Below are 230,686 nucleotides of genomic sequence, written 5' to 3'. Positions count from 1 at the left end.
CGTGGCCCCGGTCGCCGGCCGGGTCGGCCTGCTGCTCGTCGGCATCCTGCTCAACGGGCTCGCCACGGCCCTCTACCTCGGGGCCCGCCTCGGTCCCGGGCCGCGCGACGGCCTGATGACCGGGCTGGCCGCCCGCGGCCTGCCGATCGGGCGGGTACGCACGGCCATCGAGCTCGGCGTGCTCGCTATCGGCTGGGCGCTCGGCGGCACCGTCGGCCCCGGGACCCTCCTCTTCGCCGTCAGCATCGGCCCGCTGGCGCAGCGCCTCATCCCGAAGTTCACCGTGCCGGCCCCGGTCCGGCCCCTCACCACGGGAGCGACCTCGCCATGCCCTGCCTGACCGTCATCGTCGCCAGCACCCGGCCCGGCCGCGCGGGCCGCCGGATCGGCGACTGGTTCACCGCCGTCGCCACCGCGTACGACGCCTTCGACGACGTACGCCTCGTCGACCTCGCCGAGGTGGACCTGCCCTTCCACGACGAGCCGCACCACCCCTCCGAGGGCCGCTACCTGCACCGGCACACCCGGGAGTGGAGCGCCACCGTCGCCGCCGCGGACGCCTTCGTCTTCGTCATGCCGGAGTACAACTACGGCTTCAGCGCGCCGTTGAAGAACGCGATCGACTACCTCTACACGGAGTGGCAGTACAAGCCGGTCGGCTTCGTCAGCTACGGCATGACCTCCGGCGGCCTGCGCGCGGTCCAGATGATCAAGCAGGTCGTGACCACCCTCAAGATGATGCCGGCCAACGAGGCGGTGACCGTGTTCCTGCGGCAGGCGCTGGACGACACGGGGGACCTCGTGCCGGACCCGGGGCGCGACGCCGCCGCCACGGTGCTGCTCGACGAGTTGGCCCGGCTGGCCGCCGCCCTCGCCCCGCTGCGGGTGACGGCGTGAACGCCCGGCTGTGGGAGCTGTTCGGCGAGCGCGGCCGGGGCGTGCTGGTGACCCTGCGCCGCGACGGGCGGCCCCAGCTGTCCAACCTCGACTTCCTCGCCGAACCCGGCCTGATCCGCTGCTCCACCACCGGCGACCGCGCCAAGGTGCGCAACCTGCGCCGCGATCCCCGGGCCAGCCTGCACGTCACCACCGCCGACGGTGGGGCCTACGCGGTCGCGGAGGGCGTGGTCACGCTCGGCCCGCCGGCGGCGGCCACCGACGACGCGAGCGTCGAGGAGCTGGTCGAGGTCTACCGACGGATCCGGGGCGAGCACCCCGACTGGGCCGACTACCGGGCGGCGATGGTCGCCGACGGCCGCCTGGTGCTCCGGCTCGCCGTCGACCGGGTGTACGGCTGGCGTCCCTGACCCGCGCCGGGCGGTTCCGGCCCACCGTTCCGGCAGGTTCGGCCCACCGTGCCGGCGGTTCCGGCCGGGCGACGCGGGGCGTCCGGCCGGAACGGGCGCCGCTGGCGCGGGGCCGGCGGGGCGGCGCGCCGAGCGCCGATCCGTGCCGGTCCCGTCGGTCGGCCCGGCGGCGCCGACTAGGGTCTGTGCATGGTCGCGACAATCCGTTACGAGGACATCGTCAAGGTCCCGAAGGCGCTGCTGCACGATCACCTCGACGGCGGCCTGCGGCCGGCGACGATCGTCGAACTGGCCGCCGAGGTGGGCCACGAGCTGCCCACCACCGATCCCGAGGCGCTCGGCCGGTGGTTCGTCGAGGCGGCCGACTCCGGCTCCCTGGAGCGTTACCTGGAGACGTTCGCGCACACCGTCGCCGTCATGCAGACCGCGTCGTCCCTGCGGCGGGTGGCCCGGGAGTGCGCCCAGGACCTGGCCGCCGACGGGGTGGTCTACGCCGAGGTGCGGTTCGCCCCCGAGCAGCACCTGGAGCGGGACCTGACCCTGGACGAGGTGGTCGAGGCGGTGCTCGCCGGCTTCGTCGAGGGCAGCGCGCTGGCCGCCGAGGCGGGCACCCCGATCCGGGTGGGCACCCTGCTCACCGCGATGCGGCACGCCGCCCGGTCCCAGGAGATCGCCGAGCTGGCCGTCCGGCACCGGGACGCCGGGGTGGTCGGCTTCGACATCGCCGGCGCCGAGGCGGGCTTCCCGCCCACCCGGCACCTGGACGCCTTCGAATACCTCCAGCGGGAGAACTTCCACTTCACCATCCACGCCGGCGAGGCGTTCGGCCTGCCGTCGATCTGGCAGGCGATCCAGTGGTGCGGGGCGGACCGGCTCGGCCACGGGGTGCGCATCGTGGACGACATCACGCCCGGCACGGAGCCGGTGCTCGGGCGGCTGGCCGCGTACGTGCGGGACAAGCGGATCCCGCTGGAGCTGTGCCCGTCGTCGAACGTGCAGACCGGCGCCGCGGCGTCGATCGCCGAGCACCCGATCGGGCTGCTGCGGGACCTGCGGTTCCGGGTGACGGTCAACACCGACAACCGGCTGATGAGCGGCACGTCGATGTCGCGGGAGATGGCCCTGCTGGTGGACGCCTTCGGCTACGGCTGGAAGGAACTCCAGTGGTTCACCATCAACGCCATGAAGAGCGCCTTCATCCCGTTCGACGAGCGGCTGAAGATCATCGATGAGGTGATCAAGCCCGCGTACGGCAAGCTGCTGGGCTGACCGCGGCGGGACTCAGGAACGGTGCGGGTGGCCGGCGAGCATGCCGGCCACCGCGCGCAGCACCTCGCCCGCCCGGGCCGCCTCGGCGCCCAGGCCGGTCTGCCGCCGCAGCACCGCCGGCTCCGCGCGCAGCAGCGCCAGGCCGCGGCGCACGAGCACCCGGGGCGCCTTGCGCTGCTCGGCGAGGTCGCGGGCCAGGCGGCGGACGAAGGTCGCGCCCCGGGGCCGACGCAGGGCGTACGCCCCGGCGAGCACCCCGCGCCGACGGCACTCCTCGACGATCTCGGCTGCGAAGATCCCTTCGGCCACGAAAAGTGGCGAACCGGCGACCTCGAATGGCCGGGTGGACACCCGGCGGTCCGCACCGATCGCGTAGACCGGCACATCGGCCCTGCCCTCACTGGCCAACCGGGCAATCGTCTCCACGGCCGCCGCGGCGTCCCAGGAGCGGGGCGACTCCCAATCCACCAGGCCGTTTCGTCGCGGCAACGTAGGGTCGTCGCCGTTCTTGTAGAAGTCGTCCAGGCAGAGCACCGGAAGGCCGGTTCGCTGCGCTATGTACGACTTTCCGGACCCGGAAGGGCCGGCGAGCAGGACAACGCGATGGGGGTGCTTCATTACCTTCAGTGACTCCGGCCAGACGGATTGCTATCAAATTGCATCAACATCTCATCACACCTCCCGCTGCGGCCAACCTGGGCTTTCTCTTTCGCAGGTGGCGTGATGGAATCTCGAATGGTCCGGCCCGTGGGGTCGGCCGCTGGGCGTTGTCCAGGGGCAACGCAGTTCCAGAATTTCGCGAGGGCGGTGACGTGAGCAAACGGCCAAAGGCGGCGGGCTCCTTCCTGTCGCGTCTGCGCCGGCCGACCGGTCGGCTCCGCGACATGCCGATCTGGTCCAAGCTCGGTCTCATCATGATCGTGCCGACCATCGCCACGGTGGTCGTGGGCACCAGCGGCCTCGTCGACCACCTGGAGACCCTCAACAACGCCAACCGGGCCGGTGACCTGGCCAACCTCGTCGGCTACTCGGGTGACCTGGTCGACACCCTCCAGAACGAGCGCACCAACGCGCTGCGCCTGCTGGGCGTGCCGCGCAACCAGGACAGCGCCCGCTACAAGCAGGCGTACGAGCAGGCCAACACCAGCGTGGACAAGGCCAAGCGGCTGTACTCGCAGCAGCGGGCCGAGGTCGAGGACCTCCCGGCCAACCTCGACACCCTGTTGGGCGAGATCGACCAGACGCTGACCGACCTGCCCGGCACCCGCAGCCAGGTCTTCAACGGCAAGCTCGGGCTCGTCCCGGCCATGCAGGCGTACGACGGCCTGATCGACGACCTGATCAGCATCCGCGACTCGGCCACCCAGCTCGCCGGCGACAACGAGCTCAGCGACCAGATGCGCGCGTCGACCGCCACCGCCCGCAACAAGGAGTTCCTGTCGCGCCGCCGGGACGTGGTGCACCGGGCCTTCATCCAGCAGCGGCTCACCCCCAACCTGCGCAACGAGTACATCGCCACCAGCACCGGCTCCAGCCAGTGGTTGCAGAGCTTCCAGGTGGTGGCGAGCCAGCCGGAGCAGGAGTACTACGCCCAGGTGGTCGCCGGCCCCGACCTGCGCGAGGCGAACACCTACAACAGCTGGCTCAACGGCATCACCACCGCCGACAGCCTGACCGGCGCCCCGTTCGACGCGGACGAGTGGGACGCGGCGATGGTGGCCAACGCCAAGCTGATCCGCACGGTCGAGTCGAAGATCGACCGTGAGGTCGTCGCGGGCGCCGAGAAGCTGCGCTCGGACGTGCAGCGTCAGGTGTTCCTGGAGACCGGCCTGCTGCTGAGCATGCTGCTCCTGGCGATCCTCTTCGCCTACCTGGTCGCCCGCTCGATGGCCCGCTCCCTGCGCGACCTACGTCAGGGCGCGCTCTCCATCGCCCAGTACGGCCTGCCCCAGGCCGTGGCCCGGCTGCGCGACCCCAAGGTGACCGGCCAGCTCTCCCCGGTGCAGCTCGCCAACCAGATCGCCGAGCCGCTGCCGGTGCGCAGCAAGGACGAGTTCGGTCAGGTGACCGAGGCGTTCAACGCGGTCCACCTGGAGGCCGTCCGCACCGCCGCCGAGCAGGCCGCGCTGCGCGCGTCCGTCGCGACGATGTTCGTCAACCTGGCCCGCCGCTCGCAGATCCTGGTCGACCGCCTCATCGGTCACCTCGACCGGCTGGAGCGCGGCGAGGAGGACCCGGACCGGCTGGCCGAGCTGTTCCAGCTCGACCACCTGGCGACCCGGATGCGCCGCAACGACGAAAACCTCCTCGTGCTCGCCGGCGCCGACTCCACCCGCGTACAGCGGGAGCCGGCCGCCCTGATCGACGTGCTCCGGGCCGCCCAGTCCGAGGTCGAGCACTACACCCGCATCGAGTTCGGGGTGATCGACCGGGACATCGAGGTGGCGGCGCACGCCGTCAACGACCTGGTCCACCTGGTCGCCGAGCTGTTCGACAACGCCACCGCCTTCTCGCCGCCGGACTCGCACGTCATGGTGGAGGCCCGGCGTGTGGGCGACCGCGCGTCGCTCTACGTGGAGGACCGGGGCATCGGGATCAGCCCCGAGCAACTCCACGACCTCAACGAGCGGCTCGCCACGCCGCCGCAGGTGGACGTGGCCGTCTCCCGGATGATGGGCCTGGTCGTGGTCGCCCGGCTGGCGTCCCGGCACGGCGTCAAGGTCGAGCTGCGTCCGGGCACCGACCGGGGCACCGTCGCCGAGGTGGTCATGCCGACCTCGGTGCTCGTGCCCCGGGCGCTCTCCGGCCGCCCGCAGTCGTCGCTCGCGCTGCCGCCGCCCGGCCCGCGCTCGTCCGGCCCGGCCCCGGCCTTCGGCGCCCTGCCGGCCCTCGGCAACGGCCCCGCCAACCCGATGCCCACGCAGCGCCCCGGCGAGTCCGGCAACCAGGTCACCCTGGGCGGCCGGCCGTTCGACCCGGCGCCGCGCAACGGGGCCGGCGCACCCGCCTCGGCCGGCGCGGCGCGGTCGATGCCGGCCTGGTCCGACCTGACCGGCGCCAGCGGCTTCAACGGCGGCGAGGCCTTCCAGCCGCGCACCTCGAACGGCCAGTCGATCGACCCGCTGCCGCAGCGGCGGTCGGCCGACGACCAGGACGCCACGGGTCAGCAGCAGGCCGTCCCGCGGCAGCTGCCCAGCACCCCCGAGGCCCGGCCGTACTCCGTGCCGCCGGTCTCCGCGCCGCCCGTGCCCTACGCGGGCCCGCCGGTGTCGACCCCGCCGGCGCCCTACTCCGCACCGCCGGTGTCCAGCCCGCCGGTCTCCGGCATGCCCGTCTCGGCGTCACCCGTCTCCGGCCACCCTTACTCGGGTCCGCCGGTCTCGGCCGCGCCGTACTCCGGCATGCCGGTCTCGGCGCCGCCGACCAACCCGCTGCCCCAGCGCCAGGGTCCCGGCGCGCCGGGCCCGGCCACGCCTGCGCCGCCGGCCTGGCCGCCGGTCGCCGGTGGGGACCGGGACGCGGCGACCCCGCCGGTGCCCGAGCGTCTGGCCGCCGCGCTGGACATGACCACCGAACTGCCGCGGGTGCCGCGCTCCGGCGCGCCGGCCCCGGCCGCTCCCGCGCCGACCGCCCCGCCGACCCCGGCCGCTCCGCAGACGCGGCCGGCCACGCCGCCGGTCCAGAACAGGCAGCGGTACGCGGACGAGACGATGGAGCTGCCGATCTTCCGGGAGCTCGAGTCGGCCTGGTTCCGTACCCGCCGCCCGGGGCCGGAGGAGGCGGCGACGGCCGCCGCGAAGACGCCGACCGACAGTGGATCGACCCAGCAGTTCGCCCGGGTCGACGCCGGCGGTCGGGCCGTGCAGCCGACACCACCCGGGACGACAGGTAACGCACCGATGGCAGACACTCCGGCGGCCGGAGGAGCGCCGCGCGAGAACGGATCGACGGCCAACGGGGGTGCCCGCCCCGCCTTCGCCGACAGCTTCGGTCACCGGCGGTCCGCTCAGCAGCAGACGGGCGGTTGGCAGACCGCGGCCGACGACGGGTGGCGTGCCGCCACCGCGGCGACCGAGGTGCCCGTCGCGGCGACCACCTCGACGGGGCTGCCGAAGCGCACCCCGATGGCGCAGCTGGTGCCCGGTGCGGTGGAGAAGCCCACCACGTCGGTGCAGCGGCGTACGCCGGAGGGTGTCCGCGGCCTCCTGTCGGCCTACCATCGGGGCGTGCAGCGGGGTCGTACGAACCCGTCGGACAACCCGACCAGCCCGGAGGCGACTCCGGGAGGGCAGCAATCCTCGCAGTCTGGCTCAGGCCCGGTGGCCGGGAGCGGGCAGAAGGAGCAAGAACGATGACAACTACGCAGGATCTCGGTTGGCTGCTGGCCAACTTCGCCGACCGGGTACCCGGTGTCGCGCACGCGGTCGCCGTCTCCGCGGACGGCCTGCTCCTCGCGTCGTCACGGGACCTCCCGCGGGACCGGGCGGACCAGTTGGCCGCCATCGCGTCCGGCCTGGTCAGCCTCACCCAGGGTGCGGCCCGCTGCTTCGAGGGAGGCGCGGTGCTGCAGACAGTGGTGGAGATGGACAATGGCTTCCTGTTCCTCATGTCCATCTCGGACGGGTCGTCGTTCGCGGTGCTCGCCGCCCGCAGCTGCGACGTGGGGCAGGTGGGCTACGAGATGGCCCTGCTGGTCGACCGGGTGGGCGACGCGTTGACCCCGCAGCCACGTGCGGCTGCGGGCATGCTGGGCTGACGACCCGTTGACCCGTGAGGTCGGCGGGCCGACGACGACAACGACGACGACGGGCTCCAATCGGAGCCGGTGCCGGGTGCGAGGGAGGTGAGCGGCGACATGGTCGATCGTGACGAGCCGACCGGAGCGTTGGTCCGTCCATACGCCGTGACCCGCGGTCGTACCCGCCCCCGCCTCGACATCGCGCTGGAGGCGCTCGTCGAGACGACGGTGCGCGGCCGCGCCGCTGCCAATGGCAACGGCGGTCAGGGTCGCGAGCACCAGTACATCGCTGCGCTGTGTGATGGACGTGTGCAGTCGCTCGCCGAGATCGCGGCGCGGATGCAGCTCCCGCTCGGTGTGGCCCGGGTGCTCATCGCCGACATGGCGACGGACGGCCTGGTCGCGGTCCACGAGCCGACCATCTTGGACGACTCGGACGACGCGGTGGGCACTGAACTGCTGGAGAGGGTGCTGAGTGGACTTCGCAGGCTCTGACATGTCGCACCGCCCGCCGACCCCGAGTGGGCGCGTGACGTCGGCGAAGATCGTTATCGCCGGTGGATTCGGCGTCGGCAAGACGACGCTGGTCGGCTCGGTCTCGGAGATCACGCCGCTGACGACCGAGGCCATCATGACCTCCGCCGGCGTGGGCGTCGACGACACCCGGCAGGTGCCGGGCAAGACGACGACCACGGTGGCGATGGACTTCGGCCGCATCTCGATCGACCGTGACCTGATCCTGTACCTGTTCGGTACGCCGGGTCAGACCCGGTTCTGGTTCATGTGGGACGAGTTGGTCCGGGGCGCGATCGGCGCGGTCGTGCTGGTGGACACCCGCCGGCTGGCCGACTGCTTCGCGGCGATCGACTTCTTCGAGCACCGGCGGCTGCCATACCTGGTGGCCATCAACTGCTTCGACGGGATGCAGTACCACGATCCGCAGGACGTCCGGGACGCGCTCGCGATCTCCGGGGACGTGCCGGTGGTGGCGTGCGACGCCCGCAACCGGGAGTCGACGAAGCACGTGCTGATCTCGCTGGTCGAGTACGTGCTCACCATGCGGCGCTCGCGCGCCGTGGCGCCGGCCTGATCGACGCGACACGCGCCCGGTGACGGCCTCGGCCGCCACCGGGCGCTCGTCGCTGTCCAGGTCGCGCGAGCCGTGCTCTGGCCGCTGTCCAGGTCGCGGGGCGCGGGCCTGGCCCGTGCGGTGAGCCGCCCGCGCTGGCCGGGCGCGCTCGGGTGGCCCGTCGGGGCGGGGTCAGGACACCCGCGTCCAGGCACCCGCGCTGACGGTGTAGACGCCCAGCGAGCCCTGGTCCATGCCGCCGTGCCGGATGGGGGTGAAGGAGTACATCCCCGCCATCCCCTCGGTGACCTGGTTCTGGAGGAACGCGCGGATCCGTCCACGGTCGACGCTGGTGGAGAGCCGGGCCGCGTCGGCGATGAGCTGCACCGCGTCGGACGCGTACGGGGCGAAGCCGCTGAACCCGCCGTGCAGCTGCACGTAGCGGTAGACGAACTCCTTGCGCTCCAACGCCGACATGGTGGTGTTGGCGAGCATCGCCCCGCCCAGCGAGGTCGGGTGCACGGCGTACGCGCCCTCCAGGAGGGCCGCGTTCCCGCCCTGGAGGGTCTGCTCCGCCACCGCGCCCGCGTCGAGGAACACCGGCCCGTCGTAGCCGGCCCGGCGCAGCGCCCCGACGGCGGCGGCCGAGTCGGGGGCGGTCGCCCACACCACCACCCCGTCGGGGCGGGTACCCGCCGCCGCGCGGGCCGCCGGGCGGAAGTCCTCGCCGGTGCGGGGCAGCCGGGTGTCGGCGGCCAGCGTCACCCCGGCCGTGCGCAGGGCACCTCGCATCGCCCGTACGCCCGATTCGCCGTGCAGGCCGGCCGCGGCCAGCACGGCGACCCGGGAGAGCCGCTGCGAGGCGATGAGCCGGGCGAGCCGACGGGCCATGTCGCCGGCGTCCGGAGTCATCTTGTAGACGTACGTCCGCTGCGCCAGCGGCAGCACGATCCCGTCGCCGAAGGCGAGCGAGAGGAACGGCACCCGCTCCTTCTGTGCCACCTGGACCAGAGCCATCGAGGTCTCGGCCATGGTGCCGCCGAGCAGGGCGTGCACGCCGGTGTCGCGGGCCAGCGCGGTGGCCTGCCGGGCTGCCAGCGCGGGGTCGCCGGCGTTGTCGCGCACCTCGAGCCGTACGGCGCGACGGAGGTTTCCGATCGGGACGCCCTTGGCGTTGAGCGATTCGAGGGTGATCTCCAACGCCCGCTGCTGGAGTACGCCGAGCGCGGCGCCGGGGCCGGTCAGCTCCAGGCTGACCCCGATCAGCAGCTCCTGGCCGCCCGGCGCGACCGTCGTGGCGGGACCGCCCGCGTCCCCCTCGCCTCGCCCGCAGGCGCTGAGCAGGAGCGTGCCCGCCGTCGCGGCCAGCAGGCCACGGCGGGTGAACGCGGAGGAGCCGGTTGCCGATGTCGCCATGAGTCGCCTTCCCACCCGACGGCCCCTGCCGCCGGCTGTTCCGCCGGTATGCTCCCGGCCGCCGCGAGGTGGCGTCAAATTATCCGGGTGTGGGCATGAACACGCAGGTGGGAGGCGATTTCCCGGCGGTCAGGAGCGGTAGCCGGCGGAGCGGTACTCGTATTCCCGGTCGTCGTCGCGGTCGCCCGTGTCACGGGTGAAGTCCCAGCCCCCGGCGGCTTCGCGACCGGGCCGACCGCCCACCGCGAACCCGCCGATCTCCTGCCCGCGGCGCCAGCCACGGAAGTAGCCGGTGGTGTTCTCGGCGAGGCTCGCCGCGTCGCGGACGATCCGCAGTGGTCGCTCGTCCCGCAGCGGGGAGCCGGGGACGAGGTTGGCCTGGGGGACCCGCTTCGGCAGCCCGGCCGGGGTCTCGGCGCCGACCGCCGGGCGGGCGGCCTGCTCGGCCGCCTGCCAGCCGGTGTCCGCGGTGGTGGACCAGTCCAGGTTGGACTCGTCGTCGTGCCCCACGAACCAGGCGGACTTGGCCTGGGCGAAGATCAGCAGGTCGCCGTCGCCCTCGTCGGATACCGGCGGAGGCCGGCGCTCGACCGGGGGCGCCGGCCGGTACTCGGCTGCGGGCCGCTCGTCACGGGGGACAGGTCGGCCACCGCGTGCGGCCTCCTCGCGGTCGACCAGCCGCAGCGGAGGCGTCTCGGGCTGCGCGTCCGGGGCGGGACCCGTCCCGCCGCGCAGCGCGCGGTCGGCCAGCGGCGGCGGCTCGACCAACCGCAGCACCGGAGGCTCCTGGGGCAGGTCGTCGGCCAGCCAGGGCGGGGTGACCCGGCGCTCCGCCCCCGGATCGGTCGGGGCGTCGACGCCGCGTCCGCCGCGCTCTCCGTAGGAGTTGGCGACCGGGTTCTTGGCGGAGCTGTCGGCCGGGTCCTCCGGGTTGTTGACCAGCGGCCAGTTCGCCCGGGAGCCGGGGGGAGCGGGCTCCGTGCGGGCGGCCGGGGTGGCCTCCTGGTCGGGCCGGGGCGTGGGCACGGGAACGCTGAGGTCGGTGGCGCTGAAACCGCCGGTGGGCGGGGCCGGCTCGACGTTCGTCTTCGGCCGGGGCGGGATCACGGTGCGCTGGCGCTCGGCGCGGGCGTTCTGGATCGCCGCGGTGGTCAGGGTCGGGCGGAACGGCTCGCCCGCCTCGGCCGGCGGCACCGCGCCACGCTGCGCCGGGGCGATGGGGGTGATCCCCGGCGGCGGAGGCGGCGGCGCGGACACCGGCCGGTTGGTCGGACCGTCGATCCGGCTCGGCAGCGCTCCGGGCCGCGAGGGGGGCGCGGAGACCGGGGGACCGGCGACCGCAGCCGGCGTGACCGGCGTCGGCGCGACCGGGGGCGGGGTGACGGGGGCCGGGGCGACCGGCGGCGGGCCGAGCGGCCGGGGGGCCGGGGGCGCCGTCGTGCCGGAGACGGGCTCGGGCCGGCTGCGGCGGCCACCGCCCGGGGCGGGCTCGGGTTCGGCGGGCCGCAGGGGACGCGGAGCGGCGCCGGTGGGGGCGAGGCCGGACAGGCCGCCGGTGGGAGTCAGGCCGGGCAGCGCGCCGGCGGGGGCGCGACCGGGCGCGTCGCCGAGCGGCTCGCCGTGGCGGGTCGCGGCGCGGCGGCCCAGGGCCGGCGTGGCGGGCGCGCCCACCCGCTCGTTGAGCGCGCCGACCAGGGCCTGGCAGCCGGCGTCGCAGGCCCGGACGGAGGCGACGGCCTGCCGTACGGTGTCGGCCACCGCGGAGGTGAGGGCGCGGTTGACGGTGGCGCGTCGGGGCGTCTCGCTGATGGCGACCCGCAGGGCGGTCACCGCCGAGGTGAGGTCGTCGGCGTCGGCGACCCCGTCGGCGGCGAGACGCGTCGCGACCGCCTCCGCCGGGGCGTCGCCGCCGCGACCCACGGTGCCGGTCAGCATGCCGGGCTCGGGCAGCGCGTCCAGCACGGCCAGCGAGACCGGCTCGGCCGGGTCCGGGTACGCGCGCAAGGCGGCCGGGTAGAGCTCGCGCAGCACCTCCCGCAGCGCGACGGCGGCGGAGTGTCGGCCGCTGGCCAGGGCGGCGTGCGCGGCGAGGACCTGCTTGTAGCCGGCGAGGTCCCGGGGAGCCGGGAGGGTGACGGCGGAGAGGGCGCCGGCCTGCAGGGCACGGGCCAGGCCGACGGCACGCCGCTCGGCCGGGGGCGACTGCATCTCCTCCAGGGAGTCGTCGTCGGCGAAGCGCTCGGCGAAGTCGTCGACGGAGTCGTCGTCCGCGATCGCCAGTGGACGACCCGCCGCGCTGAGCAGCGAGGTGACCGTGTGGTCGTCGCTGTCGGCGGCGATGGCCGCACCGCTCGGCCCGCCCGACCGCTCCACGAGCAGCGCGACCAGCTGGGCGTAGCCAGCGGGGTCGTCGCCGATCTCGCAGACATGCAGCAGACGGCCTGCGTCGTCGACCACAGCGGACGTCAGCGTCGAACCGGCCGAGACCGGTCGGTCGGCCGGATCCGCCGAGGCCAGACCGCAGTACACGCGCACGAGCGCCACGGCGTCGTCCTCCTCCCGGGACACAAGGCTTTCACTGCCAGAGACTGATGCTCCCCGTAAAGGGTCAGTCGCGCCAGTCCACGACCGCAGAGATCTTCCCGACAATGGTGCGCCAACCCAGACTTGCGGTTTGTGCCCCGATTTTCTTCAGTCGGCGCCGCCCGAAGAAGCCGCCGACGCCGCCGTCGACCGTGGCGCGCAGCGCCTCGTCGAGATCGTCGAGGCTGGAGCCGGCGGAGAGCATGTCCAGCACCGCGGGCAGCCGCAGCGCGTACGCCAGGTCGCGGGCGACCTCGCCGGCCTCGATGAGCAGAGTCGGGTCCCAGGTGTCGTGCCCGCCGCGGAGGTTCTCGACCACCAGGTCGAGCTCGTAGACGTCCTCGTCGAGCGGCGCGATGTCGGCCGGCTCCACCCGTTCGGACAGTTCATTCCAGCTGTCCAGCTGAGACAGGTCGTTGGGCGCCCCGGACCGGACGAAACTGACCAGCGACTCGGGCGTCTTGAAGAGCAGCAGCTTCCCGCGGTGGCTGAGGAAGACCGGCACCTCCTCGTCGCCCGCCTCGTCCTCGTCCTCGGAGTCGGCCTTGGCGTCCTCGTCGTCGGTCGCGTCGCGGCGGCGGCCCTTGGCCTCCTCCTCGTCGCTCTCGGCGAACTCCTGGGCGACCTCCTCGTCGAGGATGACGACGGCCTCGTCGTCGTCCTCCTCTTCCTCCTCCGCGACCTGGCGGCGGGCCAGGAACGGGTCGTCCTGGTCGCGCTCGGCGACGTCGGTCGGGGTCAGCTCCCGAGCCGGGCGGTAGGCCCGCAGCGTGTAGCCGGTGCCGGCGGGCAGCGCGATCTCCACCGGGTCGATCCGCAGCTCGTCCCAGAGGGCGCGGGCGGCCTCGGCAGAGACGGTTGCGGTGCCGGACTCGGCCGGGGCGTCGGCGTCGTCGAGCTCGGGCTCGTCGGCGTCGGGCCGTTGGGGCGACTGGCGGGCCACGCTGACCTCCGTGTGCTTCGGGTTGCCCACCCGTCGGCGTCCGCCGCCGACGAGTGACTCTGGGCACATACCCTAGTGGGCGTCTCCGGGCGACCGGTGCCCGCACCCCGGTGGCGGTCCCGCCCGCCGACAAGTAGCGTTGCTACGCATGAAGGCCCAGGCGCTGCACGGACACCTCGACGCGCTGCTGCTCGCGGTGCTCGAGCAGGGTCCGCTGCACGGCTACGCGATCATCGAGGCGCTGCGCAGCCGCAGCGACGGCCAGCTCGACCTGCCGACGGGCACCATCTACCCGGCGCTGCGTCGGCTGGAGCGGGCCGGCCACGTGGCCAGCACCTGGAGCACCGTCAACGGGCGGGAGCGGCGGACGTACCAGCTCACCGACGAGGGCCGGCGGGCGCTGGCCGGCGAGCGGTCGGGGTGGCACGAGTTCCGCTCCACCGTCGGCCGCTTCCTCGACACCGACACCCCGCCGACCGCCCCGGCCTGACCGCCGGTTCAGCGGGTGGCGAGCAGCCAGGTGTGCGCGGCCCGGCCGAGCCAGAGGTAGCCGGCGGCGGCCACCACCGTGCCGATGATCATGGGCGGCCAGGTGAGCGCGGCGTCCCAGAGGCCGATCGACCACGCGAAGAGGGTCGAGCCGGCCAGCACGCCGAGGGCGAGGACCCCGGTGAGGGCCGTCCCCACCGCCCGGTCCACGGCACGGCCGCGCAGCGCCGACCGCCCCGCCGGCAGCAGCCCGATCGCGGCCAGCACGAACGCCGCCGCCCAGATCCAGCCCACCGACGCCGATAGCAGTTGGTAGGCGGCCGGCGGCGGGGAGCCGTCCCAGCTCGCCCCCTGCCAGGTGAGGTCGCCGGCGACGAACGCGACCGTGGCGAGCGCGACGACCCGAAGCGACAGCCCGCGCAGCGCACCCGCCGCCAGCTCCGCCTGGTAGGCCGGGGCGAGCTCCGCCGGCGTGCCGAACTCGGCCACCGCCCGGCGCTGCGCCTCCGCCGCCGGCAGCCCACTCTCCCGGTACGCGTCGACGGCGTCCAGCAGCCCGTGCCGCGCCTCGGCCAGCAGGTCGGACCTGAGGCGGCGCGGCCCCCGCAGGCGCGCGCCCAGCTCCCGCAGCCGTTCCTCCACGATCGTCGCGTCGTTCTCGCCCCGCATGGCCCCACCCTGTCACGGGGCCGCAGCGGACGTCGTCGGGGAGAACCCTGGCCCCGACCCGGATCCGGGCGGACGGGCGTCAGGGGCGCAGCGCCAGGTACCCGCGTTCGGCCGCCTCCTGGATCAGCCACTGGTCCCGGTACCAGCCGGGGGTGGCGACCAGCTCGGCGTGCCGGCCGCGCTGGGCCACCCGCCCGGCGTCCAGGACCACGATCTCGTCGAGCCCGGCGAGCCCGCTGAGCCGGTGGCTGATCAGCAGTACGGAGTGCCCGGCCGGGGTGGCGGCCAGCGCGGAGGCGAGCACCGCGTCGGCGGCGGCGGGATCGAGCCCCTCGGTCGGCTCGTCGAGCACCAGCACACCCGGGGCCGCGAGCAGCGCCCGGGCCAGCGCGACCCGCTGCCGCTGGCCGCCGGAGAGCTGACCGCCCTCCTCGCCGACCACGGTGTCCCAGCCGTCGGGCTGCTCGCGTACCCAGTCCAGCAGCCCGGCCGCCGCGGTCGCCGCCGCCAGCTCCTCCTCGTCGGCGCCGGGCCGCCCGAGCAGCAGGTTCTCCCGGACCGAGGCGTGGAAGACGTACGCCTCGGCGAGCAGCCCGCCAACGGCGCGGGGCAGCTCCTCGGCCCGGTACGCCGACAGCTCCCGCCCGTCGAGGGTGATCCGCCCGTGCGCGGGGCGCACCGCGCCGGTAAGTACGGCGGCCAGCGTGCTCTTGCCGGCGCCGCTGGGGCCGACCACCGCCACCCGTCGACCGGGCGACAGGTCGAGGCCGAACCCGTCCAGGGCGGGCGGGGCACCCTCCCGGTACCGGACGGTGACGTCCTCGAACCGCACCTCGTACGGCCCGGGGCCGACCTCGGCGCCGCCGGAGGTGGCCGGACCGGCCGGGGCCTCCAGCAGGGCGGCGACCCGGGTCAGGCCGGTCCGGAGCTGGGTCCACTGCCGGGCGGCTCCGACCAGGGCCAGCGCGATCTCCACGGCGGCGAGTGTGCCGACCGCCAGGACGCCGACCAGCACCCCGTCCACGCCGTCGCCGAGCGCGGCGAGCACCACCGCCCCGGCGGTCAGCCCGGCCACCAGCACCCCGGCCGCGTCGACCGCGAAGCCGGTGGCGGCGAGCCGCCGCTCCAACCGGGCCAGCCGTCGGGCCCGCGCCCCGGCCGCCTCCAGCGCCTGCCCGGTGGCGCCGAACGCGGCCAGGTCGGCGGCGCCGTGGGTGAGGTCGACCGCGTCGGTGGCGAGGGCGCCGCGCAGCGGCGCCAGTTCGGCGGCGGCGCGGCGGGTCAGCGCGGTGGCCAGCACGGGCAGCGCGACCCCGGCGAGCAGCAGCCCGACCGCGAGCACCCCGGCGGCGGCCGGCGACATCAGTGCCGCCCCGCCGACCGCGAGCACGCCGACCAGCGCCGCCGCCGAGGCCGGCACCAGCACCCGCAGCAGCAGGTCCTGCACCGCCTCCACGTCGGAGACGAGCCGGCTCAGCGCGTCGCCGGAGCGCTGCCGTGCCGCCGGGCTGGCGGCGAGGGTGCCGAAGACCCGGGCCCGCACGTCGGTGATCAGCCGCAGCACGGCGTCGTGCCCGGCGAGCCGTTCGGTGTAGCGGAGCACGCCCCGGCTGATCGCCAGCGCCCGGACCGCCACGATCGCCACGGTGAGGCGGTCCAGCGGGGGCCGTTCGGCGGCGCTCATCAGCAGCCAGGTCGCGGTGGCCATCAGGGCGAGGGCGGCGAACTCGGTGGCGGCGGCGAGCAGCCCCGCGCCGAGCAGCCGGTTCAGGTACGGCCGGGCCAACCGCAGCACGGCCCGCTCGGCGGAGCCGGCGCGCCCCGGCCCGGGCCGGGCGTCGGTAGCGGCGCCGGGCGCGTCGGCGGGCCGGGCGTCGGCAGCGGCGCCGGCCGCGTCGGCGGAGCCGGGTGCGTGGGTGGGCTGCGTGCGGGGCCGGGCGTCGGCGGGGGGCCGTTCGTCGGTCATCGGGTGGCCTCCCCGGCCGCCGAGGGCGTCAGTTCCGTGACCCGGCCGTCCTCGATCCGCAGGATCCGGTCGGCGTCGGCGAGCAGCGCCGGCCGGTGCGCCACCAGCAGCGCCGTCCGGCCGGCCACCAGGCGGCGGGTGGCGTCGAGGACGACGGCCTCGGCGGCGGTGTCCAGCCGGGCGGTCGGCTCGTCGAGCAGCACCACGGGCGCGTCCCGCAGGAACGCGCGGGCCAGGGCGACCCGCTGCCGTTGCCCGCTGGACAGGCCGTGCCCGCGCTCGCCGAGTACGGTGTCGAGCCCGTCGGGCAGCCCGGCGACCACGTCGTCCAGGGCGGCGTCGTGGACCGCCGCGGCGAGCGCCGCGTCCGGGGTGCCCGGGGCGCCGAGCCGGATGTTGTCGGCCAGTGAGGCGGCGAAGAGGTGGGCCCGCTGCGGCACCCAGGCCACCTGGCGGCGCCAGCCGTCGGCGTCGGCGTCGGCCAGGTCCACCCCGCCCACGGTGACCCGGCCGGCGGTCGGCGTCACGAAGCCGAGCAGCAGGCCGAGCAGCGTGCTCTTGCCGGCGCCGCTGGGCCCGATCACGGCGACGCGTTCGCCCGGCCGGATGGTCAGCGTGACGTCGCGCAGGGCGGTGGTCCGCTCGTACCGCACGGTCACCGCCTCGAACCGGATCTCGCCGCGGCCGTCGGGGACGGCCGCGCCCTCGCCGCGCGCCGGCGCGGGCGCGGCGGCCGACAGGGTGAGGGCCTCGTCCAGCGCGGTGAGCCCCTCCATGCTGGCGTGGAACCGGGCACCGGCCGCCCGCAGCGGCAGGTACGCCTCCGGGGTGAGCAGCAGCACCAGCAGCGCGGTCTGGAGGGTCAGCCCGCCGCCGAGCAGCCGTACGCCCACCGGCACGGCGACCAGCGCCACGGAGAGGGTGGCGACCAGCTCCAGCACCAGCGCGGACAGGAACGCGATCCGCAGCGTCTTCATGGTCGCGACCCGGTGGCCGTCGGCCATCCGGCGGACCACCTCGGTCTGCGCCCGCGCCCGGCCGAACGCGCGCAGCGTGGGCAGCCCGGCGACCATGTCGAGGAAGTGCCCGCCGAGCAGGGAGAGCCGTCTCCACTGCCGCTCGGTGGCGGCCTGTGCCTGCCAGCCGAGCAGCGCGCCGAAGATCGGGATCAGCGGCAGGGTCACCGCGATGATCAGCGCCGAACTCCAGTCGGCGACGAAGATCCGGGCCAGCACGGCGACCGGCACGGTGACGCTGAGCACCAGCTGCGGCAGGTAACCGGTGAAGTAGGCGTCCAGCGCGTCCAGCCCGCGCCCGGTCAGCGTGGCGAGCTGCCCGGCGCGCTGCCCGGCGACCCAGCCGGGGCCGTGTCGCCCGACGGACGCGAGCAGGTCGGCCCGCAGCGCCGCCTTGACCGTCGCCGCGACCCGCGCCGACACCGTGCCCTGCGCCCAGACCAGCAGCGAGCGGGCGGCCACCGCGGTGGCGAAGCCGGCCAGCGCGGGCCGGTCGAGCCGTCCTTCGAACGCGGTCGCCAGCAGCGCGGCCAGCGCCGTGGCCTGCGCGACGACCAACCCCGCGGCCAGCACGCCGAGTAGCGCGAGCATGGCGAGGTCGCGCCGGGCCCCCGGGACCCGGCGCAGCAGACGCGGGTCGAAGGGACGGCGGTTCACCAGTACACCGGTGCCCTGCCGTCGGTCCGTCCCCGGAACACCCACCAGCACATCGCCTGAAAGCCTAGTAGGGCCGGCAGGAGCGGCAGCGTCAGCCAGCCGAGCAGCCGCAGCGTCGGTGTGCTCGCCGCCGCGTCGGCCACGGTCAGTGACGCCCCCGGGTCGACCGTGGAGACCAGCGCGTAGGGCCAGATGGTCGCCCCGACCAGCGCCACCGGCAGGGCCAGGGCCGCGCAGGTGGCGGCGAAGGCCAGCCCGGGCCGTCGCCGCGCGAGCGCCGCGCGGGCCGTCAGCAGCGCCGTGACCAGCAACGACAGCAGCAGTACGGCCGCCAGCGGCTGCTGTGCGGCGGCGCGTACGTCGGCGGAGAGCAGGCCCACGACGGTGGCCGCGCCGACGGTGGTCAGCGCCACCGGGACGAGCCGGGCGGCCAGCCGCCCGACCGGCGCGGCGTCGGCGGCGGGCAGCCGGAGCGTGAGAAAGGTCGCACCGTGCAGTGCGACCAGCGCGACGACGGCGAGCGCGGCGGCGGCCACGAACGGGGTGAAGAGGTGGGTCACCCCGGCGACGTGGCCGTCGGCGCGCAGCGGTACGCCCTGGAGCAGCCCGGCCAGCACGGCACCCCAGCCCAGCGCGGCGAGCGCGCTGCCGACGACCACGATCCGGTCCCACCGGGCGCGGGCGCGCTGCCCGGCCGGTCGGCTGCGCAGCTGCACGCCGGCGGTCACCAGCACGACCCCGGTCAACGCGCCCAGCACCGCCGGGTAGAAGCCGGAGAGCAGTTCCCCCTCCAGCACCGGGAAGGCACCGAACAGGATGCCGACGGCGGCCACCAGCCAGACCTCGTTGCCGAGGAAGAACGGGCCGACCGCGTTGAGCGCGGCGCGCCGGCGGGCCGGGTCGGTGTCGCGGGCGAGCAGCAGGCCGACGCCGTAGTCGTACCCGCCGAGCACCAGGTAGACGGCGAAGAAGAGGCCGAGCAGGGCGTACCAGGCGAGTTCCACGGTCGTCTCCTCAGGCGAAGGCGGGCTCGGGGTGGGGGTCGGCCGGCGGCTGGTCCGGTTGCCGGCCCAGGGCCGGGTCGTGGGCGCCCCGGGCGGCGTGCCGCGCCAGCAGCACCCAGTTCGTGACGGCGAGGGTGCCGAGCAGCAGGCTGAAGCCGATCAGAGAGGTGAGCATCAGCCAGGGGCTGACCGGCGACACGGCCTGGTCCACGGGCAGCAGCCCGTACGCGGCCCAGGGCTGGCGGCCGACCTCGCGGGCGATCCAGCCGAGGATGACCGCGACGAACGGCAGCGGCAGGGCGAACTGGAGGATCCACAGCGGGACGCGTAGCCGGATGATCCAGTCCCGCCACAGCAGCGGAAGCAGCAGCCAGAGCAGGCCGAGGGTGAAACCGATCAGGATCATGAAGCCGAGGCCGACGTCGGCGAGGGCCGGCGGTGTGTAGTCGCCGGGACCGAACCGGGCGGTCCATTCGGCGATCAGCGGCGCGGCGGCGGGGTCGTCGCCGAACTTGGTGGGCTGCACGTCGCTGATCGCGAAGAACTGGGCGAAGCCGAAGCCCTGCACGAAGAAGATCGCCACCGCCGAGGTGATCAGGCCGATCCGCAGCCCCTTGCGGTGCAGCGCGAAGTCGTCGGTGCGCCGGACCAGGTGCCACGCGCTGACCGCCGCCATCAGCATCCCGCCCACCAGCAGCGCCGCCGTGACGACGTGCCCGAACGCCATGCGGAAGGTGGGGTTGTCCAGCAGCGCGGAGAAGTCGGTGAGGTGCGCGACCCCGTCGCGTACCTCGTGGCCGACCGGGTTCTGCAACCAGGCGTTGGCCACCATGATCCAGAAGGCCGAGGCGTACGCGGTGATCGCGACGCCCCAGAGCAGGGCGAGGTGGACGCCCCGGCGCAGCCGGTGCCAGCCGAAGATCCACATGCCGAGGAACGTCGACTCCAGGAAGAAGGCGACCAGCGTCTCGATGGCCAGCGGCGCGCCGAAGACGTTGCCGACGTAGCGCGACAGCCCGCTCCAGTTCAGACCGAACTGGAACTCCATCACGATGCCGGTGGCGATCCCGAGGACGTAGTTGATCACGTAGAGCTGGCCCCAGAACCGGGTCAGTCGCTCGTAGACCGGCTTGTTGGTGATCACCGAGGCGGTCTGGAGGTAGACCAGCAGGGTCACCAGCCCGAGGGTGACCACCACGAAGAGGAAGTGGATCGAGGTGGTGGTGGCGAACTGCAGGCGGGCGAGCAGCAGGGTGTCCATGGCCGGCTCTCCGTACGGTTGGCTCACTTGTCGTAGCGAGCCTACACGTAGATTGCCTACACATAACTACTATGGCCCGTCGTAGAGGATCCTACGACGACTTGTAGTAGCTGTGGGGGAGGAGCGACGGGCGGGTCGCGTCGCCACCCGGGCGGGCCTCGTCCAGCATGGCGGGACGCGCTCCACGCAGCGGTAACTGCCGATGGGCAAGGGCGGCCGAGTCCCGGGAAGGCCGCCCGCAGGCGGTGCGGGGCGGCCCGGAGTCAGCTCAGGAAGAGGGAGACCGGCAGGGCGGCCACGGTGGTCGCCACGGTGAGCGCGGCGGTTCCGAGCAGCCGGGGCGGCCGGCCGGCGACCAGCAGCCGCTGCACCCGTACGTCGAGATCCCGGTCGCCCACCCCGAGGGCGCCCGCCGGAGTGATCCGGTTGCCGGCGGCGGCGAAGCGGCGCAGCGCACCGGCGAGCGGGGCGTCGGCGTGCGCCTCCCGGGCCTTGTCGTCGGCCCGCATCTCGACCAGCAGGGCGACCCGGTCGTGCGCCTCGCGGACCCACGCGAACCACGGCAGCGCCCGGCTGAGCGCGGTGAACGGCAGCAGCACCAGGTCGTGGCGTTCCTGGGCGTGCGCCCGCTCGTGGGCGAGCACGGCCGCCAGCTCGGCGGGGTCCAGCAGGTCGAGGGTGCCCGCGCTGACCACCACCCGGGGGCGCATCCCCGGCAGGCAGTACGCCGCGGCGCTCGGGTGGTCGAGCACCAGCGCCCCGGGCACCGTCGGGTCGCGGCGGGCGACCAGGGCGAGCAGGTCCCGGTGCCGGCGCTGGGCGCGTACGGTGCCGTGGATGCTGCGGACGGTCGTGGCCAGCAGGACCGCGCCGATGCCGAGCCCCACCCCGACGGCGGCCAGGTGCGGCGCGCCCAGCCCGACGGGCAGGGTGCCGTGGGCGAGGTCCGTGGCGAGGGCGACCAGCGCGCTGCCGGTCGGGCGGTCGTAGGCGGCCAGGCCCAGCGCGATCGGCACGCCCATGGCGGAGAGCCCGAGGGCCAGCCCGACCGCCTGCCAGCAGACGATCGCCACGCGAGGGCTGCGCCACGTCCAGGTGGAGCGGGACAGCACCTGCGCGGTCAGCCAGCAGGCCAGCATCGACGCGGCGAAGTGCAGGGCGTACGCCACGGCCGCCGCCCTACCTGTCCGCTGCCTTGTCGGTCCGGGGCGGCAGGCCGTCGATCGACGGCGCCTCGACCCGGTCGGTCAGCGCGCTCCCGTCGTGCCCGGTCGCCCCGGCCTCGGCCCCGAGGGCGGCGCGCAGCACCTCGGCCTCGGTGCCGGTCACCGAGCGGGCGAAGCGCACCAGCGCGGCGTCGCGGCTGCCGCCGAGGTCGAGGGCGTCGAGCATGAGCTGGGCGATGTACTGCTCGCGGCTGGCGGCGGCCCGGTAACGCCAGGCCCGCCCCTCCCGCTCGCGCTGCACCATGCCCTTGCCGGCGAGCCGGTCGAGCACGGTCATCACCGTCGTGTACGCCAGCTCGCGCCCGTCCAGCGCATCGGCCACCTCGCGCACGGTGATCCCGTCCGACGTGCCCGGGACCGAGTCCCACAAGACGTCCATCACCGCGCGTTCAAGATCACCAAGCCGAGTCACGCCGCAATCCTACCCCCGGTAGTAGACCTGCCCCACCCGAGGCAGCACGCCTGCGCCGAGCCTTCCCACGAACCTGTCCACGGACGGTTTTCCGGGGAGCCCCGCCTGCGCAGGGATCAAGCCTGACCGCCCGGAGCGGGCGGGGCTCCCCGGAAAACCCCAGGACAGCGAACAGTCACACCCCCTTGGGGTGCCAGACCGTCTTCGTCTCCAGCAGCGTGGTCATCCGGGTGATGCCCGGGTCGGCGGACCAGTCGTGGTCGGCCGGGGCCGGCCGGAGCACCCGCTTGAGGTTCTGCGCCGCCTTGACCTCCAGTTCGACCGCCAGTTCGGCGTCGGTCACCCCGGTCAGGTCGATGGCGTTGACGTCCATGTGGGCGGCCAACGCCGGCACGGTCTCGGCGATCCGCCCGGTGAGCAGGTTGACCACGCCGCCGGGCAGGTCGGAGGTGGCGAGCACCTCCGCCAGGGTCACCGCCGCCAGGGGCTGCGTCGGCGAGGTCGCCACCACCACGGTGTTGCCGGTGACGATCGCCGGGGCGATCACGCTGACCAGGCCGAGCAGCGCCGGGGACTCGGGGGCGACCACGGCCACCACGCCGGTCGGCTCGGGCGCCGACAGGTTGAAGTACGGCCCGGCGACCGGGTTGGCGCCGCCGTACACCTGGGGGAGCTTGTCGGACCAGCCGGCGTACCAGACCCAGCGGTCCACGGCCGCGTCGACCTCGTCGCCGGGCACGCCGAGGGCGACGAACTGCTCCCGCCGGCCCTCCAGCATCTCGGCGACCCGGTAGAGGATCTGACCCCGGTTGTACGCGGTCGCCCCGGCCCAGCCCTTCACGGCGGCGCGGGCGGCGACGACGGCGTCCCGCGCGTCCTTGCGGGAGGCCAGGGAGACATTCGCGTCCTGCACGAGATACGACCGTCCCGACTCGCTGCGCGGGAACTTCCCGCCGATGAAGAGCTTGTACGTCTTGCGTACCGCGACCCGCTCAGACATTGAGGTAGCCCTCCAGCCCGTGCCGGCCGCCCTCGCGACCGTAGCCCGACTCCTTGTAGCCGCCGAACGGCGAGGTGGGGTCGAACTTGTTGAACGTGTTGGCCCAGACCACGCCGGCGCGCAGCCGGTCGGCCATCCACAGGATCCGGGAGCCCTTGTCGGTCCAGATCCCGGCCGACAGCCCGTACGGCGTGTTGTTGGCCTTCTCGACGGCCTCCGCCGGGGTGCGGAACGTCAGCACGGACAGCACCGGGCCGAAGATCTCCTCGCGGGCGATCCGGTGTGCCTGGGTGACCCCGGTGAAGATCGTCGGGGCGAACCAGAAGCCGCGCTCCGGCAGCTCGCACGACGGCGACCAGCGCTCGGCGCCCTCGGCGGACCCGGCGTCGGACAGCTCCCGGATCCGCGCGAGCTGCGCGGCCGAGTTGATCGCCCCGATGTCGGTGTTCTTGTCCAGCGGGTCGCCGACGCGCAGCTGGGCCATCCGCTGCTTCAGCGACTCCAGCACCCGGTCGGCGACGTTCTCCTGGATCAGCAGCCGCGAGCCGGCGCAGCAGACGTGCCCCTGGTTGAAGAAGATGCCGTTGACGATGCCCTCGACCGCCTGGTCGACGGGGGCGTCGTCGAAGACGATGTTGGCCGCCTTGCCGCCCAGCTCCAGCGTGAGCTTCTTGCGGGTGCCGGCCACGGCGCGGGCGATGGCCCGGCCCACCTCGGTCGAGCCGGTGAAGGCGACCTTGTCCACGCCCGGGTGCTCGACCAGCGCGCGGCCGGTGTCGCCGGCGCCCGTGACGATGTTGACCACGCCGGCGGGCAGGTCGGCCTGCTGGCAGATCTCGGCGAAGAGCAGCGCGGTCAGTGGGGTCGTCTCGGCCGGCTTCAGCACCACCGTGTTGCCGGCGGCCAGCGCCGGGGCGATCTTCCACGCCAGCATCAGCAGGGGGAAGTTCCACGGGATGACCTGCGCGGCCACGCCCAGCGGGCGCGGGTTCGCGCCGAAGCCGGCGTGTTCGAGCTTGTCGGCCCAGCCGGCGTAGTAGAAGAAGTGCGCGGCGACCAGCGGCAGGTCGACGTCGCGGGACTCCTTGATCGGCTTGCCGTTGTCCAGCGACTCCAGCACGGCCAGCTCGCGCGAGCGCTCCTGGATGATCCGGGCGATCCGGAACAGGTACTTGGCCCGGTCCCGGCCCGGCATCGGGCCCCAGACCTTCTCGTACGCGGCCCGGGCGGCGCGGACGGCGCGTTCCACGTCCTGCGCGCCGGCCTCGGCGACCTCGGCGAGCACCTCCTCCGAGGCCGGGTTGACCGTCTTGAACGTGCCGCCGTCGGCCGGGTCGACGAAGTCACCGTCGACGAAGAGCCCGTAGGAGGCCTTGAGGTCCACCACCGAGCGGGACTCGGGGGCGGGTGCGTATTCGAACATCGGCTCTCAGTCCAGGGTGAAGTAGTCGGGACCGGAGTAGGTGCCGGTCGTCAGCTTGGTGCGCTGCATGAGCAGGTCGTTGAGCAGGCTGGACGCGCCGAACCGGAACCAGTCCGGGTCCAGCCAGTCCGCGCCGACGGTCTCGTTGACCATCACCAGGTACTTGATGGCGTCCTTGGTGGTCTTGATGCCGCCGGCCGGCTTCACGCCGACCTGCCGCCCGGTGGCCGCCCGGAAGTCGCGTACGGCCTCCAGCATCACCAGGGTCACCGGGAGGGTGGCCGCGACCGGGACCTTGCCGGTGGAGGTCTTGATGAAGTCGCCGCCGGCCAGCATCGCCAGCCAGGAGGCGCGCCGCACGTTGTCGTACGTGGCCAGCTCGCCGGTCTCCAGGATCACCTTCAGGTGGGCGTCCCCGCAGGCCTCCTTGGTGGCCACGATCTCGTCGTGGACCTCGGAGTAGCGCCCGGCCAGGAACGCGCCCCGGTTGATCACCATGTCGATCTCGTCGGCGCCTGCCGCCACGGCCGCCCGGGTGTCGGCGAGCTTGACCTCCAGCGGTGCCTGGCCCGACGGGAAGGCGGTCGCCACGCTGGCCAGGTGCACACCGCTTCCGCGCAGCACCTCGGCCACGTGCGGGACCATCGAGGGATAGACGCAGACCGCGCCGACGTGCGGGCAGGACGGATCGGCCGGGTCGGGGCGCAGTGCCTTGGCCGCGAGGGCCCGCACCTTGCCGGGGGTGTCGGCCCCTTCGAGGGTGGTCAGGTCGACCATCCGGATCGCCAGGTCGATGGCCTGGGCCTTGGCGGTGGTCTTGATGGAGCGGGTGCCGAGCTGTGCCGCCCGCTGCTCCGCGCCGACCTGATCCACGCCGGGCAGGCCGTGCAGGAAGGTCCGCAGAGCGGTCTCGGATCGTCCCAACTCGGAGAGCTCCGACCGGGCCGACGTCGCTGTCGCCGTCATGGCCAGAAGTCTACGCACCCGATCCGGCAGTGATCTTGGTCACGGTGCCGTCGGGGGCGCGGGTGGTGAGCGAGGTCGCTGGTCCGGCCGCACCCGCAGTGCGGGAGCGGGGCGACCGGTAGGTTGAGCGATCGTGGACGTACACGTCATTGACCATCCGCTCGCCCAGTCGCGGCTGACCGCCATGCGGGACGCGCGCACCGACTCCTCCTCGTTCCGGGCGGCGCTGCACGAACTCACCACCATGCTGGTGTACGAGGCCGCGCGGTCGTTCCCCGTCGAGAAGTACCCGGTGCAGACCCCCGTCACCGGCACCGAGGGCACCCGGCTGGCCAATCCGCCGCTGCTCGTACCGGTGCTGCGGGCCGGCCTGGGCATGGCCGACGCCGCGCTCGGCCTGCTGCCGGAGTCCTCGATGGGCTTCGTCGGCCTGGCCCGCGACGAGGAGACGTACGAGCCGCGCGCCTACATGGAGTCGCTGCCGCGCGACCTCAGCGGCCTGCCGGTGCTGGTGCTCGACCCGATGCTCGCCACCGGCGGCTCGCTGGAGCACTGCTGCCGGCTGCTGGCCGACCGCGGGTGCACCGACATCACGGTGCTCTGCGTGCTCGCCGCACCCGTCGGCATCGAGCGGCTGGAGCGCTCCGGCCTGCCGCTGCGCCTGGTCACCGCCTCCATCGACGAGGGGCTCAACGACCGCATGTTCATCGTGCCGGGGCTCGGCGACGCCGGCGACCGCCAGTTCGGTGGCATGCCCCGCTTCTGAGGTCCGCCGCGCGGCTGCGCGTGAATCCGTGCGCGAGTCCGTGCGCGGGATGCGCGCAGCCGCTACCGTCTCCGGCCATGACTGGTGTTGCGCTCGCCGAAGAGCTGCTTCTCCTCGCGTACGACGACGAGACCGGCAAGGCGACCATGCCGCGGATCAGCCTCGACCTGGGGATGGCCGCCGCGGTGCTGATCGAACTGGCCCTGGCCGGGCGGATCGCGTACTCCGACGGGTCCCTGACGGTGGTCGACCCGACGCCCATCGGTGAGCCGCTCGTCGACGGGGTCCTCGCCCGCATGGCGGCCGACACGCCGCACAGCCCCTCGTCCTGGGTGCAGCGGCTGCGGCATGGCCTGCGCGACAGGATCCTCGGCGACCTGTGCGCCCAGGGCGTGGTGCGTGACGTCGACGAGACCGAGCTGGGCTTCATCCACGTGCACCGCTACCCGACGGTGGACCCCGCCGTCGAGGCGGACACCCGACGCCGGCTCGCCGAGGCGCTGGCCAGCGGCGAACTGCCCGACGAGCGGACCGCCGCGCTGGCCACCCTGGTCGCGGTGCTGCGGATGGAACCGGCGCTCGGCCTGACCGGTGACGCCGCCCGGGAGGCCCGGCAGCGGCTGGAGGAGATCGCGGGTGGCTCCGGTTTCTCCGGCACCGTCAGCCTCGACGACTCCGTGGTCCGCCCCTCGGTCGGCCTCGTCGTGGCCGCCCTGGGCCGCGCCGTCGACGCCGCCCTGGGCCCCCGCCGCTGACCGAACCCGCCCTGAACCACCCACCCATTCACCCACCCCCACCCCCACCCCCACCCCCACCACCCCCGACCGGCGGCCCCCTGCGGCCCCGTCGCCGGCCCTTGTCGATCAAGAAGTTTGCGTCCTGGAGAGGCGCGTTCCCTGACGCGAACTTCTTGATCACCGGGCCTAACCCCGGGGCGCCGGGCTGCGCGGTCTTGTGGGGTGGGGTGGGTGGGGGCGGGGTTCAGAGGTTCAGGGTCTTGGCCATTTCCGCGCGGAGGGCGGCGACCGCGTCGGTGGCGCGGGCGCGGGCTCCGGCGACGTCGCCGTCCGCCACCGGCTCCACCACCTCCAGGTACGCCTTGAGCTTCGGCTCGGTGCCCGAGGGGCGGATCACCACCCGGGCGGTGCCGGTACGCAGGATCACCACGTCCGCCTCGGGGAGCAGGTCCTGTGCCTCGGTGACCGGCTGGCCGAGCAGCGTGGTGGGGGTGGCGGCCCGGATCCGGGCCATCGCGTCGGCGATCAGCCGCAGGTCGTCCACCCGCACCGAGAGCTGGTCGGTGTGGTGCACGCCGAACTCGGCGGCCAGCTCGTCGAGCCGGTCGGTCAGGGTGCGGCCCCGCGCCTTGAGCCCGGCGGCCAGCTCGGCGACGGTCAGCGCGGCGGTGATGCCGTCCTTGTCGCGTACGTGCTCCGGTGCGACGCAGTAGCCGAGCGCCTCCTCGTAGCCGAAGACCAGCGGCTCGGCCCCGCCGCCGGCCCGGACGATCCACTTGAACCCGGTCAGCGTCTCGTCGTACGGCAGGCCCCGGGCGGCGCACATGGCCCGCAGCAGTGACGACGACACGATCGTGGTGGCGTACAGACCGGTCACGCCGCGCCGCATGAGATGGTCGGCCAGCAGCACGCCCACCTCGTCGCCGCGCAGCATCCGCCAGCCGGGCGGGGCCGCGTCCGGCTGGGCGGGGCCGGCGACCCCGCCGCCCGCGCTCGCCGCCCGGGCGGTGTCCCGGACGGCCACGGCGCAGCGGTCCGCGTCGGGATCGTTGGCGATGGCGATGTCCGCGCCGGTCGCCTCGGCCAGCGCGACCAGCCGGTCCACCGCCCCCGGCTCCTCCGGGTTGGGGAAGGCGACGGTCGGGAAGGCGGGGTCGGGCTCGGCCTGCTCGGGCACCACACCGGGCACGGGGAAGCCCGCGCTGGCGAACACCGCGGTGAGCACCGCCGCGCCCACCCCGTGCAGCGGCGTGTACGCCACCGCCAGGTCGCGCGAGCCGGCCGGGTCGATGACGGCGGTGGCCCGCTCCACGTAGGAGGCCACCAGGTCGTCGCCGAGCACCTGCCCGGCCGGGCCGAGCGGCACCTCGGCCAGCGGCCCGACCGACCGGATCGCGGCCTCGATGCCGGCGTCGGCCGGCGGCACGATCTGGGCGCCGGCGCCCAGCGTCCCGCCCAGCTCCGCGCCGAGGTAGACCTTGTAACCGTTGTCCTGCGGCGGGTTGTGGCTGGCCGTGACCATCACCCCGGCGACCGCCCCGAGGTGGCGCACCGCGTACGCGAGCACGGGGGTGGGCAGGGGACGGGGCAGCAGCAGCGCCGGGCGTCCCGCGCCGGTGGCGACCTGGGCGGTGCGCTCGGCGAACTCGCGGGAACCGTGCCGGGCGTCGTACCCGATCACCAGCGGACCGGTGCCGCCCTGGGCGGCGAGCCAGCCGACCAGCCCGGCGGCGGCCTGGGTGACCACCGCGAGGTTCATCCCGTTGGGGCCGGCGCGCAGCGGCCCGCGCAGCCCGGCGGTGCCGAAGGTCAGCGGGCCGGCGAACCGGTCGGCCAGCTCCGGGGCGCTCGCCGGCAGGCGGTCGAGCACCGCCCGCAGCTCCTCCCGGCTGGCCGGGTCGGGATCGTCGTCGAGCCAGCGCCGCGCTCGCTCGCGAATGTCGTCGATGTCAGTGGTTTCCGCCGGCATGTCTCTTGATAGCACGCCGGCGGATCACCACCGCGCTTCCCCCGGGGCTCAGCCGGCCTCGGTGAGCTGGAACGACTTCACCATCTCGTCGAAGATCGGCCTGCTGTCGGCGAACTTCGCGTCGGTCGAGGTCAGGTAGAACGAGTAGACCTTGCCCTCGTGGACCACGCCGCGCCACACGCCGTGCCGCTTGGCCTCGCCCTCACCGCAGGTGTACTCGAACTCGGCCGCCGCCTTGCCGACCCACTGCACCTCGTTCATGGCGACCTGGGCGTACGGCTTGGCGCAGGACTTGGAACGGTTCTTCAGCGTGTCCTCGGCGACCTCCGCCCAGCGCATGGAGGTGGTGCGGAAGTCCTCCACCAGGATCCGGACCTTGCGGCCCTCGTCCTCCGGGTCGATGTAGTCCACCCACACGCCGGCGCTCTTGACCTCCCAGCCCTGCGGCACCAGGACCCGTACGCCCTTGCCGGTGTGCTCCTTCATCTCGGGCACGCCGGCGGCCGGGGCCTGCGAGGTCGGGGCGGCCTGCGGGACGGTGGGTGCCGGGTCGTCGCCGCCGGTGAAGAGGACGACCGCCCCGATCAGCAGCAGCGCGGCCAGGCCGCCGGCGGCGGCGAGCTGCACCTTGCGCGGCCAGCCCTTGACCGTGCCGACGAGCTGGTTGCCGACGGTGCCGACCCGACCGGCGAAGCCGCCGCCGGAGCCGCCCGCGGCCGGCGCGGTGGCCGGGGTCGTCCACGCCTGGCCGGTGCCGGGCACCGACCACTGGCCGCCGCCGTACGTCCCGCCGAGCTGCTGGGTCGCCTCGGGCGGCGGTGCGCCGAAGACGGGGGTGCCGGCGGTCACCCGCTGGGTGGCCTCCGGCGGTGGCCCGAAGGTGGGCGTGCCCGCCTTCACCCGCGGGGTCGCCTCCGTCGGGCCGCTGAAGCCGACCAGGCCGGCGGCGTTGGTGCGCAGCTGCTGGGTGGCGTCCGAACCGCCGGACCCCATCCGCTGGGTCGCCTCGGCGCCGCCGTAGGTGCGGCCGGCCGGGGTGGACCCGCCCGGCGCCGGCATCGCGCCGGTGGGGGTGTGCAGCGGCCCGGCCAGGGCGTCGGCGCTGGTGTCGTCCATCGCGGCGGGGCTCGCGGCGAGGGCGGCCTGCGCGGGGCGCTCGCCCCGGCGCAGCGCCGCCAGCCGGTCGGTGAGCGACTCGCCGGGGTCGAGCATCGCCCGGCCGCCGATCTGCCCGCTCGGCTTCGGCTGCTCCGGCGCAGCGGCCGGCGGGGTCGGCACGGGTCGCTGCACCGGCACCACGGAGTAGGGATCGGTCACCGAGTTCACCGCGGCGGCGTTGCTGGTCAGCGGGCCGGCGAGCAGTTCGCGCAGCATGGCCCGGGCGGTGTGCACGTCGAGACGGCGGGCCGGGTCCTTCTCCAGCAGCCCCATCAGCACCCGGGCCAGCGGCCCGCTGCGCTGCGGCGGGGCGGGCGGGTCCTCGACCACGGCGTGCATGGTCTCGATCGGGTCGCCCTTGTCGAACGGGGGCCGCCCCTCCACCGCCGTGTAGAGCGTGACGCCCAGCGAGAAGAGGTCGCTCGGCGGGCCGAACTCCTGGCCCATCGCGCGCTCGGGGGAGATGAAGTGCGGCGAGCCGAGCACCATCCCGGGGGTGGTGAGCTGCACGTCGGTGGGCATCCGGGCCACGCCGAAGTCGGTCAGCACGCAGCGCCCGTCGGCGCAGATCAGCACGTTGGCCGGCTTGACGTCGCGGTGCAGCACGCCGATCGCGTGCGCCACCTCCAGCGCGCCGAGCAGCGCGATGCCGATCTTGGCGACCACCCGCTGCGCGACCGGCCCGTCCTCGATCACCATGTCGGCGAGGCTGCGGGCGTCGAGCAGCTCCATCACGATCCACGGCCGGCCGCCCTCGGTGACCACGTCGTAGACCTGGACGACGGCCGGGTGCTGGATCGCCGCCGCCGCGCGGGCCTCGCGCAGGGTGCGCTCGTACATGGCGTCGCGGTCGCTGGGGGCCAGCCCCGGGGGCAGGACGACCTCCTTGACGGCCACGTCCCGCCGCAGGAGTGTGTCCGTGGCACGCCAGACCGTACCCATGCCGCCGTTGCCCACCGCCGAGCGCAGCGAGTAACGGTCGCCGATGGTCGTGCCGGGCGTCGCGCGTCCGTTGGGGGAACTGACTGGTCCGCCGCTCCACGTCGGGATCTGAGTCACAGAAAAGCCACCGGGGGAATTCGAGGGGGGCTGGGACACAACCCCCCTATCTTGCTGGTTCCGACGCCCGATGCGAAACCCGACGCGGCGGACGTTTGTCGAACTGGACGGTACGTGTCCGAGCGTTCACCTCTCGTCGATGCCCGTCGACGCGTCGACCGGTGTGCGGTATCCCTCACCCGCCGACGCCGTCGCGCGTCCTACCATCCGCTAATGAGCGAACCGCGGTCAAGCGAGTCCGGTTTTCCGATCAAGGGCGTCTACACGGCGGCGGACCTTCCGGAGGAACTGGACTCCCGGCTCGGCGGACCGGGCGAGTTCCCGTACACGCGCGGGGTCTACCCCACCATGTACACCTCCCGCCCGTGGACCATGCGCCAGTACGCCGGCTTCGGTACCGCCACCGAGTCCAACGCGCGGTACCACCAGTTGTTGCGGGCCGGCACGATGGGTCTCTCCGTGGCCTTCGACCTGCCGACGCAGATGGGCTACGACTCCGACGACCCGATCGCGCACGGCGAGGTGGGCAAGGTCGGGGTGGCCATCGACTCGATCGACGACATGCGGCTGCTCTTCGACGGCATCCCGCTCGACAAGGTCTCGACGTCGATGACCATCAACGCGCCGGGGTCGGTGCTGCTCCTGCTCTACCAGCTCGTGGCGGAGGAGAACGGGGTCGCCGGCTCGGCCCTCAACGGCACGATCCAGAACGACATCCTCAAGGAGTACATCGCCCGGGGGACGTACATCTTCCCGCCGAAGCCCTCGCTGCGGCTGGTGGCCGACACCTTCGGCTACTGCCGCAAGGAGGTGCCGAAGTGGAACACGATCTCCATCTCCGGCTACCACATGGCCGAGGCCGGCGCGTCGCCCGCGCAGGAGATCGCGTTCACCCTGGCCAACGGCGTCGAGTACGTCCGGGCCGCGCTGGCGGCCGGCCTGGCCGTGGACGACTTCGCGCCCCGGCTGTCGTTCTTCTTCGTCGCCCGCACCACCCTGCTCGAGGAGGTGGCCAAGTTCCGGGCCGCCCGCCGGATCTGGTCCCGGCTGATGCGCGACGACTTCGGCGCCAAGAACCCGAAGTCGATGATGCTGCGCTTCCACACCCAGACCGCGGGCGTGCAGCTCACCGCCCAGCAGCCCGAGGTCAACCTGGTGCGGGTGGCGGTGCAGGGCCTCGGCGCGGTGCTCGGCGGCACCCAGTCGCTGCACACCAACAGCTTCGACGAGGCGATCGCGCTGCCCACCGAGAAGGCGGCCCGGCTGGCGCTGCGCACCCAGCAGGTGCTGGCGTACGAGACGGACCTGACCGCCACGGTGGACCCGTTCGCCGGCTCGTACGTGGTGGAGGCGATGACCGCCGAGATCGAGGCGGCGGCGACCGAGCTGATGGAGCGGGTGGCCGACCACGGCTCGGCGGTCGACGCCATCGAGGCGGGCTTCCAGAAGCGGGAGATCGAGCAGTCCGCGTACCGGATCGCGCAGGAGATCGACTCCGGCGAGCGGGTGGTGGTGGGCCTCAACCGGTTCACCGTCGACGAGGAGGAGCCGTACGAGCCGCTGCGGGTCGACCCGACGATCGAGGCGGCGCAGGCCGAGCGGCTGGCCCGGCTGCGTGCCGAGCGCGACGCCGGGGCGGTCGAGCGGGGGCTGGCGGAGCTGCGGGCCGCCGCCGAGGGCACGGAGAACGTGCTCTACCCGATGAAGGAGGCGCTGCGGGCCCGCGCCACCGTGGGCGAGGTCTGCGGCACCCTGCGCCAGGTGTGGGGCCTGTACCGCCCGAGCGACCGGTTCTGATCACGTCGACCGACGGCCGTCCGACCTCCCGGCGTGCCGGGGGCGGGCGGCCGTCGGCGTCGGTGCGGCACCGCTTCACCTCTGCGCCGTAACCGGCCGGTGCACGTGCGGGTAACGACCCGCCCACGGCGCGTTCCTGCTGGTCGCGGGCCTGCGGGGAGGAGCGCTACAGTCGGAGGAGACCCTGGCCGCCCATCGGCGGCGCGGGCGCGTGGAGTGGCCCCGGCGACGCCGCCGGAGGGCTGCGCGCGCGTGCGGGGCGACGTGGCCCACCGGCCACGGCGTGTGCCGGACGGGTTCGGGGGTAACCCGACCGGGTGGACGTGGACGCACACGGTGTGCGGTTGGTCGGCGACGGGGTGTGTGACCGTCTCGGGTGCCCTCGCTCGGGCGATGGTCGGGTAATTGTCGGAGTGTCCGTCGGCGTGACCGACTAATGCGACAATTCGGAAAAGCGGCCTCTGCGATCGGCATCGATTTCGCGACGGCCGGGCCGATTACGCGTTGTAGGAGGTGGGTGGCAGATGACGGCGTTCGACCGCGATCTACCTGCTGTCCCGCAGATCTACGAGCGCTCCGAGCAGGGCATACGTGACGCTGCGCGGTCCGACGGCTACCGGAACGACGTTGCGCAGCGTCACCGTCGGAGGTCTAGGCTGTCTGCTGTTCCTGATGATCCATCCATCTCTAGCGAACGAGAATTCGACGTGACGAGTGCGTTGACGCTGCCCACCGGCAACCAGCTGGCGTCGTCCTGGCCGGAGGCGCCGTCCGGGTCCCAGCCCCTGCCGTTCGAGCTGGACCACCTGCTCGCCCTCCGGGTGCCCGGGCTGATCGCCACCCGTCGCCACCTCCACTCGCACCCGGAGCTCTCCGGCGAGGAGTTCGAGACGGCCGCCCTGATCGCCCGGGAGCTGACCCTGGCCGGGCTGCGGCCGCGGCTGTTGCCGAAGGGCAACGGGGTCATCTGCGACATCGACGGGCGCCCCGACGGCCCGGTCGTCGCGCTGCGCGCCGACATCGACGCCCTGCCGCTGACCGACTCGAAGGACGTGCCGTACCGCTCCACCGTGGACGGCGTCTGCCACGCCTGCGGTCACGACGTGCACACCACCGTCATGCTCGGCGTCGGCATGCTGCTCGCCCAGCTCGCCGACCTGGGCGAGCTGCCCGGCCGGGTCCGGCTGATCTTCCAGCCCGCCGAGGAGATCCTGCCCTGCGGCTCGCTGGAGGTCATCGAGGCCGGCGGCCTGGACGACGTGGTGCAGATCTTCGCGCTGCACTGCGACCCCAACCTGCCGGTCGGGCAGATCGGCCTGCGGGTCGGCCCGATCACCGCCGCCGCCGACAACGTCACCGTCCGGCTCACCGGCCCCGGCGGGCACACCGCCCGCCCGCACCTGACCGTCGACCTGGTCGACGCCCTGGGTCGCCTGATCACCGAGGTACCGGCGTTGGTCAGCCGCCGGGTGCCGGCCAACAGCGGGCTGCTGCTGGTCTTCGGCCACGCCTCGGCCGGCACCCGTTACAACGTCATCCCCTCCGAGGCGTCCGCGTCCGGCACCCTGCGGGTGATGGACCGCGACACCTGGGAGCTGGCCCCCAAGATCGTGGGTCAGGTCGTCCGCGACGTCGTGGCCCCGACCGGGGCCACCGTCGACCTCGAATACCTGCGGGGCCGCCCGCCGGTGTGCAACGACTCCCGCGCGATCCAGGTCCTCACGGGCGCCACCACCGCCACGCTCGGGCCGGAGGGCGTGGCCGAGACCCCGCAGAGCATGGGCGGCGAGGACTTCTCCTGGTACCTGGAGTACGTCCCCGGCGCGCTCGCCCGGCTGGGCGTCGGCCGCTCCGGCCCGAACGTGGACCTGCACCGGGCCTCGTTCGACGTGGACGAACGGGCCATCCCGGTCGGCGTACGGCTCATGGTCCAGACCGCGCTGCGGGCACTGGCGGCGGCCCGGTAGGCAGCGGCGCCGCCGGTCCGCCCGGCATCGCCGGCGGCGGGCTCGTACGCCGCCGGCGGCGCAGCACCACCAGTAGCACCGTCAGCGGCACGCCGATCGCCAGCAGCCACGGCAGCACCGCGCCGAGCACCGTCAGCAGGACGGTCATCGAGGTCAGGAAGACCTTCCAGCCACCCTTGAGCCCCACCATGAAGCCGACCTCGGCCTCCTCGTCGGCGGTGCTCGCATCGGGGCCGACCAGCGACACGGTGATCGTCGACAGACTGGTCAGGTCCGCCAGCCGCTCCTTCTTCGCCTCCAGCGACGCCAGGTCCGCCTCCCGCCGGGACAGCTCGTTCTCCAGCGACACCAGGTCGCTGATCGAGGTCGCCTTGGCCAGCAGCCTGCGGGCGCTCTCCACCCGGGCGCGCTGGGTGGTGATCCGCGCGTCCAGGTCGACCATCTGCTCGGTGACGTCCTCGGTGCGGATCTCCCGCCGCTGCTGCCGGCCCAGCTTCGCCAGCTCCTCGACGACGCCGTGGAACTTCGCCGCCGGCACCCGCAGCTCCAACTCGGCCCGCGCGTCCGCGTCGGCGCTGCGCCGCTGGTCGCCGCCGACGAAACCGCCGGCCGCCGTGACCGTGGCGATCGCGCTGCGTGCCGCGTCGTCCACATTCTCCACCTGCACGCGCATCGTGCCGGTGTAGATGATGGACCGCTGGTCGACCCGCAGGTCGGGCGCACCGGCGCCGGCGCCCGGCTCGGCCTTGCCGGCGCCCGGCTCGGCCGCGCCGCCCGCCTGGTCCGCCGCGTCGCCCCCCCGGTCGCGCTCCGCCGGGGCCGCCGCCGGCCCGCTGTCGGCGTTGTCACCCGCGTCGCTGCCACAGCCCGCCAACGCGAGCAGCGCGACCAAGGCGGCAGCCGTCAGCCGTACGCCCCGACGTCGCCGTCCCCCTACGTCCATCCCGCCTCCATCGTCCTCGCCCCCGTGTGGGGCGATACCTCAGACGTGACGCGTCACCACGTCGGTTCCGGCAGACTGCGCTCAGGACGTCACGATTCGATAATCTTGGAGTCACGATGCAGCTCACCAAGTACGCCCACTCCTGCCTGCGGGTGGAGCACGACGGGGGAGTGCTGGTCATCGACCCGGGTGTGTTCAGCGAGGCGGCGACGCTCGACGGGGCGGACGCGGTGCTGATCACCCACGAGCACCCCGACCACGTCGACGTCGAGGCGGTCAGCCGGCAGCTCGACCGGCGTCGGTTCGTCATCCACGGCCCGGCGTCGCTGGCCGGCACCCTGGGCGACGCCGCCGAGGTGCTCGACGCGGTCCGACCGGGACAGTCGTTCACGGCCGCTGGCGTGCCGGTACGCGCCTACGGCGGCCGGCACGCCGTGATCCACCCCGACATCCCGGTCGTGGACAACCTGGCGTACCTGCTGGACGACGTGGTCTACCACCCCGGGGACAGCCTGGTGGTCCCCGAGGACACCCAGGTCGACACGCTCTTCCTGCCGATCCACGCCCCGTGGACGAAGTTCTCCGAGTCGCTGGACTTCCTCCGGGCGGTCGCCCCGCGCCGGGCGTACGCGCTGCACGACGGGCTGCTCAACGACAACGGGCTCAACGTGCTCAACGGCAACCTCACCCGGCTGTCCGAGGTGGACTACCGCCGGCTCGAACCGGGCACCCGGATCGACGCCTGACGGCGATGTCCGGCCCGTCCCGAGAGCTGGTGCACCGGCTCTACACCACCGCGCCGGACCGGTTCGTCGCGATCCGCGACGAGGCGGTCGCCGAGGCCCGCCGCGCCGGCGACCCGAAGGGCGCGCGGGAGATCGCCCGGCTGCGCCGGCCCACCGTGGCCGCCTGGCTGGTCAACCTGCTCGCCATCCGCCGCCCCGAGCTGGTCGCCGACCTGGCCGAGCTGGCCGAGGCGCTACGCACCGCCCAACGCGACCTGCGCGGGCCCCGGCTGCGGGAACTCTCCACCCAGCGGCGGGCGGTGGTCGGCGCGCTCGTCGCCGAGGTACGCAAGCTCGCGGCCGGGGCGGAGGGGGCCCCGTCGGCCGGGAAGCTGCCGCTGGCCGAGGTGGAGGCCACCCTCAACGCGGCGCTCGCCGACACCGACGTCGCCGAGCAGGTCCGCTCCGGCCGGCTGCTGAAGGCCGCCACCTACGCCGGCTTCGGGGAGGTGCCCCGGCCGCAGTTGCGGCTGGTGACCGGCGGGGAGGAGCCGGAACCGGCACCCCGGCCCGAGCCGGGCGGGACGCCGCGGCGCGACGCCGACCGGTCCGCGCTCCGCGCCGATCAGGCGGATCGGGCCGCCCGGGCGGAGCGGGCACGCCGTCGGCGGGCGTTGGAGAAGGAACTGGCGAGGGCGCGTACCGATCAGGAACGGGCCGAGGCGGAGCTGGCGGGCGCGACGGCGGCCGAGCGGGACGGCGTCGCCGCCCTGGACGCCATCGAGGCGGAACTGGCCGAGCTGGAGCGCCGCCGGGCCGTCGCCGAGCAGGACCTGAGCCGGGCGAGGCTGGCGCGGCGCGGGGCGGAGCGGACCGTGACCGCCGCCCGCCGCCGCGCCGGCGAGGTGGAGGCGGCGGTGGAGGCGCTCGACGCCGAGGAGGGGGATGCCGAGTCGGACGCCGGCGCGGCAGACTGACCCTTGTGGACGGACGGGGTGACCGGGGAGTGTGCGGATGACGCCGGAACAGGTGGCGGCGGCCAGCAAGCCGGTCGTGCTGGAACTCGGTGACCTCTTCACCCGCTGCCCGACCACCCTGCGCCGCGCGCGGTTGCTCGGCATCTCCGGCTGGGCGTTCTACGTCACCGGGCGGGCCGGCGCCCTCGGGGACGTCCGCGCGGAGACGGTCGCCGCCGCCCTCGGCTTCCTGGCGCCCGACGCGGTCGCCGACGGCTGGGACGCGGCCCGGCGGGTCGTCCCGCCGGTCGAGGTGGCCGCCGCCACCCTGGCCGAGTGCTGCCGGTGGGGCGAGGAGCGGCTCGACCCCCTTTCCGGGGTGAGCCGGCTCGCCGCCCTGCTCGGCCGCGCCGTCGACGCCGCGGACGCCAGCGGCATGCCGCTCTTCGCCGCCTGGCGGGCCATGCCGGTGCCGGTCCGCACGGCCGGCGCCCGGGCGGCCGCCGGCCTGCGTCTGCTCCGGGAGCACTTCGCCGGCGCGCACCTGATCGCGGTCCGGGCCAGCGGGATGACGCCGCTGGAGGCCGTGCTCGCCGGCCCGGAGGGCGAGGCTGGCGCGGTCGCCTGCGGCTGGCCGCCGCCGTACCCTCCGGTCGGGCCGCTGGTCCGGCGGCGGCTCTGGGCCCAGGCGGTGACCGACCGGCTGGCCGCGCCGGCCTTCGCGGCGCTCGGCCCGGCGGACGGCGCCGAGCTGGTGGAGCTGCTCACCGTGACCCGGGCCCACCTGGCCGACGCGGGCTGAGCCGCCGCGGCCGGAAATTCGGCGGCGCTTCGGCGGCCCGGCTGTCAGGATCGCCTCCGTGACTCTCCCCGCCGGTTGGCAGGCCCGCCGACCCACCCTCGACGACGTACCGGCGATCCTGGCGGTGGTGCACGCCGCCGACACCTTCACCCTCGGCTACCCGGACTTCACCGCCGAGGACGTGCGTGACGCGCTGACCGCGCCGAACGTCGACCCGGAACGGGACTCCTGGGTGGTGGCCGAGCCGGACGGCACGCTGGTGGCGTGGGCGATGCTGGACAACCCGGGCGGGGTGGGTCGGGAGTTCGTCGACGTCTTCGTCGACCCGGAGCGGGGCGCCGCGGTGCGGGCGTCGTTGTTGGCCCGGCAGCTGGACCGGGTGGCCGGGCGGGCCGCCGAGCGCGGTCTGCCGGCCCTGACGGTACGCAGCCCCGCGTACCCGCCCGAGCGGCGGTGGGCCGAGGAACTGGTCGACGCGGGATTCGGCTTCGTCAAGCGTTACCAGGTCATGAGCCGGTCGCTGGCGGGGCTGCCCGCCGAGCCGCCGGCACCCTCGGCGGGGGTGACGGTCCGTCCGCTGCGCCCCGGCGACGAGTCGGATCTGCGTGACTTCCACCGGATCTACGACACCTCCTTCTGCGACATCCCCGACTACGAGCCGCTCGGCTTCGACCTGTGGCGGACCCGGATCGGGGCCGACCCGGCCTGGGACGAGTGGTTCGTCGCCGAGGTCGACGGGGAGCCGGCGGGCATCCTCCAGTCGTCCGACCAGGGGCTCGACCGGAACGAGGGTTGGGTCAAGAACCTCGCCGTGCTGCCCGGGCAGCGGCGCCGGGGCGTGGGCGCGGCCCTGCTGCACCACGCGTTCGCCCGGTACGCGGCGAAGGGCCGGGCCTCCGCCGGCCTCGGGGTGGACCTGACGAACCCGACCGCCCCGCTCTCGCTCTACCGGTCGGTGGGGCTTGGCGAGGTGCGCTGGGTCGACATGTACGAGCTGGTGGTCCCGGCCGCCGGTGTGTGATTGACGACGCCGGCCGGGGCCGGCTGGAGGCTCCGCCCGGCACCGGAGCAGACTGGGGGCCGTGGGATACGCGCTGGGCCGACGAGAGGCGTCAGGCCGACGCGGTGCCGGTGGGGCGGGACCGCAGCTCGGTGACGTAGTCGTCCGGCGCGCCCGCCTTCTCGGCGGCGTTCGCGATCTCCGAGAGGTACCACGCCGTGGGCAGCCCGCCCTCGTACCCGTCGAAGACGTAGATCCACGCGGTCACGTCGCCGTCGAGGGTGGAGACGCGTACGTGCAGCTTGCGGTAGGTGCCGGCGGCCACCCCCTCGAGCTCGTCGAGCTGGGCGGCGTCGTACGGGTGGATGTCGTAGATCGCCACGAACACCCGGTCACCGGGGGACTCGACGACCGTGCTGACCGCGCCCTCCCAGCCGATCACGTCCTCGCCCGCGAAGGTGAGCCGCCAGCCCTCCAGCCAGCCGGTGCCCACCATCGGCGAATGCGGGCAGTAGGCGCGCATGCGGGCGGGGTCGAGGTTTGAGCCGTAGGCGGCGTGATGACGCACGGCGATGACGATAGCCCGCCCGCGGGGTGGGGGAGAATACGACAGAGCGTGTCGGACGCGTTCGGGAGAAGAAAGTCACTGTGAGCATTGGTCGGGGGCGGGCACGGTGAGCGCGAGGAGTGCAGCGGAGCGGAGCCCCGCAGCCGCGAACGAAAGGATGGCACTGTGAGCCGGATCGTGATCATCGGCGGTGGACCGGCCGGCTACGAGGCGGCCCTGGTCGCCGCGCAGTTGGACGCTGATGTCACCGTCGTGGAGGCCGAGGGCGCCGGCGGGGCCTGCGTGCTGTCCGACTGCGTACCGTCGAAGACCTTCATCGCCAGCTCCGAGGTGGTCACCGGCTACCGGGACACCGAGGAGTTCGGGGTGCACTCCGACGGGCTGGAGGCCGTCACCGTCGACGCCAGCGCGGTGCACGAGCGGGTCAAGCGCCTCGCGCTCGCCCAGTCCGCCGACATCCACGCCAAGCTGGTCAAGGCCGGGGTGACCTTCGTGCCGGGCACCGCCCGCCTCGGCGAGGACACCCTCGGCCACACCCACCGGGTGCTCGTCACCCCGACCGACGGCGGCGAGGAGCAGTCGATCGCCGCGTCGACCGTGCTGATCGCCACCGGCGCCACCCCGCGCCAGCTGCCCACCGCCGTCCCCGACGGCGAGCGCATCCTGACCTGGCGCCAGGTGTACGACCTGCCGGAGCTGCCCGAGCACCTGATCGTGGTCGGCTCCGGCGTCACCGGCGCGGAGTTCGCCAGCGCCTACCTGGCCATGGGCGTGCAGGTGACCCTGGTCTCCAGCCGCGACCGGGTGATGCCGCACGAGGACGCCGACGCGGCGATGGCGATCGAGCGGGTCTTCCGCAACCGGGGCATGAGCATCCTGAACAACTCGCGGGCGGACGCGGTCCGGCGTACCGCCGACGGGGTGGAGGTCGAACTCTCCGACGGCCGCCGGGTGGCCGGCTCCCACGCCCTGATCGCGGTCGGCTCCATCCCCAACACCGCCGACCTGGGCCTCGCCGAGTACGGAGTCGCGCTGGCCCGGGGCGGCTACGTCACCGTCGACCGGGTCTCCAGGACCAACGTGCCCGGCATCTACGCCGCCGGTGACTGCACGGGCGTGCTGCCCCTGGCCAGCGTGGCCGCCATGCAGGGCCGGATCGCGATGTGGCACGCGCTCGGCGAGGCGGTCCGGCCGCTGCGGCTGCGTACCGTCGCGGCTAACGTGTTCACCGACCCGGAGCTGGCCACCGTGGGCGTCTCGCAGGACGAGGTCGACGCGGGCAAGGTGCCGGCCCGGCAGGTGATGCTGGCGCTGGACGGCAACGCCCGGGCGAAGATGGACGACCTCGCCGACGGCTTCGTCAAGCTCTTCTGCCGTCCGGCCAGCGGCCAGGTGATCGGCGGCGTCGTGGTGGCGCCGAAGGCCAGCGAGCTGATCCTGCCGATCACCATGGCGGTGGAGAACAACCTCACGGTCAACGAGCTGGCTCAGACGATCACGATCTACCCGAGCCTCTCGGGCTCCATCACCGAGGCCGCCCGCCAGCTCATGCTGCACGAGCTGGAGTGACCCGGCGGAGCAGGGCGACCGCGACGACGACGAGCATGGCGACCTCGGTGAGGATGAGCAGCCGCTCGACCAGGCCGAGCAGCAGCCGGTCGCCGGGGTAGGCCGACCAGACCATCGCCGCCGCCAGCGCCACGCTGGCCGTGGCGAGGCCGCGTACCCGGCGGCCGGCGGCTCCGGGCAGGCGTCGGGCGAGCAGCCAGCCGGCGACCGGCAGCGCCAGGAAGGCGACCACGGAGGCGTACCGGTGGACGTAGGCGGCGGCGTCCATGGGCAGGCCGGGCTGGTTCGTCGGCACCACGGCGGCCAGCAGCAGCCCGCCGACCCAGGCGGCCAGCAGCGCCTCGGCGGCCCGCTTCGGCCCGGCGTCGGACGGCCGGTGGGCGCGCCACAGGGCGGGCAGGAGCACGGCGGTGGCCGCCGCGAGCACCACCATGGCGGCGTCGATCACGCCGCCCCGGTCGGAGACGGCGAAGTCGCTGACGGTCAGCGCCCACGGGTCCAGGTCCTCGTTCACCTCGACGTGGCCGATCACGGCGAGCAGCGCCGCCAGGGCGATCCCGCCGAGGGCCAGCAGTCCACTGTTCCGGGTTCCGGGCATGGCTCAGCCTGTCGCGGAAGGAACCCCAGACGGATCCGGGCGCCCCACCGAGACCGATGCCCGGGACCGCCCCTAGGCGGTGCCGGCGCGGCCGGTCACTCCGCCCCGGGCCCGTCCCTTCGGGCCGTGACGACGACCGGCACCACCGCCACCGGCTCGGCGGCCCGCCGGGCGCCGACGACGGTCATCGCCCAGCCCGCCGCCGCGAAGCCGGCCGCCGCGAGCCCCGCGATCAGCGCCAGCCGCCACGCCGACTCGGTGAGCGCCGTCCCGCCGAGGTGCCCGACCAGCCCGCCGTAGGTGGCCCAGCCGATCGCCGCCAGGCCCTCGTAGAGCACGAAGAGCCGGTACGGGTACCGGCTGCGGCCGGCCGAGAAGCAGGCCGCCATCCGGCCGCCCGGCACGAAGCGGCAGAGCAGGATCACGAGCGGCCCGGGCCGGCGCAGCCCCCGGGTGACCCGGTTGGCGACCCGCCGGGCCCGGCCCCGCTGCACGTCGCGCGGTGCCCGGCGGTCCGGGGCGCCCCGCCCGAGCAGGTAGCAGGCCAGGTCCCCGACGAAGACGCCGAGCGCGCCGACGGCGATGGTCACCGGCAGGTTCAGCCCGCCGTACACGGTGAGGGCGCCACCCGTGATCATGACGACCTGGGTGGGGATCACCGGGACGAAGGCGTCCGCGACCAGCAGCGCGAGCAGTGCGACGTACGCCCAGGCCGGCGACGCGATCTCAGTGAGTAGTTCGGGCACGACTGCCACCTCGCCGGACGGGGCCGATTGCGGGTACCGAGCCTGACTGGTCGTCCGACGTCACGGGGCACGACCCTGGCTCCTGGTGACCACCGACACGGCAGGGCCACCGGGCGCAACGAGCGGACACCGCCGGAGGTGACGGATGCGGGTGCCGTCGAGGGTCGGCGGATCGCAGCGGCCCGGCGTACCGTTGTCGGCGCGCGGCCCCACGACCGTCGGGTCCCCCGTTTCCGATGGTGCGGCCGCCGCGGGCCGCCGGCAGGTCCCGTGCCGGCGGCCCACCCACGTCCCGCCCGGCGCGCCGACCCGCGCCTTCCCGGACCGCCCGGAAAATCCGGCTGCGGCCGCCAAGGGCGGGGGCGTACCGTCGCCGCATGCGCAGTGCGGTATCCACCACGACGCCGGGAGACCCCGGCGCGCCGCACTGACCTGACCGTCGACGAGGCCCCGGGGCGATCCGCCCCGGGGCCTCGTGGCGTCCGGTGACCGGGTCGCCTCCGGGTCGCACCCGATCAAGGAGCGCGACATGATCGACCACCGCAGGCTCGGCCGGGAGCTGGAGCTGTTCGACTCCGACCCGCTGGCCGGCGCCGGGCTGCCGCTCTGGCTGCCGGCGGGCGCGGCCGCCCGGCACGCCGTCGAGGAGTACGTCCGCGAGCTGGAACGCCGGGCCGGCTACCGGCACGTCGTCACCCCGCCGCTGGGCAGGCGGGAACTCTTCGAACGCTCCGGCCACCTCGGCTACTTCGCCGAGGACATGTTCCCGCCGATGGCGCTCGGCGCCGACGACGAGTTCGTGCTGCGCCCGGCGCTCTGCCCGCACCACGCCCTCGTGTTCCGGGCCCGGGGCCGCTCCTACCGGGAGCTGCCGCTGCGCATCGCCGAGCTGGGCGGCATGTACCGGGCCGAGCGCTCGGGAGTGCTCGGCGGGCTGTCCCGGGTGCGGGCCATCTCGCTCAACGACGCGCACAACTTCTGCGCCCTGGAACAGGTGGGCGAGGAGGTCGCCGAGATCCTGCGGCTCATCCGCGAGGCGCACGCCGCGCTCGGCGTACGGCCGGCGGGGTTCCGGCTGTCGCTGCGCGGTCCGGGGGAGAGGTACGTCGGGAACGACGCCGGCTGGGCGCGGGCCGAGGAGCTGCTGCGCGCCGCGCTCGACGGGGTGGAGTTCACCGAGGCGCCGGGGGAGGCCGCGTTCTACGGGCCGAAGATCGACGTTCAGGTGCGCGACGCCGCCGGGCGGGAGTTCACCCTCTCCACCGTCCAGCTCGACTTCGACAAGCCGGAGCGGTTCGACCTGTCGTACACCGACGCGTCCGGGGCGCGGCGTCGACCCGTGATGGTGCACCGCAGCCTCGTCGGCAGCATGGAGCGGCTCTTCGCGTACCTGATCGAGGTGCACGAGGGCGCCTTCCCCGCCTGGTACGCCCCGGTGCAGCTCGTGGTGCTGCCCGTCGGGGACGGCCAGGCCGACGCGGCGGCCCGGCTCGCCCGCGACGCGCTGGCCGCGGGGCTGCGCGTCGAGGTCGACGGGGCCGGGTCGCTGGGCTCCCGCATCCGCGACGCGGCCCGGGCCCGGGTCCCGTACGCCGCCGTCCTCGGCCCCCGCGAGGCGGCCGAGGACGCGGTCGCGCTGCGGCTGCGCGGCGGCCGGGCCCTCGACCCGATGCCCGCCGCCGACGCCCTGCGGCTGATCGGCGCGGTGGTGGCCGACCGCGCCCCGACCCTGCTGCCGGCCGGCTGAGCCCCCGTCCGGCCCCGACCCCGTCGGCCGCCCGCCCCGCGCCACCGGCGGCCCGCCCCTCACCGGGTGGACCCCTCGACCAGCGCGGGCTCGGGCTCGGGCTGCGGGTCGGGGTCGGGCTGGACGGCGGCGGTGAACTGCGACCGGTACAGGCGGTGGTACGCGCCCTGCGCGGCGAGCAGTTGGTCGTGCGTGCCCTGCTCCACGATCCGGCCGTCCTCCATCATCAGGATCAGGTCGGCGTCGCGGATGGTGGAGAGCCGGTGCGCGATGACGAAGCTCGTCCGGTCCGAGCGCAGGGCGGCCATGGCCCGCTGGAGCAGCACCTCGGTGCGGGTGTCCACCGAGCTGGTCGCCTCGTCAAGGATCAGCAGCGACGGCTCGGCGAGGAAGGCGCGGGCGATCGTGATGAGCTGCTTCTCGCCGGCGCTGACGTTGCTGCCCTCCTCGTCGATCACCGTGTCGTAGCCGTCGGGCAGGCTGCGGACGAACCGGTCGACGAACGTCGCCCGGGCGGCGGCCACGATCTCCTCCTCGCTCGCCCCGGGGCGGCCGTACGCGATGTTGTCGCGGATGGTGCCCCCGAAGAGCCACGTCTCCTGGAGCACCATCCCGATCCGGCCGCGCAGGTCGTCGCGGCGCATCGTGGTGACGTCCACCCCGTCGAGCGTGATCCGGCCGGCGTCCAGCTCGTAGAAGCGCATGACCAGGTTGACCAGCGTGGTCTTGCCGGCCCCGGTCGGCCCGACGATGGCCACCGTGTGGCCGGGCTCGGCGACCAGGGAGAGGTCCTCGATCAGCGGCTTGTCCGGGGTGTACCGGAAGGAGACGTTCGAGAACTCGACCCGGCCGCGCGGGTCGCGTACCCGGGCCGGCTCGACCGGGTCGGGGCTCTGCTCCTCGGCGTCGAGCACGGCGAAGACCCGCTCGGCGGAGGCCACCCCGGACTGGAGCAGGTTCGCCATCGAGGCGACCTGGGTGAGTGGCTGGGTGAACTGCCGGGAGTACTGGATGAACGCCTGCACGTCGCCGAGGCTCATCGACCCCGACGCCACCCGCAGGCCGCCCACCACGGCGATCGCCACGTAGCTGAGGTTCCCGACGAACATCATCGCCGGCATGATGATCCCGGAGACGAACTGGGCGCCGAAGCTCGCCCGGAACAGCTCCTCGTTCTTCGCGGTGAAGGCGGCCTCCACCTCGCGCTGGCGGCCGAAGACCTTGACCAGCTCGTGGCCGGTGAACGCCTCCTCGATCTGACCGTTCAGCTCGCCGGTGTGCGTCCACTGGGCGATGAACTGCTGCTGCGACCGCTTGGCGATGCTGGTGGTGACGACCACCGAGACCGGGACCGCGACCAGGGCCACCAGGGCGAGCAGCGGCGAGATCCAGAACATCATGGCCAGCACGCCCACCACGGTGAGCAGCGAGGTGAGCAGCTGGCTCAGCGTCTGCTGGAGGCTGGTCGAGATGTTGTCGATGTCGTTGGTGACCCGGCTGAGCAGCTCGCCCCGGGGCTGCCGGTCGAAGTAGGGCAGCGGCAGCCGGTTGAGCTTGTCCTCCACGTCGGCGCGCAGCCGCAGCACGGTGCGCTGCACCACCCCGTTGAGCAGCCACCCCTGCCACCACATCAGCAGGCTGGCCCCCACGAAGAGCCCCAGCGCCAGCAGCAGCACGCGCGCCAGCGCGGCGAAGTCGATGCCCACGCCGGGCACCACGTCCATCCGGGCGAGCATGTCGGCGAAGTTGTCGTTGCCGGCCGCCCGCGCGGCGGCCACCGCCTGGTCGGCGGTGGTGCCCGCCGGCAGCTGCCGGCCGATCACCCCCGTGAAGATCAGGTCGGTGGCCCAGCCGAGCACCTTCGGCCCGATGACGCTGAGCGCCACGCTGACCACCGCCAGGGCGATCACGGCGACGAGCTGGAGGCGTTGCGGGCGCAGCCGGCCCAGCAGCCGCCGGGCCGAGGGCCCGAAGTTCATCGACCGCTCGGCGGGCATCCCGGCCCCCGCCCACGGCGGCCCGCCGCGCTGTCCGCCGGGCGGCAGCCGTTTCGGCGTCCGCTCCTCGGCGGCCGGCTTCTGCTGCGGTACGGCGCTCATGCCGCCACCTCGCTTCGCTCGGTAGCGACATGAGGCGCCACGCTGCTGTGCCTGATGGTTCGCTCGCTCCGCTCGCTCACGCCGTCACCTCCGCCGTGTTCTGCGACGCCACGATCTCGGCGTACGTCGGACAGGTCCTCAACAGTTCGTCGTGTCGGCCGATGCCCACCACGCCCCCGTTCTCCAGCACGACGATCTGGTCGGCGCCGACGATGGTGGAGACCCGCTGCGCCACGATCACCACGGCGGCGTCCGCGGTGACGGGGCGCAGCGCCGCCCGCAGCCGCGCGTCCGTGCCGAGGTCGAGCGCGGAGAACGAGTCGTCGAAGAGGTAGATCTCCGGGCGTCGCACCAGGGCCCGCGCGATGGCCAGCCGCTGCCGCTGCCCGCCGGAGACGTTCGTGCCGCCCTGCGCGATGGACGACTCCAGCCCCTCGGGCATCGCGGCGACGAAGTCCCGCGCCTGGGCGATCTCCAGCGCGTCCCAGAGTTCCGCGTCGGTCGCGTCCGGGTTGCCGTAGCGCAGGTTGCTCGCCACCGTCCCGGTGAACAGGTACGGCCGCTGCGGCACCAGTCCGATCCGGCGCCACAGCGCGTCCGGCGCCAGGTCCCGTACGTCGACGCCGTCGACGAGCACCGCGCCGGCGGTCGCGTCGACCAGCCGGGGCACGAGCGACAGCAGGGTGGTCTTGCCCGCGCCGGTGCTGCCGATGACCGCCGTCGTCGTTCCCGGGGTCACCCGGAACGACACGTTGCGCAGCACCGGCTCGGCCGCGCCCGGGTACTGGAACCCGACGTCGCGCAGTTCCAACTCGCCGTGGGTCGTCACCTCGGTGACGGGCCGGGCGGCGGGCACCACGGAGGAGTCGGTGTCGAGTACCTCGACGATCCGCTCGGCGCAGACCGCCGCGCGCGGCACCATCATCAGCATGAAGGTGGCCATCATGACGGCCATCAGGATCTGCATCAGGTACTGGAGGAAGGCGGTCAGCGAGCCGACCTGGATCGCCCCGGCGTCCACCCGCTCGGCGCCGAACCAGAGCACGGCGACGCTGGAGACGTTGAGCACCAGCATCACCACCGGGAAGATCAACGCCATCAGGCGGCCGATGCGCAGCGCGGTCGCGGTGAGGTCGGCGTTCGCCGTCGCGAAGCGCTCCGTCTCGTACGGCTCCCGGACGAACGCCCGCACCACCCGGATGCCGGTGATCTGCTCGCGCAGCACCCTGTTGACGGTGTCGATGCGGGTCTGCATGAGCCGGAAGCCCGGCACCATCCGCCGGATGATCAGCCACAGGGCGACGGCCAGCCCGGGCACGCTGACCAGCATCAGCCAGGAGAGCCCGACGTCCTCGCGCAGCGCCATCACCACGCCGCCGACGCTCATGATGGGTGCGGCGACGAGCATCGTGCAGCTCATCAGCACGAGCATCTGCACCTGCTGCACGTCGTTGGTGTTGCGGGTGATCAGCGAGGGCGCGCCGAACCGGGCGACCTCACGGGCGGAGAAGCGGTTGACGTGCCCGAAGATCGTCGAGCGGACGTCCCGGCCGAAGGCCATCGCGGTCCGCGCGCCGAGGTAGACGGCCGCGACCGAGCAGACGATCTGCACCAGGCTGACCGCGAGCATCCAGCCGCCGGTACGCAGGATGAAGGCGGTGTCGCCCCGGGCTACCCCCAGGTCGATGATGTCGGCGTTGAGGCTGGGCAGGTATAGCGACGCGATGGTGCCGACGAACTGGAGCAGCACCACCGCGGCCAGCGGCCGGTGGTACGGACGCAGGTGCGTACGCAGCAGCCGGGTCAGCATGCCAGGCCCCCTTCCGGGGTGGCCTGGTCGCCGTTGCCGATGACCTCGAGGAGGAACTCGCGGATCACCGCCGCCTTCGCCGGGTCGGCGTCCACCGAGGTGAGCGGGGCGCCGGAGCGGATCATGGCGGTCACCGCCTCGACGCGGGCCCGACCGGCCGTCGTGATCGCGATCTTGACGCTGCGTCGGTCGGTCGTGTCGCGCTGCCGCTCGACGAGGCCGTCGCGCACGAGGGTGTCGACGATGCCGGTCAGGGTGGCCGGCCGGACGAAGCAGCGCTCGGCAACCGTGCGGTGCGGCAGTTCGCCGTGCTCGGCGAGGGTCATCAGGGTGACCATCCCGGCCTGGGTGAGGCCGTGCGCCTCGGCGAGATAGCGGTTCCACCGTTGCCCGGTGACGTGCCCGGCGACCACGAGCAGCCGCGCGAGGGGCACGTCCCGCAGCTCTGTCAGATGCATGGGAAGCAGGTTAGCTCCCTGAACGTCAGGCCCCAAACCAAATAGCGGCCGCCGCGCCGACGAAGAGGATCTGCTCCGCCGTGCGCGGGCCGAGGGGGGTCGCCGGCCGGCCGGCGAGGGTCAGCCCGCGCCGGACCGCCGAGACGTTCGCCGGGAACATGGCCAGCATCAACAGCGCGAGACCGCCCGCGGCCCAGCGGGCGGTCGCGGGCACCAGCAGCCCGACCGCGCCCACCAGTTCCAGCACCCCGGTGAGCGTGACCAGCAGGTCGGGCCGGGGCAGGCCGGGCGGCACCATCGCGATCATGTCCCTGCGGTACGCCGGGGCGAAGTGCGCCACCCCGGTCACCACGAACATCAGCGCCAGTCCCACCCGCAGCGCGGGGTGCCAGCCGTCGAGGGCGGCCACGCCGACCAGCCCGGCCAGCCGGGCTAGTACGGTGCCGGTCACGAGAGCGACGAGCGGAGCCATCAGTACCTCCTCGAAGGGGAAACTTGTCGCCGGCAAGATTGCCTCTCGGAGTGTCAACTTGTCAATGACAAGATAGGATCCTGACATGACCGGAACGCGCGGCTACCATCACGGGGACCTACGTCGTGCCCTGCTCACCGCAGCGGTACGGGTGATCGAGGAATCCGGCCCCGCGGCACTGAGCCTGCGCGACCTCGCCCGCCGCGCCGGTGTCTCGCACGCCGCCCCCGCACACCACTTCGGCGACAAGGCCGGGCTGCTCACCGCCCTCGCCGCCGAGGGCTTCCACCTGCTGGCCGAGGCGTTGCACGACGCCGGCGGCGACCTGCTCGACAGGGGCGTCGCGTACGTCGACTTCGCGGTCGGGCACCGCGCGCACTTCGAGGTGATGTTCCGGCCGGACCTCTACCGCTCCGACGCGAAGGAACTGGTGGCGGCCCGCCAGCGGGCCGGCGACGCGCTGCACTCGGGCGTCGCCGGGCTGCCCGAGGGCCGCCCGACGGCGGAGGACCCGCTGGGCGACGCGCTCGCGGCCTGGTCCATCGTGCACGGCTTCGCCACGCTCTGGCTCTCGGGCGCGCTGCCGCCCCGGGTCGGCGACGACCCCCGCAAGGCGGCCCGCGAGGTGATCCACCGCCTCTTCCCGAAGCCCTGACGAGCCCTTCTCGGGCGCAGCCGTGACGGAATCCGGATCCAGTCCGGTAGCCCCGTAGCCCGGGCGGCCGTGGCCCCGTGGCCTGATGGCCCCGTGGCCCGGGCGGCCGGATGGCTGGGTGGCTGGGTGGCCGTGCCGGTCCTGTCGAGCTGATGTCGTAGACGATTCAGCTCGACAGGCGGCAGAGAGGTGGTCGGCCCGCGGCCGTGTCCGGTCCACCAGCCGGCCGCCAGCCGCCGGCTACCCGGCCGCCGGCAGCCGCTCGCCAGCCGGCAGCGCGAGCCGGCTGCGGTCCGCGAGGCCGTAGGCCGGGTGGCGGTGTCACCAGCTCGTGGGCAGCGGCATCCCCTCGGTGTAGCCGGCCGTGCTCTGCACGCCGACCAGGGCCCGTTCGTGGAACTCTGCGAGGTCGCGCGCGCCCGCGTAGGTGAAGGCGCTGCGTACCCCCGCGATGATCTCGTCGATCAGGTCCTCCACGCCCGGGCGGGCCGGGTCCAGGTACATCCGCGCCGAGGAGATGCCCTCCTCGAAGACCGCCTTGCGGGCCCGGTCGTACGCGCTGTCGTCGGCCGTGCGCGCGCTGACCGCCCGTGCCGAGGCCATGCCGAAGCTTTCCTTGTAGCGCCGGCCGTCGGCGTCGGTGTAGAGGTCGCCGGGGGACTCGTACGTGCCGGCGAACCAGGAGCCGATCATCACGTTCGAGGCCCCGGCGGCCAGCGCCAGCGCCACGTCGCGCGGGTGGCGGACCCCGCCGTCGGCCCAGACGTGCCGGTTGAGCTGGCGGGCCGCGGCGGCACAGTCGAGCACGGCGGAGAACTGCGGCCGGCCCACCCCGGTCATCATCCGGGTGGTGCACATCGCACCCGGGCCGACGCCGACCTTGACGATGTCGGCGCCCGCCCGCACGAGGTCGCGTACGCCCTCGGCGGTCACCACGTTGCCGGCCGCGACCGGGACCGCCGGGTCCAGCGCCCGGACCGCCCGCAGGGCGCTGATCATCCGTTCCTGGTGGCCGTGCGCGGTGTCCACGACCAGCGTGTCCACCCCCGCCTCCAGCAGCGCCGCCGCCTTGCCGGTCACGTCGCCGTTGATGCCCACGGCGGCGGCGATCCGCAGCCGGCCCCGGTCGTCCACGGCCGGCCGGTAGAGGGTGGCCCGCAGCGCGCCCTGCCGGGTCAGCACCCCGACCAGGCGTCCCTCCGCGTCGACGACCGGGGCGAGCCGGCGCCGGCCCGCCGAGAGCCGGTCGAAGCCGGTACGCGGGTCCGCGTCCGCCGGCACGGTGTGCAGCTCGGTGGACATCACGTGCCGGAGCTGGGCGAAACGGTCCACGCTGATCGTGTCGGCCTCGGTCACCACGCCCACCGGCCGGCTCTCGTCGTCGATCACGACCACGGCGCCGTGCGACCGCTTCGGCAGCAGGTGGATCGCGTCGCCGACGGTGTCGGTCGGGCCCAGCGTGATGGCCGTGTCGTGCACCAGGTGCCGCCGCTTGACCCAGGCGACGACGTTCGCCACCACCTCGATGGGGATGTCCTGCGGGATGACCGCGATCGCGCCGCGCCGGGCGACCGTCTCGGCCATCCGGCGGCCGGCCACCGCCGTCATGTTCGACACCACCAGCGGGATGGTGGTGCCCGTACCGTCGGTGGTGGCCAGGTCGACGTCGAGCCGCGAGCCCACCTCGGAACGGGCGGGCGCCATGAAGACGTCGTTGTAGGTCAGGTCGTGCGCGGGAGCCGCGCCGTGAAGGAACCGCACGTCGCCATCATTCCCGCCCGCCGGCGCCCGCGCCCCCGGTGGTAGCCGAAAACACCCCGACCGGCAGGTCGGCGCCGTCAGCCGAACAGCAGGGTGGCCGCGACCGCCACCATCACGACGGCCACCGTGCCGTCGATGATCCGCCAGGCCACCGGGCGGGCCAGCACGGGCGCGAGCCGGTGGGCGGCGGCGCCGATGACCGTGAACCAGACCACGCTGGCCAGCGCGGCGCCCGCGCCGAAGACCCAGTGGTGCGGGTGCTGGCGGGCCACCCCGCCGAGCAGCAGCACGGTGTCGAGGTAGACGTGCGGGTTGAGGTAGGTGAACGCGAGACAGGCCAGCAGCGTCGCCCCGAGCGTGGCCGGCGGCCGGTCGGCGGGGGAGAGCGCGCCGGGGCGCAGCGCGCGGCGGGCGGCCAGCGCGGCGTACCCCAGCAGGAACGCGGCGCCGAACCACCGGACGGCGGTGAGGGCGGCGGGATGCTCGGCCGTGGCGCCGCCCATGCCGGCGATGCCGAGCGCGATCAGCAGCGCGTCGGACCCGGCGCAGACGGCGACGACCGGCAGGACGTGCTCGCGGCGCAGGCCCTGCCGCAGGACGAAGGCGTTCTGCGCGCCGATGGCGGCGATCAGCGCGATGGCGAGGGTGAAGCCGGCGGCGGCGGAGCCGGCCACGGAGCTGCTGAGGATGTCGGGCACGCACCGAGGCTACGAGCCGCACGGGATGCAGCCCAGCTAAGGATTCTCATGGCGGTTAAGCTCGGCTTCATCATGCTGGACACCACGCAGCTCCGGACGTTCGCGGCGGTGGTCCGCGAGGGCAGCTTCGAGGCGGCGGCGCGGTCCCTGCACGTCACCCCCTCGGCCGTCAGCCAGCGGATCAAGGCGCTGGAACAGGCCGTCGGGCAGGTGCTCGTCCGGCGGACGAAGCCGTGCGGGGCCACGGACGCGGGTCGGCCGCTGCTGCGGCTGGCCGGGCAGGTCGCCCTGCTGGAACGCGAGGCGCTGGACGCCGCCCGGCCCGCCGTCGGCGGGCCCGTGCCCACCCGGGTGACGGTCGTGGCGAACGGGGACTCGCTGGGCACCTGGTTCGTCGGCGCGCTGGCGCGACTGCCGACCGAGTTGGCGCTCCTGTTCGACGTCCGCCGGGACGACGAGCACCACACCGCGGAGCTGGTCCGCGACGGCACGGCGATGGCCGCCGTGACCGCGCAGCGCGAGGCCGTGCAGGGCTGCCGGGTGGAGCGGCTGGGCGCCATGCGGTACGTCGCGCTGGCCGAGGCGGGGTTCGCAGCCCGGCACTTCCCCGACGGTCTCACCGAGGCCGCCCTCGCGTCCGCGCCGGCGATGGCGTTCGACCGCAAGGACCAGCTCCAGCAGCGGTTCGCCCGTACGGTCACCCGGCGCCGGTTCGACCCGCCGATCCACTACGTTCCGTCCTTCGACGGCTTCAACGAGGCGGTGCGGCTCGGGCTCGGCTGGGGGATGGTGCCGGAACGCGTCGCCCGCGCCGACATCGCCGCCGGGCGCTGCGTGGACCTCGGCGCCGGGCGGCACCTGGACCGCCCGTTGTACTGGCAGCACTGGCGGGTGGCATCCACCACGCTGGAGGCGTTGACGGCCGCTGTCCGGGCGGTGGCCGGCGCCGAGCTGCGCTGACGTCGAGCTGCGCTGACGCCGACCTCACCCGGTCTCCGCGGCGTGGGGCGCCCGGCGCCGGGGCGGCGGGTCAGGCGATGGTGCAGATCGCCGCGCCGGCGGTGATGACGGCGCCGACCTCGGCCGCGAGGCCGCTGACCGTACCCGCCTTGTGGGCGTGCAGCGGCTGCTCCATCTTCATCGCCTCCAGCACCACGACCAGGTCACCCTCGGCCACGGTGTCGCCGTCGGCGACCGCGATCTTGACGATGGTGCCCTGCATCGGGGAGGTGAGCGCGTCGCCGCTGACCGCGACGCCGGCCCTGGCTCCGCCGCCACGACGGGCCGGCTTGCGCGCGGCGGGCGCGGCGGTGGCCGTACCCCCGCCGAGGCCGGCGGGGAGGCTGACCTCCAGCCGCTTGCCGCCGACCTCGACCACGACGGTCTCGCGCTCGGCCGGCGCCTCGGCGGCGCCGGCGGCGGCGGTGAACGGCGGGACGGTGTTGTCGAACTCGGTCTCGATCCACCGGGTGTGCACGGCGAACGGCTCGGCGGTGAACGCCTCGTCCCGGACCACCAGCCGGTGGAACGGCAGCGCGGTGGCCATGCCCTCGACGACCATCTCGTCCAGGGCGCGGCGGGCCCGCTCCAGCGCCTCGGTACGCGTCTCGCCGGTGACGATCACCTTTGCCAGCAGCGAGTCGAAGTTGCCGCCGATCACGTCACCGGCGGAGATGCCGGTGTCGACCCGGACGCCGGGACCGGTGGGCAGCCGCAGCGCGGTGACCGTGCCGGGGGCGGGCAGGAAGCTGCGGCCCGGGTCCTCGCCGTTGATCCGGAACTCGATCGAGTGCCCGCGCGGGGTCGGGTCCTCGGTGAGGCGCAGCTTCTCGCCGTCGGCGATGCGGAACTGCTCGCGCACCAGGTCGATGCCGGCGGTCTCCTCGGTGACCGGGTGCTCGACCTGGAGGCGGGTGTTGACCTCCAGGAAGGAGATGGTGCCGTCGGCGCCGACCAGGTATTCGACCGTGCCGGCGCCGTGGTAGCCCGCCTCCCGGCAGATCGCCTTGGCGCTGTCGTGGATCTGGGCGCGCTGCGCGTCGGTGAGGAACGGCGCGGGGGCCTCCTCGACGAGCTTCTGGTGCCGGCGCTGGAGCGAGCAGTCGCGCGTGCCGACCACGATCACGTTGCCGTGCTGGTCGGCCAGCACCTGTGCCTCGACGTGGCGGGGCTTGTCGAGGTAGCGCTCGACGAAGCACTCGCCCCGGCCGAACGCGGCGACCGCCTCGCGGGTGGCCGACTCGAACAGGTGCGGGATCTCCTCCATGGTGCGGGCGACCTTGAGCCCGCGCCCGCCGCCGCCGAAGGCGGCCTTGATGGCGACCGGCAGGCCGTGGTCGACGGCGAACGCCAGCACCTCGTCGGGGCCGCCGACCGGGTCGGGGGTGCCGGGCACCAGCGGCGCGCCGGCGCGCTGGGCGATGTGCCGGGCCGTCACCTTGTCGCCGAGGTCCCGGATCGCCTGCGGGGTGGGGCCGATCCAGGTCAGCCCGGCGTCGATGACGGCCTGGGCGAAGTCGGCGTTCTCGGAGAGGAAGCCGTAGCCGGGGTGCACCGCGTCGGCCCCGGCCTTCGCGGCGACCTCCAGCAGCTTGTCGATGCGCAGGTACGTCTCGGTGGCGGTGTCCCCGCCGAGCGCGTACGCCTCGTCGGCCAGCGTGGCGTGCAGGGCGTCCCGGTCGGAGTCGGCGTAGACGGCGACGCTGCCGAGGCCGGCGTCGCGGCAGGCGCGGATGACGCGGACGGCGATCTCGCCGCGGTTGGCGATGAGTACCTTGCGCACCTTGCTGGCTCCTCCCGGAGGGTCACTGACCGGGAGTGTATCGGCCACCGTGTCGGCCCTAACGATCGCTCAGTGTGGGATGCCGCACTGTCTTCCGCCACCCTAGTCAAATTTGCCTATTACGCTCGTCCGGTGTCTGCCACGCGAATGATGATCCTCGGCCTGGTGCGCTGGATGCAGCCCGTGCACGGCTACGACGTGCGCCGCGAGCTGCTCAGTTGGAACGCCGACAAGTGGGCGAACGTGCAGCCCGGGTCGATCTACCACGCCCTGCGCAAGCTGACCCAGGAGGGGCTGTTGCGCGCGGTGGCCACGGAGCAGGTGGGCGCCCGTCCGGCCCGCACCACGTACGAGGTGACCCCGAAGGGGGAGGAGGAGTTCGAGTCGCTGCTGCGCGGCCTGTGGTGGCGGCTGCACGAGCCGCCGGATCCGTTCACGGCGGCGTTCTCCTTCCTGCCCGCGATGCCCCGCGAGGAGGCGGCGGCCGCCCTGCGCAACCGGGCGAACCTGCTGCGCGCCGGTGTCGAGTGGATGCGTACGTCGTTGAGCTCTGGCTGGATGCGTGAGACCAAGCCGGTGCACGTGGGGTGGATGTTCGAGCTGTGGACGGCCCGGTCCGAGGCGGAGATCTCGTGGTGCGAGCGGATCGCGGAACGGATCGAGTCGGGAGTGCCGTACCTGCCCGAGGGGCTGGATCGGGCGCAGGGGTGGCAGGGCTGGGAGGAGCGGCTGCCGCCCCGGCCGACGGACGACGAATAATCAACGTTGACCATAAAAGTTATATCGCGTTAGCCTGCCCGGGACGCCACGGGGGAGCATGCCGTCCGGCGTCGTCTCCGAGGGACAGACAGGTGGCCGGTGGCACCGGCCCGGACGACCAGGAGCAGAGATGATCGAGACCAGAGGGTTGCGGAAGTCCTTCTGCTCCCGAGAGGGTCGCCAGACGAAGACCGTCGACGCGGTGCGCGGCGTGGACCTGAAGGTCGCCGAGGGGGAGATCTTCGGCTTCCTCGGCCCCAACGGCGCCGGCAAGACCACCACCCTGCGGATGCTGGCCACGCTCATCGAGCCGGACGGCGGCGAGGCCACCGTCGCCGGGGCCGACCTGCGCAAGGACCCGGCCGAGGTGCGCCGGCGCATCGGCTACGTCGCCCAGGGCGGCAGCACCTGGGACGAGTCCACCGCCCGGGAGGAGCTGGTCCTGCACGCCCGGATGTACGGCATCGGCAAGGCCGACGCGCAGCGGCGGGCCGCCCGCGCCCTCGACGCCTTCCAGCTCACCGAGTACGCCGACCGCAAGTGCAAGACCTACTCCGGCGGCCAGCGCCGGCGGGTGGAGATCGCCCTCGGCATCATCCACGAGCCGAAGATCGTCTTCCTGGACGAGCCGACCACCGGCCTCGACCCGCAGAGCCGCGCGCACATGTGGGACGAGATCCGGCGGCTGCGTACCGACGGCATGACCGTCTTCATCACCACCCACTACCTGGAGGAGGCCGACGCGCTCTGCGACCGGATCGCGATCATGGATCACGGCGAGGTGGTCGCCGAGGGCACCCCGGCCGACCTGAAGCGCGAGATCTCCGGCGACGTCGTACTGGTCGGGCTCGACGCCGCGGCCACTCCGCAGGCCGCGCAACTGCTCGACGGCGAGCCGTACGTCAACAAGCTGGAGACCGTCGACGAGGGCGGGCTGCGCCTCTACGTCGACGAGGGCGCGACCGCCATCCCGCAGATCCTGCGCCGGGTGGACAGCGCCGGCCTGGCGCTCAGCTCCATCGAGCTGCACCGGCCCAGCCTCGACGACGTCTTCCTCACCAAGACCGGCCGCTCGCTGCGCGAGTCCTGAGCCCAGACCGGAGAGATCTGATGAAACTCGCCCGTGACACCTGGCTGATCTTCCAGCGCCAGCTCCAGCTGCTGCTGCGCAACCCCGTCTGGGTCTTCGTCGGCGTCTTCCAGCCGGTGATGTACCTGCTGCTCTTCGCCCCGCTGCTCAAGCCGGCGCTGAACGCGCCCACCCAGGCGGAGGCCTACAAGATCTTCGTACCGGGCCTGCTGGTGCTGCTGGCCATCTTCGGCGGCCTGTTCCAGGGCTTCGGCCTGATCGCCGAGCTGCGCGCCGGGGTCATCGAACGCTCCCGGGTCACCCCCGTCAGCCGGCTCGCCCTGCTGCTCGGCCGCTCGCTGCGCGACGTGGTGTCGCTCATCGTGCAGGCGGTCATCATCACGCTGCTCGCGCTCCTGTTCGACCTGCGCGTCTCCCTCGTCGACCTGCTGCTGGCGTACCTCATGCTGGCCCTGATCGCGCTGATGACCTCGGCCGTCTCCTACGGCATCGCGCTCAAGGTCAAGAGCGAGGACGCGCTGGCCCCGCTGATGAACACGGTGGCCCAGCCCGTCCTGCTGCTCTCCGGCATCCTGCTGCCGCTGACCTTCGCCCCCGGCTGGCTCCAGGGCATCGCCGAGTGGAACCCGTTCTCCTGGGCGGTCGACGGCACCCGGGCCCTCTTCGCCGGCGAACTCGGCGACGACAAGGTCTGGCAGGGCCTCGGCATCATCGCGGTCCTCGCCGCCGCCGGCGTCGTCTGGGCCGCGCGGCAGTTCGCCCGCAGCGTCCGCTGAGCGGGGTTCCCCCTTCCTGACGGCGGGGAGAGTTGCCTCTCACCAGGGGCGGGGCGCCGGTCCGACGCTTGTAGCGTGAGGCCGGTGCCCCGCCTCACCCGTGACCGGCTCACCTGGCTGACCTACGCCCAGCTCGGGCTGTGGGGCTTCTTCCTCTACGGCTTCGGGCCCGTCGTGCCGCTGCTCCGCGACGAACAGGGCACCTCGGCGGCCGTCGCCGGCCTGCACAGCACCGGTATCGCCGTCGGCGCCCTGGCCGGCGGGGCGCTCTTCGCGCCCCTGGCCGGCCGGTTCGGCCGGGGCCGGACCATCTGGGTTGGGCTCACCGGCGTGGCAGCCGGCGTCGCCGCCCTGGGCCTCGTCCGCGCCCTGCCCGCCACGATCACCGCCGTCGCGGTGATCGCCACCTTCGGCATGCTGGTGATCAGCGGCGTGTCCGTGGTGCTCACCGACCGGCACGGCGCCGGCGCTCCGGCGGCGCTGACCGAGGCCAACGCCGTCTGCGCCGGCGCCGGCATCCTCGCCCCGCTGGTCATCGGCGCCAGCGTGGACGCCGGCTGGGGCTGGCGACCGGCGATGGCCGTCGAGGTCGGCCTGATCGCGCTGGTCGCGCTCGCCGCCCTGACCTTCCGCGTACGCCTGCCGCGACCCGCCCCCGCTGCCGCGGCTCCCGGCGATCCGCCGACCACCGACCCGGCCGCCGCCGCCCTGACCGTCCCCGCCGGTGTCGACGCCGCCTCGGGTGCGGCCGTGGGGTCGGTGGTCCCCGCCGGTGTCGACGTGGCCTCGGGTCCGGCTGTGGGCTCGGCGGTCGCCGCTGGCGTCGATGTCGCCTCGGGTCCGGGTGCCGGCGCGGCGCCCGACGCCCAGCGGTCGGGTCGGCGGCTGCCGCCTGCGTACTGGATCGCCTGGGTGCTGATGGCGGTCACCGGCTCGATCGAGGTCTGCCTGTCACTCTGGACGGCCGACGTGCTCCGCTCGCACGCCGGGATGGCGGCCGGCGGCGCCTCGGCCGCCGTCGCCGCGATCGTCTGCGGCATGTTCGTGGGCCGGCTCGCCGGGGGCCGGCTCGCCCTGCGGTACCGGCCCGTGCCGCTGCTGCTGGCCGCGCTGGGCGTGTCGCTGGCCGGGTTCGCGCTCTTCTGGATCGCGTCGGTTGGCTGGCTCGCCGTCACCGGCCTGGTCGTCCTCGGCCTCGGCAACGCCCTGCACTACCCGCTGGCGATCTCGATCGCGCTCGCCGTCGCCGGGCCGGCCGCGGACCGGGCGGCCGGCTATGCGTCGTACTCGATGGGGGTGGGCTTCGGGATCGCGCCGGTCGCGCTCGGCTGGGTGGCCGACGGCGTCGGCCCGCACCTGGCCTTCCTGCTGCTGCCGGCCTTCATCGCGGCGGCCGCGCTGCTCGCCACCCGCCTGGGCCGCGCCCTGCGCCCGGCTCCCGCCTGACGCCAAGCGGCGCCCGCGTGGATCTTCGGTCCCCGTGGATCTTCGGCGTCCGTGGACCTCCGGCGTCCGTGGACCTCCGGCGTCCGTGGATCTTGGTAGGAAACGGCCCCTCCAGGGGCCGTTTCCTACCAAGCTCGCGCAGGGCGGGAGCGTCAGTGCACCCGGGCCAGGGTGAGGCCGTCGGCGATCGGGAGCATCACCGCGTCCACACGGACGTCGGCGAGCACCTCGTCGTTGAACGCCGCGATGGCCCGGTCGTCGGCGTTCTGCGGCGCGATCACCCGGCCCCCGCGCAGCACGTTGTCGACGGCGATCACCCCGCCGGGACGCATCCGGGGCACCAGCTCCGCCCAGTAGATCGGGTAGCCGGTCTTGTCGGCGTCGATGAACGCGAAGTCCAGGTGCCGCTCGTGGGGCAGCTCGCGCAGCGTGTCGCCGGCCGGGCCGATACGTAGCTCGATGCGGTCGTCCACGCCGGCGCGAGCCCAGTAGCGCCGGGCGATCCCGGTGAACTCCTCCGAGATGTCGAAACAGGTCAGCCGCCCGCCCTCTGGCAGCCCTCGGGCGATGGCCAGCGACGAGAGGCCGGTGAACGTGCCCACCTCGACGGCCTGCCGTACCCCCAGCAGCCGGGTGAGGAAGGTCAGGAAGGCGGCCTGCTCCGGCGCGACCTGCATCTGCGCGTCGTTCGGCAGGACCGCGCGGGTCTCCTCGGCCAGGTCCCGCATGATCTCGTCCGGCGGCGCACCGTGCGAGACCAGGTACGCGTGCAGTTCCGACGTGAGCGGGATCGACTTGGTGGTCATGAACGGACGCTAGCCGAGCGGCTCGACCGTCTGGTTGCCGGGCGCGACCTTCGTCCACAGATCCGTCAGCCGAAGATCCAACTCGGCGAGGAGGCGGCGCAGCACCGGCAGGCTGAGCCCGATGACCGTGCTCGGGTCGCCCTCGATGCGCTCCACGAACGGCCCGCCCAGCCCGTCGATCGTGAAGGCGCCGGCCACAGCCAGCGGCTCGCCCGTGCCCACGTACGTGGCGATCTCGTCGTCGCTGACGTCGGCGAAGTGCACCACGGTCGACGCGACCGCCTCGGCCCGCCGCCCGGCCTCGACGTCGATCAGGCAGTGCCCGCTGTGCAGCACACCGCTGCGCCCGCGCATCCGCTCCCAGCGCCGGGTGGCGTCCGCCGCGTCGGTCGGCTTGCCGAGGATCTCCCCGTCGAAGGCCAGCACAGAGTCGCAGCCGATCACCAGCGTCCGCTGGTCGTCGGCCGGCCGCAGCCGGGTGAGCACGGCCTGCGCCTTCATCCGGGCCAACTCCAAGCAGAGGTCCTCTGCCCGCTCGGTGACCACGAGGGACTCGTCGACGCCGCTGACCAGCACGTCCGTCTCGATCCCGGCGGCTTGGAGAATCTTGCGGCGGGCAGGGCTGGCGGACGCGAGCACGAGGCGGAGCGGCAAGGACTTCGGCACGTCGCCGACGTTACCGGCTGATCGGAGCGACCACGCCCCCGGCGGGCCGTGTCGGCCTGTTGCCCGCGCCGCGTCGCGGACTCCTCCGCCCGTCGGTCGTCAGGTCGGGCTCAGCGACTGATGCGCGGCGGCGGGTCGTCACCCCGACGACGCCGACGGGCGACGAACGCCCACGCGCCGCCGGCCGCCACGATCACCCCGAGAGTGACCAGCCCACGGGCCGTCGCCGCGTTGTTCCCGTCGTCCGCCGGCTCCGCTACCGCCGTGGTCGGGGCGGTGGGGGCCGGCGCGCTCGCCGTCGCCGAACCGAAACCCAGCGGCGGTACGTCAGCAGTCAACGCCGCCACCAGGTCTATGACTCCGTGCCCGTACTCGTCGTCCCGTCCCGGAGGGCCCTTGTCGATCGCGGTGGCGGTGAGCCTGTGCGCCACCTCCGAGGCGGGCAGGTACGGATACTTGGACCGAATTAACGCTGCCGCCCCAGCGACGATGGCGGTGGAGTCCGAGGTTCCTGTTCCTTTCCGGTACTTGCCGTCCACGCTCGTGCTGTAGATGTCAGCAGCAGGTGCTACCAAATCAACCTCGGGGCCAGTAACCGAGACGGCGGCAAGACGGCCGGTGCGGTCGATCCCGCCCACTGCAATTACGCCGGGGTGAGAGGCGGGAAAGCCGACTTGTCGGCTAAGTGGCTTGTTGCCTGCTCCGGCGACAACAACAATGTCGGCGCGAAGCGCGGCGTCGACTGCCGTAAGCAATTTGCTATCTGCCGCTCCTGCTGCGGAAATGCTAATTACTTTGGCATTTTCTCTAATTGCGAAGTCGATCGCCGCTGCCAACTGATGGCTGGTGCCCCCCTGGTTGTCTAGTTTTACCCGTATGGGCAGGATCTTCGCCCTGGGCGCGATGCCGAGGGCGCCCTTGTTGTCGGTGTTTCCATGGGCAGCGATTAGCCCTGCCATGCCCGTTCCATGACTGTCTTGGTCTTGCCGGCCGTCGCCACTACCTCCAGCAACGATATCTACGCCTCGGCGTAGATTCCTGGCAAGATCGGGATGCGGGTAAACGCCGGTGTCTGGCACTGCGACCGTTACGCCTTCGCCTTGATTGATCCGGTGTGCCTCGGTGACTTTGAGGAAGTTCAGATGCCACTGATCCCCGCGAATTCGGTCGCGGCCGTGCAGATCTGGGGCGGCGCGGATGGACCAGGCATGTGAGGTGGTCGGTAGCGGGAGCGCTGCCGTAAGACTGAACAGCGCCAAAATGGCTTGAACGGTCCGAGCTTTCAACGGTTAAAGCCAATAGCCGGACCTGGGTCGATGGGGCCATCTTCGTCTGGAGGGCGAACTACTGGGTCTACGCCTCGGTCCACGTCCCATGGGTGATCTGGATCCCAGCGTCGCGACTCTTCGCCGCCTCCGTCGTGCTGCCTTGGCCGGCCCGGTGTTCCACCTGCGCGAGCAGTGCCCATTCCAGGTGCTCCATTGATTGGCGGTGTGCCTTGTATCGAGCTGAAGCCGCGGCCACCACCGGGGCGGGAGCCTGCGGCCCCAGTTGGAGCGGTGCCTGCGCCCCCGCCACCGATTACTCCACCAATTGGGTTGACCCGACGTTGCTGCGCGCCGTTGCCAGTCGGTTGTCCATAACCCACTCCGGGGGTTCCGCCGATCAATCCACCCGGCGGCCCGGGTCGGGCCGATGCCGGTGGTGTGGCAGGCGGGAGGCCACTAGCGGCTCCGTTGGCTGGCCGGCTGCGTGGACCGGACTGACCGATTGGTGATCCAGTGATCCCGTGGCCAGGCCGCATGCTGGGCGGCATAGTAGGCATTGGTCCACTGCCGGCCCCATTGGGGAGGCCGGGCGGAGCGACACCTGGCATCGCGGGATTCGTTGGAGAGGGCGCTAGGCCGGGTGCAATCCCGCCAAGAACAGGCCCGACGCCACGGGCGGTTGGTGCGGACACTTTTTGCGCGTTCGCGTTCGGCCGGGCAGCGATCGAAGTAGCCGAACTCGACAACGGCACGGGAACGACGGGAGGAATTACCGGAGCGGCAGAGCCGGCGCCCCCGTAGACGTCGGGGTTGTGTTGGTCTATGCCAGGCGACGGCTTTAGTCTGGGTGGTGGTTGGCGGAGCATTACTTGGGCCTGTTGGAGTTCGTTGCTGAGGCCGTACATGATGCCGCGCGCCTGGACGTTGAGTCGTTCCAGGTCGGCGTCGGTCACCGGGCGGTCGGGGACCCGGCTGCCCATGGCTGCCTTCGGGTCGGCGAGCGTCGCGTCGTACGTCTGCTTCTCCTGGACCTTGACGGCGTACGTCTCGTAGATCTTCTTGAGCTCCGCGCGGGTGGTGCTGATGGCCTGCGTGGCGGCGGAGAGCACGGTGTAGTTGGCGCTGGCGGCGTCGTGCGTGCGCTGCACCTTGTCGATCAGCTCGTCCAGCTCCCGAATGTACGCCCGGGCGGCCGTATTGGTCTCCGGAGGCCAGGCCTCGGCCAGCCCCTTGCGGTATTCCTGGAGCCGGCTCAGGTGGGCCCGCGCGAGGTCGCAGACCTTGCGCCAGCCGGCGACCTGCTTCCAGTGGTTGGTGGTGTCGTGGTCCTGGAGGCAGGCCCACATGCTGGCGACGTCCATCAGCCGCCAGTCGGTGAGGGCGGACGTGCGGCCACCGGTGCCCCGCTCGATCATGGCAGCACCACCGGACCCCGCACCTGCCCCGGCACGGGCTCCGGCCCGGTGGGATCGGGCAGCACCGGCGGCGCGCCGCGAGGCGCCGTGGCGGCCGGGTTGGCGAGGGCCCGCTCGACGTCGGTCACGCGCGCGGAGGCGAAGGCGTCGGACCCGGTGTAGTTGGTGGCGACGGTGCCGGCGGCCGTGGCCAGGTGGCCGGTGGCGTCGCGGACGCCCCAGACCATGTCGGCGGTGGCCTGCTGGGTCTCGTGGTGGGCGCGCAGGAAGTTGACCAGCTCGATGAACGCGTCGGCCGGGTTGGGCACCGGTGCGGTCATGTCCTCGGCGATGTACGACAGGTGCGGGGCGTAGTTGCGTTCCACCTCGGCCTGGAGCTTGTCGGCGAACTCGCGGAGCTGGCGGATGTCGGCCTCGATGCTGCCGTAGCCGCGGAGCCAGGACGCTGGACCGTCCTCTTCGGGGATCATCGGCCCTCCCTGCCCGTCACTGCGCCGTTTCCCTGAGTGAGGTTAATGGGTCCCCGGGCATGTCGGCAGCCCCGCCCCGACCGACACCGGTCACCCTGCGGGCGCGTAGGGGCGCCGAGCTGCGGTGATCCGTACGGAAAAGGACGGAAAAGGTCAGCGGGGCAAGCCGGACGCCCGCCACGCGCCGGGGCCGGCGACCGCCGCTGCGGGTCGGCCGGAGCGCGCCCAGGCGGACGCGGCGACCGGAGGGGACGCGGCGGCCGGGCGGGACCGTACGACGATCGCGCCCACCAGCGCGGCCAGTTCCTCGGCGGTGGGGACCCCGCGGACGACCCGGAACAGCGGCTCTTCGGCAGACATGGCGCCAGCGTACGCGCCGGAGAGGTTGACCTGAACCGCACAGTGGCGTGCCGGCGGTGTGAGCGTCGTCGGCTCCGGGTACCGTCTGGGCGATGTCGAACGCGCTGCCCCAACTCGTCGCTGACCGATACCGGCTCCTCTCGCCGCTCGGTCAGGGTGGCATGGGTCGGGTGTGGAAGGCGCGCGACGAGGTGCTGCACCGGGACGTGGCGATCAAGGAACTCGTCCCGCCGCCCAGCCTCACCGACGAGGAGCGCCGCGAGATGCGGGAACGCTCGCTGCGTGAGGCTCGGGCCATCGCCCGGCTCAACCACATCAACGTGGTCCGCATCTTCGACGTGCTGCGCACCGACGGCGACCCGTGGATCGTTATGGAATACGTGCCGTCGAAGTCGTTGCAGGACACGCTCGCCGAGGACGGCCCGGTGACGCCGGCGCGCGCGGTGGAGATCGGCCTGGGCGTGCTGGCCGCGCTGAAGTCGGCGCACAAGGCCGGCGTGATGCACCGCGACGTCAAGCCCGGCAACGTGCTGCTCGGCGACGACGGCCGGGTGGTACTGACCGATTTCGGCCTCGCCACGATTCCCGGCGACCCCAACGTGACCCGCACGGGCATGGTGCTGGGCTCGCCCGCGTACATCTCGCCGGAGCGGGCCCGCGAGGGCACCGCCGGGCCGGAGGCCGACCTCTGGTCGCTGGGCGCCACCCTCTACGCGGCGGTGGAGGGCAAGTCGCCGTACGCGCGGCCGTCGGCCATCGCCACCCTGGCGGCGCTCGCCACCGAGCCGATGCCGCCGCCGAAGAACGCCGGGCCGCTCAAGCCGGTGCTCAACGGCCTGCTGCGCAAGGACCCCAAGGAGCGGATCACCGCCGAGGTGGCGGAGAAGCTGCTGCGCCGCGCCGGCGGCAAGCGCACCCGGACCATCCCGCTGCTCGACGGCGTACGCCGGCCGGGGCCGAACGGTCCGCGTGAGCCGCGCCCGCCGCTGGTGCCGGCGCCGCGACCGGCCGAGGGCGGGTCCGACAAGCCGGTCAGCCCGCCGGCGCCGCGTGCGCCGCTGGCGGCGGCCGGTGCCGGTGCCGCTGCGGCGTCCACCGCCGAGGACGCGACGGCGGCGGTCTCCTCGGACGCCGCGCCGACGGCCAAGGTCGGAGCCTCCACGTCGGACTCGGCCCCGACCGCGAAGGTCGACCCGCCGAAGCCGGCGCTCGACGACACGAAGGCCGACCCGGCGCCCCGCAAGCCGGCGAATCCCACCTCGGTGATGCCCCCGCCGGTGGGCCCGCCGTCCGGCCGGGCGGCGGTCGTGGCGTCCGACGGTACGAAGCCCGACAACACCCGGCGCAACGTCCTGATCGGCGTGCTGGTGGCGCTGCTGCTGCTCGGCCTGGTGGTGGTCGTGCCGATGCTGACCAGCGGCGACGGTGGGGACGGCGGGGGCACCCCGCAGGCCGACCCGACCGGCGCGGCGACCTCGCAGGGGCAGCCGCAGCAGTCCTCCGCGCCGGCCCCGCCCACGAGCGCCGCGCCGAGCCCGACGCCCTCGGCCACCCCGTCCCCGACGCCGGACGCGCTGCCGGCGGGCTGGAAGCTGCACAAGGACCCGGCCGGCTTCGCGCTGCCGCTGCCGGCGAACTGGGTGCGCCGCAACGCCGGGGCGAACACCGTCGTCTTCGACGAGCCCGGCGGGGTGGGCGAGTTGCTGGTGCAGTGGACCTCCACGCCGAAGTCCGACGCGTACGCCGACTGGAAGCGGATCGAGCCGGACCGCCGGAAGCTCGTCAAAAACTACCAGTACCTGAGCATCGAGCCCTGCGACTACTTCAAGACCTGCGCGGACTGGGAGTGGCTGGAGACCCGCGACGGCACCCGGATCCACGTCCGCAACCGGGGCTTCGTCACGGCCAAGAATCGCGGTTACGCCCTGCGCTGGGAGGTCGCCGCGAAGGACTGGCAGGCCAAGCTGGCCGACTTCGACCGGATCGCCAAGGGCTTCGTGCCCGACCGCAAGGACTGACCCGCGGGATTCGCGCCCGTTGCGAGATCGACTCGCATGACCTTCGGCCGTACGGGGTATCTGACCTTCACGACGGAAGGGAGGGTACGACATGGGTTACCGACTGAGGGACGCCCGGCCCCGAGTGGCACTGTGGATGCTCGTGGCCCTCGGCGACATCGTCCTGCTGCTCGTCGCCGCCGGCCTGCCGCTGCTGTTCGCGCTGCTCAGCGTCGTCACCGTCACCCTCGCCGGGGTGGGCGTCCGGCGCTTCGCCCGGCGCAACGCGCTCACCCGCGAGAACGCGGCGACCGTGTCCGTGGCGGCCCGACGGCAGGCCTGACGCCCGCGGGAGCGGCGTGGCGGCAGCCGGACCAGTTGTCGACCGTACGGTGACAACCGATCCCGCTGCCGCCAACCGCCTCCCCAGGCGATTCAGGCTCAGGTGTTGTTGGCCAGCGCGATCAGCCGGCTCCGGTCACCGTTCCAGTAGTTGCGGTCGACGGCGCCGCTGATGCCCGAGACGCTGCCCCGGTCGGTGTACTGCCAGAAGCTCCAGAACGGTGCCCCGGCCGGCAGCGCGCCGACCGTGCTCGACCAGCGGGCGACCCAGAGCGGGTGGTTGGCCCACGGGGCCGTCCAGTTGCCGGTGCACTGGTTCCACCAGCTCGTGGTGGTGTAGATGACGGCGTAGCGGCCGGTGCGGGAGCGGTAGGTGTTCAGGAAGTCCTGCACCCAGTTGCGCATGCCGGTCGTGCTCAGGCCGTAGCAGTAGCCGCCGGCGTACGGGTTGGCCTCGAGGTCCAGCGCGGCCGGGAGGGTGCGGCTGTCGGCCGACCAGGCGCCGCCGTTGGAGGCCAGGTAGTTCGCCTGCACCGCCCCGGAGGAGATGTTGGGCCGGGCGAAGTGGTACGCGCCCCGGATGACGCCGGCGTTGTAGGCGGCCACGTAGTTCGTGTTGAACCTCGGGTCCTTGTAGCTGGTGCCCTCGGTCGCCTTGATGAAGGCGAACTGGATGCCCGCGTTGCGGACGCTGGTCCAGTTGATGGCGCCCTGGTAGTGGGACACGTCGATGCCGGGTGTGGTGGCGGCCGCTGCGGGGGTCGCGGTCGCGACGAGCCCCGCCGCCGCGGTGGCGAGGGCCGCGAGGGTGGCGGCCAGCAGCCGCCGCACGGATGTTCCGGTACGGGTCATGGATGCCTCCAAGGACGCCGGACTTAATAGACGTTCATCTTTGGAGGTAAGTGCCCCGGATGGCAAGGGGCGCTAAGGAATTCTTCATTAACGGTGGAAGTGGATTACCGCGCCGAGCGGGTGTCGCCGCCTCAGCGCAGCGTGGCCGGGTCGACGCGCCAGCGGATCGGCGCGGCCAGGCTGAGCTCCTCGCCCGGCTTCGCGACCTGCTCCTCGACGTAGTGCGCGCCGTCGAGCCGGTGCAGCCGCAGCGAGTGGCCGGTGCCGTCCTGCTCCACCAGCAGATACCACGGGATCCCGGTGATCGCGTAGAGCTGCATCTTGACCAACCGGTCGGCGGCCGCGTTCCCCGGCGGGACGATCTCGCAGACGAGGACGACCTCACTCGCCTCGACCACGGTGCCCTCGTCGTCGGTGTCGGCCACCACCACGTCGGGGATGACGATGCGGTCGACGCCGAGCCGGACGTTCACCGCCTCGAAGACCGCGAGGGCCGCCGCGGCGTCGTCCAGGCTGTTGGCCAGCAGTCGCGACACCCGCTGGTGCCGCTTGCTCGGGGCAGGGCTCACGATCAGGCTCCCGTCGAGCAACTCGATCCGGTTCGGCGTCTCGCCCATGGCGAGGTACTCGGCCTCGGTCCACAGGCCGACGTGGGGTTCCCGGAGGACCGCGCTCACCGGCGTCCACCTCCCGCTCCGGTCGCCACCGGATCAGCCTCCCTTGATGCGGGCCGGAGAGGACGCAGCGACACAGGTCGGGGCCGGTAGGCTCGCGCCCCATGGTGTCGATCGACGGGCTCGGCGGTCTCTGGGACAAGTTGTTCGCGGCGCAGCCGGACCCACCGCCCCTGCTGGTGCTGCTGACCGCCGCCGTCGCGTTGGTGGTCGTCTCCACCCGGTTGCCCTGGCGGATCGCCCGCAACGCCGTCACCATCGCCCACGAGGGCGGGCACGCGCTGGTCGCCCTGCTCACCGGCCGCCGCCTGCACGGCATTCGGCTGCACTCCGACACGTCCGGGCTGACCCTCTCGGCCGGCCGGCCCACCGGCCCGGGGATGATCCTCACCCTGCTCGCCGGCTACGTCGCCCCGCCGCTGGTCGGGCTGGCCGGCGCGTGGCTGCTCGGCGGCAACCGGATCACCCTGCTGCTCTGGGTCGCCGTGGCGCTGCTGCTGGCCATGCTGGTGATGATCCGCAACGTCTTCGGCGTGATCTCGCTGCTGGTCACCGGCGGGGTGGTGCTCGCCGTCTCCTGGTACGCCACGCCGCAGGTGCAGGCGGCGTTCGCGTACGCCGGGGTGTGGTTCCTGCTGCTCGGCGGCGTACGGCCGGTGGTGGAGCTGCAACGGATGCGCTCGCGCGGCCGGATGCCCGCCTCCGACGCCGACCAGCTCGCCGGTCTCACCCCGCTGCCCGCGTTCTTCTGGGTCACCGTCTTCGCCCTGGTCAACCTGGTCGCCCTCGGCGCCGGCGCGTTGCTGCTGGCCGGCCCGATCCTCACCGAGGCCGGCCTGACACCCGGAACATGACGTGCCGGCCTGACCCCCGGAAAATGACCGGCCGGCCGGGCAACCGGCGGCACGGCCGGGCGCGTGTCCCCTGTGACCGTCACGGGGAGGTAGCAGGTGCCGGACGTCGACGGGTTCGACGAGTTCTACCGGGGCAGCCGGCAACGGCTGCTCGGCTTCGTCTACGCGCTCACCGGCGACCTCGCCGAGGCGCAGGACGCCGTGCAGGAGGCGTACATCCGGGCCTGGCAGCGCTGGTCGACGGTCAGCGGGTACGAGGAGCCGGAGGCGTGGGTGCGGGTCGTGGCGAGCCGGATCGCGGTCAGCCGGTGGCGCAGCCTGCGCAGCCGGGCCCGCGCCTACCTGCGGCACGGCGCCAACGAGAGCGTGCCCGGCCCGGACACCGCCACCGTGGAGGTGGTCACCGCCCTGCGACGGCTCCCCGAGGAACAGCGCACCGCCATCGCGCTCTACTACCTGATGGGCATGCCGGTCGCCGAGGTGGCCCGGCAGACGGCCGCCCCGGTGGGCACCGTCAAGGCCCGACTCTCCCGGGGGCGTGCCGCGCTCGCCGGGCTGCTCGCCGTCTCTGACCTGGAGGAGGCCGCCGATGCGTGACGAGCCGAGGTTCGTCGAACAGGTGCACCGTGACCTGCGTGACGTCCGCTGGCCGGAGCCGGCGGAGATCCGCGCGCGGGCGCGCAGACGCAGCAGGCGTACGGCGCTGACGGCGGCCGTCGCGGTGCTCGTCGTCGTCTCCGGCTCGGCCGTGGCGGTCGGGGAGTGGGCCGGGCGGAGGGACGCGCCCCCGGCGCCCATGGCCGCCGCCACCTCCGTGTCGCCGACGACCGCCGCGCCGGCCGAGATCCCGCAGGACGCGCTGCTCGCCCCGGCGGACCTGCCCCTGAGGACCGGTGTGCAGCTCGGCGAGGCCGGCCTGATGGAACCGGTACGCGTCGACCCGGTGCTGGAGTCCTGCGGCCGCGAGCGGGGCGTGCCGTCGGCGGCGCCCACGTCCCGCTACTCGCGGTCGCAGACCCTGCTCTGGGCCCCGGAGAGCCCGGTGACGCGGGGCCCGGCGCTCACCCAGGACGTCTACCGTGTCCATCCGGGCCAGGGCCGGCTGGTCTTCGGCCTGGTCGGGCTGCTGCTCAACGCCTGTGCCGAGTGGCAGCTGACGAAGTCCACGCTCCTTGGCGGCAGTCCGGTGGCGACCACCCAGACGCACCGCTGGGAGACGCCGATCAGCGGCTTCGCCGGCGACGAGTCCGTGATGCTGCGCCACGTGTCGCTGCCCTCCCGCCTGCGGGCCAACGGGAAGGTGGCGGCCGCGGACGAGGCGGTCGAGGTCACCATGGTGGTGCGGGTCGGCGACCTGGTCACCGTGGTCGCGCTCAGCCCGGGGACCCTGCAGGACACGGTCGCCGGAACGCGCCCCGGTGGCCTGAGCTACGCCGACCTGCAGACACTGGGCAGGACGGCGGCGCGCCGGATGTGCGCGTCGGCGAATCCAAGCTGCTGACCGACCCGTGCCCGGCCGGGGCGGCGATCGGCCGGGCGCCGGGCCGGCGGCGTCAGAGCGGGATGTTGCCGTGCTTCTTCGGGGGCAGGGTCTCGCGCTTGGTACGCAGCATCCGCAGCGCGCGGACGATCTGGGTGCGCGTCTCGTGCGGCGGGATGACGCTGTCCACGTAACCGCGCTCCGCCGCGATGTACGGGTTGGCGAGGGTGTCCTCGTACTCGGCGATCTTCTCCGCCCGCACGGCTGCCGGGTCCTCGGCGGCGGCCAGCTCCGAGCGGTAGAGGATGTTCACCGCACCCTGCGCGCCCATCACCGCGATCTGCGCGGTCGGCCACGCGAAGTTCAGGTCCGCGCCGAGGTGCTTGGAGCCCATCACGTCGTACGCGCCGCCGTACGCCTTGCGGGTGATCACGGTGACCTTCGGGACGGTGGCCTCGGCGTACGCGTAGATGAGCTTCGCGCCCCGGCGGATGATGCCGTCCCACTCCTGCCCGGTGCCCGGCAGGAAGCCGGGGACGTCCACGAAGGTCAGCACCGGGATGTTGAACGCGTCGCAGGTGCGCACGAACCGGGCGGCCTTCTCCGAGGCGGCGATGTCCAGGGTGCCGGCGAAGTGCATCGGCTGGTTCGCGACCACGCCCACCGGCCGGCCCTCGACCCGGCCGTAGCCGACGACCATGTTCTGCGCGTAGAGCGGCTGGACCTCCAGGAACTCGCCGTCGTCGAGGACGTGCTCGATGACCCGGTGCATGTCGTACGGCTGGTTGGCCGAGTCGGGGATCAGCGTGTCCAGTTCCCGGTCGGCGTCGGTCACGTCGGGGTCGGCGGGGGCGTCGAAGACCACCGGCTCGTCCAGGTTGTTCGACGGCAGGTACGACAGCAGCGCCTTGACGTAGTCGATCGCGTCCTGCTCGTCCGTGGCGAGGTAGTGCGCGTTGCCGCTGCGCGAGTTGTGCGTACGGGCGCCGCCCAGCTCCTCCATGCCGACGTCCTCGCCGGTGACCGTCTTGATGACGTCCGGGCCGGTGATGAACATGTGCGAGGTCTGGTCGACCATCACGGTGAAGTCGGTGACCGCCGGGGAGTAGACCGCGCCGCCGGCGCACGGGCCCATGATCAGGGAGATCTGCGGGATGACGCCGCTGGCCCGCACGTTGCGGAAGAAGATCTCGCCGTAGAGGCCGAGCGAGGCGACGCCCTCCTGGATGCGCGCGCCCCCGGAGTCGTTGATGCCGACGACCGGGCAGCCGATCTTCATGGCCAGGTCCATGACCTTGACGATCTTCTCGCCGAAGACCTCGCCGAGGGAGCCGCCGAAGACGGTGAAGTCCTGGGCGAAGACGCAGACCTGCCGGCCGTCGATGGTGCCGTAGCCGGTGATGACGCCGTCGCCGTACGGGCGGGTCTTCGCCAGCCCGAAGTTGGTGGACCGGTGCCGGGCCAGCTCGTCCAGCTCGACGAAGGAACCCTCGTCGAGGAGCATCTCGATGCGCTCGCGGGCGGTCTTCTTGCCCCTCGCGTGCTGCTTCTCGACCGCACGCGCCGACCCGGCGTGCACCGCCTCGTCGACCCGCCGCTCCAGGTCGGCCAGCTTGCCCGCGGTGCTGTGGATGTTGATCCCGGTCTCGGTAGTCACCCTGGGAATATAACGATGGTTCAGGCCGCCGCCGCTGTGCAGTTCGCCTCAGCCGAGCCGTGACGCCCCCGGCTGGCCGGCCGGGGGCGGCCGTAGGCTGACGGGATGCCGGGCTCGCCGTACACCGATCTGGACCGCCCGCCGCTGTCGGCGGCGCGGCTGCGGCGGGCGCTGGTCGCCCCGCACGGACCCTGGGCCCGGCTGGAGCTGCGCGTCGAGACCGGCTCCACCAACGCGGACGTCGCCGAGGCGGCCCGGGCCGGCGAGCCGGAGGGCCTGGTGGTGGTCGCCGAGCGGCAGACGGCCGGGCGCGGCCGGCGCGGCCGGGTCTGGCAGTCGCCGGCCCGGGCCGGCATCGCCACCAGCGTGTTGCTCCGCCCCGGGGAGGCCGTCGCCGACCGCGACTGGCCGGCGGCACCCCAGACGGGGTACGGCTGGCTGCCGCTGCTCGCCGGCGTCGCCCTCGTCGAGGCGGTCACCCGGCTGGCCGAGCTGGACGCGGGCCTGAAGTGGCCGAACGACCTGCTCGTCGGCGACGCGAAGTGCGCCGGCATCCTCGCCGAGGCGGTGCCGGGGGCCTTGCCGGCCCGGCCGCCCGCGATCGTGCTCGGCGTCGGCCTCAACGTCACTCTGCGGGCGGACGAACTGCCGGAGAACCCGACGGGGCTGCCGGCGACCTCCCTGCAACTGGCCGGCGCGGCAGCCACCGACCGGGACCCGCTGCTGCGGGCGCTGCTGCGCGGGATCGCCGACTGGTACGCCGAGTGGCGCGCGGCGGGCGGCGACGCGGTCGCCTGCGGCCTGCGCGACGCCTACCTGGCCGCCTGCGCGACGGTCGACCGGCAGGTACGCGTGCTGCTGCCCGGCGGCGAGGAGGTGACCGGCACCGCGACCGGCGTGGACGCCGACGGCCAGCTGCTGGTCGCCACCTCCGCCGGTGCCCGCGCCCTCGCGGCCGGCGACGTGTTGCACCTGCGCTGAATCCCGCAGACCGCCGCGCGGCTGATCCCCCGGCGACAGGGGAGCGGTTACGGTCAGCGCGTCCGTTTCTGCGAGGAGGTTCCCGTGGCGTTCCCCGATGACGTGCTCACCGAGGACGAGCACGTCGTACTGCACCTGCACCCGCACTGGAAGGCGCTGGTCCGGCCGGTCGCGGTGCTCGTGCTCGCCATCGCGGCGGTGGTGGCCGGTGTGGTCCTGCTGCCGTCCGGCGGGGGCGGCTCGATCGCGCTCGCCGTCATCGGCGGCCTGGCCCTGCTGGCGGTGCTGTGGCTGGCGCTGTGGCCGTTCCTGGTCTGGCGGACCACCCACTACCTCTTCACCGACGAGCGGGTGCTGCTCCAACAGGGCGTGCTCTCCCGGGACCGGCGGGACATCCCGCTGACCCGGATCAACGACCACGCCATGAACCAGCGGTTCGTGGAGCGCCTGCTCGGCTGCGGGACGCTGACCATCGAGTCCGCCGGCGAGCGCGGCCAGTCGGTCCTGCACGACGTGCCGAAGGTCGGTCAGGTCCAGACCAAGCTCTACGAGCTGGTGGAGGCCCACCACGACAAGCACTCCCTCGGCGACTCCGAGATGCGCGACATCCTGGCGGACCTGCACGACGGCAAGCCCCTGCGCGACCCCACCGCCTGAGACCGGCGGCGGGCCCCGGCGCGGGTCAGCGGCGCGGCGGTCGGCGGGTGCTCGCCTGGAGCTCGGCGGCCAGTTCCGCCTCCAGTTCCCGGTCCAGCGAGCCGCCGAGGCCGGCGTCGAGCGGGACGGGGCGCCCCTGGACCGGGGCCGCCGGGCCCGCCGCCGGCGCGGGGCCCGGGCCGGGCGCGACGCGCGGGACGCGCCGCCCGGCACCTGGCGGCGGCTCGGACTCCTCCAGCTCGGAGATCGACTCGGCCAGCTCGGCCACCGGGTCCATCTCGGCCATCGTGTCCCACTCGTCGCGCGGGATGCTGTGCCACGTGTCCGCCGCGTGCGCGGGTGCCGGTTGGAAGACGAACGTCCGGTAGGACCAGAAGCGGAACAGCGTCGCCAACAGCACGCCGCCGGTCTTCGCCACGTTGAGGGCGAGCAGGCTGGTCAGGCCCAGGCCGTACTTGGCAGCGGCCAGGACGCCCAGCTCGATGAGCAGGCCGGCGCCGTTGAAGAGGAAAAAGAGGACGTACTCGCGCCGCATGGCCGACTTCGGACGATCCCTGTACGTCCAGTGACGATTCATCAGATACGATGTGATGGTCGCCACCACGGTCGCGATGACCGTCGCCTTCAGTTGACCGTCGACGAAAACGGTCAGTGCGAGCGCGTTGAACACGGCGTAATTGATTACGGTGTTGACGCCGCCGACGATTCCGAACTTGAGCGCCTCGTGGATGAACTTCTGCCAGCGCTCAGGCAGCAGACGGACAAGACGCATGCGGAACACCTTAGGGCAGTGGGCGGGGCCGGCAGGCTCCGGCCGGGACGGGGTGGGCGGGAGGTCACGCCCGGTGGTCTCGGTCGTCCTTCTCTTCCGGAACGGTGGGAGTTCCCGCTTCGACGAAGACGAACCGTCGGTAGGACCAGAACCGGAACAGCGTCCCGAGGCCGGTCCCGACGACGAAGCTGGCGATGTTGTCGGCCAGCGGGGTCTGGAACACCTCCGGCCAGATGCTGCCCAGGCCGTAGCGGCTGATCGCGAGGCAGGCCACGGCGATCCCCAGGCCGACGCCGTTGAAGAAGAAGAACAGCGCGTACTCGCGGGCCGGGTTGGAGCGCTTGCGGTGCCGCCACGTCCAGAACCGGTTGCCGACGAACGCGACGGTCGCCGCGATCACCGTCGAGATGGTCTTCGCGGTGACCTGCTCGACACCCCGCACAGTCGTCAGGTAGTTGAAGAGCGCGAAGTCGATCAGGAAGGCGACCCCGCCCACGGTGGCGAACTTGCTCAGCTCGCGGACGAGATGGCCGAAGCGCTCCACCAGCGAGTGGACCAGACCCGTGCGGGTCTGCCGGGAGCCGGGCTCCCCGGTCATCGTCGCGGCCACGACGCGAGCCTACCGGCTGGTGGCATCCCGTACGGGTAGCAACGACGGACCACCTGTCCGGGTGTGTGCCTGTGGACAGAGCGTAACGAGATCGACGGCGCGGCGGGGCGGTTCGGTGGGTTGCGTCGACGGGACGCCGCCGGCGGGCGTGTGAGGTTTCACCTGAGCATTTGCGTGAAACTGCGCGTGAAAGCGGGTATTAGCTCGTGATGCCGCAGCGTGACCGCAGCTTGTGCAGTTCTTCACAACCAGTCCCACTGACTGGTGACCTCACCCGGTTTACGCTGAGGCCAATCCCAGGTTCCCACGAAGGCGACGCATAGCGCCGTCAAGACTCGTGCATCCCATAGATCGGTCAGCGTCGACCACCAAGGAGATGTGTCATGGTTGCTCCGGCTACCGTTCGGGGTATCGATCAGGCCCCGACGTCCCACCCCAAACTGCTCGCCTGGGTCCGTGAGGTCGCTGAACTGACCACCCCCGACCGTGTCGTCTGGGTGGACGGGTCCGACGAGGAATGGCGTCGCCTCACCGACGAGCTGGTCGAGGCCGGCACCCTGATCCGACTCAACCCCGAGAAGAAGCCCAACTCGTTCTACGCGCGCACCGACCCGACGGACGTCGCCCGGGTCGAGGAGCGCACCTTCATCTGCTCCGTCGACGAGGCGGACGCCGGCCCCACCAACAACTGGATGGCGCCGGCCGAGATGAAGCGGACGATGACGGAGCTGTACCGCGGTTGCATGCGCGGGCGCACCATGTACGTCATCCCGTTCTGCATGGGCCCGGTCGAGGCCGAGAGCCCCATGTTCGGCGTCGAGATCACCGACAGCCCGTACGTGGTCGCCTCCATGCGCATCATGACCCGGATGGGCGCCACGGTCCTGGAGGCCATGGGCGACGACGCGGACTTCGTCCACGCGCTGCACTCCATCGGCGCGCCGCTCGCCCCCGGCCAGCAGGACGTGGCGTGGCCGTGCAACGAGACGAAGTACATCTCGCACTTCCCGGAGACCCGGGAGATCTGGTCCTTCGGCTCCGGCTACGGCGGCAACTCGCTGCTGGGCAAGAAGTGCTACTCGCTGCGGATCGCCAGCGTGATGGGCCGTGACGAGGGCTGGCTCGCCGAGCACATGCTCATCCTCAAGATCACCTCGCCGGAGGGCAAGGTCTACCACGTCGCCGGGGCCTTCCCGTCGGCCTGCGGCAAGACCAACCTGGCGATGCTGGAGCCGACCGTCCCGGGCTGGAAGGTCGAGACCATCGGCGACGACATCGCCTGGATGCGCTTCGGCCCCGACGGCCGCCTCTACGCGGTCAACCCCGAGTACGGCCTCTTCGGCGTCGCGCCCGGCACCGACTGGAAGACCAACGCCAACGCGATGCGCACGCTGGACCGCGGCAACTCCATCTTCACCAACGTGGCCCTGACCGACGACGGGGACATCTGGTGGGAGGGCATGGGCGAGCCGCCGGCGCACCTGGTCGACTGGAAGGGCAACGACTGGACGCCGGAGAGCGACAGCCTCTCCTCGCACGCGAACAGCCGGTTCTGCACCCCGATCACGCAGTGCCCGATCCTCGCCGAGGACTACTACGACCCGAACGGCGTGCCGATCGACGCGATCCTCTTCGGCGGTCGCCGCCGGGACACCATCCCGCTGGTGACCGAGGCCCGCGACTGGGTGCACGGCGTCTACATGGGCGCGACGCTCTCCTCGGAGACCACCGCCGCCGCCTCCGGTGCGGTCGGCGTCGTCCGCCGCGACCCGATGGCCATGCTGCCGTTCATCGGCTACCACGCCGGCGACTACTTCCGGCACTGGATCGAGATGGGCAAGGGCACCGACGGCGACGAGTCCAAGCTGCCGAAGATCTACTACGTCAACTGGTTCCGCAAGGACCCGGAGGGCAACTTCCTCTGGCCCGGTTTCGGCGAGAACTCCCGCGTGCTCAAGTGGATCATCGAGCGGATCGAGGGGCGCGCCGAGGCGGTGGAGACCCCGATCGGCATGGTCCCGGCCCAGGACGCGCTCGACGTCGACGGCCTCGACATGACCCCGGAGGACGTCCGGATCGCGCTGAAGGTCGACCCGGAGGAGTGGCGCAAGGAGCTCCCGATGGTCACCGAGTGGTTCGAGAAGTTCGGCGACAAGCTGCCGGGCGTGCTCTGGGCCGAGCTGGACGCGCTGCGCGCCCGGCTCGACGCGGCGCCGCAGCGCTGAGACAGGTGTGACGGACGCCCCGACCGGGCATCATCGGTTCCCATGAGGACGGCCGCCGCGACCGAGGTCCGGCGGCCGTCCGCCGTCCGGGCGCTGACCACGCTGCTCGCGCTGACCGCGGCGGCCACCGTCGTGGTGGAGCTGCTCAACTGGTGGTACGCCCCGGAGCAGGGCTTCGGGCTGGCGGTACGGACGGGCTGGGCGATGCTGCGCTCGCTCGGCTTCCTGCTGCTGATCGGGCACGTCCGTCGGGGCCGGCGGGTGGCCCGGCCGTTCGGGCTGATCCTGGGGGTGACCACGGTCTTCGCGGTCGGCCGGCTGATCGTGCCCCGCCAGGGCGTGCCGCCGCTGCCGGGGTTGCTCGGCTTCGCCCTGCTCACCGTGCTCTGCGCCGCCGTGGTCTGGCTGCTCTACCGCTCGCCAGCCGTGTCCGGGCACCTGGTCCGCCACCGGCCCCGGCTGGTCATCGACCGCGAGGGCATCTCCTGGCGGGAGACCCCGCCCCGCCGGCCGGAGGTCAGCGGTTGGCTGCTCACCAGCCGGGTCGCGGCGTTCACGTACAGCCCGCTCATGCTGGTCCCGGCCCTGGTCGCCGGCGGCGCGGTGCTGGACGACCGGCTGACCGCCGTGCCCGCCGTGCTGCTCTGGTTCGCCGCCGGGATCGTGACCAGCTACGCGGTGCTCTTCTGCACCGCCTTCCTCATGCGCGGTAAGGGCTGGGCGCGCACGCTGCTGCTGGTCGTCACCGCTGTCGTGCTCGCCGTCGACCTGCCGCTGTGCTGGTGGCTGCTCGGCCCGGACGGTCTGGTCCGCGACGGCGGGCCGCTGGTGGCCGCGGCGGCGCTGACGCTCTACGGCCTCTGGCGCGCCACCCGCGCCGAACGGGCCGCCCGGCCGGCGTAGGGACGCATCCGCGCTGTCGAGCTGCCCCGTCCATGAGACCGCTCCCGGCCCCGTCCCCAACGGCCGTCCTGCCGCGACACCCACCGCGACGGATCCTCCGTCCAGGACACGCTCCTGGCACTCGTCCCCAACGGCGTCAGCCCGTCCTTCCTGCCGATCTTGGTAGGAACATGCCCCGCGAGGGGTGCGCATCTACCAAGATCTCCTGCGCGTCGGCGTCGCCGCGCCGCCGCGCCGCCGCGCCGCCGCGTCGCGCCGCGTCGCGCCGCCCCGCCGCGCTTACCCCGCCGCGTGGCCGCCCCGCCGCGTTGCCACGTCGCCACCCCGCCACCCCGACGTGGCGACGTGGCGTCGGGAGGTGCCGTCGCTGCGGGGGTCGCGGGACGTCCTCGCCGACGTGCCGGGCGGGTTTCGCCGCGCTGCGCGTCTCCGGCGGCAGGATGGCCGCAGGGAGCCGGACCGGCGGTGGGAGGCGACGCGGTGGGCGACGAGTCCGTGGGCGACGAGTTCGACGTGGTGGTGGTCGGGGCCGGCCCGGCGGGGTCGGCCGCGGCGCTGGCGGCCCGGCGGGCGGGGGCGAGCGTACTGCTGCTGGACCGGAGCGAATTTCCCCGGGACAAGGCGTGCGGGGACGGCATCGCCGCGCACGCGTTGGACGTACTGGACGAGCTGGGGGTGCCCGACGCGGTGGCCGGGTACGCGCCCCTGCCGGCGCTCCGGCTGGTCGGCCCGGGTGGCGGCACCGTGGCGCGGGCGCTGCCGCGGCCCGCGTACACCGTGCCCCGGAAGGTCTTCGACGCCCGGCTGGTGGCGGCGGCGGTCGCGGCCGGCGCGCGGCTGCGCCGGCACGCGGTGCGGCACGTCGAGGTCCGGGCCGACCGGGTGGTGCTCGACGGCGGGCTGGCGGCGCGGGCGGTGGTCGGCGCGGACGGCGCCGGGTCCGTCCTCCGGCGGGCGCTGGGCCACCGGCCGAATCCCGACCGGCACCTGGCGCTCGCCATCCGGGGGTATGCGCCGGCGCTGACCGGCCCGCCCGAACAGCTCATCGTTACCTCGGCGCCGCGCTGGCCGGCGTACGCCTGGTCGTTCCCGATCGGGGACGGTCGGGCGAACGTCGGGTACGGGGAGGTGCTGCGGGGCGAGCCGCTGAGCCGGGCGCACCTGGTCGACCGGCTCGGCGCGCTGCTGCCCGGCACGGACCCGGCCACGGTCACCGACCTGCGCGCCCACCACCTGCCGCTGTCGACGTACCGCCCCGCCCCGGGGCAGGGGCGGCTGGTGCTCGCCGGCGACGCGCTCTCCCTGATCAACCCGTTCACCGGGGAGGGCATCTTCTACGCGCTGCTGTCCGGGGCGCTCGCCGGCGCGGCTGCCGCCGGCTCGCCCGAGCAGGCCGCCCGGCGGTACGCGGCGACGCTGCGCCGCCGCCTCGGCACCCACCTGCGGCACAGTTCGGTCGCGGCGTGGCTGGCCCGGCGCCGGCAGGTGGTCGACGCGGCGGTCCGCGCGGCCCGCCGGGACGACCGGGTCTACCGGACGGTGGTCGAGTTGGGGCTGGGCGACGGGCGGCTCGACGCCCGGACCCTCGGCATGATCGGCATCGGTCTGTCGGCGCGGGAGCGCATTCCGAGGCGGTGATCCGGGGCGTGGGTCGCTACGCTGCAAGGTGATGACTCTGCGGGACCTGATCTACTCGGTGTACGAGCGTCGCCTGACGGCGAAGCTCGCGGGCAAGCCGGTGCCCCGGCACGTCGGCGTGATGTGCGACGGCAACCGTCGTTGGGCCCGGGAGATGGGCTACGTCGACCCGAACGACGGGCACCGCATGGGCGCCGTCAAGATCAAACACATGCTGGGCTGGTGCAACCAGGCCGGCATCGGGCACGTGACGCTCTACCTCCTCGCCACCGACAACCTGCGCCGACCGGCCAAGGAACTCGACCCGCTGCTCCAGATCATCGAGGACCTGGTGGTCGAGCTGGCCGAGGAGGGCAACCCCTGGCGGCTGCGGATGGTGGGCGCGCTCGACCTGTTGCCGGCCTCGACCGCCGCCGCGCTGAAGGCCGCCGAGGAACGCACGCGGGACCGCAGCGGCGGGGCCGAGGTCAACATCGCGGTGGGCTACGGCGGCCGACGGGAGATCACCGACGCGGTGCGCTCGCTGCTGCTGGAGTACGCCGCCACCGGCGGCACCATCGAGGAACTGGCCGAGGTGCTGGACGTCGAGCACATCGCCGAGCACCTCTACACCCGGGGGCAGCCCGACCCCGACCTGGTCATCCGGACCAGCGGCGAGCAGCGCCTCTCCGGCTTCATGCTGTGGCAGTCGGCCCACTCGGAGTTCTACTTCTGCGAGTTGAACTGGCCCGACTTCCGGCACATCGACTTCCTGCGCGCCCTGCGCTCCTACGCCAACCGCCAACGCCGCTACGGCGCCTGACCGCCCCGCAGCGCCCTCGCCGGGTCGGCCCCGCAGCGCGCGCCGTCGCGGGGCGGGCCGGTGCGCGGTCGCCGGGGCGGGCCGGTGCGCGTGCCGCCCCCGGCCGGCGCGGGCGCGTCAGGTGAGGTGCCGGGTGGCGTCGGTGAGGAAGTCGCCGAGGGCGGCGGGGGAGTCCAGGGTCAGGTCGGCGGCCTTCGCGACCTCGTGACCCGTCTCCGGGTTGGCGACGGCGACGCAGACGCCGAAGAAGTGCGGATCGGCGGCGGCCCGGGCCCGCAGCGCGGCGAACGCCTTGATGTCGGAGACGTCGTCGCCGAAGTACCAGGCGCCCTCGGCGTCCCGGACGATCTCGTCGATCACCATGCCCTTGTCGCGGTCGACCGGCGGCTTGAGCTCCAGCACCATGCGCCCGGCCTGGACCTTGAGCCCGAGCCGCTCGGCCTGGGCCCGGCCCCACCGCTCCACGTCCGCGCCGAGCTGCGGCGCGGTGCGCCAGTGCAGCGCCACCGAGAGCCGCTTGTACTCCACCAGGGTGCCCTCGGGCAGCTCGGCCCGGGCCAGGTCGTTCAGCTCGGCCATGGTGGGCACCCAGGGCAGGGCCGCCGGCTCCGTCACGGTCTCGCCGCCGGAGTGGCTGTGCTCCAGGCCGTAGAGGCCGTAGAGGTCGACGCCGGACAGGCCGCCCAGGTGGTCGCGGAGGAAGTCGACCGGGCGCGCGGAGACGATCGCCACGCGCCGGACCACCGGGGCGAGCGCCTCGATCGCGGCCAGCACCTTCGGGGCGGGGCGGACGGCGGTGGGATCGTCGTCGACCGGCGCCAGGGTGCCGTCGAAGTCGAAGAAGAGCACGGTCCCGGCCGACCGACCGGCGGTCGTCCGCCAGGCCTGCTCGGCGTCCAACGGGGTCCTCGGCTGCTGGTTGCCCAGATTCAACGGCGGCACGCGCGACAGCGTACCCCGGGCGGGGCGGCTCAATCCCCGCCCGAGCGGTGGCTGCCGGCCGGCGCCCCGGAGGGGTGCGGTCGGTGCGCGGCGGGCCCGACGGTCAGCGTTCGGCGGCTCCCCGTCCCCGCCGGCCGAACGGCACGACGGCGGCATCCTGGCCGTGGCTGAGCAGGTAGCCCTCGACGAATCCGCTGTTGCGGTCGCCGGTGCGCTCCTCGATCTCCTTCAGCCGGCCGACGAGGAAGTCGGTCAGGGCGCTGACCCGGTTGTCGAGCCGGTCGTGCAGCTCGGCGACCACCGCCAGGATCACCGCGGTGCTGGCGGAGGTGAGCGCGAGGAGGTTGACGAGCAGGGGAAGCTGCCCGCCGTTGACCGCCAGGGTCACCACGTTTCCGGTCACGCCCAGTGTCAGCGACACGGTGGCGATCACGACTGCCATCCACTTCAGGGTCATGGACAGACCCCTCCTTCTGTCCCGCAGGGCTGGGTTCGGCCTTGTCCCGTCCCCCCGCCGACGACGAGCCCAAGCAGTACGAATACGGACGCTAGCGCGCCCGTTCCGGCCCCGGAGCGAAACGAATGAGTCTGACCTGCCGTTCTTTCGCCATCTGAGGAACTAGCCGGCCTGTTTCCCTCGTTTTCGGACATCGACCGGGAGGGTGGGCCGGTACGCGAGGTATCTGATGGTTTCCCGGATGTGGAACTTCTCCGCGTCGGAGACGTCGGGGTCCACGAGCCGACGCAGCAGCGCCTCCACGTCCGGGTCCATCGGCGGCGGGGTCGGCGTGCTGCGGGGGGCGGACGTCCGTTCCCAGCCCAGTGCCGCGAAGGCGGTCGCGGGGCTGAGCCCGAGACCCTCGCAGAACGCGACCACGCGCTCCGCCTCCGGGTCGCTCGCCCAGTCGCCCCGGACCCAGCGGTTGATGGTCTGCCGGGAGACGCCGGTGCGACGGGACACCTCGGTGCCGCTCCACGCCCGGGTGGCCCGGGCCTCGTCGAGCGCCCGCCGGACGAAGGTGGCGAAGGCGATCTTCCGTGCGTTGGCCGTCTCGGTCACTCGGTGACGGTACGACCATCCGGCCACCGGTGCGTGTCCTGGCACGCTGTTGTCACGCGGACGTGACGTAGTCGTCGACGCGCCGGTAAACGATCCGGCACCGCTCCTGAGGGGTGTCACCTGGGCAGAATAGATGCCCGTAGAGGCCGTCGTAAACGGACGAAAAGCTGATACTGTCACGTCCATGGGACAATCTACGGTGTGTCACGTGCATGAGACGATCGGTGCTCACATGTGTCACGCCCCCGGCGCGAGGGGGGCGTGGTGACCGAGCTAGCCACCCGGGCCCAGGCCTTCGGCCTGATCGCGGAGGGGGTGGCCACGGGCCTGAGCGCGCCATGGCGGCTCTACCTCGCCAGAGGTTGCCGTTACCTGTCACTCAGCGTCGGCGACCGCACCGAGTGGGACTCCTGGCGTACCCACCTCGGCTGCCCCGAGGTCAGCGTCCGGGTGTACGACGCCGGCGGGGAGATCCGTCGCTCCTCGGTGGCCGAGGTCGTCCTGGACGGCTGCCGGATCAGCGTCGAGCTGGTCGAGGAGGTCAGCACCGACGACCTGGACCGCCTCCTCGTCGCCGAGCCGACGCCGACCGAGCCGGAGGAGCGATGACCCGGGACCCGCGGCGCACGGGAGCCGCCGGATGAGCCCCTTCCTCGCCGTCTTCCTCGTGCTCGTCCTCGGTGCCACGAGCTACGCGGCCGGGCGGCTGCACGGTCAGCTCAGCTACCGGATCGGCTACCGGTTCGGCTACCGGCAGGGCTACTTCGACGGCGACCGGGGGGCGTGGAACCGGCGTCGCCGCGACGCCCAGGCCGCCATCGCGTCGGCCCTGGCCGGCCCGTCGCCCGTCACCGCCGCCCGGGTCGCCGGCACGGTGGTCCGGCCCGGCACCACGTACACCGGCTCGTCGTTCTCGGCGCCGGTCGCCCCGGTCACCGGGCGGCACCCGACCGGCACCCTGGTCCGGCGGACCGGTTGAGCCCGGTCGACGGGGAGCCCGAGGCCCCGTCGACCGTAACGGCACGGTGCGTCGTCCGCGGCGGACACGCACCGTCGGGGCCACGTCAGACCGGTGACGGTGGTCCCACCGGCCGGGATGCGCGCAGGGGGCATGCATCCCGGCCGGTTCCGCCGCCGGCCGAGTTCACCCGCCGGTCCCCGCAGATCCACCGTCGCCCTCTAGCCCACGGGGTCCGACGCCGCTAGCGTCTAGGCATGGCACGGGGTTCTCCCGGGCCAGCCGGTCCGCCCGGATCTGCGACCTCGCGCACGGGGTTCCGCATCCGACCCCGTGTCCCCGGGCACCGGAGGAGGCGGAACGCGGGTGGCGGATGCCCATCCGTCGGAGCAGGCCTGTGACGACTCGCCGTACGCCCGCCGGGACCGACCAGACCCCGGCCGCGACTGCCACGACCCGCCGCGCCACCCGGAGCCGCCGCAGCGCGTCCGCCGCTCCGGTCGGCAACGAGGAGCCCCGACCAGCAGGCCAGGCGTTCGTCCTGGACACCTCGGTGCTCCTGTCCGACCCGGCGGCCTTCCACCGTTTCGCCGAGCACGAGGTGGTCCTGCCCCTCGTGGTCATCTCCGAGCTGGAGGGCAAGCGACACCACCCGGAGCTGGGCTGGTTCGCCCGGCAGTCCCTGCGCATGCTGGACGAGCTGCGGGTCCGGCACGGGCGGCTGGACCGCCCGGTGCCCGCGAACGACTCCGGCGGCACCCTGCGGGTGGAGCTCAACCACTCCGACGACGGGGTCCTCCCGCCGGGGTTCCGTACCGACTCCAACGACGCCCGGATCCTCTCCGTCGCGCTCAACCTCGCCGCCGAGGGGCGGGAGGTGACCCTGGTCAGCAAGGACATGCCACTGCGGGTCAAGGCCGCCTCGGTGGGCCTGCGGGCGGACGAGTACCGGCACGGCCAGGCCAGCGACCCGACCTGGACGGGGATGGCCGAACTGGAGCTCGCCGAGGAGCAGATCGGCCGGCTCTACGCGGGCGAGACGCTCGACCTGGACGCCGCCGCCGGGCTGCCGTGCCACACGGGTCTGGTGCTGCACTCGGGCCGGGGCTCGGCGCTCGGCCGGGTGCTGCCCGACAAGACCGTACGGCTGGTCCGTGGCGACCGGGAGGCGTTCGGGCTGCACGGCCGCTCGGCCGAGCAGCGGATCGCGCTGGACCTGCTGCTGGACGAGTCGGTCGGCATCGTCTCGCTGGGCGGGCGGGCCGGCACCGGCAAGTCGGCGCTGGCGCTCTGCGCCGGGCTGGAGGCGGTGATGGAACGCCGCCGGCACAAGAAGGTGGTCGTCTTCCGCCCGCTCTACGCCGTCGGCGGCCAGGAGCTGGGCTATCTGCCCGGTTCGGAGTCGGAGAAGATGTCGCCCTGGGCACAGGCGGTCTTCGACACCCTGGGCGCGGTGGTGCACGAGAACGTGCTGGAGGAGGTCACCTCGCGGGGTCTGCTGGAGGTGCTGCCGCTGACGCACATCCGGGGCCGCAGCCTGCACGACGCGTTCGTGATCGTGGACGAGGCGCAGTCGCTGGAGCGGGGCGTGCTGCTCACGGTGCTCTCCCGCATCGGCCAGGGCTCCCGCGTGGTGCTCACCCACGACGTCGCCCAGCGGGACAATCTGCGCGTCGGGCGGCACGACGGGGTGACCGCGGTGATCGAGGCGCTCAAGGGCCATCCGCTCTTCGCCCACGTCACCCTCAGCCGCTCGGAGCGTTCACCGATCGCCGCAATGGTGACGGATCTGCTGGAGGACATCCCGCAATGACGGCCGTTATGTAGGAGTTTGTCCGCATTCTCATTGTGGCGCAGATCACAATTCAGGCTCGTGGTTTCCCAACAGTCCCACTGTGCGCGATGGTGTCCCACGAGCGCCCACGTACCGAGAAGATCGTTGGTGATCGTTCGTCACAGGACACGCCAGCATCCACCGGGTACGTCGGCTGCGACCGACACCGGGTCGGGGCGCTCGCGACGCGGACGCATCCCACCCGGGGTGCCGCCCCGCGCCGTGTCCTTGAACCCGACGAAGGGACCACTTCGTGAGTCGGCTGTGGAGCCGGTTCGGCGCCCGTACGGCCGCTGTCGCGCTGCTCTCCGTGGGCGTCGCTGGCGGTGTCTACCTGGGCGAAGACCGACAGACCCAGCAGCAGGGCCTGACCGCGCAGGTCAGCGCCGCTGTCGAGCAGGCCGAGTTCGAGTACCAGCACGAGCGGCAGGCCAGCCACCAGGTGCAGTCCGCGAAGCAGCGGGCCGCCGAGTACCAGGCGAAGCTGCGCGCCGCCGCGGCGGCCAAGGAGGCCGCCAAGCGCGCCCGCGAGGCCGAGGCCGCCGCCGCGTCGCGCAAGAAGGCGCGCGAGGCGGCCGCCAAGGCCGCAGCCGAGAAGGCCGCCGAGAGCAAGCCGTACGACGGGCCGATCCCGGCGTCCTGCGCCGAGTTCAGCGGCAACCGCGAGGTCGGCTGCGCGCTGATGGTCAAGGCGGGCTTCGGGATGGACCAGTTCCCCTGCCTCAACAAGCTCTGGGACAAGGAGAGCGGCTGGAACCACAAGGCCCGCAACCCCTCGTCCGGGGCGTACGGCATCCCGCAGGCGCTGCCCGGCAGCAAGATGGGCTCCGTCGCCGACGACTGGCAGACCAACCCCACGACCCAGATCAAGTGGGGCCTCGGCTACATCGAGGGCCGCTACGGTTCGCCCTGCAAGGCCTGGGCGCACTCCCAGGACGTGGGCTGGTACTGACCGATCCTTCGAGGGCGGGGTGTGTGGGCGTCCACACACCCCGCCCTCGTCGTTCGGATCGCCCGCAGAAGTGGCGGCTGCGCCCCTCACCTGATAGCTCTTGACGGGTGACCCTGCACCCGCCAAGCGGCGACCCGAACCGGTTCGGCACCGAGGCGTTCTACGCCGCGCTCGGCCGGGCCTTCGTCGCCATGTGCGCGGTGGTGCCGTTCCTGTTCCTCATCGAGGCCCTCGACCAGGGGCTCGCGGCCGGCTTCGACACCACCGCCGGCATCATCCCGAAGCGCATCGACGGGCTCGACGGGGTCTTCTTCTCGCCGTTCCTGCACCACGGCTTCGACCACCTCTACAGCAACAGCATCCCGCTGATCCTGCTCGGCACCTTCGTCCTGGCCGCCGGCGCCCGCCGCTTCCTCTGGTCGACGCTCGTCATCATCCTGGTCAGCGGGCTGGGGGTGTGGTTCACCGGCTCGTCGACCTCCGTCGTGGTCGGGGCGAGTGGCGTCATCTTCGGCTACCTGGGCATCCTGCTCACCCGGGGCATCGTCGAGCGGAGCTGGTGGAACTTCGCGGTCTTCCTGCTGGTCGGCCTGCTCTACGGCTGGCAACTCGTCGGCATCCTCCCCACCGACGAGCGGATCTCCTGGCAGGGGCACCTGTTCGGGCTGCTCGGCGGGGTCGTGGCGGCGATCATCTTCCGGCGCCGCCGGGACCTGGGCGGCCCCTACCGCTCGGAGTCCACGCTCACCATGCCCTGAGCTTGGCCGAGCTGGCCGGGCCGCGCCGCGAGCACCGCCGACGCGCCGGCACCAGCCGAGCACGGGACATGCTTGCCCGAAGCGCACCGCCGGCCCTACCGTCGGGATCAGCACGCGTTGATCCGTGAGCGGAAAGCGACGGTACGCCCATGCGCGAGGTCGATGTCGCGGTGATCGGGGCCGGCCCCGCCGGGCTGTTCGCGGCGTACTACGCCGGATTCCGGGGGCTCTCCGTCGCGGTCGTCGACGCGCTGCCCGAGCCGGGCGGCCAGATCACCGCCATGTACCCGGAGAAGCTCATCCACGACGTGGCCGGCCTTCCGGCCGTCAAGGGCCGGGACCTGGTGGCCAACCTCGTGGCCCAGGCCGCCCCCTTCGACCCCTGCTACCTGCTCGGCAACCGCGCCGAGAAGCTCTCGTACGCCGACGGGAAGCCGGTGCTCGGCCTCGCCGACGGCGGGCAGCTGCGGTGCGGTGCGGTGATCGTCACCGGCGGGCTGGGCAGCTTCACGCCCCGCCCGCTGCCCGTGGCCGAGCACTTCGCCGGCACCGGGATCGTCTACTTCGTGCCGCGACCGACGGAGCTGACCGGCCGGGACGTGCTGATCGTCGGCGGCGGCGACTCCGCGTTCGACTGGGCGTCGACGCTCCAGCCGCTGGCCCGCTCGGTGACGGTGGTGCACCGGCGGGAGAAGTTCCGGGCGCACGCGGCCACCGTCGCCCGGGTGCTGGGCCTGCCGGTCCGCGTGATCGTCAACGCCGAGGTGACCGGCCTGCACGGCGACGGCGCGGTCACCGGCGCCGAGATCACCGTACGCGGCGGCGCGGCGGAGTTGCTGCCCGTCGACACGGTGGTGGCCGCCCTCGGCTTCACCGCCGACCTCGGCCCGCTGGCCGAGTGGGGCCTGCGGCTGGACCGCCGGCACATCGTGGTCGACAGCGCGATGGCGACGAACCTGCCCCGCGTCTTCGCGGCGGGCGACATCACGGAGTACCCGGGCAAGGTGCGGCTGATCGCGACCGGCTTCGGCGAGGCCGCCACGGCGGTCAACAACGCGGCGGTGGCCATCGACCCGAGCGCGCACCTGTTCCCCGGGCACTCGTCCGACGGCACCTGACGCACCGGCGGCCGCGGTGCGCCTCCCGCCGGGGGCCCGGCAGCCCGGCCGGCGGCGGGCCGGTCAGCGCGACGGGCGGGGCACGACCGGCGCGAGGGCGGCGACCCCGACGGCGACCAGGGTCAGCGCCGCGCCGAGCAGGGTGACGGCGCTCGGCCGGGAGGCCGCCGTGGGCAGCAGCACGTCCAGGAGTACGGCGCCGACGATCTGCCCGGCGATGGTCGCCAGGCCGAGCAGCAGCACGCCGGTGAACCGGACGATCGCCGCGGCGATCGCGATGAACACGATCCCGATGGGCCCGCCCAGGTAGAGCCACGGCTCGGCCGGCGCGCCGCCCGCCGGCCAGCCCCGTACCGCGACGTCGACGGCGAAGGTGACCAGCAGGGCCACCGTGCCGACGGAGAAGTTGACCAGCGTCGCGGTCAGCGCGCTGCCGGAGGCCATCCGTACCCGGCCGTTGACGGCCTGCTGCCAGGCGATGCCCACGCCAGCGAGCAGCGGCAGCAGGGCCAGCCCGAGGGTGGCGGGATCGCCGAGCCGGTCGCCGACGGCCAGCAGGACCGCGACCACGGTCAGCGCCGCGCCGGCCAGCCGCTGGCCGGTGACCGGCTGGGGGCCGCTCGGGCCGACGCCCGCCCGGTCGACGGCCAGGCTGCTGCCGGACTGGCCGGCCACCACCGCGACCGTGAAGACCGCCACGCCGAGGGCGCCGATCGTCAGCCCCTGTGCGGCGACCAGGAACGCCCCGCACACCCCGCCGAGGCACTGCCACGGCCGTAGCGTGCCGTCGGTGAGCGCGTCGCGCAGGGCGACCAGCCCCCGCCGCCCACCCGGGGTGGCGGGGACCAGCACCAGCAGCACCAACAGGCCCAGCCCGAACGAGACGACCGCGGCGGCGATCCCGTCGGCCAGGCGTACGCCCAACTCGCCGTTGATCCGGGACTGCACGGCCACGGCCAGCCCGGAGGCGGTCGCGAGGCCCACGCCGGTGATCCGGCGGGCCGCCGAAGGAGCCGGCGGGGCCAGCGTCCCGGTGACGCTCACTCCTGCTCGGCCAGCGGGCGGCCGTCGAAGTCGACCGCCGAGTAAAGCGCGAGCTTCTCCAGCCGGTGGTACGAGTCGATGACCCGGATCGTGCCGCTCTTCGAGCGCATGACGATCGACTGCGTGTACGCGCCGCCGGCCCGGTAGCGGACGCCACGCAGCAGGTCGCCGGAGGTGACGCCGGTGGCCACGAAGAAGCAGTTGTCCCCGGTCACGAGGTCGTCGGTGCTGAGCACCCGGTCCAGGTCGTGCCCGGCCGCGAGTGCCTTCTCCCGCTCCTCGGCGTCGCGCGGCCAGAGCTTGGCCTGCATCGCCCCGCCCATGCACTTCAGGGCGCAGGCGGAGATGATGCCCTCGGGGGTGCCGCCGATGCCCATCAGCACGTCGACGTCCGACTCGCCCCGGGCCGCCGCGATGGAACCGGCGATGTCCCCGTCCGAGATGAAGCGGATGCCCGCCCCGGCCCGGCGGATCTGCGTGACCAGGTCGTCGTGGCGGCTGCGGTCCAGCACACAGACCGTGACCTCGGAGACGTCGGTGCCCTTGACCTTGGCGATCCGGCGCAGGTTCTCGGCCACCCCGGCGTTGATGTCCACCACGTCGGCGTACGCCGGTCCGACGGCGAGCTTCTCCATGTAGAAGACCGCGCTCGGATCGAACATGGCGCCCCGCTCGGACACGGCGAGCACCGCCACCGCGTTCGGCATGCCCTTGCTCATCAGCGTGGTGCCGTCGACGGGGTCGACCGCGACGTCCACCTCCGGGCCGCTGCCGTCGCCGACGTGCTCACCGTTGAAGAGCATCGGGGCGTTGTCCTTCTCGCCCTCGCCGATCACCACGACGCCCCGCATGGGGATCGAGTTGATCAGCTTGCGCATCGCGTCGACGGCGGCCCCGTCGCCGCCCTCCTTGTCGCCCCGGCCGACCCAGCGACCGGCGGCCATCGCCGCGGCCTCGGTGACCCGGACCAGGTCGAGGGCGAGGTTGCGGTCGAGATCCTGTGGGATCCGGGTCCTGGTGTTCGTCATGACGGCTCCTCCTCGCGACGTTGCGGGGCGGCAGGGTGCGGCGTCGCCGCTGCCGGCTTTGTCGCTGATCCTCACACGATGGCTCACCCGGTGCGGGATCGGGGCGGTGATGGCCCGGATACGGCCGGTCGGGCGGCTGCGAAGATGGCAGGGTGGAAGCCGCACAGCCTGCCGATCGCGTACCCGCCGACCCGACGCCGCCGGACGGTCAGCCGCCGGTCGCCCCGAGCCGGGCCGCCGCCGTACCCGAGGGGGAACCGGCGCTGGTCGAGCCCGCCGGCGCGGCGGGGGCGCCCCCGCCCGACGGCGTGGCGGAGACGGGCGAGCGGCCCGCGCCGCCGCCGGCGATCGACACCCGCAAGTCGGAACGCTCGCCGAAGGACATGGCGATCTCGCTGCTCGTGCTGCTGATCCCGATCGCCCTGCTGATCGCCTTCTACCGGGGGTTCCTCGGCGGCGAGCAGCCGACGACCGTCGACCCGGCGCCCGCCATCGAGTCGGCGCGGGCCGCCAACGCCTTCCCGGTCAGCGAGCCGGCGGAGCTGGACGACGGGTGGCGCACGGTCAGCGCGAACTTCCAGATTGTCGAGGGCGGATCGAGCCTCCGCCTCGGCTACCTCACCCCGGAGGGGCGGGGCGCCCAGCTGGTGCAGAGCAGCGTCCCGCCGGAGCGGCTGCTGCCGACCGAACTGACCGCCGAGGGGCAACCGCAGGGTCAGACCGACCTGGGCGGACGCACCTGGCAGCGGTACACCGCCCGCGGCAACGAGCAGGCGCTGGTCCTGCTCGAACCGAACCGGACGGTGATCGTGGTCGGCGACGCCCGGGACAACGAGCTGCGGCACCTGGCCACCGCGATCCGGTAGCCCGCCCCGGGAAACCGCCCCCCAGGTGTCGGTCGGATCGGCTACGCTGCCCCGGCTCACTGCCCGGCGGCTGAGGCCTGCCGGGTGCTTTCCGTTTCCCGAAGAGAGACAACTGTGAACATTCGACGGTGGAGCGTCGGCGTGCTCGCCGCCACCCTGCTCGTTCCCGGCCTCGCGGCCTGCAAGTCGGACGATCCCGCGCCGGCCGGTGCGGGATCGGCAGCGTCGGCCGTGCCCGCCGACCCGAAGGAGGCGCTCATCGCCTCCACCAAGGAGCTCGAGAAGGGCAACTTCACCTTCACCCTGGCCGGTGACGGGCTCAGCGGCAAGGGCCTGGTGCACAAGCCCAGCAACAGCGCCCAGTTCAGCATGAAGTTCGACGACGGCTCCGGCTCGTCGATGGGCATGGAACTGATCTTCATCCAGCCGGACAGCTGGGTGAAGCTGGACCTCGGCGAGCTGGGTGCCATGATCCCGGGCGCGGAGAAGATGAAGGGCAAGTACCAGCACCTCGACCAGTCCAAGGTCAAGGACGCCGGTGAGCTCAGCCGCTACATGGAGCAGGCCGACCCGGCCGGCAGCGCGATGCTGACCAAGGGCATCACCGAGGTGGAGAAGACCGCCGAGGGCAGCTACGCCGGCAAGCTCGACGCGTCCGCCGCGACCGAGTCCTCCGCCGTGGACGCCGACACGGTCAAGGCCCTGGGCGCGCAGGCCAAGGCGCTGCCCTTCACCGCCAAGGTGGACGCCGAGGGCCGGCTCACCGAGCTGGTCATCTCCGTGCCGAGCGCCGGCGAGACCAAGGCGCACGACATCAAGGTCACGTACGCGGACTACGGCAACGCCACCGCCGCCCAGAAGCCGGCGGCCGACAAGGTGGTCGAGGCGTCCCCCGAGACGTACGAGATGTTCAAGAAGTAGCACCGGCACACGGAACGGGGCGGCCTCGGCCGCCCCGTTTCCGCGTTCCGGGGTCACCCGACCGAGGCAACCGGACATCGCGGTGATTGTGCGACGCGGCGACAGGGAACAGGAGTGGGGCGAACCCGGGCCGGGTCGCCTCCGGCAGCCGGCCCGGCGGGGTTCGCGCGGCGCAGCCGACGTGGTGCGTCGCCCGGTTTCCGGCCGCCGCCAGGTGCGTCGGGTGACCCACGTGGGAGACACGTATGACTGTTCGACGCCTGAGCGCCGGCCTGGTGGCCGCCGCCCTCTTCACTCCCGGCCTGGCCGCCTGCAACGCCTCCGGGACCCCGACGGCGGGCTCGTCCGCCTCCCCGTCCGTCTCGACGTCCGGCGCGCCCGCCGCCTCCGGCAGCGGGGCCCCTGCCTCCGGCAGCGCGGCCCCGGGGTCCGGAGACGCCAAGCAGGCGCTGCTCGCCTCCACCCGCGAGATCAGCAACGGCAACTTCCGGTTCACCATGTCCGGCGTCGGCTCGACGGCCGAGGGGCGGGTGCACGAGCCCACCCAGAGCGCCGAGATGCGGGTGACGATCGGCAAGCCGACCGACGACCTGTTCATGAAGCTCGACCTCGTCCACTACAAGCCGGACAGCTGGGTGAAGGTCGAGCTCGGCGGCACGACCGCCAGCAGCGTGCCGGGGGTGCAGAAGCTGAACCTCGGCAAGTACCAGCACCTGGACCAGACCCGGATCAAGGGCAACCGCAACCTCGGCTTCGACTTCGACAAGGTCGACCCCGCCGGCAGCGAGGTGCTGACGCAGGGCATCACGGAGGTACGCCAGACCGGCGACGGCGCGTACGCCGGCACCATCGACGTCTCGAAGGCGGCGGAGGCCGGCTCGGTGGACCCGACGGTGATCACGGCGCTCGGTGCGCAGGCGAAGTCGGTGCCGTTCACCGCCAAGCTCGACCCGCAGGGCCGGCTCAGCGAGATGGTCATCCAGATCCCGGCCGCCGGCCAGAGCAAGGCGCAGGACATCCGGATCACGTACTCGGACTACGGCAACGCCACCGCCGCCCAGAAGCCCCCGGCGGACCAGGTGGTCGAGGCCCCCACCGAGCTCTACAACCTCTTCAACTGACCCCGGCCGCGTCGCAGCTTCCGCCCGCGTCGATCGTGCAGTTGTGGTGGGTGACACAAGGTGCAGAACGCCCTGTACCGCCCACCACAACTCCATGATCGTCGGCAAGCCCGGCGAGCCCGGGCGCGGCGGTCAGGGGGTGGGGTCCTGGCGGGCGGCGTCGATCCGGGCGCGGGCGCCGTCGAGCCAGCGCTGGCAGGTGTCGGCGAGCTTCTCACCGCGCTCCCAGAGCGCCAGTGACTCCTCCAGCGTGGTGCCGCCGGTCTCCAGCCGCTCGACCACCGACGCCAGTTCGGCGCGGGCCTGCTCGTAGCTGAGCGGTTCGTCCTTCTTCTCGTCAGTCATCGCTGCCATCCCACCACATCGTGATCCCGTCGTCGTTCAGCCGTCGACCGTCGCGGCCAGCTCGCCGTCGGCGAGGCGTACCCGGAGCGGGTCACCCTTGCCGACCTCCGACGCGGCGCGTACGACGTGCCCGTCGGCGCGCTGGACGATCGCGTAGCCCCGGTCGAGGGTGGCGGCGGGGGAGAGGGCGCGCAGCCGGGCCAGGGTGTGCCGCAGGTCGTCGTCGGCGGCGGCGAGCCGGTGGTCGAGGCAGCGGCCGGCCCGCTGGCGCAGCCCGTTGAGGTCGACGAACCGCTGGTCGACCATCACCTGCGGGCGGGCCAGCACCGGCCGGGAACGCAGCCCGTCGAGCCGGTGCGACTCGCGGTCCACCAGGTTTCGCACCGCGCGTTCGAGGCGGTGGCGGGCCTGGCGGATGACGCGTACCTCCTCGGTGAGGTCGGGCACCACGCGCTTGGCCGCGTCGGTCGGGGTCGAGGCCCGTACGTCGGCGACGTAGTCGACCAGCGGCGCGTCGGTCTCGTGGCCGATCGCGCTCACCACCGGCGTGCGGCAGGCGAAGACGGCCCGGCAGAGCGCCTCGTCGGAGAAGGGGAGCAGGTCCTCGATGCCGCCGCCGCCCCGGGCGATGACGATCACGTCGACGGTCGGGTCGGCGTCCAGCACCTTGAGCGCGTCGACGATCTGGGGAACCGCGCTCGGCCCCTGCACGGCCACGTTGACCGTGCGGAACTCCACCGCCGGCCAGCGCCGGCGGGCGTTGGTCAGCACGTCGCGCTCGGCGGCGGAGGCGCGGCCGGTGATCAGCCCGACCCGGTTGGGCAGGAACGGGGGCCGGCGCTTGCGCGCCCGGTCGAACAGCCCCTCGGCCGCGAGCAGCTTCTTGAGCTTCTCCAGCCGCGCCAGCAGCTCGCCGAGGCCGACCTGCCGGATCTCGTCGGCGCGCAGGCTCAGCGTGCCCCGGGCGGCGTAGAACTCCGGCTTGGCGTGCAGCACCACCCGGGCACCCTCGCGCAACTCCGGCGCGCCGACGTCCAGGACGTCGCGGTTGGTGGTGACCGTCAGGCTCAGGTCGGCCGACGGGTCCCGCAGGGTGAGGAAGACGGTGCTGGCACCCGGCCGGCGGCTGATCTGCGCCACCTGCCCGTCCACCCACACCCAGCCCAGCCGGGCGATCCAGGCGCCGACCTTCTGGCTGACCACCCGGACCGGCCACGGCTCCTCGGACGTGCTCCGCCCCACCTCACCTGTGCTCACCCGCCCCACCCTACGGCCCGCCCCGGACACTCCCGCGCGGCTCGACGGGCGGCACCCCGGAGCCGGCCCCGGCGGGGCGGGCGTCGCGCCAGGTGCGCCCACCGGCCGGGTGCGGGCCGTGGTGGCGGCGGTCGCGGCCCGCGTCGCCCCACGGGGCGACACGTACGATGGGTGGGTGACTGAGGCTGAAGTGACGTCCCGGACCGGCAAGCGCGTGATCCTGGCCAAGCCCCGCGGCTACTGCGCGGGCGTGGACCGCGCGGTGCAGACCGTGGAGGAGGCACTCAAGCTCTACGGCGCCCCGATCTACGTACGCAAGCAGATCGTGCACAACAAGCACGTCGTGCAGACCCTGGAGGCCCAGGGCGCGATCTTCGTGGAGGAGAACGAGGAGGTGCCCGAGGGCGCCACCGTCATCTTCTCCGCGCACGGGGTGGCCCCCGAGGTCTACGAGCAGGCCCGCAGCCGCTCGCTGCGGGCCATCGACGCGACCTGCCCGCTGGTCACGAAGGTGCACCAGGAGGCGAAGCGGTTCGCCGCCGAGGACTACGACATCCTGCTGATCGGCCACGAGGGGCACGAGGAGGTCATCGGCACCTCCGGCGAGGCACCCGAGCACATCCAGCTCGTGGACGGCCCGGAGGACGCCGACACGATCACCGTCCGCGACCCGAACAAGGTCGTCTGGCTCTCCCAGACCACCCTCTCGGTCGACGAGACGCTGGAGACGGTGGCCCGGCTCAAGAAGCGGCTGCCGATGCTCCAGTCACCGCCCAGCGACGACATCTGCTACGCCACCTCCAACCGGCAGCACGTGGTCAAGGAGATCGCGCCCGAGTGCGACGTGATGATCGTCGTGGGCTCGACCAACTCCTCCAACTCCGTACGCCTGGTCGAGGTCGCCCTGGACGCCGGCGCGCGCGCCGGTCACCTCGTCGACTTCGCGCACGAGATCGACGACGCGTGGCTGGAGGGGGCGCGTACGGTCGGCCTGACCTCGGGCGCCAGCGTCCCCGACGAGCTGGTCCAGGAGGTGCTTGCCCACCTCGCGGCACGCGGCTTCACCGACGTCGACGAGGTGGTGACCGCCAACGAGCGGCTGACCTTCTCGCTGCCGCAGGAGCTGAAGCGGGACATGAAGGCCGCCGCCGCGGCCCGTGGCTGACCGGGCGGGAACGGCTCGCGGCCCCGCTGCGTCAGACAAGGGTATGAGGACTCTTCGGCTCGCCGTCTCCGCGCTGGCCGTCTGCGTGGCGCTGAGCGCCTGCGGCGGCCAGGACGGTGCCGGCGACACCCCCACCCCGACCCCGACGGGAGCGCAGCCGGTGACCAGCCCGCCCAGCCCGGATCCGGGCACCCCCGGAATGACCCCGACCCCCGGCGACCCGGTGGATCCGACGGGGCCGGCCCTGCCCCCGCCCCCGAGGCCCAGCAACGCGCCGACGAAGCCGCCGACCGGCGGCACCACCCTGACCGGGACCGTCACCTCCGGGGTGGAGCCCAACTGCCTGCTGCTCGACAACTACCTGCTGGTCGGCGGCCCGCGTGACCTGCTGAAGCCGGGCACGAAGGTCACGGTGACGGGCCGGGTCCAGCGCGACCTGCTCACCACCTGCCAGCAGGGCACGCCCTTCCTGGTCGAGACCGCCCGCCGGGGCTGAGCCGACACAACGGGCGGAGCCCGCCCCCGGGTGGGGGCGGGCTCCGGTGTTTCCGGTGCGGGACGGGTCAGTTCACGGTGCCGATGGAGACGGCGCCGCGGCCGACGACCGCGCCCTCGGTGGTCACCACGGACAGCTCACCGAAGAGCGCCCGACCGGCGACCGGGGTGGACTGGGCGGTCACCGTACCGGTGAGGGTGGCGGTGGCGCCGTGGGCCAGGTCCAGCGGGGTGGCGGGCGCCGAGAGGGTGCCCAGCGCCGCCGCCGAGAACGAGTCCCGGTAGTCGTAGGCGGTGCTGCCACCGGCCCCGTCCACCGCGTAACCCTCGACGACCACCCGGTAGGTGCCCGCCGGCGGGTTGTTGATGGTCACGGCCTCCTCGGAGTCGCCGTCGGCGGCCCGACCGACCTCCGCGGTACCGCGGAAGACGTAGAGGTCGAGGTCGGCCGCGGCGCTGGCCGGGTTGCCGATCCGGGCGGTGAAGCGGGTCGCGCCCGCCGGCACCTCCACGGTGTACTCCTGCGACGCGCCCTCGGCGATGGTGGGCCGCTCGGCGTGGACGCTGGAGAGCGGGCCACCCTGGCCGGTCACCGCGACCGGGCCGAAGGTGTTGGTCAGCGACCAGGTCACCGGGGTCGCGGTACCGGCGGTGACCGACGGCAGCTCGACGACGGCCGGCTCGACCGCGACACCCTGCACCCGCGCCGTGAGCTGGAACGGGTTGTTCAGCGACGGCGAGGTCCGACGGGACTCCACCTCGATCTCCCAGACCCCGGCGATCGGGTTCTGGTAGTCGCGCTCCTGCGGCTTGCAGGCGTTGGCGTCGGAGAAGTTGGTGTAGCAGGCGAGGCTGGAGGTGCTCTCCACCGGAACGCCGTACGGGTTGAAGGCGATGAACCGGGTCTGCGAACCGGTGGCGATGCCGGAGAGGTTCACCTGGAGGGCGCCCGTGCCCGGCGGAACCGTCACGAAGTACGAGGTGAAGCCGTTCCGGTCGACCGAGCCCTCGGCCGAGAAGGAGAAGTTCGGCTTCTTCACGTCGTTCGAGGCCACCACGACGGTGGAGACCTCGAAGTCGACGACCGAGGTCGCCGGGTCGTCGATCGTCATGATCGCGCCGTGCGCGCCGGCGGTGGCGGGCTTGGCGGTGACCGAGACGGTGACGGTCTTGTTCAGCGGGAGCGAGACGGTCTTCGGCGCCTTGAAGGTGCCGTCGTTGCCGCGCAGACCCACGTTGTGCTTCACGGTGCCGGCCGGCCCGCTGGTGCGGGTCAGCTTGACCTGGTAGCTCTTCGACTGGCCGATCCGCTGCCCACCGTCGGTGGAGGCGCAGCGGTTGTAGAGGCCGGTGCCCCGGTTCGGGGTGCCCAGCTGACCGGACAGGACGGTGCAGACCGGGGCCTCGGAGGTGTAGGAGCGCGTCTCCACGCCCTTACGCAGCAGCTTCCACGCGCCCGGCACGTTGAACATGCCGTAGCCCTGGGCGTACGTCGGAACGTCCCCGATCGGCTTGGCCGAGGTGTAGATCGCCCGGCGCAGCGCGGCCGGGGTGACGCCCTTGTCAGTCGCCTTGGCGGCCGACAGCAGCAGCGCGGCGGCGCCGGCGGCCTGCGGGGAGGCCATCGAGGTGCCGTTCAGCATCGCGTAGCCCGGGGGCAGCGCGTAGCCGGCCTCGGGGACCGCGTTGCCGGGCTGCCAGGTCGGGGCGGTGGAGATGGCCGAGCCGGGGGCGGCGATGTTCGGCTTGACGCCGCCGTCCTCGCGCGGGCCACGGGAGGAGAAGTTGAACAGCGCGTTCTTCTTCTTCACCGCAGAGCCGTAGTTGGCCAGCCAGGTGTCCTTGCTGATGCTCGCCGCGACGCTGACCACGTTGGCGGCCACCGACGGGTCGCCGATGGTGTTCAGGCCCGGGCCGGAGTTGCCGGCCGAGATGAACATCTGCACGCCGTAGGTGGTGATCAGGTTGTTGTAGAGCTCGGCGCGGGCGTTGTTGCCGTCGTTCAGCGCCGGCAGGCCGCCGATCGACATGTTGACCACGTCGACCTTGCGGTTGATCACCAGGTCGGCCATGCCGGTGGTGAGGGCGGCGTACGTGCAGCCGCCGCCCCAGGAGCAGGCGCGGGCCGAGACGAGCTTGGCACCGGGCGCGGCACCGTCGAAGGCGCCGTTGCCGAGCATGTCGTTGGCGGCGGTGATGCCGGCGACGTGGGTGCCGTGGGTGCTCTCGACGATGCCGATGTTGACGTAGTCCACCAGGCCGGGACCGCCGATGGGGGCGGTGTCCACGTCCTCGCGGTACTCGACCACGAACGGGATCCGCTCGACCACCGGGGTGGCCGCGTTGTCGGTGCCGAAGTAGCCGACGTCGAACTTCTCCTTGTACGGCCGCATCATGGCGTCGTCGGTGAAGTTGTTGTTCTGGTTGACGTCCACCCAGATGTTGTGGGTGGCCGGGTCGTAGAGGATGCCGAACGTGTCGGTCCGGTCCCCGTCGCGGTTGATGTCACCGGCCGGGTCGCTGGCAGCCGTGATCGACTCGCTGAACCGGTTGAACCGGTAGGTGCCCGCCGGGGCCGTCCAGGTCGCGCCGCCGGAGGTGAACGTCGGACCGGTCACCTCGGTGAGCATCGGGCGCCAGGTGGCGTCCTCGAACGGGTCCGTCGCGGTCACCCAGTCGACGATCTTCCGCTCACCCGTGGTGGTCTTCTGCAACGCCGGGTGAGCGAGGTCCACACCGGAGTCCATGATGCCGATCGTGACGCCGCGGCCGTCCCACTGGGGGTTCTTGGCGACGAAGTCGACGGCGCCGATCTCGTTGGTCGGCATGTAGGGGTTGGCGGCCGGGGTGTCGGCCCCCGGGCCGGGCAGCGTCGCCGCCTGCTTCGCCGCCTTCTTGCCGGAGGGGGCGACCTCGGGCGTCGGGTCGGGCAGCTGGATGGTCTCGTCCAGGTCGACGGCGGAGACGCCGGGCAGCGTGGCCGCCTTGACCACCTTCGAGGTGGGGACCTTGGCCAGGACGTAGCCGATGCTGTCGTAGCGCTCGGTGACGGCCGCACCCAGGTTCTTGAGGTCGGCGGCGACGTCCTTCGCCTCGCCCTTCTTGGTGGCCACGATCAGGGTGACGGTCGGGGCCTTCTTCGCCTCCGCCTCGGCGAGGAGCTTGGCGTCGTGCGAGCCCAGCGCCTCCACAGGGGTGGCCTGGGACGCGTCGGGTGCGGCGGTGGGCGCGGCGCTCGCGGTGGCGGCGCCACCGGCCACCGTCACCGCGCTGGCCGCCACGACCGACGCGAAGAGCGCGGCGGAGGTCCGCCGGCTCAGGTTTCGGGGTTTGCTCACGTTCTCTTTCCTCCAGAGAACAGGGCCCTCAGATGCAGGGCACGCGTGAGGCGAATCCTTCGCGCTGCCGCTGGTCAATGTCACTACCGTGGAGTTCGTTGTGACCACTTCGTGACATGGGCGGCCGTCCATTGTCACATCGGCGATGGTAGGTATCGGCCGTCAGTCCAGTGTCGACCGACCGGTCGGCGCCCCGGCCTCGGCGTTTCCGAGCAGCTCCGGGGCCTGCGGCTGACGGGGCGCCAGCTCGACCTGCGCCGGCGCGGCCAGCTCCTGGTCGGAGACCCCCAGCTCGGCGAGCTTGCGGGCGCTGACCAGCACGCGCGCCTCCAACGACCCGACGGCCCGGTTGTACGCGGTCACCGCGCCGCCGAGCGACGCGCCGAGCTTGCCGACGTGCTCACCCAGCGTCGACAGTCGCCCGTACAGCTCGCGGGCCAGGGAGTGCACCGCCACCGCGTTGCGCGCCAGTGCCTCCTGCCGCCACGAGTAGGCGACCGTGCGCAGCAGCGCGACCAGGGTGGCCGGGGTCGCCAGCACCACGTTGCGGGCGAACGCGTGCTCCAGCAGCGTCGGGTCGCGCTGCAACGCGACGTCGAGGAACGGGTCGGCCGGCACGAAGAGCACCACGAACTCCGGCGTGCTGTCGAACGCGGCCCAGTAGGTCTTGGCGGCCAGCGCGTCCACGTGGGCGCGCAGGTGCTTCGCGTGCGCGTCGAGATGGGTGTCGCGACCCCGCTCGTCGCGGGCCTCCATCGCCGTCAGGTAGGCGTCGAACGGCGCCTTGGCGTCCACCACCACGGACCGGCCGCCGTGCAGCCGCACCACGAGGTCGGGACGGACCCCCTGGTGGTCGGTGGCGGCGGTGACCTGCTCGGAGAAGTCGCAGTGCTCCAGCATGCCGGCCGCCTCGACGATCCGGCGCAACTGGTGCTCGCCCCAGCGGCCCCGCACCTGGGGTGCCCGCAGGGCCGCCACCAGCTGCTTCGTCTCGGTACGCAGCTCGCCCGAGACCGTGCTCATCGCGCGGACCTGTTCGCGCAGTTCGGCGTACGCGTCGACCCGGTCGTGCTCCAACTCGGCGACGCGCTGCTCGTAGCGGCGCAACGTGTCGTGCAGCGGGGCGACGGCGCGGGCCACCGCCTCCTGGGACTGCGCGGTGGCCTCGTAGCTCAGCGCCCGCATGGACTGTTCCAGCCGCCCCTCGCCCTCCCGGGTGGCCCGCAGCGTGGCGTCCAGCCGGGCGATTTCGGTCGCCGAGCGGGTCCGGGCGGCGTACCAGCCCACCGCACCCCCGGCGGCGAGGCAGACGATCACCACGGCCAGCGTCGAGAAGTCCACCCCCGGAGCTTGCCAGACCGGCGCGCCGCGCGCCGCCGTGCCGCTCCCGCGCGGACAGTGCCGCTCGCCGGCGGGGCGGTGCCGTTCCCCGGCAGGGGCGTGCCGTTCCCCGGCAGGGGCGCGCCACTCGCCGGTGAGCGGCACGGTCGCCGCCCGCCGGCCTCGCTGCGCGGTGCCGATCCCAGGCGTGGCACTGGCCTGGCCTGGGTAACGTCGCTGCCATGAGATATCTGCCCCTGCTCATCCTCGTGGTGCTGCTGGTGGGCGCGTTCCTGTGGTGGCGCCGGGAGAGCGCCGCGCGGGAGGCGCGGCGCCTCGCCGACGTACGGGCCGACGCCCAGCGGTGGTACGAGCGGCTCGGCGGCCAGGTGATGAACCTGCACGGCGACCACCCGGCCGTACGCCAGGCGCTCGTCGACGCGGGGGAGCGCTACAACGCGGCCGGCAGCCAGCTCGAGCAGGCCCGCAGCGTCGAGCAGTTCCGCCTGGCCCGGGAGACCGCGCTGGAGGGACTGACGTACGCGCGGGCGGCCCGGGTGGCGCTCGGCATCGACCCCGGTCCCGAGCTGCCCCCGCTGGCCGCCGCACAGGGTGCCGGGCGGCTCACCCGGGATCGTCAGGTCGACGTGCAGGGGCAGACCTTCAAGGCCGGGCCGCAGCCCGGCCGCGACACCCCCTACTACTACCCCGGCGGGCGCTACCAGGGCCGGCCGGTGCCGGCGGGCTGGTACTCCACCCCGTGGTGGAAGACCGCGCTGGGCGCCGGCGCGGGCGTCCTCGGCGGTGTCCTGATCGCCGACGCGCTCTTCTCGCCCGGCTTCGCCGATCCCGGGTACGGCTACGAGGCCGGCTACCAGGAGGGCTTCGGCGACGCCACCGGCTTCGGCGAGCAGGGCGGCGAGGTCGGCGGCGACTTCGGCGGTGGCGGTGACTTCGGTGGGGGCTTCGGCGGCGGCGACTTCGGGGGTGGCGACTTCGGCGGCGGCGACTGGTAGCACCAGCGACAGCGGCGACCGGTCGCAACAGCGATGGTCGGACCGACGGCGACCGGTCCCGACCGGCCGGACCGACGGCGACCGGCCGCGACCGGCGGTGACCGGTGGGGCCGGCGGTGACCGGTGGGGCCGGCGGTGACCGGTGGGGCCGACGGTGACCGGTGGGGCCGACGGCGACGGTGTCGGGCAGGCTCGTCGGTGGCGGGTCGGCCGGGACACCCTCCGGCGCGCAAGGCGCGGGAAGGTGCCCCGGCCGCCGCTCAGCCCGTGTTGCGCATGCCGGCGGCGATGCCGTTCACGGTGGTCAGGAGCGCGCGCTCCAGCGCCGTACCGTCGCTCGGTGCCCGCCGGCCGCCCGGCGCGGTGGCCACCGCCCGGCCCGCCGCCCCGGACTCCCGGTACTGGCGCAGCAGGGCCACCTGGAGGTGGTGCAGCGGCTCCAGGTAGGTGTCGCGGACGGCCAGGGTGCGCTGGAGCACCGGGGAGTTCTCCAGCAGGGCCGGCGAGGAGGTCACCGCCAGCACCTCCCGCTTGGTCAGCTCGTACTCCTGCTCGATCTTGTGGAAGATCGGGTGCAGCTTCTTCGGCACCAGCGTCTCGACGTAGCGGCGGGCGATGCTCAGGTCGGTCTTGGTGAGCATCATCTCGACGTTCGACAGGAACGTGCGGAAGAAGTGCCAGTTGCGGTGCATCTCGGCCAGCACGTCCTCCAGGCCGGCCTCCCGGGCCGCGGCCAGGCCCGAGCCGACCCCGAACCAGCCGGGCACGATCTGCCGGGTCTGGGTCCAGCCGAACACCCACGGGATGGCGCGCAGCCCGGCGAGCCCGGCGCCCGTGTTGGGCCGCTTCGCCGGGCGGGAGCCGATGTTCAGCGCGCCGAGCAGCTCCGTGGGCGTCGACGCCCAGAAGTACGCCGGCAGGTCCGGGTCCTCGACCAGCGACCGGTACGACCGGAAGGCCGAGTCGGAGACCAGCTCCATGGTGGCGTCCCAGCGCTCCAGCATCTCGGCGGGCTGCCGGGGCGCGGTGTGCAGCAGGGTGGCCTGGAGCACCGCGGCCAGGGTCAGCTCCAGGTTCTCCCGGGCCAGCGACGGCAGGGAGTACTTGTCGGAGATGACCTCGCCCTGCTCGGTGACCTTGATCGCGCCGTCCAGGGTGCCGTACGGCTGGGCCAGGATCGCCTCGTGCGTCGGCCCACCGCCGCGACCCACGGTGCCGCCGCGACCGTGGAACAGCCGCAGGTGCACCCCGTGCCGGGCGGCCACGTCGCGCAGCGCGCGCTGGGCCCGGTGGATCGACCACTGGCTGGTGGTGATGCCGGCCTCCTTGTTGGAGTCGGAGTAGCCCAGCATCACCTCCTGCACGTCGCCGCGCGCCGCGACCAGCGCCCGGTACGCCGGCAGCGAGAGCAGCTCGTCGAGCAGTTCGCCGCCCGCGTTCAGTTCGGCGGGGGTCTCCAGCAGCGGTACGAAGCCGATGCGGGACCGGCCGCTGTGCACGTCGACCAGGCCCGCCTCGCGCGCCAGCACCACGGCGGCGAGCACGTCGTCCACGCCGAGCGTCATCGAGACGATGTACGACTCGATGACCTCGCCGCCGAACCGGTCCTGCGCCTCGCGGATGGTGCCGAACACGTCGAACGTCTTGCGGGTCGCCTCGGTCAGCGGGGTGTCCACCGTGGAGAGCGGCCGGCGACCGGTCAGCTCGTCGGCGAGCAGCTTCGTGCGTTCCTGCCGGCTCAGCGACGGGTAGTCGGAGACCTCGCCGACGGCCGCGTAGAGCTGGGCGAGCACCGCGTGGTGCGCCTCGGCGTGCTCCCGGACGTCCATGGTCGCCAGGTGCAGCCCGAACGCGGAGACCGTACGGATGGTGGAGGCGAGCCGGCCCACGGCGGTGAGCTGCCCGGCGTTGCGGGCCAGCGAGGCGCGCAGCAGTTCCAGGTCGGCCACCAGCTCGGCGGAGCCGCGGTAGTCCCGCCCGGGCACGTGCGCGGTGCCCTGGCGCAGCCGCTGCCGGGTGTTGGCCAGCTTCGCCTTCACGCAGCGGGCCTTGAGCCGGTAGGGCTCCTCGGCGTTGACCCGGCGGAACCGGGCCGCCACCTCGGGCAACGCGTCCAGGTCGGCGGCGAGGCTGGCGGAGAGGTCGAGCGACACCCCGCGCAGCCGCCGGGACACCGACACCTCGTCGATCAGGTGGTCCATCGCCTTCTCGGTGGCCGCGATGCCGTGCTCGTGCTGGATCGTCAGCACCTCGCGGGTCACCGCCGGGGTGACGAACGGGTTGCCGTCGCGGTCGCCGCCGATCCAGGTGCCGAAGGACAGCGGCCGGGCCGTGGGGGAGGTCTCCACGCCGAGGGCGCGCAGCGTGTCGGCGAGGTCGTCGAGGACCTGCGGGGCGGCCTCGGCGTACAGGTCGCGCAGGTAGTAGATGGCGTTGCGGGCCTCGTCGGTCGGGTCCGGCCGGTCGAGCCGCAGCTCGTCGGTCTGCCACATCAGGTCGAGCAGTTCGGCGAGGCGGCGGTTGGCCGGGCCCTCGTCGCTGGCGCCGTAGAGGATCGCGTTGGCGGTCTCGGTGTCCAGCTCGTCGGCGATGGCGCGCAGCTTGGACAGGATGGACCGGCGCGCCGCCTCGGTCGGGTGGGCGGTGAAGACGGGCCGTACCGCCAGCCGCCGCGCCGCCGCGGCGATCTCCTCGGCGGGCACGCCGCGCTCGGCGATCATCTTGGCCGCCTGGTCCAGCCACCCGCCCTGCACCGCCCGGCGGCGCCGCAGCTCCCGGGCCCGGTGCACCTGCTCGGTGATGTTGGCCAGGTGGAAGTAGGTGGAGAAGGCGCGGGCCAGCTTGGTGCCGGTGGTGACGTCCAGGCCGGCGAGGCGCTGCGCGGCGGCGGGGGCGTCGGAACGCACCTGGGCGCGGATCTCCTCGACGAGGTCGAGCAGCGGCCGGCCCTCCTGGCGGGCGAGGGTCTGCCCGAGCAGGGTGCCGAGACGGCGGATGTCGGCCCGCAGGGCGGCGTCGGGGCCGTCGTGGTCGTGCTGGTCGGTCACGATGCGCTCCTTACGCGAGTACGAAGGACAGCGCTGTCCGACTCCCTGGATCGTATCCGCGTCCCCCGCCGGGAAGGAGGGGGACCCGGGCAATCGCCCGCGGTACGGCAGGTGGCCCTTCCTCGCGTCTCAGCCGGCGCCGGGCGCGTCTTCGCTGGTGGGGACAGGTGCGGCGCGTCGGCCGGCGCGGCGGCGGCCTGGAACGGGGTGGCGCTGAGCACACCCGCCACGCCCAGCGACGTCCAGATGGTGAGCCGGCGATCGGCCAGCCGGTCGACCGGCGGTCGAAGTAGCCGGCAGACTTGAACAGGTCGGTGGCCCGGCCGGGGCCGCCGTCGATCAGACGAGCTGGCAGCGACCCGCGCTGTAGTGGGCGACCGCCGCCATGATCTCCGCCTCGGGCCGGTCGGCGAAGTTGAGCGTGGCGACCAGCCCGGAGCCGTAGAAGACGTTCAGCGCCGCGCCGTCCAGCGCCGTGAACGCCCCGAGGTTCTGGAGCACCCGTGCGTCGCGCGGCGTGACCACCAGCATCTTCTCCAGGCTCCACCGTCGGCGGGAGATCTGCGCGACGCCCTCCCAGGGCAGCCAGATCGCCTGGCCCCGGGTCGGTCGGGTGCGGATCCAGAGCCCGGCCGGGCCGAGCGCCAGCACCGGGCCGCCGGAGCCGATCAGCCAGAGCTGGATCCCCAGTGGCAGGGCGATCAGGGCCAGCAGACACCCCACCACGGCGAGGAGGCCGACGACGGACTGGGAGCGCGACTGCGGATCGGTCGAGTTCACCACGCCGAGGCCGGCGCAGCAGGCGATCGGGAGGATGAGGACCAGCGCCACCCCCATCATCAGCAGGCCGCGCTTCGCGACGTTGGGGCGTACCACGAAGGGCTGGTCCTCCGGGATGCGCCGGGTCACCGGCGGCGGCACGGGGCCTGCCCACCCTCCGCCGGGCGGCGGGCCGCCGTGGAAGGGCTGCGACGGGTGTCCGGCGGGGGTGGTCACGAGGGCTCCAGTTTCTCGATCAAGTTGGGGGAGCCTCAGCCTAGGGGCCGTCTGCCAGCGCGGCGGCGGGCCGGCGACCGGAAAAACCGGTTCCGCCGGTCGGTAGCGTCCGGTCATGACGTCGCCGAACTATCCCCCCAAGCCCCGCCCCGGAGACCGGGTCGCGGTCGTCTCGCCCTCCGCCGGCCTGCCGGCCCTCTTCCCCCACGTGTACGAGCTGGGGCTGCGCCGGTTGCGCGAGGAGTTCGGCCTGGAACCGGTGGAGTATCCGACGACCCGGGTGTTCGGCGCCGACCCCCGCGACCGGGCCCGGGACCTGACCGCCGCCTTCGCCGACCCGACGATCACCGCCGTGCTCGCCACGGTGGGCGGGGACGACCTGATCACGGTCACCCCGCACCTGGACGACGCCGTGCTGCGGGCCAACCCGAAGCCGTACTTCGGCTACTCCGACAACACCAACGTCCTCAACCACCTGTACCGGCTCGGCATCGTGTCCTACCACGGCGGATCGGTGCTGGTGCACCTCGGGCGGCCGGGCAGCCCGCACCCGCTGACCTTCGACTCGCTGCGCGCGGCCCTGTTCACCTCCGGCTGGTACGACCTCACCCCCGCGCCGCAGTGGGGCGACCGGCCCAACGACTGGCACGACCCGGCGGCGCTGGCCGACGAGCCGGAGATGCTGCCGGGCGAGGGCTGGCGCTGGCAGGGGCCGGCGACGGTGGTCCAGGGGCGCACCTGGGGCGGCAACCTGGAGATCCTGCACTGGCTGCTGGCCGCCGACCGGGTACCCGCCGCCGGGGAACTGGCCGGGTCGGTGCTGATGGTCGAGACTTCCGAGGAACTGCCCCCGGCCACCGAGGTGTTCCGGATCCTGCGCAACATGGGGGAGCGCGGGCTGCTCGCCGGCTTCCCGGCGGTCCTCGTCGGCCGGGCGAAGGCGTGGGACTTCGAACGACCGCACAGCCCCGACGAGCGGCGCGCCTGGGCCGACGCGCAGCGGGAGGCGGTCACCCGGGCGCTCGCCACGTACGCGCCGGACGCCGTGGTGGTCTTCGACGTCGACCTCGGCCACACCGACCCGCAGCTGATCGTCCCGTACGGCGGCGAGATCCGCGTAGACGCCGTCGAGCGCCGCATCACAGCCCACTACTGACCCCCACCCGCCGCAGGGTAGGCGCCCCCGGTGATCAGGACGTCGTGGACGTTTCGGGGCTGGTTCAGGGTCCGTGGTGCGGCGGGTCAGGTGGGGTCGAGGACGGCGAACGCCCGTACCGGGAAGGTGCCCATGCCGGCCACCATCGGCGGGGCGGCCGTGAACCGGAAGCCGGTCGGGGGCAGCGCGTCGAGGCCGGTCAGGTGCTCCACGACCGGTACGCCGGCGGCCAGCAGGGCGCTGTGCGCGGGGCGCTCGCCGGCTGCCGCCGGGCTCATGTCGTCGATGTTGATCGAGTCGATGCCGACCAGGGCGGCGCCCGCGTCGACCAGGGCCCGGGCGCCGTCCCCCGTGAGGTACGGCGCCTCCGGCGCGCCGTACCGGTCGGTGCCGAAGTGCGCCGACCAACCGGTGTGCAGCAGCACCGCGTGCCCGGCGACCTCGTACGGCGCCAGCAGCAGCCGGTCCACCGCACGGGTGCCCGCAGGCACCCGGACCACGACGCCGGGCAGGTCGGCGAGGCGCTCCAGCCCGGTGGCGGCGAGGTCGGCGCCGTCGGCGAAGCGGTGGGCGGGCGTGTCGACGTACGTGCCGGTGTTGGCGATCATGTCGATGCGCCCCACCTGGAACTCGGTGCCGGGGGCGTAGTTGGCCCGGGACGCCTCCCGGGTCAGCCACTCGGTGATCCGGGGCGCCGGCCAGCCCGGCAGGGTGGTCATGCCGTCGGTGACCACGTGGCTCAGCTCGACCAGCCGCCGGGAGTTGCCCTCCGGGCCGGGCCGGGCAGCCACGCCCCGGCCGCCCTTGTGCGGTTCCTCGATCATCGTCCGGCCGGTGATCCGTACCTCGGCCACCATGAGCAGCCCGAGGTGCCGGACGAACAGCGCCGCCAGTTCGTCGTCGGTGGTGTCGGGGCCGGGGACGTCCAGTCGGAACCCGTCCGTCCGCAGCCCGCCGCCGTTGGCGAAGGTGACCTCCGCGTCGAACTGTGCCCGCCACTGGTTGTCCATCAGCGCAGCCGATCACGGCCGGTCGCCCTCGTCAAGATCCTTCCTGGCTGGCCGGCCGGCTCGGGCAGGGTCGTCGCGGCCCCCGGACCCGGCCGCCGGCACGTTTAGTGATCAACCGGCGAGCCACAGCATCGCGCGCCCGCCGGAGTGCCGTACGGGGGGTGTACGACACCGCCGGCGGGCGGCGACGGCAGTTCGCTGCCGCCGAGGTCGCAGCCGGGTGGAGCTGCGGGCCTCCCCGAAAAGGTCCGCGCACCCCGACCGCCGCTGCGGCGGCTCGATCCCGGCTGACGGATTCCATGGTCGTCCGTCGGGCGGTCGCGGGTCTTGAACATCGATGCTCGGTTCGTCGCCCACTCGGCCTCGGCCCCGACCGGCCCGCGATCCCGCCGCCCTGTGGCTCCGACGCCAGCAGCCGGGACCCGGCGCGGAGGGCGGCGGCGGGTCGGTCAGTCGTGGGTGAGCAGGCGGCGCAGGCGGGCCGGCGGGTGGCCGACGTGCTCCCGGAGCACACGGGTGAGGTGCGCCTGGTCGGCGAAGCCGTGCTCCGCCGCCACGGCGCGTAGCGGTCGGTCGTCCGCCTCCGCGAGGGTGTCGAGCACCGCGCGGACCCGTAGCCGGTTGCGGTACGCGGTGAGGCTGCTGCCGGTGACCCGCTGGAACACCCGGCTCAGGTGGTGTGGTGAGGCGCCCACTTCCCGCGCCACCTGGTCGAGCGTGAGAGAGAAGTCGCGGACCATGAGCACCTCCCGGGCCCGGTCGGCGAGGCGACGGTGGGCGGCCGCGGTGGCGGGGCGTCGGTTGACGACGCGCCCCAGGTCCGCCCCCGGTGGCTCGGCCCGGCCGTTGACGAAGTCGAGCACCCTGCCGAGGAAGCCGTGCAGTCGCTCCGCCATCTCGAACGGGTCCAGCCCTCGCCGGAACTCCGTGACGAGCATCCGGTGTGCCAGGTCGAGCGCCGTGTCCGAGGTGCCGTCCCAGCCGGCGGTCGCCAACCAGCGCGCCCCGCCCCGGTGTTCGGCGAGGACCGCCGGCTCGATCTCCAGGCGGGTGAACGTGTCGCAGCCCAGCGGGTGGGACACCTGCATCTCGTCGCCTGGCCGGGTGAGCAGCAGCGAGGTGGCGTCCGAGAACGTCGTACGACCGTTGATGCGCCGCCGGTAGGCGCCCGACCAGCCAAGGTTCACCTCGTGACGCAGCAGGACCGTCGGTGCCGTCCAGCCGCGCTTTTCGACGCCGCAGCGCACCTCGGAGAGCGAGATCCCCGCCGGGTGACCCAGCACCCGCCAGCGGCAGGGCGTGGTCGTTCGGCGTGGGTCGCTGCCGACTCCCTCAGTCATCCGTCCTCCCCCTCGGCTGACCGTCGCGGACCATCGACGAAGCGTACGCGGGGGTGGCTCGCACGTCCGGAGAAATAGTGTCAAGCGGTGGCCCCCGTCCAACTGGACGAGGGGGTGATCGTCGTGTCGTCCCGCTGGAAGTGATCCCATGCTCACCGGTCTGTTCTCCGCCGCTCTGGCCGATCCGGGGCTGGCCCGGGCGGCGGTCCCGCGACCGGGTGCCCCGGCGCGCCGGGGCGGGCGGGGAGAGGCGCGGAGGGCGGCGGGCGGGTCGGTCAGTCGTGGGTGAGCAGGCGGCGCAGGTGGGCCGGTGGATGACCGACGTGGTCCCGGACCACGCGGGTGAGGTGGGCCTGATCGGCGAAGCCGTGCTCGGCCGCCACGGCGCGCAGCGGCCGTCCGTCCGCCTCCGCGAGGGTGTCCAGCACCGCGCGGACCCGCAGCCGGTTGCGGTACGCGGTGAGGCTGCTGCCGGTGACCCGGTGGAACACCCGGCTCAAGTGGTGCGGGGAGGCGCCCACCTCCCGGGCCACCTCGTCGAGGCCGAGCGAGAAGGCGCCGGCGGCGAGCACCTCGCGGGCCCGGTCGGCCAGGCGGCGGTGGGCGACCTGGGTGGCGGGCCGCCGGCCGATGGCGCGTGCCAGATCGGCCCCCGGTGGCTCGGCCCGGGCGTCGGTGAGGTTGAGCACCCCGTCGAGGAAGCGGTGCAGCCGCTCCGACATCTCGAACCGGTCGATTCCACGCCGGAACTCCGCGATGAGCATCCGGTGTGCCAGGTCGAGCGCCGCGTCGGAGGTGCCCTCCCAGCCGGCGGTCTCCAACCAGCGGGTCCCGTCCGGGCGTTCGGCCAGCACCGCCGGGCCGACCTGCACGCAGGTGTACGAGTCGCCGCAGCCCAGCGGGTGGGACACGGACATCACGTCGCCCGGCCGGGTGAGCAGCACCGAGGTGGCGTCCGAGAACGTCGTACGACCGTTGAGCCGCCGCCGGTACGCCCCCGACCGTCCGAGGATGAGGTTGTAGAACCTCTCGACGGCGGGTTCGGTCCAGCCGTGGCTCTCGACGATGCAGCGCACCTCGTAGATCAGGATCCCCTCCGGATGCCCCAGCACCCGCCACCGGCCGGGCGTGGTCTTCCGGCGCGGGTCGCTGCCGACTCCCTCAGGCATCCGTCCTCCCCCTCGGGTGGCCCTGCGCGGATTGTCGAGGATCCAACCTACGCGGGGGTGGTTCGTCCGACCGGAGAGATAGTGTCGACCGGTGGACCCCCCGCCCGGCCGGGCGAGGGGTGATCGTCGTGTCCTCCCGCTGGAAGTGATCCCATGCTCACCGGTCTGTTCTCCGCCGCCCTGGCCGATCCGGGGCTGGCCCGGGCACGTGACCTGGCGCGCTCCGGTGCCGCGCAGGTCGACGGCCTCGACATCACCGCGCCCGCCGCGCTGCGTCCCTTCGCGGTCGCCGCCGTCGCGGCCGACGAGGCCGGCGGGGCGGGCGGCGCGGGTCGTCCGGTGCTCGCCGTTACCGCCACCACCCGGGAGGCCGACGACCTGGCCGCCGCGCTGGGCACCCTCCTCCCACCCGGGCAGGTGACGGTGTTCCCGTCCTGGGAGACGCTGCCGCACGAGCGCCTGTCGCCCCGCTCCGACACGGTCGGCCGGCGGCTGGCCGTGCTGCGCCGGCTGGCGCACCCCGGGGCGGCCGACGCGCACGGCCGCACCGGCCCGCTGCGGGTGGTCGTGGCACCCGTTCGGTCGCTGCTGCAACCGCAGCTCAAGGGCCTCGGCGACCTGGAGCCGGTGCAGCTCGCCGCCGGGGAGGAGGCCGACCTGGAGCAGGTCGCCCGTCGCCTGACCGACATGGCGTACGCGCGGGTCGACCTGGTCACCAAGCGGGGCGAGTTCGCCGTGCGCGGCGGCATCCTCGACATCTTCCCGCCCACCGACGAGCACCCGTCGCGGGTCGAGTTCTGGGGCGACGAGGTGGAGGAGATCCGCACCTTCGCCGTCGCCGACCAGCGCACCATCGAGCAGGTGCCGAGGCTGTGGGCGCCGCCGTGCCGGGAGCTGCTGCTCACCCCGTCGGTGCGCAAGCGGGCCGCCGCCCTCGCCGAGGAGCACCCGGAGCTGGCCGAGATCCTCGACAAGCTGGCCGAGGGCATCCCGGTGGAGGGGATGGAGTCCCTGGCCCCGGCGCTGATCGGCGCCGACTCGATGGAGCTGCTGCTGGACGCCATGCCGGCCGGCACCCACGTGCTCCTCTGCGACCCGGAGCGCATCCGCACCCGGGCGCACGACCTGGTGCGTACCTCCGACGAGTTCCTCCAGGCGAGCTGGGCCGCGGCGGCCGTCGGCGGCCAGGCCCCGGTCGACGTCGGCGCCGCCGCCTTCCGGACCCTGGCGGAGGTACGCGCCGTCGCGGCGAAGCTGCGCCAGCCCTGGTGGACGCTGTCGCCGTTCGGTCTCGTGGAGGCGGACGCCGCCCCGGCGCGACAGCCGTGGGAGGACGGGCCGGAGGCGTACGACGTCACCCCCGACGACGCGATCGCGGTGACCCTGGCCGCGCAGCCGGCCCCGCTCTACCACGGCGAGACCGCCCGGGTGGTCGACGACCTCAAGCGCTGGGCCGGCGAGGGCTGGTCGGTCGCGCTGGTCTTCGAGGGGCACGGCCCCGCCCAGCGGGCGGTCGAGGTGCTCCGCGACGCCGGCCTCGGCGCGCGGCTGACCGAGGAGATCCCCACCGCGCCCGCCCCCGGCGAGGTGCTCGTCTCCTGCGGCAGCCTGACCAGCGGCTTCGTCGACGAGGCGTCCCGGTTCGTGCTGCTCACCGGCAACGACGTCACCGGCGGGCGGGGCACCTCCACCCGCGACATGCGCAAGATGCCGAGCCGGCGGCGCAACACCATCGACCCGCTGGAGCTGAAGGCCGGCGACCACGTCGTGCACGAGCAGCACGGCATCGGCCGCTACGTCGAACTGGTGCAGCGCACCGTCAACGGCGCCTCCCGGGAATACCTGGTCATCGAGTACGCCCCGAGTAAGCGCGGCCAGCCCGGCGACCGCCTCTTCGTCCCCACCGACCAGCTCGACCAGCTCTCCCGCTACGTGGGCGGGGAGCAGCCCACCCTGCACAAGATGGGCGGCTCGGACTGGCAGAAGTCCAAGGCCCGGGCCCGCAAGGCGGTCAAGGAGATCGCCGCCCAGCTCATCCAGCTCTACGCCGCCCGCAAGGCGTCCAAGGGGCACAACTTCGGCCCCGACACCCCGTGGCAGCGGGAGCTGGAGGACGCCTTCCCGTGGCAGGAGACGCCGGACCAGCTCGCCGCCATCGAGGAGGTCAAGCGGGACATGGAGCAGACCGTCCCGATGGACCGGCTGATCTGCGGCGACGTCGGCTACGGCAAGACCGAGATCGCGGTACGGGCGGCGTTCAAGGCGGTGCAGGACGGCAAGCAGGTGGCGGTGCTGGTGCCCACCACGCTGCTGGTGCAGCAGCACTACAACACGTTCGCCGAGCGGATGAGCCAGTTCCCGGTGACCATCAAGCAGCTCTCCCGCTTCCAGACGCCGAAGGAGGCCGAGCGGACCCTGGAGATGGCCGCCGCGGGCACCGCCGACATCGTCATCGGCACCCACCGGCTGCTCCAGGCGGCCACCCGGTTCAAGTCGCTCGGCCTGGTCATCGTCGACGAGGAGCAGCGCTTCGGCGTCGAGCACAAGGAGCACCTGAAGACGATGCGCGCCTCGGTCGACGTGCTGAGCATGTCGGCCACCCCGATCCCGCGCACCCTTGAGATGGCCATCACCGGCATCCGGGAGATGTCCACCATCGCCACCCCGCCGGAGGAGCGGCACCCGGTACTCACCTTCGTCGGCGCGTACGACGAGCGGCAGGTGGCGGCCTCCATCCACCGCGAGCTGCTTCGCGACGGGCAGGTCTTCTACCTGCACAACCGGGTCGAGTCGATCGACCGGACGGCCCGCAAGCTGCGCGAGCTGGTGCCCGAGGCGCGGGTCGCGGTGGCGCACGGCCAGATGGGCGAGGAGGCCCTGGAGAAGGTCATGGTCGGCTTCTGGGAGAAGGAGTTCGACGTGCTGGTCTGCACCACGATCGTGGAGTCCGGCATCGACATCCCGAACGCCAACACCCTGATCGTGGAGCGGGCCGACCTGCTCGGCCTGGCCCAGCTGCACCAGATCCGCGGCCGGGTCGGCCGGGGCCGGGAGCGGGCGTACGCGTACTTCCTCTACCCGCCGGAGAAGCCGCTCACCGAGCACGCCCACGAGCGGCTGGCGACCATCGCCCAGCACACCGAGCTGGGCGCCGGCATGTACGTCGCGATGAAGGACCTGGAGATCCGGGGCGCCGGCAACCTGCTCGGCGGCGAGCAGTCCGGGCACATCGAGGGCGTCGGCTTCGACCTGTACGTGCGGATGGTCGGCGAGGCGGTCTCCGCGTTCAAGGGCGAGCGCCCGGAGGAGGAGACCGAGGTCAAGGTCGACCTGCCGGTCGACGCGCACCTGCCGCACGACTACGTCGGCGTGGAGCGGCTGCGCCTGGAGATGTACCGCAAGCTCGCGGAGGCGCGCGACGCCGAGCGGCTGAGCGAGGTGGTCGCCGAGATGACGGACCGCTACGGCGAGCCGCCGGCCCCGGTGCAGAACCTGGTCGCGGTGGCCCGGTTCCGCCTGCTGGCCCGCCGCTACGGCCTCACCGACGTCTCCATGCAGGGCAAGCACATCCGGTTCGGCCCGTTGCCGCTGCCCGACTCGAAGCAACTGCGGCTCAAGCGCTACCACCCGGACTCGGTCTACAAGTCCGCGCTCGACCAGGTCAGCGTGCCCCGGCCGAACACCCGACGGGTGGGCGGCGAGCCGCTGCGCGACCAGGCCCTGCTGGAGTGGTGCGCCCAGCTGCTGAAGGACGTGCTGGGCGAGCCGGCGGTGGCGGGAGCCCCCGCCCGGTGAGCGACGGACGCCGAACGGGTGGCGAGCGGGCGCGGTGCGGCGGGCAGACCGGCGGGCGCGGACGCCGGGGGACGGGCGGCCGGCTGACCGGTGGGCGGCGTCACGCTGGTCCGGGGCGGCATGAGAGAGTGACCGTCATGCGTGCTCGCCGTCTTGTCGCCGTCGCCAGCGTGGCGCTCGGCCTCGTCGCCCTCTCCGGTTGCCGTGCCGAGCCCGGTGTCGCCGCCTACGTCGGCGACCTGCGAATCACCGAGGATGCCGTCACCGACGTCGTGGACGACCTGCGGGCGAAGAACCCGGCGCCGACCGGGCAGCCCGAGGCGCCCGAGGGGCAGCCTCCGGCGCAGGCGCCGCAGCTGCCCGGCCGCGGTCAGGTCGTCAGCGTGCTGGTGCTGGCCGAGGTCTGCGAGCGGGTCTCGGCGGAGAAGAACTACCAGCCGCGCGGGCAGGTGGCGCCGGAGCAGCTCGCCCAGCAGTTCGGCCTCTCGCCCGACACCGGCTACGTGCGCCAGGTCGCCGAGCTCTACACCTGCCTGTCGGGCGTGCCGACCGGCGCGCCGGCCGAGCCGACCGCGCAGGACCTGGCGGACGTGGTGGCGGCGGGCCGCAAGGCGGGTGCCATCCCGGCCGACGTGACCGACGAGGCCGCCGCCGGCCAGCTCGACGGCGAGCAGCTGCGCACCGCGCTGGCCACCCGCAAGTCGCTGGCCGAGGCGGTCGCCGCGTACGACGTGACGGTCAACCCCCGCTACCGTCCGCTGGAGTTCCCGGTGCTGAGCTTCTCCGGCAACGCGCCGGCGGTGAGCGTGCCGCTGGGCGAGGCCGGCTCCGACGGGGTCACCGACGTCTCCACCCCGGACCCGCTGTCCCCCGGTGGGCCGCAGGCGGCCGGCGGGACCGACAGCTGAGCATGCCCGCCCGGATCGTCCTGCTCGTCACCTCGCCCCGGCTGCCGGCCGGTCTGCTGACCGCCGCCGCGTGGGACGCCGTACGCCGGCATCCGGTGCTGGCGGGGGCGGAGAGCGAGCTGACGACGGCGGTACGCGCGGCGGGCGCCGAGGTCACGGTGGTCGACGGCCGGGCGACGCAGGCGCTGCTGGACGCGGCGGCGGCGCACGGCGTCGCGGTGTGGCTGGCCGGCCCGGCCGGCGACGAGTCGCTGGCCCGGGAGCTGGGCCTGCGGCTGGCGCGCGAGCCCGGCCTGGCCGAGCTGGAGCTGATGTACGGCTCCTGGGACCCGCCCGGGGCCCGGCTGCTCGACGCCGTGGCGGTGATGGACCGGCTGGCCTCCCCGGGCGGCGACCCGTGGAAGCGGGCGCAGACCCACCGCAGCCTCGCCGGCTTCCTGCTGGAGGAGTGCTACGAGGCGTACGACGCGATCAGCGCGGGTGACACCGACGCGCTGCGCGAGGAGCTGGGCGACGTGCTGCTCCAGGTGGTGCTGCACGCCCGGCTCGCCGAGGAGCTGCCCGAGGCGCAGCGGTGGACCGTCGACGACGTGGCCGGTGGGCTGGTCGACAAGATGGTCCGGCGCAACCCGCACGTCTTCGCCGATGCCGAGGCCGGCACGCTGGCGGAGATCGAGGCGAGCTGGGAGCGGATCAAGCGGGCCGAGAAGGCACGTGACTCGGTGTTGGACGGGATCGCGCTGAGCCAGCCCGCGCTCGCCCTGGCCGCCAAGATCCTGGAACGCGCCGGCCGGGTCGGCCTCGCCGTACCGCCGCCCCTCGCCGATTCCCAGGTGGACCCGGAGGCGAGGCTCGGCGCGAGCCTGCTCGCCTCGGTCGCGGCGGCTCGCGAGGCGGGTCTGGACCCGGAGGCGGCCCTGCGCCGCGCCGCCTTCGCCTACGCGGACGCGGTCCGCGCCGCCGAAAAGGCCTGAGTCGACCCGGTAGGGTCGGCGGGTGGAATCGTTTGTGCCGCTCGCGGAGCGGATCGTCGACGCGTTGCTGGAGAGCCGGCCCGGGCTGGCGACCACCACCGGTGACCACCGCTACGACGACCGGCTGCCGGACCTCTCCGCCGAAACGGTCGCGGCCGACCAGGCCATGCTCAGGGAGGCCGCGGACGCGCTCGCCGAGCTGGACCCGGACGCCCTGGACGTCGAGGAGCGCGTCGACCACGCACTGCTCACCTCGTTCGTGGACCGGGAGCTGTTCGAGTCCGGCGACATCCGCGCCCACGAGTGGGACCCGCTGCGGCACAACCCCGGGCCGCTGCTGCATGCGCTGCTCGCCCGCCCGTACGCCCCGGTCGACGTCCGGCTGAACAGCCTGGCCGGGCGGCTCGCCGCCGTACCGGACGCGCTGGCGACGGCGCGCGCGACGCTGCGCGACATGCCGCGCATCCACGCCGAGACGGCGGTCGGGCAGTTCACCGGCACGGCAGCGCTGATCCGCGACGAGGTGCCGGCGCTGCTGACGCAGGCCCCCGCCCTGTACGACCGGGTCGAGCCGGCCGCCACGGCGGCGATCGCGGCGCTGGAGGAGTTCGTCGCGTGGCTGCGTCAGGGCCTGGCCGCCGACGCCGGCCCCGGGCGGGACCCGCGGCTGGGCCGGCGCCGCTGGGAGGCGCGGCTCTGGCACACCCTCGACACGGAGCTGGGGGCCGCCGAGATCCAGCGCCGGGCCTGGGCCAACCTGGACCGGGTCGGCGAGGAGATCCGTGCGGCGGCCGTCGAGCTGGTCGGCGGCCCGGCCGACGACGAGACGGTACGCCGGGCGCTGGACCTGCTGGCCGCCGAGCACCCCGACGACGCCACGATCGTGGACCTGGCCTCGGTCAGCCTGGACGAGGCGACCGACTTCGTACGCGCCCACGACCTGGTCACCCTGGTCGACGACCCGTGCGTGATCCAGGAGATGCCGCGGTTCGCCCGGGGCGTGGCGGTCGCGTACTGCGACTCGCCCGGCCCGCTGGAGACGGCGGACGTGCCGACCTTCTACTGCATCGCACCCACTCCCGAGGAGTGGCCCGCACATCGTGTCGAGTCGTTCTACCGGGAGTACAACGACCACATGATCCGCAACCTGACGGTGCACGAGGCGATGCCGGGGCACTTCCTCCAGCTCGCCCACGCCCGCCGGCACGTGGGTCCGACGCGGGTGCGGGCGCTGACGGAGTCGGGGCCCTTCATCGAGGGCTGGGCGGTCTACACCGAGGAGCTGATGGCCGGCCTCGGCTTCGGCGGCCTGCCGGTGCGGTTGCAGCAGCTCAAGATGCAGCTGCGGATGACCATCAACGCGCTGCTGGACCAGCTCGTGCACTGCGAGGAGCTGCCGGAGGCCGAGGCGATGGCGCTGATGACCGGGCGCGGCTTCCAGGAGGAGGGGGAGGCGGCCGGCAAGTGGCGGCGCGCCCTGCTCACCTCGACGCAGCTCTCGACGTACTTCGTCGGCTACAGCGAGGTGGCCGGGATCGCCGCCGCCCGCCCGGCCGGAGTATCGGTGCGCGAGTGGCACGACGCGATGCTCGCCCACGACTGCCCGCCCCCGCGCCACCTGCGCACCCTGCTCGGCGTGTGACGGAACTCGTCGTTCGCGCTGTGGCACCGCCCCTGGGCTGAGGCAACCGCCCGCGGGCTCCCGTGGGCGGAGCATCGGTATCACGGTCGCGGTGGTTCGTTGCTCGGATTTCTCGGAGTGGACGACTGGCACACCGTCTTCACGGTTACTCTCCGTTGCTTATTGCCTCATAGGCGCTGCAGCAACTCGTTAACTGTCCCGTGCAGATGCGGAAGACGATTCGGGCCGCCACGTCCATTGAGCGGCGGTCTTCGCGGGACAACGAGATCGACGCTCATCTCGTAGGCTCTCGCGTGCCGCGCCGATGCGGCGTATCCGACTGACGCCTGATATACGGGGGATCGATGCTCGACAAACCTGCCCAATCGTTCCATACCACCGGTCGGTGGCTACGAACAAGGGGATTGACAACCGCCACTGTCGTGGTGGCCCTGCTCGCCGCGCTCCTCGCTGTTCCGTCTCCGGCCGCAGCTTCGGAGCCCTCTGCCTTCAACGCACGGCAGTGGGCTGTGGAACTCATGCGGAGCGCTGGTCCGGCCACTGCTCGCGCCGCCGAAGTCGCGCTCACCGGTAGTGACGCCGATTTTGAGGAATTTCTCAGTCGGGGTCTCCAAGAGGCGGTCAACCAGGACAACGCGGCCGAGGTGGCCAGCTACCTTGCGAGCGGGGGCATTGCCACCCGACAAGCTGCCCAAGCGGCACTGGATGGCTCGACCGCAAACCGTTTCGATTTTCTAGACGTTGGCTGGGAACGGGCTCTGCCGCATGATGAGCGGACTCGAGTCACCCAGCTTATGGCGGTGGGCGGCTCTCGTCTGAAGGCTGCTGGTCAGGCAGCGCTGGACGGCAGTGAAGCCGACGTGACGGAGTTCCTCTCCAAGGGCCAGTACCTCGCGCGTGAGCACGACAACCGGGTGCGCACCTCGCAGATCATGATGTCGGGCGGGCCGTATGTGCAGGCTGCGGCACAGACGGCACTGGATGGCAATGCTGCTGCGGTGGAGGAGTTCCTCAGCTACGGCCAGCACGTCGCTCGCGCGAGGGACGAGGAACTGTCGACGGTCAGCCGACTCGCCGACCTGGCCAAGGAGTCCAGCCAGATCGCGGAGCGTGAGACGCAGGCGGCGAAGGCGGCTGCGGACAAGGCGATCGAAGCGGCACGGCTGGCGAAGGAGGCGGCGCAGCGGGCTGCGGCCGAGACGGCCGCGGCCAAGGACTCTGCGATGAAGGCCTCGGCTGCGGCGGCCCGGGCGGCGGATGCGGCGAAGCGGGCGGCTGCGGCGGCGCGGACGGCGATCGGGGCTGCAGCGGCGGCGAACAGCGCAGCGCGGGTGGCGTCGAACGCGGCTGCTCGTGCGGCGTCGGCGGCGGCGTTGGCCGGTGACGCGGCTTCTCGCGCGTACTCGGCGGCGTCGGAAGCGGCGGGGGACGCCACCAAGGCTGCCAAGGCGCGGCAGGCGGCGCAGAACGCCCGGAACGTGGCGGCGTCGGCGCGCAAGGCCGCGGATGCGGCGAAGGCAGCCAAGAACGCGGCGGGCGCTGCGGGCGACGCCTCAAAGGCTGCGCGTAGCGCGGTGGCGAATGCCAACGAGGCGGCGGCAGCGGCGGATGCGGCAAGCAACCACGCGAACGTCTCCCAGGCGGAGGCTGACCGGGCGCGCCGGGCGGCGGAGGAGGCCCGGCGTCGGGCAGCGGAAGCCGATCGGGCGGCAGACCGGGCGGAGGCGCTGGCGCGTAAGGCCGCGACCGCAGCCGGCGAAGCGGAACGTCACGCCCGTGAGGCGGCTGATCGGGCTGAGGCGGCGGCAGCGGCGGCGGACGAGGCGGCAGCCCACGCTGGCGAGGCTGCCTACGCGGCGGCGAAAGCCACCGCACACGCCAACGCCGCCCTGGCGGCTGCCGACACCGCCGCCCAGGCGGTGGAGCAGGCCCGCCTGGTCGAGGTGAACGCTCGGGACGCGGACAAGGAGCGGCTCGACAGCCTGGTGGCCGAGGGCATGGCGGCGGCTGAGGCGGAGCGGGCCGTCGAGTTGGAGCGACTTGCGAAGGCCGCCTACGACGCGGAGGAGCAGGCACGGCGGGACGAGGAGACCCGCCAGTTGCTCGCCGCGGCGCGGGCTCCCGGTGCGCCGGCGGATGTGGTGCTGCGCAACGGCCGGAAGATTGCTGCTCGCCTGTTGACGACCGGCGGCAAGTGGACCCAGCAGGTTGCCGAGCGCGCCCTGGTGGGCTCGGAGACGGACGTCCGGGACTTCGTCCTCAACTCTCTCGAGGTCGCTGCAGAGCAGGACGACCGCGCCAAGGTCGCGCAGATCTACGACACCGCGGACAAGGAGGCGCTGAAGGACGCGGCCAGGGTTGCCCTGGCCGGGACGATCACCGACGTCAGGGCGTTCCTTGCCACCCGCGAGTACCAAGGCAAGGAACACGACGACCGGATCAAGATCACTCAGATCATGGCGAACGGTGGTCCGAGAACCCAGGAGACCGGAACCGCGGCCCTGGACGGTACGGCCGCTGATCGTCAGGCGTTCCTGAGCCGGGGGCAGTTCGACGCTGCGGAGCACGACGACCGGATCAAGATCTCTCAGATCATGGCGGCCGGCGGCCCGGAGGTCAAAGCGGCGGGGCAGATCGCCCTGTCCGGTCCGCGAGCCGGACTGCGTCACTACATCACCGTCGTGCAGTACGTCGCCCGCCAGCGGGACGCCGAGACCGCAGCGCACGTACTGAAGATCCAGCAGATCATCCATGACGCAGCCAAGGACGCCGCCCTCGCGCGGCAGAGCGCTGCCGAGGCTGCCCGGTTGGCGGCCCTGGCGAGGAACGCCGCTGGCGAGGCGCAGGCGTACGCCGACCAGGCCGCCGCGTCGGCAAGGGCGGCGGAGATCTACGCCAACCAGGCCGCCGACGCCGCAGATCAGGCCAAGCGGTCCGCCGAACAGGCAGCGCAGTCGGCGCAGAGTGCTCGGAACGCGGCGAACGCCGCCAAGGCCGACGCGGCCGCTGCGAATGCTGCCGCAGCCCGGGCGCAGTCGTCTGCGGATCGTGCGCACGGCTTCGCCGCGGATGCCCGCAAGTCGGCGGACGAAGCCAAGAAGTCGGCCCTCGCGGCCGGCAAGGACGCCGCGGAAGCGACCCGGCTCGCGGCCGAGGCACTCAAGATCGCCATCGACCTGCAGAACAGGGAGGAGACGGAACGCCGCCAAGCCAGGCAGGAGTACTACGACAACCTCCCTGAGTGCCAGCTGGCCCACCGTCTGCACGGAATCGCCTGCAAGGGCGGTGAGCTGCTCAATGCGATCCTCGACGGCCAGAACAGCTGCACGATCATGTTCGGCAGCTCAGAAGCCTGCGACACCGTCATGGAGTACTACGCGGAGAAGAACGCCGAAGAGGCCGCCAAGGCCAAGGTCGTCGTTCAGCTCGTTCTGGCCATCTGCGGGTTCGTCCCGGTCGTCGGAGAACCCTGCGACGCACTCGACGCCTTCATAGCCTTCGCCAGCGGCGACGTCCAGGGAGGCGTCGAAGCCCTCGCCGCCATGATCCCGGTCGGTGGCTGGCTGTTCGGCGGCAAACGCGGTGCCGACCTGATCCGGGAACTGAACAAACTCCGCAAGCGTGACTCGGCCTGCCTTGTGGGCGGTGCTGTTTCGCTCGCAGGTGTTGCCGCGACGGCTCCTGCCGATGGCTCAGGGCCTCTGCATCTCAAGAGTCAGAGCCAGGTATCTCAACAGGGGGCAGGCGGGTCGCTTGCGACGGTCAAGGCTCAGAGCCTGCCCCTGGCAGAAGCCAACTCGGAGGTCTGCCTTCCGAAGCCGGGGGACATTCCGCGCAAGGCGCTCAACACGCACCTGCATCACATCGACGACGAGCGGGCCCTCCGTGCGGGTTTCGGCAACGCCCGGGAGGCGCAGCAAGCAGTGCGCGATCTCAGCGTCAGGATCGAGAAGGACGGCTTCCCCGAGGGAACGATCCCTGACAGCCACTCGGATGGGCGGGTTGAGGACCGCGTTCTCGTGCCCTTCGGTACCAACGCATACGCCGTCTACCAGATCAAGAAGAACGGCAACGCCGTCTTCAGGACGATCCTGGAACGGCGGTAGGGTTGACTGATGGATCATCTTTCGGCGGAAGAGGGACCCCTTCATCCGTCCTTCTGGGACTTCCAGGGCTATGCGGAGACGCGGGTGGTGACGACTGTCATGCGCCGTCGGTTTCCCTGGCAGTACCAACTTCTGGCCAGATCGCTGGAAGCTGTCGACCCGATGGACATGGTGTATCCCGGCCATCCGAATGAGTACTCCGATGTGATTCTGGAGGTCCTCGTGTTGCTTTCCGACAACAACGTCGATCTGCTGAATACTTCGGCTGGTCGCCTCGAGAGAGTGATCAGAGAGGGGATCGAGCGGAGGTTCAGCGAGTCGCCGGAAGAACATCGAGTCAGAGCAGTGGTCCAATTAATACTGGCTGAGGGCGAAGCAAGGCGGTGAAGGCGGTAGGTGTCAGGCCATTTCGGTGGCCTGACACCTACCGTCATTTGTCCGGGCGTCCACCAACGGGGCCGGCAGCGGGGGCGATGAGGCCGGCGAATCCGCTCGGTTGTTCATAGCCCGGGCCGCGCTTCCCGACGGGGCCGGGTGGGATCGAGACGGCCGGTACTACCGGTCGCGCTGGGCGCGGGCGGGGGGCTTCCGGTCGGCCCTGGCCACGAAATCGCCGGGGGGATCGGTCACGAGCTGGCCGGGCGGCGGTCCACGACGCCGGCGTCGGGCGGGAGGTCGAACGCGGCGCCGTCGACCGTCTCGCGGTAGCGGTTGAGCGCCAGCTCGACCTGGCGGCCGTCGACCCGGCCGGTGAAGCTGCCCAGCACCCCGTCGGTGGTCACGCAGGCGGTGAAGTCGCCGGCCGACTGCGTCACGTCGACGCAGGTGGCGTGGTGGCCGGCGAGGGTGGTGTCGCTCTGGTCGATGACCGCCTGCGGGTCGAGCGCGGCGGTGGTGAGCAGCCCCACGACGACCGGCGGCGTGATTAGTCCCCGCTGCTTGGCCTCGGTGAACATGGTCACCGTGGGCTTCGCGTTGGGCGCGGGCGGTGCCTCCAGGGTGCAGGTCGCGCGGCCGGCGGCGGTCTCGCAGCGGGTCGTGGCCTCCGGGGTGACGGTGAGCTTGCCGCCGGGCCAGGTGTAGGCGGAGCGGGCCGGGTCCTGGGCCTGGGCGATGGTGGCGGTCTGCCCGCCGGGGAGCTGGTAGTCGGCGGAGTAGGTCAGCTCCAGTGCCCGGTCGAGCCGGGCGGCCAGGTCGTTCACCAGGTCGGACCGCCCGATCGCCCGGCCGGCGTCGTCGAGGGTCTGGCAACCGGTCACCGTGAGCGACGCGATGACCGACACGGCGAGCATGCGGAGGGTGGTCGAGGCGGCGGGCATGGCGCCCAGCCTGGCCGATCGGGTCAACCGCGCGCAAACCCGTTGCCGGTTGAGGCACGAGAATCCGGGAATGTCCGTGTAAAACACTGCCCGGAGGCAGGTTTCGGATGGGGCCGCCGAGCGCCCGGACCGCCCGCGTCCGAGCGCCGCCCGATACGCTGCGTTTAACAACTGCCTCAGCCGCACCGTCGCGGCCCATACCGGACCGGAACACACAAACGAGGAGCGACTCAGTGGCAACCATCGAGGGAATCGTCGCGCGGGAGATCCTGGACTCGCGGGGCAACCCGACCGTCGAGGTCGAGGTCGGGCTCGACGACGGCACGATCGCCCGGGCGGCGGTGCCCTCCGGCGCCTCCACGGGCGCCTTCGAGGCGATCGAACTGCGCGACGGTGACGCCGACCGCTACCAGGGCAAGGGCGTCGAGAAGGCGGTCTCGAACATCGAGGACAAGATCGTCGACGAGCTGATCGGCTACGAGGCCAGCGAGCAGCGGCTGATCGACCAGAAGATGCTCGACGTCGACGGCACCGACAGCAAGTCCGAGCTGGGCGCGAACGCCATCCTCGGCGTCTCCCTGGCGGTGGCCAAGGCGGCGGCCGGCAGCGCCGAGCTGAGCCTCTTCCGCTACCTGGGCGGCCCGAACGCGCACCTGCTGCCGGTGCCGATGATGAACATCCTCAACGGCGGCGCGCACGCGGACTCGAACGTCGACATCCAGGAGTTCATGATCGCGCCGATCGGCGCGCCCAGCTTCCGCGAGGCGCTGCGCTCCGGTGCGGAGGTCTACCACGCGCTCAAGTCCGTGCTGAAGAAGAAGGACCTCTCCACCGGTCTCGGTGACGAGGGTGGCTTCGCGCCCAACCTGCCCACCAACGCCGCCGCCCTGGACCTCATCGCCGAGGCGGTCGAGAAGGCCGGCTACCGGCTCGGCACCGACATCGTCTTCGCGCTCGACGTCGCCGCCACGGAGTTCTTCGACAACGGCACCTACACCTTCGAGGGCGCCGCGAAGAGCGCCGAGGAGATGAGCAACTACTACACCAAGCTCGCCGGCGACTACCCGATCGTGTCGATCGAGGACCCGCTGGCCGAGGACGACTGGACCGGCTGGCAGACGCTGACCGCCTCGCTCGGCGACCGCGTCCAGATCGTCGGCGACGACCTCTTCGTCACCAACCCGCAGCGCATCGCCCGGGGCATCGCCGAGAAGGCCGCCAACGCGGTCCTCGTCAAGGTCAACCAGATCGGTTCGCTGACCGAGACCCTGGACGCGGTGGACCTGGCCCACCGGGCCGGCTTCAAGTGCATGATGAGCCACCGCTCCGGCGAGACCGAGGACACCACCATCGCCGACCTGGCGGTGGCCACCGGTTGCGGGCAGATCAAGACCGGCGCGCCGGCCCGTTCGGACCGGGTCGCCAAGTACAACCAGCTCCTGCGGATCGAGGAGGAGCTGGCCGACGCGGCGCGGTACGCCGGGGCGGGCGCCTTCCCGCGCTACCGTTCGGCCTGAGACGCGCGAGGCCTCGGGGGAGGGGTGTGACGATGCAGCAGCGCCGCACACCGGGCGGTCAGCGCCCCGCCCGCCGGCCGGGTAGCACCGGTCGGCCGGGCGGGGCCCGGGGTGCCCGGACGCCGCTGCGCGAGGGCGGCGTCCGCGCGGAGTCGCGGGCCACGGCCGGCCGCGCGCCGGGGGCGGCCCGGGGCGCCGAGGGCGTACGCTCCGCGAGCCGGCCCGCCGCGGCCCGTCGGACGGCCGCCGGCACCGTCAAGCGGCTCTCCGCACCCCGCTCCCGGGGCCTCACCGGGCGGGCCACGGTGCTCTTCGCGGTGCTGATCGCGCTCGCCCTGGCCTACACCTACCCGGTGCGCGTCTACCTGGACCAGCAGGCCGACATCGAACGGATGGAGGCCTCCCAGGCCGCCCAGCGCCAGGCCATCGAGGAGCTCTCCGAGCGCGCGGCCAAGTGGCAGGACCCGGAATACATCAAGATCCAGGCCAGGGAGCGGTTCTTCATGGGCCCGCCGGGCGAGACGCTGCTGGTGGTGCTCTCCGACCCGGAGGGCGCCGCCCGGGACGCCGGTTCGTCCGCCGCCCCGTCGACGCCCCCCACCCCCGCCTCCTGGTACGACACCCTCTGGTCGAGCGTGCAGGCCGCCAACGGCGAGCAGCCCGACAAGTGAGCGGCACCCGAGCATCGAACGAGGAACCAGCATCGTGACTGTCGTACCACCGCAGGAGCCGGCGGCGGACTCCGTACCCCCGCCGAAGCGCGAGCCGGCCACCGAGGCCGACCTGGCCGCGGTGGCCGCGCAGCTCGGACGCCCGCCCCGGGGCACCCGGGCCGTGGCCCACCGCTGCCCCTGCGGCCTGCCCGACGTGGTGGAGACGACCCCGCGCCTGGCCGACGGCACCCCCTTCCCGACGCTGTTCTACCTGACCTGCCCCCGGGCGACGGCGGCGTGCAGCCGGCTGGAGTCGGCGGGGCTGATGAAGGAGATGGCGGACCGGCTGGCCGCCGACCCGGAGCTGACCGCGCGCTACCGCGCCGCGCACGAGGACTACCTGGCCCGCCGGGACGCGATCGGCGAGGTGCCGGAGATCGCGGGCATCTCCGCCGGCGGGATGCCCGGCCGGGTGAAGTGCCTGCACGTGCACCTCGGGCACGCGCTCGGGGCCGGGCCGGGGGTCAACCCGTTCGGTGACGAGACGCTGGAGCTGGTGGAGAAGTGGTGGGCGGCCGGGCCCTGCGTGGACGTGCCGGCGGCGGACTGACCATGGCGGGCGCGGACGGGGGCGTGGCGGGGGCCGACGACGTCGTGGTGCGGCGGGCCCGCACCTCGGACGTGCGCGGCATCCGGCGGCTCGTCGACACCTACACCGACGACCGGCGGCTGCTCAGCAAGGCGACCGTGACCCTCTACGAGGACGTGCAGGAGTTCCGGGTCGCGGTGCGCGCCGGCGACGGCGCGGTGGTCGGCTGCGGCGCGCTGCACGTGATGTGGGAGGACCTGGCCGAGATCCGGACGGTGGCGGTCGACCCGTCCTGCCGGGGGCGCAAGCTCGGCCACCGGATCGTCGCGGAGCTGATCGACGGCGCCCGCGAACTGGGGGTCGCGCGGATCTTCGTGCTCACCTTCGAGACCCGCTTCTTCGGCTCGTTCGGCTTCACCGAGATCGACGGTGCGCCCGTGCCGCAGCCGGTCTACGAGCAGCTTCTGCGCTCCTACGACGAGGGCGTCGCCGAGTTCCTGGACCTGGAACGGGTCAAGCCGAACACCCTCGGCAACACCCGCATGCTGCTGCGCCTCTGACGCGGCTCCGGGCAGCGCTCGCGTGGCCCCGCAGCCGCCGGGTGTGCGTGGTCAGCCGGGCCCGCCGGCGGTGCTCAGCCGCGGCGCGGGTGGGCGGCGAAGAAGTCCCAGACGAGTTCGGTGGCGACGAGGCCCGCGTCGGGGGCGGCCAGCTCGCCGCCCTGCGCGCCCGGCCACGAGTGCCCCATGTCCGGCAGGGTGTAGACGGTGACGTCGCTGCCGTCGCCGCACCGCGCGTCGGTGCGGGTGACGCGCGGTGCGCCCGCCGGTGGCGCGCCGGAGACCGGTGTGCAGCGCAGCCGCCGCTGCCACGTCCGCACGCCCTCGGTGAAGACGTCGGCGTAGCGGTCCTGCCCGCCGATGAACGTGATCACCGACACCGGCCGCCGGGGCACGTAGGTCTCGGCGGCCGTCCGGGGGCCGCTGTAGCCGCCGCTGACCACCCCGATGGCCGCGAAGAGGCCCTCGGACTCGACGGCGGCGCGGAAGCTCATGTCCCCGCCGTTGGAGATCCCGGTGAGGTAGACCCGGTCCGGATCGACCCGCCACGCGCGTACGAGGTGGGCGGTGAGGTCCCTGAGGAAGCCGACGTCGTCGGTCGTCCCGCAGCAGATCAGCGCGTTGAAGCCGCCGTTGCGCCCGTCCGGGTACGCGACCAGGAAGTTCTCCCGGTCGGCCACGGCGTCCAGCCCCACCATCTCCCGCAGGCGGGCGCCGGTGCCGGGATAGAAGTGCAGGGCGATCACCAGCGCCGTGGGCCGGCCGGGGTCGTAGCCGGGCGGGGCGTGCAGCAGGTAGCGGCGCTCGACCCCGTCGTGCGACAGGACGAGCTGGTGGTCGCCGGCGGCGGGGCGCTCGACGGCCCCCGAAGGCGACGGGGCCGGCGCCGCACGGGACTGACCCCGATCCCCGCCGCACGCCGTGGCGACGACGGCGATAACCAGCCCCGTCAGCACTGCCACCGTCCGTCGCACGCCCCGCCCCCTCCGTGATCCCCGGGCTCCACACTGGATGCTGCCGTCTGGCGCGGGCAACCCTTTCGGTCCAGGCCGAAGGGCGGCAGTCTGCTGGCATGCTTCGTCTCCGCCTGGGACCGGCGGACCTGTGCCGGGTCCGCTTCGCCGACCGTCTGCACCCGGTCGGCACGGCCATGCTTGCCTGTCAGGCGCTGTACGACGCGGAGGCGGCCTGGACAGCGCCGGGCCCCGCCGCGCACGCGGCGACGGCGGCGGGTCGGGTCCGCTCCGCCGCCTCGGTGCTGCGGCACCTGCTGCCCGCCCGGGGGCGCCTGCCGGACTTCCTCACCCCGCTGGACGGCCTGGAATCGGTCGCCGCGGGTCTGGAGGCGATCCGGGCCGCCCCCGTCGGGCGCATCCGGGCGGAGGTCACCGCCGCGTACGCGCAGCTGCCCGCGACGCCGCTGCGCAGGCGGTTCGCCGAGGCCGACCGGGAGACGATGAACCTGTTCGGCCGGGCCCTGGGCACCTGGTACGACGCGGTGCTCGCGCCGCACTGGGCCGACCTGACCGACGCGCACGGGCACCAGGTGGCCGAGGCCAGCGGCCGGCTCGCCGCGCAGGGGCTGGACGGGCTGCTGAACGCGCTGCACCCGGCGATCCGGTGGGAGGCGCCGTCGCTGACGCTGACGGTGCGGACGTGGTGGAGCGCGACGGTGTCCGGCACCGGTCACGGCCTCCTCCTGCTGCCCTCTCCGCTGGCCGGGCCGCATCCCCGGGTGCTGGTGGAGCCGGACCGGCCCGTGCTCGTGGTGTATCCCGCGCCGATGCCGCGCCGGGTCGAGGCGGGCGTCGCCGACCCGCTCGGCCGCCTGTTGGGGTCCACCCGGGCGGCGGTGCTGCGCCGCCTCGGTCGTCCGGGTCGGCACACCACCACGACGCTCGGGCGGGGCGTCGGCATCAGCGTCTCCTCGGCGTCCGAGCACGCGGGGGCGTTGCGGGCGGCCGGCCTGGTCAGCAGCGTCCGGGACGGCGGGGCCGTGCTGCACCGGGTGACGCCGCTCGGCGCCGAACTGCTCGGCCACGACGACGCCGGGCCGGCCGGCCCCGCCTGACGTAGGGTTGCTGCCGTGACGACGCGTGTGGCCGCCATCGACTGCGGGACCAACTCGATCCGACTGCTGGTCGCCGATCTGCCGGACGCCTCGGCGGGTCCGGAGGCGCCGCTGGCCGAAGTGAGCCGGCGGATGGAGATCGTGCGCCTCGGCCAGGGCGTCGACAAGACGGGACGGCTGGCCCCGGAGGCGATCGAACGCACCCGGGTGGCGCTGGCCTCGTACGCCGCCGAGATCGAGAAGCTGGGCGCGGAGCGGGTGCGGATGTGCGCCACCTCGGCTTCGCGGGACGCCTCCAACGCCGCCGAGTTCCGCGAGATGGTCGAGCGGACCCTCGGGGTCGCGCCCGAGGTGGTGACCGGCGACGAGGAGGCGCGGCTCTCCTTCACCGGCGCGGTGCGCGGGCTGCCCGCCGACGCGCGCGAGCCGTACCTGGTCGTCGACATCGGCGGCGGCTCGACCGAGTTCGTCGTCGGCACCCGCGCGGGCGGCGTCGAGGCGGCCATCTCGATGGACATCGGCTGCGTCCGGATGACCGAGCGGCACCTGCACGGCGACCCGCCGGCGCTGGACGAGGTCGCCGCCGCGCAGGCCGACATCGCGGTCGCGGTGGACCGGGCGCTGGCGGCCGTGCCGGGCCGGGAGGCGGCCACGCTGGTCGGGCTCGCCGGGTCGGTCACCACCGTGGTCGCGATCGCCCAGAGCCTCCAGGAGTACGACCCGGAGCGCATCCACCACGCCCGGGTTCCGTACGACGCGGTGGCCGACGTGACCGCCGACCTGCTCGGCAAGAGCCGGGAGCAGCGGCTGGCGATCCCGGTGATGCACCCGGGCCGGGCCGATGTCATCGGGGCGGGCGCCCTGGTGCTCCGGGTGATCATGGAGCGGGCGGGGATGGACTCGGTGGTCGCCTCCGAGCACGACATCCTCGACGGCATCGCCTGGTCGCTTGCCTGACCGGCAGTCGTGCCGGCAATCGCGGACCTCACCCGCGAGCCGATCGCGATGCGGAGTTGCTCCGGCGACTTGCCGAATGACCAACTGCTCGACGTCAACGGGCTTTCGAGGTCGACGTCGAGCGGATAGGTTGCGCCGATGAGTCGACAGGACAAGGTCCCGGCCGTCTCACTCGGCGGTCGCGTGGTGGTGTCGGCGCAGTTGCTGGGATGGCAGCCCTTGACAGAGCTGCACCTCTGGTTGCTCGACTGAGCCAGCCGCCATCGCATCCAACGAAGACTTGATCGAGTTGTCGAGCGCGCGCAACCGGTCAACCGGCGGACCATGCCGGCTCGCCCGGTTGGTCTCGTGTTCATAGACTCCCGGCTGTGCGAGGTCTTCTTGCGACAGCCGAGGCGATTCTCGTGCTGGGTGCGGCGGCGGTGGCCGGGGTGCGCTGGACGGCGGCCGGGGGGCCCGTTCCTATCGCGGCGCCAGCGGGGGCGTTCGCCGGCCTGCAGGTCTGACTTCCGGCTGCGCCATGCACGCCAGATCGCCGGGCGGGCGTCCGGGCATCCCAAGGTTTACGCGGGAAGAGCCGGCGGCGATCCATCCCGAGCTAACCCACGGTAATGAACGCGCGATGTGACATACCGTGACGGCGCGTATGGGCTGCGGCGGTAGCCGTTCGCGCCCTTTGCTCTGCAGCCACGGAGGCACCGGGCTGCTGAGCAGCAGTTTTGTAAATCGAGCTGGTTAGCGGCTGATGGCAGAAGGTCACGTGCGGTTACTGGTGCGTCCATGGCTGCAAAGCAAAGCGCCTGAGGCGGGGAGGGCCCCGGGCGGGGGATGCTACTGAACTTGATGGTTGCGAATGGGAGGGTGCGGCGCTGCGACCGTGAGGGCAAACCGTTCGGTGCTCGGTGATCAAGACCAAAGCGGTCGAGGTCAGCCGGCGACGACCCGGAGCGCTGGCCGATCGACCTGGCGCAGGCTCGTGTGCTGGTGCATGTACTGCGGGATCTGTTGCGGGTCGCGGACGCCGCGGCACGCCGAGCGGCCTGACCCGCACGTCCTTTGACGGTACTGCGCATTGCGTACTAGTGTGCAATGCGTGGACACCACACAACTGCTGAAGGGCGTGCTGGATCTCGCCGTCCTCGCCGTGCTCCGGGAGGAGGACGGCTACGGCTACGACATCCTGCGCCGGCTGCGCGACGCCGGGCTGGAGGAGGTCGGCGACGCCTCGGTCTACGGCACGCTGCGCCGGCTCTACGCCGCCGGCCTGCTGACCACCTACGTCGTGCCGAGCGAATTCGGCCCGCACCGCAAGTACTACTCCCTCAACGCCGCCGGCCGGGACCAGCTCACCCGGTCCGGCAAGCTCTGGCGCTCGTTCGCCACCACCATGGACGCACTGCTCGACGATCGGGGGATGGCGGCATGACCGTCATGGAGCAGGAAATCGCGGACTACGCCGCCCGGGTCCGGGCCGCGCTGGCCGACCTGGCGCCGGCACACCGCGACGAGTTGACCGAGGACCTGCCGGAGCACCTCGCCGAGGTCGCCGCCGAGGCCGGCGGCTCGCTGGTCGACCGGCTCGGCGAACCCGAGGCGTACGCGGCCGAGCTGCGCGCCGCCGCCGGGGTCGCCGTCGCCGGCACCGGTGGGCGCCGGCTGGACCGTCGCCTCGGCGTCGCCGTGGACCGGTTCCGCGCGCGGGCACACCGCTGGGACGTCCAACTCGGACCACCCCTCGGGTACGCCACCGCGAGCGAGTTCCTCCGGCTGCTCCGCCCGGCGTGGTGGGTGCTGCGCGGCTACCTGGCCGCCATGCTCGTCACGGTGATCACGACCGGCGACTCGTTCGGCGTGCTGCCCGAGCTCAACGGCAGCACGCTGGCCGGCCTGGTGCTGCTCGCCGGCGCCGTGCTCGCCTCGATCTGGCTCGGCCACCACACGCCGGGCCTGACCCGGCCCAAGCGGCGGCTGCTGCACGCCGGCACGGCGGTGCTGGTGATCTTCGGGATGGTGGGCCTGGCGGACATGAACGGGCGCGTCGGCTCCGGCGACTTCGGCTACGAGCAGACCTCCATCGACGGGCGCTACGACCACGTCCGGGACGTCTTCGTCTACGACAGCGAGGGCCGGCTGGTGGAGAACGTCCGGCTCTTCGACCAGAACGGCGACCCGATCCGCCTCGGCTACCCGGACTGCCCCGCCGTACGGGACCCGAACGGGCTCGGCAACCCGCTGCTGTCGACCTACCCGTACTGCCCCCAGCAGGCGCCCTTCGCGCCCCGGGCGCCGGTCGGTCCCCTGCCGTCGACGGGCGTGCCGCCGGTGCCGGCACCCACCGCCTCGGGTGACCCGACCGAGCCCACGCCCACGCCGAGCGGCGCCCCGAGCACGGCGCCCGCGCCGACGCAGGCATCGACCGGCACCCCGTCCCCGGCCCGGACGTGAAGCGGATCATGCCGTGAAGCTGGGAAATAGCTGAACGGATGAGTCCAGCGGGGCAACGGCTGTCGGTGCCGGTCGCTACGGTGTCGTCTGCTCACTCACCCCCCGGAAGGAAATCGCGTGTCAGAGCAGGTCGCACCGCCCCCCGCGCCGGACGCCGCCCAGCCCCCGTCGGCCGTCCAGGCGCCGCCCCCGGCGGAGCCCCAGGCCGAGAAGTCCGGTTCCAAGAAGCTGCTCGGCATCGTGGGCGCGATCGTCGTGTTCCTGGTCGTCGCCGGCCTCAAGTTCGGCATCGGCTCGGCCATCGGCAACTTCTTCAACAAGGACGAGACCGCCGAGGCCAAGGCCGGCGACTGCATCGCCGAGCTGCCCGAGGTGACCGGCACCGAGGAGGAGAAGGTCGACGGCGCGAAGGTCGTCGAGTGCACCTCCACCGACGCCGCCTACAACGTGGTCGGCCGCGTCGACGGGCAGACCCAGGCGCAGGCCCGCTCTCCGGAGGCGTGCGGGCAGTACATCAAGGAGGGCCAGGAAGGTTACGTCTACTACAGCATCGAGCCGGGCAAGACCGGCTACCTGCTGTGCCTGACGAAGAAGGCCTGATCCCCCTTACGACAGCACCGCCGACGGCGGCGCGGACGACGTCCGCGCCGCCGTCGGCGTCCGCGGCTACGGGCCGGCGAACAGGAGGTGAATGCCACTGTTCCGGCGTCTTCCCCGGGGCGCTCACGGCGTGGCAGGCTACCGGCACGTAACACCACTGTGCGACCAGCCAACGATGACTGACCGCTAGGAGGACGGCCGATGGGCGAGATGGTGGGCTACCGCGGCAACGGGGGGACGAGCGAGGGGTATCTCGCGATACCCTCCGGCGGTGCGACCAGCCCTGCGGTCATCGTCATCCAGGACTGGTGGGGCCTCGTGCCGCACGTCCGGGCGGTGGTCGACCGCTTCGCCGAGGCCGGATTCGTCGCCCTCGCCCCGGACTTCCGCCACGGCGGCCCGGCCAGCAAGCCCGACGAGCCCCGGCAGATGCTGAACAGCGCGCAGATGGACGAGGCGGCCGCCGACATCGCCGGCGCGGCCGACTACCTCGCCGGGCGGCCCGAGGTCGCCGGCAAGGTGGGCTGCGCGGGCTTCTGCGCCGGGGCGAGCCTGGCACTCTGGGCGGCCACGCGCTCCGAGCGGATCGTCGCCACCGCCGCCTTCTATCCCCGGCTGCCGTGGGACGGGATGCGCGCCGAGTGGGCCGACTACGCGGGCAAGGCGGCGCTCATCCACTGCTCCGAAGAGGACGGCACCTCCGCCGCCGACGGCGTACGGACCGTCCGCGGCGCCATCGAGACCTCCGGCGGCACCTGCCAGGTCTACGACTACCCCGGCACCTCGCACGCCTTCTTCAACGAGGACCGGCCGGAGAACTTCGACCAGCGCGCCGCCGCCACCGCCTGGGCCCGCACCCTCGAACTGTTCCGGGCCAAGCTTGGCTGAGTCCCGTACGCCCGACGAGGTGGTCGCCCGCGCCGCGCGGGCGACCGACCTGGCCGACCTCGACGCCGCCGTCAGCGACTGCTTCGCCTGCCCGCGGCTGGTGCGGTGGCGTGAGGAGGTGGCCCGGGTCCGCCGGGCGGCCTTCCGCGACCAGGAGTACTGGGGGCGGCCGGTGCCTGGTCTCGGCGTCGCCGGCGCGCGCATCGCCATCCTCGGCCTGGCGCCCGCCGCGCACGGCGGCAACCGCACCGGCCGGATCTTCACCGGCGACCGCTCCGGCGACGTGCTGTTCGCCGCGCTGCACCGGGCCGGGCTCGCCAACCAGCCGACCAGCGTCGCCGCCGACGACGGCCTGACCCTGCGGGACCTGCGGATCTTCTCCGCCGTGCGCTGCGCGCCGCCGGACAACAAGCCCACCCCCGAGGAGCGGGACACGTGCGCGCCGTGGCTGCACCGCGAGGTGACGCTGATCCGGCCCACCCTGCGCGTCGTGGTCGCGCTGGGCGCGTTCGCGTGGGCCTCGTGGTGGCCGGTGCTGCGCCAGGTGTACGGTCTGCGACCGCCCAGCCCGCGACCGGCGTTCGGCCATGGGGCACACTGGTCCGGCACGGGCGCACCGGAACTGCTCGGCTGCTACCACGTCAGCCAGCAGAACACCTTCACCGGGCGGCTGACACCAGGGATGCTGGACGACGTGTTCGCCCGGGCGAAGGCACTGGCCGGGGTGGACTGAGGCGCGGGGGCGGTGGCGATGACGGACGGAACGCGTCGGCCCGTGCGACCCGCCCCGGTGGCCCGGAGGTAACCCGCGATGCAGATTAGCGTCCTGCGCAGGTGGTGGCCGGTCGCGGCGGTGGTGCTCCTGCTGGCCGTCGCCGCGCTGTCGTCCGCCCACTCGTCGATCGGCGCGAGCCGGATCCCGCCCGCCACCGACAACATCCCCTACGTCCCGGAATACCCGACCGCCGAGCCGGACCCCTCGATCCCCGTCGAGCCGCGCGACACCGCCGAGGCCACCGGGGCGCAGATCCCGGGGTGGCTCGTCACCACCGTCGTCGTGCTGCTCGGGCTGGCGCTGCTCGGCGCGTTCGGCTATCTCACCTGGACGCTGGTCCGGGGCGCGATGCGGCGCACCACCCGGGCGTTGCCGGCCCGGCGGCCCCGGCGTACGCCCGAGGGCACCGCCCGCGAGGTGGCCGCCGCCCTCGACGCCGGCCTGGAGGAGCTGGACGACCGGGCCACCGACCCCCGTACGGCGGTGATCGCCTGCTGGGTCCGCCTGGAGCAGGCCGCCGCCGGGGCCGGCGTGCCCCGGCTGGCCGGCGACACCCCCACCGACCTGGTCAGCCGCCTGCTGCGCGGCGACCCGTCGGCGGGCGTCCCGGCGATCGTCAGCGCCGACGTGCTGGCCGAGTTCGCACACGTCTACCGCGAGGCCCGGTACGCCACCCGGGAGGTCGACGAGCACACCCGCGACCAGGCCCGGGCCGCGCTGCGCCGGCTGCGCGGCGAGCTCGCCGCCGTGGTGGCCGACGCCGACGTCGAGGTGCCCGCGTGACCGGGACGGATGCCGGCGTGGTCGGGGCGCGGCCGGTGCCCGCCCGGCGTGGCGAGGTGGCGCGGTGAGCAGCACCAGCATCGACGACCTGCTGAGCTTCGAGGAGGAGCGACCGGCACCCGCCGAGCCGTCCCGGAACGGGCGGGTCGGTCGGGTGCTCCGCACCGTGGCCGGCGTGGCGGCCGTCGTGGTCGTGCTCGTCGCCGGCCTGCGCGTGGTCGGCCTGCGGGTCTCGCTGCCGGTCCTCGTCGCCGGGGTGGTCGCGTTGTTCCTGGTGCGCCGGGTCGTCGCCGCCCTGGCGCCCCCACCCCCGCCCCGCTCCGGCGGCCGGGCGCCGGCCACCACCGACGACGACGGCACCTGGAACTGGGGCGCCCGCGACGCGCTGCGCGCCGCGATCAACGGCTGGGAACGACCGCTGGACTGGGCCGGGAAGGACCGGGAACGGTTCGCCGAGCGGATCCTGCCGCGGATCGGCGAGCTGGCCGACGAGCGGCTGCGCCAGCGCCACGGTCTGACCCGCGAATCCGACCCGGAGCGGGCCCGCGTCCTGCTCGGCGACCGGGTCTGGACCTTCCTCAGCACCCCCTCCCGCCGCCCCCCGTCGCCGCGCGACCTCGCGGCGATCGTCGCCGAACTGGAGAAGATATGAACGACGTGGACCGCAGCATGCCCGCCGCCGAGGTCGGCCACCTCGCCCGGTCGGTGCTCGAGGCGGTCGGTCAGGTCGTGGTCGGCAAGCGGGACGCGCTGGAGCTGGTCCTCGCCGGGATCCTGGCCGGCGGGCACGTGCTGCTGGAGGACCTGCCGGGCCTCGGCAAGACGCTGACCGCGCGGTCCTTCGCGCAGGCGCTCGGGCTGGACTTCCGCCGGCTCCAGTTCACCCCCGACCTGCTGCCGGCCGACGTGACCGGCTCGTTCCTCTACGACCAGCGCAGCGGCGACTTCGCGTTCCGGGCCGGCCCGGTCTTCACCAACCTGCTGCTCGCCGACGAGATCAACCGGACCCCGCCGAAGACCCAGTCGGCCCTGCTGGAGGCGATGCAGGAGAAGCAGGTCTCCGTGGAGGGCGTGACGTACAAGCTGGACGAGCCGTTCCACGTGCTGGCCACCGCCAACCCCATCGAGTACGAGGGCACCTACCCGCTGCCCGAGGCGCAGCTCGACCGGTTCCTGCTCCGGGTCTCCTTCGGCTACCCGGAGGCCGACGAGGAGTGGGAGGTGCTGCGGCGCCGGATGGCCCGCCGCCGCGAGGAGGCGGAGATCAAGCCGGTGGTCGACGCGGAGACCCTGCGTGCCATGCAGGCCGCCCTGGAGGACGTGGTGGTGGAGGACTCCGTCGGCCGATACATCGTCGCCCTGACCGCCGCCACCCGCGAGCACCCGTCGGTGCTGGTCGGCGCGTCGCCGCGCGGCTCGCTGGCGCTGCTGCTGCTGGCGCGCGTACGGGCGGTGATGGCCGGGCGCGACTACGTGGTGCCGGAGGACGTCAAGGAGGTCGCCGCCCCCGCCCTCGCCCACCGGATCACGCTGCGCCCCGAGATGTGGCTGCGCCGCGTCGACCCGTCCTTCGTGGTCGGTGAGGTGCTGGAGGCGACCCCGGCGCCCGCCAGCGGTGCGCTGCCCAGCTACGCCGCAGGCCACGGGCGCTGATGGTCGCGTCCCCCGTGCCGCCCCGGGTCGAGTCGTCGGGGCCGCCGCCCGCGACCGGCTGGGTGCCCACCGGGGCGCTCGGTCGGGCGGTCCTGCTCACCGGGCTGCTGCTGATCGCGGGGGTGCTGCTCGGCCGGGTCGACCTGGTCGTGCTGGCCGCCCCGTTCGCGCTCGGCACCGCGTACGCGCTGCGCCGCCGGCCGACCGCCCTGCCGCAGGTCTGGATCTCCGGCGACGACGGCCACCTGGTCGAGGGCGGCGAGCTGACCGCCACGGTCACCGTCGGCAACCCCGACCAGCTCGACTACGACGTGGCGGTGGTGCGCAGCCGGATCTCGCCGTGGCTGCGCGTCGAGCGGGCGACGATCGCCGGGGCCACGGCGGCGTCCGGCGCCCGGTCGGCGGCCGTCCCGTCCGTCGCGGAACGGCCCTTCGTGACCGCCGTACCGACCGCCGCGGCCGTGGACCTGGAGCTGACCGGCACGGCGCTGCGCTGGGGCCGGCACCCCGTCGGCCCGGCGGGTGCCCGGGTCGCCGTCGCGCAGGGCCTGCTGGTCTCCCGCGCCGTGATCACCGAGCCGTCCCAGGTACGGGTCTACCCGAAGACCGAGCCGTTCGACGCGGTCGAGGCGATGCCCCGGGCCGCCGGCCTGGTCGGCGCGCACCACTCGCGCCGGCCCGGCGAGGGCGGCGAGCTGGCCGGCGTACGGGTCTTCGCCCCCGGGGACCGGCTGCGCCGGATCGACTGGCGGGTCTCGCTGCGCGCCCGGCAGTTGCACGTGGCGGCCACCCTCTCCGACCGCGACGCCGAGGTGGTGGTGCTGCTCGACGTGCTCGCCGAGGCCGGCCGCTCCGGCGGCGTCTCCGGTGCCGCCTCCGTACTGGACACCACCGTCCGGGCCGCCGCCGCGATCGCCGAGCACTACCTGCACCGCGGCGACCGGGTGTCGATGCTCGAGTACGGCCCCGCCGCGCGGCGGCTGCGCCCCGCCACCGGTCGACGGCAGTACCTCACGGTCCTGGAATGGCTGCTGGAGGTGCGGGCCGAGTCCTCCCCGCACGAGCCGTACGACCAGGTCTTCGGCCCGCAGGTGCTGTCGGCCGACGCGCTGGTGGTGGTCCTCACCCCGCTGCTCGACGAGCGGTCGGCACAGATGCTGGCCCGGCTGGCGCGCTCCGGGCGGTTCGTGGTCGCGGTGGACACCCTGCCGGCGGACCTCGCTCCGCCGAAGGACCGGGGCTGGGCCGAGGTGGCGTACCGGCTGTGGCGGCTGGACCGGGACACGATGATCGGGCAGTTGCGCGAGCACGGGGTGCCCGTGGTGCGTTGGGCCGGCGCGGGCAGCCTCGACGAGGTGCTGCGGGACGTGGCCCGCCTGGCGACCGCCCCGAGGGTGGGCCGGTGAGCGCGAGGAACGCAGCGCAGCGGAGTCCCGCAGTCGCGAACGAAAGGCGGCACCGTTGAACGCCGTCACCGAACGGGTCCGGGCGCTGCGGTACGCCGCCGCCCGGATCAGCCTGACGCCGCTGCTGGTGCGCGCCGGCATCTTCCTCACCGTGCTGGTCGGCCTCGTGCTGGCGTACCCCTCCGAGGTGCTCCTCGGCCAGCCGCTGCTCGCGCTCGTGGCGGTGGCGGTGCTGCCGGCGGTCGGGCCGCGCCGGGTCTGGCCGACCTTCGCGGCGCTGGTCACGGTCGGCGGCTGGCTGGTCGCCACCGACGGCTACGGCCGGCCGATCGCGCTCTGGCGGCTGCTCGCCGTGGCGGCGGTGCTCTACCTCACCCACACCCTCTGCGCGCTGGCGGCCGTGCTCCCGTACGACGCGGTGGTCGATCCCGACCTGATCGTGCGGTGGCTGGTCCGGGCCGGCGGGGTGCTCCTGGCCACCTTCGTCCTCGGTGTGCTGTTGGTCGAGGTCGGCGGGCTCGGCGGTGATACCGGACACCAGGCGGCGACGGTGGTCGGTCTGCTCGTGGCGGTGGCGGTGGCGGCGTTGCTGGGGTGGCTGCTGCGCCGCAGGTGACGCCCCCTTTCGGGGAAAGTCGTGCAGGTCACAGGGGTTGTGCTCCGTCACAGAGAAGGGGCGCGGGCGGGATTAGCCGCGCCGCGCCGGGAAAGATAGATGACGTGAACCCGAAGCGGATCCTTGTGGTGGGTGCCGGGCACGTCGGTCTCTACGCGGCACTGCGCCTGTCGAAGAAGCTCAGCTCCCGTGAGGCTGAGGTCGTCGTGGTGGACCCTCAGCCCCACATGACCTACCAGCCGTTCCTGCCCGAGGCGGCGGCCGGCAACATCTCGCCCCGGCACTCCGTGGTGCCGCTGCGGCGGGAGTTGCGGCGGTGCAAGGTGGTGGCGGGCGCGGTGACGCGGATCGACCACGACCGCAAGACCGCCGTGGTGCAGCCCATCAGCGGCCCCACCCGGGAGATCCCGTACGACCACGTCGTCGTCGCCCCCGGCTCGGTGTCCCGGACGCTGCCGATCCCCGGCCTGCACGAGCACGGCATCGGCTTCAAGACCATCGGCGAGGCCATCTACCTGCGCAACCACGTGCTGGACCGGCTCGACGTGGCCGCCGCCACCCCCGACCCGGCCGTGCGTCGCTCCGCGCTGACCTTCACCTTCGTCGGCGGCGGGTACGCCGGCATCGAGGCGCTCGCCGAGATGGAGGACATGGCCCGGGACGCGCTGAAGTACTACCCGGAGCTGAAGCCGGAGGACATGCGCTGGGTGCTGGTCGAGGCGACCCAGCGGGTGCTGCCCGAGGTGGATCGGGACATGGGCGCCTACACGGTGCAGCAGCTGCTCAAGCGGAACATGGACATCAGGCTGGACACCCGCCTCGAGTCCTGCGTCGACGGGGTCGTGAAGCTCTCCGACGGCGACAGCTTCCGCTCCGACACCATCGTCTGGACGGCCGGCGTGAAGCCGTCGCCGATGCTGGACGCGACGGACTTCCCCCGCGACGAGCGGCGTCGGGTCACGTGCCTGCCGACTCTCCAGGTGGTCGACGGCGACCGGGTGGTCGAGGGCGCGTGGAGCGCCGGTGACTGCGCGGCCGTGCCGGACCTGACCAAGGAGCCCGGCAACTACTGCTCGCCGAGCGCCCAGCACGCCGTCCGTCAGGCCGCCCGGATGGCCGACAACATCGTCAACGTCGTACGCGGCCGGGAGCCGGTGGAGTACAAGCACAAGCACGCCGGCAGCGTCGCGAGCCTCGGCCTGCACAAGGGCGTGGCCCAGGTGTATGGGATCAAGATGACCGGCTGGCCGGCGTGGTTCATGCACCGGACGTACCACATGAGCCGGATCCCGTCGTTGAACCGCAAGGTCCGCGTCGTGGTGGACTGGACCCTGGCGTTCTTCCTCAAGCGTGAGGTGGTCGCCCTGGGGCAGCTGCACGATCCGCGCGAGGAGTTCGCCGAGGCCTCCCAGCCGGTCGGCGCCGGCCGGCGCTGACCGCGTCACGCGAAGGCCCTTCCGCCCCGGGCGGAGGGGCCTTTCGCGTACGTCCGGCCGGCCCGGGCGGAGAGACCTTCGCGTGCCGTGCGGCCGGTCGACGGGCGCGGGCGGCGGCCGCGCCCGGCCGGCGCGAGGTCAGACGCGCCAGGTCCAGGCGTCGGCGATCCGGGTCGCCGGCCCGTAGAGCTGCTCCAGCGTGCCGCGGAGGCTGTCGGCGTGCGGGGTGTCGACGGCCAGGGCCACGCAGGAGGCGCCCCAGAAGTCCGCGTCCTCGGCGGCCTGCCGGCGCTGTCCGTCGTCGACGACCGGCTGCCCGCCGCGCCTGCCCACTTCGGCCAGCAGCGCCGAGGTGGGCCGCGGGTAGGTGCCCATCGCCGCCGTGCCGCCCCGGCCGTACGGGCCGATGAAGAAGCCCTCCGGCATGCCGAACGCCGCGTCGGCGGCGGTCGCCCAGCGCATCGGCCACGGCTGTTTGGGCGTGGCGAGCGGCACCGGCACCAGCACCCCGCCCGGCTCGACGCACTGGCGCCAGTGCCCGCCGGTGACGAAGTCGGGCAGCGGCGGGCGCGCGGCCGTGGGCAGCGGGGTGGGCAGCAGCGGCAGCAACGCCACGCCCACCGCCACCGGCACCAGGCGGCGGGCCAGCCCGGCGCCGCGCAGCGCCCGGTCGACCGCCAGCACCAGCAGGGTGGCGACCAGCGGCAGCACCGCGAGGGCGAACCGCATCGGTAGCGCACCGTCCACCACGGGCAGTCCCGAGAGCAGGGCGTACGGGCCCGGCACGGCGGTGCGTTCGCCGTCGACGACCACCCGGGGGCCGAGCGACAGTGCCCCCGTCACCAGCGTGCCGGCCACGCACGCGACGACCAGGGGGCGACGGCCCAGCCAGAGCGCGCAGGCGGCGGCGACCAGCAGCAGGGGCAGCCCGAGGAACGTGTTGTACTCGGCCGGTCCCGTGGTCAGCCGGGCGGCGTCGTCGTCACCCGCGACGGACAGCGGCGAGATCGTCCACCAGCTGCGCAGGTCCGCGGAGAAGTAGTGCGGGCTGAACATGCCGTCCGCGACGCCCTGCGGGCCGGCGAACTGGAACCAGAGCGGCCAGGCCAGTACGAGCAGGGCGAGCCCGGTGGCGAGCGCCATCCCGCCGGCGAAGCCGGGCAGGGCGCGGCGGGCCAGGTTCCGGTCCGCCACCGCGTAGGCGACCGCCATCACCAGCAGCGTGACCGCGCAGAGGAAGAGCACCTCCTCGCCGACGAAGACCTGCGCCGTGACCGCCGCCGCCAGGCCGACGGCCGAGCTGACCATCCGCCGGCGGTCCGGCCCGTCGACGCCGCCCGCCGGGTCGGCGGCGCGCAGCAGGCGGACCACGAGCCAGACGATCACCGGAACCAGCCACTGCGCCGTCATGTGCAGGTGGCTGTTGGTCTGCGAGACCATCCCCGGGCCGAAGCCGCACAGCACCGCCCCGAGCGCGGCGGCGAGCCGGTGGGCGCGCAGGACCCGGGTGAAGAGCAGGTACCAGGCGATCGCGGTGCCGGCCAGGTTAGCCAGGGCCAGCAGGGCGAAGGTGACCGGTGCGCCCAGCAGCAGGGTCACCGGGGCGAAGAGCACGCCGAGCGCGATGACCGTGGTGTTGGTCATCAGGTTGACCCCGTCGGGCGCGTTGAGCCGCCCGGTGAGCAGGTCGAAGTCGCCGAGCAGCGCCCGCGAGTCGACGGCGAGGAACCACTCGTAGAGGGCCTGGTCCTCCGGGTTGAGCGCGAGGACCCGGGCCGCCGGGTCGGGCCAGAGCCCGTGGGTGAGCCACCCGGCCAGCGCCACGAAGATCAGTGCGACGGTGACGTCCGTCCGGCGACGGCGGACGGCGGCCAGCAGGCGTGCCGGCCGGAGCCGGCGGGCGGGGCGGTCGGTGGCGACGACAGCCTGGTCAGGGACGGCGTCGGGGGCCGTGGGGGCTGTGCTGCTCACGGTCTCGACCCTAGTGCGACCCGGACGCCGGGGTACGCCGGGCCGCCGCCGACCCGCTAACGTGACACTGCACCACGCGTGTCGACCCGCGCGGTGTCACCCGCCCGGGTGGTGGAACGGCAGACACGGCCGCCTTAAAAGCGGCTGCCGCAAGGCGTGCGGGTTCGACCCCCGCCCCGGGCACGCCCACTCTCAGCTTCCGCTCAGCTTGGCGATCTCCACGGGACTGCCCTGGGCGTTTACTCTTGTGGGTGCACGTTCACGTGCAACGACCCCCTGAGGGAGGCCTGACAGTGAAGACTTCGAACCCGGTGCTCGCCCGGCTCGGCCAGGCGGCCGAGCGGGAGCGCTCCGCCGGGTACGCCCCGACCGGGCCGTACGGACAGCCCGGCTATCCACAGCAGTACCCGACGGAGGCCGGCTACCCGGCGGCCCCGCCGACCGTCAACACCATGTCGATCGACGACGTGGTGGTCAAGACCGTCACGCTCCTGGGCATCCTCGGCATCTCCGCCGCGGCCGCGTGGGTGCTGGTGCCGGACGCCCTGCTCGGCGCGGCCTGGATCGGCGCGGCGGTGGTCGGCCTGGTCCTGGGTCTGGTCATCTCGTTCTCCCGGATGGCGAACCCGGCGCTGGTCGTCGCGTACGCCGTCGTCGAGGGCGTCTTCGTCGGCATGGTCAGCAAGTTCTTCGAGTCGCTCTACGACGGCATCGTGGTCCAGGCGGTGACCGCCACGTTCGGTGTCTTCTTCGTGATGGCCATCCTCTACAAGGCGAAGGTCATCCGGGCGACCCCGAAGTTCGTCAAGGGCATGATCGCCGTGATGGCGGGTCTCTTCGCCGTCATGCTGATCAACCTCGTGTTCGCGCTCTTCGGCGTCAACACCGGTCTGCGCGACGGCAGCCCGCTGGCGATCGGCTTCAGCCTGGTCTGCATCGTCGTCGCCGCGCTGAGCTTCGTGCTCAGCTTCAAGGAGGTCGAGGACGGCGTCCGGATGGGGCTGCCCCAGCGCTACTCCTGGGTCGCCGCCTTCGGCATCCTGGTCAGCCTGGTCTGGCTCTACATCGAGATCCTGCGCCTGCTGAGCTACTTCCAGGGCGACGACTGACCGTCGCCCGCCCGTCCGACGGCGCCCGCCCCCGCACCCGCGAGGGCGGGCGCCGTCGTGTCCCGCCCCGCCCCCGCCCCGACCCCGCTCCCGCCCGCCTCTCCGGGGCGGTGATCATGAGGTTGGCGGCGAAGTTGATCGCGATTTGCGCCGCCAACCTCATGATCACCGGCCGGGGCCGGGGCCAGGACCGGGCTGGGCTGGGTGGGACGGCTGGGTGGGGGTGGGTGGTCCGTAGACTCGGCGGGGTGAGCGTGGGGGAGTTGGGGCGGGCGGTGGAGTTGCTGGTCCGTCAGGTCGGGCACTGGCAGCAGCCCCGCTGGGCGGCCACGGCCGCCGGTGGCAACGTGTCCCGCGCCGATCTCGTGCACCGGCTGGTGCAGGAGATCGCCAACCGGGTCGCCGACGCGGAGGGCGGGCCCCGGCGGACGGTGCCCCGGCTCGACAACGACCTGGCGCTGCCCGACCAGCTCCGGGTGGTGGCCGCCGACCTGGTCGCCGCCGCCCCGCCGCCGGAGGTGCTGGCGCGGGCCGCCGCCGAGGTGACGGCGACCCGCGGAATTCTCTAGCGCGATCCGCGTGTGGCCGATCGGGGGCTGCGGCCCCGACGGCGAGGCCCGCCCGGGCCGGGGCGCGCCTGGCCGGGGCAGTGCAGGCCGGCCACCCTGCTTGTCAATAGTCCAACGGGGACCCTGACGACGAGGGCCGGCCCCGACAAGGGCCGGCCCTCTCGTCCGGGCTCAGGACTCCGGGCTCAGGACTCCGGGCTCAGGGCGCTCAGCTCGGGCGCGCGTCGACCAGGGCGCTCAGCTCGGGCGCGTGTCGACCAGGGCGCTCAGCTCGGGCGCGCGACCCAGGGCGTTCAGCTCAGGCGCTCGACGATCATGGCCATGCCCTGGCCGCCGCCGACGCACATGGTCTCCAGGCCGATCGTCTTGTCGTGCCAGTCCAGGGCGTTGAGCAGGGTGCCCGTGATGCGGGCGCCGGTCATGCCGAACGGGTGGCCGACGGCGATCGCGCCGCCCATGACGTTCAGCTTCTCCAGCGGGATGTCGAGCTGGCGGTAGGAGGGGATCACCTGCGCCGCGAACGCCTCGTTGATCTCCACCAGGTCGACGTCGTCGATGGTCATGCCGGCCCGCTTGAGCGCCTGCCGGGTGGCCTCGACCGGGCCGAGGCCCATGATCTCCGGCGAGAGGGCGGTCACGCCGGTGGAGACGATCCGGGCCAGCGGCGTGATCCCGAGGTCCCGGGCCCGCTGGGCGCTCATGATCACCACGGCGGCGGCGCCGTCGTTGAGCGGGCAGCAGTTGCCGGCGGTGACGCGGCCGTCGGGGCGGAACACCGGCTTCAGCCCGGACACCGCCTCCAGGGTGACCCCGGCACGCGGCCCGTCGTCGGTGCCGACCACCGTGCCGTCCGGCGTGGTGACCGGGGTGATCTCCCGGGCCCAGAAGCCGTCGGCGATCGCCTTCTCGGCGAGGTTCTGGCTGCGTACGCCGAACTCGTCCATGTCGGCGCGGCTCACGTCGTACACCTGGGCCAGGTTCTCGGCGGTCTGACCCATGGTCAGGTAGATGTCCGGCAGTTCGCCGGCCTCGCGCGGGTCGGTCCAGACGGGGGCCCCACCCTGGGTGCGGGCCTGGGAACGCTCGGCGGCGGCGGCGAAGCGCGGGTTCTCCCAACCGCCGCCGACCAGCGCCTGCGCCTCCTTCGGCAGCCCGTCGGAGCTGCCGCGGGCGTACCGGGAGACGGTCTCCACGCCGGCGGAGACGAACACGTCGCCCTCGCCGGCCCGGATCGCGTGCATCGCCATCCGGGTCGTCTGCAACGAGGACGCGCAGTAGCGGGTGAGCGTCGCGCCGGGCAGCGTGTCCAGGCCCATCAGGGTGGCGACCACCCGGGCCATGTTGAAGCCCTGCTCGCCGCCGGGCAGACCGCACCCCAGGTAGAGGTCGTCGATCTCGGTCGGGTCGAGCTGGGGAACCTTGTCCAGGGCGGCCCGCACGATGGTCGCGGCGAGGTCGTCCGGGCGGACGTCGCGCAGGGACCCCTTGTGCGCCCGGCCGATGGGGGAGCGGGCGGTGGCGACGATGACGGCGTCGCGGGACGACTCAGTCGGCATGAACCAACGTTAACCCGTCGGTAACTTCGGGTGGAAGCTGCCCACCGGCCGGGAAATGTCACGCCCGCGGCGGCTGGTCAGTGCCGGGAGGCGACCGCCGCGGCGGCGGCGACGGCCGGGAGCAGGGCGTGCGCCCAGACCCGGTAGCCGTCGGCGGAGGGGTGGTAGCCGTCGTGGCACAGCGTGCCGGCGTCGGCCCGGAACACCGCCCCGGTCTCGGTGGCCAGGTCGACGACGGTGCCGCCGGCGTCGAGCACCGCCGCCGTCTGGGCGCGAGCCACCCGCCGCCCCGACCAGCCGACCACGTTGCGCAGCGGCGGGGCGATCGCGCGTACGGCGCCCAGGTCGGGGCACGTGCCGACGACGACCTCGACCCGGGCCTCGCGCAGCCGGTGCACGGCCGCCCCGAGGTAGGCGGCGGCCTCCACCGGGCGACGCAGGGTGGTGGCGTCGTTGGCCCCGATCAGGATCACCGCCACGTCGGGACGCTCGCCGAGCAGCGCCCGGGCCACCTGGGTGGCCAGGTCCGTCGAGCGGGAGCCCGAGACGCCGACGCTGGACAGGTGCACCCGGCGGCCGTTCGGGCCCTCGGCGAGCAGGTTGGCCAGCTGCCCGCCGATGGTCTCGTCGAGGCGGCCGACCCCGACGCCGAGGGCGGACGAGTCGCCGAGCAGCACCAGCCGCAGCGGCGGTGCGTCGGCGCGCCCGACCGTGGCGCGCAGGGCGAGCGCCAGCTCCGGCTGGGCGTACCGGCGGTGCCGGGCAGCGAAGGCCTGCCCGGCCAGGACGGCGGCGCCGCCGACCGTGCCGGCGATGAGGCTGAGCGTCGCCGCCCGGCCCAGTCGGTTGGCGAGCCCCGAGGGGATGAAGCGCTCGCTCATGCCAGTCCCTCCAGTGTGGGTGAGTCGGCGGCGGGGCTGGGCTGCGGCACCGCGCCGACACCGAAGAAGGCCCGTCGGCGCAGCTGCGCCCACCGGCCGGCGGGGCCGCGCTCGCGCCCCCGGACCCGGGTGCCGCTGACCTCGGTGCCCGCGTGGCGGGCCGCCTCCTGCGCGGCCTGCGGCAGCGACCGTACGCCCTCGCCCCGCAGGAGGGTCGGACGCCGTTCCTGCCCCGCGCCGAGCGCGGAGAGCACGGTCGGCAGCAGCGCGGCGGCGGCCACGGCGTAGCCCTCCGCCGAGGGATGGAACCGGTCCCAGGCGAACATCCGGGTCGGCTCGGCCGCGAACCGGGGCCCGAGCAGGTCGCCGAGGGAGACCGTCCAGCCGCCGGCTTCGACCACGGCGACCGTCTGGGCGGCGGCGAGCTGTCGGCTCCAGCGGCGGGCCAGCCAGCGCAGCGGCGGCCGGATCGGCTGGATGGCGCCCAGGTCGGGGCAGGTGCCGACGACCACCTCGCAGCCGGCGGCGCGCAGCGTGCGGACCGCCTCGACCAGGTAGCGCACCGCCAGGCCGAGCGGCGTGCGGTTGGTCACGTCGTTGCCGCCGATCAGGATCACCGCGACGTCGGGCCGGCACTCCAGGGCCGCCTCCACCTGGTGGCGCAGCACGGCCGAGATGGCGCCGACCACGGCGAAGCGGTGCAGCCGGACGGGGCGTTGCAGGCGGCGGGACAGGCCGGTGGCGAGCAGGGCGCCGGGCGTCTCCCGGCGGCGGTGCACGCCGTAGCCGGCGGCCGACGAGTCGCCCAGCACGACGACCGTGACCGGCGGGCCGGGCAGCTTCGCGCCGTAGACGCCGTCGCAGCGCGGCGGCGGCGCCTCTGCCATCGGGATCGTGCGGCGGGCCTGGCGGGCCTGCCCGAGGAGCACACCGCCGGTCGCGACCGCGGCCGCCGCGGTGGCACCCGTGCCGATCGCCGCGAGGCGGGCGACCTGCCGGGCGCGCTGCCAGCGCGGACCAACCGGGACGACGGAACCAGCGACCCCCATACAGCGACATTATCGCGCCGGCACGACACGCCGCTGTCGTCGTGTCGGCTCGTGGGTGCCTGGAACTCGGCGGTCCTGGGTACCTGTACGGGTGACCGGGGGCGGTTGCGCCGACGCGTCATCCTGGCACATGGAGAGGGGCCGAACATGGGGAAGACATTGAAGCGCACCGCGGCGTTCAGCGCGCTGGCCCGGGCCCTCGCGGCCGGGTCGCGGGGCGGGCCGTCGCTCGGGGCGCGGTTGGGCGCGCTGCCCCGGATGATCCGGGCGACCACCCGGGGGGAGTACGACGGCGGCCTGCGGCTGGCCCTGATGACCGCGGCGACGGCGTACATCGTCTCGCCGATCGACCTGCTTCCGGAGATCCCGCTGGCGATCTTCGGGCTGGCCGACGACGCGGTCATGGTGACCTGGCTGGCCGGCAGCGTGCTGGCCGAGACCGAGCGGTTCCTGGAGTGGGAGGCCCGGCGCAGCTCGGTGATCCCCGGACACGTGGCGTCCTGAACCCACGTACCCTGGGGCGTCGAGAAGACGTCTGCCCGGCCGCCGCCGGCGGCGCCGGAGGAGAAGGGCACAACGAGGTGCGGTACTACGACAACGTCGTCGAGCTGATCGGCAACACCCCGCTGGTACGGCTGCGCAACGTCACGGCCGGGATCCAGGCCACCGTCCTGGCGAAGGTGGAGTACCTCAACCCGGGCGGCTCGGTGAAGGACCGGATCGCCCTGCGGATGGTGGAGGACGCGGAGAAGGCGGGCCTCCTCCAGCCGGGTGGCACGATCGTCGAGCCGACCAGCGGCAACACCGGCGTCGGTCTGGCGCTGGTGGCGCAGCTGCGGGGCTACAAGTGCGTCTTCGTCTGCCCCGACAAGGTCAGCCAGGACAAGCAGGACGTGCTGCGGGCGTACGGCGCCGAGGTGGTGGTCTGCCCGACCGCCGTGGCCCCGGAGGACCCGCGCTCCTACTACAACGTCTCGGACCGCCTGGCCCGGGAGATCCCCGGCGCCTGGAAGCCCAACCAGTACAGCAACCCGGCCAACCCGCGCTCGCACTACGAGACCACGGGGCCCGAGCTGTGGGAGCAGACCGGGGGCGAGATCACCCACTTCGTGGCGGGCGTCGGCACCGGCGGCACCATCTCCGGCATCGGGCGCTACCTGAAGGAGGCCTCGGAGGGCCGGGTGCAGGTCGTCGGCGCCGACCCGGAGGGCTCCGTCTACTCCGGCGGCACCGGCCGGCCCTACCTGGTCGAGGGCGTCGGCGAGGACTTCTGGCCGGAGACGTACGACCGGGGTGTCGCCGACGAGATCATCGAGGTCTCCGACAAGGCGTCCTTCGAGATGACCCGTCGGCTGGCGCGCGAGGAGGGGCTGCTGGTCGGCGGCTCCTGCGGGATGGCCGTGGTGGCCGCCCTCGAGGTGGCCCGCAAGGCGGGCCCGGACGACGTGGTCGTGGTGCTGCTGCCGGACAGCGGCAAGGGCTACCTGTCCAAGATCTTCAACGACGGCTGGATGGCCCGCTACGGCTTCCTGGACAACTCCGGCACGGAGCCGACGGTGGCCGACGCGCTCGCCGGCAAGCCGGGCGGCCTGCCCGAGCTGGTGCACGTGCACCCGACCGAGACGGTCCGGGACGCGATCGACTACATGCGCGAGTACGGCGTCTCGCAGCTGCCGGTGCTCAAGGCCGAGCCCCCGGTGGTCACCGGCGAGGTGGCCGGCTCGATCGCCGAGAAGGACCTGCTCGACGCGCTCTTCACCGGCCAGGCGCACCTGCACGACACCATCGAGCGGCACATGGCCGAGCCGCTGCCGATGATCGGTGGCGGGCAGCCGGTGAGCGAGGCGGTCGGCCTGCTGGAGAAGTCCGACGCCGCCCTGGTGCTGGTCGACGGCAAGCCCAAGGGTGTGCTCACCCGCCAGGACCTGCTGGCCCACCTCGGCGCGCGCTGACCGCTTGAGGAACGCCCCCTGTCGACGCCTGGTGCGCGCGGCAGGGGGCGTTCTTCACAACGGGCGGGCGTACCGGAGCTGGGGCACGACCGCCGGGCCGATGTGTTCGTCGCGTTCGGTGCCGGTGAGGGTCCAACCGCCGCGCTCGTAGAAGGCCCGGGCGTGCGCGTTGTCCCGCAGCACCCAGAGCACCGCGCGGGACCAGCCGCGTACGCGCATGGCGTCCAGCGCGTCGACCATCAGGGCGCGGCCGGTGCCGCGCCCGCGCTCGGCGGGTTCGAGGTGGATGGCGTTGAGCAGGCCGGTCGCCGGGTCGCCCTCGTCGTCCGGGCCGAGGTAGCTGAACCCGACCAGTCGGCCGTCGCGCTCGGCCACGGTCATCCGGTGCTCGTCGCGCTCCCACGTCCAGCGCTCGGTCCAGTAGGCGCCCATCGCCTCGGGCGTCGGCTCGGCCAGCGCCCGCGCCGGCAGGAAGGCCGAGTAGGCGGCGACCCGGGAACGCTGGTGCAGCGCACCCACCGTCAGCAGGTCGTCGACGGTGGCGGGGCGCAGGGTGACCGTCACCCGGCCGAGGCTACCCGCCGGGGCGGGACCTGCACGGTCGTCAGGTCCTCGGCGATCACCAGGTCGCCGTCGAAGTGCGCGCGGGCCTCGTCGGCGAAGCGGGCCGGGTCGGCGTACCGCTGGGAGAAGTGGGTCAGCACGAGCCGGCGTACGCCCGACTCGGCCGCCACCCGCGCGGCCTGCCCCGCCGTGAGGTGGCCGACCTCGGCGGCGAGCGCGGCCTCCGAGTCGAGGAACGTCGACTCGATGACCAGCAGGTCGGCGTGCTCGGCGAGGGCGTACACCCCGTCGCAGAGGCCGGTGTCCATGACGAAGGCGAAGCGCTGCCCGGGCCGGGGCACGCTCACCTCCTCGCGGGTGACGCGACGCCCGTCGAGGTCGAGGTGGCCGACGCGGATCAGCTCCCCGACCGCCGGCCCGGCGATGCCGTACGCGGACAGCCGCTCCGGCAGCATCCGGCAGCCGTCGGGCTCGACGAGCCGGTAGCCGTACGTCTCGATCGGGTGCCGCAGCCGGCGGGCCTCCAGCGTGCCGACGCCCAGCGCGATGCGCTGCCCGTCGGTCTCGATCGGCTCGACGCGCAGCTCGGCGGTCTCGTGGAAGCTGGAGGCGTGCCGCAGGCGCGCGAAGTATTCCGCGCCGCCGGCCGGGAAGTGCACCGCCACCGGGTGCGGCACCCGGTCCAGGGAGAGCCGCTGGATGGTGCCGGGCAGGCCGAGGCAGTGGTCGCCGTGGAAGTGGGTGACGCAGATCCGGGTCAGGTCCGTGGCCGTGACCGTGGTGTGCAGGAGCTGCCGCTGGCTGCCCTCGCCCGGGTCGAAGAGGATCACCTCGTCGTCCCAGCGCAGCACGTACCCGTTGTGGTTGCGCTGCCGGGTGGGGGCCTGGCTGGCCGTCCCGAGCACCACCAGCTCGCGCATCGACACGGTGACCTCCGGCTGCGTCGGCCACCCGGCCGCGGAAAGGGTCGACCCCCGGGGCTTCCGCGCTCGCGCGCGGGCCGGCTGGACTGGGCCGGCACCCCGGGGGTCGGGTGGCTGTCGTGGTTTCGCCGCACCGCTGCCACACGGTCTCGACGATCGTGCATGCCCGCCTCGCGGCGGACGTGGTTTTCACTGTCGAGGACAGCGGCTAGCGGACAGCCACCTCACGAGTCCGATTGCTATACAAGTCTGGACCACCTCCTTTCCCGTGTACCGCCACGCTATCCACCCCTCGCGCCCCGGGCAACGGATTTCGATCACACGAGGTCGGGGAATGGCGGGCCGGCGCTCAGACGTTCTCGGCGATGCCGATCGGCCCCTCGCGCGGGCCCTCCTCGCTCGCCGGCTGAACGGCCAGCGACGGGAAGTCGGCCAGGTCGCCCTCCGGCTCGGCGTCCCACTCGGGGAAGACCAGGTCGCTCTGGAGATACAGGCAGAGCAACTGGGTGAGCTGGCGCAGGCCCTCCAGGTGGGTGCGCTCGTGGCCGTGGGTGGCGTCCACGCCGAAACCGAGCAGCGCCACCCGGGCGTGCGCGCCGGCCTCCACGGCCGCCGCCACGTCCGAACGGTAGTACTCGAAGACGTCGCGGACCAGGTCCACCCCGTGCTCGGCGGCGATCGAGGCCAGGTTCCGGGTCAGGTGGTAGTCGAACGGGCCCACGCCGTCGCCCATGGCCAGGGTGGCCGCGTCCTCGCGGGACTGCTGGCCGGGCGCCACCACCGCCGCGTCCACCGACACGATCTCCGCCACGTCCGGGTCGAGCCCGTGCGACGCCCCGTGCCCGATCTCCTCGGTCACGGTGACCAGCAGGTGCGCGGTGACCGCCGGGCGTACGCCGGCGTCGACCATCGCCTTGAGGGCGGTCAGGACGGCGGCCACGCCGGCCTTGTCGTCCAGGTGCCGGGACTTGACGTACCCGCTGGGGGTGATCGTCGGGTTCGGCAGGAACGCCACGAAGTCGCCCGCGTCGATGCCGAGGGCACGCAGCCCGGCGATGTCCTCGACCGGCTCGTCGACCCGTACCTCGACGTGCTGCCAGCCGACGCCCTGAAGGTCCACGTCGTCGTTGTAGCGGTGGCCGCTGGCCTTCAGCGGCAGCACCTGGCCGGTGATCACCCGCTCCAGGTCGTCGGTGAAGATCCGCACGTGCGCGCCCTCGGCGAACCGGGCGCTGTGCGTACCGATCGTCTTCAGCTCCAGCCGGCCGTTCTCCTTCAGCCGCTTGACCATGCCGCCGATGGTGTCGGTGTGCACCACGATCGCCCGGTCGGCGCCGGTCGCGCGGGGGCCGGGCAGGCAGGCGCTCAGCGCGCCGCGCCGGGTCAGCGTGGAGGGGATGCCGAGCGCGGAGAGCCGCTCGCCGACGTACTGCTGCACGTGGTCCGTGCGCCCCGACGGGCTCGGGATCTCCAGCAGCTCCACCAGCACCTGACGCAGGTAGTCCAGGTCGATCTCCAGGGGCCTCGGGCTCACGCCGCACCTCCCGGGCCGGCCGGGGTCCAGAGCCGCTGCGGCGCGCGGGTGCCCGGGAAGAGCAGGTCCACGAAGCGCTCGGCGGTCGGCTGCGGCTCGTGGTTGGCCAGGCCGGGCCGCTCGTTGGCCTCGATGAAGACGTGCTCCGGGCGGTCCGGGGCGCCGACCAGCAGGTCCAGCCCGGTGACCGGGATGTCCAGGGCCCGGCTCGCCGCCACGCACGCCTCGGCGATCGACGGGTGCAGCATTGCGGTGACGTCGTGGATGGTGCCGCCGGTGTGCAGGTTCGCGGTCCGGCGTACGGCCAGCACCTGCCCCTCGGGCAGCACGTCGCGCAGCTCGTGGCCTGCCTCGGCCAGCACGTCGCGGGTCATGTCGTCGAGCGGGATCCGGGACTCGCCACCGGTGGCGGCGGCCCGGCGGCGGCTCTGCCGCTCGATCAGCTCGGCGATGTCGTGCACCCCGTCACCGGTGATCGAGGCGGGGCGCCGGACCGCGGCGGCCACCACCTCGTGGTCGATGACGACGACCCGCAGGTCCTCGCCGGCGCGCATCTCCTCGATCAGCACGTCCGGGCAGAAGCGGGCGGCCAGCTCGACGGCGGCGGCCAGCGCCTCGGCGGTGCGTACGCCCACCGTGATGCCGTTGCCCTGCTCGCCCCGCGCCGGCTTCACCACCGCCCGGCCGACCTCGGCGAGGAAGGCGGCGTCGCCGTCGTCGCCGGTGGCGGTCCGGCCGCGCGGCACGGACAGCCCCGCCTCGGCGAGGATGCGGCGGGTCACCCGCTTGTCGTCGCAGCGGCTCATCGCCACCGCCGAGGTCAGCTCCGACAGCGACTCGCGGGTTAGCACGGTCCGTCCGCCGCTGCTCAGCCGCAGCTCACCCCAGGCCGGGTCGGTGACCTCCACCCGGATGCCGCGCCGCATCGCCTCGTCGGCGACGATCTTCGCGTACGGGTTGAGCTGGTCGTACCCCTGCGGCGTGGCGGGCAGGAAGAGGCGCTCGTTGATCGGGTTCTTCCGCTTCACGCAGAGCGTCGACGTGCGGTAGAAGCCGAGCCGCTCGTAGAGCCGGATCGCCCCGGCGTTCTCGGCGAGCACGGACAGGTCCACGTACGCCCGACCCCGCTCGACCAGCCGGGCGGCCAGCGCGGTGATCAGCGCCTGGCCGGTGCCCGGCGGCGCGGTGTTGAAGTCGACGGTGAGGCACCACAGGCTGGCGCCGTTCTCCGGGTCGTCGAAGACCGCGACGTGGTCGACGCCGGTGATGGTGCCGACGACCTCGCCGGTGGCGTCCTCGGCGACCAGGTGCAGGAACCGGTCGGTGCGCGCGTTGGCGACGAGCACGTCCACCGGGGCGGTGACCATGCCGTTGCGGGCGTAGATCCGGTTCACCGCGTCCGCGTCGGCGGCGTCGGCCAGCGGGCGGATGGCCAGCCCCGGCACCTCGCCGTCGCCGGTCGGCCGGTCGCCGCCGAGCGGCAGCCGGTAGGTCAGCGACGGATCGATGAACAGTTCGTCGGGCAGCCGGGACACCAGCACGTGCGGGTCGCGCAGGTAGATGCAGATGTCCCGGGAGCCGGCGGCCTCCGAGCGCAGCACGGCGGCGACGGCGGCCTGGTCGGCGAAGGTCTGCCCGAAGACGAGCCGGCCCCAGCCGCAGTCCAGCACCACGTCGGTGTCGCCCTCCCGGGTCGGCGGCTCCGCCGGCTCCGGCGCCATCGGGTCGCCGCCGGGACCCACCCGCTCCCGTCGCCGGCCGGTGCGCGACCGGTCGGGCCGGGCGGTGCCGGTCGCCAGGGTGTCGGTCACGGTCAGTCGATTCCGTGGCTCTGGAGCCACATTTCCAGGAGTCCGAGTTGCCACAGCTTGTTTCCGTTCAACGGGGTCAGTTCGGCATTCGGGTCGGCGAGCAGGGCGTCGACGTAGTCGGCGCGGAACAGGTCGCGGCGGCGGGCCTCGGGCGCGGAGAGCGCGTCGCGTACCCGGTCGAGGAGCTTGCCCTCCAGGTGGGTGAGGCCGGGCACGGGGAAGTAGCCCTTCGGCCGGTCGATGACCTCGTGCGGCAGCACGCGGCGGCCGATCTCCTTGAGCACCCCCTTGCCGCCCTGCGCCAGCTTCAGCTCCGGCGGGCAGCTCGCGGCCAGCTCGACGAACTCGTGGTCGAGGAACGGCACCCGGGCCTCCAGCCCGTGTGCCATCGTCATGTTGTCCACCCGCTTGACCGGGTCGTCGGTCAGCATGACCTGGGTGTCGATCCGCAGGCCGGCGTCGACCGCGGTCTGGGCGCCGGCCCGCCCCAGGTGGGCGGCCACGAACTCCCGCGCCGGGTCGCCGTCGGTCAGCCAGGCCGGGTTCAGCACCCGGGCCAGCCCGGCCGCGTCCCGGTCGAAGAAGGCCCGGGCGTACGTGTCGAGCGCCTCGTCCCGGCCGACCTTCGCCAGCGGCGGGTACCAGTGGTAGCCGCCGAGGATCTCGTCCGCGCCCTGGCCGGACTGCACGACCTTGACGTGCTGCGAGACCACCTCGCTGAGCAGGTAGAACGCCACGCAGTCGTGGCTGACCATCGGCTCGGACATCGCGGCGACGGCCGCTTCCAGCGGCGGCACCAGGTCGGCGGCGGCCACCCGGATCTGGTGGTGGTCGGTGTCGAACGTCTTCGCCACGAGGTCGGAGTAGCGGAACTCGTCGCCCTCCCGGCCGCCGACCGCGTCGAAGCCGATGGAGAAGGTGGAGAGCCCGCGCTGGCCCTCGCCGGCGAGCAGGGCGACAACCAGGCTGGAGTCCAGGCCGCCGGAAAGCAGCACGCCCACCGGCACGTCGGCCACCATCCGCCGGCGTACGGCGGTGGTCAGCGACTCCAGCAGGGCGTCCTGCCAGTCCTTCTCGGACCAGCCGGCCCGCTCGGCGGAGCGGGTGAAGGACGGGTCCCAGTAGACGCGCTCGGAGGTGCGGCCGTCGGCCTCGTAGACGCGTACGGTCGCCGGGGGCAGCTTGGCGACGCCGCGCAGGATGGTGCGCGGCGGCGGCACGATGCTGTGGAAGCTCAGGTAGTGCGCGAGCGCGACCGGGTCGATGCCGGTGTCGACGCCGCCCCCGGCCAGTAGCGCGGGCAGGGTGCTGGCAAAGCGCACCACACCCGGCGTCTCGGCCACGTAGAGCGGCTTGATGCCGAGCCGGTCGCGGGCCAGCACCAGCCGGCCCGTGTCCCGCTCGCTGATCGCCACGGCGAACATGCCGACCAGGTGGTCGACGAAGTCGAGCCCCCACTCGGCGTACGCCTTGAGCACGACCTCGCTGTCGCCCGAGGAGAAGAACCGGTGGCCCTTGGCCTGGAGTTCCGCGCGCAGCTCGCGGTAGTTGTAGATGCAGCCGTTGAAGACGCCCGTCAGTCCCGCCCCGGGGTCGACCAGCGGTTGCCCGCTCGCCGCGGAGAGGTCGATGATCTTCAGGCGTCGGTGCCCGAGGGCGGTCGGGCCCTGGGCCCAGACGCCGCTGTCGTCGGGCCCCCGGTCGCTCATCGTGGCCGCCATGCGTTCCACCGCCGACACGTCGGCGCGTGAACCGTCACGGCGGAACTCTCCCGCAAGTCCGCACATGCCAGGCAATGCTGCCAGAGGGCAGCGAGGATTGCCCGTTGGGATGATAACGGTTTCTTGAAGATTTGCTACACTGCGCGATTTCGTCGCGCCCCGTGTCGACCATGGTGGCAGAGCGCGTCAAGAGTGGCAGCCGGGGCGTTTCGCCGTCGGGGGCGGATGTGATCGACCGCTCAGTTCCGGTGGCAGGCGACCGGCGCGGCTGACGCCGCGCCGGTCCGCCTGGGTGTGTCCGTCCGGTGTGCCGGTGGCTGGCCGGCCCCTCAGCCCGACGTACGGGCGACGCCCACCGGGCAGCTCAGCCCGTTCGGGCCGTGGTTGCAGTACCCGTTCGGGTTCTTCGTGGGTGCCAGGTACTGCTGGTGGTGGTCCTCGGCGAAGTAGTACTCACCCAGTCGCTCGATCTCGGTGGTGATCTCGCCCTTGCCGGCCCGCGCCACGATCGGCGCGAACGCCTCCCGGGACGCCTGGGCGGTGGCGAGTTGCTCGTCCGTGGTCACGTAGATCGTCGACCGGTACTGGGTGCCCACGTCGTTGCCCTGGCGCATGCCCTGGGTCGGGTCGTGGTTCTCCCAGAAGACCTTCAGCAGGTCCTCGTAGCTGATCCTGGTGGGGTCGTAGACCACCTGGACCACCTCGGCGTGCCCCGTCATGCCCGAGCACACCTCCTCGTACGTCGGGTTCGGCGTGATGCCGCCCGCGTAGCCGGCGGACGTGGTGATCACGCCCGGCAGAGTCCAGAACAGCCGCTCGGCGCCCCAGAAGCAGCCCATGCCGAACACGGCCACCTGCGAGCCCTCCGGGAAGGGCCCCTTGAGCGGGGTGCCCAGCACCTCGTGCCGATCCGCGATCGGCATCGCGATCAGGCGACCCGGCAGGGCCTGGTCGGGGGTGGGAAGCTCGGCCTTGACACGGCGCAGGAACACGGTGGGACTCCTCTCGTACCTCTCCCAGCGTGCAACACCGCCGGACCCGCCTTCCTTACCCGCTCCGCCCACACTCAGGCGGGCCGCCGCCGAAACGGGCACGAGGCGCCGTATGAGGCACCGCGCGGGTCGCGATGCCAATACTGTCGGTGACGTCAGCTGTCGGCCGGCCGGACCCTCTTCGCGCGCTTTGCTCTGCATCCTCATACGCGCCGGTCACCGTGCGTGGCGGTGAGCTCCACCGCAGCCGTGTCCCCGCTTCGTGTCGTCGCAGGTAGGAGCCGTGGTGCGGATGTGGATGCAGAGCAAAGGCGGGAGGGTGGCATCGCGGCCGCCGCTCGCGGCCGCCACAGAGAGTTACGTAGCGCGATTACCACTCTCCGTGACGGCGATGGGTGTCGGGAGGCTATGCAGGCAGGGCTCGGCCGCGCCCGCCGGGGCGCGCCGGCCGCCGGACCGCTGGGGCTACCGGGCCGTCGGGCCGTCGGGGCGGGCCGCCGGGCCGCTGGGGCCGGCGGGGCTGTGGGTGCTCCCGCAGCCCGTCAGAGGGCCGCGGTGATGCGAGCGGCGTACGTCTGGGCCTCGGCGTCGTCGGCGTAGCGGGTGCGCGGCCAGAAGAAGCCCCGCAGGCCGTCGCCCCTGGTGCGCGGCACCACGTGGGTGTGCAGGTGCGGGACGGACTGGGACACCTTGTTGTTCATCGCCACGAACGTCCCACCGGCCTCCGTGCCGGTCTCCACGGCGACCGCGAGCCGGCGTACCAGGCCGAAGTAGCCGGCCAGCGCTTCGGCGGGAAGGTCGGCCAGGGCGACCAGATGCGTGCGCGGCACCACCAGCACGTGCCCCTTGAAGACCGGCCGGGTGTCCAGGAACGCCACCCCGTCGGGCTCGTCGGCCACCCGGAAGGCGGGGACCTCGCCCGCCACGATCCCGCAGAACACACACCTGCTCATCGGTCCAGGCTATGCCGGCCGCCCCGCCGACAGACGTCTCCACCGGCCCGTCGGGCGCGGACCCGACAGGACCGTTCCGTTCCAGCCCTCGGGACGGGGCATTAGCCTCACGGGATGAGTCACGGCTTCGACACGCTCGCCATCCACGCCGGCCAGGACCCCGAGGCCCGCACCGGCGCGGTGATCCCACCGATCTACCAGACCAGCACCTACGCCCAGGACGCCGTCGGCGCGCCGCGGCTGGGCTACGAGTACAGCCGCTCCGGCAACCCGACCCGCGACGCCCTCCAGGAGTGCCTCGCCGCGCTGGAGGGTGGTCCGGTCGGGCTCGCCTTCGCCAGCGGCCTGGCCGCCGAGGACACCCTGCTGCGTACCGTCTGCAAGCCGGGCGACCACGTGGTGATCCCCGACGACGCGTACGGCGGCACGTACCGGCTCTTCGCGCGCGTGGCCGAGCGCTGGGGGCTGGACTACACCCCGGCGAAGGTCTCCGACCCCGACGCGATCCGGGCCGCCGTCGAGCCGGGCCGGACCCGCATCGTCTGGGTGGAGACGCCCACCAATCCGCTGCTCGGCATCGCCGACATCGCCGCGCTGGCCGGCGTCGCGCACGACGCGGGCGCCCTGCTGGTCGTCGACAACACGTTCGCCTCGCCGTACCTCCAGCAGCCGATCGCGCACGGCGCCGACGTGGTCGTGCACTCCACCACCAAGTACATCGGCGGCCACTCCGACGTGGTCGGTGGCGCGCTGGTGGCCGCCGACGCCGGGCTCGGCGAGGAACTGCGCTACCACCAGAACGCGATGGGCGCGATCAACGGCCCCTTCGACGCGTGGCTCACCCTGCGCGGCATCAAGACCCTGGGCGTACGCATGGACCGGCACTGCGACAACGCCGAGCGGATCGCGGCCTACCTGGACGGGCACGCCAAGGTCGGCCAGGTCATCTACCCCGGGCTGCCCGCGCACCCGGGCCACGAGGTGGCCGCGAAGCAGATGCACCGCTTCGGCGGGATGATCTCGTTCCGGGCGGCCGGTGGCGAGGAACACGCCGTCGAGATCTGCAACCGGACGAAGCTGTTCATCCTCGCCGAGTCGCTCGGCGGCGTGGAATCCCTGATCGAGCACCCGGGCCGGATGACACACGCAAGTGCTGCCGGCTCGCCGCTTGAAGTTCCCGGCGATCTCGTGCGACTGTCTGTCGGCATCGAGACGGTCGACGACCTGCTCGCCGATCTGGAGCAGGCGCTGGGCTGACCGCTGGCTGGGAGGGTGGCCGTGCAGGACATCATGCCGACCTGGGTGGGGGCGACCGCCAAGCAGATCGCCCGGGGCGTACGCCGGGGCGACGTCACGGCCACCCAGGTCGTCGCCGACCACCTGGACCACATCGTCCGGGTCGACGCCGACCTCGCCGCGTTCCGCACGGTACGCGGCGGGGAGGCGATCACCGAGGCGGAGAAGGTCGACGAGCAGGAGGACCTGGCCAACCTGCCGCTGGCCGGGGTGCCGGTGGCGGTCAAGGAGAACACCGCCGTCGCCGGGCTGCCCACCTGGAACGGGTCGGCGGCCGTGCGTACGCCGGTGGCCGAGGCCGACCACGAGGTGGTCCGCCGGCTGCGCGGCGCCGGCGCGGTGATCCTCGGGGTGACCCGGATGCCGGAACTCGGCCTCTGGGGCATCACCGACGACGAGACCGCCGTCACCCGCAACCCCTGGGACACCGGGCGTACCCCCGGCGGCTCGTCCGGCGGGGCGGCCGCCGCCGTCGCCGCCGGCCTGGTGCCGATCGCCCACGGCAACGACGGCCTCGGGTCGATCCGCATCCCGGCGGCCTGCTGCGGCCTGGTCGGGCTCAAGCCGGGCCGGGGCGTGGTCCCCTGTCAGCTCGGCGCGGACGACTGGTTCGGCCTCACCGAGCACGGCATGCTCACCAGCACGGTCGCCGACGCGGCCGTGGGCTTCTCGGTGCTGGCCGGCCGTCGCCCGGACAAGCTGGTGCCGCCGCAGCGGCTGCGGGTGGGCGTCTCGCTGCGTTCGCCGGTGCGGGGGGTGCACGCGGACGCGCCCAACCGGGACGCGGTCGCCGCCGCCGGCCGGCTGCTCGCGGGCGCGGGCCACGACACCGTGCCCGCCGATCCGGTCTACCCGACGGCGCTGGGCCTGCAGGGCATCGCCACCTGGTTCGCAGCGGCAGCCGCCGACGTGCGGGCCGCCGGGCTGGACCGGCGCGGCCTCCAGCGGCGCAGCCGCCGCCACGTCGCCCTCGGCGAGTGGGCGCAGCGGCGCGGGTACGTCCGGGAGGCCGACCGGGCCGCCTGGCGCGAGCGCTCGATCGGCTTCTTCGCCGACCACTCGGTCGACCTGCTGCTCACCCCGGCCCTGGCGACCGTGCCGCCGGAGGCCACGGGCTGGTCCGGCCGGTCCTGGCGGGCCAACATGCTGGCCAGCATCCGCTACGCCCCGTTCGCCGCGCCGTGGAACATCGCCGGGCTGCCCGCGCTGGTGGTGCCGGTGGGCCGCCGCCCGGACGGCCTGCCGGTCGCCGTGCAGCTGGTCGGCCCGCCCGGCAGCGAGCTGCTGCTGCTCGGCGTCGCCGGTCAGTTCGAGATGCAGGCCCCCTGGCCCCGGCACGCGCCCGGCTACCCCCGCGTCCCCGCCGCCGTCTGAGAGGTGGCGTGCGCGCGTCGGCGCGGGTGCAGGGTGGCACGATCAGGGGCATGACGGAACTGGTCGGTCTCGCCGACGTACGGGCCGCGCGGGAACTGCTCGCCGGCGTCGTCCGCACCACCCCGCTGGAGCCCTCCCGGCCGCTCAGCGCGGCGCTGGGCGGACCGACGTGGCTCAAGTGCGAGAACCTGCAACGCGCCGGCTCGTACAAGGTGCGTGGCGCGTACGTGCGGATCTCCCGGCTGTCGGAGGCGGAGCGGGCCGACGGGGTGGTCGCGGCGAGCGCCGGCAACCACGCCCAGGGGGTGGCGCTCGCCGCCGGCCTCGTCGGTACGCACGCCACCGTCTTCATGCCGGTGAACGCGCCGCTGCCGAAGGTGGCCGCCACGAAGGGGTACGGCGCCCAGGTCGAGCTGGTCGGCAACACCGTCGACGAGTCCCTGGTCGCGGCGCAGACCTACGCCGAGCGGACCGGGGCGACGCTGATCCACCCGTTCGACCACCGGGACGTGATCGCCGGCCAGGGCACGGTGGCCCTGGAGATCCTCGAACAGTGCCCCGAGGTCAGGACGATCATCACGGGGGTGGGCGGCGGCGGGCTGGTCTCCGGCATGGCGGTGGCGGCCAAGGCGCTGCGGCCCGACGTGCGGATCATCGGGGTGCAGGCCGCCGGGGCGGCCGCGTTCCCGCCCTCCCTGGTGGCCGGCGAGCCCGTACGCCTCCCGGCGTTCGGCACCATCGCGGACGGCATCGCGGTCGGCCGGCCGGGGGAGCTCACCTTCACCCACGTCCGCAAGCTGGTGGACGAGATCGTCACGGTCTCCGAGGAGGACATCTCCCGTGCGCTGCTGATGCTGCTGGAGCGGGGCAAGCAGGTGGTCGAGCCGGCCGGCGCGGTGGGGGTGGCCGCGCTGCTGGCGGGCGTCGTCGAGGTGCAGGCGCCGGTGGTGGCGGTGCTCTCGGGCGGCAACATCGATCCGCTGCTGATGCTGCGGGTGATCGAGCACGGTCTCGCCGCCGCCGGGCGCTACCTGCGGGTGACCGTGCGCTGCTCCGACCGGCCGGGCCAGCTCGCGTCGCTGCTCGGCGAGATCGCCGAACACCGGGCGAACGTGGTGGACGTGGAGCACCAGCGGGCCAACCCGCACCTGCGCCTCGGCGAGGTGGAGGTGGCCCTGTCGGTGGAGACCCGGGGGGTCGAGCACTCCGACACGCTGATCAGCGCGTTGCGGGCCAGCGGCTACCAGGTGGTCTTCGCCGGCGAGGCGTGACACCGGGACCGGTGTCACGCCTCGCCGCGTCGTTCGTCGTCGCCACCTGCCCGGTGGCGTGTCGCCGCCCGGTGCCGGGTCACCGGCGGGCGTGCCGTCCGCTCGGTCTGCCGGGCGGGCGGGACTCAGGCCGGGCCCGCCGGACGGGGGTCAGCCGGAGAACGGCTCGAAGCTGACCACGGTCACCTTGATGTCGGCCCCGCTGGGGGCGGTGTAGGTGCAGGTCTGGCCGGGCCGACCGCCCAGGATCGCCTGGCCCAGCGCCGACTCGGGGCTGTAGACCGTCAGCTCGGTGGTCGACGCGATCTCCCGGGAGCCGAGCAGGAACGTCTCGGTGTCGTCCTTGTCGTCGTCGAAGTAGATCGTCACGACCATGCCGGGCGACACCACGTCGGCGGTCGGTGCCCCGCCCACCTTTGCGGTGCGGAGCAGCTCCTTCAGGTAGAGGATGCGCCCCTCGGCCTTGCCCTGCTCCTCGCGGGCGGCGTGGTAGCCACCGTTCTCCCGCAGGTCGCCCTCCTCGCGCCGGGCGTTGATCTCGGCGGCGATGACCGGCCGGTTGGCGATCAACTCGTCGAGCTCGGCCTGGAGCCGGTCGAATGCGTCCTGGGACAGCCAGGTGGCGGGCGCCTCGTTGCCAGTGGACACAGGCGGTCTCCTCGTTCGTGCGTGCTGGCTGACAGGTGAACTTCCAAGCTACCAGTGCGGTACGACACAGGGTGCGCTCGAGCACCGCCGGTGCCGCCGGCACCGGGGCAGCCCCGGGCATCCGTGCCGGTGCGCCCGGAGCGTGTCGTGGCTGCTCAGCCCGGGGGCCGGCAGCGCATCACCTCGCCGATGAAGGGCCGGGCGGTGGTAACCAGCCGGTGCTGGGTGCTCACGTGCCGTTGGTCGGGCCGGGCGGTCACCGTCACCTCTTCCCGGCCCACCTCGGCGCCGTCACGGTCGCGGGCGCGCACCAGGCACACCGCCGAGCCGCCCTCCGGCACGGTGACCCGGAAGTCCACCAGCACCTGGCTGTCGGTGATCCCGGTGTAGGTGATCACCTCGGCGTCGTAGTTCGGATCGCCGTACTGCCGGTAGAGCCGCACCGCGACCAGGGTCATGACGGCCACCATGGCGACCGCCAGCAGCACCGCCAGCAGCGGCCGTCGGCGCCCCGGCTCCCGGCGGCGGCCGTACCGGCCCGGCGGGAAGGCGGGCGCGCCCGGCGGAAGTGTGGCGTGCGTCTCGGTCACCGCTGGGTATCTCCTGGCGTCGTTGTCGGAGGCATCGGCAAGAATGGCAGAGTTCCATCCTCCCAGCCCGTCCCGTCGTCAAATATGGCAGGTCGGCACCGGCAGGTCCCCGGCGCGGGGGAGGATTCCGGCAGGTCAGCCGGGCGGTCCTGCGGGGGGTCCGCCGGCGGGCTAGAGACGAGGAGCGCCGACGTTGGCAGAGCAACTGCGACTGATGGCCGTCCACGCGCACCCCGACGACGAGTCGAGCAAGGGCGCCGCGACCATGGCGAAGTACGTCGCCGAGGGCGTGGACGTCCTGGTGGTCACGTGCACCGGCGGCGAGCGCGGCAGCGTGCTCAACCCGAAGATGGACCGACCGGACGTCTGGGCCAACATCGCCGACGTCCGCCGGGCCGAGATGGACGCCGCGCGGGCGATCCTCGGCGTCGAGCAGGCATGGCTCGGCTTCGTCGACTCCGGCCTGCCCGAGGGCGACCCGCTCCCGCCGCTGCCGGAGGGCTGCTTCGCCCTCCAGGACGTCGAGGTGGCGGCCGGCCCGCTGGTGCGGCTGATCCGCCAGTTCCGTCCGCACGTCGTCACGACGTACGACGAGGAGGGCGGCTACCCGCACCCCGACCACATCATGACCCACAAGGTCAGCGTGGCCGCGTTCGAGGCCGCCGGCGACCCGGAGCGCTACCCGGAGCTGGGCGAGCCGTGGCAGCCGCTCAAGCTCTACTACGACATCGGCTTCTCCAAGGGCAAGATCATGGCGCTGCACGAGGAACTGCTCGCCGCCGGCCTCAACTCGCCCTACGAGGAGTGGATCAAGCGCTGGGAGGACCGCCCCGACAAGGGGCCCCGGATCACGACCCGGGTCGAGTGCGCCGACTACTTCCCCGTCCGCGACGACGCGCTGCGCGCCCACGCCACCCAGATCGACCCCGACGGCTTCTGGTTCCAGGTGCCGATGGAGCTGCAGCGGCGGGCGTGGCCGACGGAGGACTTCGAGCTGGTGCGCTCGCTGGTCGACAGCCCGCTGCCCGAGTCGGACCTCTTCGCCGGGGTGCGCGAGACGGCCTGTGCCCGCTGAGTCGGGGCCGGGCTACCCTGGTCACCAACCGCAATCCGGAGGAACGCCATGCTGACCGCCGCACAGGTGCTCGCCCAGAACAACTTCGGGGACACCCGCACGGGTGGCCTGGCCGGCCCGATGGGCCTCTTCCTCATCCTCGTTCTGGCCGCCGCCACCGTCCTGTTGATCCGCAACATGAACTCCCGGCTGCGTCGCCTGCCCGACCGGTTCCCCCAGCAGGGCCCGCCGGCCACGCTCGACCGGGCGGACGCGGAAGTCGTCGATCCGACAGAGGGCACGCAGGCGCAGGATTCATCCACCCCTGCTCCCACCGGGCGTCAGCAGCGTCGCAACGGCTAGTCCACGCATGATTCACGTCGAACCCGGTCGTCGCCCCCTGTTGCGGCCACCGGGTTTGCCTTAGCCTCTCGCCGGGGGGACCAAGAGTTCCCGAGCCGTGCGCGGGAGGGGGCGCCGATGACCACCACACCAGCGGCAGCCCGTCGTGACGGCGAGCGGCCCGCGGGCGGAGCGGCTCGGTGACCTCCGGCAGGGCCGGCGAGTCGACCGACCGGCTCGAAATCCGCGGCACCCCCGCGCGGCTGCTCCTGCTCACGGTCGCCGTCGCGCTGACCGCCCTGGTCGCCGCCGGCCTGGGGTGGACCGCGCCGACCCGCCTGCCCGCAGACGACCCGCTCGGCGGGCCGGCCCGGTTCGGGCTCGCCGTCGCCGTGTTCGCCGTCGCCCAGCTGGCCCGGCTGCGGTTCCGCACCGCCGCCGGGATGGTGAGCATCACCTGGGGCGAGGCGGCGCTGATCATCTGCCTCTACCTGACGCCCACCGGCTGGCTCCCCTCCGCCGCGCTCCTCGGGGCCGCCCTCGCCTGGTCGGCCATGTCGCTGCTCGGCGACCGGCGGCCGGTCCTGGAGGTCGTCCGGATCACCGCCTCCCTGACCGCCGCCACCGCCCTGGCCGTCTCGGTCACCACCTGGCTCGGCGAGCCGCTGCTGGCGACGCCCACCCCGGCGCTCGCCCTGGCCGTGCTCGCGGGGTCGGTCACCTACCTCCTCGCCACCGCCTGGCTCGGCGGCGCCACCCTGGCGCTGCGCCACGGCATCCCCGTCGGGCCGCCGCTGCTCGCCGCGCTGCGGGGCAAGCTGCTCATGTTCGTCGGGAACGTGGCCGTCGGCCTGGTCGTGGTGGCGCTGCTGGAGCTCGACGCGCGCTGGCTGCTGCTGCTCCCGCCGCCGCTCTGGCTGCTCCAGCAGACCTACCGGCACCGGTTGCGCGCCGACCAGGAACGCCGCACCTGGCGGGCCTTCGCCGAGGCCACCGCCGCGCTCAACCAGCTCGACGAGCGGGGCGTCGCCACGGCCGCGGTGACCGGCGCGCTGGCCGTCTTCAACGCCGAACTCGTCGACGTCGACGTGGCGCGCGGCGACGGACGGTGGCGGCGCTACCGGGGTGATCCGGGCGGCCAACTGGTCGACCGCGAGGTCGCCCCGCCCGGCCGGAGCGAGCCCGAGGGTCACGAGCTGGTGCGTACCCTCACCGTGGGTGCGGCCCGGGTGGGCGAGCTGCGCATCCGGTTCCCGCGCTCCGCGCCCCCGACCGCCCGGGAACACGACGCCGTCGCCGCGTTCGGCGACGCTGTCGCCGCCGCGCTGCACGACGCCGCGACCCACCGGGAGCTGCGACTGGTCACGGCCCGCTCGTCGTACGAGGCGGTGCACGACCAGCTCACCGGGCTGGCGAACCGGTCTGCTCTGCTCAGCAAGGGCGACCAGGCGCTGCGCCAGCTCGCCCACGACCACCCGGTCGCGCTGCTGCTGCTCGACATCGACCAGTTCAAGGAGGTCAACGACACCCTCGGGCACGCCGCCGGCGACCAGCTGCTGCGGCTGACCGCCAACCGGCTGGGCACCCTCGCCCGCCCCGGGGACCTGCTCGCCCGCCTCGGCGGCGACGAGTTCGCGCTGCTGCTGACCTCGGTCCCGGTGATCGGCGACCGGGCCGCTCCGATGACGTACGCGCTGCGGCAGGCCCGCGAGATCGCCGAGCGGCTCGCCGCGCCGACCGAGGTGGCCGGGGTACGGATGTCCGTCGAGGTCTCCGTCGGGGTGGTGGTCGCCGACGCCGGCACCGCCGACCTGACCGAGCTGCTGCGCCGGGCCGACATCGCCATGTACCAGGCCAAGGAGGGCGGCGGCAGCGTCGCCGCGTACGACTCCGCCCGGGACGCCGCGAGTACCGACCAGCTCGCCCTGCTGGCCGAGCTGCGCGAGGCGCTGAAGACCGACGACCAGCTCGTGCTGGCGTTGCAGCCGGCGGTGGACCTGACCACCGGGGCGCCGACCGGGGTGGAGGCGCTGATCCGCTGGCGGCACCCGCGCCGGGGCTGGCTCGGGCCGCACGACTTCATCCGCCCCGTGGAGAACAGCGAACAGCTCGGCACCTTCACCCGCTACGTGCTGGACAAGGCGCTCGCCGTGGCCGCCGGCTGGGCCGGCGACGGGCTCGACGTGCCGATCTCGGTCAACCTGTCGGCGCGCAGCCTGCTCGACCCCCGCCTGCCCGCCGACATCGGCGATGCCCTGCGCCGGCACCAGGTGCCGCCGGACCGGCTGGTCCTGGAGATAACCGAGACGGTGGTGATGAGCGAGCTGGAGGTCATCGACGAGGTGCTCGCCACCCTGCGGTCGATGGGCGTGCAGCTCGCCGTCGACGACTTCGGCACGGGCTTCTCCTCGCTGACGTTCCTCACCCGGATCGCGGTCGACGAGCTGAAGGTGGACCGCTCCTTCGTGATCCGGATGGCCGACTCCCCGGAGGCGGCGGCGATCGTGCGTACCACCGTCGGTCTCGCCCACGAGCTGGGGCTGCGGGTGGTCGCCGAGGGCGTGGAGACCGCCGAGCAGCGCCTGGCGCTGGCCGAGCTGGGCTGCACGGCCGCCCAGGGCTACCACTTCTTCAAGCCCATGCCGGCCGACAAGATCGGCGCGGTCCTGGGCACCCTCCTCGACGAGGCCCGCCCCAACGTCCTGCCGCTGCGCGCCGACGGCGCCTCCTGACCCCGCCAGGCCGCCTGCGAGGCGGCGGTCCCGTCGGGTGCCGGAGCGCGGGCGGGCGCGCCACGGGATGGTTATGGTCGTCGGGTGAACCGACTCGCTGACGCCACGAGCCCGTACCTGCTCCAGCACGCCGACAACCCGGTCGACTGGTGGCCCTGGTGCGACGAGGCGTTCGCCGAGGCGAAGCGCCGGGACGTGCCGGTGCTCATCTCGGTCGGCTACGCCGCCTGCCACTGGTGCCACGTGATGGCCCACGAGTCGTTCGAGAACGAGCAGGTCGGGGCCCTGGTCAACGACGACTTCGTCGCCATCAAGGTGGATCGCGAGGAACGCCCCGACGTCGACGCCGTCTACATGACCGCCACCCAGGCGATGACCGGGCAGGGCGGCTGGCCGATGACCGTCTTCGCCACGCCCGACGGCACCCCCTTCTTCTGCGGCACCTACTTCCCCCGGCCGAACTTCGTCCGGCTGCTCCAGTCGGTCGCCGCCGCCTGGCGGGACCAGCGCGACGCCGTGATCCAGCAGGGCGCCGCCGTGGTCGAGGCGATCGGCGGCGCGCAGGCCGTGGGCGGGCCCACCGCGCCGCTGGACGCCGCGCTGCTCGACGCCGCGGCCGACCAGCTCGCCAAGGAGTACGACGCCACGAACGGCGGGTTCGGCGGGGCGCCGAAGTTCCCGCCGCACATGAACCTGCTCTTCCTGCTGCGGCACCACCAGCGCACCGGCTCCCCGCGCAGCCTGGAGATCGCCCGGCACACCTGCGAGGCGATGGCCCGGGGCGGCATCTACGACCAGCTCGCCGGCGGCTTCGCCCGTTACTCCGTCGACGGGCACTGGACCGTGCCGCACTTCGAGAAGATGCTCTACGACAACGCGCTGCTGCTGCGGACGTACACCCAGCTCTGGCGCCTGACCGGTGACCCGCTGGCCCGCCGGGTCGCACAGGACACCGCCTGGTTCCTCGCCGACGAGATGCGTACGCCGTCCGGCGGGTTCGCCTCGGCGCTGGACGCCGACACCGAGGGCGTCGAAGGATCGACCTACGTCTGGACGCCGACCCAGCTCATCGAGGTGCTGGGGGAGGAGGACGGCCGCTGGGCCGCCGACCTGTTCGCCGTCACCGAGGCCGGCAGCTTCGAGCACGGCACCAGCGTGCTGCGGCTCGCCCGGGACGTGGACGACGCGGACCCGGCCCTGACGCGGCGCTGGCAGGACGTCGTCGACCGGCTGCTCGCGGCCCGCCGGGAACGGCCGCAGCCGGCCCTGGACGACAAGGTGGTCGCCGCCTGGAACGGCCTGGTCATCACCGCGATCGCCGAGTTCAACCGGGTGGCCGACACGTTCGGGCCGGCCGGCCCCGACGACGGGTCGCAGACGCTGGAGGGCGTCGCCGACGGCACCTATGGCGCGATGCGCGACGCCGCCGAGTACCTGGCGAGGGTGCACATCGTCGACGGGCGGCTGCGCCGCGTGTCCCGCAACGGGGTGGTCGGCGATCCCGCCGGGGTGCTGGAGGACTACGGCTGCGTCGCCGAGGCGTTCTGCGCCATGCACCAGGTCACCGGCGAGGGGCGTTGGCTGGAGCTGGCCGGCCAACTGCTCGACGTCGCGCTGGAGCGGTTCGCCGCCCCGGGCGGTGCCTTCTACGACACCGCCGACGACGCCGAACGGCTGGTCAGCCGCCCCGCCGACCCCACCGACAACGCCACCCCGTCCGGGCGCTCCGCGATCGTCGCGGCGCTGGTCGCGTACGCGGCGCTGACCGGCGAGACCCGCTACCGGGAAGCCGCCGAGGCGGCCCTGTCGACCGTGGCGCCCATCGTCGGCCGGCACGCCCGCTTCACCGGCTACGCGGCCACCGTCGGGGAGGCGCTGCTCTCCGGACCGTACGAGATCGCGGTGGTCACGGACGACCCGGCCGGGGACCCGCTGGTCGCGGCGGCACACCGGCACGCCCCACCCGGCGCGGTGGTCGTTGCGGGCCGCCCCGGTCAGCCCGGCATGCCCCTGCTCGCCGACCGGCCGATGGTCGACGGGCGGCCCACCGCGTACGTCTGCCGGGGTTTCGTCTGCGAGCGCCCCGTGACGGCGGTGGACGACCTGATCGGCCAGCTCGGCCGGCGCTGAGTCGCACGGCCGGGGCGGCCGGGACCGGGGGTCGGGGATGCGGCAGCCGGCGACACAGGTCGCGGGGCGTGCCGATAGGCTGACGCCGCTATGGATTCCCGTACCGGTCTGCCCGTTGTCGGCATGGTGGGCGGTGGCCAACTGGCCCGGATGACCCACCAGTCCGCGATCGCCCTCGGCCAGTCGCTGCGCGTGCTCGCGCTGGCCCCCGACGACGGCGCCGCGCTGGTCGCCGCCGACGTCCAGTACGGCGACCACACCGACCTCGCCGCGCTGCGCACCTTCGCCAAGGCCTGCGACGTGGTCACCTTCGACCACGAGCATGTCCCCACCGAGCACATCCGGACGCTGGCGGCCGAAGGCGTGAAGCTCTTCCCGCCGGCCGACGCGCTGCTGCACGCCCAGGACAAGCGGGCCATGCGGGAGCGGCTCGGCGAGCTGGGCGCGCCGAACCCGGCGTGGCGACCCGTGGCGGAGCCCGCCGACCTGGTGGCGTTCGGCGACGAGGTCGGCTGGCCGGTGGTGCTCAAGGCGGCCCGTGGCGGGTACGACGGCCGGGGCGTCTGGCTGGTCGACGACGCGACGCAGGCCGACGGGCTGGCGAAGACCCTGCTGGCCGGCGGCACCCGGCTGATCGTCGAGGAGCGGGTGCCGCTGCGCCGGGAGCTGGCCGTGCAGGTGGCGCGCTCGCCGTTCGGGCAGGTCGCCGCGTATCCGGTGGTCGAGACGGTGCAGCGGGACGGCATCTGCGTCGAGGTGCTCGCCCCCGCGCCGGGCCTGCCGGAGGAGCTGGCGGTAGCCGCCCAGCAACTCGCCATCGACCTGGCGACCGCGCTCGGCGTGGTCGGCCTGCTCGCCGTGGAGCTGTTCGAGGTGGCCGACCAGACGGCGCCCGCCGGCAGCCGGATCGTGGTGAACGAGCTGGCGATGCGGCCGCACAACTCCGGGCACTGGACCATCGAGGGCGCGCGTACGTCGCAGTTCGAGCAGCACCTGCGCGCCGTGCTCGACTACCCGATGGGGGACACCTCGCTGACCGCTCCCGTGGCGGTGATGGCGAACGTGCTCGGCGGCGACCCGGGCGGGATGTCGATCGACGAGCGGCTGCACCACCTCTTCGCGGCCGAGCCGGGCGCCAAGGTGCACCTCTACGGCAAGCAGGTGCGTCCCGGCCGCAAGATCGGGCACGTCACGGTGCTCGGTGACGACCTGGACGACGTACGGGCGCGGGCCGCGCGGGCCGCCCGCTGGCTGCGCGAGGGGCACGAGTGAGCGTGACAGGTCAGGTTGCCGGCCCCGAGGGCGCGAACGAGAGGCAGAGCGCGGTGAGCGTCGTTGGGCTGATCATGGGCAGCGACTCGGACTGGCCGACGATGAGGGCTGCCGCCGAGGCGCTGGACGAGTTCGAGGTGCCCTACGAGGTCGAGGTCGTCTCGGCCCACCGTACGCCGATCAAGATGATCGACTACGGACGCGCCGCGGCCGACCGGGGCCTGAAGGTCATCATCGCCGGGGCGGGTGGCGCGGCGGCGCTGCCCGGCATGGTCGCCTCGGTCACCCCGCTGCCGGTGATCGGCGTCCCGGTGCCGTTGAAGCACCTCGACGGGATGGATTCGCTGCTCTCCATCGTGCAGATGCCGGCCGGTGTGCCGGTGGCCACCGTGTCGATCGGCAACGCCCGCAACGCCGGGTTGCTCGCCGTCCGCATCCTGGCCGCCGCCGACCGCACCCTGCTCGACCGCATGTCGGCCTACCAGGCCGACCTGGAGCAGTTGGTCGCCGAAAAGGACGCCGCCCTGCGCGCCTCCCTCGCCTGACCTGCGCCTCCCCATGCCGCCCGGGGCTGCCGACCTGACCGGCGGACGGCACAAGCGCCGCCTCTGGCCCAGGCCCTCCCACGCGGTGCCTGCTCCGCTGCGCGTCGTGCCTCCCACGCCGCTTCGCGCTTCCCGCCGCGCCTGCGTCTCCTGCCCCACTCCGCCCCTCGCGCCGTGCGGTTCCTCGCGCTGTTCCGCCCCTCGCGCTGTTCCGCCCCTGCCTGTCGAGCTTGCGCCTTCCGCACCGCTTCGCGCCTCTCCTGGCTCTCCGTGTCGTTCTTGCCCTTGCGCCGGACCTGTCTCGCGCGGTATCCAGCGGCCGGGCTACCGGATCGGCGGCTCGGCCGATGCCGTTGTTGCTCCGCCTCGCCAGCGCTCCGATCCGCTGCCCGTGAGCCCGGATCGGCCACCAGGAGGCCGATAGGCCACGGGGGTCGTCACTTGAAGTAACCGGGCAGTCCGTCACTCAGCGTTGCCATCTTGACCCGGAGGGGTCTGATCCCTTCGGGCCCTTTGCTCTGCATCCATCGACGCACCGCCCATCTGAGCTGGCACTTCTCTTTTGGTTGTCTGGACGAGGCGGCCAGGACTCGTAACGCATTGTGAGTGGTGCGCCGGTGGCTGCAGAGCAAAGGGCACAGAGGGCGGGTGGCCGTTGCTCCTCATGCCTTACACTGTGTGATCGCGTGGCTGGCAGGCGCGTGCCCGGCACTTCGTGGTCCGGTGGTCGGTGCCGTCACGAGGAACGGGTTGTGCAGCATGCCGGCGTGCGGGAGCGGCGGATGCGCGACCCGGGTCGAGCGTCGCCGTCCGGCCCCGGTCGTCCTCGCGTCCGACGGCGCACGTTCATCTACCGTGGGCCCCGCGCCCTCAGTGTGGTCGAGTCCGAACCACGCCGGCGTTCCGTTGGCGCTTCAGGCCCGCCGTCGACTGTCGCGGGCGCAACCCGCCCGGGACCGAGCCAGTGCCGCAGCCGGCCTGCGCCTGCAAGCGGCCTGCGCCCGGAATAGGGCGGCGCCGGTGACAGGCCCGCACTCGCGCCCGTCCCCGGGGGTGGGCCCGGTGTCAGCGCATGCCGCGCAGGGCTGTCTGGAGGCGTTCCTGGGCTCGGCGTCGGCGCTCGTTGCTCGCGCCGAGCGCCAGCAGCAGGATGCCGACGGGAATCAGGGCCAGCCACGGTCCCAGGCTGAACAGCGCGTGCACCGCCGCGATGGCGGTCACGGCGGCGCCGACGATCACCGGTGCCTGTTGCTGGCTCATCGACCCGAAGACGAGTACGGCCACGGCGCCGAGCAGCAGCAGCACCTGGCGCAGCGTGCTGGAGTCCGTCGCCAGCACGATCGCCAGGGTGGGCACGAAGGCGGCGACGAGCGCGGGCCCGTACGCGACCCAGCTGCTCAGATCGGGCCGGTGCCGCAGCTCCAGCACGCCGACGAGCAGGGCCAGCGCCGCGAAGGGCAGGGTGTACGCCTCCGGCAGGGCCACGTCGGCGACCCGCATCAGGATCCACCAGGCGGTGATCTCGCAGACCACCACCGCCCAGAACAGGATGCGTCGCTCCACCGGTCGGCGACCCGGCCGGGTGGCCGCCACACCGAGGACCGCGCCCCAGGCCGCGAGCAGCGCCGCGATGTGCCGGGGCGAGTCGAAGGCCAGCGCCAGGGCGATCAGGGCGGCAGCGTGCCCGCTCCACTCGACGGTGGCCGCCTCCCGCTGGGCCTCGGGGCGACGCAGCCTGGGCAGGGTCGCGGCGAAAACCTGGAGGGCCGCCCCCACCGCCAGTACGCCGATCGCGGACCAGACGGCCGCGAGCCCGGCCACCAGGCCGGCGGTGAGCACGAAGAGCTGTGCCATCAGCGAGGCGAACAGCCAGCCGAGGATGCGCGCCCGCTGGGTGGTGCCGAAGATCGCGGCCACCGTGCCGACGCCGACGGCGCCACCCAGGGTGAACAGGGTCAGCTCCCGAGTCGCCAGGCCACCGACCAGGCCCGCGCTCCCGGCGGCGAGCCCGATGGCGAAGACGAGCACCCGGGTCAGGCGCAGCGAGCGGGCCCGCTCGACCAGCGGTGGGGGCGGGGTGAGCGCCAGCCCCAGCATCGCGATGGTGAACACGGACAGCGCCGCCAGGGTGCTCGCCGGCCAGCCGTTGCCGAGCGACGCCGGGGTGATCAGCAGGGTCACGGCGGCGCCGGGCAGCACGACCGGTACCGCCCGGGAGCGCCGCCCGCCGCTGAAGCCGGTGGCGGCCAGCGCGGCGGTCGCGGTGAGCAGCAGCGCGGTCAGCACGTGGGTCGGGTCGACCGCCTCGGGGGGCGGGGTGAGCAGCTCCGGGGGTGGTCCCTGCCAGACCCGGCCGAGGCTGCGGTGCGGATCGACCAGCGCGACGACCAGGGCCGGGGCGATCGACACCAGCGCCAGGACGGTGGGCAGCGCACCGGCGGCGAGCGCACCGGCGGCGGGGCTGACCCGCCAGCGGCGCTGCGTCCCGTCGTCGGGCAGCCGCCGCAGTGCGCCGTCGAGCAGCACCGACCAGCGTCGTACGGGCTGGGCCGCGCCGACCGGCGGTTCGGTCGCGCCCCGGACCAGCTCGGCGAGCACCCCGAGCAGGGCCGCGGCGGCGGCGTACACACCGACGGGCTGGTTGGTGGGGACGGCGGCCAGGGCGCTCACCGTGGCGCCACCGGCCACCGCCGCGCTCGCCCAGGGCAGGTACTGCGGGACCCGCCGCCGGACGGCCGCCACCGCCGCCAGGCCCAGGCTCGACGCGGCCAACGCGGCGGTGAGCACCACCTCCGGCGCGCGCCCGAACTCGGCGGCCAGCGCCGCGACGGCACCCGGGAACGCGAGCAGGGCGGCGCCGGCCGCGGCGCCTCCGATCTGGGCGAGGTGCGGGGGCATCCCCTCGTTCTCGATGTCCTCCACCAGCGGCACGGCCAGCGACCGGGCCAGCGCGGCCACCACGAGGCCGATCAGCGCGATGCTGCCCAGCGCCAGCGCGGTGGTCCACGGCCGGACCAGACCCGCTCCGGCGGCGTGCAGGGCGACGACGCCGGCCACGACGGCCCGGGACAGGCCCGCCCGGGGATCGACGGCGGCCACGGCAGCCGCCCCGAAGACGGTGGCGACCATGCCGCCGACCAGGACGGGCGACCACCACGGCAGGTCGAACGCGGCCGGCGCGCCGATCGTGGCGAGTACGGCCGCCACGCCCGACACGTCGTACTTCCACGGTGGTGGCAGCAGCACCGCGGCGGCGACGCCGAGCAGCGCCAGGGCCACGGGGGCCTGCCACGTCGACCCGCCGGTCGGCCCGGCCGGCCAGCCGGTCAGGTCCCCGTTCCAGATCGGGCCGGGGGTGGCGAGCACGCCCAGCCCGCCCCGCAGCGCGCTCCAGCCGGCCAGCAGCCCGATCAGCACGCCGCCGACGGCGAGGCCGACGGTCGGTCCGCGTCGCCACTCCTCCGGCATGGCCCGGGCGGCCACGGCCACCACCAGCACCAGCCCGGCGGCGACGGCGAGCTGCCCGCCGGGAGCGAGGACGGCCGCGATCCGGGCCAGGGTGGCGATCAGGGCGGCGGTGACCGCCGCGGCGGCCAGGTCGGAGCCGTCCAGGGTGAGGTCGGAGCGTCGGCCGGCGTCGATGGGACCGGCGAACACCACCATGGCGCCGGCGACGAGCAGCAGGCCACCCACCCAGGCGTCGGCGGCGGTGGCGCCCGGGGCGCCGAACGCGGCGGCGGTGACCGTGACCGCGCCGAGGGCGGTGCCGACGGCCAGCGGCGTCGGGATGCGTCGCTGGGAGACCTGCACGACGGCGGCGTGGCCGAGGGTGACGCAGACCGCCAGGAAGCTGGCCGCGAGCACCGGGACGGTGACCTCGCGCAGGCTCGCCGGGGTGGGCGTCGGGTCGACCGGCACGGTCGCGGCGACGAAGGCGGCCACCGCGCCCGGCAGGGCGAACGCCGCGCCCCCGGCGGCCCAGGCCGAGACGGTGTCGGCCGCCGCCGGGGCGAGTCGCATCCGGGGCGCCACGGCGACGAGGACCCCGGCGGCGAACAGGGTGAGCAGGACCGCCGTGGTCAGCGCCGGCCGGGCCAGTCCGGCACCCGCGCCGAAGAGGCCGACGCCGGCGGCGGTGGCCGCGTGCGCCAGCGCCGCGCGTTCCGTGCGGGCGGAGAGCCCGACCACCCCGATGCCGACCGCCGTCAGCACCATCGGCCAGGGCGCGGCCGCCCATCCGAGGCCGAACGACGCGGGTACGGCGAGCGCGGTCAGCGCCGCACCGACCACGGCGAACTCCCGGCGGATCTCGGACGGCAGGGCCAGCACCGCCGCGACGGTCAGCAGGAAGGCGCTCGCGGCGAGCTGCCAGGCGGCCGGGCCCACGGCCGCCGCCAGCTCGGCCGGGTAGCGGTCCAGGTCGGCCGCCCAGGCCGGCAGCGCGGCCCGGACGGGGGCGACCCCGGCGCGGAGGGCGCCACCGGCGACCACCACCCCGCTGACGGTGAGCGCGACCGCCGAGGCGAGCTGCGGCCCGCGTCGGGCCGCCTCCGGTACCGCCCGGACGGCCAGCCCGGTGAGCGTGATGACGGCGGCGATCAGCAGCAGCGCCCGCCCGGGGAAGGCCACCGAGGCGATCCGGCTCAGCGCACCGATCACGGCGAGGGTGAAGATCCCGGCGCCGAGGTCGGGCAGCGGCGGCCGGCGCAGCACCAGCGTGCCGGCCAGCCCCACGGCGGCAGCCAGCAGCAGCGCCAGCCCGGCCCCGGTCGCGGCCGGCACGGTGCCCGCGCGCAGCAGGGCGGAGACGGCGTACGCGAGGGCGAGGGCGACCGCCACCCCGTGCAGCACCCAGGTCAGCTCCCGCAGCCACGGCACCGGACGGCCGGCCGGGGCCCGGTCCTGCGCCGGCAGCCCGCCGTCGAGCACCTCGCCGGCCTCCTCGGGCGCCCCCTCGGGCCGGCCGTCGGCGTGGCGCTGCCGGGGTGCGCTCGCGGGCGCGGCCGGGGGCTCGGGCAGGTCCTGGCGGACCGGCCGCTCCACGGTGACGGGGGAACGCGCCAGCCACAGGTCGAGCAGGGCCACCGCCGTCAGCACCAGCGCCCAGCCGCCGGGGCCGGTGATCCGGTCGTACGCCAGCAACGGCAGCACCGGCTGGGCGGCCAGTACGGTGGCGAAGCGGGGCGCGCGCAGCCCCGTCCAGCCCGCGTAGCCGAACGATACGCCGGCGGTGACGGCGAAGACGATGGCGCCGAAGATCGCGCCCGAGGCACCGCCGTTGCCGATCCGGTCGACCGCCCACAGCGCGTAGCCGGCGAGCGGCACCAGGAGCAGGCCGACGGCCGAGATGGTCTCGGCGGTCGAGGTGAGCCCGCGCCGGGCCAGCACCGGCGGGGCGAGCAGCATGAGCACGGTCGCGAGCAGCAGGACGCCCAGCCGGGCCAGCGCGTCCATGGAGCTGGTGGCCACCGCGGCGAAGACCACGGCGGCGACGCCGAGCAGCAGCGCGCCGAGCCCGAGGGGGATGTTCTGCACCTCGCGGGAGGACGCCTCCGGTGGATGCTCCGGGTCGTCGGCGTCGAGCCAGGTGGCGGCCGACGGCGGGGGCGGGGGCGGGTCCTCCGGGCCGGCCGGGGTGCCCTGCCGGGGGACCCGGGGCGGGGCGCCGGTGGCGGCCGTGGGCGGCCGGCGGCCCGGCCTCTTGCGCAGCACCCGGCGGGGGCGGGTGGCCTGCTTGAGGCGTTCCTCACCGGCGTGGGCGAGGATGTCCCGCTGGAAGAGCGCGGCCTGCATCTTGGCGGCGATCTGCCGCTGCTCGCTGGCGATGGCCGCCTCGCGGGCCTTCATCTCCGCGATGGACCGCTCGATCTGCGCCAGGTGCTCGACCCACTGTGGCTGGTGCGCACCGCAGTGCGGGCAGCTGACGGCCGGCTTGATCTCCCGGCCGCACGAGGAGCACTGAAAGGTCGCCACGACACCCCTCCACCCGCACTGTGGACTCCCACCCTCGCAGCATGCCCAATGTGGGCGCGGATTTCGACAATTGTCGGCGGGTCCGGGACAAAGATCGTCCATGCGGACGGCGAACGGCCGGTCGCGGAGCGTGCTCCGCGACCGGCCGTCGGTCGTCGATCGTCAGGGGCGGCCCATGCCGCGGTACTCCCAGCCGGCCTGCGTCCACAGTGCCGAGTCCAGGCAGTTGCGGCCGTCGACCACCTTGCGGCCGGCGACCAGCTCGCCGAGGGCCACCGGGTCGGCGTTGCGGAAGTCGGCCCACTCGGTGAGTACGCAGACCAGGTCCGCGCCGGTCACGGCCTCGTTGATGCCGGGCTCGTAGACCAGCTCGGGCGCCACCGCGCGCGCCCGTTCCATGCCCTGCGGGTCGTAGACGTGCACGTCGGCGCCGGCCTTGCGCAGCAGCGAGGCGACGGAGAGCGCCGGCGCGTCGCGTACGTCGTCGGTGTTGGGCTTGAAGGTCGCGCCGAGCACGGCCACGCGCATGCCGGAGAGGTCGGGCCCGGCGGGCCCGGAGCGGCGGCCGAGCAGCTCGGCGGCGAGCTGGACCACCCGGGTCCGGCGACGCAGGTTGATCAGGTCGACCTCGTGCAGGAAGCGCAGCGCCTCCCCGGCGCCCAACTCCTGGGCGCGGGCCTGGAACGCCCGGATGTCCTTGGGCAGGCAGGCGCCGCCGAAGCCGAGCCCGGCCTGGAGGAACCGGTTGCCGATGCGCGGGTCGAAGCCGATGGCCCGGGCGAGGTGGGTGACGTCGCCGCCGGAGGCCTCGCAGACCTCGGCCATCGCGTTGATGAAGGAGATCTTGGTGGCGAGGAAGGCGTTCGCGGCGACCTTGACCAGCTCGGCGGTGGCGAAGTCGGTGACCACGAGGGGCACCTCGCGGTCCTCGGTGGCGGCCAGGTCGAAGACGCCCTTGTGGGCGGCGTAGAGCATGCCGTTGGCCCACTCGCTCTTGACGCCGACGACGATCCGGTTGGGCCGCAGCACGTCGTCGACGGCGAAGCCCTCCTGGAGGAACTCCGGGCTCCACGCCACCTCGACCCCCAGATCGGTGGGGGTGTGCTTGCTGACCAGCTGCTCCACCCACTCGGCGGTGCCGACCGGCACGGTCGACTTGCCGACGATGAGCGCCTTGCGGGTCAGGTGCTGGGCCAGGCTGGTGACCGACGCCTCGACGTACGACAGGTCGGCGCCCATCCCGTCGGCGCGCTGCGGCGTGCCGACGCAGATGAAGTGCACGTCACCGAACTCGGCGACCTCGGCGATGTCCGTGCTGAATCGCAGCCGCCCGGCGCCCAGGTTGCGCTTGAGCAGCTCGTCGAGGCCGGGCTCGTGGATCGGCACCTCGCCGGCGTTCAGCATGGCGATCTTGTCGGCGTCGACGTCGAAGCCGAGCACCTCGTAGCCGAGCTCGGCGTAGCAGATGGCGTAGGTCGCACCGAGGTAGCCGGTGCCCAGGAAGGTCACCCGCGGTCGCTGCGCACCGGAGGGGGGCGTCACCGCGGCGATGGCGGGCATCGGCTGGGTGTTGGGGTACGGGATCGTCACGCCTGTCTTCTCCGCTCGCGCTGGCGTCGCGTCGTCGCGTCGCGTTCTGCTGCGGCGCCTGGGCGGGCACCGGAGGGACTCTAACGTCTGTCGGTTCCATCGTCGCCGGGCGGCTTCGGCGCTCTGCCACGTTCGAGGCTACGCGGCGGTAACATCACCTGAACTCTGTCGCTATCCTTCAGTCTGCGCCGTCGGCGGTCAGGAGACGCTACAGACTGCGCATGATAGCGGTGAAGGGGAGGGGCCGACATGGCCGCAGAGCAGTCGTTCGACGTCTACCGGTTGCCCGAGGAACACGAGGCGATCCGGGAGGCGGTCCGTGAGGTCTGTGCGGCCAAGGTGGCGCCGCACGCCGCCGAGGCCGATGAGACCGGCGAGTTCCCGAAGGCGTCCTACGACGCCCTGCGGGCCGCCGACTTCCACGCCCCACACATCCCCGTCGAGTACGGCGGCGCGGGCGCGGACGCCCTGGCCACGGCCATCGTGATCGAGGAGGTGGCGCGCGCCTGCGCCTCGTCCTCGCTGATCCCGGCGGTCAACAAGCTCGGCACGATGCCGCTGCTGCTGGCCGGCTCCGAGGAGCTGAAGCGGAAGTACCTGACCCCGGTCGCGGCGGGCGACGCGATGTTCTCGTACTGCCTCTCCGAGCCGGAGGCGGGCAGCGACGCGGCGTCGATGACCACCCGCGCGGTGCGTGACGGCGATCACTGGGTGCTCAACGGCGTGAAGCGCTGGATCACCAACGCCGGGGTCTCCGAGTTCTACACGGTCTTCGCGGTGACCGACCCGGCGGCCCGGTCCCGGGGCATCTCCGCCTTCGTGGTCGAGAAGTCCGACCCGGGGGTCAGCTTCGGCGCCCCGGAGAAGAAGCTCGGCGTCAAGGGCTCGCCGACCCGCGAGGTCTACCTGGACAACGTCCGGATCCCGGCGGACCGCATGATCGGCGCCGAGGGCACCGGCTTCGGCACCGCGATGAAGACCCTGGACCACACGCGGGTCACCATCGCCGCGCAGGCCGTCGGCATCGCCCAGGGCGCGCTCGACTACGCCAAGGGGTACGTCCAGGAGCGCAAGCAGTTCGGCAAGGCGGTCGCCGAGTTCCAGGGCGTGCAGTTCATGCTCGCCGACATGGGCATGAAGCTGGAGGCGGCCCGGCAGCTCACGTACACGGCGGCCGGCAAGTCCGAGCGGGGCGACGCCGACCTGACCTACTTCGGCGCGGCGGCCAAGTGCTTCGCCTCGGACGCGGCCATGGAGATCACCACCGACGCGGTGCAGCTGCTCGGCGGCTACGGCTACACCCGGGACTACCCGGTCGAGCGGATGATGCGGGACGCCAAGATCACCCAGATCTACGAGGGCACCAACCAGGTGCAGCGCATCGTGATGGCCCGTCAGCTCCTGAAGGGCTGACCGGTCGGCGGGCGGGCCGGACGACCGGCCCGCCCGCGTCCTCACCGGATCTCGGTCGTGGTGTCCTCTTCCGGCCGGTTGCCGGAGCGCGGCGGCGCCGACCACGGTGACCCCCCGCCGGTGCGGCGCGGCAGCGGCTCGGTCGGCGTCGGGTCCGGGTAGCCGAGGCTCGGCGGCGCGGTGTCCCGGTCGGCCGGCTCGGCCGGCGGCCAGTCGGTCAGCGTGAAGTCGCTGCGCTCCGGCCCCTCGGCGGGCGCCGGCGTCGGCTCGGTCACCGGTCGGGGCCAGCGCCGCCAGCGCTGCCCGCTGAAGGTGGCCACGAGCAGCAGCAGGCCGATCAGGAAGAGCGTGCCGTTCTCGACCGGCAGGTGCAGCGGCAGGGGGTCGCCGAAGACCTTCCAGCCGTCCGGGATGCGGTCCCGCACCTCGAAGGGCGCGACGAACATCCCCACGTACGGGGCGGCGAGCAGCAGCCCGGCCACGAGGGGGCCGAGCGGCGAGGTGCGCAGCGTGCCGAGCAGGCCGAGCAGGATCCCGCCGACGGCGAGGTACACGGCGGGCTCGATGAGATTGGCCGAGTTCGACGTGCCGATCTCGACCCAACGGCCGACGGTGCCCGCCGACCCGTCCTGCCCGAGGGTGACCAGCACCCACGTGACGGGCACCACCACCAACCCCGCGAGGAAGCTCCAGAGATGTCGCATCCGCGCACCGTACCGTCTTCGACATGACCGAGCACCCCTCCACCGCGCCGGCCGGCAAGCCGACCTCCTACTCCCGGGTCACCCTGAGCCGGATCATGACCGCGGTCGACGTCAACCTCTACGGCACCGTGCACGGCGGCGTGCTGATGAAGTTCATCGACGACGTGGCGGGGGCCGCCGCGGCCCGGCACAGCGGCGGTACGGCGGTCACCGCCGCCATCGACGAGATCGTCTTCACCGAGGCGGTCCGGGTCGGTGACCTGCTGCACGCGCACGCACAGGTGAACTGGACGGGGCAGACCTCCATGGAGGTCGGGGTCCGGGTCGTGGCGGAGCGGTGGGACTCGGCCGAGGACGAGCCGGTGCGGGTCGCCACCGCGTACCTCGTCTTCGTGGGCGTCGACCTCGGCGGCGCGCCCCGGGCGGTCCGGCCGGTGCTGGCGGAGAGCCCGGAGGACGAGCGCCGGTTCCGGGAGGCGGAGATCCGCCGTGCCCACCGACTGGCCCGCCGCCGCGCCATCCAGGCCCACCGCGCCGGCTGACGCGTCCGCCCGCCCCGCCCACACAGGGTGGGGCCGGGGCATGTGGGCTCCGCACGTGCGCCGGCGGAGGTCGGGTGCGGAGAATGGCGCTCTGAGGTAGGGCAAGATGGCGCCACGGCCCATTTCACAGTGTCGTGCGGGGCCAGGGGAGGGTGGAGCAGTGGGTGACGTGCTGTGGGCGCCGCCGGCGGACGTACGCGAGCGGTCCCGGATCGGGAGCTACCTGCGCTGGCTGCGTGAGCACCGGGGGCTGGACTTCGCCGACTACGACGAGCTGTGGCGCTGGTCGGTCACGGACCTCGACGCGTTCTGGCGGTCGGTCTGGGACCACTTCGAGGTGGTGGCGCACACCCCGCCGACGGCCACGCTGACCGACCGCGGGATGCCCGGGGCCAGGTGGTTCCCCGGCGCCACCCTCAACTACGCCGAGAACGTGCTGCGGATGCCCGGCCGGGCCGACGACGACCCGGTGGTGATCGCGCACGGCCAGACCCGGGCGCCGGTCACCCTCACCGCCGCCGAGCTGCGCGAGCAGGTACGCCGGGTGGCCGCCGGGCTGCGCCGGCTCGGCGTCACCGCCGGCGACCGGGTCGCCGCGTACGCGCCCAACATCCCCGAGACGTACGTGCTGCTGCTCGCCACCAGCAGCCTGGGCGCGATCTTCTCCTCCTGCGCGCCGGAGTTCGGCACCCGCAGCGTCACCGACCGGTGGCAGCAGATCGAGCCGAAGGTACTGGTCGCGGTGGACGGCTACCGCTACGGTGAGAAGCCGGTCGACCGGCGCGCCGAGGTGGCCGCGATCCGGGCCGCCCTGCCGTCGCTGGAACACACCGTCGGCATCGCCTACCTCGACCCGGCCCCCGCGCCCTCGGGTGGCGCCACGGACCGGACGCCGGCCCCGTTCGAGGGCGCGCTGGCCTGGTCGGAGCTGGCCGCCGACACCGACGAGCCGCTGACGTTCACCCCGGTCGCCTTCGACCACCCGCTCTACGTGCTCTACTCCTCCGGCACCACCGGGCTGCCGAAGCCCATCGTGCACGGCCACGGCGGCATCCTGCTGGAGCACCTGAAGATGCTGGCCCTGCACCACGACCTGGGCCCGGCGGACCGGTTCTTCTGGTTCACCACCACCGGCTGGATGATGTGGAACTTCCTGGTCTCCGGGCCGGCGGTGGGCGCGACGATCGTGCTCTTCGACGGCAACCCGGGCCACCCGGACCTGGGCGCGCTGTGGCGGCTGGCGGAGGAGACCGGCACCACGTACTTCGGCACCTCCGCGCCGTTCCTGCTGGCCTGCCGCAAGGCCGGGCTGGTGCCGAAGGAGACCGCCGACCTGTCCGCGCTGCGCGGGGTCGGCTCGACCGGCGCGCCGCTGCCCGCCGAGGGCTTCACCTGGGTGTACGAGACGGTCGGCGACGACCTTCAGCTCCAGTCGCTCTCCGGCGGCACGGACGTGTGCACCGGCTTCGTCGGCGGCGTGCCGCTGCTGGCGGTGCACGCCGGGGAGATCACCTGCCGGGCGCTCGGCGCCAAGGTGGAGGCCCGGTCCGCCGACGGGACCCCGGTCATCGGCGAGCTGGGCGAGCTGGTGATCACCGAGCCGATGCCGAGCATGCCGGTGGGCTTCTGGAACGACCCGGACGGCAGCCGCTACCGGGAGGCGTACTTCGACCTCTATCCGGGCGTCTGGCGGCACGGCGACTGGATCACGATCAACGACCGGGGCGGCTGCGTGATCACGGGCCGCTCCGACGCCACCCTCAACCGGGGCGGCGTACGCCTCGGCACCGCCGAGTTCTACTCGGTGGTCGAGGGGCTCGACGAGGTCGTCGACTCGGTGGTCGTGCACCTGGAGGACGACGAGGGCGGCGCCGGTGAGCTGCTGCTGTTCGTGGTGCTCGCCGAGGGGCTGGAGCTGGACGACGCGATGCGGAAGAAGATCTGCCGCGAGCTGCGTACCGCCCTGTCGCCCCGGCACGTGCCGGACGAGATCCACCAGGTGCGGGCCGTCCCGCGCACCCTGTCGGCCAAGAAGCTGGAGGTCCCGGTGAAGAAGATCCTCACCGGCACCCCGGTGGACTCGGCGGCGGCCCGGGGCGCCCTGGCCAACCCGGAGTCCCTGACGGCCTTCGCCACCCTCGCCGAGCACCGTGGTCAGGTGCGCAGCACGTTGGCGTAGATGAGCCAGGCCAGCGCGGATTTGGCCACGAGGCTGAGCAGGATGTACGAGACCTCGCCGTAGCGGTAGTCACGCCATCGACCGCGCTGGGCGTACTGCAGTGCCATGTTGAGCGCGAAGCTCGCGAAGAGGAGAAACTGGATGACGATGATCGCCCAGACGAAGCCGGGGATCTCCGGCGGCTGGGCGACGTAGACGGCGATCGCCAGCCAGGGGGCCAGGCCGACCAGCGAACCGAACCAGAAGGCGCTCCAGTCGGCGCGTCCCGGCACCTGCTGCCGCTCCAACAGCAGGCCGAACAGGATCATCGCGGTGTTCGCGCCGAAGATCCCGATGACCGCCGCGAGATCGCGGATCCCCACGAACAGCCCGATCAGGACGATCATGATCGAGGCGCTGACCGAGTACTCGATCCAGCGGGCGTAGTTGGTGCGGCGATCCAGGTTGCGCGCGTACCAGCGGTGCACGCCCGGGGCCGCGGTGACGAGATGGTCGAGCGCGGCGAGGAGCAGGAAGACCGCCACCGCCGGCCCGATGGCGAGTCGGAAGGCCACCTCCGGGAGCGTGGCGTCGCGCAGCGTCGTCGGGTCGGCCGTCAGGTACGACGCGGTGATCGGCAGGGACAGGTCGTTGCTGGCCGCCCACATCCAACCGCCCTCGACGGCCAGGATCAGCCCGACCAGCACGTTGAACCCGCGCAGCCGCCGGTAGCGATCACGGCCTGCCGCTGGTGGACGTCCCATGTGCGCCACCCTAGAGCCCGGAATGTCCGTTCGTTGCCATATGGGGGCTCTGCTGGCGGAGTTGAGGTGCCCGCGAAGCGGGGTCAGCGAAGGGGGCGGGTCACGCGTTCCGTGGTGGCCCGCGAGGGCAGGCGGGCCGGGTCGGCGTTGGCGCAGAGGACCGTGGTGGCGCCGACCGTCAGCGGGGCGAGCAGCCAGTCGGCCGGGTCGGGGTACGCGCCCGTGTCGATCAGGACCCGGTCGCCGGGGGCGATGCCCAGTTCCGTCGCGCGGGCGGCCGCGCGGCCCAGCAGCGCCGCCTCGCCCGGGCCGCCGGCGGCGTACGGGCTGAAGTGGTCGCCGTGGGCGCGTACCTCGGAGACGTAGTCGGCGTAGCCGGCCGGCACCTGGCGCATCGGCAGGGCGAACGGGTGCAGGGCGAGGACGTACCGCTCGCCCGCCGACCAGGCCGCCGCCTCGTCGAGGCGCGTCTCGGCGGCGAAGAGCACGTCCACGTCCCCCGGCGTGTCGGCGACGGTCAGCCCGGCCGACCAGCAGCCGAGCAGCACCGCGGCGGTCTGCCAGTGCGGGGGCAGCACCACCCCGGCGACGTCGCCGGGGCCCACGGCCACCTCGTCGACGAGCAGGTTGGCCGTCTTGGCCACCCAGTTCGCCAGCGTGGCGCCGGAGAGTTCGGTCCGCTCGCCCGTGGCGTCGTCGTACCAGGTCAGCAGCGGTCTGGTCGGGTCGGTCGCGATCGCGTCGGCGAAGACCCGGGCAATGTTGTCGGCCATCGGCGCGAACGATACGCCCCCGGCGGCCGTACTCGATGACGGCGACAAGTCGGCGTACCGTCGGGTCGCAGTCAGCGTGGGCGCCGCGCTCCGGCGTAGGCTTGCCGGAGTGTTGTTCCCCACAGGCCCGTCAGTTCAAGGAGTCGCCCCGTGACCGCCGGTCGCCCGCCCCGCGTGCTCATCGACGCCACGAGTGTCCCCGTCGACCGTGGTGGTGTCGGTCGATACGTCGACGGCCTGCTCGGCGCCCTCGGCAAGGTGTGCGGGTCGGGGGTGGAGCTGGCTGTCGTCTGTCTCCGCACCGACCTGGAGCGCTACACCCGGATGCTGCCCGGCGCGGAGATCATCCCGGCCCCGGCCGCCGTCGCGCACCGCCCCGCCCGGCTCGCCTGGGAGCAGACGGGTCTGCCGCTGCTCGCCCAGCAGGTGGGCGCGCAGGTGCTGCACTCGCCCTTCTACACCTGCCCGCTGCGCGCCGGTTGTCCCGTCACGGTGACCGTGCACGACGCGACGTTCTTCACCGAGCCGGAGCACTACGACAAGTCGCGGCGCACCTTCTTCCGCAGCGCGATCAAGACGTCCCTGCGCCGCGCCAACCGGGTGATCGTGCCGAGCAAGGCCACCCGCGACGAGCTGATCCGGCTGCTCGACGCCGATCCCACCCGGATCGACGTCGCGTACCACGGCGTCGACCACGCCGCCTTCCACGCGCCCAGCGACGAGGAGAAGGCCCGGGTCCGGGCCCGGCTGGGGCTGGGCGGCACCAACTACGTGGCCTTCCTGGGCGCCAAGGAGCCGCGCAAGAACGTGCCGAACCTGATCCGCGGCTGGGCGCGCGCGGTAGCCGAGCGGGAGGACCCGCCGGCCCTGGTGATCGCCGGTGGCCAGGGGCACGACGACGACATCGACCGCGCGGTGGCGGAGGTCCCGTCGCACCTGCGGCTGCTCCGCCCGGGTTACCTCCGCTACGGGGACCTGCCCGGCTTCCTCGGCGGGGCCCTGGTGGCCGCCTATCCGTCCTACGGGGAGGGTTTCGGCCTGCCGATCCTGGAGGCGATGGCGTGCGCCGCCCCGGTGCTGACCACACCCCGGCTGTCGCTGCCGGAGGTGGGCGGCGACGCGGTCGCGTACACCAGCGAGGCGCCCGACCAGATCGCCACCGACCTGGCCGCCCTGCTCGACGACGAGCAGCGGCGGTTGTCCCTGGCCAAGGCCGGTTTCGACCGGGCCAAGGAGTTCACCTGGGAGTCCAGCGCCGAGGTGCACATCGCCGCCTGGAGCCGGGCCCGGTCCTGACCGCCGCGACCGGCGTCGCGAGAATGCGTCCCCGGTCAGGCGAATCGGGCATGATGTGCGGGTGATCTACGCCGTCATTCCGGCGGGTGGCAGTGGCACGAGGTTGTGGCCGCTGTCCCGTGCCGGCCACCCCAAGTTCCTCCACCCGCTGACCGGTTCCACCGCCTCGCTGCTCCAGGCGACGGTGGACCGGCTGGGCCCGCTGACCACCGCCGAGCGCACCCTGGTGGTCACCGGGACCGCGCACGTGGCGGCGGTCGCACGCCAGCTCGCCGGCGTGCCGGAGGAGAACATCCTGGTCGAGCCGTCGCCCCGGGACTCGTGCGCGGCGATCGCCCTGGCCGCCGCGGTCATCGCGCGGCGCGACCCGGAGGCGGTGATGGGCTCCTTCGCCGCCGACCACCTCATCGGTGACCCGGAGCGCTGGCGGGAGGTGGTCCTGCAGGCGGTACGCGGCGCGGAGCGGGGCCTGCTGATGACGGTCGGCATCACCCCGACGCGGGCCGAGACCGGCTACGGCTACCTCCAGACCGGGGACCCGGTCGACGGGGGCCCGCTGCGGCCGGTCGCCGAGTTCAAGGAGAAGCCGAGCGCGGAGGTGGCCGAGGCGTACCTGCGCTCCGGGCGGCACCTCTGGAACGCCAGCATGTTCGTCTGGCGGGTCGACGTGTTCCTCGCCGAGCTGGCCCGCCAGCAGCCCGCCCTGCACGCCGGGATCGTCGCGATCGCCGAGGCGTGGGGCACCGAGGAGCAGGACGACGTGCTCGGCACGGTCTGGCCGACGCTGCCGAAGATCTCCGTCGACTACGCGGTGATGGAGGGCGCGGCGACCGCCGGCCGGGTGGCGACCGTGCCGGGCGACTTCGGCTGGAACGACGTCGGCGACTTCCACACGCTGGGCGAGGTGCTGCCCGCCGACGCGGACGGCAACGTGGTGCTCGGCGTCGACGCCAAGCCGGGGGTGCTGCTGCGCGACAGCACCGCCCTGGTCGTGGTGCCCCACTCCGGGCGCCTGGTGGCCGCCGTCGGCGTACACGACCTGATCATCGTCGACACGCCGGACGCGCTGCTGGTCTGCCCACGGGACCGGGCGCAGGACGTCAAGAAGGTCGTCGACGAGCTCAAGGAACGGGGCGAAGAGGGGCTCGTCTGAGCGTCGCGAGGGCCGGGGCGACCAGGCGTGCCGTCCCGCCGGCCAGCGGCTGCGGCAGCCGGTCCGGCGGGAACCAGCCGAGCGCCTCGGACTCCTCGCTGACCCGCTCCACCGCGCCGGGCGGGGCGAGCACGGCGAAGCGTACGTCGTGGTGCAGCGAGCCGCCCTGGCAGCTCACCGGGTGGATGTCGACGTCGATCGGTACCGGGTCGATCCGCAGGCCGGCGATGCCGGACTCCTCACCCGCCTCGCGCAGGGCGGCGGCGGCGAGGGTCCGGTCGACCGGCTCGCAGTGCCCGCCGAGCTGCACCCACCGCCGGAACTTGCCGTGCAGGCAGAGCAGCACCCGTGACCCGGTGGCGTCGAGGACCAGCGCGCTCGCCGTGACGTGCCCGGGCCGGTGCGTCCGGCTCATCGCCACCGGCCCGGCGGCCAGCAGCGCCAGGGTGCGGTCGCGCGCCTCGGCGGCGTCCGGGCCGGTGGGCTCCCAGCGGCTCAGCGTCGCGAGGGCGTCGGCGTGCAGCGCCGTGTGCGCCTCGGCGTGCCGCGCCTCGTCCGCTACGGCGTGCCGCGCCTGATCCGCCCCGGCGTGCGGGGCCGTGTGCGTCTCGGTGGGCGGCGTCCGCGCCTCCGCGTCCGGCGACGGTCGGGAGGCGGCGGCGGTGGGGGAGTCGGCCATGCCGACACTGTACGAGCCGACGCTTCGTACCCTGGCCGGGTGACCTTGCGACTGTTGGAGTTCGTCGTGGCCGGCAACGAGGCCAGCGATCTGCTGCCGGTGCGCTCCGCGCCGCTGCTGCGGGTGCACGGTGCCCGGCGCGGCTTCTGGACCGTGCTGGACGAGGGGCCGGTGGAGCAGTGCCTGGCCCTGCTGCTGGAGCTGGACGACGGCCGCTGGGTCGCCCACCACGTGGCCGCCGACGCGGGGGCGGAGAACGGCCGTACGGAGGACGGCGAGGCGCTGGCCCACCACGACGGCTGGGTGTACGTCTTCGGCTCCCACTTCGGCTCGAAGGCGGGGCCGCTGCGCCCGCGACGCGCCTTCGTGGCCCGGTTCCGTGAGGACGACGCGGCGGCGGGCCGCGTACCGGTGCAGGTGGTGCGTAACCGGTTCCGGCTGCACCGGGCGGTCAACGACGCCCTGCTCAAGGCGGCGTTCATCCCGCTGCCGCCGGGCGAGCGGGTGCGGGCCCGGTTCATCGGGGAGACCGTGGCCCGGGGCACGGCCCGCGCGAAGGGCTGGGTCAGCCGGCTCGTCCCCGACGACCTGCCGCTGAACGTCGAGGCGGCGGCCTTCACGCCGACCGGCGGTGTCCTGCTCGGGCTGCGCTTCCCGGTCACCACCGACGGCGAGCCGATCCTGGTCGAGCTGACCGGGGTGCCGGGCATGTTCGACCCCGTGCCGAGCTGGCCGCAGGCGTCGGGGGCGTACGTCCTGACGGGGGTGACGCCACCCGGCGCGCTGGCCGGCTTCCGGGCGATCACGCCCACGGACGACGGCGGCTACGCGGCGATCGTCGGGTCGATCGACGCGTTGGGCAAGGGCTCGGTGCTGCTCGACGACCATCCGGCCGGCGGCGAGGTCACCTCCCGGCACGTCCGGTTTCCCCCGCCCGGCGACGGGCACCTGGTCCCCGGCCAGGTGGTGGCCGAGCTGGCGCCGTTCCACCACGTGGAGGGGGTGGCCGAGTGCGACGGGCAGAGCTTCTACGTCACCGACGAGGACCATCGGGTGGCGCTCTGGGTCGGTTGACCGGCGGTGGCCGACGACCGGACGACACCTCCGCGGAGCAAGGCCGCAGACCCTCGTGGTGTCGCCCGGCCGCCGGTCTTCCCCGCCCCCGGGTGCCCGGTTCCGGGCGTGTCGGGTGAAGCACCCGCCCCCGTGCACGGGCAGTGGAAGCATGCCCAACGGCCCCGGGGGACGTCGAGGTCTTTCAGCCCACGCTTAAAAACGGAGATAAGTGCCGGCCAGGTACAGTGCAAACGGTTGCCAGGCATCCCCCCTGCCGGGCGACGCGGGAGCCGTCCATGCTGAAGATCTACTTTTCCGCCGAGGACATCCTCCGGACCCGGGTGGCTCCGGCGGCGGACCCGGTGTGGGAGCTGGTTCTCAGCCTGCACCTGCTGCCCGGCCGTGGCCGGGACCCGCTGCTGGCGGGCTGGCGGCGCAGCGTGACGCGCGGCCTGCGTGAGGGCAGTGACTCGGCGGGGCTGCGGCTGCTCCTGACGCTCAACCCGCCCCGCGGCTACTTCCCGGACTTCCTCACCCCGTACCAGAGCATGTCGGGGTTCGAGGCCGGCATGGAGGCGGTCCGCAGCACCCCCGTGGCGCTGCTGCAACGCGACCTGGCGCTGCTCGCCGCCGGCAGTTCCCTGCCGGCCGGCGCCGCTCCGCTGGCCCGGGGCGAGCCGGACACGCTGCGCGACCTGACCGGCGCGATGGAGCGTTACCGCGGCCTGGCCATCGATCCGTACTGGACCCGGATCCAGGCGGCGGTGGAGGCCGACCGGGCCCGGCGGGCCCGGGCCCTGCTCGACGGCGGGGTGGAAGGGCTGCTGGGCAGCCTGCGGCCGGCCATGCGGTGGGAGTCGGGGGTGCTGGAGATCCGCGACTACCCGCACAGTCGGGAGCTGCACCTGGGCGGGCGCGGGCTGCTGCTGGTGCCGTCGTTCTTCTGCGCGTCGACACCGGTCGCCCTGCTCGACCCGGCGCTGCCGCCGGTCCTGGTCTATCCGGTGGACCGGCTCGGCGGCCTGCTGCCGGCCCCCGGCGAGGGCGGCGGCGTCGGCACGCCCGACCCGGGGCGGGAGGCGCTGGCCGCGCTGCTGGGGCGTACCCGGGCCGCCGTCCTGGCGGCCAGCGACGACGGCTGCACCACCGGCGAGGTGGCCCGCCGGCTCAACATCTCGGCCGCCGCGGCGAGCCAGCACACCACCGTGCTGCGCAACGCCGGCCTCCTGGTCAGCCAGCGCGACCGCAACACCGTCCTGCACACCCTGACCCCGCTGGGGCGGTCGATGCTCAACTCCTGAGCGCGCGGGCCGTCACAGGGCCAGGGCGGCGCTGGCGGTGGTGCCGGGGGGTGGGGGCAGCAGCAGGGAGGCGACGCCCTCGGTCGCCAGGGCGGTGCGGAAACGTTGCAGGTCGGCGCCGAAGCGGACCAGATCGACCGGGCCGGCCGGGGTGGCCGGAGAACCGAGCACCAGCGTCGTCGCCTCCGCCGGCCACCCGGGCACCCGGGCGGTCAGCCCGGCGCGGGCCTCCTCGTCGCCTACCAGGCTGAAGACCGTGCCGGGCGCGACGACCCCCGCGACCGCGCCGATCGCCCGGCGTACGGCCGCCGGGTCGGGCGGGGTCGGGTTGAGGCCGTCCGCCAGGGTGGCGGCGGCGGCCAGCCCGGCGGCCTTCGCCTCGGCGGTGCCCAGCGAGAACAGGTCCATGGACGCGTCCCGGACCAGCGCCGACGCGCCGACACCATCGTCCGGCCGGGGGGCGGTGAGGTAGCCGCGTACCACCGCCACCGGCATCTGGTCACACTTGCCCTTGATCAGCTCGCCCGCGCCGGCCAGCTCGTCCACCACCGCCATCTGGGTGAGCTGGAGCTCGTTGCCGTACGGGTCGACCTCGCCCCGGTGGTCGCGGATCGCGTCCATCCCGGCGACACCGAGCGCGACGTCGGTCAGCCCGTTGCGCCAGGGCCGGCCCATCGTGTCGCTGACGATCACCGCGACGTCCACGCCGTGGCGCTCGCGCAGGGCGGCGCGCAGCGCCCGGGCCGAGGCGTCCGGGTCCTCGGGGAGCAGGACGAGCCGGGTCTTGTCGACGTTCGAGGCGTCGATGCCCGCCGACGCCATCACGAAGCCGTGGTGGGTCTGCACGATCCGGGTGGCGCCCCGGGTGGCCACCACCCGTGCCGTCTCGGCAGCCAGCACCTCGTCCCGCGCGGCGAGCCGCTCCGGGCCGTCCGCCGGGACGTCGACCAGGCGGCCCTCCGCCTTCGAGACGATCTTGCTGGTCACCACCAGCACGTCGCCGTCGCGCAGCCAGGGCGCGGCGGTGGCGATCAGGGCTGCCAGGTCGTCGCCCTCGGACACGTGGCCGATGCCCGGCACCGGCAGGATCTCCAACCTCACGTCAGCTCCAGCGCGGCGCGGACCATGGCCGCCGTCGCCGCCTCGTCGGTCATCCGCAGCGGCGCCGCGCGGACCGTCACCTCCGGCACCACGGCGCCGGCGTCCTCCTCGGCGACCAGCCAGCCGTCGAGCAGCCCGCCCGCCGGCCGGCCGCCGTAGAGCCGCCCCACGCCGGCCGCGCTGCACTCCACCCCCAGCACCGCCAGGCAGCGGTCGGCCATGCCGCGCACCGGCGCGCCGCCGATGATCGGCGACACGCCGACCACCGGAGCGGGACCGTCGGCGACCGCCTCGCGCAGCCCGGGCACGGCCAGGATCGGGGCGACGCTCACCACCGGGTTGCTCGGCGCGATGAGCACCACGTCGGCCCCGGCGATCGCCTCCAGCACGCCGGGCGCGGGCCGGGCGGTCTCCGCGCCGACGAAGACGAACCGGTGGGTGGGGACGTCGCCGCGGTGGCGCACCCACCACTCCTGGAAGTGGATCGCCCGCTGGCCGCCGTCGAGCTCCACCACCACGTGCGTCTCCAGCCGGTCGTCGGTCGCCGGCAGCAGGCGTACGCCGGGCTGCCAGCGTTCGGCGAGCGCCTCGGTGACCGAGTGCAGCGGGTAGCCGGCGTTGACCATCGTGGTCCGCACCAGGTGGGTGGCGACGTCCTTGTCGCCGAGCCCGAACCAGGTGGGCTCGGCGCCGTACGCGGCGAGTTCCTGCTTGACCGTCCAGCTCTCGCCGACGCGCCCCCAGCCCCGCTCGGGGTCGGCGCCGCCACCCAGCGTGTACATGACGCTGTCCAGGTCGGGGCAGACCTTGAGCCCGTGCAGGAGCAGATCGTCGCCGACGTTGACCACGGCGGTCACCTCGGCGCCGACCTCGCGGGCGTACGCCCGCACGCCGACCAGGAAGCGAGCGCCTCCGATGCCGCCCGTCAGAACCACGATGCGCATCCGCCCATCCTCGCGCACGGGCCGCCTCCGGTCCGCCGGTGGGCGGGGAGACTAGGCTCACGTCGGCAACCGTCCGCATTCGCCCCGAGGGGGATCCCGTGACCAGCCCCGCCGAGCCCGCGTCCAACGACGCGACGCAGGCCAGCCAGCTGACCAAGCCGCTGCGTGAACTCGCCGCGTTCGTGCTCCTCGGCGCGAACGCCGTGTTCCTCTTCGTCGGCCTGATCCGGCTGGTGACGCCGACCGAGTACAGCACATTCGGCGGCCGGGCGGGCAGCGCCTTCTTCGCCTTCGTCGGCGTGGAGGCGGTCTTCCTGCCGCTGCTGGCCGTACTGCTCGCCACGCATGTGAAGCCCCCGGTGCCGAAGGCGAAGCTGATCACCCAGGTCGCCCTGGGCGAGTACGCCGTCAGCGCCCTGTTCGGCGGGCTGACCTTCCTCTTCTGGACGGTCGACCGGCTGGCCGAGGGCGAGATCCTCGACGCCTTCCTGGGCCTGCTCAGCCGCGTGGCCTGGCTGGCGCTCTTCGCGGTCGCCGCGTACGTCGTGTTCAAGATCTGGCGCACCCTCTACCACGTGCCGAAGCCGAAGCCCCAGCCCGGCGTGTACGGGCAGCCGCAGCCCGGGTGGCCCCAGCAGCAGGGCGGCTACCCCGCCCCGGGCCAGCAGGTCCCCGGGCAGCAGGTTCCGGGTCAGCAGGTCCCCGGCCAGCAGGGCGCCTGGCAGGCGCCGGGCCCTTACGGCGCCCCGTACGGTCAGCAGCCCGCGCCGTTCGCCGGCGGCCCGCAGCAGGGTTCGCCGTTCGCCCCGGCACCGCAGTCGGCGCCCCCGGCGCCGCAGTCCGCGCCCCCGGCCACTCCCGCGCCGCCGTTCGGCCAGCCGCAGAGCGCCCCGCCGTTCGGCCCGCCGCCCTCGGCCGACCCCACCCAGGCGATCCCGCGCCAGCCCGTCGAGCACGCCGAGCCCACCCAGGCGATCCCGCGTCCCACCGGCGACGAGACCGACCGCACCCAGCGCATCGATCCCGGCGACAACCCGGACGCCCCTCGCTGATCGCGGCCATGTCCCACCCGAGCGCCCCGCACGGCCCACCGTGCGGGGCGCTCGCTGTCCCACCCACTCCAGCATGGCGAGGGGCGGGCCAGCATGGCGAGGGGCTGGTCGGCGCGGCGAGGGCGGGCCGGCAGGACGGGGGTGGGCTCAGCACGGAGGCGAGGGTGGGCGCGGGGGTGCGCATGTTCACGTCGTGGGCCCAGGTGGGCAGGGGCGGAACGGGCCGGATGAGCGCCTAGGCTGGGCGGATGGTTGATCGCACCGTGCCCGGCCCGACCGACGCGAGCGTGCGGCGGGCACTGCACCGGGCCGCGACCGGGCGGACGCTGGACGTCGACGAGGCCACCGCGCTGCTGGCCGCCCGGGGCGGGGCGCTGGACGAACTGCTGGACGTGGCGGGCGCCGTGCGCGACGCCGGGCTGCGCGAGGCTGGGCGGCCGGGGGTGGTCACGTACTCGAAGAAGGTCTTCATTCCCCTCACCCGGCTGTGCCGGGACCGGTGCCACTACTGCACCTTCGCGACGGTGCCCCACCGGTTGCCGGCGGCCTTCCTCGACCGCGACGAGGTCCTCGCCATCGCCCGGGCGGGCGCGGCCCAGGGCTGCAAGGAGGCCCTCTTCACGCTCGGTGACCGGCCGGAGGAGCGCTGGCCGGCGGCCCGGCAATGGCTGGACGAGCGCGGGTACGACTCCACGCTGGACTACCTGCGCGCCTGCGCGGTGGCGGTGCTGGAGGAGACCGGGCTGCTGCCGCACCTGAACCCGGGCGTGCTCTCCTGGTCGGAGTTGCAGCGGCTCAAGCCCGTCGCGCCCAGCATGGGGATGATGCTGGAGACCACGGCGACGCGGCTCTGGTCGGAGCCCGGCGGCCCGCACTTCGGCTCGCCGGACAAGGAGCCTGCGGTACGGCTGCGGGTGCTCGACGACGCGGGCCGGGTCGGGGTGCCGTTCACCACGGGCATCCTGATCGGCATCGGCGAGACCCCGGCCGAGCGGGTCGACGCGATCTTCGCGATCCGCCGGGCCCACCGCGAGTACGGCCACCTCCAGGAGGTGATCGTGCAGAACTTCCGCGCGAAGCCGGACACGGCGATGCGCGGCATGCCCGACGCCGAGCTGCACGACCTGGCCGCCACGGTGGCGGTGACCCGGGTGCTGCTCGGGCCGAAGGCCCGCATCCAGGCCCCGCCGAACCTCATCGCGGGCGAGTACGACCTGCTGCTGCGCGCCGGCATCGACGACTGGGGCGGGGTGTCCCCGCTGACCCCGGACCACGTCAACCCGGAGCGCCCCTGGCCGCAGATCGACGAGCTGGCCCGGCACACGGAGAAGTCGGGATTCACGCTGCGTGAGCGGCTGACGATCTACCCCGAGTACGTGCGGGCCGGCGACCCGTGGCTGGACCCGCGCCTGCTGCCGCACGTCGGTGCGCTGGCCGACCCGGCGACGGGGCTGGCCGTCGAGGACGCCCGGCCGGTGGGCCGCCCCTGGCAGGAGCCCGACGAGACGTACGGCGGGCGGACCGACCTGCACACCACCATCGACACCACCGGGCGGACGGGCGACCGGCGCGGCGACTTCGACCACGTCTACGGCGACTGGTCCGAGGTGGCCGGAAAGGTCACCGCCGGCGGCGGGGGCAGGACCGACGACGACCTGCGGGCCGGTCTGCGGCTGGCGGCCGACGACCCGGCCGCGCTGCTGGAGCCGAGGCACGCCGACGCCGCGCTGGCGCTGTTCGCCGCCGACGGGCCGGCGCTGGACGAGCTGTGCCGGCTCGCCGACGACGTCCGCCGGGCGGCGGTCGGCGACGACGTGACGTACGTGGTCAACCGCAACATCAACTTCAGCAACGTCTGCTATGTCGGCTGCCGGTTCTGCGCCTTCGCCCAGCGGGAGCGCGACGCCGACGCGTACCGGCTCTCGGTGGAGCAGGTCGCCGACCGGGCCGAGGAGGCGTGGGCGGCCGGCGCCAGCGAGGTCTGCCTCCAGGGCGGGATCGACCCGAAGCTGCCGGTGACCATCTACGCCGACCTGGTCCGGGCGATCAAGGCGCGGGTGCCGGGGATGCACGTGCACGCGTTCTCGCCGATGGAGATCGTCACCGCCGCCGCCAAGGCCGGCGTGTCGGTGAGGGAGTGGCTGACCGGGCTGCGCGAGGCCGGGCTGGACACCATCCCGGGCACCGCCGCCGAGATTCTCGACGACGACGTGCGCTGGGTGCTCACCAAGGGCAAGCTGCCGGCCGCCGCCTGGGTCGACGTGGTCGGCACGGCCCACGAGCTGGGCATCCGGTCCAGCTCCACCATGATGTACGGCCACGTGGACCACCCCGCGCAGTGGCTCGCGCACTTCCGGGTGCTGGCCGGGGTGCAGGACCGTACGGGCGGCTTCACCGAGTTCGTGGCGCTGCCGTTCGTGCACACCAACGCGCCGATCTACCTGGCGGGCATCGCCCGCCCGGGGCCGACGTGGCGGGAGAACCGGGTCGTGCACGCGATGGCCCGGCTGCTGCTGCACGGCCGCATCGACAACATCCAGTGCTCGTGGGTGAAGCTCGGCGACGAGGGTACGGCGGTGATGCTCCGGGGCGGCTGCAACGACCTGGGTGGCACGCTGATGGAGGAGACGATCTCCCGGATGGCCGGCTCCGGCAACGGCTCGGCGCGTACCGAGGAGCAGTTGATCGCCATGGCGGCGGCCGCCGGTCGACCGGCCCGCAGGCGCACGACGGCGTACGGCAGCCCCCGACCCTAGCCTGGCCGGCGCCCGGTGGGTCGCGCGGCAGCCCGCTCGGACCGGTCGCGCGGCGGTCTCGCCCTGACGGGTCGCGTGTCGATCCGCACTGACCGGTCGCGTGCCGGTCCGCCCTGGTCGGCCGCGATGGACATCGACGGCCGTGGCGACCGTCCACGCCGGATTCCGCGTCCCGCGCCGTCGTCAGGGTGGGCGCGACGGCCGTGTCCGTACCGCCTGTTGGGACCGAAGCGCTTCGATCGGGCGGGATTTCCCTCGCGGGTGGAGCGCCGCCGGAAGCGCCCGGCGCAGCAGCGTGTCGGCGGCTGACCGGAAGCGGGGAGGCCGCCTCGCGTCGACGCGCCGCGTCCACATGGTGGGCGCGGCGCGGTCGCCGTCCCGGGCTCGGCGGGCGGTACGCGCCAAGTCGGGTTAACCTGTGCCCCACCAAGATCAACGGATCGTGGTGGGTGACTTCCGAGGGTCTCCATCGTCCTGCCCCGCCGGTCCGATGGGGAGGCGCCACGGGAGAAAACTCGGGCAACTCGCCGGAGAGGGCGTTACTCGGCCGGGGTCTGAATCGATAGGGCAGGTTGCGGGGCCGGGTGGTCGGGTGGCCGTCCGGAGTGTTGTCGGGAGGGCGACTCCATTATCAAGTCCGGCTTGACGGCGCACGCATTACACGCGTGTAATTTGAATGGGGTTGTTCGCACGGAACGCAACGAATCGGGACCGTACGGACAAGCACGCCTTCCGCGTGGGGGGTTGCAGCGGCGATGACGCCGGTGCGCGACAAGGAGGCATCTGATGGACGGCCAGCTTGAGGTGGCCGACCTGCTCGGAAACGCGCCGGAGTGGCAGGAGCGGGCGCTCTGCTCCCAAACCGATCCGGAGGCGTTCTTTCCCGAGAAGGGCGGCTCGACCCGCGAGGCGAAGCGGATCTGCTCGCGCTGCGAGGTGAAGACGGAATGCCTCGAATACGCTCTCGGCCACGACGAGCGATTCGGGATCTGGGGTGGGCTCTCGGAGCGGGAGCGGCGCAAGCTCAAGCGGCGGGCCGCCTGAGCGTTGCCGGGCCGGGGCGGTGGGGGCCGCCCGGCTCAGGCCAACTCGTCGGGGTCCACCCCGAGCAGATTGGCCACCTGTTCGATGATCACGTCGTGCACGAGATCCGCGAGGTCCTCGCGATCCATCGCACGGAACTCCAACGGCCGGCGGTAGAGCACGATCCGCGGCGGCACCTCCTGTCGGCCCGGCCGGCCCGGCAGCAGCCGGGCGAGCGGCACCTCGCCGTCCTCCAGCACGTCGGAGTCATAGACGTTGAGGTCCGGCGGGACGTCCTCCACCGCGAACTCGACGCCGGCCAACTCCTTGGCGAACCGCCGTTCGAGGGTCTCGACGGTGTCCAGCACCAGATCGTCGAAGATCTCCGCCTTCGTACGCGCCAACGGCACCGTCGCCGGCACCAGCCGCCCGCGCAGACCGCGGCCGTGCCGGTCGCGGTGGGCGCGCCGGCCAGGGCCGGGGCGGCGGTGTTCCGGGCTCGTCATGAGGAAAGGTTAGCGCCCGCACCGACCTGGCCTGCGGCAGCGGCACCGGCGCGGCGCGGCGCGACCGACCGGGCCGAATTGTGATCACCGTGACGGGCGTGTCGCAACGCGAAGCAGTGCGCCCGACCCGGTAATGGAGATACCCTGCCGCCGTGAGGTCACCACGGCGCTGCTCCCGTAATGGCTGCCCCCGGCAAGCGGTCGCCACGCTGACCTATGTCTACAACGAGTCGACAGCGGTGGTCGGCCCGTTGGCGGCGTTCGCCGAGCCGCACACGTACGACCTCTGTGAACCGCACGCCCGGAGCCTGACGGCGCCGCGCGGCTGGGACGTCGTCCGGCACGAGGGCGAGTTCGAGCCCCCGCCGCCCACCACCGACGATCTGGTCGCCCTCGCCGAGGCCGTCCGCGAGGCCGCCCGCCCGGTGGCCCCGCGCCCGCCCGAGGACGACCAGGCCACCAACTCGACCCCCCAGACGGGCCGTAGGGGTCACCTGCGCGTCATCCCCCCGAACCACTGACCCGCCGCCTCGGTGCGTCCCGGCCGTAGCAGAGGTCGCGGCGGGAGTCACGGGAGCCGGGAGAGAAGCCCGCGCGGACCCGGCAGCCCTGCCTGCGGGCCGGATGGGCGCGCCGGGCACTGTCGAGCTGAACCGTCTACGACATCGCGGCGCCGCCGCCGGTGGCGCCGGCCGTCGGCGAGCCTGGGCGCAGGCACGCCAACGATGCGCCGGTCCACCTTCCACGTCGGTCCAACCCGCACGTCGGTTGGCCTGGCGTCGCTCGTTCCGGTGCCTGGTCCGACGCTGCGGCGGAGCATGTCCAGGGCCTTTTCCGGGCGGTCGTCGGGCACCTCGGACGCGCGAAACAGATCCCGCCGCGACACGCCGGCAGCGTGACGACAAGGGCACTCAGCGTGGCTACCGTGCGCCCCAGTGTGATCGCGGGCGCGGGAGGTCGGATCGTGAACGAAGCACTGCGGGTGGCGATGGCCGAGAAGGGGGAGACCGCCGAGTCGCTGGCGGAGAAGGTGGGTGTCGACCCGAAGACGGCGGGACGGTGGCTCGCCTCGGGCCGGATCCCGCATCCCAGGACCCGGCTCGCCGTCGCCGAGGTCCTCGGGCGCGACGCCGCCGAGCTGTGGCCGGAGCCGTTCCGCCGCCGCGACCTGCCGTGGTTCCGGCCGTGGGCCGAGCTGGAGCAGGACGCCGTCACGATCAGGTCGTACGAGCCGCTGCTCGTGCCGGGCCTCCTTTAGACCGAGGGGTACGCCCGCGCGGTGCTGGCGACCGGCGGCCTGCTGCCGGCGGCCGAGGTCGACGAGATCGTGGGCGGCCGGCTCGCCCGGCAGGCGATCCTGGCCCGGGACGCCCCGCCCCAGCTCGTCGCCGTGATCGACGAGGTGGTGCTGCGCCGGCGGGTGGGGGACGAGGCGGTGATGGCCGCGCAGCTGGCCCACCTGCTGGCGGTCGCCGCGCAGGAGCACGTGCAGGTCCGGGTGATCCCCGCCGAGGCGCCGTGGCACACCGGCCTCGCCGGGCCGTTCGTGCTGATCCGGCTGCCCGACGGCGCCGAGACGGCCTATCTGGACAACCAACTGCGCGGTCAGGTCGTGACCGAGAGTGCCGACATTGCTAGCCTGGGCGCGAGATGGGAGAGCGTCGCCGGCGAGGCGCTGCCGCGACGCCAGTCGATCGAGCTGATCGGGGAAGTGGCGACGACATGGACATGACCGACGCCCGCTGGCGCACCGCGACCCGCAGCAGCAACAACGGCGGAAACTGCGTCGAGGTGGCCGACAACCTGCCCGGTCGGGTGCTCGTGCGGGACAGCAAGGACCGCGCCGGGGGCGTGCTCACCTTCGCGCCGGACGCCTGGCGGGCGTTCGTCGGGTCGGCCGGCCGTGACGGGCGCGCCGGCTGATCGGGCGGTGCCGCAGGCTGCACGTCTGTCCGCGCAGCTTCAGCTCAGGCGACTGTGGTCGAGTCTGATCGAAGTCACGGCGTAGCGGTGACTAGCTTGTGTCTCAACCTCGGGCCCGGCCTGGCGCCGGACCATTCTTACCGGTAACCCGCCAGACCTCCGATACCTGCCCCAGCCGCGGTCCACGCGGCCAGCCGCCTCATCGCGTACATCGCCGGTCCGTTGTCACTGTCGCCGCCGCGCCCCGACCGCGCGGGTACCCGCGCGGTCGGGGCGCGGCGTGCGCCCGGATCCGGTGCCGCGGTCGTGCGGGCGCGTCGGCTATCTTGACCGCCAACTTACTGCTTTACTAGGGTACTAGTAAAGCAGTAAGGAGCTGCCGTGTTCGTCTTCCGGCTCGACACCCACTCCGGCGTGCCGCCGTACCTGCAACTCGTCCAGCAGGTCCGCCAGGCGGTGCTGCTGGGCTTTCTCCAACCCGGTGACCGCCTCCCGCTCATTCGCGAGGTGGTCGAGGACCTGGCGATCAATCCGAACACCGTCGCCAAGGCGTACCGGCAGATGGAGCAGGAGAGCCTGGTCACCGGCCGGCCCGGCCAGGGCACGTTCGTCAATGAACAGCAGTCGGCCGCGATGTCGGCATCGACGTACACGTCGCTGCGCCGCGGCCTGACGACCTGGCTGCGCCGCGCCTACGCGGCCGGCCTCGACGAGCAGGCGGTCAACGCGCTTTTTGCTTCCGTCCACCAGCAGACGAGGAATGAGGACGTGGCGTGACAGCGACCGAGTTCGCGCTGAGCACCGACGGTGTGGGCAAGCGGTACCGGAAGGGCTGGGCGCTGCGCGACTGCACCCTGGCCCTGCCGGCGGGCGGCGTGATCGCCCTGGTCGGGCCGAACGGCGCGGGCAAGACCACGCTGCTGCGCCTGGTCGTCGGGTTGCTGGCACCGAGCACCGGCACGGTGGAGGTCCTCGGCCACGACGTCACCGCCAGCACCCCGCAAACTCTGTCCCGGGTCGGGTTCCTGGCCCAGGACCATCCGCTGTACAAGCGCTTCACCGTCGCCGAGATGCTCCGCTTCGGCCGGGCCTGCAACCTGCGGTTCGATCAGGGGCTGGCCGAGCGCCGGCTGGCGAAGCTGGGCATTCCGCTCGACCGCAGGGCCGGAACGCTCTCCGGCGGGCAGCAGGCCCAGGTCGCGTTGGCTCTGGCCCTGGCGAAGCGGCCGGACCTGCTCGTCCTCGACGAGCCGGTGGCCAGCCTCGACCCGCTGGCCCGGCACGAGTTCCTGCAGGTCCTCATGGGCGCGGTGGCCGAAGGCGGGGTGACCGTCCTGTTCTCCTCCCACGTCGTGCACGAGCTGGAGCGCGTCTGCGACCACCTGGTCGTGCTTAACCACGGCCGGGTAACGCTCACCGGTGACATCGACACCCTCCTCGCCGAACACCGGCTGCTCGTCGGCCCGCGCACGGCCACCGACCTCGACCGGGCCGGCGCCGTCGTGGAGGCCGTCCACAGCGACCGGCACACGACCCTGCTGGTGCGCGACGGCGCGATCCCGGCCGCGCCTGGGTGGCAGGCCCAGCCGGTCGCGCTGGAGGACCTGGTGCTGGCGTACCTGCGCCGGCCGTCCGAGCCGAGCGCCGCGGTCACGTCGGGGGTGGCGGCATGACGTGGTTGATCTGGCGCCAGCACCGGACCGAGGTCTGCGTCCTGGGTCTGCTTGTCGGCATGTTCGGCATCGCCCTGCTCGTGCTCGGGACGCAGGCCCACGACCTGTTCCCCGGCGGTCCCGCCCGGTGTGCGGGGGAGGTTGGTGTCAACGAGGCCTGCGCGGCCTCCTTCCGCCGGCTCGACGAGGAGTACGGGAACGTCGAGAACCTCCTGGCGGCCTTCTACCTGGTCCCCGTCGTCATCGGTGCGTTCCTCGGCGCGCCGCTGCTCGCGCGCGAACTGGAGGACGGCACCTGGCAACTCGCCTGGACGCAGGCCGTGCCGCGGATGCGCTGGCTGACGGCCAAGCTCGCGGCACTGGCCGGCGTCACCGTCACGCTCACCGGGATGTTCACCGCGGTGCTCACCTGGTTCCGTCAGCCGTTCGACGCGTGGGAAGGGCGGTTCCAGTACGACGCCTTCGACGTGGAGGGACTTGTTCCGGTGGCGTACGCGCTGTTCGCGTTCGGCGTCGCCACCGCCGCCGGGGCGATCCTGCGGCGCAGCCTGCCCGCGTTCGGCGTCGCGTTCGGGGCGTTCCTCGCCGCCCGGATGTCGGTGGGGCTGTTGGCCCGTCCCGCGTACGCCACCCCGCTCACCACCATGGAGCCGGTCCCCGTCGGCGGCTCGAAGGACCAGGCGGGGCACCGGCCCGTGCCCAGCTTCGCTGACTGGATAATCGAACACGGCTACGCAGACGCCACCGGTCGCAGGCTGAGCTCGACCGAGTACTACGAGCTGGAGGGCGCCGCCAACCGGGCCGGCACCAACCTCAACCAGTTCCTGCACGCGCGGGGCATCCAGCAGTTCGAGGTCTACCACCCGGCCGACCGGTTCTGGACGTTCCAGCTCATCGAGGCGGCCCTGTTCATCGCCGTCGCGGCGGTCCTGATCGGTGTGGTGGTGTGGCGGGTACGGCGCCGAATGATCTAGCTTGATCTTGACCTACGGTGAGCGTGTGAGCACCCCGTCCCCGCCGAAGAGGTTCAAGGTCAAGCTGGGCGGCCCCCTTGACCGTTGGGCTCGCGGGGCGGTCTGGCTGCTGGAGGACGTGGAAGGGCGTTGTTGGACACGGACCCGCCGTCCGTCGTCGCCGTCGGCTCATGCCAAGATCTGTCGTTCACCGCACCTGACCCCTCGCCGGCAGGTCACCCCGCCCGACCGCCGGCGAACGCGCAAGGAGTCGTCACATGCGAACTCCCCTCCGGCCCCTCACCCGGCGCGGGCTGCTGACCGGCGCGCTCGGCTCGGCGGCGCTGCTGGCGGCGGGCGGCTCGCTGGCCGGCTGCGGCACCAGGGCCGCCACCCAGACGGAGGCCGGCTGCGTCAGCGAGGACCTGTCCGGCACCGAGAAGACGCTGACGTTCTCCAACTGGCCGCAGTACATGGACGTGGACGACGCCGACGCCGCCAAGCGACCCACCCTGGACGCGTTCGTCGCCAAGAGCGGCATCCAGGTCACCTACACCGAGGACATCAACGACAACAACGAGTTCTTCGGCAAGGTGCAGAACCAGCTCGCGGGATGCCAGCCCACCGGGCGGGACATCATGGTGCTCAGCGACTGGATGTCGGCGCGGATGATCCGGCTCGGCTGGGTCCAGAAGCTCGACACGTCGAAGCTGCCCAACGTCGAGGCCAACCTGCTGCCCTCGCTGCGCGGCCGGTCCTTCGACCCCGAGGACCAGCTCGCCATCCCGTGGCAGTCCGGCCTGGCCGGCCTCGCCTACAACGGCAGGGTGACCAGGGAGATCCGTACGGTCGACGAACTGCTCACCCGCCCCGACCTCAAGGGCAGGGTGACCGCGCTGGCCGAGATGCGCGACACCATGGGCCTGCTGCTCCAGTCGAACGGCCACGACCCGGCGAACTTCACCGGCGCCCAGTTCGACGACGCGCTCGCCAAACTGAAGAAGGCCGTCACCGCCGGGCAGATCCGCCGGTTCACCGGCAACGACTACGCGCCGGAACTCGCCAGAGGCGACGTCGCCGCCTGCATCGGCTGGTCCGGCGACGCCGTCCAGCTCGGCTTCGACGACGACAAGATCAGGTTCGTGGTACCCGACTCCGGTGCGATGATCTGGTCGGACAACGTGGTGGTGCCGAACAGGGCCAGCCACAAGGGCAACGCCGAGCGGCTCGTCGACCACTACTACGACCCGGCGATCGCCGCCCGGCTCGCCGCGTTCGTCAACTACATCTGCCCCGTGCGGGGCGCCCAGGCCGAGATGGAGAAGATCGACCCGACGCTTGCCGCCAACCCGCTGATCTTCCCCGACGACGCCATGCTCGCCAGGTGCAAGGTCTTCATGGCGCTGGACGAGAAGCAGGAACGCGAGTACGAGGGCAAGTTCCAGCAGGTCATCGGGGCGTGAGTGGGATGGGTGGGACGACTGCGGGGCGCGGGGGCCCGGCCGGCGACCTGCGGCTGGCCAACCTCACCAAGCGGTTCGGCGCCGTCACGGCGGTGGACGACCTCAGCCTGACCGTCGCGCAGGGCGCGTACTTCGCCCTGCTCGGCCCGTCCGGCTGCGGCAAGACCACCACGCTGCGGATGACCGCCGGCCTGGAGGAGCCCACCGGCGGGCAGGTGCTGCTGGGCGAACGGGACGTCACCCGGCTGCGCCCGCACAAGCGGCCCGTGAACACCGTCTTCCAGAGCTACGCCCTCTTCCCGCACCTGGACGTCTTCGAGAACGTCGCGTTCGGCCTGCGTCGGCGGGGCATCCGCTCCGTCGACGACGAGGTCATGGGCATGCTCGCGCTGGTGCAGCTCGACGACCACGGCCACCGCCGCCCCGCCCAGCTCTCCGGTGGGCAGCAGCAGCGGGTCGCGCTGGCCCGGGCCCTGGTCAACCGCCCGCAGGTGCTGCTGCTCGACGAGCCGCTCGGCGCGCTGGACCTGACGCTGCGCCGGCGGATGCAGCTCGAACTCAAGCGGATCCAGACCGAGGTCGGCATCACGTTCGTGCACGTCACCCACGACCAGGAGGAGGCCATGACGCTGGCCGACACCGTCGCGGTGATGAACGCCGGGCGGATCGAGCAGCTCGGCGCCCCCGCCGATCTCTACGAGTACCCGGCCACGGCGTTCGTGGCGAACTTCCTCGGCCAGTCCAACCTGCTCGCCGGCGAGGCGGCCGGCGCGGGCGGCGGCGAGGTGTCGGTGTCGGCGCACGGCCGCCGCTTCTCGGTGCCCGTCGGCCGGGCCCGGGTCGAGCGGGGTCCGGTCCACCTGGGCGTACGCCCGGAGAAGCTGCACCTGGTCGACTCCGCCGACCAGGTCCCCGCCGGGTGCCAGCACGTCACCGGCATCGTCACCGACGCCTCCTACGTGGGGGTGAGCACCCAGTACCTGCTGCGTACCGGCTGGGGCGGCGAGCTGTCGGTCTTCGTGGCCAACACGGGCACCGCCCGGCCGGTGCCGGTGGGCGCGGAGGCGGTCGCGTACTGGGACCCTCGGCACGCCTTCCTGCTGCCCCGGGAGACCGGCGAGCAGGATCGGAGCGCGCCGGTGCGGGACGAGCCGGTCGGCGCGTCCTCGTGAGCGTCCCGGCCCGGCGGCCCACCGGAGCCGGCGAGCCGGCGCCGCCCCGCCGGCCCGGACGGCAGGGGCTCCTGCCGTACCTGCTGCTGTTGCCCGCGGCGGCGTGGCTGGTGCTCTTCTTCGCGGTGCCACTGGTGCAGCTCGCCGCCGCCAGCCTCTACGACCCCGCCGGCTCGCTCGCCACCGGGTACGCGATGGGCTGGGCGTTCGGCAACTACCCCGACGCGCTGGCCGCGTACTGGCCGCAGTTCGGGCGGTCCTTCTTCTACGCCGGCGCCGCCCTGGTGCTGGCGCTGCTGGCCGGCTACCCGCTCGCGTACGCCATCGCGCAGAAGGCCGGCCGGTGGAAGAACCTGCTGCTGGTCTGCGTGGTCGCGCCGATGTTCACCAGCTTCCTGGTGCGCACGCTGGCGTGGAAGACCATCCTGTCGGACAACGGCTGGCTCGTCGGGCTGCTGCGCGACGTACACCTGCTCGGCGCCGACGGCCGGCTGCTGGCCACCCCCGTCGCGGTGGTGCTCGGCCTGACGTACAACTTCCTGCCCTTCCTGGTGCTGCCGCTGTACGCGAGCCTTGAGCGGCTCGACCCCCGGCTGCTGGAGGCGGCCGGCGACCTCTACGCCGGCCCGTGGCGGGCCTTCCGGCGGGTCACGCTGCCGCTGTCCATGCCCGGCCTGGTCGCCGGCACGCTGCTGTTCTTCATCCCGGCCAGCGGCGACTACATCAACGCCGAACTGCTCGGCACCCCCAACGAATACATGATCGGCAACGTCATCGACTCCGCGTTCCTGGTCCGGCTGGACTACCCGCAGGGCGCGGCGCTGTCGTTCCTGCTGATGGCGGCGATCCTCGCGGTGGTCTTCGGCTACCTGCGCCGGGCCGGCACGGAGGAGGTCCTGTGAGCGCGAGGAGTGCAGCGCAGCCGAGCCCCGCAGTCGCGAACGAGAGGCCGGCCCCGTGAGCGCGCGGATCTCCCGCTGGCTGGCCGACCGGTGGATCATGGGCGTGGCGCTGCTGGCGCTCGGCTACCTGCTCCTGCCGATCGCCGTGGTCGCCGCCCTTTCCTTCAACCGCCCCTCCAGCCGCCTGTCGTACGACTTCAACGAGTTCACCCTCGACAACTGGCGCAACCCGTGCGCCACCTCCGACATGTGCGACGCGGTGGTGCGCAGCGTCCAGATCGGCTTCGTCGCCACCGTGCTCGCCACGGTGCTGGGCACCCTGATGGCGTTCGCGCTGGCGCGGCACCAGTTCCGCGGCCGCTCCGGGATCAACGTGCTGATCTTCCTGCCGATGGCCACCCCCGAACTGGTGATGGGCACCTCACTGCTGGCCCTCTTCGTCTCCGCCGGGGTGCCGCAGGGCTTCTGGACCGTCGTCGTCGCGCACGTGATGTTCTGCCTGTCGTTCGTGGTGGTCACCGTCAAGGCACGGCTGGCCGGGATGGACTCCCGGCTGGAGGAGGCCGCGATGGACCTCTACGCGAGCGAGTGGCAGACCTTCCGGCGGATCACCCTGCCGCTGGCGCTGCCCGGCATCGTGGCCGCCGCGCTGCTGGCGTTCTCGCTCTCCTTCGACGACTTCATCGTGACGAACTTCAACGCCGGCACCACCGTCACGTTCCCCATGTACGTCTGGGGTGCCGCCCAGCGGGGCATCCCGCCGCAGGTCAACGTCATCGGCACCGCCATGTTCGCGGTCGCGCTGCTGCTGGTGCTGGCCGGCACCCTACGCGGGCGGCGGACGAGAAGGGCCCCTCGCCGCGCGTGAGCGGTGGCGAGGGGCCCTTCGGCGCGGCCGTGCTGCGGGCCGTGCCTGGAGCTGACGAACCCTAGAGAATCAGGGTCCAGCCGTCGATGTAGCCGGTGTCGCCGGACGCGGCGTCCTGGACGCGCAGCTTCCAGGTGCCGTTGCGGGTCTCCGAGGAGAGGTTGACGGTGTAGGTCTGGTTGATGTTGTCGGCGGAGCCGCCCGAGCGGTTGTGCAGCGTGTAGGCGCTGCCGTCGGGGGCGACGAGGCTGACGACGAGGTCACCGATGTAGGTGTGCACGATCTGCACGGCGACCTTGCTGGTCGACGAGGCGGTGCCGGTGCAGCCGGTGATCGCGATGCTGCTGGTGACGGTCGCGTTGTCGCTGACGGTCACGTTGTTGGCGTTGCTGCCGGTGCAGTCCGTCGAGCCGGAGCCGCCCAGGTTGAGCGTCCAGCTGTTCAGGTACCCGGTGTCGCCGCTGGCGGCGTCCTGGACGCGCAGCTTCCAGGTGCCGTTGGCGACCTCGGAGGAGAGGTTCACCGGGTAGGTCTGGTTGATGTTGTCGGCGGAGCCGCCGGTGCGGTTGTGCAGCGGGTAGGCGCTGCCGTCGGGGGCGACGAGGCTGACGACGAGGTCACCGACGTACGTGTGCACCAGGTCGACGGCGACCGTGCTGGCGGCGCCGGCGTTGCCGGTGCAGCCCGCGATGGTGATGGTGCTCTCCACCGTGGCGTTGTCGCGGACGGCCACGTCGGTGCCGTTGGTCTGGGTGCAGCCGGTCGGCGGGGGCGGCGGCGGGGGCGTGGTGCCGCCGTCGCCGACGTACAGCAGCTTGTTGGGCGAGCCGGTGCCGGGGCTGGTCACCGCGTTGCTGGTGGCGTCGGCGACGAGCTTGTCGCGCACCTGCTGCGGGGTGAACGTCGGGTTGGCGGCGACCACGAGCGCGGCGGCGCCGACCACGTGCGGGGTGGCCATCGAGGTGCCGCTGATGGTGTTCGTGGCCGTGTCGCCGGTGTGCCAGGCCGAGGTGATCGAGCTGCCGGGGGCGAAGATGTCCAGGCAGGTGCCGATGTTGGAGAACGACGAGCGGGCGTCGGTGTTGGTGGTCGAGCCGACGGTGATACCGGCCGGGGTGCTGGCCGGGGAGCTGTTGCAGGCGTTCGCGCCGCTGTCGTTCCCGGCCGCGAGGCCGTAGCTGACGCCGTCGGCGATGGAGCGGGCCACCGCGTCGTTGACGGCCTGGTTGAAGCCGCCGCCGAGGCTCATGTTGGCCACCGCGAGCTGACCGGCGGCGTGGTCGCCGGTCACCCAGTCGACGCCCTGGATGACGCCGGCGTTGGTGCCGCTGCCCGCGCAGTCGAGCACCCGTACGCCGACCAGCGTGACGCCCTTGGCCACGCCGTAGGCGGTGCCGCCGACCGTGCCGGCCACGTGCGTGCCGTGCCCGTTGCAGTCGTCGGCGGTGCCGCCGTCGATGGCGTCGAAGCCGGAGACGGCACGACCACCGAAGTCGCTGTGGCTGAACCGGATGCCGGTGTCGATGATGTACGCCTTCACGCCCGAGCCGGTGTTCGGGTAGGTGAAGGAGTTGTTCAGCGGCAGCGCGCGCTGGTCGACCCGGTCCAGGCCCCAGGACGGGGTGGGGCTCTGCGTACCGCTGATCCGCATGGTGTGGTTCTGCTGCACGTAGCGCACCGAGGGGTCGGCGGCGAGCCGCTTGGCCTCCGCCTCGGACAGCCGGGCCTCGAATCCGCGCAGCGCGTTCTGGTACGTCCGGTTGACCGCGCCGCGGTGCCGGCCGGCGAGGTCACGCGCCTTCTTCGTGACGTCGGCCCGGCCCACGGAGGTGTCCTTGAACACCACGATGTACGACTCGTCGACGGCGGTGGCGCCGCCGGCCATGAGGATCTGTCCCTCGGCGGGGGCGGCCATCGCCGGGGCGCCGAACGCCACGGCGGTGGCGACGGCGGCGGTCAGCACACCGGCGCGCCAGCGGCGCACGGCTGGATAGGGGAGTGTCATCCCTCGGGTGTTCCTCTCGCTACACGACGGCGGGTCCCGCCATCGATCGCAATTGATCAAAGTGAGCACGAGCGTAGGGCCTCCACGGCAAAAAGTGGAGACGTGAGGACGTCTTGTGTTTGGACGGCGAACTGCGGTAATGCATCGACGCCTCGCGAGGTCCCGGCCGCCGCCCGCTCGTGCGGATCAGCTCCCTGCGGAGGGTCTACGCTGCTGCGTGTGGACTCCGTCGCGTTCCAGGTCGCCTCCCGCCCCGCCCACGGCGAGGGCGAGCTGACCGTCCACCACCCGTACGACGGGCGCGTCGTCGGTCGTACCACCCTCGCCACCGCCGACCAGGTCGAAGCGGCCGTCGCGGCAGCCGCCGGGGTGGCCGCGGAGGCCGCGGCCCTGCCCGCGCACGCCCGCGCGGCGGCCCTGGACCACGTCTCCCGGCGCCTCGCCGAACGGGCCGAGGAGTTCGCGCGGCTCATCACCGCCGAGAACGGCAAGCCGCTGAAGTGGGCCCGCGCCGAGGTCGGCCGCGCCGTCTCCACCTTCCGCTGGGCCGCCGAGGAGGCCCGGCGATTCTCCGGCGAGCTGCAACGCCTCGACACCGACCCCGCCGCCACCGGGCGGATCGCCCTGGTCCGGCGGGTGCCGAAAGGGCCGGTGCTCGGCATCACGCCGTTCAACTTCCCGCTGAACCTCGTCGCGCACAAGGTCGCCCCGGCCATCGCCGTCGGCGCACCGATCGTCGTCAAGCCCGCCCCCGCCACCCCGCTGTCGGCGCTGCTGCTGGGCGAGCTGCTCGCCGGGACCGACCTGCCGGCGGGGATGTTCTCGGTCCTGCCGCTGCCCAACGAGCGCGCCGCCGAGCTGGTCGTCGACCCCCGGCTGCCGGTGGTCTCGTTCACCGGCTCCGGGCCGGTCGGCGCGGCGATCCGCCGCCGCGTGCCCGAGAAGCACGTCACCCTGGAGCTGGGCGGCAACGCCGCCGCCGTGATCTGCGAGGACTGGAACACCGACGAGGACCTGACGTTCGCCGCGCACCGCATCGCGACGTTCTCCAACTACCAGGCCGGCCAGTCGTGCATCGCCGTGCAGCGCGTCTACGTGCACGAATGGCTCTACGACGCGTTCCTGCCCCGGCTCGTCGCGGCGGTGCGGGAACTGCGCGTCGGCGACCCGTCCGACCCGCTCACCGACGTCGGGCCGCTGATCTCCGCCGACGCCGCCGCGCGGGTCGAGGCGTGGGTGGACGAGGCGGTCACCGCCGGCGCCGCCATCGAGACGGGCGGCCGGCGCGAGGGCACGACCTACCCGCCGACCGTGCTCTCGGGCGTACCGGCGGACGCCAAGGTCCGTACCGAGGAGGTCTTCGGGCCGGTGCTGGTGGTCGCCCGCGTCGCGCACGACCAGGCCGCGTTCGCCGCCGTCAACGACTCGGCGTACGGGTTGCAGGCGGGCGTCTTCACCCACCGCCTCGACACTGCCTTCGCGGCGCACCGCACGCTGGAGGTGGGCGGGGTGATCGTCGGCGACGTGCCGTCGTACCGGGCCGACCAGATGCCGTACGGCGGGGTGAAGGGCAGCGGCGTCGGGCGCGAGGGCCTGCGCAGCGCCATGGACGACTACACGGAGCCCCGGGTGATGGTGCTGACCGGCCTGTCGCTGTAGCCGCTCGCCCGGCGCCGCCCGCTCACCAGGTGCCGTCGTCGCGTACGCGGGCCGGCGCCCGGCCGAGCAGCAGGGTGGTCAGCGCGGCGTCGATGTCCTCGCCGAGGAACCACTCGCCGGCCTGGTCCAACGCGAAGATCCGACCCCGCTGGTCCACGACGAAGATGCTCTCCTGCCGCTCGGTGCCGATGGGGAAGAGCCGTACGCCGAGCACGGCGGCGAAGTCCGCGAGCGTGTCGGCGGTGTGGGCGACCTGTCGCGGACGGATGTCGAAGCGCGAGATCCAGACCTGCTCGCCCGGCCCGCGCCGGGCACCTACCAGGCTCGGGAAGGCGGTGAGTGTCGCCAGGACTGCGGGAAAGTCGACATGCGCGGACGTCTCACCCCTGACGGCCCCGACGTCCCTGATGGCGGACAGGGCGACGATCTCGTCGCCGAAGTGCGGGCGCCAGCCGGCCGCGACGAGCGCCTGGGCGACCTCCGGGTGGAAGCGGCCCGGGGCGGGGTCCGGCTGTGGGTCGGGCTGCCACGGCATCGTGAACGCCCGGTCGGACCAGGGCAGCACGTTGAAGTCCACGAGCATGTCGACGCACGAGTCGCATGGGCGGTCGGCGAGGCCGCCGTTCGGATCGCCCGGCTCGCGTACGCGATAGACCTCGAACCGGGCGGTATGGAGGATGTCCTTCGCGTCGGCCATGCCGAGGGGGGCGATGCCTTCGGCGGCGCGGTGGTGGTCGTAGTGGTGCAGGACGTCGGAGACGACGATGAGTTCGGCGTGCCGTTCGCCGCCGCGTACGAGGTGCCCGGGGGGGAGTCCGTCCAGGTAGGAGCGTACGAGTGGGTGGTGGTTGAGCGTGACGTCGCCCTTGGCGCCGTGCGCGCGGAACAATCGTCCTTCGAGTGTCAGGTGCGCCGCCGTGTTGGGCGTCGGCAGGCGGCGGATCTCGCGGAGCAGTTGGCTTGCCGGATCGACCGTGCGAGGCACAGGCGAGCCTGCCGGCCGACTCCGGCGGTACATCTGCGCGACGGTGTCGGCGGGCACGCGGGGCCAGGTGGTCACCTCGCCGGTGAGCTTGTCCACCACCGTGGTCGGCAGGTCGCCGGGAACCGTCCTGGCCTCGATGGGCACGGTGGAAGTGATGATGTAGCCGAGGTCGAACTCGTCGACGCTGTGGTGGCATTCGTGTCCCAGGCGCTGTGACTCGCGGCGGGCCCACACGGCGGCGAGTTGCTCGGCCTGTTGGCGATCGATCACGGCTTGAAAGTACCGGACCCCACGGATTCGTGGCGGCCGGTATGGTTCGCCCTACCGACGGTAACCGGGGGAGGGTGGCGTTGGCCGAGAGTGTGGACCGGGACGCCAATCGTGCGCTGCGGGCGCGGTTCGACGAGGTGTACGGGGACTATCAGCGGCTCAGGTCCGGCCTGGACGAGCTACAGGTTCGGCTCGCCGAGTTGCGGGTGACCGAGCGCTCCGAGGACGGCCAGGTGACCGCCACCGCCGGGGCCCGGGGCGAGGTGATCTCGGTGGAGCTGCACCCGTCCGTCTTCAACGACCGTGACGCGAAGGCGTTGGGCCGCAAGATCACCGCCACCGTCCACCGGGCCGGCGCCGCGGCGGTCGCCGCCACCCAGGAACTCGTGGCCGGTTACCTGCCCGCCGGCTCCGGGGCGACGGACTTCCTGCGTACGGGTGACTTCGGTTCGCTGCTGGGCCGCGCCGACGCCGTGCTGCGCCGGAGCGAGTGATGGAGGGTCAGCTCTGGCTCGACCCGCAGCGCGCTCGGCGTGGGGGCGTCGACCTCTCGTTGTCCGGCGAGGCGATCACGGCACGTCGCCGCGAGGCAGGCGGTGCCATCGCGGCAGCGAGCGGTCGGTCGCCGTGGGGCAAGGACGACATCGGGGCCGCCTTCGAGCAGAAATATCGCGGCTTCGAGGAACTGGTCCTGCGCACGTGGGAGGGAATCGGCCGGCACGTGGAGGGCCTCGGTGCCGACGTGGTCCGGTCGGTGGACGCCAACCTGCGGACGGACGCGGCGAGTGCCGGTCGGCTCGGGCGCGCCGGTGACCGGCACCAGCAGCGTTGATCCGCTGAGGAGTTTCGGATGAGTGTGTTGCCGAGCCCCATCCCGCACCCGCTGGACTACTCGCCGTGGCAGTTGCCGGGCTGGGTCTACGAGGCCCTCGACTGGGTGATCGGTGTGGAGTGGCCCGAGGGCAACGAACGGGCGGTCTGGGAACTCGCCGATCAGTGGTATGCGGTGGCGACCGTCCTGGCGGGGCCGAGGGCCGACGCGGTGGCCGCGGCCGGGGAGGTGCGCAGCGGCTACGGCGGGGTCGGGGCGGTGGCCGCTGCCTTCGACAGCGCCTGGCGGCGGGTGGCGGAGGGCGACGAGGCGCCGCTGCCGGTGCTGCTGGCCGTCAGTACGGAGCTGGGACGGTTGGTGGAGGAGTGCGGCTGCGACATCGAGGGCGCCAAGCTCGAGGTCTGGATCGAGCTGGGCATCCTGGTGGTCGAGTTGCTGGCGCTGGCCGTCGCGGCCGTGCTCACCGCGGGTGCCGCCTCGCCCGCCGCCGGGGCGGCGATCACGGCCACCAGGCTGATCGTGCAGCAGATCTTCAAACGGCTGATGGCACAGCTCGCCCGCAAGTCGATCAAGCAGGGGCTCAAGGAGGCCGGCGAGCGGGCCGCGAAGGAGGTCACCAAGGGCGGCGTGCGAGGGTTCAGCCGGCGAGCGGCGCTGAGCGGCGTGTCCGAGGCAGCCGAGGAGAGCGGCATCAACCTCGCCACCCAGGCCTACCAGAACTCGACGGGTCGCCGGCACGGGCTGGACGTGACGGAGCTGGGGACCACGGCGCTCGGCGGTATGGCCGGCGGGGCGGTGGCACCGCTGGCCGGTCTCGGGCGGCACGCCACCGGCCGGGGAGCCCGGATCGGGGAGCACTTCGGCCGCGAGATGGCCGGCGAGGTCATGGCAGACCAGGCCGCGAGCCTGGCCACGGGCCAGGGGCTGACCTCGATGGAGGACGCCGCCCGCGCGGCCGCGTCCGGTGTCCGGGGTTCCGCCACCGCCCAGGCCGACGCGGCGTTGCAGGCGCGGCTCAACGGCCAGATGAGCGCCCTGGCCGGGATGTCGCTGACGTCGACGCAAGCTGGCGGGCTCCCGACGCCTCCCGAAGTGCCGGCAGCGGATGGGCCACCTGTCGCCATGCCCGCAGCCGGAGCGGGGCCGTCCGTTGCGGTGCCGAGTGTAGGCGTGGAGCCGCCGACTCCCGGGCCAGGGACATCGGCCGGTGCGCCGGTCGAGGACCAGCGAGGTGCGAGCGGCGTCGACACGGCACCACCGGCCCCGCCGTCGGGCGAGGCCCGGACGACGCCGACCGAACCCGCGACGACGATCGCCGCCCGCGCCGGAGACACCGACGCGCCGTTGACCGCTGGCGGTATCGAACACGCCGGCGCGTACTCCGTGGCCACCTCGTCCGCGCTGCCGGAGTCGGCCCTGAGCCCCACCCTCTCCTCCGCCGCGACGGCGACGCCCGTCCTCGGCGCCGCCGGGGGTGTCTCGGCCGGCGTGGAGGGCCAGACGACCATTTCCGCAAACGCCGCGAGCGGCGCCACCTCCGTCAACGTCGCGAGTGCAGTTGGTCCGTCGAATGCGCCGACAGCGGCTCCGGTGAACGGGCCCAGCACCGGCGTGGGCACCGCGACGGTCGGGCCGGCCCCCGCCTCGTTCCCTGAGCCGAGAACTGTTGCCCCCGTTCCCGGTGCGGGCCACGTTCCGTCGGTCGCCAATCCCGAGCCTGCCGTCGCACGAGGAGTCACCGGAGCGGTGCCGGCACAGCCGCCGGCACCACCGACGATGCTGCCTTCGCCGGATGCGCCGGCAGCCGAGCGGAATCCGCACGTCCGTAGCGACACGTCGGCAGCGGCCGGTCAGCATGATTCGGCCGGCCCCCGGGTCAGAAGCCCCGAGTGGTACGCGGCCAAGTGGGCCCTCGACCGGGACGCGTTCGAGAGACGTCGCTACCGCGGCTACTACGAGTCGCAGCGGGCGTGGTTCGAGGACAAGCGCCGTTTTGACGAAGCTGTGCGACTCAGGGCCCGTGCGGACGAGCATCACCAGAGGGCGCGGGACTTCGCCGCCCACGCCTTCCATCTGCACCAGACGGGCCAGGCGCGCCAGGCTGACCGGTGGCAGTGGGCGGCGAACGACGAGATGCGGGCGTACGGGGAGTACCTGGACTACGCGGAAGCCGTACTGGCCGGCGGCGTCGTGCCGTCCGTCGTGGGCGTCGTAGATCCCGCGGACTTCCGCCGGATCAACGACGACGTCGGCGACTTGGCGTACGGTGCTGTGGAGACCGTCGACCGCTCGGCGCTGACGGGCGACGACTACCCGCCGCCGATCGACCGGTCCCGGAACTACGGTCGGCCCGGCGGTCTGCGTCCGCCGCTGGCCCTGCACCAGACCGACATCGAGCGTCAGGTGCCCCGAGCACCTGACGGAAGCGTGCAGCGCAACGCCGACCCACGAGTGGGTGGCTGGTTCGGGTTGGTCAACGACGGCGGACCGCAGGCCGACCCGACCCGCGGCATCAACTGCATCGACTGCACCCTGTCGATGTTCGACACCTGGATGCACGGTCGCCCCCGGGTGGCCGCGCCCCGCACCTTCGACGCCTACCTGGCGGGCGACATCACCTGCCCCATCAACGGCGAACGCGACGGCATCGGGCGGGTGGAGGACATCACCGGAGGACGCTTCCAGCGTCTCTGCCAGCCGACCGAGGACATCCAGGGTGTTGAGCGGCAGCGGGCCATCGACACGGGATACCGCAACCTCCACGACCAGCTCCGCCTCGGGGGCCACGGCAGCTTCGCCTTTATCGTCAACAACTGGGAACAGGGCGGTTCCCACATCTGGGTCGCTCTCAACCAGAACGGCACCATTCTCTACCTCGACCCGCAGACCGGCGCCATTTCGACGACGCCGCTGTACCGGCACCACGGCGTCCCGCATCCGCACAACGCCGTCGACACCGAGGTCCTGGTGATCGGTTCGGACGGCAGACCGATGCCGCTGGGCGGGCTGCGGCGGGGGCGGTTCAGCCAGCGACCGGACCTGCCGGAGTACCCACCCGTCGACACCGACCAGGGCTACGGCGAGATCTTCCTCAACCGCATGCACCTGCTCGATGGTCCCGGCGCGGCGCCGTCCGACGGGTCGATGCCACCAGGGCTCCCACGACAGTCCGACGAGGCGGGACCGGCCCCCGAACGCAGCGACACACCGTCCGAGGACCTGCGGACGGCGCGGGAACGCGCGCAGGCGGAACGGGCGGGGAATCCGATTGCCGTCGGCGCGATCCTGGCCGCAGAGCCCGACCTGGAACGGGTCTTCGCCGCTGGCGTGACGCCGGCCGAGGTGGCGGCCGGCGTAGACCCCTCGGCACTCCGGCGACTCGTACCGCAACTTGACGACGCGGGCGCTGAAGACGTGGCGCGGCTGTTTGCGGATCCGCGCGTGCAGCGGATGCTGGACGAGACGTGGCGGCAGCCGCCCAAGGACGAGCCGATGTTGGCCGAGAACCTCGTCCGACAGTTGGGGCAGCGACCTGACCTGGCGCGGATGGTCCTCGCTGCGCCTGAGTTGGCCACTTCGCTGACGGCTCGTCCCGTGACACTGCATCACCTCGCCAGTCAGCAACAGGCGGTCAACGTCCTCGGGTCTGTCTTGGATCACATCGAGAAGTCCGGTCCCGAAGCGGTGCCCACCGTAGAGGTGCGGCCACCTGAGGGATCTCTGAGTGACGAGCTGAAGGTGCTCAGCGACTCGGTTAGTCCTCGGAAGCGGAAGGTCCACCAGCCCGGCTTCGACCCTTCCTGGAAGGAAGACGAGAACTATCGGTTGGACTACCTCAGCAATCTCTACAGGGAAGCGTCGGTGGCTCAACTGGAACTCAACGAACTGGCGGTACGAATGGCCGGCGGGCGTGGCTTGGCAAGCTGGCGCGAAAAGCCCAAGGACCATCAGCGCGTACTCGACAAGATAAGGGAATATGGGAACGATGTTTCGTCTCTAAAAGATCTCGCCGGAGCCAGGATCCAGTTCGACAGCTTGAGCGACCTGTATCAGGCACTCTCACGAATCGGTCAGGATCCCGACGTCGAGGTGGTAGCTAAGAAGGATCGTTTCCTTGGGCCCCAGTTGAGCGGGTACCGAGATGTGCTGTTAAGTTTGCGGATGTCAAACGATCACATCGCTGAACTTCGCCTGCAACTCCTTGCGTTGGATGAGGTGGCAGAGTGGGAGCACGCGCTTTACGAGGTGCGTAGGGACCTTGACGCCATGGCAGAATCGCAGGGTCGTCCCTTGACGACAAGAGAGCTGGCTATCAGGGACGGACTTGCTCTCAAGGAGCAGGAAGCGTTTCGGCTCGCCCTGGAGCGCCACCAGGAAGGAGGGGGAGAGCGGTGAGCCACCGACCTCCGGGCAGTCTCCCGGCCTTCTTCAGCTATTACGAGACTCCCGTCAAGCTGGTAGCTGATGAAGTGGGCCATGTGATTGGATGGAAGCTTTCGAAAGCTGATGGCGGCTGGGAGCGAGCCGACGATCTCGTCAGGAAGATCCTCCTTGTCGGCGGCGATGAGATCGAAGAGTTGTCCCGCAATGAGTTCATCGAGTACGCCGAACATGACCGAGGGAGGTACCTCCGCGGCGCCGGCCCGATCTTCGCGCTTTACGAGACAGTGAACGCGATCGTGGAGCAGGCGGACCTGGAACGGCGACCGCTCACGCCGCACGAGTCGGCGTTGGTGGCAGGTATTCGAAGAAAGACCTTCGTCATGTTCGAAGAACAACTTCAACAGGCGGGTGACCCCGCAGCCGATCCTTCATTGGGGGTGGAGGGAAGCAGTTCTTCCTGAGCTTGGCGCGCTGCGGAAACCTGTTGCGGCTCGTCGAGCCTTGGCTCGGGGCGCTGGTATGGCTGACTCTCCGTCGACCGAGCCACCGCCCTCTCCAGGGATGCCTTCACCCGGCGCTTCGGCTGGTCGAACTCGTTCCTCCACCCGACGATCATCCCTGCTCAGGCGGCGACACGGTCGATGGGTGGGCCTGCTCGTCAGGTGCTGCGGGACCAGCGGTCACGTATGAACCGAGGTGCGTCTCCTGCTCCCAGCCGGCTGGTGACCCGCCGTCGCGGAGAGGCCAGATTCAGGTCGGCTTGCCGAGCCGGAATACCATGGCGAAATGGCTGAATCAGACAATGGGCAGAAGTCGTCCGGCCCGGGGAGGTGGCAGTCCAACGCCTGGGCGTGGCCGGTCGGCCTCATGCTCGGCCTGGTCATCGGCCTGGCAGCCCTCGACGGAGCCACCGGTGTGGCAATCGGTATCGCCATGGGCGTCGCCTTCGCCGTGGCCCTGGGCGCCGGCAGCACCCAGGACGACAGCGAAGACGAGGACAGTGCCGACAGCGACGACGACAGTAAGGACGCCGTCAGCGATCCCGGCAGCGAGGACGGCGACGGGCAGAACGCTCACGAGCAGGGCGCCGAGCGGCAGAGAGTCAGCCCGGAGGGTGCCGGGACGCCGGGTACCGACGGGCAGGGCGCCGACAGGTCGCGTACCGACGGGCCGTCGTGACGTCGGGCGAACCCGGAGCCGTGCGGGTGGGGACGACCGGGGCGCCGGACCCTCGGACGGTCGTGCCGGGCAGCGTGGCGGAGGCGCTGGCCGTACAGGAGCGGTTGCGGCCGCTGGTGGACCTGGTGGGGCCCGGCCCGGCCGAGCCCGCGACGGTGGCGGGGCTGGACGTGGCGTACGCCGAGAGCGGTGACCGGCTCGCGGCGGCCGTGACCGTGCTCGACGCCCGGACCCTCGCGGTGGTCGACTCGGCGGTGAGCGTGGGCCGGCCCGCGTTCGCGTACGTCCCGGGGCTCTTCGCCTTCCGCGAGTTGCCCGCGCTGCTCGACGCGCTCGACCGGCTGACCGTGCGGCCCGAGCTGCTGGTCTGCGACGGGCACGGGCTGGCCCATCCGCGCCGGTTCGGGCTCGCCTGTCACCTGGGCGTGGTGACCGGCCTGCCGGCGATCGGGGTGGGCAAGACGCCGCTGCTCGGCGAGTGGACGCCGCCGACCGACCGGCGGGGGGCGTGGGCGCCGTTGCGCGACGGGGACGAGATCGTGGGTCGGGTGCTGCGTACCCGCGACGGCGTGAAGCCGGTCTTCGTCAGCGTCGGCCACCGGATGAGCCTCGACGGGGCGACCGCGCGGGTGCTGGCGTTGACGCCGCGCTACCGGCTGCCGGAGACCACCCGTACGGCCGACCGGCTCTGCCGCGACGCACTGGCCGCCGCCGGAGCGACCACCCGGGGCGCCTGAGGCCCGCCGCCGCGCCGATGACCCGGACGGACGCGCTCGTCGCCGGAAGCCGCCGCCGGCTTGGCGACCCGGACCGGGCGGGACCGCCGTTCTCTGCCGTCGAGGGGCCGGTTGACCCCGAGGCCGACAGCAGGCGACCGTTCGGCCGGGTCAGGTGCCTCGACCGGCCTGCCGGGTAATACGGCGCACATCCGGAGTGCTCTATGACCGGGCCCTGACAGGCCCCGGTAGTAGCCTGACCGGCGGACCCCCGTCGGGGGAGGAACGGCGAGGTGATCATGGCGGTACGTCGGCACGCGGCGCGGCTCGCGACGGTCTGCACGTTGCTGGGCGGCCTGGTGGCGCTCGGCGCGACGCCGGCGCTCGCCGAGGGCGACTCGGTCCGGGTGCGTTCGGCGGGCAGCTTCACCGCCGGCGGTTCCGCCGGAGGCGTCTCGATCGAGGTGCGCAAGCGCAGCGACGGCTGCGTGCTGCTGCGTACCGCCGTGGGGCTGCGCCTGGCCGGCCTGCGCGCCGACCAGGCCAGCGTGCAGGTCAACGTGGGCGGACGCTGGTTCCCGGTGCCGCTCTCGGGGGGTCGCGGCAGCGCCGCGACGTCGGCCACCTCACCGCTGAACCCGAGGCTCTGCAAGGGCAAGGGCATCACGGTGCGCTACCGGGTGGCGTTCGCCGCGGAGGCGCCGGCCGGTCGGCTGACCGTGAGCGGCGTGGCCAGCGACGCTCTCGGGCGGGCCCTGGGCCGGGGCGCCGAGGCGTCCCGCGTGGTCGGCGGCCGGGCGTCGGCCTCGCCGACGCCGAAGCCCTCGAAGAAGCCGTCGCCGACCCCGAGCGCGACCGCCACCGAGGTGCGGGCCGGCGCGGAGGACCCGAGCCTGGCCGCCGTCGCCGGCCGGGGGGCCGGCTCCGTCAGTAACGCCGCCGAGGAGGAGTCCTCGGGCGGTTCGGTGGTCATGTTCTTCGGCATCGCGATGGTCGCCGTCGGGATCCTGCTCATCGTCCTGCTCTTCCGCCGCTCCCGGGCGGACAAGGAGCCGGCCGGCGACCCGGGCCACGTCCCGCTGCCCCGCAACCCCGGCGGCACCACCTACCGCTCCGGGCAGGGCCCGACCGTGGCTCCCGGCCCGCCCGGTCAGGTGTACGGCCAGCAACCCCCCGCCCCCGGCCTGTACGGCGGCACGCCCGCGCCGCGCTCGGCGGGCGGCGTGTACGGCAGCCGCCCGACGCCGGAGGCCACCCAGGTGGTGCCCGGCGCCCCAGCCTCCCCGCCCGTGTCGGCCCCGCCTGCCAGCCCCAGGTCGGCGCCCCCGGCACCGGCGCAGTACGGTCAACCCGCGACACCGGGACAGTACGGCCAGCCGGCAGCACCGGGACCGTACGGCCCACCGGCGGCACCCGGGGAGTACGGCCAGCCACAGGCTGCGGGGCAGTACGGCCAGCCGCCGGCCGCGCCGTCCGGTCAGGGCGGGCCGAGTGATCCGCCGACCTCCACGCCGCCCGGTCAACGCAAGCCTGGCGACCCGCCGCCGGAGGCCGGCGGTGGCGACCACACCGTGTTCATGCCCCGGCTCCCCGGCTGAGCCGGGCCGCGCGGCGCCCCTCCGATACGCTCAGGCCGTTGACGACCTGCGGCGCAAGGAGCGAGACCGGTGTCTGATCTGTCCCAGATCGTGAAGGCCTACGACGTCCGTGGGACGGTGCCGGACCAGTGGGACGAGCGCGCCGCCGAGGCCCTCGGCGCGGCCTTCGCGCAGGTGCTGAACGGCTTCGGCGAGCAGAACGGGGAAGTGCTCGTCGCGCACGACATGCGGGCCACCGGTCCGGGTCTGGCCGCCGCCTTCGCCGCTGGCGTACGCGCCGAGGGTCGCGGGGTCATCGAGCTGGGCCTCGCCTCGACCGACATGCTCTACTACGCCTCCGGCGCGCTGGGGCTGCCCGGCGCGATGTTCACGGCCAGCCACAACCCGGCGCAGTACAACGGCATCAAGATGTGCCGCTCCGGGGCCCGCCCGATCGGGCAGGACACCGGGCTGGCCGAGATCCGCGAGCGGGCGCAGGCCCTGCTGGACAAGGACGAGGCCCGCCCGGCCGACGCGTCGGCCGCGCCGGCCGAGCGCCGGGACCTGCTGGCCGACTACGCGGCGTACCTGCGGCAGCTGGTCGACCTCTCCGGCATCCGTCCGCTGAAGGTGGTCGTCGACGCGGGCAACGGCATGGGTGGCTACACCGTTCCGGCCGTGCTCGGCGACACCGTCCTGCCGGCGCTGCCGCTGGAGATCGTGCCGCTCTACTTCGAGCTGGACGGCACCTTCCCCAACCACGAGGCCAACCCGCTGGACCCGGCCAACCTGGTCGACCTCCAGCGCGCGGTGATCGAGCACGGCGCCGAGATCGGCCTGGCGTTCGACGGCGACGCCGACCGCTGCTTCGTGGTGGACGAGCGGGGCGAGCCGGTCTCGCCGTCGGCGATCACCGCCCTGGTGGCGGCCCGTGAGCTGGCCAAGCACCCCGGCTCGACGGTGATCCACAATCTGATCACCTCCAAGGCGGTGCCGGAGATCATCCGTGAGCACGGCGGCGAGCCGGTCGTCGCGCGTGTCGGGCACTCCTTCATCAAGGCGGAGATGGCCCGCACGAACGCGATCTTCGGCGGCGAGCACTCGGCCCACTACTACTTCCGCGACTTCTGGTTCGCCGACACCGGCATGCTGGCCGCGCTGCACACGCTGGCCGCCCTGGGCGAGCAGTCGCTGCCGCTGTCCGTGCTGGCCGCCGAGTACGAGCGCTACGTCGCCTCCGGCGAGATCAACTCGACGGTGGCCGACCAGGCCGCCAAGGTGGCCGAGGTGCGGGCCGCGTACCCGCAGGCCGACGCCGACGAACTGGACGGGCTGACCCTGCGCTTCCCGGACGGCGCGTGGTTCAATCTGCGCGCCTCCAACACCGAGCCGCTGCTGCGGCTCAACGTGGAGGCCCCGACCCGGGAGCGGATGACCGCCCTCCGCGACGAGGTGCTCGACCGGGTTCGCCGATAGGATCGCCTGCGCCGGTCGGCACCGTCGATCGGTGAAACCGCATACGTGGAAGGAGCCGCGCCGTGGCCCTGGACCCGCAGTTGCTGGAAATCCTCGCCTGTCCGGACACGCATCACGCCCCGCTCGACTACGACGCGCAGGCGCAGACGCTGACCTGCACCGAGTGCGGCCGGATCTTCGAGGTCCGCGACGACGTGCCGGTGCTGCTGCTGGACGAGGCGCGCGGCCCTTCGGAGCAGTCATGATCGACGGTACGGCCGGGGTCAGCGGCCGCCGCGAGCCCGACGAGGCACTCCTCGACGACCCGGCCGCGCTGGCCGAGCACGACCCGGGCGGCATGCTGCGGCACACCGCCTCCGCCGGGGCGCAGGTCCGCGAGACGGCCGCCCTGGCCGCCGAGGCCAACCTCCAGGTGCTCGCCGACGAGGGCCGCCCCCGCGCGGTCGTCATCGCGGGCATCGGCACCGCCGGGCGTACGGGCGACGTGCTGGCCACCGTGGCCGGGCCGCGCTGCCCGGTGCCGGTCATCCCGCACCGCAGCGCCGGCGTGCCCGGCTGGGTGGGCGCCGCCGACGTGGTGATCGCCGTCAGCGCCTCCGGCCGCAGCCCCGAGGCGCTGGGCGCCGCCGAGGCCGCGCACCGGCGGGGCGCCCGGCTGGTCGCCGTCGGCGCGCCCGACTCGCAGTTGCAGTCCGTGGCCGAGCGGGCCCGGGCGCCGTTCATCCCGGTGCCCCGGCGCGCCCCGGCCCGGGCCAGCCTCTGGGCGCTCACCGTGCCGGTCCTGCTCGCCGCCCGTACGCTCGGCCTCGTGAAGGTCAACGAGGCGGACCTGGCGGAGACCGCGGCCCGGCTGGACGCGGAGGCCGACCGCTGCCGTCCGACGGCCGAGTCCTTCGTCAACCCGGCGAAGTCGCTGGCCCTGGGCCTGGCCGGCTCGGTGCCGATCGTCTGGGGCTCGTCGCCGCTGGCGACCGTCGCGGCCCGCCGCTTCGGCGACACCCTGTCCGCCAACGCCCGCTACCCGGTGGTCAGCGGTGCGCTCGGCGAGGCGGGGCGTGGTCGGGTCGGCCTGCTCGACGGCGTCTTCGGCGGCCTGGCGGAGGGGGAGCGGGACATCTTCGCCGACCCCGACGAGGAGGAGCCGTCGGGCACCCGGCTGCGGTTGGTCCTGCTGCGCGACGGCGGGCTGAACCCGGAGGACGACGCCGACGAGCCGCTCGACGTCGAGGAGCGCCGCGCGGACGCGGTACAGACCCTCGCCGAGCGGCGGGGCGTGCGCTGCGACGTGGTGACAGCCGAGGGCGGCTCCGCGCTGGAACGGCTCGCCTCGCTGGTCGCCGTGCCGGACTTCGCCTCGATCTACCTCGCCCTGGCCCACGGACTGGACCCGATGGCCGTACCGGCCATCACGGAAATGAAGGAGCTGGCAAACCAGTGAGCGATAGCAGGGAACGGGCCGAGCGGCGCACCGCGCCGACGCCCGGCGGGGCCGCGCGACGCGACGGAGCGACCGCGTGAGCGCCAACGGTGGTACGAAGGCGATCGTCGCCGCCCTGCTGGCCAACGCCGGCATCGCCGTCACCAAGTTCGTCGCGTTCCTGCTGACCGGATCGTCGTCGATGCTGGCGGAGTCGATCCACTCGGTGGCCGACTCCGGCAACCAGGGTCTGCTGCTGCTCGGTGGACGGCGGGCCAAGCGTGCGGCCACCCCGCAGCACCCCTTCGGCTACGGCCGGGAGCGCTACATCTACGCGTTCATCGTGTCCATCGTGCTGTTCAGCGTCGGTGGCCTGTTCGCCCTCTACGAGGCGTACCACAAGTGGTCGCACGAGGAGGGCATCACCTCGTGGCACTGGGTGCCGGTCGTGGTGCTGGTGGCGGCGATCATCATGGAGACGTTCTCCTTCCGCACCGCGATCGTCGAGTCCAACCTCGTCCGGGGCAACCAGTCCTGGGTGAAGTTCGTGCGGCGGGCCAAGGCCCCCGAGCTGCCGGTGGTGCTGCTGGAGGACCTGGGCGCGCTGGTCGGTCTGGTCTTCGCGCTCTTCGGCGTCGGCATGACGCTGATCACCGGCAACGGCCGGTGGGACGCGGTCGGCACCGCGATGATCGGTGTGCTGCTGGTGGCGATCGCGATCATCCTCGCCATCGAGACCAAGAGTCTGCTGCTCGGCGAGGGCGCCGAGGCGCAGGACGTCGCGGTGATCGAGAAGGCGGTCACCGACGGGCCGGAGTTCGAGCGGATCATCCACATGAAGACGCTCTACCTCGGTCCTGAGGAGCTGATGGTGGCCGCCAAGGTGGCCGTGCCGGCGGGCGTCACCGCGGAGGTGCTGGCCCGCAGCATCAACACCGTCGAGACCCGGATCCGCGCCGCCGTGCCGACGGCCCGGGTGATCTACCTGGAGCCGGACATCTACAGCGTCGCCGCCGAGCGTGCGGGCGCCGGCGCGGCGTCGTCCGCCGCGGCGGGGGCCGAGCCGGGTGAGGCCGCCGGGCGGCCCGGGAGCTGACCGGTGGAACTGCTGCACGGTCCGATCCGCGACTACGCCTGGGGGTCCCGCTCGGCCATCGCCGAGTTGCAGGGGCGGCCGGTGCCGAGCGACGGCCCGGAGGCCGAACTGTGGCTGGGCGCCCACCCGGGCGCCCCGGCCGCGGTCGACCGCGACGGCAACCGGGTGAGCCTGACCGACCTGCTGCTCGCCGAGCCGGACCACTGGCTCGGCGAGCGGCTGGTCGGCCGGTTCGGCACCCGGCTGCCGTTCCTGCTCAAGGTGCTCGCCGCCGACGCCCCGCTGAGCCTCCAGGCGCACCCGGACGCCGAGCAGGCCCGCGCCGGGCACGCCGCCGACGCGGCCCGCCCCGACGGGCAGCGCAACTACGTCGACCCGTACCACAAGCCGGAGCTGCTGGTGGCGCTCTCGCCGATGGAGGCGCTCTGCGGTTTCCGGGACCCGGCCGCCTCGGCGGCGGTGCTGACCGGTTTCGGCGTACCCCCGCTGGAGCCGGTGCTGGCGGCGCTGCGCACCGGCCCGGCCGGCCTGCGCGAGGCCGTACGGCTGCTGCTGACCTGGCCGGTCGACCGGCGCGACGCGCTGGTGGCGGCCGTGGCGTCGGCGCCGGTCGCGGGGCCTGACGCGGAGCTGGCTCGGAACCTGGCCGCGGCCTACCCGGGCGACCCCGGGGTGCTGGTGGCGATGCTGCTCAACCGGGTGCGGCTGGCGCCCGGCGAGGCGATCTGGATGCCGGCCGGCAACCTGCATGCCTACCTGCGCGGGACCGGCGTGGAGATCATGGCGGCCAGCGACAACGTGCTGCGCGGCGGGCTGACGCCGAAGCGGGTGGACGTCGAGGAGCTGCTGCGGGTGCTGCGCTTCGAGGTGCTCCACGACCCGGTGGTGCCGCCGCTGGAGGTGGCCCCGGGGCTGGTCACCTGGCCGGTGCCGGTGGAGGACTTCGCGCTGCACCGGGTGACGGTGGACGCGGGGCTGCCGCAGGTGACGGTCGAGGTGCCGGGGCCCCGGGTGGTGCTCTGCCGCTCCGGCGAGGTCTCGGTCGACGATGGGGCCGGCGCGGTGACGCTCGGGCCCGGTCGGGCCGCCGTCGGCAGCGCGACCGCCGGAGCGCTGCGGGTGGGCGGCGCGGGGGAGGCGTACGTCGCGAGCTGCGGCCTGCGCTGACCGGCGCCCGGGGCGGCGACACGAGTCCGACTTTTCCGGAATAGCTTGACTCTCCCTTGGCGCAGTGTGACTCTATGGGTACGCAGCGTTATCGCGACGACGGTCCGAGAACGCGCGCGGGGGAACCAAACCGGGGGGATGCACGGGGCGGGCGGCCATGGACGGGACTTCGTCCACGACCGGTCGCCCCGTGCGCTGTCCGCCGATGTCTTCGTGTCCTCTTCACCCGGCCGGTCCTCGCGGCGGCGGCTCGCGAGCGTAAGGTGAATGGTCGCGCAGCACATCGTCCGACAGGAGATTCCATGACCAGCACCCTCCCGGCGTCCGCCAGTGGCACGCCGTCCGAGGCCCGGCCGAGCACTCTCGCCGAGGGCGACTACAAGGTGGCGGATCTGTCGCTCGCCGAGTTCGGGCGCAAGGAGATCCAGCTCGCCGAGCACGAGATGCCCGGCCTGATGGCGATCCGTCGTGAGTTCGCCGACGCCCAGCCGCTCGCCGGTGCCCGGATCACCGGGTCGCTGCACATGACCATCCAGACCGCCGTCCTGATCGAGACCCTGGTCGCGCTCGGCGCGCAGGTCCGCTGGGCGTCCTGCAACATCTTCTCCACCCAGGACCACGCCGCCGCCGCGATCGTGGTCGGCCCCGACGGCACCCCCGAGGCCCCGGCCGGCGTTCCGGTCTACGCCTGGAAGGGCGAGAGCCTGGAGGAGTACTGGTGGTGCACCGAGCGGGTGCTCACCTGGCCCGACGGGCAGGGCCCGAACATGATCCTCGACGACGGCGGCGACGCCACCCTGCTGGTGCACAAGGGCGCCGAGTTCGAGAAGGCCGGCGCCGTCCCGCCGGTCGAGTCCGCCGACTCCGAGGAGTACGCGGTCATCCTCGGCGTGCTCCACCGCTCGCTCGCCGAGGACGGCCAGCGGTGGACCCGGATCGCCGCCGGCATCAAGGGCGTGACCGAGGAGACCACCACCGGCGTGCACCGGCTCTACGAGATGCACCGGGCCGGCACCCTGCTCTTCCCCGCCATCAACGTCAACGACTCGGTGACGAAGAGCAAGTTCGACAACAAGTACGGCTGCCGCCACTCGCTGATCGACGGCATCAACCGCGCCACCGACGTGCTGATCGGCGGCAAGATGGCGGTCGTGCTCGGCTACGGCGACGTCGGCAAGGGCTGCGCCGAGTCGCTGCGCGGGCAGGGCGCCCGGGTCGTGGTGACCGAGGTCGACCCGATCTGCGCACTCCAGGCGGCGATGGACGGCTACCAGGTCGCCACCCTGGACGACGTGGTCGAGCAGGCCGACATCTTCATCACCGCCACCGGCTGCTTCGACGTCATCACCAACGAGCACATGGCCCGGATGAAGCACCAGGCCATCGTCGGCAACATCGGCCACTTCGACAACGAGATCGACATGGCCGGCCTGGCGAAGCGTTCCGACGTCGAGCGGGTCAACATCAAGCCGCAGGTCGACCTCTGGAAGTTCGCCGACGGGCACGCCATCATCGTGCTGTCGGAGGGCCGCCTGCTGAACCTGGGCAACGCCACCGGCCACCCGAGCTTCGTGATGTCGAACTCGTTCGCCAACCAGACGATCGCCCAGATCGAGCTGTTCACCAAGACCGAGGAATACCCGATCGGCGTCTACGTGCTGCCCAAGCACCTCGACGAGAAGGTCGCCCGGCTGCACCTCGAGGCGCTCGGCGCCAAGCTGAGCACCCTGACCAAGGAGCAGGCGTCCTACCTCGGCGTCTCCGTGGAGGGCCCGTTCAAGCCGGAGCACTACCGGTACTGATCCCGGCCGCACCGACCGGGCCGACCGCTCCCCGCCGAGCGGCCGGCCCGGTCGGCTTTTCCGGGGGCGGGCGCGCCGCCGGCACGGGGGCGAGCCGGCCGGCGTTGCCGCGCGGGCGGACGCGTGCCGCCGGGCGGTCAGTCCCGGTGCGAGCGGCGGCGGGCGGGGCGGACCCAGCTCCACACGCACCAGGCGAGCCACGCCACCGACACCACGGCGGCCAGCACGCGCAGGCGCAGCGCGTCGAGCAGCAGCACCACGGCGAGGACGGCCAGCCACGGCCCGAACGCCCTCACGACCGCCACCGGCCGAGCACCATCCGGCGGACCAGCGGCGGAGCGATCCACGACCAGACGCAGAAGAGCATCCAGGCCAGGGCGAACAGGCCGCCGAGCACGTCCAGGCCGGCCGCCGAGAGCAGCACGATCACGCCGACCGCGAGCAGCCAGGTGCGCAGGATCCCCAGCCGGTAGAGCGGACGCAACGGCAGCAGCAGCGGGTGCGCGTACACCCGGGTCTCCCAGGCGGCGTCGGCGTAGTCGGCGTCGGTCGGGTCCTGTGCCGACGCCTGCCCGAAGGCGCGGTGCGCGGCGCCCACCCGGCCGCGCTGGGCGGCGGCGACGCCGTGCAGGGCGAGGGCCACGGGGTTGCCCGGCCACGCCCCGAGGAACTCCCGGGCCACCCGCTCGGCCGCCCGGTCGTCACCCCGGGCGTACGCGAGCTGGAACCGCGAGGCGAAGACGGCCGGCGCGTCCGGCGCGATCGCCGCCGCGCGGGCCACCAGGCGTTCCGCCTTGTCCGGCTGGCCGGCGGCCGAGCAGAGGTCGGCGTACTGGCAGAGCAGCCACGGGTTCTCCGGCTCGATGGCGAGCGCGTCGAGCAGCGCCCGCTCGGCGAGGGCGTGCTCGCGGCGGTGGCGCAGCGCGAGGCCGAGCCGGCCGAGCAGTTCGGCGTCCGGGCCGTGCTCGGCGAGCCCCTGCCGCGCCACGGTCACCACGTCGTCCCAGCGGTCGAGCACGGTCAGCGCGCCCGCCCGCAGCCGGAACGCGAGCCGGCTGGTGGCCAGCGGGGCGGGCAGCCGGTCGACCTCCGTCAGGGCCTGCTCCGGGCGGTTCACCTCCAGCAGGTGGGCGACCCGGGCGAGCTGCGTCTCCGGGCCGGTCACGCGACGGCCACCAGGAAGACCAGGACGGCCTCGGTGAAGCCGAGCACCAGCACCGCCCCGAGGCCGGGCAGCCACAACGACGCGGGCTGGCCGCCACGCAGCTCGTACGACCGGAACAGGCGGTTCTGCGTGGCGGCGGCCACCAGCCAGACCAGCGCGCCGGCCAGCGCCCCCACCAGCCGTACGGGTCGGCCGGCCCCGTCGTCGACGATCGCGAGCGTCATCGTCAGCCGGGCGAGCAGCCCGGCCAGCCCGGTGCCGAGCACCGCCAACTGCGCCGGGCGGGACACTCCGAGCCGGCGCCCGTTGAGCAGGGCGAGCACGGTGACGGCCGTCGGGCCGCCGAAGACGGCGGGAAAGATCAACGACTGGGGCCGCCACGGCGGGCGCCGCGTCTCGTACGCCGCCGGCGCGATCGTGGGGGTGAACAGGTCGTCGGCCACGGTGATCCTGTCTCGGTAGGGGCGAGCCGGATCCTGCCACAATCGACGCGCGGCCCGCCTCCCCCCGGACGGTTCGGGGCGACCGTCCAGCCCGCTCAGCTGCCGGCGTCGGGGACCGACCCGCCGCCGTCCCACGCCGACGGGGCAGCCGCGGGCCGTACCGCCGGAACGGCCCGCGCCGCCACGGCCTGCGCGGGCGTGGCCTGCGCCGGCATGGCGGTCCGGGGCACCGGCGCGAGGTCGGGCGCCGGCGGCCGGATCGGGTTCGCGGGTGCGGGCGGCGCGAGCACCAGTTCGGGCCAGAGCGACGCGGCGGCCGTCCGGCCGAACGCCAGCCGGTACCGCGCCCGTCGGTGTCGCTCGCCGAGGACCGCGGCCAGGTAGACCGACTCGGGCATGCCCGCGGGCGGGGGCGGCGCGATCACCGCGGAGACCTCGGTCCACAGGCCGCGCCCCAGCCGCCCGCGCGCCGGCTCCGCGAGCTGGTGCACCCGCGCCAGGTACTGCCGGGCGGCCAACGCCAGGCCGTCGTCCAGCCGGCTGAGGTCCGCCGTGCAGGCCCAGCCGGCCAGCGCGGGCACCGCCGTCGGAACCGGCCGCCAGGCGGTCGCCGCGCGGGTGTGCACGACCAGCGTGCCCGCCACCAGGTCGCCCAGCCGACGCCCGCGCCGGTCGGTCAGCATCACCGACACCCCGGCCACCCAGCTCAGCAGCGGCAGCACCAGGCCGGGCCACTCCACGGCCACGCCGACCAGCGCCCGGATCAACGACTGCCGCGCGGCGACCGGGGCGCCGTCGGCGCTGACCACGCGCAGCCCGACGGCCATCTTGCCCAGCGTGCGGCCGTGGTTGAAGCGCTCGCACAGCACCGGGTAGCCGACCAGCACCAGGATCAGGCCCACCGTCGCGAGCCCGCCGGCCAGGGCGCCGTCGACCAGCCCGTCGGGCAGGCCGAGGAGCGCGGCGCCGACGCTCATGGACAGCGCCAGCATGAGGGCCGCCTGGGCCAGGACGTCGAGCAGCAGCGCGAGCACCCGGGAGCCGATCCGGGCGGCCCGGACGTCCAGTTCCACGGCCTCCCCGCTGACCAGCCCGGCGTCTGCCCACGGTGCGGGTCGCGGTTGTGCTCTCACCCCGACAGTGAACACTATGATCCCCGGACGGGGGTGACGGTGGATCTCGACGCGTACGTCGCGGAACACGGCGGACAGTGGCGACGGCTGGAGGAGCTC

198 protein-coding genes, 1 tRNA gene and 4 pseudogenes (2 of these 203 cut by a window edge) are annotated in these 230,686 nt (G+C 73.5%); 122 read left to right on the top strand and 81 right to left on the bottom strand.

Going from position 1 to position 230,686, the window contains the following annotated elements; translation table 11 throughout:
- From yczE to ACTMS2_RS05815, 4 genes are all read left to right on the top strand, one after another.
- A protein-coding gene (gene yczE / locus ACTMS2_RS05830; RefSeq protein ID WP_441174442.1) for a membrane protein YczE crosses the window boundary here: on the top strand, positions 1–340 show its 3' portion. 290 nt of this gene lie to the left of the window's left edge; 340 of the gene's 630 nt are visible here — the last part of the coding sequence; the start codon falls outside the window, past its left edge; it ends in the stop codon at positions 338–340.
- On the top strand, positions 328–897 hold the full coding sequence (locus ACTMS2_RS05825) for an NADPH-dependent FMN reductase (RefSeq protein ID WP_441174441.1): 570 nt from the start codon (positions 328–330) through the stop codon (positions 895–897). The genes yczE and ACTMS2_RS05825 overlap by 13 nt, the downstream gene beginning before the upstream one ends.
- Positions 894–1,307 (top strand): PPOX class F420-dependent oxidoreductase, encoded by a 414-nt coding sequence (locus ACTMS2_RS05820; RefSeq protein ID WP_441174439.1) that lies wholly within the window; start codon positions 894–896, stop codon positions 1,305–1,307. The genes ACTMS2_RS05825 and ACTMS2_RS05820 overlap by 4 nt, the downstream gene beginning before the upstream one ends.
- Positions 1,308–1,496: 189 nt before the next feature.
- Positions 1,497–2,576, top strand: coding sequence for an adenosine deaminase (locus tag ACTMS2_RS05815; protein ID WP_441174438.1), 1,080 nt, complete (start codon positions 1,497–1,499; stop codon positions 2,574–2,576).
- A 12-nt stretch (positions 2,577–2,588) separates the two neighbouring features.
- On the opposite strand, the gene ACTMS2_RS05810 is transcribed toward ACTMS2_RS05815, so the two are convergent.
- On the bottom strand, positions 2,589–3,110 hold the full coding sequence (locus ACTMS2_RS05810) for an ATP-binding protein (protein WP_441174437.1): 522 nt from the start codon (positions 3,108–3,110) through the stop codon (positions 2,589–2,591).
- A gap of 278 nt (positions 3,111–3,388) precedes the next feature.
- On the opposite strand from ACTMS2_RS05810, the gene ACTMS2_RS05805 reads away from it, so the two are divergent.
- From ACTMS2_RS05805 to ACTMS2_RS05790, 4 genes are all read left to right on the top strand, one after another.
- Complete coding sequence (locus ACTMS2_RS05805) at positions 3,389–6,931, top strand: nitrate- and nitrite sensing domain-containing protein (protein ID WP_441174435.1); 3,543 nt, start codon at positions 3,389–3,391, stop codon at positions 6,929–6,931.
- Positions 6,928–7,332, top strand: coding sequence for a roadblock/LC7 domain-containing protein (locus ACTMS2_RS05800; RefSeq protein ID WP_067370442.1), 405 nt, complete (start codon positions 6,928–6,930; stop codon positions 7,330–7,332). Before ACTMS2_RS05805 ends, ACTMS2_RS05800 begins: the two co-directional genes overlap by 4 nt.
- Before the next feature lie 99 nt (positions 7,333–7,431).
- A complete protein-coding gene (locus tag ACTMS2_RS05795; RefSeq protein WP_350685443.1) occupies positions 7,432–7,809 on the top strand; it encodes a DUF742 domain-containing protein in 378 nt (125 codons plus the stop codon).
- A gap of 1 nt (position 7,810) precedes the next feature.
- A complete protein-coding gene (locus ACTMS2_RS05790) occupies positions 7,811–8,404 on the top strand; it encodes a GTP-binding protein (protein WP_089002065.1) in 594 nt (197 codons plus the stop codon).
- 171 nt (positions 8,405–8,575) lie between these two features.
- On the opposite strand, the gene ACTMS2_RS05785 is transcribed toward ACTMS2_RS05790, so the two are convergent.
- The 3 genes from ACTMS2_RS05785 to ACTMS2_RS05775 all read right to left on the bottom strand — a co-directional run bounded on the left by ACTMS2_RS05785 (position 8,576) and on the right by ACTMS2_RS05775 (position 13,355).
- On the bottom strand, positions 8,576–9,799 hold the full coding sequence (locus tag ACTMS2_RS05785) for an ABC transporter substrate-binding protein (protein ID WP_441174433.1): 1,224 nt from the start codon (positions 9,797–9,799) through the stop codon (positions 8,576–8,578).
- A 129-nt stretch (positions 9,800–9,928) separates the two neighbouring features.
- On the bottom strand, positions 9,929–12,367 hold the full coding sequence (locus ACTMS2_RS05780; RefSeq protein ID WP_441174432.1) for a transposase: 2,439 nt from the start codon (positions 12,365–12,367) through the stop codon (positions 9,929–9,931).
- A gap of 40 nt (positions 12,368–12,407) precedes the next feature.
- Positions 12,408–13,355, bottom strand: coding sequence for a DNA primase (locus tag ACTMS2_RS05775; protein ID WP_441174431.1), 948 nt, complete (start codon positions 13,353–13,355; stop codon positions 12,408–12,410).
- Between the two features lie 118 nt (positions 13,356–13,473).
- On the opposite strand from ACTMS2_RS05775, the gene ACTMS2_RS05770 reads away from it, so the two are divergent.
- Positions 13,474–13,815, top strand: a complete 342-nt coding sequence (locus ACTMS2_RS05770; protein WP_363620355.1) for a PadR family transcriptional regulator — start codon at positions 13,474–13,476, stop codon at positions 13,813–13,815.
- A gap of 8 nt (positions 13,816–13,823) precedes the next feature.
- On the opposite strand, the gene ACTMS2_RS05765 is transcribed toward ACTMS2_RS05770, so the two are convergent.
- From ACTMS2_RS05765 to deoC, 10 genes are all read right to left on the bottom strand, one after another.
- Positions 13,824–14,483 carry a permease prefix domain 1-containing protein gene (locus tag ACTMS2_RS05765; RefSeq protein ID WP_441174430.1) on the bottom strand — a complete coding sequence of 220 codons (660 nt, stop codon included), beginning with the start codon at positions 14,481–14,483 and terminating at the stop codon, positions 13,824–13,826.
- A 79-nt stretch (positions 14,484–14,562) separates the two neighbouring features.
- A complete protein-coding gene (gene cydC / locus ACTMS2_RS05760; RefSeq protein ID WP_441174429.1) occupies positions 14,563–16,449 on the bottom strand; it encodes a thiol reductant ABC exporter subunit CydC in 1,887 nt (628 codons plus the stop codon).
- On the bottom strand, positions 16,446–18,122 hold the full coding sequence (gene cydD, locus ACTMS2_RS05755; protein ID WP_441174428.1) for a thiol reductant ABC exporter subunit CydD: 1,677 nt from the start codon (positions 18,120–18,122) through the stop codon (positions 16,446–16,448). Before cydD ends, cydC begins: the two co-directional genes overlap by 4 nt.
- Positions 18,119–19,126 carry a cytochrome d ubiquinol oxidase subunit II gene (locus tag ACTMS2_RS05750; protein ID WP_441174427.1) on the bottom strand — a complete coding sequence of 336 codons (1,008 nt, stop codon included), beginning with the start codon at positions 19,124–19,126 and terminating at the stop codon, positions 18,119–18,121. The genes cydD and ACTMS2_RS05750 overlap by 4 nt, the downstream gene beginning before the upstream one ends.
- A gap of 10 nt (positions 19,127–19,136) precedes the next feature.
- Positions 19,137–20,387 carry a cytochrome ubiquinol oxidase subunit I gene (locus ACTMS2_RS05745; protein ID WP_441174426.1) on the bottom strand — a complete coding sequence of 417 codons (1,251 nt, stop codon included), beginning with the start codon at positions 20,385–20,387 and terminating at the stop codon, positions 19,137–19,139.
- Between the two features lie 263 nt (positions 20,388–20,650).
- Positions 20,651–21,556, bottom strand: coding sequence for a M56 family metallopeptidase (locus ACTMS2_RS05740; RefSeq protein ID WP_441174425.1), 906 nt, complete (start codon positions 21,554–21,556; stop codon positions 20,651–20,653).
- 10 nt (positions 21,557–21,566) lie between these two features.
- A complete protein-coding gene (locus ACTMS2_RS05735) occupies positions 21,567–22,025 on the bottom strand; it encodes a BlaI/MecI/CopY family transcriptional regulator (protein ID WP_441174424.1) in 459 nt (152 codons plus the stop codon).
- A 175-nt stretch (positions 22,026–22,200) separates the two neighbouring features.
- On the bottom strand, positions 22,201–23,025 hold the full coding sequence (locus ACTMS2_RS05730; RefSeq protein WP_089002053.1) for an aldehyde dehydrogenase family protein: 825 nt from the start codon (positions 23,023–23,025) through the stop codon (positions 22,201–22,203).
- Positions 23,018–24,448, bottom strand: a complete 1,431-nt coding sequence (locus ACTMS2_RS05725; RefSeq protein WP_441174423.1) for an aldehyde dehydrogenase family protein — start codon at positions 24,446–24,448, stop codon at positions 23,018–23,020. Before ACTMS2_RS05725 ends, ACTMS2_RS05730 begins: the two co-directional genes overlap by 8 nt.
- Before the next feature lie 6 nt (positions 24,449–24,454).
- The gene (deoC, locus tag ACTMS2_RS05720; protein WP_089002051.1) at positions 24,455–25,414 is read right to left on the bottom strand and encodes a deoxyribose-phosphate aldolase; all 960 of its coding nucleotides are present in this window, start codon (positions 25,412–25,414) and stop codon (positions 24,455–24,457) included.
- A gap of 133 nt (positions 25,415–25,547) precedes the next feature.
- Here deoC and upp point away from each other — a divergent pair, with 133 nt between their 5' ends.
- Both upp and ACTMS2_RS05710 read left to right on the top strand, forming a co-directional pair.
- On the top strand, positions 25,548–26,180 hold the full coding sequence (gene upp / locus ACTMS2_RS05715) for a uracil phosphoribosyltransferase (protein ID WP_089002050.1): 633 nt from the start codon (positions 25,548–25,550) through the stop codon (positions 26,178–26,180).
- A gap of 77 nt (positions 26,181–26,257) precedes the next feature.
- Positions 26,258–26,935 (top strand): GOLPH3/VPS74 family protein, encoded by a 678-nt coding sequence (locus ACTMS2_RS05710; protein WP_441174422.1) that lies wholly within the window; start codon positions 26,258–26,260, stop codon positions 26,933–26,935.
- Between the two features lie 226 nt (positions 26,936–27,161).
- Here the strand turns inward: ACTMS2_RS05710 and ACTMS2_RS05705 are convergent, their stop codons facing one another.
- Both ACTMS2_RS05705 and ACTMS2_RS05700 read right to left on the bottom strand, forming a co-directional pair.
- Positions 27,162–28,886 carry a phospho-sugar mutase gene (locus tag ACTMS2_RS05705; RefSeq protein ID WP_441174421.1) on the bottom strand — a complete coding sequence of 575 codons (1,725 nt, stop codon included), beginning with the start codon at positions 28,884–28,886 and terminating at the stop codon, positions 27,162–27,164.
- Between the two features lie 48 nt (positions 28,887–28,934).
- The gene (locus ACTMS2_RS05700; protein WP_441174420.1) at positions 28,935–31,103 is read right to left on the bottom strand and encodes a serine/threonine-protein kinase; all 2,169 of its coding nucleotides are present in this window, start codon (positions 31,101–31,103) and stop codon (positions 28,935–28,937) included.
- A gap of 213 nt (positions 31,104–31,316) precedes the next feature.
- Between ACTMS2_RS05700 and ACTMS2_RS05695 the strand changes: the two genes are divergently transcribed.
- Positions 31,317–32,900, top strand: coding sequence for an acyl-CoA mutase large subunit family protein (locus ACTMS2_RS05695; protein ID WP_441174419.1), 1,584 nt, complete (start codon positions 31,317–31,319; stop codon positions 32,898–32,900).
- 707 nt (positions 32,901–33,607) lie between these two features.
- The gene (locus ACTMS2_RS05690; RefSeq protein WP_089002045.1) at positions 33,608–34,867 is read left to right on the top strand and encodes an amidohydrolase; all 1,260 of its coding nucleotides are present in this window, start codon (positions 33,608–33,610) and stop codon (positions 34,865–34,867) included.
- On the opposite strand, the gene ACTMS2_RS05685 is transcribed toward ACTMS2_RS05690, so the two are convergent.
- Positions 34,824–35,810: a DUF4349 domain-containing protein gene (locus ACTMS2_RS05685; protein ID WP_441174418.1), complete on the bottom strand. Its 987-nt coding sequence runs from the start codon at positions 35,808–35,810 to the stop codon at positions 34,824–34,826. The genes ACTMS2_RS05690 and ACTMS2_RS05685 overlap by 44 nt on opposite strands.
- Positions 35,811–35,926: 116 nt before the next feature.
- Here ACTMS2_RS05685 and ACTMS2_RS05680 point away from each other — a divergent pair, with 116 nt between their 5' ends.
- The 4 genes from ACTMS2_RS05680 to ACTMS2_RS05665 are packed head-to-tail and all read left to right on the top strand — an operon-like array spanning position 35,927 to position 39,314.
- Positions 35,927–36,556 (top strand): MBL fold metallo-hydrolase, encoded by a 630-nt coding sequence (locus ACTMS2_RS05680; protein WP_441174417.1) that lies wholly within the window; start codon positions 35,927–35,929, stop codon positions 36,554–36,556.
- 5 nt (positions 36,557–36,561) lie between these two features.
- Positions 36,562–37,512 (top strand): hypothetical protein, encoded by a 951-nt coding sequence (locus ACTMS2_RS05675; protein WP_441174416.1) that lies wholly within the window; start codon positions 36,562–36,564, stop codon positions 37,510–37,512.
- A gap of 37 nt (positions 37,513–37,549) precedes the next feature.
- Complete coding sequence (locus ACTMS2_RS05670) at positions 37,550–38,293, top strand: SCO6745 family protein (RefSeq protein WP_441174415.1); 744 nt, start codon at positions 37,550–37,552, stop codon at positions 38,291–38,293.
- A 58-nt stretch (positions 38,294–38,351) separates the two neighbouring features.
- Positions 38,352–39,314, top strand: coding sequence for an N-acetyltransferase family protein (locus ACTMS2_RS05665; protein WP_441174414.1), 963 nt, complete (start codon positions 38,352–38,354; stop codon positions 39,312–39,314).
- A 91-nt stretch (positions 39,315–39,405) separates the two neighbouring features.
- Here ACTMS2_RS05665 and ACTMS2_RS05660 read toward each other — a convergent pair whose 3' ends face one another.
- Positions 39,406–39,861 (bottom strand): gamma-glutamylcyclotransferase, encoded by a 456-nt coding sequence (locus tag ACTMS2_RS05660; RefSeq protein WP_357715684.1) that lies wholly within the window; start codon positions 39,859–39,861, stop codon positions 39,406–39,408.
- Between the two features lie 165 nt (positions 39,862–40,026).
- On the opposite strand from ACTMS2_RS05660, the gene ACTMS2_RS05655 reads away from it, so the two are divergent.
- The gene (locus tag ACTMS2_RS05655; RefSeq protein WP_363626946.1) at positions 40,027–41,430 is read left to right on the top strand and encodes an NAD(P)H-quinone dehydrogenase; all 1,404 of its coding nucleotides are present in this window, start codon (positions 40,027–40,029) and stop codon (positions 41,428–41,430) included.
- Here the strand turns inward: ACTMS2_RS05655 and ACTMS2_RS05650 are convergent.
- On the bottom strand, positions 41,408–42,028 hold the full coding sequence (locus tag ACTMS2_RS05650) for a DUF998 domain-containing protein (protein ID WP_441174413.1): 621 nt from the start codon (positions 42,026–42,028) through the stop codon (positions 41,408–41,410). The genes ACTMS2_RS05655 and ACTMS2_RS05650 overlap by 23 nt on opposite strands.
- Positions 42,029–42,123: 95 nt before the next feature.
- Positions 42,124–42,774, bottom strand: a complete 651-nt coding sequence (locus tag ACTMS2_RS05645) for a DedA family protein (RefSeq protein ID WP_441174412.1) — start codon at positions 42,772–42,774, stop codon at positions 42,124–42,126.
- 514 nt (positions 42,775–43,288) lie between these two features.
- On the opposite strand from ACTMS2_RS05645, the gene thrS reads away from it, so the two are divergent.
- Positions 43,289–44,521, top strand: coding sequence for a threonine--tRNA ligase (gene thrS, locus ACTMS2_RS05640; RefSeq protein ID WP_441174666.1), 1,233 nt, complete (start codon positions 43,289–43,291; stop codon positions 44,519–44,521).
- Between the two features lie 59 nt (positions 44,522–44,580).
- Here thrS and ACTMS2_RS05635 read toward each other — a convergent pair whose 3' ends face one another.
- The 4 genes from ACTMS2_RS05635 to ACTMS2_RS05620 all read right to left on the bottom strand — a co-directional run bounded on the left by ACTMS2_RS05635 (position 44,581) and on the right by ACTMS2_RS05620 (position 49,360).
- Positions 44,581–46,620 carry an ABC transporter ATP-binding protein gene (locus ACTMS2_RS05635; RefSeq protein ID WP_358165441.1) on the bottom strand — a complete coding sequence of 680 codons (2,040 nt, stop codon included), beginning with the start codon at positions 46,618–46,620 and terminating at the stop codon, positions 44,581–44,583.
- Between the two features lie 76 nt (positions 46,621–46,696).
- Positions 46,697–48,430: an ABC transporter ATP-binding protein gene (locus ACTMS2_RS05630; RefSeq protein WP_441174411.1), complete on the bottom strand. Its 1,734-nt coding sequence runs from the start codon at positions 48,428–48,430 to the stop codon at positions 46,697–46,699.
- Positions 48,424–48,888: a MarR family winged helix-turn-helix transcriptional regulator gene (locus ACTMS2_RS05625; RefSeq protein ID WP_250101518.1), complete on the bottom strand. Its 465-nt coding sequence runs from the start codon at positions 48,886–48,888 to the stop codon at positions 48,424–48,426. Before ACTMS2_RS05625 ends, ACTMS2_RS05630 begins: the two co-directional genes overlap by 7 nt.
- A 25-nt stretch (positions 48,889–48,913) precedes the next feature.
- Positions 48,914–49,360, bottom strand: coding sequence for a DoxX family protein (locus ACTMS2_RS05620; protein ID WP_441174410.1), 447 nt, complete (start codon positions 49,358–49,360; stop codon positions 48,914–48,916).
- Between the two features lie 85 nt (positions 49,361–49,445).
- Between ACTMS2_RS05620 and ACTMS2_RS05615 the strand changes: the two genes are divergently transcribed.
- Positions 49,446–50,015: a TetR/AcrR family transcriptional regulator gene (locus ACTMS2_RS05615; RefSeq protein WP_441174409.1), complete on the top strand. Its 570-nt coding sequence runs from the start codon at positions 49,446–49,448 to the stop codon at positions 50,013–50,015.
- 321 nt (positions 50,016–50,336) lie between these two features.
- Here ACTMS2_RS05615 and ACTMS2_RS05610 read toward each other — a convergent pair whose 3' ends face one another.
- Complete coding sequence (locus ACTMS2_RS05610; protein WP_441174408.1) at positions 50,337–51,776, bottom strand: GuaB1 family IMP dehydrogenase-related protein; 1,440 nt, start codon at positions 51,774–51,776, stop codon at positions 50,337–50,339.
- Between the two features lie 77 nt (positions 51,777–51,853).
- Positions 51,854–52,450 (bottom strand): LysE/ArgO family amino acid transporter, encoded by a 597-nt coding sequence (locus ACTMS2_RS05605; RefSeq protein WP_441174664.1) that lies wholly within the window; start codon positions 52,448–52,450, stop codon positions 51,854–51,856.
- A gap of 96 nt (positions 52,451–52,546) precedes the next feature.
- Here ACTMS2_RS05605 and ACTMS2_RS05600 point away from each other — a divergent pair, with 96 nt between their 5' ends.
- Positions 52,547–53,434: a LysR family transcriptional regulator ArgP gene (locus ACTMS2_RS05600; RefSeq protein WP_358165744.1), complete on the top strand. Its 888-nt coding sequence runs from the start codon at positions 52,547–52,549 to the stop codon at positions 53,432–53,434.
- A gap of 70 nt (positions 53,435–53,504) precedes the next feature.
- Here ACTMS2_RS05600 and ACTMS2_RS05595 read toward each other — a convergent pair whose 3' ends face one another.
- The gene (locus ACTMS2_RS05595; RefSeq protein ID WP_441174407.1) at positions 53,505–55,256 is read right to left on the bottom strand and encodes an acetyl/propionyl/methylcrotonyl-CoA carboxylase subunit alpha; all 1,752 of its coding nucleotides are present in this window, start codon (positions 55,254–55,256) and stop codon (positions 53,505–53,507) included.
- A 147-nt stretch (positions 55,257–55,403) separates the two neighbouring features.
- Here ACTMS2_RS05595 and ACTMS2_RS05590 point away from each other — a divergent pair, with 147 nt between their 5' ends.
- The 4 genes from ACTMS2_RS05590 (at position 55,404) to ACTMS2_RS05575 (ending at position 59,327) form a co-directional block, all read left to right on the top strand.
- Positions 55,404–56,015: a PadR family transcriptional regulator gene (locus ACTMS2_RS05590; protein WP_396800707.1), complete on the top strand. Its 612-nt coding sequence runs from the start codon at positions 55,404–55,406 to the stop codon at positions 56,013–56,015.
- 130 nt (positions 56,016–56,145) lie between these two features.
- A complete protein-coding gene (locus ACTMS2_RS05585; RefSeq protein WP_441174406.1) occupies positions 56,146–57,105 on the top strand; it encodes an ATP-binding cassette domain-containing protein in 960 nt (319 codons plus the stop codon).
- A gap of 20 nt (positions 57,106–57,125) precedes the next feature.
- Positions 57,126–57,881: an ABC transporter permease gene (locus ACTMS2_RS05580; RefSeq protein WP_101414152.1), complete on the top strand. Its 756-nt coding sequence runs from the start codon at positions 57,126–57,128 to the stop codon at positions 57,879–57,881.
- An 84-nt stretch (positions 57,882–57,965) separates the two neighbouring features.
- Positions 57,966–59,327 (top strand): MFS transporter, encoded by a 1,362-nt coding sequence (locus ACTMS2_RS05575; protein WP_441174405.1) that lies wholly within the window; start codon positions 57,966–57,968, stop codon positions 59,325–59,327.
- A gap of 152 nt (positions 59,328–59,479) precedes the next feature.
- Here ACTMS2_RS05575 and ACTMS2_RS05570 read toward each other — a convergent pair whose 3' ends face one another.
- From ACTMS2_RS05570 to ACTMS2_RS05550, 5 genes are all read right to left on the bottom strand, one after another.
- On the bottom strand, positions 59,480–60,133 hold the full coding sequence (locus ACTMS2_RS05570) for an O-methyltransferase (RefSeq protein WP_441174404.1): 654 nt from the start codon (positions 60,131–60,133) through the stop codon (positions 59,480–59,482).
- A 9-nt stretch (positions 60,134–60,142) separates the two neighbouring features.
- On the bottom strand, positions 60,143–60,799 hold the full coding sequence (locus ACTMS2_RS05565) for a Maf family protein (RefSeq protein ID WP_441174403.1): 657 nt from the start codon (positions 60,797–60,799) through the stop codon (positions 60,143–60,145).
- A gap of 110 nt (positions 60,800–60,909) precedes the next feature.
- Positions 60,910–61,998 carry a type VII secretion-associated serine protease mycosin gene (gene mycP / locus ACTMS2_RS05560; protein ID WP_441174661.1) on the bottom strand — a complete coding sequence of 363 codons (1,089 nt, stop codon included), beginning with the start codon at positions 61,996–61,998 and terminating at the stop codon, positions 60,910–60,912.
- Positions 61,999–63,478: 1,480 nt separating this feature from the next.
- Positions 63,479–63,952, bottom strand: a complete 474-nt coding sequence (locus ACTMS2_RS05555; RefSeq protein ID WP_101414157.1) for a hypothetical protein — start codon at positions 63,950–63,952, stop codon at positions 63,479–63,481.
- A gap of 153 nt (positions 63,953–64,105) precedes the next feature.
- Positions 64,106–64,312 (bottom strand): acyl-CoA carboxylase subunit epsilon, encoded by a 207-nt coding sequence (locus tag ACTMS2_RS05550; RefSeq protein ID WP_089002018.1) that lies wholly within the window; start codon positions 64,310–64,312, stop codon positions 64,106–64,108.
- Between the two features lie 92 nt (positions 64,313–64,404).
- Between ACTMS2_RS05550 and ACTMS2_RS05545 the strand changes: the two genes are divergently transcribed.
- On the top strand, positions 64,405–66,330 hold the full coding sequence (locus tag ACTMS2_RS05545) for a protein kinase domain-containing protein (protein WP_441174401.1): 1,926 nt from the start codon (positions 64,405–64,407) through the stop codon (positions 66,328–66,330).
- A 91-nt stretch (positions 66,331–66,421) separates the two neighbouring features.
- Positions 66,422–66,652, top strand: a complete 231-nt coding sequence (locus tag ACTMS2_RS05540; protein WP_441174400.1) for a hypothetical protein — start codon at positions 66,422–66,424, stop codon at positions 66,650–66,652.
- 98 nt (positions 66,653–66,750) lie between these two features.
- On the opposite strand, the gene ACTMS2_RS05535 is transcribed toward ACTMS2_RS05540, so the two are convergent.
- Together ACTMS2_RS05535 and ACTMS2_RS05530 are read right to left on the bottom strand one after the other, a co-directional pair.
- Positions 66,751–67,503, bottom strand: coding sequence for a GH25 family lysozyme (locus ACTMS2_RS05535; protein WP_441174399.1), 753 nt, complete (start codon positions 67,501–67,503; stop codon positions 66,751–66,753).
- Positions 67,504–67,634: 131 nt separating this feature from the next.
- Complete coding sequence (locus ACTMS2_RS05530; RefSeq protein ID WP_441174398.1) at positions 67,635–68,180, bottom strand: Uma2 family endonuclease; 546 nt, start codon at positions 68,178–68,180, stop codon at positions 67,635–67,637.
- 101 nt (positions 68,181–68,281) lie between these two features.
- Here ACTMS2_RS05530 and ACTMS2_RS05525 point away from each other — a divergent pair, with 101 nt between their 5' ends.
- From ACTMS2_RS05525 to ACTMS2_RS05515, 3 genes are all read left to right on the top strand, one after another.
- On the top strand, positions 68,282–69,031 hold the full coding sequence (locus ACTMS2_RS05525) for a M50 family metallopeptidase (RefSeq protein WP_441174397.1): 750 nt from the start codon (positions 68,282–68,284) through the stop codon (positions 69,029–69,031).
- A gap of 96 nt (positions 69,032–69,127) precedes the next feature.
- Positions 69,128–69,628 (top strand): RNA polymerase sigma factor, encoded by a 501-nt coding sequence (locus ACTMS2_RS05520; protein ID WP_089002013.1) that lies wholly within the window; start codon positions 69,128–69,130, stop codon positions 69,626–69,628.
- On the top strand, positions 69,621–70,532 hold the full coding sequence (locus ACTMS2_RS05515) for a hypothetical protein (RefSeq protein WP_441174395.1): 912 nt from the start codon (positions 69,621–69,623) through the stop codon (positions 70,530–70,532). Before ACTMS2_RS05520 ends, ACTMS2_RS05515 begins: the two co-directional genes overlap by 8 nt.
- A 52-nt stretch (positions 70,533–70,584) precedes the next feature.
- On the opposite strand, the gene ACTMS2_RS05510 is transcribed toward ACTMS2_RS05515, so the two are convergent.
- Complete coding sequence (locus tag ACTMS2_RS05510; RefSeq protein WP_441174394.1) at positions 70,585–72,168, bottom strand: acyl-CoA carboxylase subunit beta; 1,584 nt, start codon at positions 72,166–72,168, stop codon at positions 70,585–70,587.
- 105 nt (positions 72,169–72,273) lie between these two features.
- Between ACTMS2_RS05510 and ACTMS2_RS05505 the strand changes: the two genes are divergently transcribed.
- Positions 72,274–73,149 carry a biotin--[acetyl-CoA-carboxylase] ligase gene (locus tag ACTMS2_RS05505; RefSeq protein WP_441174393.1) on the top strand — a complete coding sequence of 292 codons (876 nt, stop codon included), beginning with the start codon at positions 72,274–72,276 and terminating at the stop codon, positions 73,147–73,149.
- A gap of 84 nt (positions 73,150–73,233) precedes the next feature.
- On the top strand, positions 73,234–73,806 hold the full coding sequence (locus ACTMS2_RS05500; RefSeq protein WP_089002009.1) for a PH domain-containing protein: 573 nt from the start codon (positions 73,234–73,236) through the stop codon (positions 73,804–73,806).
- A 25-nt stretch (positions 73,807–73,831) separates the two neighbouring features.
- Here the strand turns inward: ACTMS2_RS05500 and ACTMS2_RS05495 are convergent, their stop codons facing one another.
- The gene (locus ACTMS2_RS05495; RefSeq protein ID WP_441174659.1) at positions 73,832–74,578 is read right to left on the bottom strand and encodes a GtrA family protein; all 747 of its coding nucleotides are present in this window, start codon (positions 74,576–74,578) and stop codon (positions 73,832–73,834) included.
- Positions 74,579–74,642: 64 nt separating this feature from the next.
- Entirely contained in the window at positions 74,643–75,176 is a 534-nt protein-coding gene (locus ACTMS2_RS05490) for a GtrA family protein (protein WP_441174657.1), read from the bottom strand.
- A 395-nt stretch (positions 75,177–75,571) separates the two neighbouring features.
- Here ACTMS2_RS05490 and ACTMS2_RS05485 point away from each other — a divergent pair, with 395 nt between their 5' ends.
- From ACTMS2_RS05485 to ACTMS2_RS05470, 4 genes are all read left to right on the top strand, one after another.
- A complete protein-coding gene (locus tag ACTMS2_RS05485; protein WP_441174392.1) occupies positions 75,572–77,413 on the top strand; it encodes a phosphoenolpyruvate carboxykinase (GTP) in 1,842 nt (613 codons plus the stop codon).
- Positions 77,414–77,455: 42 nt separating this feature from the next.
- Positions 77,456–78,316 (top strand): hypothetical protein, encoded by an 861-nt coding sequence (locus ACTMS2_RS05480; RefSeq protein WP_441174391.1) that lies wholly within the window; start codon positions 77,456–77,458, stop codon positions 78,314–78,316.
- Positions 78,317–78,796: 480 nt separating this feature from the next.
- On the top strand, positions 78,797–79,954 hold the full coding sequence (locus ACTMS2_RS05475; RefSeq protein ID WP_441174389.1) for a geranylgeranyl reductase family protein: 1,158 nt from the start codon (positions 78,797–78,799) through the stop codon (positions 79,952–79,954).
- Positions 79,955–79,985: 31 nt separating this feature from the next.
- On the top strand, positions 79,986–80,756 hold the full coding sequence (locus tag ACTMS2_RS05470) for an isoprenyl transferase (RefSeq protein WP_089002005.1): 771 nt from the start codon (positions 79,986–79,988) through the stop codon (positions 80,754–80,756).
- Between the two features lie 117 nt (positions 80,757–80,873).
- Here ACTMS2_RS05470 and otsB read toward each other — a convergent pair whose 3' ends face one another.
- The 3 genes from otsB to ACTMS2_RS05455 all read right to left on the bottom strand — a co-directional run bounded on the left by otsB (position 80,874) and on the right by ACTMS2_RS05455 (position 82,758).
- Complete coding sequence (gene otsB / locus ACTMS2_RS05465) at positions 80,874–81,698, bottom strand: trehalose-phosphatase (protein ID WP_441174387.1); 825 nt, start codon at positions 81,696–81,698, stop codon at positions 80,874–80,876.
- Between the two features lie 103 nt (positions 81,699–81,801).
- Entirely contained in the window at positions 81,802–82,155 is a 354-nt protein-coding gene (locus tag ACTMS2_RS05460; RefSeq protein ID WP_089002003.1) for a hypothetical protein, read from the bottom strand.
- A gap of 162 nt (positions 82,156–82,317) precedes the next feature.
- On the bottom strand, positions 82,318–82,758 hold the full coding sequence (locus ACTMS2_RS05455) for a helix-turn-helix domain-containing protein (RefSeq protein WP_089002002.1): 441 nt from the start codon (positions 82,756–82,758) through the stop codon (positions 82,318–82,320).
- A gap of 264 nt (positions 82,759–83,022) precedes the next feature.
- Between ACTMS2_RS05455 and ACTMS2_RS05450 the strand changes: the two genes are divergently transcribed.
- The 6 genes from ACTMS2_RS05450 to ACTMS2_RS05425 all read left to right on the top strand — a co-directional run bounded on the left by ACTMS2_RS05450 (position 83,023) and on the right by ACTMS2_RS05425 (position 88,378).
- Positions 83,023–83,367 carry a hypothetical protein gene (locus ACTMS2_RS05450; RefSeq protein ID WP_363626919.1) on the top strand — a complete coding sequence of 115 codons (345 nt, stop codon included), beginning with the start codon at positions 83,023–83,025 and terminating at the stop codon, positions 83,365–83,367.
- Positions 83,368–83,398: 31 nt separating this feature from the next.
- The gene (locus ACTMS2_RS05445) at positions 83,399–83,737 is read left to right on the top strand and encodes a hypothetical protein (protein WP_441174386.1); all 339 of its coding nucleotides are present in this window, start codon (positions 83,399–83,401) and stop codon (positions 83,735–83,737) included.
- Positions 83,738–84,113: 376 nt separating this feature from the next.
- Positions 84,114–85,529 (top strand): PhoH family protein, encoded by a 1,416-nt coding sequence (locus tag ACTMS2_RS05440; RefSeq protein ID WP_441174384.1) that lies wholly within the window; start codon positions 84,114–84,116, stop codon positions 85,527–85,529.
- A 274-nt stretch (positions 85,530–85,803) separates the two neighbouring features.
- Complete coding sequence (locus ACTMS2_RS05435) at positions 85,804–86,502, top strand: lytic transglycosylase domain-containing protein (protein ID WP_101414174.1); 699 nt, start codon at positions 85,804–85,806, stop codon at positions 86,500–86,502.
- A 107-nt stretch (positions 86,503–86,609) separates the two neighbouring features.
- Positions 86,610–87,260: a rhomboid family intramembrane serine protease gene (locus tag ACTMS2_RS05430; protein ID WP_441174383.1), complete on the top strand. Its 651-nt coding sequence runs from the start codon at positions 86,610–86,612 to the stop codon at positions 87,258–87,260.
- 149 nt (positions 87,261–87,409) lie between these two features.
- Positions 87,410–88,378, top strand: a complete 969-nt coding sequence (locus ACTMS2_RS05425; RefSeq protein ID WP_441174382.1) for an NAD(P)/FAD-dependent oxidoreductase — start codon at positions 87,410–87,412, stop codon at positions 88,376–88,378.
- 63 nt (positions 88,379–88,441) lie between these two features.
- Here the strand turns inward: ACTMS2_RS05425 and ACTMS2_RS05420 are convergent, their stop codons facing one another.
- Positions 88,442–89,422 carry a DMT family transporter gene (locus ACTMS2_RS05420; RefSeq protein WP_441174381.1) on the bottom strand — a complete coding sequence of 327 codons (981 nt, stop codon included), beginning with the start codon at positions 89,420–89,422 and terminating at the stop codon, positions 88,442–88,444.
- On the bottom strand, positions 89,419–90,450 hold the full coding sequence (gene glpX, locus ACTMS2_RS05415) for a class II fructose-bisphosphatase (protein ID WP_089001995.1): 1,032 nt from the start codon (positions 90,448–90,450) through the stop codon (positions 89,419–89,421). Before glpX ends, ACTMS2_RS05420 begins: the two co-directional genes overlap by 4 nt.
- Positions 90,451–90,602: 152 nt before the next feature.
- Here glpX and ACTMS2_RS05410 point away from each other — a divergent pair, with 152 nt between their 5' ends.
- The 3 genes from ACTMS2_RS05410 to ACTMS2_RS05400 all read left to right on the top strand — a co-directional run bounded on the left by ACTMS2_RS05410 (position 90,603) and on the right by ACTMS2_RS05400 (position 93,358).
- The gene (locus ACTMS2_RS05410; protein ID WP_441174380.1) at positions 90,603–91,316 is read left to right on the top strand and encodes a DUF4245 domain-containing protein; all 714 of its coding nucleotides are present in this window, start codon (positions 90,603–90,605) and stop codon (positions 91,314–91,316) included.
- Between the two features lie 114 nt (positions 91,317–91,430).
- Positions 91,431–92,237, top strand: coding sequence for a hypothetical protein (locus ACTMS2_RS05405; RefSeq protein ID WP_441174379.1), 807 nt, complete (start codon positions 91,431–91,433; stop codon positions 92,235–92,237).
- 245 nt (positions 92,238–92,482) lie between these two features.
- Positions 92,483–93,358, top strand: a complete 876-nt coding sequence (locus tag ACTMS2_RS05400; RefSeq protein WP_441174378.1) for a hypothetical protein — start codon at positions 92,483–92,485, stop codon at positions 93,356–93,358.
- A gap of 132 nt (positions 93,359–93,490) precedes the next feature.
- Here ACTMS2_RS05400 and ACTMS2_RS05395 read toward each other — a convergent pair whose 3' ends face one another.
- Positions 93,491–93,703 (bottom strand): exodeoxyribonuclease VII small subunit, encoded by a 213-nt coding sequence (locus ACTMS2_RS05395; RefSeq protein ID WP_089001991.1) that lies wholly within the window; start codon positions 93,701–93,703, stop codon positions 93,491–93,493.
- A gap of 36 nt (positions 93,704–93,739) precedes the next feature.
- Positions 93,740–94,906 (bottom strand): exodeoxyribonuclease VII large subunit, encoded by a 1,167-nt coding sequence (gene xseA / locus ACTMS2_RS05390; protein ID WP_441174655.1) that lies wholly within the window; start codon positions 94,904–94,906, stop codon positions 93,740–93,742.
- Positions 94,907–95,135: 229 nt separating this feature from the next.
- On the opposite strand from xseA, the gene ACTMS2_RS05385 reads away from it, so the two are divergent.
- The gene (locus ACTMS2_RS05385) at positions 95,136–96,125 is read left to right on the top strand and encodes a 4-hydroxy-3-methylbut-2-enyl diphosphate reductase (RefSeq protein ID WP_441174377.1); all 990 of its coding nucleotides are present in this window, start codon (positions 95,136–95,138) and stop codon (positions 96,123–96,125) included.
- Between the two features lie 43 nt (positions 96,126–96,168).
- A complete protein-coding gene (locus ACTMS2_RS05380; RefSeq protein ID WP_441174376.1) occupies positions 96,169–96,621 on the top strand; it encodes a hypothetical protein in 453 nt (150 codons plus the stop codon).
- A gap of 67 nt (positions 96,622–96,688) precedes the next feature.
- Here ACTMS2_RS05380 and ACTMS2_RS05375 read toward each other — a convergent pair whose 3' ends face one another.
- Both ACTMS2_RS05375 and ACTMS2_RS05370 read right to left on the bottom strand, forming a co-directional pair.
- On the bottom strand, positions 96,689–99,958 hold the full coding sequence (locus tag ACTMS2_RS05375; RefSeq protein ID WP_441174375.1) for a S8 family serine peptidase: 3,270 nt from the start codon (positions 99,956–99,958) through the stop codon (positions 96,689–96,691).
- A 162-nt stretch (positions 99,959–100,120) separates the two neighbouring features.
- Complete coding sequence (locus tag ACTMS2_RS05370) at positions 100,121–101,299, bottom strand: DNA recombination protein RmuC (RefSeq protein WP_357715556.1); 1,179 nt, start codon at positions 101,297–101,299, stop codon at positions 100,121–100,123.
- 221 nt (positions 101,300–101,520) lie between these two features.
- Between ACTMS2_RS05370 and ACTMS2_RS05365 the strand changes: the two genes are divergently transcribed.
- A complete protein-coding gene (locus tag ACTMS2_RS05365; RefSeq protein WP_441174374.1) occupies positions 101,521–102,294 on the top strand; it encodes a hypothetical protein in 774 nt (257 codons plus the stop codon).
- A 260-nt stretch (positions 102,295–102,554) separates the two neighbouring features.
- Here the strand turns inward: ACTMS2_RS05365 and ppc are convergent, their stop codons facing one another.
- Positions 102,555–105,341, bottom strand: a complete 2,787-nt coding sequence (ppc, locus tag ACTMS2_RS05360) for a phosphoenolpyruvate carboxylase (RefSeq protein ID WP_441174373.1) — start codon at positions 105,339–105,341, stop codon at positions 102,555–102,557.
- A 339-nt stretch (positions 105,342–105,680) separates the two neighbouring features.
- Positions 105,681–106,337 carry a hypothetical protein gene (locus tag ACTMS2_RS05355; RefSeq protein ID WP_441174372.1) on the bottom strand — a complete coding sequence of 219 codons (657 nt, stop codon included), beginning with the start codon at positions 106,335–106,337 and terminating at the stop codon, positions 105,681–105,683.
- Between the two features lie 115 nt (positions 106,338–106,452).
- Here ACTMS2_RS05355 and ACTMS2_RS05350 point away from each other — a divergent pair, with 115 nt between their 5' ends.
- Positions 106,453–107,493: a S66 family peptidase gene (locus ACTMS2_RS05350; protein ID WP_441174371.1), complete on the top strand. Its 1,041-nt coding sequence runs from the start codon at positions 106,453–106,455 to the stop codon at positions 107,491–107,493.
- Positions 107,494–107,579: 86 nt separating this feature from the next.
- Here the strand turns inward: ACTMS2_RS05350 and ACTMS2_RS05345 are convergent, their stop codons facing one another.
- The 3 genes from ACTMS2_RS05345 to ACTMS2_RS05335 form a co-directional block, all read right to left on the bottom strand.
- Positions 107,580–108,503 (bottom strand): cyclase family protein, encoded by a 924-nt coding sequence (locus tag ACTMS2_RS05345; RefSeq protein WP_441174370.1) that lies wholly within the window; start codon positions 108,501–108,503, stop codon positions 107,580–107,582.
- A gap of 449 nt (positions 108,504–108,952) precedes the next feature.
- On the bottom strand, positions 108,953–109,843 hold the full coding sequence (locus tag ACTMS2_RS05340) for a helix-turn-helix domain-containing protein (protein ID WP_441174369.1): 891 nt from the start codon (positions 109,841–109,843) through the stop codon (positions 108,953–108,955).
- Positions 109,844–110,118: 275 nt separating this feature from the next.
- Positions 110,119–111,012 (bottom strand): helix-turn-helix domain-containing protein, encoded by an 894-nt coding sequence (locus ACTMS2_RS05335; RefSeq protein ID WP_441174368.1) that lies wholly within the window; start codon positions 111,010–111,012, stop codon positions 110,119–110,121.
- Between the two features lie 153 nt (positions 111,013–111,165).
- Between ACTMS2_RS05335 and mfd the strand changes: the two genes are divergently transcribed.
- The 6 genes from mfd to ACTMS2_RS05305 all read left to right on the top strand — a co-directional run bounded on the left by mfd (position 111,166) and on the right by ACTMS2_RS05305 (position 122,824).
- Positions 111,166–114,807 (top strand): transcription-repair coupling factor, encoded by a 3,642-nt coding sequence (mfd, locus tag ACTMS2_RS05330; RefSeq protein WP_441174367.1) that lies wholly within the window; start codon positions 111,166–111,168, stop codon positions 114,805–114,807.
- A 137-nt stretch (positions 114,808–114,944) separates the two neighbouring features.
- Positions 114,945–115,715 carry a hypothetical protein gene (locus tag ACTMS2_RS05325; RefSeq protein WP_441174366.1) on the top strand — a complete coding sequence of 257 codons (771 nt, stop codon included), beginning with the start codon at positions 114,945–114,947 and terminating at the stop codon, positions 115,713–115,715.
- 2 nt (positions 115,716–115,717) lie between these two features.
- Entirely contained in the window at positions 115,718–116,689 is a 972-nt protein-coding gene (locus ACTMS2_RS05320; RefSeq protein ID WP_441174365.1) for a nucleoside triphosphate pyrophosphohydrolase, read from the top strand.
- 22 nt (positions 116,690–116,711) lie between these two features.
- The gene (locus ACTMS2_RS05315) at positions 116,712–118,331 is read left to right on the top strand and encodes a DUF885 domain-containing protein (protein WP_441174364.1); all 1,620 of its coding nucleotides are present in this window, start codon (positions 116,712–116,714) and stop codon (positions 118,329–118,331) included.
- A 422-nt stretch (positions 118,332–118,753) separates the two neighbouring features.
- Positions 118,754–122,437, top strand: a complete 3,684-nt coding sequence (locus ACTMS2_RS05310) for an ALF repeat-containing protein (RefSeq protein ID WP_441174363.1) — start codon at positions 118,754–118,756, stop codon at positions 122,435–122,437.
- A 9-nt stretch (positions 122,438–122,446) separates the two neighbouring features.
- Positions 122,447–122,824, top strand: coding sequence for a hypothetical protein (locus ACTMS2_RS05305; RefSeq protein ID WP_441174362.1), 378 nt, complete (start codon positions 122,447–122,449; stop codon positions 122,822–122,824).
- Positions 122,825–123,063: 239 nt separating this feature from the next.
- Here the strand turns inward: ACTMS2_RS05305 and ACTMS2_RS05300 are convergent, their stop codons facing one another.
- Positions 123,064–123,756 (bottom strand): hypothetical protein, encoded by a 693-nt coding sequence (locus ACTMS2_RS05300; protein WP_441174361.1) that lies wholly within the window; start codon positions 123,754–123,756, stop codon positions 123,064–123,066.
- Positions 123,757–123,989: 233 nt separating this feature from the next.
- Here ACTMS2_RS05300 and eno point away from each other — a divergent pair, with 233 nt between their 5' ends.
- From eno to ACTMS2_RS05280, 4 genes are read left to right on the top strand one after another with little or no spacing between them, the layout of a single operon-like run.
- On the top strand, positions 123,990–125,273 hold the full coding sequence (gene eno, locus ACTMS2_RS05295; protein ID WP_101414196.1) for a phosphopyruvate hydratase: 1,284 nt from the start codon (positions 123,990–123,992) through the stop codon (positions 125,271–125,273).
- A 32-nt stretch (positions 125,274–125,305) separates the two neighbouring features.
- Complete coding sequence (locus ACTMS2_RS05290; protein WP_441174360.1) at positions 125,306–125,944, top strand: FtsB family cell division protein; 639 nt, start codon at positions 125,306–125,308, stop codon at positions 125,942–125,944.
- A gap of 34 nt (positions 125,945–125,978) precedes the next feature.
- On the top strand, positions 125,979–126,536 hold the full coding sequence (locus tag ACTMS2_RS05285) for a DUF501 domain-containing protein (RefSeq protein WP_441174359.1): 558 nt from the start codon (positions 125,979–125,981) through the stop codon (positions 126,534–126,536).
- Positions 126,537–126,538: 2 nt separating this feature from the next.
- Positions 126,539–127,075: an amino-acid N-acetyltransferase gene (locus tag ACTMS2_RS05280; protein ID WP_363893663.1), complete on the top strand. Its 537-nt coding sequence runs from the start codon at positions 126,539–126,541 to the stop codon at positions 127,073–127,075.
- A 74-nt stretch (positions 127,076–127,149) separates the two neighbouring features.
- Here ACTMS2_RS05280 and ACTMS2_RS05275 read toward each other — a convergent pair whose 3' ends face one another.
- Positions 127,150–128,049 carry an alpha/beta hydrolase family esterase gene (locus ACTMS2_RS05275; protein ID WP_441174358.1) on the bottom strand — a complete coding sequence of 300 codons (900 nt, stop codon included), beginning with the start codon at positions 128,047–128,049 and terminating at the stop codon, positions 127,150–127,152.
- A 98-nt stretch (positions 128,050–128,147) separates the two neighbouring features.
- Between ACTMS2_RS05275 and ACTMS2_RS05270 the strand changes: the two genes are divergently transcribed.
- From ACTMS2_RS05270 to ACTMS2_RS05210, 13 genes are all read left to right on the top strand, one after another.
- Positions 128,148–129,146, top strand: coding sequence for an ArsR/SmtB family transcription factor (locus ACTMS2_RS05270; RefSeq protein ID WP_441174357.1), 999 nt, complete (start codon positions 128,148–128,150; stop codon positions 129,144–129,146).
- A 27-nt stretch (positions 129,147–129,173) separates the two neighbouring features.
- Positions 129,174–130,103 carry a Ppx/GppA phosphatase family protein gene (locus tag ACTMS2_RS05265; RefSeq protein WP_441174653.1) on the top strand — a complete coding sequence of 310 codons (930 nt, stop codon included), beginning with the start codon at positions 129,174–129,176 and terminating at the stop codon, positions 130,101–130,103.
- 1,093 nt (positions 130,104–131,196) lie between these two features.
- A complete protein-coding gene (locus ACTMS2_RS05260; protein ID WP_441174356.1) occupies positions 131,197–131,529 on the top strand; it encodes a PadR family transcriptional regulator in 333 nt (110 codons plus the stop codon).
- Positions 131,526–132,548 carry an HAAS signaling domain-containing protein gene (locus tag ACTMS2_RS05255; RefSeq protein WP_441174355.1) on the top strand — a complete coding sequence of 341 codons (1,023 nt, stop codon included), beginning with the start codon at positions 131,526–131,528 and terminating at the stop codon, positions 132,546–132,548. Before ACTMS2_RS05260 ends, ACTMS2_RS05255 begins: the two co-directional genes overlap by 4 nt.
- Positions 132,549–132,665: 117 nt before the next feature.
- The gene (locus ACTMS2_RS05250) at positions 132,666–133,148 is read left to right on the top strand and encodes an LppU/SCO3897 family protein (protein ID WP_441174354.1); all 483 of its coding nucleotides are present in this window, start codon (positions 132,666–132,668) and stop codon (positions 133,146–133,148) included.
- Positions 133,149–133,349: 201 nt separating this feature from the next.
- Positions 133,350–134,036: a dienelactone hydrolase family protein gene (locus ACTMS2_RS05245; protein WP_089001964.1), complete on the top strand. Its 687-nt coding sequence runs from the start codon at positions 133,350–133,352 to the stop codon at positions 134,034–134,036.
- Positions 134,029–134,769 (top strand): uracil-DNA glycosylase, encoded by a 741-nt coding sequence (locus ACTMS2_RS05240; RefSeq protein WP_441174353.1) that lies wholly within the window; start codon positions 134,029–134,031, stop codon positions 134,767–134,769. The genes ACTMS2_RS05245 and ACTMS2_RS05240 overlap by 8 nt, the downstream gene beginning before the upstream one ends.
- Before the next feature lie 78 nt (positions 134,770–134,847).
- The gene (locus tag ACTMS2_RS05235) at positions 134,848–135,594 is read left to right on the top strand and encodes a DUF4129 domain-containing protein (RefSeq protein ID WP_441174352.1); all 747 of its coding nucleotides are present in this window, start codon (positions 134,848–134,850) and stop codon (positions 135,592–135,594) included.
- Positions 135,595–135,658: 64 nt separating this feature from the next.
- Positions 135,659–136,246, top strand: coding sequence for a hypothetical protein (locus ACTMS2_RS05230; protein ID WP_441174351.1), 588 nt, complete (start codon positions 135,659–135,661; stop codon positions 136,244–136,246).
- On the top strand, positions 136,243–137,247 hold the full coding sequence (locus ACTMS2_RS05225; RefSeq protein WP_089001960.1) for an AAA family ATPase: 1,005 nt from the start codon (positions 136,243–136,245) through the stop codon (positions 137,245–137,247). Before ACTMS2_RS05230 ends, ACTMS2_RS05225 begins: the two co-directional genes overlap by 4 nt.
- Entirely contained in the window at positions 137,247–138,653 is a 1,407-nt protein-coding gene (locus ACTMS2_RS05220; protein ID WP_441174350.1) for a DUF58 domain-containing protein, read from the top strand. The genes ACTMS2_RS05225 and ACTMS2_RS05220 overlap by 1 nt, the downstream gene beginning before the upstream one ends.
- A gap of 55 nt (positions 138,654–138,708) precedes the next feature.
- The gene (locus ACTMS2_RS05215; RefSeq protein ID WP_441174349.1) at positions 138,709–139,269 is read left to right on the top strand and encodes a hypothetical protein; all 561 of its coding nucleotides are present in this window, start codon (positions 138,709–138,711) and stop codon (positions 139,267–139,269) included.
- Positions 139,270–139,373: 104 nt separating this feature from the next.
- Positions 139,374–140,705 carry an NAD(P)/FAD-dependent oxidoreductase gene (locus ACTMS2_RS05210; protein ID WP_441174348.1) on the top strand — a complete coding sequence of 444 codons (1,332 nt, stop codon included), beginning with the start codon at positions 139,374–139,376 and terminating at the stop codon, positions 140,703–140,705.
- Between the two features lie 138 nt (positions 140,706–140,843).
- Here the strand turns inward: ACTMS2_RS05210 and ACTMS2_RS05205 are convergent, their stop codons facing one another.
- Positions 140,844–142,676 carry a hypothetical protein gene (locus ACTMS2_RS05205; RefSeq protein WP_441174347.1) on the bottom strand — a complete coding sequence of 611 codons (1,833 nt, stop codon included), beginning with the start codon at positions 142,674–142,676 and terminating at the stop codon, positions 140,844–140,846.
- A 102-nt stretch (positions 142,677–142,778) separates the two neighbouring features.
- Between ACTMS2_RS05205 and ACTMS2_RS05200 the strand changes: the two genes are divergently transcribed.
- The 3 genes from ACTMS2_RS05200 (at position 142,779) to ACTMS2_RS05190 (ending at position 144,354) form a co-directional block, all read left to right on the top strand.
- Positions 142,779–142,859 (top strand) — tRNA-Leu (locus ACTMS2_RS05200).
- A gap of 110 nt (positions 142,860–142,969) precedes the next feature.
- Complete coding sequence (locus ACTMS2_RS05195) at positions 142,970–143,785, top strand: Bax inhibitor-1/YccA family protein (RefSeq protein WP_089001955.1); 816 nt, start codon at positions 142,970–142,972, stop codon at positions 143,783–143,785.
- A 248-nt stretch (positions 143,786–144,033) separates the two neighbouring features.
- Positions 144,034–144,354 (top strand): hypothetical protein, encoded by a 321-nt coding sequence (locus ACTMS2_RS05190; RefSeq protein WP_441174346.1) that lies wholly within the window; start codon positions 144,034–144,036, stop codon positions 144,352–144,354.
- A 293-nt stretch (positions 144,355–144,647) separates the two neighbouring features.
- Here the strand turns inward: ACTMS2_RS05190 and ACTMS2_RS05185 are convergent, their stop codons facing one another.
- The 3 genes and pseudogenes from ACTMS2_RS05185 to ACTMS2_RS05175 form a co-directional block, all read right to left on the bottom strand.
- Positions 144,648–145,910, bottom strand: a complete 1,263-nt coding sequence (locus tag ACTMS2_RS05185; RefSeq protein WP_441174345.1) for an acetyl-CoA C-acetyltransferase — start codon at positions 145,908–145,910, stop codon at positions 144,648–144,650.
- A 77-nt stretch (positions 145,911–145,987) separates the two neighbouring features.
- Positions 145,988–146,791, bottom strand: coding sequence for an SGNH/GDSL hydrolase family protein (locus ACTMS2_RS05180; RefSeq protein ID WP_101414210.1), 804 nt, complete (start codon positions 146,789–146,791; stop codon positions 145,988–145,990).
- A pseudogene (locus ACTMS2_RS05175) lies at positions 146,780–147,840 on the bottom strand (SGNH/GDSL hydrolase family protein); the annotation flags it as partial. The pseudogene ACTMS2_RS05175 and the gene ACTMS2_RS05180, both read right to left, overlap by 12 nt.
- Before the next feature lie 147 nt (positions 147,841–147,987).
- Between ACTMS2_RS05175 and ACTMS2_RS05170 the strand changes: the two are divergent.
- Complete coding sequence (locus ACTMS2_RS05170) at positions 147,988–148,344, top strand: YkvA family protein (RefSeq protein WP_441174344.1); 357 nt, start codon at positions 147,988–147,990, stop codon at positions 148,342–148,344.
- 77 nt (positions 148,345–148,421) lie between these two features.
- Positions 148,422–149,792, top strand: coding sequence for a cystathionine beta-synthase (locus ACTMS2_RS05165; protein ID WP_441174343.1), 1,371 nt, complete (start codon positions 148,422–148,424; stop codon positions 149,790–149,792).
- 54 nt (positions 149,793–149,846) lie between these two features.
- On the opposite strand, the gene ACTMS2_RS05160 is transcribed toward ACTMS2_RS05165, so the two are convergent.
- The 7 genes from ACTMS2_RS05160 to ACTMS2_RS05130 form a co-directional block, all read right to left on the bottom strand.
- A complete protein-coding gene (locus ACTMS2_RS05160; RefSeq protein WP_441174342.1) occupies positions 149,847–150,356 on the bottom strand; it encodes an N-acetyltransferase family protein in 510 nt (169 codons plus the stop codon).
- Positions 150,353–151,282 (bottom strand): ribonuclease Z, encoded by a 930-nt coding sequence (locus ACTMS2_RS05155; RefSeq protein ID WP_441174341.1) that lies wholly within the window; start codon positions 151,280–151,282, stop codon positions 150,353–150,355. Before ACTMS2_RS05155 ends, ACTMS2_RS05160 begins: the two co-directional genes overlap by 4 nt.
- Before the next feature lie 346 nt (positions 151,283–151,628).
- Positions 151,629–152,813, bottom strand: coding sequence for an osmoprotectant NAGGN system M42 family peptidase (locus ACTMS2_RS05150; protein ID WP_441174340.1), 1,185 nt, complete (start codon positions 152,811–152,813; stop codon positions 151,629–151,631).
- Positions 152,810–154,624 (bottom strand): N-acetylglutaminylglutamine synthetase, encoded by a 1,815-nt coding sequence (gene ngg, locus ACTMS2_RS05145; protein WP_441174339.1) that lies wholly within the window; start codon positions 154,622–154,624, stop codon positions 152,810–152,812. The genes ACTMS2_RS05150 and ngg overlap by 4 nt, the downstream gene beginning before the upstream one ends.
- A gap of 2 nt (positions 154,625–154,626) precedes the next feature.
- Positions 154,627–156,411 carry an N-acetylglutaminylglutamine amidotransferase gene (locus ACTMS2_RS05140; RefSeq protein WP_441174338.1) on the bottom strand — a complete coding sequence of 595 codons (1,785 nt, stop codon included), beginning with the start codon at positions 156,409–156,411 and terminating at the stop codon, positions 154,627–154,629.
- Positions 156,412–156,674: 263 nt separating this feature from the next.
- Positions 156,675–157,337, bottom strand: a complete 663-nt coding sequence (gene msrA / locus ACTMS2_RS05135) for a peptide-methionine (S)-S-oxide reductase MsrA (RefSeq protein WP_089001946.1) — start codon at positions 157,335–157,337, stop codon at positions 156,675–156,677.
- 542 nt (positions 157,338–157,879) lie between these two features.
- Positions 157,880–158,290 (bottom strand): HIT family protein, encoded by a 411-nt coding sequence (locus tag ACTMS2_RS05130; RefSeq protein ID WP_441174337.1) that lies wholly within the window; start codon positions 158,288–158,290, stop codon positions 157,880–157,882.
- Between the two features lie 114 nt (positions 158,291–158,404).
- On the opposite strand from ACTMS2_RS05130, the gene ACTMS2_RS05125 reads away from it, so the two are divergent.
- The 3 genes from ACTMS2_RS05125 to ilvA are packed head-to-tail and all read left to right on the top strand — an operon-like array spanning position 158,405 to position 162,231.
- Complete coding sequence (locus ACTMS2_RS05125; protein ID WP_441174336.1) at positions 158,405–159,547, top strand: cystathionine gamma-synthase; 1,143 nt, start codon at positions 158,405–158,407, stop codon at positions 159,545–159,547.
- A 15-nt stretch (positions 159,548–159,562) separates the two neighbouring features.
- Positions 159,563–160,960, top strand: coding sequence for an amidase (locus ACTMS2_RS05120; protein ID WP_441174335.1), 1,398 nt, complete (start codon positions 159,563–159,565; stop codon positions 160,958–160,960).
- A gap of 50 nt (positions 160,961–161,010) precedes the next feature.
- Complete coding sequence (gene ilvA / locus ACTMS2_RS05115) at positions 161,011–162,231, top strand: threonine ammonia-lyase (RefSeq protein ID WP_089001942.1); 1,221 nt, start codon at positions 161,011–161,013, stop codon at positions 162,229–162,231.
- A 150-nt stretch (positions 162,232–162,381) separates the two neighbouring features.
- Here ilvA and greA read toward each other — a convergent pair whose 3' ends face one another.
- Together greA and ACTMS2_RS05105 are read right to left on the bottom strand one after the other, a co-directional pair.
- On the bottom strand, positions 162,382–162,879 hold the full coding sequence (gene greA / locus ACTMS2_RS05110; RefSeq protein WP_441174334.1) for a transcription elongation factor GreA: 498 nt from the start codon (positions 162,877–162,879) through the stop codon (positions 162,382–162,384).
- A gap of 155 nt (positions 162,880–163,034) precedes the next feature.
- On the bottom strand, positions 163,035–163,469 hold the full coding sequence (locus ACTMS2_RS05105; RefSeq protein ID WP_441174332.1) for a DUF4307 domain-containing protein: 435 nt from the start codon (positions 163,467–163,469) through the stop codon (positions 163,035–163,037).
- A gap of 193 nt (positions 163,470–163,662) precedes the next feature.
- On the opposite strand from ACTMS2_RS05105, the gene mca reads away from it, so the two are divergent.
- From mca to purE, 7 genes and pseudogenes are all read left to right on the top strand, one after another.
- On the top strand, positions 163,663–164,544 hold the full coding sequence (mca, locus tag ACTMS2_RS05100) for a mycothiol conjugate amidase Mca (protein WP_441174331.1): 882 nt from the start codon (positions 163,663–163,665) through the stop codon (positions 164,542–164,544).
- A 48-nt stretch (positions 164,545–164,592) separates the two neighbouring features.
- Positions 164,593–164,886 (top strand): hypothetical protein, encoded by a 294-nt coding sequence (locus ACTMS2_RS05095; protein ID WP_363904647.1) that lies wholly within the window; start codon positions 164,593–164,595, stop codon positions 164,884–164,886.
- A 221-nt stretch (positions 164,887–165,107) separates the two neighbouring features.
- Positions 165,108–167,597, top strand: coding sequence for a putative bifunctional diguanylate cyclase/phosphodiesterase (locus ACTMS2_RS05090; RefSeq protein ID WP_441174651.1), 2,490 nt, complete (start codon positions 165,108–165,110; stop codon positions 167,595–167,597).
- Positions 167,598–167,681: 84 nt separating this feature from the next.
- Positions 167,682–168,936 (top strand): annotated as a pseudogene (locus tag ACTMS2_RS05085) (thioredoxin domain-containing protein); the annotation flags it as partial.
- 65 nt (positions 168,937–169,001) lie between these two features.
- Positions 169,002–169,727 (top strand): annotated as a pseudogene (locus tag ACTMS2_RS05080) (hypothetical protein); the annotation flags it as partial.
- A 90-nt stretch (positions 169,728–169,817) separates the two neighbouring features.
- Positions 169,818–170,999 carry a 5-(carboxyamino)imidazole ribonucleotide synthase gene (locus tag ACTMS2_RS05075; RefSeq protein ID WP_441174330.1) on the top strand — a complete coding sequence of 394 codons (1,182 nt, stop codon included), beginning with the start codon at positions 169,818–169,820 and terminating at the stop codon, positions 170,997–170,999.
- A 53-nt stretch (positions 171,000–171,052) separates the two neighbouring features.
- Positions 171,053–171,544, top strand: coding sequence for a 5-(carboxyamino)imidazole ribonucleotide mutase (gene purE / locus ACTMS2_RS05070; RefSeq protein WP_089001934.1), 492 nt, complete (start codon positions 171,053–171,055; stop codon positions 171,542–171,544).
- A gap of 1,065 nt (positions 171,545–172,609) precedes the next feature.
- Here purE and ACTMS2_RS05065 read toward each other — a convergent pair.
- The gene (locus ACTMS2_RS05065) at positions 172,610–177,517 is read right to left on the bottom strand and encodes an SCO7613 C-terminal domain-containing membrane protein (RefSeq protein ID WP_441174329.1); all 4,908 of its coding nucleotides are present in this window, start codon (positions 177,515–177,517) and stop codon (positions 172,610–172,612) included.
- Between the two features lie 162 nt (positions 177,518–177,679).
- On the bottom strand, positions 177,680–179,107 hold the full coding sequence (locus ACTMS2_RS05060) for a UDP-glucose dehydrogenase family protein (protein WP_089001932.1): 1,428 nt from the start codon (positions 179,105–179,107) through the stop codon (positions 177,680–177,682).
- A 249-nt stretch (positions 179,108–179,356) separates the two neighbouring features.
- Between ACTMS2_RS05060 and ACTMS2_RS05055 the strand changes: the two genes are divergently transcribed.
- A complete protein-coding gene (locus ACTMS2_RS05055; protein WP_089001931.1) occupies positions 179,357–180,520 on the top strand; it encodes an acyl-CoA dehydrogenase family protein in 1,164 nt (387 codons plus the stop codon).
- A gap of 41 nt (positions 180,521–180,561) precedes the next feature.
- Here ACTMS2_RS05055 and ACTMS2_RS05050 read toward each other — a convergent pair whose 3' ends face one another.
- On the bottom strand, positions 180,562–181,224 hold the full coding sequence (locus ACTMS2_RS05050) for a hypothetical protein (protein ID WP_441174328.1): 663 nt from the start codon (positions 181,222–181,224) through the stop codon (positions 180,562–180,564).
- 23 nt (positions 181,225–181,247) lie between these two features.
- Here ACTMS2_RS05050 and ACTMS2_RS05045 point away from each other — a divergent pair, with 23 nt between their 5' ends.
- Positions 181,248–181,766 carry an acyl-CoA thioesterase gene (locus ACTMS2_RS05045; protein WP_089001929.1) on the top strand — a complete coding sequence of 173 codons (519 nt, stop codon included), beginning with the start codon at positions 181,248–181,250 and terminating at the stop codon, positions 181,764–181,766.
- Between the two features lie 160 nt (positions 181,767–181,926).
- The gene (locus tag ACTMS2_RS05040; RefSeq protein WP_441174327.1) at positions 181,927–183,945 is read left to right on the top strand and encodes an acetoacetate--CoA ligase; all 2,019 of its coding nucleotides are present in this window, start codon (positions 181,927–181,929) and stop codon (positions 183,943–183,945) included.
- On the opposite strand, the gene heR is transcribed toward ACTMS2_RS05040, so the two are convergent.
- A complete protein-coding gene (heR, locus tag ACTMS2_RS05035) occupies positions 183,921–184,688 on the bottom strand; it encodes a heliorhodopsin HeR (protein WP_441174326.1) in 768 nt (255 codons plus the stop codon). The two genes, ACTMS2_RS05040 and heR, sit on opposite strands and share 25 nt — an antisense overlap.
- A gap of 83 nt (positions 184,689–184,771) precedes the next feature.
- A complete protein-coding gene (locus ACTMS2_RS05030; protein WP_441174325.1) occupies positions 184,772–185,461 on the bottom strand; it encodes a TIGR03089 family protein in 690 nt (229 codons plus the stop codon).
- A gap of 150 nt (positions 185,462–185,611) precedes the next feature.
- On the opposite strand from ACTMS2_RS05030, the gene ACTMS2_RS05025 reads away from it, so the two are divergent.
- Both ACTMS2_RS05025 and ACTMS2_RS05020 read left to right on the top strand, forming a co-directional pair.
- The gene (locus ACTMS2_RS05025; RefSeq protein WP_101414235.1) at positions 185,612–186,757 is read left to right on the top strand and encodes a glycosyltransferase family 4 protein; all 1,146 of its coding nucleotides are present in this window, start codon (positions 185,612–185,614) and stop codon (positions 186,755–186,757) included.
- Between the two features lie 61 nt (positions 186,758–186,818).
- On the top strand, positions 186,819–187,910 hold the full coding sequence (locus ACTMS2_RS05020; protein ID WP_441174324.1) for a mannose-1-phosphate guanylyltransferase: 1,092 nt from the start codon (positions 186,819–186,821) through the stop codon (positions 187,908–187,910).
- Here the strand turns inward: ACTMS2_RS05020 and ACTMS2_RS05015 are convergent.
- Positions 187,879–188,433, bottom strand: a complete 555-nt coding sequence (locus ACTMS2_RS05015; protein ID WP_441174649.1) for an NUDIX hydrolase — start codon at positions 188,431–188,433, stop codon at positions 187,879–187,881. The genes ACTMS2_RS05020 and ACTMS2_RS05015 overlap by 32 nt on opposite strands.
- 195 nt (positions 188,434–188,628) lie before the next feature.
- Between ACTMS2_RS05015 and ACTMS2_RS05010 the strand changes: the two genes are divergently transcribed.
- Both ACTMS2_RS05010 and ACTMS2_RS05005 read left to right on the top strand, forming a co-directional pair.
- Positions 188,629–189,663: a hypothetical protein gene (locus tag ACTMS2_RS05010; protein ID WP_441174323.1), complete on the top strand. Its 1,035-nt coding sequence runs from the start codon at positions 188,629–188,631 to the stop codon at positions 189,661–189,663.
- A gap of 278 nt (positions 189,664–189,941) precedes the next feature.
- On the top strand, positions 189,942–190,946 hold the full coding sequence (locus tag ACTMS2_RS05005; protein ID WP_441174322.1) for an ArsR/SmtB family transcription factor: 1,005 nt from the start codon (positions 189,942–189,944) through the stop codon (positions 190,944–190,946).
- A gap of 12 nt (positions 190,947–190,958) precedes the next feature.
- Here the strand turns inward: ACTMS2_RS05005 and ACTMS2_RS05000 are convergent, their stop codons facing one another.
- Together ACTMS2_RS05000 and cofD are read right to left on the bottom strand one after the other, a co-directional pair.
- On the bottom strand, positions 190,959–192,047 hold the full coding sequence (locus ACTMS2_RS05000) for a coenzyme F420-0:L-glutamate ligase (RefSeq protein ID WP_441174321.1): 1,089 nt from the start codon (positions 192,045–192,047) through the stop codon (positions 190,959–190,961).
- A complete protein-coding gene (gene cofD / locus ACTMS2_RS04995; RefSeq protein ID WP_441174320.1) occupies positions 192,044–192,991 on the bottom strand; it encodes a 2-phospho-L-lactate transferase in 948 nt (315 codons plus the stop codon). The genes ACTMS2_RS05000 and cofD overlap by 4 nt, the downstream gene beginning before the upstream one ends.
- A 98-nt stretch (positions 192,992–193,089) precedes the next feature.
- On the opposite strand from cofD, the gene ACTMS2_RS04990 reads away from it, so the two are divergent.
- The 3 genes from ACTMS2_RS04990 to ACTMS2_RS04980 all read left to right on the top strand — a co-directional run bounded on the left by ACTMS2_RS04990 (position 193,090) and on the right by ACTMS2_RS04980 (position 197,843).
- Positions 193,090–194,043: a hypothetical protein gene (locus ACTMS2_RS04990; RefSeq protein WP_441174319.1), complete on the top strand. Its 954-nt coding sequence runs from the start codon at positions 193,090–193,092 to the stop codon at positions 194,041–194,043.
- Between the two features lie 248 nt (positions 194,044–194,291).
- On the top strand, positions 194,292–196,799 hold the full coding sequence (locus tag ACTMS2_RS04985) for a bifunctional FO biosynthesis protein CofGH (protein WP_441174318.1): 2,508 nt from the start codon (positions 194,292–194,294) through the stop codon (positions 196,797–196,799).
- Positions 196,800–197,585: 786 nt separating this feature from the next.
- Positions 197,586–197,843, top strand: a complete 258-nt coding sequence (locus ACTMS2_RS04980; protein ID WP_007455784.1) for a WhiB family transcriptional regulator — start codon at positions 197,586–197,588, stop codon at positions 197,841–197,843.
- Between the two features lie 35 nt (positions 197,844–197,878).
- Here ACTMS2_RS04980 and ACTMS2_RS04975 read toward each other — a convergent pair whose 3' ends face one another.
- Complete coding sequence (locus tag ACTMS2_RS04975) at positions 197,879–198,328, bottom strand: metallopeptidase family protein (RefSeq protein ID WP_089001916.1); 450 nt, start codon at positions 198,326–198,328, stop codon at positions 197,879–197,881.
- 152 nt (positions 198,329–198,480) lie between these two features.
- Between ACTMS2_RS04975 and ACTMS2_RS04970 the strand changes: the two genes are divergently transcribed.
- From ACTMS2_RS04970 to ACTMS2_RS04925, 10 genes and pseudogenes are all read left to right on the top strand, one after another.
- Entirely contained in the window at positions 198,481–198,849 is a 369-nt protein-coding gene (locus tag ACTMS2_RS04970; protein ID WP_089001915.1) for a DUF3499 domain-containing protein, read from the top strand.
- A gap of 443 nt (positions 198,850–199,292) precedes the next feature.
- Positions 199,293–200,060 (top strand): annotated as a pseudogene (locus ACTMS2_RS04965) (helix-turn-helix domain-containing protein).
- Entirely contained in the window at positions 200,051–200,251 is a 201-nt protein-coding gene (locus tag ACTMS2_RS04960; RefSeq protein ID WP_441174317.1) for a DUF397 domain-containing protein, read from the top strand. The pseudogene ACTMS2_RS04965 and the gene ACTMS2_RS04960 overlap by 10 nt, the downstream one beginning before the upstream one ends.
- Positions 200,252–200,632: 381 nt before the next feature.
- Positions 200,633–201,028 carry a GntR family transcriptional regulator gene (locus tag ACTMS2_RS04955; protein WP_441174316.1) on the top strand — a complete coding sequence of 132 codons (396 nt, stop codon included), beginning with the start codon at positions 200,633–200,635 and terminating at the stop codon, positions 201,026–201,028.
- Positions 201,025–201,924 (top strand): ABC transporter ATP-binding protein, encoded by a 900-nt coding sequence (locus ACTMS2_RS04950; protein WP_441174315.1) that lies wholly within the window; start codon positions 201,025–201,027, stop codon positions 201,922–201,924. Before ACTMS2_RS04955 ends, ACTMS2_RS04950 begins: the two co-directional genes overlap by 4 nt.
- The gene (locus ACTMS2_RS04945; RefSeq protein WP_441174314.1) at positions 201,921–202,898 is read left to right on the top strand and encodes an ABC transporter permease subunit; all 978 of its coding nucleotides are present in this window, start codon (positions 201,921–201,923) and stop codon (positions 202,896–202,898) included. Before ACTMS2_RS04950 ends, ACTMS2_RS04945 begins: the two co-directional genes overlap by 4 nt.
- A gap of 257 nt (positions 202,899–203,155) precedes the next feature.
- Positions 203,156–204,340 (top strand): polyamine ABC transporter substrate-binding protein, encoded by a 1,185-nt coding sequence (locus ACTMS2_RS04940; protein ID WP_441174313.1) that lies wholly within the window; start codon positions 203,156–203,158, stop codon positions 204,338–204,340.
- 5 nt (positions 204,341–204,345) lie between these two features.
- Positions 204,346–205,512 (top strand): ABC transporter ATP-binding protein, encoded by a 1,167-nt coding sequence (locus ACTMS2_RS04935; RefSeq protein WP_441174312.1) that lies wholly within the window; start codon positions 204,346–204,348, stop codon positions 205,510–205,512.
- The gene (locus ACTMS2_RS04930; protein ID WP_441174311.1) at positions 205,509–206,414 is read left to right on the top strand and encodes an ABC transporter permease; all 906 of its coding nucleotides are present in this window, start codon (positions 205,509–205,511) and stop codon (positions 206,412–206,414) included. Before ACTMS2_RS04935 ends, ACTMS2_RS04930 begins: the two co-directional genes overlap by 4 nt.
- A 55-nt stretch (positions 206,415–206,469) precedes the next feature.
- Positions 206,470–207,282: an ABC transporter permease gene (locus ACTMS2_RS04925; protein WP_441174310.1), complete on the top strand. Its 813-nt coding sequence runs from the start codon at positions 206,470–206,472 to the stop codon at positions 207,280–207,282.
- 61 nt (positions 207,283–207,343) lie between these two features.
- On the opposite strand, the gene ACTMS2_RS04920 is transcribed toward ACTMS2_RS04925, so the two are convergent.
- Complete coding sequence (locus ACTMS2_RS04920; protein ID WP_441174309.1) at positions 207,344–209,287, bottom strand: proprotein convertase P-domain-containing protein; 1,944 nt, start codon at positions 209,285–209,287, stop codon at positions 207,344–207,346.
- 219 nt (positions 209,288–209,506) lie between these two features.
- On the opposite strand from ACTMS2_RS04920, the gene ACTMS2_RS04915 reads away from it, so the two are divergent.
- Complete coding sequence (locus ACTMS2_RS04915) at positions 209,507–210,946, top strand: aldehyde dehydrogenase family protein (RefSeq protein WP_441174308.1); 1,440 nt, start codon at positions 209,507–209,509, stop codon at positions 210,944–210,946.
- A gap of 22 nt (positions 210,947–210,968) precedes the next feature.
- Here the strand turns inward: ACTMS2_RS04915 and ACTMS2_RS04910 are convergent, their stop codons facing one another.
- On the bottom strand, positions 210,969–212,201 hold the full coding sequence (locus ACTMS2_RS04910; RefSeq protein ID WP_441174307.1) for an SUKH-3 domain-containing protein: 1,233 nt from the start codon (positions 212,199–212,201) through the stop codon (positions 210,969–210,971).
- A gap of 74 nt (positions 212,202–212,275) precedes the next feature.
- On the opposite strand from ACTMS2_RS04910, the gene ACTMS2_RS04905 reads away from it, so the two are divergent.
- From ACTMS2_RS04905 to ahcY, 13 genes are all read left to right on the top strand, one after another.
- Positions 212,276–212,695 (top strand): YbaB/EbfC family nucleoid-associated protein, encoded by a 420-nt coding sequence (locus tag ACTMS2_RS04905; RefSeq protein WP_231925779.1) that lies wholly within the window; start codon positions 212,276–212,278, stop codon positions 212,693–212,695.
- On the top strand, positions 212,695–213,033 hold the full coding sequence (locus tag ACTMS2_RS04900; RefSeq protein ID WP_441174306.1) for a hypothetical protein: 339 nt from the start codon (positions 212,695–212,697) through the stop codon (positions 213,031–213,033). The genes ACTMS2_RS04905 and ACTMS2_RS04900 overlap by 1 nt, the downstream gene beginning before the upstream one ends.
- An 18-nt stretch (positions 213,034–213,051) precedes the next feature.
- Positions 213,052–217,428 (top strand): toxin glutamine deamidase domain-containing protein, encoded by a 4,377-nt coding sequence (locus tag ACTMS2_RS04895; protein ID WP_441174305.1) that lies wholly within the window; start codon positions 213,052–213,054, stop codon positions 217,426–217,428.
- On the top strand, positions 217,425–217,877 hold the full coding sequence (locus ACTMS2_RS04890) for a hypothetical protein (protein WP_441174304.1): 453 nt from the start codon (positions 217,425–217,427) through the stop codon (positions 217,875–217,877). The genes ACTMS2_RS04895 and ACTMS2_RS04890 overlap by 4 nt, the downstream gene beginning before the upstream one ends.
- A gap of 325 nt (positions 217,878–218,202) precedes the next feature.
- Positions 218,203–218,595, top strand: a complete 393-nt coding sequence (locus ACTMS2_RS04885; RefSeq protein ID WP_441174303.1) for a hypothetical protein — start codon at positions 218,203–218,205, stop codon at positions 218,593–218,595.
- A 62-nt stretch (positions 218,596–218,657) separates the two neighbouring features.
- Positions 218,658–219,332 (top strand): deoxyribonuclease V, encoded by a 675-nt coding sequence (nfi, locus tag ACTMS2_RS04880; protein WP_441174302.1) that lies wholly within the window; start codon positions 218,658–218,660, stop codon positions 219,330–219,332.
- 278 nt (positions 219,333–219,610) lie between these two features.
- On the top strand, positions 219,611–220,909 hold the full coding sequence (locus tag ACTMS2_RS04875; RefSeq protein WP_441174648.1) for a hypothetical protein: 1,299 nt from the start codon (positions 219,611–219,613) through the stop codon (positions 220,907–220,909).
- 69 nt (positions 220,910–220,978) lie between these two features.
- Positions 220,979–222,364, top strand: a complete 1,386-nt coding sequence (locus tag ACTMS2_RS04870; protein ID WP_441174301.1) for a phosphomannomutase/phosphoglucomutase — start codon at positions 220,979–220,981, stop codon at positions 222,362–222,364.
- Between the two features lie 62 nt (positions 222,365–222,426).
- On the top strand, positions 222,427–222,609 hold the full coding sequence (locus tag ACTMS2_RS04865; RefSeq protein ID WP_121396478.1) for a Trm112 family protein: 183 nt from the start codon (positions 222,427–222,429) through the stop codon (positions 222,607–222,609).
- Positions 222,606–223,802 (top strand): SIS domain-containing protein, encoded by a 1,197-nt coding sequence (locus ACTMS2_RS04860; protein ID WP_334609861.1) that lies wholly within the window; start codon positions 222,606–222,608, stop codon positions 223,800–223,802. The genes ACTMS2_RS04865 and ACTMS2_RS04860 overlap by 4 nt, the downstream gene beginning before the upstream one ends.
- Before the next feature lie 76 nt (positions 223,803–223,878).
- Positions 223,879–224,877, top strand: a complete 999-nt coding sequence (locus tag ACTMS2_RS04855) for a cation diffusion facilitator family transporter (protein ID WP_441174300.1) — start codon at positions 223,879–223,881, stop codon at positions 224,875–224,877.
- A gap of 3 nt (positions 224,878–224,880) precedes the next feature.
- A complete protein-coding gene (manA, locus tag ACTMS2_RS04850) occupies positions 224,881–226,044 on the top strand; it encodes a mannose-6-phosphate isomerase, class I (RefSeq protein WP_441174299.1) in 1,164 nt (387 codons plus the stop codon).
- A gap of 302 nt (positions 226,045–226,346) precedes the next feature.
- Positions 226,347–227,846 carry an adenosylhomocysteinase gene (ahcY, locus tag ACTMS2_RS04845; protein ID WP_089001900.1) on the top strand — a complete coding sequence of 500 codons (1,500 nt, stop codon included), beginning with the start codon at positions 226,347–226,349 and terminating at the stop codon, positions 227,844–227,846.
- A 137-nt stretch (positions 227,847–227,983) separates the two neighbouring features.
- Here the strand turns inward: ahcY and ACTMS2_RS04840 are convergent, their stop codons facing one another.
- The 4 genes from ACTMS2_RS04840 to ACTMS2_RS04825 form a co-directional block, all read right to left on the bottom strand.
- On the bottom strand, positions 227,984–228,151 hold the full coding sequence (locus ACTMS2_RS04840) for a hypothetical protein (RefSeq protein WP_441174298.1): 168 nt from the start codon (positions 228,149–228,151) through the stop codon (positions 227,984–227,986).
- A complete protein-coding gene (locus ACTMS2_RS04835; RefSeq protein WP_441174297.1) occupies positions 228,139–229,011 on the bottom strand; it encodes a tetratricopeptide repeat protein in 873 nt (290 codons plus the stop codon). Before ACTMS2_RS04835 ends, ACTMS2_RS04840 begins: the two co-directional genes overlap by 13 nt.
- Complete coding sequence (locus tag ACTMS2_RS04830; protein ID WP_441174296.1) at positions 229,008–229,454, bottom strand: hypothetical protein; 447 nt, start codon at positions 229,452–229,454, stop codon at positions 229,008–229,010. The genes ACTMS2_RS04835 and ACTMS2_RS04830 overlap by 4 nt, the downstream gene beginning before the upstream one ends.
- A 95-nt stretch (positions 229,455–229,549) precedes the next feature.
- The gene (locus ACTMS2_RS04825) at positions 229,550–230,587 is read right to left on the bottom strand and encodes an RDD family protein (protein WP_441174295.1); all 1,038 of its coding nucleotides are present in this window, start codon (positions 230,585–230,587) and stop codon (positions 229,550–229,552) included.
- A gap of 39 nt (positions 230,588–230,626) precedes the next feature.
- On the opposite strand from ACTMS2_RS04825, the gene ACTMS2_RS04820 reads away from it, so the two are divergent.
- Positions 230,627–230,686: the start of a stage II sporulation protein M gene (locus ACTMS2_RS04820; RefSeq protein WP_441174294.1), read on the top strand. 933 nt of this gene lie beyond the right edge of the window; only the first 60 of its 993 coding nucleotides appear in the window; its start codon is at positions 230,627–230,629; its stop codon lies beyond the right edge, outside the window.

It is taken from the genome of Micromonospora sp. SD12 (assembly GCF_052068495.1).
In the GTDB taxonomy this organism is placed as follows: Bacteria; Actinomycetota; Actinomycetes; order Mycobacteriales; family Micromonosporaceae; genus Micromonospora; species Micromonospora echinofusca.
The sequence above is the reverse complement of the archived record's forward strand: the minus strand, read 5'-3'. Positions and strand labels throughout refer to the sequence as shown.

Excerpts from the sequence above, each read along its gene's own strand:
- ACTMS2_RS05825 (WP_441174441.1), top strand. The coding sequence starts at position 328 with ATGCCCTGCCTGACCGTCATCGTCGCCAGCACCCGGCCCGGCCGCGCG.
- ACTMS2_RS05815 (WP_441174438.1), top strand. The coding sequence starts at position 1,497 with ATGGTCGCGACAATCCGTTACGAGGACATCGTCAAGGTCCCGAAGGCG.
- ACTMS2_RS05800 (WP_067370442.1), top strand. The coding sequence starts at position 6,928 with ATGACAACTACGCAGGATCTCGGTTGGCTGCTGGCCAACTTCGCCGAC.
- ACTMS2_RS05795 (WP_350685443.1), top strand. The coding sequence starts at position 7,432 with ATGGTCGATCGTGACGAGCCGACCGGAGCGTTGGTCCGTCCATACGCC.
- ACTMS2_RS05790 (WP_089002065.1), top strand. The coding sequence starts at position 7,811 with ATGTCGCACCGCCCGCCGACCCCGAGTGGGCGCGTGACGTCGGCGAAG.
- ACTMS2_RS05785 (WP_441174433.1), bottom strand. The coding sequence starts at position 9,799 with ATGGCGACATCGGCAACCGGCTCCTCCGCGTTCACCCGCCGTGGCCTG.
- ACTMS2_RS05770 (WP_363620355.1), top strand. The coding sequence starts at position 13,474 with ATGAAGGCCCAGGCGCTGCACGGACACCTCGACGCGCTGCTGCTCGCG.
- ACTMS2_RS05765 (WP_441174430.1), bottom strand. The coding sequence starts at position 14,483 with ATGCGGGGCGAGAACGACGCGACGATCGTGGAGGAACGGCTGCGGGAG.
- cydC (WP_441174429.1), bottom strand. The coding sequence starts at position 16,449 with ATGACCGACGAACGGCCCCCCGCCGACGCCCGGCCCCGCACGCAGCCC.
- ACTMS2_RS05745 (WP_441174426.1), bottom strand. The coding sequence starts at position 20,387 with ATGGACACCCTGCTGCTCGCCCGCCTGCAGTTCGCCACCACCACCTCG.
- ACTMS2_RS05730 (WP_089002053.1), bottom strand. The coding sequence starts at position 23,025 with ATGTCTGAGCGGGTCGCGGTACGCAAGACGTACAAGCTCTTCATCGGC.
- ACTMS2_RS05725 (WP_441174423.1), bottom strand. The coding sequence starts at position 24,448 with ATGTTCGAATACGCACCCGCCCCCGAGTCCCGCTCGGTGGTGGACCTC.
- deoC (WP_089002051.1), bottom strand. The coding sequence starts at position 25,414 with ATGACGGCGACAGCGACGTCGGCCCGGTCGGAGCTCTCCGAGTTGGGA.
- ACTMS2_RS05710 (WP_441174422.1), top strand. The coding sequence starts at position 26,258 with ATGACTGGTGTTGCGCTCGCCGAAGAGCTGCTTCTCCTCGCGTACGAC.
- ACTMS2_RS05705 (WP_441174421.1), bottom strand. The coding sequence starts at position 28,886 with ATGCCGGCGGAAACCACTGACATCGACGACATTCGCGAGCGAGCGCGG.
- ACTMS2_RS05695 (WP_441174419.1), top strand. The coding sequence starts at position 31,317 with ATGAGCGAACCGCGGTCAAGCGAGTCCGGTTTTCCGATCAAGGGCGTC.
- ACTMS2_RS05685 (WP_441174418.1), bottom strand. The coding sequence starts at position 35,810 with ATGGACGTAGGGGGACGGCGACGTCGGGGCGTACGGCTGACGGCTGCC.
- ACTMS2_RS05680 (WP_441174417.1), top strand. The coding sequence starts at position 35,927 with ATGCAGCTCACCAAGTACGCCCACTCCTGCCTGCGGGTGGAGCACGAC.
- ACTMS2_RS05675 (WP_441174416.1), top strand. The coding sequence starts at position 36,562 with ATGTCCGGCCCGTCCCGAGAGCTGGTGCACCGGCTCTACACCACCGCG.
- ACTMS2_RS05670 (WP_441174415.1), top strand. The coding sequence starts at position 37,550 with ATGACGCCGGAACAGGTGGCGGCGGCCAGCAAGCCGGTCGTGCTGGAA.
- ACTMS2_RS05650 (WP_441174413.1), bottom strand. The coding sequence starts at position 42,028 with ATGCCCGGAACCCGGAACAGTGGACTGCTGGCCCTCGGCGGGATCGCC.
- ACTMS2_RS05635 (WP_358165441.1), bottom strand. The coding sequence starts at position 46,620 with ATGAGCGCCGTACCGCAGCAGAAGCCGGCCGCCGAGGAGCGGACGCCG.
- ACTMS2_RS05630 (WP_441174411.1), bottom strand. The coding sequence starts at position 48,430 with ATGCTGACCCGGCTGCTGCGTACGCACCTGCGTCCGTACCACCGGCCG.
- ACTMS2_RS05625 (WP_250101518.1), bottom strand. The coding sequence starts at position 48,888 with ATGCATCTGACAGAGCTGCGGGACGTGCCCCTCGCGCGGCTGCTCGTG.
- ACTMS2_RS05620 (WP_441174410.1), bottom strand. The coding sequence starts at position 49,360 with ATGGCTCCGCTCGTCGCTCTCGTGACCGGCACCGTACTAGCCCGGCTG.
- ACTMS2_RS05615 (WP_441174409.1), top strand. The coding sequence starts at position 49,446 with ATGACCGGAACGCGCGGCTACCATCACGGGGACCTACGTCGTGCCCTG.
- ACTMS2_RS05600 (WP_358165744.1), top strand. The coding sequence starts at position 52,547 with ATGCTGGACACCACGCAGCTCCGGACGTTCGCGGCGGTGGTCCGCGAG.
- ACTMS2_RS05590 (WP_396800707.1), top strand. The coding sequence starts at position 55,404 with ATGATGATCCTCGGCCTGGTGCGCTGGATGCAGCCCGTGCACGGCTAC.
- ACTMS2_RS05585 (WP_441174406.1), top strand. The coding sequence starts at position 56,146 with ATGATCGAGACCAGAGGGTTGCGGAAGTCCTTCTGCTCCCGAGAGGGT.
- ACTMS2_RS05580 (WP_101414152.1), top strand. The coding sequence starts at position 57,126 with ATGAAACTCGCCCGTGACACCTGGCTGATCTTCCAGCGCCAGCTCCAG.
- ACTMS2_RS05570 (WP_441174404.1), bottom strand. The coding sequence starts at position 60,133 with ATGACCACCAAGTCGATCCCGCTCACGTCGGAACTGCACGCGTACCTG.
- ACTMS2_RS05555 (WP_101414157.1), bottom strand. The coding sequence starts at position 63,952 with ATGATCCCCGAAGAGGACGGTCCAGCGTCCTGGCTCCGCGGCTACGGC.
- ACTMS2_RS05550 (WP_089002018.1), bottom strand. The coding sequence starts at position 64,312 with ATGTCTGCCGAAGAGCCGCTGTTCCGGGTCGTCCGCGGGGTCCCCACC.
- ACTMS2_RS05545 (WP_441174401.1), top strand. The coding sequence starts at position 64,405 with ATGTCGAACGCGCTGCCCCAACTCGTCGCTGACCGATACCGGCTCCTC.
- ACTMS2_RS05540 (WP_441174400.1), top strand. The coding sequence starts at position 66,422 with ATGGGTTACCGACTGAGGGACGCCCGGCCCCGAGTGGCACTGTGGATG.
- ACTMS2_RS05535 (WP_441174399.1), bottom strand. The coding sequence starts at position 67,503 with ATGACCCGTACCGGAACATCCGTGCGGCGGCTGCTGGCCGCCACCCTC.
- ACTMS2_RS05525 (WP_441174397.1), top strand. The coding sequence starts at position 68,282 with ATGGTGTCGATCGACGGGCTCGGCGGTCTCTGGGACAAGTTGTTCGCG.
- ACTMS2_RS05515 (WP_441174395.1), top strand. The coding sequence starts at position 69,621 with ATGCGTGACGAGCCGAGGTTCGTCGAACAGGTGCACCGTGACCTGCGT.
- ACTMS2_RS05505 (WP_441174393.1), top strand. The coding sequence starts at position 72,274 with ATGCCGGGCTCGCCGTACACCGATCTGGACCGCCCGCCGCTGTCGGCG.
- ACTMS2_RS05495 (WP_441174659.1), bottom strand. The coding sequence starts at position 74,578 with ATGCGTCTTGTCCGTCTGCTGCCTGAGCGCTGGCAGAAGTTCATCCAC.
- ACTMS2_RS05490 (WP_441174657.1), bottom strand. The coding sequence starts at position 75,176 with ATGACCGGGGAGCCCGGCTCCCGGCAGACCCGCACGGGTCTGGTCCAC.
- ACTMS2_RS05485 (WP_441174392.1), top strand. The coding sequence starts at position 75,572 with ATGGTTGCTCCGGCTACCGTTCGGGGTATCGATCAGGCCCCGACGTCC.
- ACTMS2_RS05480 (WP_441174391.1), top strand. The coding sequence starts at position 77,456 with ATGAGGACGGCCGCCGCGACCGAGGTCCGGCGGCCGTCCGCCGTCCGG.
- ACTMS2_RS05470 (WP_089002005.1), top strand. The coding sequence starts at position 79,986 with ATGACTCTGCGGGACCTGATCTACTCGGTGTACGAGCGTCGCCTGACG.
- ACTMS2_RS05460 (WP_089002003.1), bottom strand. The coding sequence starts at position 82,155 with ATGACCCTGAAGTGGATGGCAGTCGTGATCGCCACCGTGTCGCTGACA.
- ACTMS2_RS05445 (WP_441174386.1), top strand. The coding sequence starts at position 83,399 with ATGAGCCCCTTCCTCGCCGTCTTCCTCGTGCTCGTCCTCGGTGCCACG.
- ACTMS2_RS05425 (WP_441174382.1), top strand. The coding sequence starts at position 87,410 with ATGCGCGAGGTCGATGTCGCGGTGATCGGGGCCGGCCCCGCCGGGCTG.
- glpX (WP_089001995.1), bottom strand. The coding sequence starts at position 90,450 with ATGACGAACACCAGGACCCGGATCCCACAGGATCTCGACCGCAACCTC.
- ACTMS2_RS05400 (WP_441174378.1), top strand. The coding sequence starts at position 92,483 with ATGACTGTTCGACGCCTGAGCGCCGGCCTGGTGGCCGCCGCCCTCTTC.
- ACTMS2_RS05395 (WP_089001991.1), bottom strand. The coding sequence starts at position 93,703 with ATGACTGACGAGAAGAAGGACGAACCGCTCAGCTACGAGCAGGCCCGC.
- ACTMS2_RS05380 (WP_441174376.1), top strand. The coding sequence starts at position 96,169 with ATGAGGACTCTTCGGCTCGCCGTCTCCGCGCTGGCCGTCTGCGTGGCG.
- ACTMS2_RS05365 (WP_441174374.1), top strand. The coding sequence starts at position 101,521 with ATGAGATATCTGCCCCTGCTCATCCTCGTGGTGCTGCTGGTGGGCGCG.
- ACTMS2_RS05350 (WP_441174371.1), top strand. The coding sequence starts at position 106,453 with ATGACGTCGCCGAACTATCCCCCCAAGCCCCGCCCCGGAGACCGGGTC.
- ACTMS2_RS05345 (WP_441174370.1), bottom strand. The coding sequence starts at position 108,503 with ATGGACAACCAGTGGCGGGCACAGTTCGACGCGGAGGTCACCTTCGCC.
- ACTMS2_RS05340 (WP_441174369.1), bottom strand. The coding sequence starts at position 109,843 with ATGACTGAGGGAGTCGGCAGCGACCCACGCCGAACGACCACGCCCTGC.
- ACTMS2_RS05335 (WP_441174368.1), bottom strand. The coding sequence starts at position 111,012 with ATGCCTGAGGGAGTCGGCAGCGACCCGCGCCGGAAGACCACGCCCGGC.
- mfd (WP_441174367.1), top strand. The coding sequence starts at position 111,166 with ATGCTCACCGGTCTGTTCTCCGCCGCCCTGGCCGATCCGGGGCTGGCC.
- ACTMS2_RS05325 (WP_441174366.1), top strand. The coding sequence starts at position 114,945 with ATGCGTGCTCGCCGTCTTGTCGCCGTCGCCAGCGTGGCGCTCGGCCTC.
- ACTMS2_RS05320 (WP_441174365.1), top strand. The coding sequence starts at position 115,718 with ATGCCCGCCCGGATCGTCCTGCTCGTCACCTCGCCCCGGCTGCCGGCC.
- ACTMS2_RS05305 (WP_441174362.1), top strand. The coding sequence starts at position 122,447 with ATGGATCATCTTTCGGCGGAAGAGGGACCCCTTCATCCGTCCTTCTGG.
- ACTMS2_RS05300 (WP_441174361.1), bottom strand. The coding sequence starts at position 123,756 with ATGCCCGCCGCCTCGACCACCCTCCGCATGCTCGCCGTGTCGGTCATC.
- ACTMS2_RS05290 (WP_441174360.1), top strand. The coding sequence starts at position 125,306 with ATGCAGCAGCGCCGCACACCGGGCGGTCAGCGCCCCGCCCGCCGGCCG.
- ACTMS2_RS05280 (WP_363893663.1), top strand. The coding sequence starts at position 126,539 with ATGGCGGGCGCGGACGGGGGCGTGGCGGGGGCCGACGACGTCGTGGTG.
- ACTMS2_RS05270 (WP_441174357.1), top strand. The coding sequence starts at position 128,148 with ATGCTTCGTCTCCGCCTGGGACCGGCGGACCTGTGCCGGGTCCGCTTC.
- ACTMS2_RS05255 (WP_441174355.1), top strand. The coding sequence starts at position 131,526 with ATGACCGTCATGGAGCAGGAAATCGCGGACTACGCCGCCCGGGTCCGG.
- ACTMS2_RS05245 (WP_089001964.1), top strand. The coding sequence starts at position 133,350 with ATGGGCGAGATGGTGGGCTACCGCGGCAACGGGGGGACGAGCGAGGGG.
- ACTMS2_RS05235 (WP_441174352.1), top strand. The coding sequence starts at position 134,848 with ATGCAGATTAGCGTCCTGCGCAGGTGGTGGCCGGTCGCGGCGGTGGTG.
- ACTMS2_RS05225 (WP_089001960.1), top strand. The coding sequence starts at position 136,243 with ATGAACGACGTGGACCGCAGCATGCCCGCCGCCGAGGTCGGCCACCTC.
- ACTMS2_RS05220 (WP_441174350.1), top strand. The coding sequence starts at position 137,247 with ATGGTCGCGTCCCCCGTGCCGCCCCGGGTCGAGTCGTCGGGGCCGCCG.
- ACTMS2_RS05185 (WP_441174345.1), bottom strand. The coding sequence starts at position 145,910 with ATGCCGACTGAGTCGTCCCGCGACGCCGTCATCGTCGCCACCGCCCGC.
- ACTMS2_RS05180 (WP_101414210.1), bottom strand. The coding sequence starts at position 146,791 with ATGAGCGAGCGCTTCATCCCCTCGGGGCTCGCCAACCGACTGGGCCGG.
- ACTMS2_RS05170 (WP_441174344.1), top strand. The coding sequence starts at position 147,988 with ATGGGGAAGACATTGAAGCGCACCGCGGCGTTCAGCGCGCTGGCCCGG.
- ACTMS2_RS05140 (WP_441174338.1), bottom strand. The coding sequence starts at position 156,411 with ATGTGCGGACTTGCGGGAGAGTTCCGCCGTGACGGTTCACGCGCCGAC.
- ACTMS2_RS05130 (WP_441174337.1), bottom strand. The coding sequence starts at position 158,290 with ATGAGCAGGTGTGTGTTCTGCGGGATCGTGGCGGGCGAGGTCCCCGCC.
- ACTMS2_RS05125 (WP_441174336.1), top strand. The coding sequence starts at position 158,405 with ATGAGTCACGGCTTCGACACGCTCGCCATCCACGCCGGCCAGGACCCC.
- ilvA (WP_089001942.1), top strand. The coding sequence starts at position 161,011 with ATGACGGAACTGGTCGGTCTCGCCGACGTACGGGCCGCGCGGGAACTG.
- ACTMS2_RS05095 (WP_363904647.1), top strand. The coding sequence starts at position 164,593 with ATGCTGACCGCCGCACAGGTGCTCGCCCAGAACAACTTCGGGGACACC.
- ACTMS2_RS05075 (WP_441174330.1), top strand. The coding sequence starts at position 169,818 with ATGGATTCCCGTACCGGTCTGCCCGTTGTCGGCATGGTGGGCGGTGGC.
- ACTMS2_RS05055 (WP_089001931.1), top strand. The coding sequence starts at position 179,357 with ATGGCCGCAGAGCAGTCGTTCGACGTCTACCGGTTGCCCGAGGAACAC.
- ACTMS2_RS05050 (WP_441174328.1), bottom strand. The coding sequence starts at position 181,224 with ATGCGACATCTCTGGAGCTTCCTCGCGGGGTTGGTGGTGGTGCCCGTC.
- ACTMS2_RS05045 (WP_089001929.1), top strand. The coding sequence starts at position 181,248 with ATGACCGAGCACCCCTCCACCGCGCCGGCCGGCAAGCCGACCTCCTAC.
- heR (WP_441174326.1), bottom strand. The coding sequence starts at position 184,688 with ATGGGACGTCCACCAGCGGCAGGCCGTGATCGCTACCGGCGGCTGCGC.
- ACTMS2_RS05030 (WP_441174325.1), bottom strand. The coding sequence starts at position 185,461 with ATGGCCGACAACATTGCCCGGGTCTTCGCCGACGCGATCGCGACCGAC.
- ACTMS2_RS05005 (WP_441174322.1), top strand. The coding sequence starts at position 189,942 with ATGCTGAAGATCTACTTTTCCGCCGAGGACATCCTCCGGACCCGGGTG.
- cofD (WP_441174320.1), bottom strand. The coding sequence starts at position 192,991 with ATGCGCATCGTGGTTCTGACGGGCGGCATCGGAGGCGCTCGCTTCCTG.
- ACTMS2_RS04985 (WP_441174318.1), top strand. The coding sequence starts at position 194,292 with ATGGTTGATCGCACCGTGCCCGGCCCGACCGACGCGAGCGTGCGGCGG.
- ACTMS2_RS04980 (WP_007455784.1), top strand. The coding sequence starts at position 197,586 with ATGGACGGCCAGCTTGAGGTGGCCGACCTGCTCGGAAACGCGCCGGAG.
- ACTMS2_RS04975 (WP_089001916.1), bottom strand. The coding sequence starts at position 198,328 with ATGACGAGCCCGGAACACCGCCGCCCCGGCCCTGGCCGGCGCGCCCAC.
- ACTMS2_RS04960 (WP_441174317.1), top strand. The coding sequence starts at position 200,051 with ATGGACATGACCGACGCCCGCTGGCGCACCGCGACCCGCAGCAGCAAC.
- ACTMS2_RS04945 (WP_441174314.1), top strand. The coding sequence starts at position 201,921 with ATGACGTGGTTGATCTGGCGCCAGCACCGGACCGAGGTCTGCGTCCTG.
- ACTMS2_RS04940 (WP_441174313.1), top strand. The coding sequence starts at position 203,156 with ATGCGAACTCCCCTCCGGCCCCTCACCCGGCGCGGGCTGCTGACCGGC.
- ACTMS2_RS04935 (WP_441174312.1), top strand. The coding sequence starts at position 204,346 with ATGGGTGGGACGACTGCGGGGCGCGGGGGCCCGGCCGGCGACCTGCGG.
- ACTMS2_RS04920 (WP_441174309.1), bottom strand. The coding sequence starts at position 209,287 with ATGACACTCCCCTATCCAGCCGTGCGCCGCTGGCGCGCCGGTGTGCTG.
- ACTMS2_RS04900 (WP_441174306.1), top strand. The coding sequence starts at position 212,695 with ATGGAGGGTCAGCTCTGGCTCGACCCGCAGCGCGCTCGGCGTGGGGGC.
- ACTMS2_RS04895 (WP_441174305.1), top strand. The coding sequence starts at position 213,052 with ATGAGTGTGTTGCCGAGCCCCATCCCGCACCCGCTGGACTACTCGCCG.
- ACTMS2_RS04885 (WP_441174303.1), top strand. The coding sequence starts at position 218,203 with ATGGCTGAATCAGACAATGGGCAGAAGTCGTCCGGCCCGGGGAGGTGG.
- ACTMS2_RS04875 (WP_441174648.1), top strand. The coding sequence starts at position 219,611 with ATGGCGGTACGTCGGCACGCGGCGCGGCTCGCGACGGTCTGCACGTTG.
- ACTMS2_RS04860 (WP_334609861.1), top strand. The coding sequence starts at position 222,606 with ATGATCGACGGTACGGCCGGGGTCAGCGGCCGCCGCGAGCCCGACGAG.
- ahcY (WP_089001900.1), top strand. The coding sequence starts at position 226,347 with ATGACCAGCACCCTCCCGGCGTCCGCCAGTGGCACGCCGTCCGAGGCC.